194 protein-coding genes, 3 tRNA genes, 3 rRNA genes and 3 pseudogenes (3 of these 203 cut by a window edge) are annotated in these 230,686 nt (G+C 53.6%); 120 read left to right on the top strand and 83 right to left on the bottom strand.

What is annotated here, in order from left to right; all coding sequences use genetic code 11:
• Positions 1–11, bottom strand: the beginning of a protein-coding gene (gene gspE / locus QNH99_RS17950) for a type II secretion system protein GspE (protein ID WP_283349662.1). It extends 1,375 nt beyond the left edge of the window; only the first 11 of its 1,386 coding nucleotides appear in the window; its start codon is at positions 9–11; the stop codon falls past the left edge of the window.
• A protein-coding gene (gene ppdD / locus QNH99_RS17945) for a prepilin peptidase-dependent pilin (RefSeq protein ID WP_063878419.1) crosses the window boundary here: on the bottom strand, positions 1–453 show its 5' portion. 3 nt of this gene lie to the left of the window's left edge; the window shows 453 of its 456 coding nt (coding positions 1–453); the start codon lies at positions 451–453; its stop codon lies off the left edge, out of view. Before ppdD ends, gspE begins: the two co-directional genes overlap by 14 nt.
• Positions 454–629: 176 nt before the next feature.
• Positions 630–1,526 carry a carboxylating nicotinate-nucleotide diphosphorylase gene (gene nadC / locus QNH99_RS17940; protein ID WP_283349661.1) on the bottom strand — a complete coding sequence of 299 codons (897 nt, stop codon included), beginning with the start codon at positions 1,524–1,526 and terminating at the stop codon, positions 630–632.
• 197 nt (positions 1,527–1,723) lie between these two features.
• Between nadC and ampD the strand changes: the two genes are divergently transcribed.
• Together ampD and ampE are read left to right on the top strand one after the other, a co-directional pair.
• Complete coding sequence (ampD, locus tag QNH99_RS17935; protein WP_096012070.1) at positions 1,724–2,275, top strand: 1,6-anhydro-N-acetylmuramyl-L-alanine amidase AmpD; 552 nt, start codon at positions 1,724–1,726, stop codon at positions 2,273–2,275.
• 16 nt (positions 2,276–2,291) lie between these two features.
• Positions 2,292–3,146: a beta-lactamase regulator AmpE gene (ampE, locus tag QNH99_RS17930; RefSeq protein ID WP_063878422.1), complete on the top strand. Its 855-nt coding sequence runs from the start codon at positions 2,292–2,294 to the stop codon at positions 3,144–3,146.
• On the opposite strand, the gene QNH99_RS17925 is transcribed toward ampE, so the two are convergent.
• From QNH99_RS17925 to aroP, 3 genes are all read right to left on the bottom strand, one after another.
• Positions 3,128–4,087: a family 43 glycosylhydrolase gene (locus QNH99_RS17925; RefSeq protein WP_096012072.1), complete on the bottom strand. Its 960-nt coding sequence runs from the start codon at positions 4,085–4,087 to the stop codon at positions 3,128–3,130. The two genes, ampE and QNH99_RS17925, sit on opposite strands and share 19 nt — an antisense overlap.
• The gene (locus tag QNH99_RS17920) at positions 4,084–5,487 is read right to left on the bottom strand and encodes a glycoside-pentoside-hexuronide (GPH):cation symporter (protein ID WP_256853374.1); all 1,404 of its coding nucleotides are present in this window, start codon (positions 5,485–5,487) and stop codon (positions 4,084–4,086) included. The genes QNH99_RS17925 and QNH99_RS17920 overlap by 4 nt, the downstream gene beginning before the upstream one ends.
• A gap of 176 nt (positions 5,488–5,663) precedes the next feature.
• A complete protein-coding gene (gene aroP, locus QNH99_RS17915; RefSeq protein ID WP_096012074.1) occupies positions 5,664–7,019 on the bottom strand; it encodes an aromatic amino acid transporter AroP in 1,356 nt (451 codons plus the stop codon).
• Between the two features lie 511 nt (positions 7,020–7,530).
• On the opposite strand from aroP, the gene pdhR reads away from it, so the two are divergent.
• From pdhR to lpdA, 4 genes are all read left to right on the top strand, one after another.
• Positions 7,531–8,295, top strand: coding sequence for a pyruvate dehydrogenase complex transcriptional repressor PdhR (pdhR, locus tag QNH99_RS17910; protein WP_063878426.1), 765 nt, complete (start codon positions 7,531–7,533; stop codon positions 8,293–8,295).
• 103 nt (positions 8,296–8,398) lie between these two features.
• Positions 8,399–11,065: a pyruvate dehydrogenase (acetyl-transferring), homodimeric type gene (gene aceE, locus QNH99_RS17905; protein WP_145393626.1), complete on the top strand. Its 2,667-nt coding sequence runs from the start codon at positions 8,399–8,401 to the stop codon at positions 11,063–11,065.
• Between the two features lie 14 nt (positions 11,066–11,079).
• Positions 11,080–12,975, top strand: coding sequence for a pyruvate dehydrogenase complex dihydrolipoyllysine-residue acetyltransferase (aceF, locus tag QNH99_RS17900; RefSeq protein ID WP_109718232.1), 1,896 nt, complete (start codon positions 11,080–11,082; stop codon positions 12,973–12,975).
• A 283-nt stretch (positions 12,976–13,258) separates the two neighbouring features.
• Positions 13,259–14,683, top strand: coding sequence for a dihydrolipoyl dehydrogenase (gene lpdA / locus QNH99_RS17895; RefSeq protein WP_410517684.1), 1,425 nt, complete (start codon positions 13,259–13,261; stop codon positions 14,681–14,683).
• Positions 14,684–15,335: 652 nt separating this feature from the next.
• Here lpdA and QNH99_RS17890 read toward each other — a convergent pair.
• A complete protein-coding gene (locus QNH99_RS17890) occupies positions 15,336–16,247 on the bottom strand; it encodes a LysR family transcriptional regulator (protein WP_410515682.1) in 912 nt (303 codons plus the stop codon).
• Between the two features lie 100 nt (positions 16,248–16,347).
• On the opposite strand from QNH99_RS17890, the gene QNH99_RS17885 reads away from it, so the two are divergent.
• The 6 genes from QNH99_RS17885 to QNH99_RS17860 all read left to right on the top strand — a co-directional run bounded on the left by QNH99_RS17885 (position 16,348) and on the right by QNH99_RS17860 (position 25,245).
• Entirely contained in the window at positions 16,348–17,346 is a 999-nt protein-coding gene (locus tag QNH99_RS17885; protein ID WP_410517000.1) for an aldo/keto reductase, read from the top strand.
• Between the two features lie 244 nt (positions 17,347–17,590).
• Positions 17,591–20,188 carry a bifunctional aconitate hydratase 2/2-methylisocitrate dehydratase gene (gene acnB / locus QNH99_RS17880; RefSeq protein ID WP_096012079.1) on the top strand — a complete coding sequence of 866 codons (2,598 nt, stop codon included), beginning with the start codon at positions 17,591–17,593 and terminating at the stop codon, positions 20,186–20,188.
• A gap of 162 nt (positions 20,189–20,350) precedes the next feature.
• Complete coding sequence (yacL, locus tag QNH99_RS17875; protein ID WP_063878433.1) at positions 20,351–20,713, top strand: protein YacL; 363 nt, start codon at positions 20,351–20,353, stop codon at positions 20,711–20,713.
• 152 nt (positions 20,714–20,865) lie between these two features.
• A complete protein-coding gene (locus QNH99_RS17870) occupies positions 20,866–21,825 on the top strand; it encodes a 2-keto-3-deoxygluconate permease (RefSeq protein WP_410516999.1) in 960 nt (319 codons plus the stop codon).
• Complete coding sequence (gene dtnK / locus QNH99_RS17865; protein WP_410516998.1) at positions 21,822–23,090, top strand: D-threonate kinase; 1,269 nt, start codon at positions 21,822–21,824, stop codon at positions 23,088–23,090. The genes QNH99_RS17870 and dtnK overlap by 4 nt, the downstream gene beginning before the upstream one ends.
• 607 nt (positions 23,091–23,697) lie before the next feature.
• Positions 23,698–25,245 (top strand): methyl-accepting chemotaxis protein, encoded by a 1,548-nt coding sequence (locus tag QNH99_RS17860; protein ID WP_063878436.1) that lies wholly within the window; start codon positions 23,698–23,700, stop codon positions 25,243–25,245.
• A 60-nt stretch (positions 25,246–25,305) separates the two neighbouring features.
• Here QNH99_RS17860 and QNH99_RS17855 read toward each other — a convergent pair whose 3' ends face one another.
• The 5 genes from QNH99_RS17855 to QNH99_RS17835 all read right to left on the bottom strand — a co-directional run bounded on the left by QNH99_RS17855 (position 25,306) and on the right by QNH99_RS17835 (position 30,140).
• Complete coding sequence (locus tag QNH99_RS17855) at positions 25,306–26,478, bottom strand: nucleotide disphospho-sugar-binding domain-containing protein (protein WP_410516997.1); 1,173 nt, start codon at positions 26,476–26,478, stop codon at positions 25,306–25,308.
• A 1-nt stretch (position 26,479) separates the two neighbouring features.
• Complete coding sequence (locus tag QNH99_RS17850) at positions 26,480–27,316, bottom strand: alpha/beta fold hydrolase (protein ID WP_063878438.1); 837 nt, start codon at positions 27,314–27,316, stop codon at positions 26,480–26,482.
• A 666-nt stretch (positions 27,317–27,982) separates the two neighbouring features.
• A complete protein-coding gene (gene speD, locus QNH99_RS17845; protein ID WP_013024649.1) occupies positions 27,983–28,792 on the bottom strand; it encodes an adenosylmethionine decarboxylase in 810 nt (269 codons plus the stop codon).
• 28 nt (positions 28,793–28,820) lie between these two features.
• A complete protein-coding gene (speE, locus tag QNH99_RS17840) occupies positions 28,821–29,684 on the bottom strand; it encodes a polyamine aminopropyltransferase (protein ID WP_410516996.1) in 864 nt (287 codons plus the stop codon).
• A 108-nt stretch (positions 29,685–29,792) separates the two neighbouring features.
• A complete protein-coding gene (locus QNH99_RS17835) occupies positions 29,793–30,140 on the bottom strand; it encodes a YacC family pilotin-like protein (protein WP_063878440.1) in 348 nt (115 codons plus the stop codon).
• Between the two features lie 159 nt (positions 30,141–30,299).
• On the opposite strand from QNH99_RS17835, the pseudogene cueO reads away from it, so the two are divergent.
• Positions 30,300–31,900 (top strand): annotated as a pseudogene (gene cueO / locus QNH99_RS17830) (multicopper oxidase CueO).
• Positions 31,901–31,902: 2 nt separating this feature from the next.
• Here the strand turns inward: cueO and QNH99_RS17825 are convergent.
• The gene (locus QNH99_RS17825; RefSeq protein ID WP_410516995.1) at positions 31,903–33,186 is read right to left on the bottom strand and encodes a cystathionine gamma-synthase family protein; all 1,284 of its coding nucleotides are present in this window, start codon (positions 33,184–33,186) and stop codon (positions 31,903–31,905) included.
• Positions 33,187–33,420: 234 nt separating this feature from the next.
• Between QNH99_RS17825 and hpt the strand changes: the two genes are divergently transcribed.
• Positions 33,421–33,957 (top strand): hypoxanthine phosphoribosyltransferase, encoded by a 537-nt coding sequence (gene hpt, locus QNH99_RS17820; protein ID WP_063878442.1) that lies wholly within the window; start codon positions 33,421–33,423, stop codon positions 33,955–33,957.
• Positions 33,958–34,035: 78 nt separating this feature from the next.
• Here the strand turns inward: hpt and can are convergent, their stop codons facing one another.
• The gene (gene can / locus QNH99_RS17815) at positions 34,036–34,692 is read right to left on the bottom strand and encodes a carbonate dehydratase (RefSeq protein WP_172823888.1); all 657 of its coding nucleotides are present in this window, start codon (positions 34,690–34,692) and stop codon (positions 34,036–34,038) included.
• A gap of 106 nt (positions 34,693–34,798) precedes the next feature.
• On the opposite strand from can, the gene QNH99_RS17810 reads away from it, so the two are divergent.
• From QNH99_RS17810 to QNH99_RS17800, 3 genes and pseudogenes are all read left to right on the top strand, one after another.
• Positions 34,799–35,725, top strand: a complete 927-nt coding sequence (locus QNH99_RS17810) for an ABC transporter ATP-binding protein (protein WP_063878444.1) — start codon at positions 34,799–34,801, stop codon at positions 35,723–35,725.
• Positions 35,722–36,492 (top strand): ABC transporter permease, encoded by a 771-nt coding sequence (locus tag QNH99_RS17805; RefSeq protein ID WP_063878445.1) that lies wholly within the window; start codon positions 35,722–35,724, stop codon positions 36,490–36,492. Before QNH99_RS17810 ends, QNH99_RS17805 begins: the two co-directional genes overlap by 4 nt.
• 105 nt (positions 36,493–36,597) lie before the next feature.
• A pseudogene (locus QNH99_RS17800) lies at positions 36,598–37,820 on the top strand (IS3 family transposase).
• 45 nt (positions 37,821–37,865) lie between these two features.
• Here the strand turns inward: QNH99_RS17800 and panD are convergent.
• The 9 genes from panD to thpR form a co-directional block, all read right to left on the bottom strand.
• Positions 37,866–38,246, bottom strand: a complete 381-nt coding sequence (gene panD, locus QNH99_RS17795; RefSeq protein ID WP_063878446.1) for an aspartate 1-decarboxylase — start codon at positions 38,244–38,246, stop codon at positions 37,866–37,868.
• 51 nt (positions 38,247–38,297) lie between these two features.
• Complete coding sequence (gene panC, locus QNH99_RS17790; protein ID WP_096012088.1) at positions 38,298–39,152, bottom strand: pantoate--beta-alanine ligase; 855 nt, start codon at positions 39,150–39,152, stop codon at positions 38,298–38,300.
• 15 nt (positions 39,153–39,167) lie between these two features.
• A complete protein-coding gene (gene panB, locus QNH99_RS17785; protein ID WP_109718240.1) occupies positions 39,168–39,962 on the bottom strand; it encodes a 3-methyl-2-oxobutanoate hydroxymethyltransferase in 795 nt (264 codons plus the stop codon).
• A gap of 83 nt (positions 39,963–40,045) precedes the next feature.
• Positions 40,046–40,531 (bottom strand): 2-amino-4-hydroxy-6-hydroxymethyldihydropteridine diphosphokinase, encoded by a 486-nt coding sequence (folK, locus tag QNH99_RS17780; protein WP_096012090.1) that lies wholly within the window; start codon positions 40,529–40,531, stop codon positions 40,046–40,048.
• Positions 40,528–41,946: a polynucleotide adenylyltransferase PcnB gene (pcnB, locus tag QNH99_RS17775; RefSeq protein ID WP_208625032.1), complete on the bottom strand. Its 1,419-nt coding sequence runs from the start codon at positions 41,944–41,946 to the stop codon at positions 40,528–40,530. The genes folK and pcnB overlap by 4 nt, the downstream gene beginning before the upstream one ends.
• An 86-nt stretch (positions 41,947–42,032) precedes the next feature.
• Positions 42,033–42,914, bottom strand: coding sequence for a tRNA glutamyl-Q(34) synthetase GluQRS (gluQRS, locus tag QNH99_RS17770; RefSeq protein WP_063878451.1), 882 nt, complete (start codon positions 42,912–42,914; stop codon positions 42,033–42,035).
• 70 nt (positions 42,915–42,984) lie between these two features.
• Complete coding sequence (dksA, locus tag QNH99_RS17765; RefSeq protein ID WP_006117731.1) at positions 42,985–43,440, bottom strand: RNA polymerase-binding protein DksA; 456 nt, start codon at positions 43,438–43,440, stop codon at positions 42,985–42,987.
• A gap of 249 nt (positions 43,441–43,689) precedes the next feature.
• Complete coding sequence (gene sfsA / locus QNH99_RS17760) at positions 43,690–44,394, bottom strand: DNA/RNA nuclease SfsA (protein ID WP_063878452.1); 705 nt, start codon at positions 44,392–44,394, stop codon at positions 43,690–43,692.
• Positions 44,395–44,405: 11 nt separating this feature from the next.
• Positions 44,406–44,933, bottom strand: a complete 528-nt coding sequence (gene thpR / locus QNH99_RS17755) for an RNA 2',3'-cyclic phosphodiesterase (RefSeq protein WP_410516994.1) — start codon at positions 44,931–44,933, stop codon at positions 44,406–44,408.
• Between the two features lie 75 nt (positions 44,934–45,008).
• Here thpR and hrpB point away from each other — a divergent pair, with 75 nt between their 5' ends.
• From hrpB to fhuB, 6 genes are all read left to right on the top strand, one after another.
• A complete protein-coding gene (gene hrpB, locus QNH99_RS17750; protein ID WP_410516993.1) occupies positions 45,009–47,465 on the top strand; it encodes an ATP-dependent helicase HrpB in 2,457 nt (818 codons plus the stop codon).
• An 83-nt stretch (positions 47,466–47,548) separates the two neighbouring features.
• The gene (gene mrcB / locus QNH99_RS17745; RefSeq protein ID WP_410516992.1) at positions 47,549–50,068 is read left to right on the top strand and encodes a bifunctional glycosyl transferase/transpeptidase; all 2,520 of its coding nucleotides are present in this window, start codon (positions 47,549–47,551) and stop codon (positions 50,066–50,068) included.
• 197 nt (positions 50,069–50,265) lie between these two features.
• Positions 50,266–52,467 carry a ferrichrome porin FhuA gene (fhuA, locus tag QNH99_RS17740; protein ID WP_410516991.1) on the top strand — a complete coding sequence of 734 codons (2,202 nt, stop codon included), beginning with the start codon at positions 50,266–50,268 and terminating at the stop codon, positions 52,465–52,467.
• A gap of 39 nt (positions 52,468–52,506) precedes the next feature.
• On the top strand, positions 52,507–53,301 hold the full coding sequence (gene fhuC, locus QNH99_RS17735) for a Fe3+-hydroxamate ABC transporter ATP-binding protein FhuC (RefSeq protein ID WP_256853387.1): 795 nt from the start codon (positions 52,507–52,509) through the stop codon (positions 53,299–53,301).
• 10 nt (positions 53,302–53,311) lie between these two features.
• Complete coding sequence (gene fhuD / locus QNH99_RS17730) at positions 53,312–54,196, top strand: Fe(3+)-hydroxamate ABC transporter substrate-binding protein FhuD (protein ID WP_256853388.1); 885 nt, start codon at positions 53,312–53,314, stop codon at positions 54,194–54,196.
• Positions 54,196–56,175 carry a Fe(3+)-hydroxamate ABC transporter permease FhuB gene (gene fhuB / locus QNH99_RS17725; protein ID WP_256853389.1) on the top strand — a complete coding sequence of 660 codons (1,980 nt, stop codon included), beginning with the start codon at positions 54,196–54,198 and terminating at the stop codon, positions 56,173–56,175. The genes fhuD and fhuB overlap by 1 nt, the downstream gene beginning before the upstream one ends.
• A 31-nt stretch (positions 56,176–56,206) precedes the next feature.
• Here the strand turns inward: fhuB and hemL are convergent, their stop codons facing one another.
• A complete protein-coding gene (gene hemL / locus QNH99_RS17720; protein WP_063878460.1) occupies positions 56,207–57,487 on the bottom strand; it encodes a glutamate-1-semialdehyde 2,1-aminomutase in 1,281 nt (426 codons plus the stop codon).
• 189 nt (positions 57,488–57,676) lie between these two features.
• Between hemL and erpA the strand changes: the two genes are divergently transcribed.
• The gene (gene erpA, locus QNH99_RS17715) at positions 57,677–58,024 is read left to right on the top strand and encodes an iron-sulfur cluster insertion protein ErpA (RefSeq protein WP_006117744.1); all 348 of its coding nucleotides are present in this window, start codon (positions 57,677–57,679) and stop codon (positions 58,022–58,024) included.
• 41 nt (positions 58,025–58,065) lie between these two features.
• On the opposite strand, the gene QNH99_RS17710 is transcribed toward erpA, so the two are convergent.
• From QNH99_RS17710 to mtnN, 3 genes are all read right to left on the bottom strand, one after another.
• Entirely contained in the window at positions 58,066–58,317 is a 252-nt protein-coding gene (locus QNH99_RS17710) for a hypothetical protein (protein ID WP_109718245.1), read from the bottom strand.
• A gap of 138 nt (positions 58,318–58,455) precedes the next feature.
• On the bottom strand, positions 58,456–59,250 hold the full coding sequence (btuF, locus tag QNH99_RS17705; RefSeq protein WP_410516990.1) for a vitamin B12 ABC transporter substrate-binding protein BtuF: 795 nt from the start codon (positions 59,248–59,250) through the stop codon (positions 58,456–58,458).
• Complete coding sequence (mtnN, locus tag QNH99_RS17700) at positions 59,243–59,941, bottom strand: 5'-methylthioadenosine/S-adenosylhomocysteine nucleosidase (RefSeq protein WP_063878463.1); 699 nt, start codon at positions 59,939–59,941, stop codon at positions 59,243–59,245. The genes btuF and mtnN overlap by 8 nt, the downstream gene beginning before the upstream one ends.
• A gap of 92 nt (positions 59,942–60,033) precedes the next feature.
• Here mtnN and dgt point away from each other — a divergent pair, with 92 nt between their 5' ends.
• The 4 genes from dgt (at position 60,034) to QNH99_RS17680 (ending at position 65,689) form a co-directional block, all read left to right on the top strand.
• Positions 60,034–61,524, top strand: a complete 1,491-nt coding sequence (dgt, locus tag QNH99_RS17695; RefSeq protein WP_109718247.1) for a dGTPase — start codon at positions 60,034–60,036, stop codon at positions 61,522–61,524.
• 133 nt (positions 61,525–61,657) lie between these two features.
• A complete protein-coding gene (degP, locus tag QNH99_RS17690; RefSeq protein ID WP_410516989.1) occupies positions 61,658–63,112 on the top strand; it encodes a serine endoprotease DegP in 1,455 nt (484 codons plus the stop codon).
• A 176-nt stretch (positions 63,113–63,288) separates the two neighbouring features.
• Positions 63,289–64,446 (top strand): CdaR family transcriptional regulator, encoded by a 1,158-nt coding sequence (locus QNH99_RS17685; RefSeq protein WP_063878466.1) that lies wholly within the window; start codon positions 63,289–63,291, stop codon positions 64,444–64,446.
• A 31-nt stretch (positions 64,447–64,477) separates the two neighbouring features.
• Positions 64,478–65,689, top strand: a complete 1,212-nt coding sequence (locus tag QNH99_RS17680; RefSeq protein ID WP_410516988.1) for an alginate lyase family protein — start codon at positions 64,478–64,480, stop codon at positions 65,687–65,689.
• 83 nt (positions 65,690–65,772) lie between these two features.
• Here QNH99_RS17680 and QNH99_RS17675 read toward each other — a convergent pair whose 3' ends face one another.
• From QNH99_RS17675 to map, 4 genes are all read right to left on the bottom strand, one after another.
• On the bottom strand, positions 65,773–66,165 hold the full coding sequence (locus QNH99_RS17675) for a DUF3461 family protein (protein ID WP_063878468.1): 393 nt from the start codon (positions 66,163–66,165) through the stop codon (positions 65,773–65,775).
• A 228-nt stretch (positions 66,166–66,393) separates the two neighbouring features.
• The gene (dapD, locus tag QNH99_RS17670; protein ID WP_172898053.1) at positions 66,394–67,218 is read right to left on the bottom strand and encodes a 2,3,4,5-tetrahydropyridine-2,6-dicarboxylate N-succinyltransferase; all 825 of its coding nucleotides are present in this window, start codon (positions 67,216–67,218) and stop codon (positions 66,394–66,396) included.
• A gap of 80 nt (positions 67,219–67,298) precedes the next feature.
• A complete protein-coding gene (glnD, locus tag QNH99_RS17665; RefSeq protein WP_145393647.1) occupies positions 67,299–69,947 on the bottom strand; it encodes a bifunctional uridylyltransferase/uridylyl-removing protein GlnD in 2,649 nt (882 codons plus the stop codon).
• Between the two features lie 65 nt (positions 69,948–70,012).
• A complete protein-coding gene (gene map / locus QNH99_RS17660) occupies positions 70,013–70,807 on the bottom strand; it encodes a type I methionyl aminopeptidase (RefSeq protein ID WP_063878471.1) in 795 nt (264 codons plus the stop codon).
• A gap of 319 nt (positions 70,808–71,126) precedes the next feature.
• On the opposite strand from map, the gene rpsB reads away from it, so the two are divergent.
• The 21 genes from rpsB (at position 71,127) to QNH99_RS17555 (ending at position 95,035) form a co-directional block, all read left to right on the top strand.
• On the top strand, positions 71,127–71,852 hold the full coding sequence (gene rpsB / locus QNH99_RS17655; protein WP_014592960.1) for a 30S ribosomal protein S2: 726 nt from the start codon (positions 71,127–71,129) through the stop codon (positions 71,850–71,852).
• Between the two features lie 183 nt (positions 71,853–72,035).
• Complete coding sequence (gene tsf / locus QNH99_RS17650; protein ID WP_063878472.1) at positions 72,036–72,887, top strand: translation elongation factor Ts; 852 nt, start codon at positions 72,036–72,038, stop codon at positions 72,885–72,887.
• A gap of 154 nt (positions 72,888–73,041) precedes the next feature.
• Entirely contained in the window at positions 73,042–73,767 is a 726-nt protein-coding gene (pyrH, locus tag QNH99_RS17645) for a UMP kinase (RefSeq protein ID WP_063878473.1), read from the top strand.
• Positions 73,768–73,910: 143 nt separating this feature from the next.
• Positions 73,911–74,468: a ribosome recycling factor gene (frr, locus tag QNH99_RS17640; RefSeq protein ID WP_063878474.1), complete on the top strand. Its 558-nt coding sequence runs from the start codon at positions 73,911–73,913 to the stop codon at positions 74,466–74,468.
• A 109-nt stretch (positions 74,469–74,577) separates the two neighbouring features.
• Positions 74,578–75,774: a 1-deoxy-D-xylulose-5-phosphate reductoisomerase gene (ispC, locus tag QNH99_RS17635; RefSeq protein WP_109718262.1), complete on the top strand. Its 1,197-nt coding sequence runs from the start codon at positions 74,578–74,580 to the stop codon at positions 75,772–75,774.
• 177 nt (positions 75,775–75,951) lie between these two features.
• Positions 75,952–76,704 (top strand): (2E,6E)-farnesyl-diphosphate-specific ditrans,polycis-undecaprenyl-diphosphate synthase, encoded by a 753-nt coding sequence (gene ispU / locus QNH99_RS17630; RefSeq protein ID WP_013024690.1) that lies wholly within the window; start codon positions 75,952–75,954, stop codon positions 76,702–76,704.
• Positions 76,705–76,722: 18 nt separating this feature from the next.
• Complete coding sequence (cdsA, locus tag QNH99_RS17625; RefSeq protein ID WP_096012104.1) at positions 76,723–77,580, top strand: phosphatidate cytidylyltransferase; 858 nt, start codon at positions 76,723–76,725, stop codon at positions 77,578–77,580.
• Positions 77,581–77,592: 12 nt separating this feature from the next.
• The gene (gene rseP, locus QNH99_RS17620) at positions 77,593–78,942 is read left to right on the top strand and encodes a sigma E protease regulator RseP (RefSeq protein WP_096012105.1); all 1,350 of its coding nucleotides are present in this window, start codon (positions 77,593–77,595) and stop codon (positions 78,940–78,942) included.
• Positions 78,943–78,993: 51 nt separating this feature from the next.
• Positions 78,994–81,405 (top strand): outer membrane protein assembly factor BamA, encoded by a 2,412-nt coding sequence (gene bamA / locus QNH99_RS17615; RefSeq protein WP_109718251.1) that lies wholly within the window; start codon positions 78,994–78,996, stop codon positions 81,403–81,405.
• Positions 81,406–81,501: 96 nt separating this feature from the next.
• A complete protein-coding gene (locus QNH99_RS17610; RefSeq protein ID WP_063878479.1) occupies positions 81,502–82,002 on the top strand; it encodes an OmpH family outer membrane protein in 501 nt (166 codons plus the stop codon).
• A gap of 3 nt (positions 82,003–82,005) precedes the next feature.
• Entirely contained in the window at positions 82,006–83,031 is a 1,026-nt protein-coding gene (lpxD, locus tag QNH99_RS17605; protein ID WP_063878480.1) for a UDP-3-O-(3-hydroxymyristoyl)glucosamine N-acyltransferase, read from the top strand.
• Positions 83,032–83,184: 153 nt separating this feature from the next.
• Positions 83,185–83,640, top strand: a complete 456-nt coding sequence (fabZ, locus tag QNH99_RS17600) for a 3-hydroxyacyl-ACP dehydratase FabZ (RefSeq protein ID WP_063878481.1) — start codon at positions 83,185–83,187, stop codon at positions 83,638–83,640.
• A gap of 3 nt (positions 83,641–83,643) precedes the next feature.
• Positions 83,644–84,432: an acyl-ACP--UDP-N-acetylglucosamine O-acyltransferase gene (lpxA, locus tag QNH99_RS17595; RefSeq protein ID WP_063878482.1), complete on the top strand. Its 789-nt coding sequence runs from the start codon at positions 83,644–83,646 to the stop codon at positions 84,430–84,432.
• Between the two features lie 3 nt (positions 84,433–84,435).
• Complete coding sequence (gene lpxB / locus QNH99_RS17590) at positions 84,436–85,584, top strand: lipid-A-disaccharide synthase (protein ID WP_145393649.1); 1,149 nt, start codon at positions 84,436–84,438, stop codon at positions 85,582–85,584.
• Positions 85,577–86,203: a ribonuclease HII gene (gene rnhB, locus QNH99_RS17585; RefSeq protein ID WP_096012109.1), complete on the top strand. Its 627-nt coding sequence runs from the start codon at positions 85,577–85,579 to the stop codon at positions 86,201–86,203. The genes lpxB and rnhB overlap by 8 nt, the downstream gene beginning before the upstream one ends.
• Before the next feature lie 28 nt (positions 86,204–86,231).
• On the top strand, positions 86,232–89,714 hold the full coding sequence (gene dnaE / locus QNH99_RS17580) for a DNA polymerase III subunit alpha (protein WP_241568486.1): 3,483 nt from the start codon (positions 86,232–86,234) through the stop codon (positions 89,712–89,714).
• A 12-nt stretch (positions 89,715–89,726) separates the two neighbouring features.
• The gene (gene accA, locus QNH99_RS17575) at positions 89,727–90,683 is read left to right on the top strand and encodes an acetyl-CoA carboxylase carboxyl transferase subunit alpha (protein ID WP_063878486.1); all 957 of its coding nucleotides are present in this window, start codon (positions 89,727–89,729) and stop codon (positions 90,681–90,683) included.
• Positions 90,684–90,806: 123 nt separating this feature from the next.
• Positions 90,807–92,972, top strand: a complete 2,166-nt coding sequence (locus QNH99_RS17570) for a lysine decarboxylase LdcC (protein ID WP_063878487.1) — start codon at positions 90,807–90,809, stop codon at positions 92,970–92,972.
• Positions 92,973–92,984: 12 nt separating this feature from the next.
• A complete protein-coding gene (locus QNH99_RS17565; RefSeq protein ID WP_410516987.1) occupies positions 92,985–93,374 on the top strand; it encodes a VOC family protein in 390 nt (129 codons plus the stop codon).
• 48 nt (positions 93,375–93,422) lie between these two features.
• Entirely contained in the window at positions 93,423–94,727 is a 1,305-nt protein-coding gene (tilS, locus tag QNH99_RS17560; protein WP_096012111.1) for a tRNA lysidine(34) synthetase TilS, read from the top strand.
• Positions 94,727–95,035, top strand: coding sequence for a c-type cytochrome (locus tag QNH99_RS17555; protein ID WP_181377171.1), 309 nt, complete (start codon positions 94,727–94,729; stop codon positions 95,033–95,035). The genes tilS and QNH99_RS17555 overlap by 1 nt, the downstream gene beginning before the upstream one ends.
• 40 nt (positions 95,036–95,075) lie before the next feature.
• Here QNH99_RS17555 and rof read toward each other — a convergent pair whose 3' ends face one another.
• Together rof and QNH99_RS17545 are read right to left on the bottom strand one after the other, a co-directional pair.
• Positions 95,076–95,336 (bottom strand): Rho-binding antiterminator, encoded by a 261-nt coding sequence (rof, locus tag QNH99_RS17550; RefSeq protein WP_063878490.1) that lies wholly within the window; start codon positions 95,334–95,336, stop codon positions 95,076–95,078.
• Positions 95,323–95,523, bottom strand: a complete 201-nt coding sequence (locus QNH99_RS17545; protein ID WP_063878491.1) for a YaeP family protein — start codon at positions 95,521–95,523, stop codon at positions 95,323–95,325. The genes rof and QNH99_RS17545 overlap by 14 nt, the downstream gene beginning before the upstream one ends.
• Before the next feature lie 217 nt (positions 95,524–95,740).
• Here QNH99_RS17545 and arfB point away from each other — a divergent pair, with 217 nt between their 5' ends.
• Complete coding sequence (gene arfB / locus QNH99_RS17540) at positions 95,741–96,151, top strand: alternative ribosome rescue aminoacyl-tRNA hydrolase ArfB (RefSeq protein ID WP_063878492.1); 411 nt, start codon at positions 95,741–95,743, stop codon at positions 96,149–96,151.
• A 136-nt stretch (positions 96,152–96,287) separates the two neighbouring features.
• Here arfB and proS read toward each other — a convergent pair whose 3' ends face one another.
• The 6 genes from proS to metN form a co-directional block, all read right to left on the bottom strand.
• Positions 96,288–98,006: a proline--tRNA ligase gene (gene proS, locus QNH99_RS17535; protein WP_063878493.1), complete on the bottom strand. Its 1,719-nt coding sequence runs from the start codon at positions 98,004–98,006 to the stop codon at positions 96,288–96,290.
• Positions 98,007–98,095: 89 nt separating this feature from the next.
• On the bottom strand, positions 98,096–98,800 hold the full coding sequence (gene tsaA / locus QNH99_RS17530; RefSeq protein WP_145393652.1) for a tRNA (N6-threonylcarbamoyladenosine(37)-N6)-methyltransferase TrmO: 705 nt from the start codon (positions 98,798–98,800) through the stop codon (positions 98,096–98,098).
• A complete protein-coding gene (rcsF, locus tag QNH99_RS17525) occupies positions 98,797–99,195 on the bottom strand; it encodes an Rcs stress response system protein RcsF (protein WP_063878495.1) in 399 nt (132 codons plus the stop codon). The genes tsaA and rcsF overlap by 4 nt, the downstream gene beginning before the upstream one ends.
• Before the next feature lie 126 nt (positions 99,196–99,321).
• Positions 99,322–100,137 carry a MetQ/NlpA family lipoprotein gene (locus tag QNH99_RS17520; protein ID WP_410516986.1) on the bottom strand — a complete coding sequence of 272 codons (816 nt, stop codon included), beginning with the start codon at positions 100,135–100,137 and terminating at the stop codon, positions 99,322–99,324.
• A gap of 29 nt (positions 100,138–100,166) precedes the next feature.
• Complete coding sequence (locus QNH99_RS17515; protein WP_013024713.1) at positions 100,167–100,820, bottom strand: methionine ABC transporter permease MetI; 654 nt, start codon at positions 100,818–100,820, stop codon at positions 100,167–100,169.
• Positions 100,813–101,844, bottom strand: coding sequence for a methionine ABC transporter ATP-binding protein MetN (metN, locus tag QNH99_RS17510; RefSeq protein ID WP_063878496.1), 1,032 nt, complete (start codon positions 101,842–101,844; stop codon positions 100,813–100,815). The genes QNH99_RS17515 and metN overlap by 8 nt, the downstream gene beginning before the upstream one ends.
• Before the next feature lie 188 nt (positions 101,845–102,032).
• On the opposite strand from metN, the gene gmhB reads away from it, so the two are divergent.
• From gmhB to QNH99_RS17480, 6 genes are all read left to right on the top strand, one after another.
• On the top strand, positions 102,033–102,593 hold the full coding sequence (gene gmhB, locus QNH99_RS17505) for a D-glycero-beta-D-manno-heptose 1,7-bisphosphate 7-phosphatase (protein WP_063878497.1): 561 nt from the start codon (positions 102,033–102,035) through the stop codon (positions 102,591–102,593).
• Between the two features lie 406 nt (positions 102,594–102,999).
• A 16S ribosomal RNA gene (locus tag QNH99_RS17500) occupies positions 103,000–104,541 on the top strand.
• An 89-nt stretch (positions 104,542–104,630) separates the two neighbouring features.
• Positions 104,631–104,705: transfer RNA gene (locus tag QNH99_RS17495), tRNA-Glu, on the top strand.
• A 210-nt stretch (positions 104,706–104,915) separates the two neighbouring features.
• Positions 104,916–107,821 (top strand): 23S ribosomal RNA (locus QNH99_RS17490).
• A 208-nt stretch (positions 107,822–108,029) separates the two neighbouring features.
• Positions 108,030–108,145, top strand: a 5S ribosomal RNA gene (rrf, locus tag QNH99_RS17485).
• The 16S, 23S and 5S rRNA genes sit together here with 2 tRNA genes alongside, the layout of an rRNA operon.
• A gap of 235 nt (positions 108,146–108,380) precedes the next feature.
• Positions 108,381–108,457, top strand: a tRNA-Asp gene (locus QNH99_RS17480).
• Positions 108,458–108,588: 131 nt separating this feature from the next.
• Here the strand turns inward: QNH99_RS17480 and yafC are convergent.
• Positions 108,589–109,527, bottom strand: a complete 939-nt coding sequence (gene yafC / locus QNH99_RS17475) for a DNA-binding transcriptional regulator YafC (RefSeq protein WP_410516985.1) — start codon at positions 109,525–109,527, stop codon at positions 108,589–108,591.
• Between the two features lie 295 nt (positions 109,528–109,822).
• Between yafC and QNH99_RS17470 the strand changes: the two genes are divergently transcribed.
• Positions 109,823–110,614, top strand: coding sequence for an endonuclease/exonuclease/phosphatase family protein (locus QNH99_RS17470; protein WP_063878499.1), 792 nt, complete (start codon positions 109,823–109,825; stop codon positions 110,612–110,614).
• A 114-nt stretch (positions 110,615–110,728) separates the two neighbouring features.
• Here QNH99_RS17470 and mltD read toward each other — a convergent pair whose 3' ends face one another.
• Both mltD and gloB read right to left on the bottom strand, forming a co-directional pair.
• Positions 110,729–112,105 (bottom strand): murein transglycosylase D, encoded by a 1,377-nt coding sequence (mltD, locus tag QNH99_RS17465; protein WP_063878500.1) that lies wholly within the window; start codon positions 112,103–112,105, stop codon positions 110,729–110,731.
• A gap of 75 nt (positions 112,106–112,180) precedes the next feature.
• A complete protein-coding gene (gene gloB / locus QNH99_RS17460; protein WP_283350309.1) occupies positions 112,181–112,936 on the bottom strand; it encodes a hydroxyacylglutathione hydrolase in 756 nt (251 codons plus the stop codon).
• 41 nt (positions 112,937–112,977) lie between these two features.
• Between gloB and QNH99_RS17455 the strand changes: the two genes are divergently transcribed.
• Complete coding sequence (locus QNH99_RS17455) at positions 112,978–113,712, top strand: class I SAM-dependent methyltransferase (protein WP_410516984.1); 735 nt, start codon at positions 112,978–112,980, stop codon at positions 113,710–113,712.
• Here QNH99_RS17455 and rnhA read toward each other — a convergent pair.
• Complete coding sequence (gene rnhA, locus QNH99_RS17450) at positions 113,697–114,164, bottom strand: ribonuclease HI (RefSeq protein WP_096011046.1); 468 nt, start codon at positions 114,162–114,164, stop codon at positions 113,697–113,699. The two genes, QNH99_RS17455 and rnhA, sit on opposite strands and share 16 nt — an antisense overlap.
• Positions 114,165–114,217: 53 nt before the next feature.
• Here rnhA and dnaQ point away from each other — a divergent pair, with 53 nt between their 5' ends.
• Positions 114,218–114,949: a DNA polymerase III subunit epsilon gene (gene dnaQ, locus QNH99_RS17445; RefSeq protein ID WP_096011045.1), complete on the top strand. Its 732-nt coding sequence runs from the start codon at positions 114,218–114,220 to the stop codon at positions 114,947–114,949.
• A gap of 134 nt (positions 114,950–115,083) precedes the next feature.
• Positions 115,084–115,160, top strand: a tRNA-Asp gene (locus tag QNH99_RS17440).
• Positions 115,161–115,334: 174 nt separating this feature from the next.
• Here the strand turns inward: QNH99_RS17440 and QNH99_RS17435 are convergent.
• From QNH99_RS17435 to QNH99_RS17395, 9 genes are all read right to left on the bottom strand, one after another.
• Positions 115,335–116,003, bottom strand: coding sequence for a transaldolase family protein (locus tag QNH99_RS17435; protein ID WP_410516983.1), 669 nt, complete (start codon positions 116,001–116,003; stop codon positions 115,335–115,337).
• A 46-nt stretch (positions 116,004–116,049) separates the two neighbouring features.
• Positions 116,050–117,009 (bottom strand): KpsF/GutQ family sugar-phosphate isomerase, encoded by a 960-nt coding sequence (locus tag QNH99_RS17430; RefSeq protein ID WP_283356270.1) that lies wholly within the window; start codon positions 117,007–117,009, stop codon positions 116,050–116,052.
• Positions 117,002–117,775: a glucitol operon DNA-binding transcriptional repressor SrlR gene (locus QNH99_RS17425; RefSeq protein ID WP_063878507.1), complete on the bottom strand. Its 774-nt coding sequence runs from the start codon at positions 117,773–117,775 to the stop codon at positions 117,002–117,004. The genes QNH99_RS17430 and QNH99_RS17425 overlap by 8 nt, the downstream gene beginning before the upstream one ends.
• A gap of 82 nt (positions 117,776–117,857) precedes the next feature.
• Positions 117,858–118,223 (bottom strand): transcriptional regulator GutM, encoded by a 366-nt coding sequence (locus tag QNH99_RS17420; RefSeq protein ID WP_410516982.1) that lies wholly within the window; start codon positions 118,221–118,223, stop codon positions 117,858–117,860.
• A 42-nt stretch (positions 118,224–118,265) separates the two neighbouring features.
• Complete coding sequence (srlD, locus tag QNH99_RS17415; RefSeq protein WP_096011042.1) at positions 118,266–119,045, bottom strand: sorbitol-6-phosphate dehydrogenase; 780 nt, start codon at positions 119,043–119,045, stop codon at positions 118,266–118,268.
• A gap of 9 nt (positions 119,046–119,054) precedes the next feature.
• Positions 119,055–119,414, bottom strand: a complete 360-nt coding sequence (locus QNH99_RS17410; RefSeq protein WP_063878510.1) for a PTS glucitol/sorbitol transporter subunit IIA — start codon at positions 119,412–119,414, stop codon at positions 119,055–119,057.
• 24 nt (positions 119,415–119,438) lie between these two features.
• On the bottom strand, positions 119,439–120,455 hold the full coding sequence (locus tag QNH99_RS17405) for a PTS glucitol/sorbitol transporter subunit IIB (protein ID WP_145393672.1): 1,017 nt from the start codon (positions 120,453–120,455) through the stop codon (positions 119,439–119,441).
• Positions 120,456–120,472: 17 nt separating this feature from the next.
• Entirely contained in the window at positions 120,473–121,021 is a 549-nt protein-coding gene (locus QNH99_RS17400; RefSeq protein ID WP_013024730.1) for a PTS glucitol/sorbitol transporter subunit IIC, read from the bottom strand.
• 503 nt (positions 121,022–121,524) lie between these two features.
• Positions 121,525–123,024, bottom strand: coding sequence for an NCS1 family nucleobase:cation symporter-1 (locus QNH99_RS17395; RefSeq protein WP_410516981.1), 1,500 nt, complete (start codon positions 123,022–123,024; stop codon positions 121,525–121,527).
• A gap of 141 nt (positions 123,025–123,165) precedes the next feature.
• Between QNH99_RS17395 and QNH99_RS17390 the strand changes: the two genes are divergently transcribed.
• The 3 genes from QNH99_RS17390 to puuE are packed head-to-tail and all read left to right on the top strand — an operon-like array spanning position 123,166 to position 125,610.
• Positions 123,166–123,888, top strand: coding sequence for a GntR family transcriptional regulator (locus QNH99_RS17390; protein ID WP_096011041.1), 723 nt, complete (start codon positions 123,166–123,168; stop codon positions 123,886–123,888).
• Complete coding sequence (hpxA, locus tag QNH99_RS17385; protein WP_410516980.1) at positions 123,885–124,616, top strand: allantoin racemase; 732 nt, start codon at positions 123,885–123,887, stop codon at positions 124,614–124,616. The genes QNH99_RS17390 and hpxA overlap by 4 nt, the downstream gene beginning before the upstream one ends.
• A 34-nt stretch (positions 124,617–124,650) precedes the next feature.
• A complete protein-coding gene (gene puuE / locus QNH99_RS17380; protein WP_063878515.1) occupies positions 124,651–125,610 on the top strand; it encodes an allantoinase PuuE in 960 nt (319 codons plus the stop codon).
• Positions 125,611–125,710: 100 nt separating this feature from the next.
• On the opposite strand, the gene QNH99_RS17375 is transcribed toward puuE, so the two are convergent.
• The 4 genes from QNH99_RS17375 to QNH99_RS17360 are packed head-to-tail and all read right to left on the bottom strand — an operon-like array spanning position 125,711 to position 129,750.
• Entirely contained in the window at positions 125,711–126,442 is a 732-nt protein-coding gene (locus tag QNH99_RS17375; RefSeq protein WP_172897232.1) for a class II aldolase and adducin N-terminal domain-containing protein, read from the bottom strand.
• 43 nt (positions 126,443–126,485) lie between these two features.
• The gene (locus tag QNH99_RS17370; RefSeq protein ID WP_063878517.1) at positions 126,486–127,298 is read right to left on the bottom strand and encodes an ABC transporter substrate-binding protein; all 813 of its coding nucleotides are present in this window, start codon (positions 127,296–127,298) and stop codon (positions 126,486–126,488) included.
• Between the two features lie 28 nt (positions 127,299–127,326).
• The gene (locus QNH99_RS17365) at positions 127,327–128,199 is read right to left on the bottom strand and encodes a phytanoyl-CoA dioxygenase family protein (protein ID WP_096011038.1); all 873 of its coding nucleotides are present in this window, start codon (positions 128,197–128,199) and stop codon (positions 127,327–127,329) included.
• Positions 128,200–128,226: 27 nt separating this feature from the next.
• Positions 128,227–129,750: an amino acid ABC transporter permease/ATP-binding protein gene (locus QNH99_RS17360; RefSeq protein ID WP_410517683.1), complete on the bottom strand. Its 1,524-nt coding sequence runs from the start codon at positions 129,748–129,750 to the stop codon at positions 128,227–128,229.
• 423 nt (positions 129,751–130,173) lie between these two features.
• Here QNH99_RS17360 and QNH99_RS17355 point away from each other — a divergent pair, with 423 nt between their 5' ends.
• The 5 genes and pseudogenes from QNH99_RS17355 to QNH99_RS17335 all read left to right on the top strand — a co-directional run.
• Positions 130,174–131,085: a LysR substrate-binding domain-containing protein gene (locus QNH99_RS17355; RefSeq protein WP_063878519.1), complete on the top strand. Its 912-nt coding sequence runs from the start codon at positions 130,174–130,176 to the stop codon at positions 131,083–131,085.
• A gap of 246 nt (positions 131,086–131,331) precedes the next feature.
• Positions 131,332–132,597 carry a flavin-containing monooxygenase gene (locus QNH99_RS17350; RefSeq protein ID WP_096011035.1) on the top strand — a complete coding sequence of 422 codons (1,266 nt, stop codon included), beginning with the start codon at positions 131,332–131,334 and terminating at the stop codon, positions 132,595–132,597.
• 17 nt (positions 132,598–132,614) lie between these two features.
• Positions 132,615–133,049: a RidA family protein gene (locus QNH99_RS17345; RefSeq protein WP_063878521.1), complete on the top strand. Its 435-nt coding sequence runs from the start codon at positions 132,615–132,617 to the stop codon at positions 133,047–133,049.
• A complete protein-coding gene (locus QNH99_RS17340; protein ID WP_063878522.1) occupies positions 133,046–133,720 on the top strand; it encodes a DUF1028 domain-containing protein in 675 nt (224 codons plus the stop codon). Before QNH99_RS17345 ends, QNH99_RS17340 begins: the two co-directional genes overlap by 4 nt.
• A gap of 153 nt (positions 133,721–133,873) precedes the next feature.
• Positions 133,874–134,038: pseudogene (locus QNH99_RS17335) on the top strand (acetylornithine deacetylase); the annotation flags it as partial.
• A gap of 52 nt (positions 134,039–134,090) precedes the next feature.
• On the opposite strand, the gene QNH99_RS17330 reads toward QNH99_RS17335, so the two are convergent.
• Positions 134,091–134,864 carry a 2OG-Fe(II) oxygenase family protein gene (locus QNH99_RS17330; RefSeq protein WP_063878524.1) on the bottom strand — a complete coding sequence of 258 codons (774 nt, stop codon included), beginning with the start codon at positions 134,862–134,864 and terminating at the stop codon, positions 134,091–134,093.
• 98 nt (positions 134,865–134,962) lie between these two features.
• Between QNH99_RS17330 and QNH99_RS17325 the strand changes: the two genes are divergently transcribed.
• Positions 134,963–135,868 carry a LysR substrate-binding domain-containing protein gene (locus QNH99_RS17325; RefSeq protein ID WP_410516979.1) on the top strand — a complete coding sequence of 302 codons (906 nt, stop codon included), beginning with the start codon at positions 134,963–134,965 and terminating at the stop codon, positions 135,866–135,868.
• Positions 135,869–135,992: 124 nt separating this feature from the next.
• Here QNH99_RS17325 and hpxZ read toward each other — a convergent pair whose 3' ends face one another.
• The 4 genes from hpxZ to QNH99_RS17305 are packed head-to-tail and all read right to left on the bottom strand — an operon-like array spanning position 135,993 to position 139,551.
• Positions 135,993–136,376: an oxalurate catabolism protein HpxZ gene (gene hpxZ, locus QNH99_RS17320; RefSeq protein WP_145393678.1), complete on the bottom strand. Its 384-nt coding sequence runs from the start codon at positions 136,374–136,376 to the stop codon at positions 135,993–135,995.
• Positions 136,373–137,773 (bottom strand): AtzE family amidohydrolase, encoded by a 1,401-nt coding sequence (locus QNH99_RS17315; protein ID WP_410516978.1) that lies wholly within the window; start codon positions 137,771–137,773, stop codon positions 136,373–136,375. Before QNH99_RS17315 ends, hpxZ begins: the two co-directional genes overlap by 4 nt.
• Complete coding sequence (gene hpxX / locus QNH99_RS17310) at positions 137,770–137,952, bottom strand: oxalurate catabolism protein HpxX (protein ID WP_063878528.1); 183 nt, start codon at positions 137,950–137,952, stop codon at positions 137,770–137,772. The genes QNH99_RS17315 and hpxX overlap by 4 nt, the downstream gene beginning before the upstream one ends.
• Before the next feature lie 12 nt (positions 137,953–137,964).
• Complete coding sequence (locus QNH99_RS17305; protein ID WP_410516977.1) at positions 137,965–139,551, bottom strand: gamma-glutamyltransferase family protein; 1,587 nt, start codon at positions 139,549–139,551, stop codon at positions 137,965–137,967.
• A 156-nt stretch (positions 139,552–139,707) separates the two neighbouring features.
• On the opposite strand from QNH99_RS17305, the gene hpxU reads away from it, so the two are divergent.
• The 10 genes from hpxU to katG all read left to right on the top strand — a co-directional run bounded on the left by hpxU (position 139,708) and on the right by katG (position 149,234).
• On the top strand, positions 139,708–140,547 hold the full coding sequence (gene hpxU / locus QNH99_RS17300; RefSeq protein WP_063878530.1) for a MurR/RpiR family transcriptional regulator HpxU: 840 nt from the start codon (positions 139,708–139,710) through the stop codon (positions 140,545–140,547).
• 191 nt (positions 140,548–140,738) lie between these two features.
• Positions 140,739–141,524 carry a transporter substrate-binding domain-containing protein gene (locus tag QNH99_RS17295; RefSeq protein WP_063878531.1) on the top strand — a complete coding sequence of 262 codons (786 nt, stop codon included), beginning with the start codon at positions 140,739–140,741 and terminating at the stop codon, positions 141,522–141,524.
• 10 nt (positions 141,525–141,534) lie between these two features.
• Positions 141,535–142,200 carry an amino acid ABC transporter permease gene (locus QNH99_RS17290; RefSeq protein WP_063878532.1) on the top strand — a complete coding sequence of 222 codons (666 nt, stop codon included), beginning with the start codon at positions 141,535–141,537 and terminating at the stop codon, positions 142,198–142,200.
• Positions 142,200–142,856 carry an amino acid ABC transporter permease gene (locus QNH99_RS17285; protein WP_063881111.1) on the top strand — a complete coding sequence of 219 codons (657 nt, stop codon included), beginning with the start codon at positions 142,200–142,202 and terminating at the stop codon, positions 142,854–142,856. Before QNH99_RS17290 ends, QNH99_RS17285 begins: the two co-directional genes overlap by 1 nt.
• Positions 142,837–143,568: an amino acid ABC transporter ATP-binding protein gene (locus QNH99_RS17280; RefSeq protein WP_014592994.1), complete on the top strand. Its 732-nt coding sequence runs from the start codon at positions 142,837–142,839 to the stop codon at positions 143,566–143,568. Before QNH99_RS17285 ends, QNH99_RS17280 begins: the two co-directional genes overlap by 20 nt.
• 21 nt (positions 143,569–143,589) lie before the next feature.
• Positions 143,590–144,825, top strand: coding sequence for a pyridoxal-phosphate-dependent aminotransferase family protein (locus tag QNH99_RS17275; RefSeq protein WP_109718278.1), 1,236 nt, complete (start codon positions 143,590–143,592; stop codon positions 144,823–144,825).
• On the top strand, positions 144,822–146,075 hold the full coding sequence (gene hpxK, locus QNH99_RS17270; protein WP_410516976.1) for an allantoate amidohydrolase: 1,254 nt from the start codon (positions 144,822–144,824) through the stop codon (positions 146,073–146,075). Before QNH99_RS17275 ends, hpxK begins: the two co-directional genes overlap by 4 nt.
• Positions 146,076–146,570 (top strand): 2-oxo-4-hydroxy-4-carboxy-5-ureidoimidazoline decarboxylase, encoded by a 495-nt coding sequence (gene uraD, locus QNH99_RS17265; protein ID WP_063878535.1) that lies wholly within the window; start codon positions 146,076–146,078, stop codon positions 146,568–146,570.
• Positions 146,567–146,902: a hydroxyisourate hydrolase gene (gene uraH / locus QNH99_RS17260; protein ID WP_410516975.1), complete on the top strand. Its 336-nt coding sequence runs from the start codon at positions 146,567–146,569 to the stop codon at positions 146,900–146,902. The genes uraD and uraH overlap by 4 nt, the downstream gene beginning before the upstream one ends.
• 136 nt (positions 146,903–147,038) lie before the next feature.
• On the top strand, positions 147,039–149,234 hold the full coding sequence (gene katG, locus QNH99_RS17255) for a catalase/peroxidase HPI (protein ID WP_241567289.1): 2,196 nt from the start codon (positions 147,039–147,041) through the stop codon (positions 149,232–149,234).
• 37 nt (positions 149,235–149,271) lie between these two features.
• On the opposite strand, the gene QNH99_RS17250 is transcribed toward katG, so the two are convergent.
• Positions 149,272–150,045 (bottom strand): amidohydrolase, encoded by a 774-nt coding sequence (locus QNH99_RS17250; protein ID WP_410516974.1) that lies wholly within the window; start codon positions 150,043–150,045, stop codon positions 149,272–149,274.
• Complete coding sequence (locus QNH99_RS17245; RefSeq protein ID WP_410516973.1) at positions 150,033–151,193, bottom strand: pyridoxal phosphate-dependent aminotransferase; 1,161 nt, start codon at positions 151,191–151,193, stop codon at positions 150,033–150,035. The genes QNH99_RS17250 and QNH99_RS17245 overlap by 13 nt, the downstream gene beginning before the upstream one ends.
• A gap of 115 nt (positions 151,194–151,308) precedes the next feature.
• On the opposite strand from QNH99_RS17245, the gene QNH99_RS17240 reads away from it, so the two are divergent.
• Genes QNH99_RS17240 through QNH99_RS17230 form a run of 3 tightly spaced genes read left to right on the top strand, consistent with a single transcriptional unit; the run spans position 151,309 to position 153,147 of the window.
• Positions 151,309–151,923: a methylthioribulose 1-phosphate dehydratase gene (locus QNH99_RS17240; RefSeq protein WP_063878540.1), complete on the top strand. Its 615-nt coding sequence runs from the start codon at positions 151,309–151,311 to the stop codon at positions 151,921–151,923.
• Positions 151,920–152,603, top strand: coding sequence for an acireductone synthase (mtnC, locus tag QNH99_RS17235; RefSeq protein WP_410516972.1), 684 nt, complete (start codon positions 151,920–151,922; stop codon positions 152,601–152,603). Before QNH99_RS17240 ends, mtnC begins: the two co-directional genes overlap by 4 nt.
• A gap of 1 nt (position 152,604) precedes the next feature.
• Entirely contained in the window at positions 152,605–153,147 is a 543-nt protein-coding gene (locus QNH99_RS17230; protein ID WP_014606507.1) for a 1,2-dihydroxy-3-keto-5-methylthiopentene dioxygenase, read from the top strand.
• A gap of 53 nt (positions 153,148–153,200) precedes the next feature.
• Here the strand turns inward: QNH99_RS17230 and mtnA are convergent, their stop codons facing one another.
• Positions 153,201–154,223: an S-methyl-5-thioribose-1-phosphate isomerase gene (gene mtnA / locus QNH99_RS17225; RefSeq protein ID WP_109718283.1), complete on the bottom strand. Its 1,023-nt coding sequence runs from the start codon at positions 154,221–154,223 to the stop codon at positions 153,201–153,203.
• Between the two features lie 137 nt (positions 154,224–154,360).
• Between mtnA and mtnK the strand changes: the two genes are divergently transcribed.
• Positions 154,361–155,560 carry an S-methyl-5-thioribose kinase gene (gene mtnK, locus QNH99_RS17220; protein ID WP_063878543.1) on the top strand — a complete coding sequence of 400 codons (1,200 nt, stop codon included), beginning with the start codon at positions 154,361–154,363 and terminating at the stop codon, positions 155,558–155,560.
• 32 nt (positions 155,561–155,592) lie between these two features.
• On the opposite strand, the gene fadE is transcribed toward mtnK, so the two are convergent.
• Positions 155,593–158,040 carry an acyl-CoA dehydrogenase FadE gene (gene fadE, locus QNH99_RS17215; RefSeq protein ID WP_241567282.1) on the bottom strand — a complete coding sequence of 816 codons (2,448 nt, stop codon included), beginning with the start codon at positions 158,038–158,040 and terminating at the stop codon, positions 155,593–155,595.
• 254 nt (positions 158,041–158,294) lie between these two features.
• On the opposite strand from fadE, the gene lpcA reads away from it, so the two are divergent.
• Positions 158,295–158,873: a D-sedoheptulose 7-phosphate isomerase gene (lpcA, locus tag QNH99_RS17210; protein ID WP_063878545.1), complete on the top strand. Its 579-nt coding sequence runs from the start codon at positions 158,295–158,297 to the stop codon at positions 158,871–158,873.
• 54 nt (positions 158,874–158,927) lie between these two features.
• Entirely contained in the window at positions 158,928–159,695 is a 768-nt protein-coding gene (locus tag QNH99_RS17205; RefSeq protein ID WP_063878546.1) for a class II glutamine amidotransferase, read from the top strand.
• Here QNH99_RS17205 and dpaA read toward each other — a convergent pair.
• A complete protein-coding gene (gene dpaA / locus QNH99_RS17200) occupies positions 159,666–160,406 on the bottom strand; it encodes a peptidoglycan meso-diaminopimelic acid protein amidase (protein WP_063878547.1) in 741 nt (246 codons plus the stop codon). The two genes, QNH99_RS17205 and dpaA, sit on opposite strands and share 30 nt — an antisense overlap.
• A gap of 246 nt (positions 160,407–160,652) precedes the next feature.
• Here dpaA and dinB point away from each other — a divergent pair, with 246 nt between their 5' ends.
• Positions 160,653–161,708 carry a DNA polymerase IV gene (gene dinB / locus QNH99_RS17195; protein ID WP_063878548.1) on the top strand — a complete coding sequence of 352 codons (1,056 nt, stop codon included), beginning with the start codon at positions 160,653–160,655 and terminating at the stop codon, positions 161,706–161,708.
• Between the two features lie 1,526 nt (positions 161,709–163,234).
• Here dinB and QNH99_RS17190 read toward each other — a convergent pair.
• The 6 genes from QNH99_RS17190 to pepD form a co-directional block, all read right to left on the bottom strand.
• Positions 163,235–164,302, bottom strand: coding sequence for a sugar ABC transporter substrate-binding protein (locus tag QNH99_RS17190; RefSeq protein ID WP_145393692.1), 1,068 nt, complete (start codon positions 164,300–164,302; stop codon positions 163,235–163,237).
• 28 nt (positions 164,303–164,330) lie between these two features.
• Complete coding sequence (locus QNH99_RS17185; RefSeq protein ID WP_410516971.1) at positions 164,331–165,443, bottom strand: ABC transporter permease; 1,113 nt, start codon at positions 165,441–165,443, stop codon at positions 164,331–164,333.
• A complete protein-coding gene (locus QNH99_RS17180; RefSeq protein WP_283355363.1) occupies positions 165,332–166,837 on the bottom strand; it encodes a sugar ABC transporter ATP-binding protein in 1,506 nt (501 codons plus the stop codon). The genes QNH99_RS17185 and QNH99_RS17180 overlap by 112 nt, the downstream gene beginning before the upstream one ends.
• A 327-nt stretch (positions 166,838–167,164) precedes the next feature.
• A complete protein-coding gene (locus QNH99_RS17175; protein WP_410516970.1) occupies positions 167,165–168,136 on the bottom strand; it encodes a threonine ammonia-lyase in 972 nt (323 codons plus the stop codon).
• Between the two features lie 29 nt (positions 168,137–168,165).
• Positions 168,166–169,158 (bottom strand): ornithine cyclodeaminase family protein, encoded by a 993-nt coding sequence (locus tag QNH99_RS17170; protein WP_096012054.1) that lies wholly within the window; start codon positions 169,156–169,158, stop codon positions 168,166–168,168.
• A 273-nt stretch (positions 169,159–169,431) separates the two neighbouring features.
• Positions 169,432–170,889, bottom strand: a complete 1,458-nt coding sequence (gene pepD / locus QNH99_RS17165) for a beta-Ala-His dipeptidase (RefSeq protein ID WP_096012053.1) — start codon at positions 170,887–170,889, stop codon at positions 169,432–169,434.
• A gap of 252 nt (positions 170,890–171,141) precedes the next feature.
• On the opposite strand from pepD, the gene gpt reads away from it, so the two are divergent.
• From gpt to crl, 3 genes are all read left to right on the top strand, one after another.
• Positions 171,142–171,600, top strand: a complete 459-nt coding sequence (gpt, locus tag QNH99_RS17160; protein ID WP_063878556.1) for a xanthine phosphoribosyltransferase — start codon at positions 171,142–171,144, stop codon at positions 171,598–171,600.
• Between the two features lie 115 nt (positions 171,601–171,715).
• Positions 171,716–172,969, top strand: a complete 1,254-nt coding sequence (gene frsA, locus QNH99_RS17155; RefSeq protein WP_063878557.1) for an esterase FrsA — start codon at positions 171,716–171,718, stop codon at positions 172,967–172,969.
• Between the two features lie 119 nt (positions 172,970–173,088).
• On the top strand, positions 173,089–173,490 hold the full coding sequence (gene crl / locus QNH99_RS17150; protein WP_063878558.1) for a sigma factor-binding protein Crl: 402 nt from the start codon (positions 173,089–173,091) through the stop codon (positions 173,488–173,490).
• Between the two features lie 240 nt (positions 173,491–173,730).
• Here the strand turns inward: crl and ompC are convergent, their stop codons facing one another.
• A complete protein-coding gene (gene ompC, locus QNH99_RS17145) occupies positions 173,731–174,849 on the bottom strand; it encodes a porin OmpC (protein WP_172896777.1) in 1,119 nt (372 codons plus the stop codon).
• 351 nt (positions 174,850–175,200) lie between these two features.
• Here ompC and proB point away from each other — a divergent pair, with 351 nt between their 5' ends.
• From proB to fdnI, 11 genes are all read left to right on the top strand, one after another.
• The gene (gene proB, locus QNH99_RS17140; protein WP_063878560.1) at positions 175,201–176,304 is read left to right on the top strand and encodes a glutamate 5-kinase; all 1,104 of its coding nucleotides are present in this window, start codon (positions 175,201–175,203) and stop codon (positions 176,302–176,304) included.
• 9 nt (positions 176,305–176,313) lie between these two features.
• A complete protein-coding gene (proA, locus tag QNH99_RS17135) occupies positions 176,314–177,567 on the top strand; it encodes a glutamate-5-semialdehyde dehydrogenase (protein ID WP_063878561.1) in 1,254 nt (417 codons plus the stop codon).
• 359 nt (positions 177,568–177,926) lie between these two features.
• Complete coding sequence (locus QNH99_RS17130) at positions 177,927–178,658, top strand: S24 family peptidase (RefSeq protein ID WP_410516969.1); 732 nt, start codon at positions 177,927–177,929, stop codon at positions 178,656–178,658.
• Positions 178,659–179,080: 422 nt separating this feature from the next.
• On the top strand, positions 179,081–179,365 hold the full coding sequence (locus tag QNH99_RS17125) for a hypothetical protein (protein ID WP_410517682.1): 285 nt from the start codon (positions 179,081–179,083) through the stop codon (positions 179,363–179,365).
• Between the two features lie 198 nt (positions 179,366–179,563).
• A complete protein-coding gene (locus QNH99_RS17120; protein WP_063878564.1) occupies positions 179,564–180,031 on the top strand; it encodes a hypothetical protein in 468 nt (155 codons plus the stop codon).
• Positions 180,028–180,375, top strand: coding sequence for a hypothetical protein (locus tag QNH99_RS17115; protein ID WP_063878565.1), 348 nt, complete (start codon positions 180,028–180,030; stop codon positions 180,373–180,375). Before QNH99_RS17120 ends, QNH99_RS17115 begins: the two co-directional genes overlap by 4 nt.
• Positions 180,372–180,662 (top strand): hypothetical protein, encoded by a 291-nt coding sequence (locus QNH99_RS17110; protein WP_109718296.1) that lies wholly within the window; start codon positions 180,372–180,374, stop codon positions 180,660–180,662. The genes QNH99_RS17115 and QNH99_RS17110 overlap by 4 nt, the downstream gene beginning before the upstream one ends.
• A 199-nt stretch (positions 180,663–180,861) precedes the next feature.
• Positions 180,862–182,610, top strand: coding sequence for a glycosyl hydrolase family 28-related protein (locus QNH99_RS17105; RefSeq protein WP_063878566.1), 1,749 nt, complete (start codon positions 180,862–180,864; stop codon positions 182,608–182,610).
• Positions 182,611–182,889: 279 nt separating this feature from the next.
• Complete coding sequence (gene fdnG / locus QNH99_RS17100) at positions 182,890–185,940, top strand: formate dehydrogenase-N subunit alpha (protein ID WP_410516968.1); 3,051 nt, start codon at positions 182,890–182,892, stop codon at positions 185,938–185,940.
• A gap of 11 nt (positions 185,941–185,951) precedes the next feature.
• Positions 185,952–186,836: a formate dehydrogenase subunit beta gene (gene fdxH / locus QNH99_RS17095; protein ID WP_410516967.1), complete on the top strand. Its 885-nt coding sequence runs from the start codon at positions 185,952–185,954 to the stop codon at positions 186,834–186,836.
• The gene (fdnI, locus tag QNH99_RS17090) at positions 186,829–187,488 is read left to right on the top strand and encodes a formate dehydrogenase-N subunit gamma (RefSeq protein ID WP_145393699.1); all 660 of its coding nucleotides are present in this window, start codon (positions 186,829–186,831) and stop codon (positions 187,486–187,488) included. Before fdxH ends, fdnI begins: the two co-directional genes overlap by 8 nt.
• 1,494 nt (positions 187,489–188,982) lie before the next feature.
• Here fdnI and dhaR read toward each other — a convergent pair.
• Both dhaR and QNH99_RS17080 read right to left on the bottom strand, forming a co-directional pair.
• Positions 188,983–190,899, bottom strand: a complete 1,917-nt coding sequence (gene dhaR / locus QNH99_RS17085) for a dihydroxyacetone kinase operon transcriptional regulator DhaR (protein ID WP_283354892.1) — start codon at positions 190,897–190,899, stop codon at positions 188,983–188,985.
• Positions 190,900–191,000: 101 nt separating this feature from the next.
• A complete protein-coding gene (locus tag QNH99_RS17080) occupies positions 191,001–192,098 on the bottom strand; it encodes a glycerol dehydrogenase (RefSeq protein WP_096012044.1) in 1,098 nt (365 codons plus the stop codon).
• Between the two features lie 589 nt (positions 192,099–192,687).
• On the opposite strand from QNH99_RS17080, the gene dhaK reads away from it, so the two are divergent.
• From dhaK to QNH99_RS17050, 6 genes are all read left to right on the top strand, one after another.
• The gene (dhaK, locus tag QNH99_RS17075; RefSeq protein WP_410516966.1) at positions 192,688–193,758 is read left to right on the top strand and encodes a dihydroxyacetone kinase subunit DhaK; all 1,071 of its coding nucleotides are present in this window, start codon (positions 192,688–192,690) and stop codon (positions 193,756–193,758) included.
• A 10-nt stretch (positions 193,759–193,768) separates the two neighbouring features.
• Complete coding sequence (dhaL, locus tag QNH99_RS17070; RefSeq protein ID WP_063878571.1) at positions 193,769–194,401, top strand: dihydroxyacetone kinase subunit DhaL; 633 nt, start codon at positions 193,769–193,771, stop codon at positions 194,399–194,401.
• A gap of 10 nt (positions 194,402–194,411) precedes the next feature.
• Positions 194,412–195,836, top strand: a complete 1,425-nt coding sequence (gene dhaM / locus QNH99_RS17065; RefSeq protein ID WP_410516965.1) for a dihydroxyacetone kinase phosphoryl donor subunit DhaM — start codon at positions 194,412–194,414, stop codon at positions 195,834–195,836.
• A 443-nt stretch (positions 195,837–196,279) separates the two neighbouring features.
• Positions 196,280–197,944, top strand: a complete 1,665-nt coding sequence (locus QNH99_RS17060) for a ShlB/FhaC/HecB family hemolysin secretion/activation protein (protein ID WP_410516964.1) — start codon at positions 196,280–196,282, stop codon at positions 197,942–197,944.
• Between the two features lie 15 nt (positions 197,945–197,959).
• The gene (locus tag QNH99_RS17055) at positions 197,960–209,794 is read left to right on the top strand and encodes a hemagglutinin repeat-containing protein (protein WP_410516963.1); all 11,835 of its coding nucleotides are present in this window, start codon (positions 197,960–197,962) and stop codon (positions 209,792–209,794) included.
• Positions 209,795–209,796: 2 nt separating this feature from the next.
• Positions 209,797–210,129 carry a DUF6572 domain-containing protein gene (locus QNH99_RS17050; RefSeq protein ID WP_096012040.1) on the top strand — a complete coding sequence of 111 codons (333 nt, stop codon included), beginning with the start codon at positions 209,797–209,799 and terminating at the stop codon, positions 210,127–210,129.
• Between the two features lie 659 nt (positions 210,130–210,788).
• On the opposite strand, the gene QNH99_RS17045 is transcribed toward QNH99_RS17050, so the two are convergent.
• The gene (locus tag QNH99_RS17045; protein WP_410516962.1) at positions 210,789–211,670 is read right to left on the bottom strand and encodes a LysR family transcriptional regulator; all 882 of its coding nucleotides are present in this window, start codon (positions 211,668–211,670) and stop codon (positions 210,789–210,791) included.
• Between the two features lie 102 nt (positions 211,671–211,772).
• On the opposite strand from QNH99_RS17045, the gene QNH99_RS17040 reads away from it, so the two are divergent.
• The 3 genes from QNH99_RS17040 (at position 211,773) to QNH99_RS17030 (ending at position 213,222) form a co-directional block, all read left to right on the top strand.
• On the top strand, positions 211,773–212,555 hold the full coding sequence (locus tag QNH99_RS17040; RefSeq protein ID WP_410516961.1) for an NAD(P)H-dependent oxidoreductase: 783 nt from the start codon (positions 211,773–211,775) through the stop codon (positions 212,553–212,555).
• 277 nt (positions 212,556–212,832) lie between these two features.
• Complete coding sequence (gene cspA / locus QNH99_RS17035) at positions 212,833–213,045, top strand: transcription antiterminator/RNA stability regulator CspE (RefSeq protein WP_009091867.1); 213 nt, start codon at positions 212,833–212,835, stop codon at positions 213,043–213,045.
• Positions 213,046–213,048: 3 nt separating this feature from the next.
• The gene (locus tag QNH99_RS17030; RefSeq protein WP_096012037.1) at positions 213,049–213,222 is read left to right on the top strand and encodes a cold-shock protein; all 174 of its coding nucleotides are present in this window, start codon (positions 213,049–213,051) and stop codon (positions 213,220–213,222) included.
• Between the two features lie 295 nt (positions 213,223–213,517).
• Here QNH99_RS17030 and QNH99_RS17025 read toward each other — a convergent pair whose 3' ends face one another.
• Entirely contained in the window at positions 213,518–214,480 is a 963-nt protein-coding gene (locus tag QNH99_RS17025) for a chemotaxis protein (RefSeq protein ID WP_410516960.1), read from the bottom strand.
• A gap of 165 nt (positions 214,481–214,645) precedes the next feature.
• Here QNH99_RS17025 and QNH99_RS17020 point away from each other — a divergent pair, with 165 nt between their 5' ends.
• Positions 214,646–215,038, top strand: coding sequence for a YgiW/YdeI family stress tolerance OB fold protein (locus tag QNH99_RS17020; RefSeq protein WP_063878577.1), 393 nt, complete (start codon positions 214,646–214,648; stop codon positions 215,036–215,038).
• A gap of 37 nt (positions 215,039–215,075) precedes the next feature.
• Here QNH99_RS17020 and dbpA read toward each other — a convergent pair whose 3' ends face one another.
• Positions 215,076–216,455, bottom strand: coding sequence for an ATP-dependent RNA helicase DbpA (dbpA, locus tag QNH99_RS17015; RefSeq protein WP_410517681.1), 1,380 nt, complete (start codon positions 216,453–216,455; stop codon positions 215,076–215,078).
• Between the two features lie 407 nt (positions 216,456–216,862).
• On the opposite strand from dbpA, the gene QNH99_RS17010 reads away from it, so the two are divergent.
• Entirely contained in the window at positions 216,863–217,081 is a 219-nt protein-coding gene (locus tag QNH99_RS17010; protein WP_063878579.1) for a hypothetical protein, read from the top strand.
• A gap of 66 nt (positions 217,082–217,147) precedes the next feature.
• On the opposite strand, the gene QNH99_RS17005 is transcribed toward QNH99_RS17010, so the two are convergent.
• Positions 217,148–218,536: an amidohydrolase gene (locus QNH99_RS17005; RefSeq protein ID WP_109717070.1), complete on the bottom strand. Its 1,389-nt coding sequence runs from the start codon at positions 218,534–218,536 to the stop codon at positions 217,148–217,150.
• 91 nt (positions 218,537–218,627) lie between these two features.
• The gene (locus tag QNH99_RS17000; protein ID WP_063878581.1) at positions 218,628–219,488 is read right to left on the bottom strand and encodes a LysR family transcriptional regulator; all 861 of its coding nucleotides are present in this window, start codon (positions 219,486–219,488) and stop codon (positions 218,628–218,630) included.
• 86 nt (positions 219,489–219,574) lie between these two features.
• Here QNH99_RS17000 and QNH99_RS16995 point away from each other — a divergent pair, with 86 nt between their 5' ends.
• From QNH99_RS16995 to QNH99_RS16975, 5 genes are all read left to right on the top strand, one after another.
• Positions 219,575–220,738, top strand: a complete 1,164-nt coding sequence (locus tag QNH99_RS16995) for a cyanate transporter (RefSeq protein ID WP_410516959.1) — start codon at positions 219,575–219,577, stop codon at positions 220,736–220,738.
• A 217-nt stretch (positions 220,739–220,955) separates the two neighbouring features.
• Positions 220,956–222,611: an L-lactate permease gene (gene lldP / locus QNH99_RS16990; RefSeq protein ID WP_410516958.1), complete on the top strand. Its 1,656-nt coding sequence runs from the start codon at positions 220,956–220,958 to the stop codon at positions 222,609–222,611.
• Positions 222,608–223,393, top strand: a complete 786-nt coding sequence (gene lldR / locus QNH99_RS16985) for a transcriptional regulator LldR (protein ID WP_096012031.1) — start codon at positions 222,608–222,610, stop codon at positions 223,391–223,393. The genes lldP and lldR overlap by 4 nt, the downstream gene beginning before the upstream one ends.
• Entirely contained in the window at positions 223,393–224,565 is a 1,173-nt protein-coding gene (gene lldD, locus QNH99_RS16980) for an FMN-dependent L-lactate dehydrogenase LldD (protein ID WP_410516957.1), read from the top strand. Before lldR ends, lldD begins: the two co-directional genes overlap by 1 nt.
• Positions 224,566–224,628: 63 nt before the next feature.
• On the top strand, positions 224,629–225,057 hold the full coding sequence (locus tag QNH99_RS16975) for an OsmC family protein (RefSeq protein WP_063878586.1): 429 nt from the start codon (positions 224,629–224,631) through the stop codon (positions 225,055–225,057).
• Positions 225,058–225,375: 318 nt separating this feature from the next.
• On the opposite strand, the gene QNH99_RS16970 is transcribed toward QNH99_RS16975, so the two are convergent.
• Both QNH99_RS16970 and QNH99_RS16965 read right to left on the bottom strand, forming a co-directional pair.
• Positions 225,376–225,606 carry a hypothetical protein gene (locus QNH99_RS16970; RefSeq protein ID WP_145393715.1) on the bottom strand — a complete coding sequence of 77 codons (231 nt, stop codon included), beginning with the start codon at positions 225,604–225,606 and terminating at the stop codon, positions 225,376–225,378.
• Positions 225,607–225,703: 97 nt separating this feature from the next.
• Entirely contained in the window at positions 225,704–225,883 is a 180-nt protein-coding gene (locus QNH99_RS16965) for a hypothetical protein (RefSeq protein ID WP_063878589.1), read from the bottom strand.
• Positions 225,884–226,296: 413 nt separating this feature from the next.
• Between QNH99_RS16965 and QNH99_RS16960 the strand changes: the two genes are divergently transcribed.
• From QNH99_RS16960 to QNH99_RS16945, 4 genes are all read left to right on the top strand, one after another.
• The gene (locus QNH99_RS16960; protein WP_063878590.1) at positions 226,297–226,605 is read left to right on the top strand and encodes a PTS sugar transporter subunit IIB; all 309 of its coding nucleotides are present in this window, start codon (positions 226,297–226,299) and stop codon (positions 226,603–226,605) included.
• A gap of 85 nt (positions 226,606–226,690) precedes the next feature.
• On the top strand, positions 226,691–227,995 hold the full coding sequence (locus QNH99_RS16955) for a PTS sugar transporter subunit IIC (RefSeq protein ID WP_283350277.1): 1,305 nt from the start codon (positions 226,691–226,693) through the stop codon (positions 227,993–227,995).
• 3 nt (positions 227,996–227,998) lie between these two features.
• The gene (locus QNH99_RS16950) at positions 227,999–228,313 is read left to right on the top strand and encodes a PTS lactose/cellobiose transporter subunit IIA (RefSeq protein ID WP_063878592.1); all 315 of its coding nucleotides are present in this window, start codon (positions 227,999–228,001) and stop codon (positions 228,311–228,313) included.
• 12 nt (positions 228,314–228,325) lie between these two features.
• Positions 228,326–229,756 (top strand): glycoside hydrolase family 1 protein, encoded by a 1,431-nt coding sequence (locus QNH99_RS16945; protein WP_410516956.1) that lies wholly within the window; start codon positions 228,326–228,328, stop codon positions 229,754–229,756.
• Positions 229,757–229,781: 25 nt separating this feature from the next.
• Here QNH99_RS16945 and QNH99_RS16940 read toward each other — a convergent pair whose 3' ends face one another.
• Positions 229,782–230,686, bottom strand: partial view of a LacI family DNA-binding transcriptional regulator gene (locus QNH99_RS16940; RefSeq protein ID WP_410517680.1) — the 3' portion only. The gene runs 109 nt beyond the window's last position; only the last 905 of its 1,014 coding nucleotides appear in the window; its start codon lies beyond the right edge, outside the window; it ends in the stop codon at positions 229,782–229,784.

Genomic DNA, 230,686 nt, shown 5'->3' with positions numbered 1-230,686 from the left:
GGTTTTTGCATATGCGCCTCCCCGATCGGCAAAGCGGAATTGTTCCTGACAGTTATCACGCAGAGTCGTGTTATTGCTGGTACAGGTGCGCTGCCACACGATGGTGCCTTGGGTGCTGTCCCATACGGGGAGCATCTCAACGCTTAATCCGTTAAGGCTTTCCTGCCCGGTCAGGGTAATCATGCCGTTGACCACGGTGATGGCCGACACATAACGCGATGTGGTTCCCTGCGGAATACCGCGTTGCCCGGCCTGGCACTGATCAGGACCGCCGCGCTCAATGGCACACAGTTCAACGGCTGTCTTAAAGGGCACCATCGTTTGCAACATGTCGGTTAGCGCGGCGCGCTGCAGATAGTTTTGATAAGCAGGCAGCCCAATAGCGCTGAGAATTGCCACGATGCCAACCACAATCATTAATTCAACCAGCGTGAAACCACGTTGATAGATCATTCCATTGCCTCCTGTGTAAGAAGGCCGCAGTGTAAAAAGCCTGTGGCGGCGATAACAGCAGCAGATCAGGAGAGTGGAAAAGCGCAGGCAGGAAAGAAAGCGGATTACAGCAATACAGCTTAAACAGTGGAAGAAACTGCACAAAACAGGCCGTGCCAGTGGCACGGCGAAAACGATTAGCTCGCTTGAAAGCGCATGGAAAGATCGAGGGCACGCACATGTTTAGTCAGTGCACCGACGGAAATATAGTCCACACCGGTCTGGGCGATTTGGCGGAGTGTCGTATCAGTGACATTGCCGGAGACCTCCAGCAGCGCGCGACCTGCCGTTACCGTCACCGCTTCGCGCATCTCATCCAGCGTAAAGTTGTCCAGCATGATGATATCGGCTGCCGCCTCAAGGGCTTCCTGTAGCTCCTTTAACGACTCGACTTCCACTTCCACCGGGACATCCGGATAGAGCCAAAAGGCTTTTTCCACCGCCTGGCGAATCGATCCACTGGCAATAATATGGTTCTCTTTAATTAAAAAAGCATCAGACAGCCCAAGGCGGTGATTGCTGCCCCCGCCGCACAGTACGGCATACTTTAAGGCCGTACGCAGCCCCGGTACGGTTTTACGCGTATCCAGAAGCTGTGTCTGTGTGCCTTCCAGCAGCGCGACATAGCGGCTGACTTCAGTGGCCACGCCCGACAGCGTTTGCACAAAGTTTAGGGCAGTACGCTCGGCAGTGAGCAGCAGGCGAGCGGGGCCCTCAATGTCAAACAACCGCTGATCCGCGATAAGGGGTTGTCCATCTTCAACATGCCAGGTCAGTGCGTCATAGGTACCCAACTGGTTAAAGACCTCTTCCACCCAGCGTTTACCACAAAAAACACCGGCTTCGCGGGTAATGACCTGGGCATGGGCCCGGCTTTCGGCAGGCAACAGCTGCGCGGTAATATCCCGATCGCTGTCTATCTCACCGCCAAGATCTTCCTGTAATGCGCGTGCAACCGTTTCAGGAATATCATTTTCAATACGTTCAAGCAGCGCCTTGTGGCGACTGTCAGGATCATAGCGACGCACAGACATAGCGTTCAGCTCCAGCAAAAGTCAGATAACAGTGTGATTACCATATCCTGAATAATACAGCGGTGCCAGTCCTGGACGGTGTTTTGTTTAGTATACTTAACAAAACAGTGTCGGCGCCTGGGTCGCGGCGCATTTTGGCGCAATAATTCCTTAGAATTCATGTTATTCTCAAACCGATTCCGCGATGAGAAACCAGTATGAAATTAGAAAAAGGATGGCTGACCGGTGTGCGACAGGTGCCGTCACCGCACTATAATGCGCGGCCGCATAACGAAGCACCTTCTCTTCTGGTTATTCATAATATTAGCCTGCCGCCGGGTGAATATGGCGGCCCGTGGATTGATAAACTGTTCACGGGCACACTGCCTTCAGACGCCCATCCTTACTTTGCTGATATCGCCCATTTACGCGTCGCAGCACACTGCTTAATTCGGCGTGATGGCGAGATTGTGCAGTATGTGCCCTTTGACCAGCGCGCCTGGCACGCGGGGATATCGCAGTTTGAAGGACGGGAAAACTGCAACGATTTTTCCATTGGCATTGAGCTGGAAGGAACGGATGTTGAGCCCTATACCGAAGCGCAATACCAGGCTCTGCATCAGATCACGCAAATCTTGATGCAGCACTATCCGATAACGCCTGCCCGCATTACCGGACACAGTGATATCGCACCGGAGCGTAAAACCGATCCCGGCCCGGCGTTTGACTGGACCTATTATCAGCAGCGGTTACAGCAACGAAAATCATGATTTATCTGGAGTAACTATGACGTTATTTACCTTGTTACTGGTTTTAGGTTGGGAGCGGCTGTTTAAGCTGGGGGAGCACTGGCAACTGGATCATCGACTTGAGCCCTTTTTCCGTGGTCGTCGGCACTTTTCTGTTATGCGCACCCTGTTGATGCTGTTTGTGGTGATGGTGCTGACCGCGCTGGTGGTATGGAGCCTGAAAGGCATTCTGTTTGGTATCCCTCAACTCGTGTTCTGGATTGTCGTGGGATTATTGTGCATCGGTGCCGGTGTGGTGCGTCAGCATTATCATGCCTATCTGCAGGCCGCGAGCCGTGATGAAGCCGCAGCGCATCAGGCAATGGCAGCAGAATTAACCCTGATCCACGGCGTGCCAGTTGAATGCAGTGAACGCGAATTTTTACGTGAGTTACAAAACGCCCTCATCTGGATTAACTTCCGTTTTTATCTGGCACCGATGTTCTGGTTTGTGGTGGGAGGCGCGTGGGGCCCGGTTTTGCTGGTGGGTTACGCTTTTTTACGGGCCTGGCAAAGCTGGCTGGCAAAACACTGTACGCCGATGGCGCGTGCGCAATCCGGCGTGGACAGCATTTTGCATCTGGTTGACTGGATTCCGGTGCGGCTGGCGGGCGTAGCCTATGCGCTGCTCGGCCACGGAGAGAAAGCATTACCTGCCTGGTTTGCATCATTAACCGACAGGCACCGCTCTCAGTACCATGTGCTAACCACGCTGGCGCAGTTTTCCCTGGCCCGCGATCCACACAGCGATAAGGTCGCTACGCCACGTGTTGCGGTGGCGCTGGCGAAGCGTATTTCGCTGGTGTTAGTCGTGGTGGTTGCGCTCCTGACCATCTACGGCACGCTGGTGTGATCGGCAGGTGGCACGCCAAAATCCGGTGTGCCATCTTCTCGCCAGTGTATATATTTCAGGCGCGTGTGACGATTACCATCCCACAGAGGGTCCCCTTCAATTTCCGTATAGTTGCGCGCATGGTAGACCAGCAGATCGCGTCCGCTTTCATCCTGTGTAAAGCAACTGTGCCCTGGCCCGTACTGGCGATTTTCCCAACTGGTCGAGAATACCGGCCGCGCTGACTTTTGCCAGGCTAGCGCGTTCAACGGATCGGCGTCACGCTGAATAGACAGCAGGCCCATACAGTAATTTTCATCCGTTGCGCTGGCCGAATACGTAATGAAAAGCCGATCGCCATGCACAATCGCTGCCGCCCCTTCATTAACACTAAAGCCCGCGCACTCCCATTCGTATTCCGGGCGGCTCAGCATCACCGGTTTACCTTTTAGCGTCCACGGATTGCGCAACTCCGCAAGGTAGAGGTTGGAATTACCCGGAATGCTGGGATCTTTCTGCGCCCATAAATACCAGTTTTTGCCCTGATGAACGAAGTGAGTGGCGTCCAGCGAGAAACTGTCGATGTGGCTTAAGACCTGGCGTGCAGGCTGCCAGCTGCCGCTGAGCGGATCCGCATCGTCGCAGACCAGTGCGTACATGCGGTGCTGAAACAGCCCGTCTTTGATGTCGCGTGAAGGGGCTGCGGCAAAATAGATGACCCACTGACCGTCAATATGGTGCAGCTCCGGTGCCCAAATCAACTCGCTAAAGGGGCCGATATCAGGCTTTTGCCATACCACAACCGGCTCTGCGTTGCGTAAGCCCATCAACGTGCTGGCACGACGGATTTCCAGACGATCGTATTCCGGTACGGAAGCAATGAAGTAATAGTGCTCTCCATGGCGCAGGATAAAAGGATCGGCACGTCGTTCGATAAAAGGGTTAGGCCAGTTCTCGCTCATTTCACTGCTCCCGTCTGGATCTCGCTGGTGTGTTGATCGTGTCCCGTCTGTACCGCTGTACGGCGCAGGGCAAGATCGCGTTGGATGGTTTGCATTAAGCTGCGATCCACTTTCATCAGCCGCACTACGCCGGCGGTAATCAAATAACCGATGCCCGGAATAACGGTAAACAGCAGCACGATCCCACTGATGGCATGCGCGGATTGCTGTTTCGCTCCGGCATCGTAGCCGTAAGCCGAGAGCAGAAAACCAACCATTGCACCTGCGACCGCCAGGCCCACCTTGAGGAAGAACAGGTTGCCGGAAAAGCTGATGCCGGTAATGCGCTTGCCGGTTTTCCACTCACCGTAGTCATCCACATCGGCCATAAGGGACCAATGCAAAGGCGAAGGAATCTGATGGAGGATATTCAGCAGGAAGTAGGCGATGACCACCGTGACGGTGGCGTGCGGATCGAGCCAGTAAAAACCACTGGAGAATAACGCGAGGGCAATATTGGTCCAGAAAAAGACTTTCAGCTTACACCAACGATCGGTCAGCACTTTTGCCAGCGTACTGCCCAGCATCATGCCCACCACACCAAGGCTGATAAACAGCGTAGCAAAGTGAGGGGTTTGGCCCATCACCCATGTGACGTAGTACATGGTTGCCGCCATACGAATAAACCCAGGGCAGACGTTGCAGAACGTCAGCAGCAGGATGCGCACCCACTGATCATTCTTCCACACGTCACGCAAATCGTGTTTCAGGTCATCATTTGTCGGCACGGCAGGGTGAATACGTTCACGGACGTTGGCGAAACAGAACAGGAACATCGCTAATCCCACCAGCGCCAGTACGCCCATCGCCATTTGGTAGCCGCGCGCTTTATTCTCGCCACCAAACCACTCAGCCATGGGCAGCAGCGACAGCGAGAGGATCAACGTGGCAATGCCCACCATCACAAAGCGATAGGACTGACAGGACACGCGCTCACCGGGATCGTTGGTAATCACGCCGCCCAGCGAGCAATAGGGGATATTAATCGCAGTGTAGGTCAGGGACATGAAAAAATAGGTGACAAACGCCCAAATAACCTTGCTGTGGTAGCTCCAGTCAGGTGTGGTAAACATCAGCACACTGAATATGACATAGGGCACCGATACCCAGAGCAGCCAGGGGCGAAAGCGTCCCCAGCGACTTTTGGTGCGGTCGGCAATAGCGCCCATTATCGGATCGGTGATGGCATCAAGAATCCGGACAGAGAGTAACAGTACACCGACCAATGCCGGGGCTAAGCCAAACACATCAGTATAGAAATAGCTGAGAAACAACATGACGGCACCGCCAATCATATTGCATCCGGCATCACCCATGCCGTAGCCCAGCTTTTCTCTGAACGAGAGCGTTTTACCTGTCATTATTGTTTCCTGCAGAAGGATTAAACAGAAAAGGATTATTAATGTTTAATCAGCAGGATGAGTGGCAATAAATCGTTGCGATGATGGACAAAACAGCCATGGAGAGAGAAGTGTGAACAGCGTCGGGTTTAACGACTGCCCACCCGCTTAAACATGCGCGCGGGTGGGCAGCGCTATCAGGCTTTTTGCGTTTTATTTTTAACTACATAACCAACAGCAAGGATGACCAGCCAGACAGGGATTAACCATACGGAAATGGCCATGCCGGGTGTCATCGCCATCAGGACCAGAATTCCGCCCAGGAAAACCAGGCAAATCCAGTTACCCAGTGGATACAGAACGGCCTTAAAGCGGGTCGTCACGCCCTGCTGATTTTTCTTTTTACGGAATTTCAGGTGCGCCAGGCTAATCATCGCCCAGTTGATAACCAGCGCAGAAACGACCAGCGACATCAACAGACCAAACGCTTCACCCGGCATCAGGAAGTTGAGCAGCACACACAGGGCAGTCGCAACGGCTGACACCAGAATACTCATCACCGGTACGCCGCGACGGTCAACGTTCAGCAGTGCTTTAGGCGCATTTCCCTGCTGTGCCAGACCAAACAGCATACGACTGTTACAGTAAACGCAGCTGTTATAGACCGACAGGGCGGCCGTCAGGATGACCACGTTCAGGGCATTCGCAACCATCGCATCGCCCAGTTCATGGAAAATAAACACGAAAGGGCTGGTGTCTTCGGTTACGCGCGTCCACGGCATCAAAGAAAGCAGTACCGCCAGCGAGCCGATATAGAAAATCAGGATACGCCACAGCACCTGATTGGTCGCCTTAGGGATCGTGGTTTCCGGGTTATCCGCTTCCGCCGCCGTAATTCCCACCAGTTCCAGCCCACCAAACGAAAACATGATAATCGCCATGACCATCACCAGTCCGCCCAGGCCATTAGGCAGAAAGCCGCCGTGCTCCCACAGGTTGCGCACGGTTGCCTGTGGACCGCCCGTACCGCTAAACAGCAGCCAGCCGCCGAACAGGATCATCGCAATAACCGCAATCACCTTGATAATGGCGAACCAAAATTCCATCTCACCAAACACTTTTACGTTGGTCAGGTTAACGGCATTGATCAGCACAAAGAAGATCGCGGCTGAGGCCCAGGTAGGAAAATCAGGCCACCAGAACTGAATATATTTACCGACGGCACTCAACTCGGCCATCGCCACCAGCACATACAGAACCCAGTAGTTCCAGCCCGATGCAAAACCAGCAAAGTTACCCCAGTATTTATAGGCGAAATGACTGAAGCTACCGGCTACCGGCTCTTCAACCACCATTTCACCAAGTTGGCGCATAATTAAAAAAGCGATAAATCCGGCAATGGCATAGCCTAAAATAACGGCTGGCCCTGCCGATTTGATGACCGACGCGCTGCCCAGAAACAGGCCGGTTCCCACTGCACCACCCAGGGCAATCAACTGAATATGGCGGTTTTTTAAACCGCGCTTCAGCGATTCGCCGTGCTGTTGTTCCATACACACCTCGTGATGTTGTTATTCTTCGCTGCAGTGCAAGCTGACTGTAAAGAATTGATTACATTAACGACTGATATTTTTAGGGTATCTGACTTGCGTAATGAAGCCAGTTGTAACCTGGGGACCAGAATAGTGATAAGCGCAGGGCTTTGCACCTGCTTTCGCTTTAGCGGTCACGAGTTGCCTGAAAAAGAAGCAACCGGGTGGAATCCATAGCGATTGGCGATAAAGAAAAAGGCTCCGGCGCGGTCAAAAACCGCACAGCCAGCTAAATCGGTTTAACTGCCGACGTTATGTAATTTTTAGTAAAAGTTAAAAAAATTAACATTCCGCTAACGCCCGGCTTTCCACTTTTTAACTCTACAGTTATGGCAGCCACGCCGCATTCCTTCACTTTAATGTCACAGATGCCGTATAGACACAAGGTGAATACTTTGTTACTTTACGGGCACCTTTTTTGAATTGGTATTACCAATTTACTTTGTCAGACAGGCACATTTAAGAAGGGAAGATGGCTTACAGTAAGATTCGTCAACCCAAACTCTGCGATGCAATTGAGCAGCAACTTGAATCCCTGATCATGGAAGGGACGCTTCAGCCGGGAGAGAAGTTGCTTCCCGAGCGCGAACTCGCCAAACAATTCGATGTTTCACGTCCGTCTCTCCGCGAGGCAATCCAGCGTTTAGAAGCGAAAGGATTGTTACTTCGCCGTCAGGGCGGCGGAACATTCGTACAGAAGCATCTCTGGCAGAGCATGAGCGATCCTCTCGTTGAGCTTCTCGCAGAACATCCGGAATCTCAGTTTGACCTGTTGGAAACGCGCCATGCTTTAGAAGGTATCGCGGCTTACTATGCCGCACTGCGTGGCACAGAAGAAGATTTACAGCGTATTCGCGACTGTCATCTTCATATACAGCAGGCGCAGGACAGCGGCGATCTCGACGCTGAAGCAGACGCAGTGATGAAGTATCAGATCGCTGTCACAGAAGCCGCCCATAATGTCGTGCTTTTGCATTTGCTACGATCAATGGGCCCTATGCTGGAACAGAACGTTCGACAGAATTTTGAATTGCTCTACTCGCGCCGGGAAATGCTGGCGAAAGTGAGCGGTCACCGCGCCAGAATTTTTGAGGCGATTGTGGCTCGTGAGCCAGAACAAGCACGCGAGGCTTCACACCGTCACCTGGCGTTCATTGAGGAAATCTTGCTGGACAGAAGTCGGGAGCAGAGCCGTCGAGAACGCTCCCTGCGTCGTTTACAGCAACGTAAGGAATAACGTGCGGCAAAGATCGTGCGGACATGTGCGACGAGCCTGTCTCCCTGACGTTAACAGGCTCCCGATTTTTCAACGTATTAGACACAGATAAGGAATACCCCCCATGTCAGAACGTTTACACAATGACGTGGATCCGATTGAAACTCGTGACTGGCTACAGGCGATCGAATCGGTCATCCGTGAAGAAGGTGTTGAACGTGCACAGTATCTGATTGATCAGGTACTGAGTGCAGCCCGCAAAGGCGGTGTGAAAGTTGCTGGCGGTGCTGCCGCAATCAGTAACTACATCAACTCTATTGCCGTTGAAGATGAACCGGACTATCCGGGCAACACCTCACTTGAACGTCGTATCCGTTCCGCCATCCGCTGGAACGCCATCGTGTCAGTGCTGCGTGCATCGAAAAAAGATTTGGAACTGGGTGGTCACCTCTCCTCCTTCCAGTCTTCCGCCACCATTTATGAAGTGTGCTTTAACCACTTCTTCCGGGCGCGCAGCGAAAAAGATGGCGGTGATCTGGTTTACTTCCAGGGCCACATTTCGCCAGGCATTTACTCACGTGCCTTCCTTGAAGGTCGTCTGACTGAAGAGCAGATGGATAACTTCCGTCAGGAAGTTGACGGTAAAGGTCTGTCTTCTTATCCGCATCCAAAACTGATGCCGGAATTCTGGCAGTTCCCGACCGTCTCAATGGGCCTGGGTCCACTGAATGCAATTTATCAGGCTAAATTCCTGAAATATCTGGAACACCGTGGCCTGAAAGAGACGTCGGGCCAGACCGTTTATGCCTTCCTGGGCGACGGCGAGATGGATGAGCCAGAATCGAAAGGTGCGATTACCATCGCCACCCGTGAAAAACTGGATAACCTGGTCTTCATCATCAACTGTAACCTGCAGCGCCTGGATGGACCGGTAACCGGTAACGGTAAGATCATCAATGAGCTGGAAGGCATTTTTGCCGGTGCTGGCTGGGAAGTGATCAAGGTTATCTGGGGCGGTCGTTGGGATGAACTGCTGCGCAATGACACCAGCGGTAAGCTGATCCAGCTGATGAACGAAACCGTTGATGGCGACTACCAGACCTTTAAATCCCGCGACGGCGCTTATGTGCGTGAGCACTTCTTCGGCAAATATCCGGAAACCGCAGCCCTGGTGAAAGACTGGTCAGACGATGAAATCTGGTCACTGAACCGCGGCGGTCACGATCCGAAGAAAATCTATGCGGCCCTGAAAAAAGCGCAAGACACCAAGGGCAAGCCGGTGCTGATTCTGGCACATACCATTAAAGGTTATGGTATGGGCGACACGGCCGAAGGTAAAAACATCGCGCATCAGGTGAAGAAGATGAACATGGATGGCGTTCGCTACATCCGCGATCGCTTCAACGTGCCGGTAGAAGACGACAAGATCGAATCTCTGCCTTACATCACCTTCGATAAAGGCTCTGAAGAGTACAACTACCTGCACGGCCAGCGTGAGAAGTTAGGCGGTTACCTGCCATCACGCCAGCCGAAGTTCACTGAAAAGCTGGAAATGCCAGCGCTGGAAGAGTTCGGTGCGCTGCTTGAAGAGCAGAACAAAGAGATCTCGACCACTATCGCATTTGTGCGTGCCCTGAATGTGATGCTGAAGAACAAGTCGATCAAAGATCGCCTGGTACCGATTCTTGCTGATGAAGCACGGACTTTCGGTATGGAAGGTCTGTTCCGTCAGATTGGTATCTACAGCCCGAACGGTCAGCAGTACACGCCGCAGGACCGCGAGCAGGTGGCTTACTATAAAGAAGACGAGAAAGGTCAGATTTTGCAGGAAGGGATCAACGAGCTGGGCGCAGGTTCATCCTGGCTGGCGGCGGCGACCTCTTACAGCACCAACAACCTGCCGATGATTCCGTTCTACATCTATTATTCGATGTTCGGCTTCCAGCGTATTGGCGATCTGATGTGGCTGGCGGGCGACCAACAGGCACGTGGCTTCCTGGTCGGCGGTACATCAGGCCGTACCACATTGAACGGTGAAGGTTTGCAGCATGAAGATGGTCACAGCCATATTCAGTCTCTGACGATTCCAAACTGTATCTCCTACGATCCGTCATATGCCTACGAAGTAGCCGTCATCATGCATGATGGCCTGGTCCGTATGTACGGCGAAGCGCAGGAAAATATCTATTACTACATCACCACGCTGAACGAAAACTACCACATGCCAGCGATGCCGAAAGGTGCCGAGGAAGGTATCCGTAAAGGTATCTATAAGCTGGAAACCGTGGACGGTAGCAAAGGTAAAGTTCAGCTGTTGGGCTCAGGCTCTATTCTGCGCCATGTACGTGAAGCCGCCCAGATCCTGGCGACCGATTACGGCATCGGTTCAGACGTTTACAGCGTTACCTCGTTCACCGAACTGGCCCGCGATGGTCAGGATTGTGAGCGCTGGAACATGCTGCATCCAACGGAAGCACCTCGCGTGCCTTACATCGCTCAGGTGATGAACGAAGCACCTGCCGTGGCGTCAACCGACTACATGAAGCTGTTTGCTGAGCAGGTTCGCAGCTATGTGCCGTCAAGCGATTACCGCGTGCTGGGTACGGATGGTTTTGGCCGCTCTGACAGCCGTGAAAATCTGCGTCACCACTTTGAAGTGGATGCATCTTACGTTGTGGTTGCCGCGCTGGGTGAACTGGCTAAACGTGGCGAAATCGATAAGAAAGTCGTGGCGGATGCGATCGTGAAGTTCAAGATCGATGCCGATAAAGTTAACCCGCGTCTGGCTTAAGAGGTAACAGAGTAATGGCTATTGAAATCAAGGTACCAGATATCGGGTCAGACGAAGTTGAAGTCACCGAAATTCTGGTCAAGGTTGGCGACAAGGTGGAAGCCGAGCAGTCGCTGATCACCGTGGAAGGCGATAAAGCCTCGATGGAAGTTCCCTCGCCGCAGGCCGGTGTGGTGAAAGAGATCAAAATCGCGACCGGCGACAAAGTAGAAACCGGCTCGCTGATCATGATGTTTGACGCAGACGATGCTGCAGAAGCCGCACCCGCGCCAGCGCAGGAGAAAAAAGCAGACGCAGCGCCAGCCGCTGCACCTGCCAGCGCCAGCAAAGACGTTAACGTACCGGATATCGGCGGCGACGAAGTTGAAGTCACCGAGATCCTGGTAAAAGTGGGCGACAAGGTAGAAGCTGAGCAATCGCTGATTGTGGTTGAAGGCGACAAAGCATCGATGGAAGTTCCGGCGCCGTTCGCGGGCGTGGTGAAAGAGATCATTATTACCACCGGCGATAAAGTGAATACCGGTTCTCACATCATGGTATTTGAAGCAGAAGGCGCTGCGCCTGCTGCTGATGCTAAGCCAGAAGTAAAAGAAGACGCGGCGGCTGCGCCAGCGTCAGCGGCTGGCGCAAAAGACGTCAATGTACCGGATATCGGTGGCGATGAAGTCGAAGTCACTGAAGTGCTGGTGAAGGTGGGCGATAAAGTCGAGGCTGAGCAGTCACTGATTGTGGTGGAAGGCGATAAAGCATCGATGGAAGTTCCTGCACCTTTCGCCGGTACGGTCAAAGCGCTGAAAGTCGCTACTGGCGATAAAGTCAGCACCGGTTCGCTGATTATGGTGTTTGAAGTGGAAGGCGCAGCGCCAGCCGCTGCACCTGCTGCCAAAAAAGAGGCCGCACCTGCGCCAGCGGCGGCGGCGGAATCTAAGCCTGCGGCTCCTGCTGCTGCGAAAGCAGACAGCAAAGGTGAGTTTGCCGAGAACGATGCCTATGTACATGCCACGCCGGTCATTCGTCGTCTGGCACGTGAATTTGGCGTGAATCTGGCGAAAGTGAAAGGCACGGGCCGTAAGGGCCGTATCCTGAAAGAAGACGTTCAGGCTTACGTGAAAGATGCGGTGAAACGTGCAGAAGCCGCGCCAGCCGCTGCCAGCGGTGGTGGCCTGCCCGGCATGCTGCCATGGCCGAAGGTTGACTTCAGCAAGTTTGGTGAAATCGAAGAAGTGGAACTGGGCCGTATCCAGAAAATCTCGGGTGCGAACCTGAGCCGTAACTGGGTGATGATCCCGCACGTTACGCACTTCGATAAAACCGATATCACCGAGCTGGAAGCCTTCCGTAAACAACAGAACGCCGAAGCTGAGAAGCGTAAACTGGATGTGAAATACACACCTGTTGTCTTCATCATGAAAGCGGTCGCTGCGGCGCTTGAGCAGATGCCACGCTTCAACAGTTCACTGTCTGAAGATGCGCAGAAGCTGACGTTGAAAAAGTACATCAACATCGGTGTGGCAGTTGATACGCCAAATGGCCTGGTTGTTCCGGTGTTTAAAGACGTGAACAAAAAGGGCATCACCGAGCTGTCTCGTGAGCTGATGGCGATCTCTAAAAAGGCGCGCGATGGCAAACTGACCGCTGGCGATATGCAGGGCGGCTGTTTCACCATCTCCAGCCTTGGCGGCCTGGGAACCACCCACTTTGCGCCGATCGTTAACGCGCCAGAAGTGGCCATCCTTGGCGTGTCGAAGTCAGCGATGGAGCCAGTATGGAACGGTAAAGAGTTTGCACCGCGTCTGATGATGCCAATCTCTCTGTCCTTCGATCACCGGGTTATTGACGGTGCAGATGGGGCACGTTTCATTACCATTGTTGGCAATATGCTGTCAGATATTCGTCGTCTGGTTATGTAAAACGCGCAAAAGGCCGGCAAATGCCGGCCTTTTTGTAACATTCAGGGCACCGCGGTTGGCAGTTTATTAACAATTCTGTAAACTCTTGCGGTGAACATGTCCCGGTGGAATAAGGACATTATGAGCCTATTCCATTAGGCATAATTGGCGTAGTCAGATTGAGTCACTGCCGCGCAAACCCGATAGCCGTGGGTTTGCAGCAGCATACACAATATGGCCAGTTAACTAGCCTAATGGGATAGGCTCAGCGTCTGACCCGCCGGAAATCCAATAAGAGGTCATGATGAGTACAGAGATTAAAACTCAGGTCGTGGTACTTGGGGCAGGTCCTGCAGGTTACTCTGCAGCCTTTCGTTGCGCTGACTTAGGTCTGGAAACCGTACTGGTTGAGCGCTACAGCACCCTCGGCGGTGTCTGTCTGAACGTAGGCTGTATCCCGTCTAAAGCGCTGCTGCACGTTGCTAAAGTGATTGAAGAAGCGAAAGCGCTGGAAGAACACGGCATTGTGTTTGGTCAGCCGCAAACGGATATCAACAAAATCCGCAGCTGGAAAGAGAAAGTCATTAACCAGCTGACTGGCGGCCTGTCAGGCATGGCCAAAGGTCGTAAAGTTACTGTGGTTAACGGCCTGGGTAAATTTACCGGTGCGAATACGCTGGTCGTCGAAGGTGACGGTGGGGCAACCACGATTAACTTCGATAACGCCATCATCGCTGCAGGTTCACGTCCAATCGAACTGCCATTCATTCCTCATGAAGATCCACGCGTGTGGGATTCTACCGATGCGCTGGAACTGAAAGAAGTGCCTAAGCGTCTTCTGGTCATGGGCGGCGGCATTATCGGTCTGGAAATGGCCACCGTTTACCATGCGCTGGGTTCAGAGATCGACGTGGTTGAAATGTTTGACCAGGTTATCCCGGCTGCGGATAAAGACGTGGTTAAAGTCTTTACCAAGCGTATCAGCAAGAAATTCAACCTGATGCTGGAAACCAAGGTCACCGCCGTTGAAGCTAAAGACGACGGAATCTACGTTTCAATGGAAGGCAAAAAAGCGCCAGGCGAAGCCCAGCGTTATGATGCCGTTCTGGTGGCAATTGGTCGTGTGCCAAACGGTAAAGGCATGGACGCTGACAAAGCCGGCGTTGAAGTCGACGACCGTGGCTTTATCCGCGTTGACAAGCAAATGCGTACCAACGTGCCGCACATCTACGCGATCGGCGATATCGTCGGTCAGCCGATGCTGGCGCACAAAGGCGTGCATGAAGGCCACGTGGCTGCAGAAGTCATTTCAGGTCTGAAGCACTACTTCGATCCGAAAGTGATTCCATCCATTGCCTATACTGAGCCAGAAGTTGCCTGGGTCGGTCTGACCGAGAAAGAAGCGAAAGAGAAAGGCATCAGCTATGAAACCGCCACGTTCCAGTGGGCGGCATCAGGCCGTGCGATTGCTTCTGACTGCGCAGACGGCATCACCAAACTGATTTTCGACAAAGAAACCCACCGCGTTATCGGTGGTGCCATTGTCGGCACCAACGGCGGTGAGCTGCTGGGTGAAATTGGTCTGGCTATTGAAATGGGCTGTGATGCAGAAGACATCGCACTGACCATTCATGCCCACCCAACCCTGCATGAGTCAGTAGGACTGGCGGCTGAGATCTTTGAAGGCAGCATCACTGATTTGCCTAACGCGAAAGCGAAAAAGAAATAAGTCTCAGGACAGAAATAGCGGCCCCTTATGGGGCCGTTTTTTTATGGTTTCTTTTAATTCGGATAAGTAAACGAATAAAGGAAAGGGCGCCTGCGCTAACACATTCACACTGGCAAAAATGGCGGAGCTACCCCCGCCATTAACGAAGTTTTTACTGCCTGGTTTCGTAATTCAAGACAGCCGAAAGTTCAGCGCTCATTATTCTGAGGCGAAGTTCACATAATGAACTTCGGTTCGATAAGCTCAAACCTAAAAGAATTAACCCGCTAATAACAAGTAAACCGTATTTCGACTTCATGGTGGCACCTCTCTTGATTTTTATCGAGTGAGGGACTACCCTGACAGTGTTCAGGTGTTAGGGTGGTTCCCCCGCTCGCATTCGTTGAATAGTGAATGTGAGCGGTTCCTTCCTCTTTCCACCTCAGGTTCTCACCCAAAGCAAAAAGCCTCAGGCGCCCAACCGCAGTCTACGCATTGATTATTTTATTGTCTCTGGGCTTTTAACTAATTTATGGTTCTTATTTTCTACTTTAATGATTAATGAAAGTCTCTACGTTTAATTGATTATGCCTGATGTGATTCTTAACATTAATTTCCTGGTGAGTGGTTTAAAATAATCTCGTCACTGTTATCACCTTGTCATGAAATTGGGTTAATTACTCACTTCATTATTATTAAAACGTAGCCAGTCAATAAAATGACGTAAAGGTGCTGAGACATAGCGCCTGCCGGGATAGTAAAGCCAGAATCCTTCCGCATTGCCTGTAAAGTCACTTAATAGCTCAACGAGTTCGCCACGTTGCAGGCTGGGATTCACGGCTGCCTGTTGCAGAAATGCGATGCCTGCACCCGCGACAGTGGCCTGCAAAATCCGCGCGTTGTTGTCCAGTACCAATGGGCCACGCACGGCGATCTCCTGTTTTTTTCCTGCGTTCCAGAATTCCCAGCGATAGCGTCGGCCACTGGGAAAACGCCGTTCGATACAGGGAAACTGAAGCAGTTCATCCGGTGTTTGCGGTGTACCATGACGTTCGATAAACGCCGGGCTTGCGACCACCAGGGTGCGCATTGCCGGACCAAAGGGCAGGGCGATCATGTCCTGTGCCAGCACATCGCCGTAGCGAATACCTGCATCAAAACCCGCTTCCAGGATATCGACCAGCGCATCGTTACTGTCAATTTCCAGCGTGATGTCCGGGTACTGCTGGATAAACGGCAGAATCAAGCTATCAAAAAACAGCGCTTCTGCAGAACGCGGCATATTGAGCTTTAGCGTGCCGTGCGGACGGGCACGCCAGTCATTAAGCTCATCTACCGCCTGCGACAGATCGACCAGCGCGGGTTGAATACGCTGCAGAAAATATTCGCCCGCTTCGGTCAGTGAGACACTGCGTGTGGTGCGGTTAAGCAGCCTTACGCCGAGCCGTTGCTCAAAATGGCGCATGGCGTGGCTCAGCGCCGACGGCGTAACGTTACGCGCCTGTGCAGCCTTACGAAAGCTACGGTGGTGCGCGATGGCGCTGAACATTTCCAGTTCCTGCAGGGTTGCCCGCGAGAATGTCATTGATGAGTTTTCCTCACTGAATCGGCAAAAATAGCGCAATTGTTGTTGTGATTGTTGAGGATTATAACAATAACACCGCAACAATAATGAGGAAGATGTCATGCAACAACGTCAATTAGGCAATCAGGGTTTACGGGTATCGGCGCTCGGACTGGGCTGTATGGGAATGACCTTTGCCTACGGCAACACCGATGAGCAGCAGGCATTGAATACGTTGTCCCGCGCGTTTGAACTGGGCGTCAACTTTCTGGATACCGCCGAGATCTATGGTCCCTTTACCAACGAAGCGCTGATTGCCAAAGCCATTAAAGGCCGCCGTGATAACGTGACGATTGCGACGAAATTTGGTTTCAATATTACCGGTGCAGGTCAGGGCTGGGAGAACATGACCGGCGTGAACAGCCAGCCGCAGCATATTCGCGAAGCCGTCGAGGGATCGTTAACGCGTCTGGGCACCGATCATATTGATCTGCTTTATCAACATCGTTTTGATCCTGCCGTGCCGATTGAGGATGTTGTGGGCACCATGGCGGAGTTGATTCAAGAAGGTAAAGTGCGTTACCTCGGACTGTCAGAGGTGTCCGCAGCAACGCTTCGCCGTGCCTGTGCGGTACATCCCATATCGGCTTTACAAAGCGAGTACTCACTTTGGACTCGCGATCCCGAGCAGGGCATTCTTGCCACCTGTCGCGAACTGAATGTGGGTTTTGTACCTTACAGTCCACTAGGGCGGGGTTTCCTGACCGGCAAGCTGGCATCCGTGGCGGATCTTGACCAAAGTGATTTCCGCCGCAGTTTGCCGCGCTTTCAACAGCAGGCACAGGAACATAACCAAAAGTTAGTTGATCAATTGACAGAGGTCGCACGGGGTTATGGTATTTCTGCGGCGCAGCTGGCGCTGGCGTGGGTTTTAGGCAAGGGCGAGGATATCGTGCCGATTCCGGGAGCGAGTAAGGTCCACCATCTTGAAGAAAACTGCGCGGCTGCGGCAGTCGTCGTGAAAGACACCGATAGTGATTATCTGGATCAGTTGTTTGCGCCGGAAAACGTTAGCGGTGCGCGCTATGCCAGCGCTGAATTTGGCATGATCGATCGCTAATCCGGGCGCGGCATTCCATTGTTAACAGGCAGGGCTTTACGCCCTGCTTTTTTTCGTTTACACCGCATTAGGCAGCTCATTCTGCTGAAGAAAACACTAATGTTGCTTTTTTGTAAACAGATTAACAAGGCGGCTAAATCCTGCTATGCTGCCCCACGCGGAACCGGGCACCTTACCCTACTCATGGAATGCGTTGTCATCAGGGTGCACCGGAAACCCATACAATGAGAGCGAGGAGAACGTCGTGCTAGAAGAATACCGTAAGCACGTTGCCGAGCGTGCTGCCCTGGGGATTGTACCTAAGCCATTAGATGCTTCCCAGATGGCCGCGCTGGTTGAACTGCTAAAAAATCCACCTGCGGGTGAAGAAGAATTTTTGACCGATTTGTTGGTCAACCGCGTACCACCCGGCGTCGATGAAGCGGCGTATGTTAAAGCAGGTTTCCTGGCTGCTGTCGCCAAAGGCGAAACAACCTCTCCTCTGGTATCTCCTGAAAAAGCCATCGAACTGCTCGGTACCATGCAGGGCGGCTATAACATCCATCCTCTGATTGAAGCACTGGATGATGCCAGACTGGCACCGATCGCAGCAAAAGCGCTTTCTCATACGTTACTGATGTTTGACAGCTTTTACGACGTTGAAGAAAAAGCGAAAGCGGGCAATGCCCATGCGAAGCAGGTGATGCAGTCCTGGGCTAATGCCGAATGGTATCTGTCACGTCCTGAGTTGGCTGAAAAAATCACCGTTACGGTTTTCAAAGTCACTGGCGAAACCAATACCGACGACCTGTCTCCGGCACCTGATGCCTGGTCACGTCCGGATATCCCTCTTCATGCCCTGGCGATGCTAAAAAATGCCCGTGAAGGTATTGAGCCGGATGAAGCGGGTAATATCGGACCGATTAAACAGATCGAAGCGCTGCAGGCCAAAGGTTTTCCTCTGGCTTATGTAGGTGACGTTGTGGGTACGGGTTCATCACGTAAATCTGCCACCAACTCGGTGCTGTGGTTTATGGGTGATGACATCCCTAACGTGCCTAACAAAAAAGGCGGTGGTGTTGTCTTAGGCGGCAAAATTGCCCCTATCTTCTTCAACACGATGGAAGACGCCGGCGCGCTGCCAATTGAAGTGGACGTTAACGACCTGAATATGGGTGATGTCATTGATATCTATCCGTTTAAAGGCGAAGTCCGTCATCATGAAACCGGCGATCTGCTGGCAAGCTTTGAACTGAAAACAGATGTTCTGATTGATGAAGTGCGTGCCGGCGGCCGTATTCCACTGATCATCGGTCGTGGCCTGACCAGCAAAGCGCGTGAATCGCTTGGCCTGCCTGTCAGCGATGTGTTCCGCGTAGCGAAAGACGTCGCGGAAAGCTCACGTGGCTACTCACTTGCACAGAAAATGGTTGGCCGTGCTTGTGGCGTGGATGGCGTGCGTCCGGGTGCCTATTGCGAACCGAAAATGACGTCGGTGGGTTCTCAGGATACCACCGGTCCAATGACGCGCGATGAGCTCAAAGACCTGGCGTGCCTGGGCTTCTCTGCTGACCTGGTGATGCAGTCCTTCTGTCACACAGCGGCTTATCCTAAGCCTGTGGATGTAAGCACTCACCATACGCTGCCAGACTTCATCATGAACCGTGGTGGTGTTTCACTGCGTCCGGGTGATGGCGTTATTCACTCCTGGTTAAACCGCATGCTGCTGCCAGATACCGTGGGCACCGGTGGGGATTCCCACACGCGCTTCCCTATCGGTATTTCGTTCCCGGCAGGTTCTGGCCTGGTTGCCTTCGCGGCGGCTACCGGCGTTATGCCACTGGATATGCCTGAATCTGTGCTGGTCCGCTTCAAAGGTAAAATGGAGCCAGGCATTACGCTGCGCGATTTGGTTCACGCCATTCCGCTGTATGCCATCAAGCAGGGCCTGTTGACCGTTGAGAAGAAAGGTAAGAAAAACATCTTCTCCGGCCGCATCCTTGAAATCGAAGGTCTGCCGGATCTCAAAGTCGAGCAGGCATTTGAACTGACGGATGCCTCTGCTGAGCGCTCCGCTGCAGGCTGTACTATCAAGCTGGATCAGGCGCCGATCAAAGAGTATCTGACGTCCAACATTGTTCTGCTGAAATGGATGATCTCAGAAGGCTACGGCGATCGTCGTACGCTTGAGCGTCGTATTGATGGCATGGAAAAATGGCTGGCCGATCCACAGTTGCTCGAAGCCGACGCCGATGCAGAATATGCTGCGGTGATTGACATCGATCTGGCTGAGATCAAAGAGCCGATTCTGTGTGCGCCAAACGATCCTGATGACGCGCGTCTGCTGTCTGAAGTTCAGGGCGAAAAGATTGATGAAGTCTTTATCGGTTCGTGCATGACCAACATTGGTCACTTCCGTGCGGCAGGTAAGTTGCTGGACAGCCATAAAGGCCAGCTGCCAACCCGTCTGTGGGTCGCTCCACCGACCAAAATGGATGCGGCACAGCTGACGGAAGAAGGCTACTACAGCGTATTCGGTAAGAGTGGCGCGCGTATCGAGATCCCCGGCTGTTCACTGTGCATGGGTAACCAGGCACGCGTCGCCGATGGCGCAACGGTGGTATCGACCTCAACCCGTAACTTCCCGAACCGTCTGGGAACAGGAGCAAACGTCTACCTGGCGTCTGCCGAGCTGGCTGCGGTCTCATCGCTGTTAGGTAAGCTACCCACGCCGGACGAGTATCAGCAGTTTATGGCGCAGGTGGATAAAACAGCCAGTGATACCTATCGCTATCTCAACTTTGACCAGTTGAGCCAGTACACTGACAAAGCAGATGGCGTGATTTTCCAGACTGCCGTCTGATAGCTGACATTTATTGATCCATCGAAGAGGGACGCCCTGGCGTTCCTCTTTTTTTATGTTTCAAAAGACGATTATCAGGAATCAGGATGTGTGCGCTAAGCAGGTGCACAGCAATCAAAATAGCGGTATAACAGCGCGAGTTACTGACAAAGAGATAAGATCATGGAGTATGAATTTCTACGGGACGTTACGGGTAAGGTAAAAGTCCGGATGTCGATGGGGCATGAAGCACTGGGCCACTGGTTCAATGAAGAAGTTGAGCATGACGCCAGCGTGCTTGATGAGGTGGAAGCAGAAGCCCTGAAGCTTAAAGGCAGCCAGCGCCAGTGGCAGCGTACCGGGCGTGAATATACGCTCTGGATGGACGACGAAGAGGTCATCGTCCGTGCGAATACGTTGAATTTTGAAGGTGATGAAATGGAAGAGGGCATGAATTACTACGACGAGGAAAGCCTGTGCTTCTGCGGTATGGAAGATTTCCTGGCGGTCATTGCCGCCTGGCGACGGTTTATGCAAAACACATGATCGCTGAGTCCATCTTATTACCCGCACTCCTCCTGCTATATTGATTGATTATGCTCAAATAACTGCATTTTATTCTGCGACTCACGCCACATCTTTTCATTAAATGATTTAATATCATCATCGTGATTATAATTAATCAGCCTGGTGATGATATGGATATTAAAGCAACCATTGAAAAAATCCCCGGCGGTATGATGGTTGTGCCCCTGGTCCTGGGGGCGGTGGTTAACACGCTGGCCCCAGAAGCCTTACAGGTGGGGGGGGTTACCAGTGCCCTTTTTAAAGACGGTGCGCCCGCCCTGATTGGCGCATTTTTGTTTTGCATGGGCGCAGGAATCTCTCTCAACGCTGCGCCAAAAGCCCTGCTGACAGGTGTCGGTGTCACGGCAAGTAAGTTTCTTGTCGCTGTGGCGATGGGCTTTGCTGTCGATAAGTGTTTTGGTGCTGATGGGTTGTGGGGACTGACCTCGGTCGCTGTTATTGCGGCGATGAGCAACAGCAATGGCGGCCTTTATGCCGCGCTGGCGGGTGAGTTTGGTCGCGACAATGAAGTCGGGGCGACGCCCGTGATCGCCCTTAATGACGGTCCGATATTAACCATGATTGCCCTGGGCGCGGCAGGCATGGCAAACATACCGGTGATGTCGGTGGTGGTGGTGATCATCCCTATGCTGCTGGGCATGTTGCTCGGTAATCTCGACCCGCAAATGCGTGATTTCCTGTCTAAGGGCGGCCCGCTGTTAATTCCTTTCTTTGCCTTTGCTTTAGGTGCCAGTATTGATTTTGCCATGTTGCTCAAAGGTGGCCTGGCAGGCATTTTACTGGGTGGGTTAACCACGCTCGTCGGCGGTTTCTTTAATATTAAGATTGATCGTTTGTTAGGTGGCAGCGGCATTGCCGGCGCAGCGGCGTCGAGCACGGCTGGCAATGCTGTTGCCACGCCCATCGCCATCGCCCAGGCCGATCCCGCTTTGGCACATGTGGTCGCCACAGCGACGCCGCTGGTCGCCACCTCTGTCATTGTTACCGCAATTTTAACGCCCATGCTGACCTCATGGGTGGCCAAGGGCAATCAGCAACGATCACTGTCTTCCACGGAGAAACCATTATGAAAATGATCGTCATCGCCGACGATTTTACTGGCGCAAACGACACGGGCGTCCAACTGGCAAAAAAAGGGGCGCGCACGGAAGTGATGCTGACGCCACAACAGAAACCGTCGCGCCGGACTGACGTACTCGTCATCAATACAGATAGTCGGGCGCTCAGCGCTGAGCAGGCGACGATGGCCGTTACCCAGGCGCTTTCTGCCAGGCAGGACCAGACGCAAAATGACGTGCTGATCTATAAAAAAATCGACTCAACCTTTCGGGGGAATCCGGGGGCAGAGATTGCAGCGGTCATGGCGGCAAGTGGTGCTACGCTGGCGATAGTTGCCGCTGCGATACCTTCGGCAGGCCGGACAACGCGCAATGGCGAATGTCTGGTGCACCAGCGTCCGTTACTGGAGACGGAGTTTGCCAGCGATCCGCGCACGCCGATTATCTCATCGCGCATTCGTACGCTTATCAGCTTACAGACCTGCCTGCCGGTGAATGAAATATCGCTGGATGAGGTACGAAGCGGCAACCTGAACGTTCTGCTTGAACGTGTGGCCCGGCAGGAATACAGCATAGTGGTCATGGATGCCGAAAGTGATAACGATCTGAATCTGATTGCCCAGGCGGCCTTAGCGCTGAAAAAACGTCCCCTGTTAGTGGGGGCGGCGGGACTGGCAAATGCGCTTCCGGCGGAAAGTTACATGAATATGCATCAAAGCTTGCCGGTGCTGGTGGTGGCGGGGTCGATGAGTGAAATGACCCGACGTCAGGTGGAGCAGGCACAGCGTCAGGGACGTGTTGAGGTTGTCAGGATTGATGTAAAAACGCTTCTGGCACCTGAAGACGAGAGTCATGACATTGTGACGCAGGCCTGCCAGATACTGATGCAGAACAGGCATTGTGTTTTGCAGACCAGCAGTAACGTTGACGATCGCAACCAGATAGACGCGCTGACCGCGCAATACGATATGAGCCGGGAAGTGTTAGGTGAAACGCTGAGCCGACGTATCGGCGAAATCACCTTAGCTATCCTTGACCGTGCCCGCACAGGCGGCCTTTTCCTCACCGGCGGCGATATCGCTATTGCCGTGGCTAACGCCCTGGGTGCAGAAGGTTATCGTATTCAGAGCGAGGTTGCCCCCTGTATTCCTTGCGGCACCTTTGTTAACAGTGACATTGATGATTTGCCGGTCATTACCAAGGCGGGCGGATTTGGCACCGACAACACCCTTTGCGAAGCACTCCACTATATTGAGGAGTTGTATCGCAGACAGTGAGTATCAACCTGCACCTCGGCGACTTTACAGTCGATGTGCAGGCTAAAATCGGTTTTAGAGAGCAGAAGGTAGGGCTTATTTGTATTAACGTCAGGGTGACAGACAATATTAAATGCCTTCCACAATGCTGTGTTTTATTAAAAATAACGGTTTATAAAAATATGTCTGGTGTGCTGATGCGCCACTGTCAGGTTGTAACAAAAAATTGATTAATAATGCGCCTCCTTTAAGCCAAATTAAATTCGACGATTCCCGGCAAGACCTGATCCGAAAAGATTTTCATTATCGTTTCGATTTTATCTTTTTGATTGTATGGTTTTTTTATTTTGTTTGCCTGCTTATTTATTTACTGCCCTACAGCCCGGATAGATAAGTTTTCTTGTGATTTTTACTGTTGTTGAAAATTAAATTTGTAACGCAGTGGCAATTTCCGAAACAGCGTTAATAATCAACTGAACATTAATGCGCGTCTGTTAGCGTCACTCTGCCTCCGGTTGAGTGGGCAGGCTTTTCATTAAATTTATACGTCTGCTTTATTAATGTGTTTTGCCATTAGTCTCAGTTAATTAATGGAATTTAATTGTTTTTTTCCACTCGCGGAGAAATTATGCTCAGCAATACATCTATCAGAACACGACTCTATATTGCGTTTGGCACCATTACGCTCGTCATGATTGTTGTTTGCAGCCTGTTTTATGCCGGTTTTGGTCGGGTGACGCAGGCCAGTCAGCTCAATATTCATACTTATCAAGTCGTTGAGGGATTGAGCAAAACGACCGAAAATCTGCTTAATATGGAAACCGGTGTGCGCGGATTTTCGCTCAGTGGGAAAACACCGATGCTGGCACCGTTTAATGAAGGGAAACAGGCCTTCAGACAATATATCGAGAGTATTCATCAACTGGTTCAGGATAATCCTGAACAGCAGAAGCGCTTAGCGGATTTGGAAAGCAGACAACGAAACTGGCTGGAGACGTATGCGCAAAAGGTGATTGATGCGCGTGAACGCCTTAACCAGGGCAGCATGAGTCAGCAGAGCTTTTTCGACATCTTTGCCAGCGGTGAAGGAAAAATCCAAATGGATGCGATGCGCGCGGTGATTGCGTCAATGATTGTCACCGAAAAATCCCTACTGCAATCACGTGAAGATGAATTGATGAATGAGCGCACAAAGACAAGAATGACCTTGATTGGCGGGTTAATTCTTTCGGCGGGCATTTCATTGATTCTGGGCTTGCTTATTTCACGCAGCATTTCCCGCCCTCTGACGCTGGCGGTGAATACAGCCGATACGATTGCCCGAGGTGACCTGACCTCCGTTATCACCGTTGATCGCAACGATGAAACCGGCAAGCTGCTGGCGGCGTTGGCAAATATGCAAAATCATCTGCGTACGCTGGTTTCCCAGATCAAGGACTCCGCCGCGTCGGTTGAGCTTGCGGCCAGCGAAATCGCCCAGGGAAATACCGAGCTGTCTTCCCGCACCGAAGAGCAGGCGGCGGCATTACAACAGACGGCAGCAAGTATGGAGCAAATCACCGCCACCGTTCGTAATAACACCTCTGTGGCTGAATCCACGGCCTCTTCGGCTCGTGAGACAGAATCGCTGACCCGCGCCAGTGAGAAAGCGGTCAATGAAATGAGTCAGACAATGCACAGCATTTCGGTCAGCGCCGCGAAAGTCAAAGAGATTACCGCGGTGATTCAGAGCATTGCGTTTCAGACCAATATTCTGGCGCTGAATGCGGCCGTTGAAGCAGCAAGGGCAGGCGAGCATGGTCGCGGTTTTGCCGTCGTGGCTACCGAAGTGCGCACGCTGGCACAACGCAGTGCGTCATCCTCACGTGAAATCGGTAACCTGATTGAAGAAGCGGTCAATGGTGTAGAGAAAGGCGTTAAGGCTGCGGATAATACCGCACACAGTATTCTGAAAGCTGCAAGTGAGGTCGCGTCGCTGGCCCAATATATGGATGGCCTGGCGCTGGCATCGGTAGAGCAGATGCAAGGCGTTTCCCAGGTCAGCGTAGCGGTCACCCAGATGGACAGCGTCACGCAAAGTAACGCTGCGTTGGTCGAGCAGTCGGCTTCTGCCTCACAGTCTTTAACAGAACAGGCCAGAAGCCTGCGGGTGTTAACGGCGGCTTTTCAGGTCTGATTCCCGCTTGCCAGACATCGAAGCGGATGTCTGGCAAGTTGGCGGCAATGGCCAGATAGCTTAACGGGTCAGAAAGCGTTCCAGTTCCTGGCCTTTATTGTTTTGTTGAACAAGTTGCGCGGCATAAAAGTCGCAGTTGTGTTTCTTTTGACGTGAAAGCGCCGCCATTTTTCTGATTTCCCCGATCCCTTTTCCTTTCAGTCCACAGGCCAACCGCTCCAGGGCACGGGCGTTTTCAAACTGATCGAACGCGCGGGGATAGATGAGTTGGGGCACGCCATTTTTGAGTAACTGCGCGGTCGTACCAATACCGCCATGATGAATGGCAAATAAGCACGTTTCTGCCAGCGCAATATTCAACTGAGGCACGGTCATAACGTCATCTTTTACCGATAAAGATTTTGCCGTTGGCGTAACAAGAACGCACTTCAGTCCCTCATCCTTTAAATCCTGCAATATCGGGGCAACCGATTTTTTCTCCGCCAGCGCCCAACTGGTAAAAAAGACCACCGTGCGCGAGTCGATAAAAGCAGTAATGCGATCGTCATCCGAGGATGCGCGACTTTTGTTAAGCAGAAAGCCCGCATAAAATCCGTCGCGCGCCTTTTTTTGATAGAACCAGGATTCATATAACACGATTGTATGCTGTTCGCTGCTTACCCAATCGGCATAAATATTACGACAAGCGGGCAGGTTATTGTCGCGGCGTAATTTGTCTATCGTGTCCTGAAGCGTGGGTGAAACCAGCGCTCGTTGAAATAAGGCCAGCTTCCAGTTCAAATTTACCTTAAAGCTTTTTTCCAGCGAGTTGATGAGTCGTCCGGGCTGCAATTTTAAATTTGAATTGGTCAGGCTGATTGCGTATTTCTTTATCTGATATTTATCGCTTACGGCTTTCGCCGCAAAGCACCATAAAGAATGAATGATGATGCAGCCATCGTCGGCAAGGGCGCTCATGGCATCGAACATGGCTTCCTGCTGTTCCGCCATATAGTACGAAATCCGTTTTAGAGAATGCTTCTTTTCCCATAAGGATCGATCCTGTACTGCGTTCACGTAGGTTTCTTTATCGCCGACGGCAACAAAGGAAAGTCCGCGAGACACCGCTTCTGACCTGAAATAGTCGTTAGCGAGCAGGTAAACATCGTGATGTTTCTCTTTCAGGAGCGAACCCACTTCAATACAGGGAAAAACATCACCTGCCGAGCCCAGAGCGCCAATAATCACTTTCATTTCAGACACCAATTTGACTAAAAATGGTATTAAAGGCGGCGGCGGTTCGCTCCCGGCTGACCTTTCCTTCCAGGTCTAAAAAGTGTCCCGCATCTCTGATTTGATAAAAGCGTGTTTTATCTGATTCCCCGCATATCTCTTCAATGTTTTTCTGTGGAGTATGAATATCCAGATCGCCATTGATGAAGTGAAACTGACATGCCGAATTATCGATAATGCGCTTGTAGTCATGATTGCGAATGTTAGAGATTTGCTCCAGGTGGAAACGCCCCTGCCGGTACTCAATCTCATCCAGCGTGGTCAGGTGCCTGAAGTTGCAGAATTTCATTTTATTCGGCAAATACGCACCCACTTCCTCATTCATCAAATGGGCAAGATCGACAAACTTTTTCTCTTTCGAGTACAGGTTTGCCTGCTTAACGTAGGTGCGCATACGATCGTTAAATTCGAAAGAGTAAGACGCAATAATGGCGTGTTCCAGGCCCTCTTCGCCGTTATGTAACAGCTTCAGCGTGGATGCGCCGCCCCATGAGGCGGAAGCGATAATGTTCGGCTTATAGATTGAAATAATTTCCCGGATGATGGCCACTTCATCATCCAGCGTGACGATATTACAGTCCTGCTCGTTGAAAGGCTTCGATTTGCCGGAAAACGGTAAATCGAAGGTAATCACATCGGATTTGTCTGCCAGGAACCGTTTCCAGTTGCGAAATGAAGAAGACGTTGCCAGCGCACCATTGATCAGGATGGTCCTGTTACGCGTAGGAACGCTGCATTTTGTTAACTCCACATAAACGTTAAGTTCATTTATGTTTAGGACGGAACATTCGTGACTCATATCACTCTCCTCACCAACAAGTACCTGCAAATCGTAAAATTTTCTAATGTATAGCACAGGGTGTTGTGATCATTAAGTGATTTTTATGTTTTATTTGAGTTTTTAAAAGGCTATTTTTTATATTGATGATAATTAAGGTTTTTTATCATAATTTTTGTAATCCTACTGATGTTGCTTAGTTTTAATGACAAATTAAGCTTATGTTTTACGCGTCCTTACTGTGACGAAGTTCAAGGAATTTCAGGCGGGACTGGGATCGAAGCACATGCGTAAGGCTTCAGTTTAACGATTGGCATGATAGTTTTTAAGGTTAAATAAATTAATGTTTCCTGGCGGAGATAACGATGAGATTTGGTGTTTAGTCCTGTCTGTTTGTATTAATTCATTCGTTATCGCTGGAAAAGGTAAGCGATGCCGGAGAGTGGCAGGGTTCACCGCGATAAAACAGAGGAAAAGATAAGACAGGTTCTGCGACAGGAAGCGGTACACACCGCAGCAGATAGCCCGATGAAAGCAGTGAAATGACGAAAAATCCGTCACAACAGCGCTATCCTGGTTTTCGGCGAGAAATAAGTCGTGTTTGAGTCGAATGGCAGGAGGCATTACGGTCAGGCAAGAGGGGAGAAAATGGCCCCCAATCACGGGGGCGTTGCAGCGGTATGTTGATTAGTACGTTTTTAATCCCACTGACGGAATATTTCTGCCGTAATAAATCTCGCGCATTTCTTTCCACAGCAGGTCGGTAATACGCTTGTGTTCCTGAGGCGTAAGATCTTCAGGACGGGTATTGAAAAGATAGTGTTTTAAATCGAACTCTTTTAATAACATCTTGGTGTGAAAGATATTTTCCTGGTAAACGTTAACATCAACCATGTCGTACATGCCCTTCATGTCCTCAGACATAAAGTTCTGGATAGAATTAATCTCATGGTCGATAAAATGTTTCACGCCGTTCACGTCACGTGTAAAACCCCGTACGCGATAATCCACAGTGACGATATCTGACTCCAACTGGTGAATCAGATAATTGAGTGCCTTAAGGGGGGAAATCACGCCGCAGGTCGACACTTCAATGTCAGCACGGAAGGTGCAAAGGCCGCCTTCAGGGTGGCTCTCTGGGTAGGTATGGACACAAATATGGCTTTTATCCAGATGCGCGACCACAGAATTTGGCAGCGGCCCCGGATGCTCAGAGGTATCAATATCTTTGGGATCGATGGGCTCTTCACTCACCAGAATGGTTACGCTGGCACCCTGTGGCTCATAATCCTGACGCGCGATATTGAGAACATTCGCGCCAATGATCGAACAGGTTTCGGTCAGAATTTCTGTCAGGCGATTGGCATTGTATTGCTCGTCAATGTAAGCAATATAACCATCACGTTCAGCTTCAGTATTTGCATAGCAAATATCGTAGATACAAAAACTCAGGCTTTTGGTCAGGTTATTGAAGCCATGTAGTTTTAGCTTTTGCAATTTTACTCACCCCCTTATAAATGCCCAGTCAGCGCGGGTCTTCCAGTGCATTCAACAGATATTGTGGCAGGGCAAAGCTGCCAGTGTGGATTGCCGGTGTATAGTAACGGCAGTTCAGGCCAGAGGCCTCAAAACGCGCTTGCAGTATGGCAGGATCGGGCTGGCGTAACGCCGGATTGTCGCTTGCCCAGGCAAAGGTCATGATGCCGCCGTAGTAAGTCGGGATAGCGGCCTGATAAAAGCTGACGTCCTGAAAATAGTGACTGAGTTTGCGATGGCTGTTAACCGCCTCATCCTGCTGCAGGAAGCACACGCCGTTTTGGGCAACGAAAATACCGTTTTCATTCAGGGCGTTTTTACAGCCCGCATAAAATTCAGAGGTAAACAGACTTTCGCCAGGACCAATAGGATCGGTGCAGTCAGAGATAATAACGTCGAACTTTTCAGTCGTGTGATTAACGAAATTAACACCGTCATCAATCACCAGATTCAGCCGCGGGTCGTCATAAGCCCCGGCACTGTGGTTGGGCAAATACTGGCGGCAAAAGGTGACCACGCCAGCATCAATCTCGACCATGGTGATTTTTTTGATAGCAGAGTGTCGGGACACTTCGCGCAACATGGCACCGTCGCCGCCGCCAATGATCAGCACGCTTTTTGCCGAACCGTGAGCCAGCAACGGCACGTGCGTCATCATTTCGTGATAGATAAACTCATCACGTTCAGTGGTTTGCACCACGCCATCCAGCGCCATGACGCGACCCATTGCCGCGTTTTCAAAGATGATTAAATCCTGGTGGGCCGTTTTATCACGATAAAGCTGCTTATCGACGGTAAAATACTGGCCAAAGCCGGTATGAAGTGTTTCATACCACATCTCATTTTGGGCCATGATGGGGCTCTCCTTTCGTGACATCACCCTGAAAATCGGCGGGACATCATAGCTAACTATGATAGTCGTTGCACGGGCAAATGTCTGGCGGGAGAGCGGGCTGGCGCGCTACTTTACATAGGCAAGCAGGCTGAGAGAGTCTCGGGCCAACGACTTACATTTTTTGTCGTTAGCAATAGCGATACCGCTTAAATCACGATAGCTGGCTTCGCCGAGTGCCTTCATGTTGTAGTTGTTGTAATTGCTTAAATCCCAGCGGTTCTGCTGGGCAAAAAACACCAACGCCTTACGAATCTGCGCATCGGGCAAATCCTGGTAGCCACAATCATTTTTTAAATAAACGAATACGGCAGTGAGATCGGCAAGATCTTCTGCTTCGGATTCGCTCAGGGCAAAGCTGGTGGAGGAGAAGCCGAAGAGTCCCGCCAGCAGCAGGATCTTGATGCTTTTCTTCATAGTTATTCTCATCTGATAGGAGTCTTAGAGACGTTAGCACAGTTATGTAAAGATTTTCGATCAATTTACGTTTTTCGGGGCATTCTGTGTGGCAGGGCTTGACCTTGCCATAAGTGCAGGGTTTAGGCTTGAGGTCATTTCGTTACAAGGATGCTGATTATGCAACGTCGCCACTTTTTGAAACTCAGCGCGGCACTGGGCGCTGCGGGTGCGCTACCGCTCTGGAGCCGCTCGCTCATGGCAGCCAGCCGACCGCCGCTTCCCATCCCCGCGTTGCTGGAGGCGGATGCCAAAGGCCAGTACAGCCTGACGGCGATGGAGGGCACCACGCAATGGCAGGGTAAAGCGGTGCCCACCTGGGGCTACAACGGCAGCCTGCTGGGGCCGGCTATTCGCCTGAAAAGGGGACGACGGCCACCATTAACATCCATAACCGGCTCAGGGAGGCGACGACGCTGCACTGGCACGGCCTGGAAATCCCCGGCGAGGTCGACGGCGGCCCACAGGGCATTATTGCGCCGGGCGCGATGCGTCAGGTTACGTTCACCCCGGATCAGCCAGCGGCAACCTGCTGGTATCATCCCCATCTGCATGGCAAAACCGGTCATCAGGTCGCACAAGGGCTGGCGGGGTTAATCGTGCTGGACGATCAGGCGTCAGGCACGCTCCGTCTGCCCAGCCAGTGGGGCACGGACGATGTGCCGCTTATTTTTCAGGACAAGCAACTGACGCCGTCGGGCGAGCGTATCGATTACCAACTGGATGTCATGCGCGCGGCGGTAGGCTGGTTTGGCGACATGATGCTCACCAATGGCGTGCAGTATCCCCAGCATGCCGTCCCGCGTGGCTGGCTCCGTCTGAGGCTGCTTAACGGCTGTAATGCCCGTTCTCTGCATATTGCTGCCAGCGACAAGCGCCCTTTGTATGTTATCGCCAGCGACGGCGGACTGCTGTCTGAGCCGGTCAAACTAGACTCGCTCCCGCTGCTGCCGGGTGAACGCTTTGAGATCATGATCGATACCTCAGACGGCAACGCCTTTGATATCGTTACGCTGCCCGTCACGCAAATGGGCATGACGCTGGCACCTTTCGATCACCCCTTACCATTGGTGAATATCTTGCCGCTGCGGATCATGGCCAGCGCAACCTTACCTGACCAGTTAGCGACGCTGCCGGCCGTGCCGAAAACAGAAAACCTGACAACGCGCTGGCTGCAGCTCAGTATGGATCCGCAGTTGGATCAACAGGGGATGCAGGCGCTGATGGCGCGCTATGGTGAGAAAGCCATGGGGAAAGGGGCGGACCATGATATGGCGATGGGCAACGATGCGAGTGGGATGAAACATGATGGCGATGCGCAGACGATGGATCACCAGAATATGGACCAGGGTGAGAAGGCTGCGGCGACCTATGATTTTCACAACGGAAATAAAATCAACGGCCTGCCGTTTGATATGACCCGGCCAGCCTTTGACGTGAAGCAGGGCACCCTCGAAAAATGGACCATTTCCGGCGAAGGCGACAGCATGCTGCATCCTTTCCATATTCACGGTACACAGTTCCGCATTCTTTCAGAAAACGGTAAACCGCCCGCCGCTCATCGTCAGGGTTGGAAAGACATGGTGAATGTCGACGGCTGGCGCAGCGAAGTGCTGGTCCGTTTCAACCACCTTGCCGCCGCCGATCATGCGTATATGGCCCATTGTCATTTGCTGGAGCATGAAGATACCGGAATGATGCTGGGTTTTACCGTGACCTGACCTCAGGCACGGTCAAGGGCCAGCCGGATATCCTCTACCAGGTCGCCGGCGTTTTCGATGCCGATAGATAATCGTATCGTCGCGTCGGTGATGCCAATCCGCTGACGCACTGCATCAGGCACGCCAGAATGGGTGGTGGTGCCGGGATGGCTGGCAAGCGATTCGGTGCCGCCCAGGCTGACGGCCTGTTTAAACAGTGAAAGCGCATTGAGAAAGCGAAACGCCGCGGGCTGTCCGCCAACAATGTCAAAAGAGAACGTTGATCCGGCGCCGCTGCACTGTTCACGATACGTTCTGCCTGCAGGGCTTTCTGCATCCAGGTAGGGTAACCAGTGCAGCGCTGCGACTTTGGGATGAGGGCGCAAAAAGGCGGCGACGGCTTCGGCATTGTGAAACGCTTTCTCCATGCGCAACGACAGCGTTTCCAGCGAACGGCCAATCATCCAGCTTGAGTGCGGGTCCAACTGTGTGCCAATCGCGCTACGCAGGGCACGAATTTGCGTCATCAGTGTTTTGTTACCCATCACCGCGCCAGCGATGAGATCGGAGTGCCCGCCCACGTATTTGGTCAGAGAATAAAGCGAGAGGTCTGCACCCAGCGTCAAAGGCTGCTGAAAAATCGGGCCCAGCAGCGTGTTATCACAGGCGACCACCGGACGTGAACCCTGTTGCCGCGCAATGTCGTCGGCGATGCGTGCCATCAGGGCAATATTGACCAGGCTGTTAGTCGGGTTAGCCGGTGTTTCCACCAGAATCAGCGCAACACGTCCCAGCGCCATCGCGCTATGTGCCGCATCGCGCACTTTGGCCTCATCGTGCCCGTCACTAAAGCCAACCGCGTTGATGTTCAGATTTTGCAGTGTCTTACTCAGCAGCGTTTCCGTACCACCATACAGCGGCTGAGAATGCAAAATGACGTCACCGGGCCTTGCAAAGGTTAACAGCGTTGTCGAAATGGCTGCCATACCGGAGGCGAACAAGGCACAGCTTTCTGCCTGTTCATAGATTGCCAGCCTGTCTTCAACGATCTCACTGTTAGGATGATTAAAGCGGGAATAGACCAGTCCGCCGCTTTTGCCTTCTGGCGGCTGACGGCGGCCTGAAACGTAATCGAAAAAGTCGCGGCCTTCTTCTGCGCTGTCAAAAACAAAGGTTGAGGTAAGAAACACCGGCGGCTTAACCGCCCCCTCAGACAGGCGAGGATCGTAGCCATAATTCAGCATCTGCGTTTCAGGATGCAGTTGACGATCGCCAACGTGCGTTTTCTTACTTGAGGGTAAGGCCATGGAGATCTCCCAATAAGGTCGCTAACCGCATAACGATATGTTGTTAAAATCGTATCATGCAGTAATTAATGCTGCTAAATGCCGTATTGTTCTAAGGTAATGCTGATGATGCAACAGCCTGAACGCAGGTGAAGAATTTTACCGCACGTAAACGTTTGCTATTTCCGTGCGGCGTCAGTACTCAGTTCTACTATGATAAACTGCGTGGCTTTGTGAGCTACCAGGCAGAAGGCAATGAAACATACTGTTGACGTAATGATCCCTGAAGAGGCAATCGCCGCGCGCATTGCTGAACTGGGCAAAGAGATTACCGCCCATTACCGCGACAGCGGCAGTGATATGGTGCTGGTGGGGCTACTTCGTGGCTCGTTCATGTTTATGGCTGATTTATGCCGCGTCATTGACGTGCCACACGAAGTGGATTTTATGACCGCATCCAGTTACGGCAGCGGTATGTCCACGACCCGGGATGTTAAAATCCTCAAAGATCTGGATGAAGATATTCGGGGTAAAGACGTATTAATCGTCGAAGACATCATCGACTCCGGTAACACGCTTTCCAAAGTGCGCGAGATCCTGCGCCTGCGTGAGCCAAAATCACTGGCGATTTGTACCCTGCTGGACAAGCCTGAACGCCGTGAAGTCGACGTCAAGGTTGAATACGTGGGCTTTTCCATTCCTGACGAGTTTGTCGTGGGCTTTGGCATTGACTATGCGCAGCATTATCGCCATCTGCCTTACATTGGCAAAGTGGTGCCGCTCGAAGACTGAATGCCGTTTACCGCACATTCTTCCAAGGCCCGCGCCCTTCATTTCGTGTAGGCTTGTCGCGCACAGCGGTTACTGGCGCTAAAAATCGCCCTTAACCAACAGATTGGCCATGCCGTGACGATAGCGTTGCTCAAGGTTTTCCCGGCTGCTTGCCGTAACATCAAGGTTACGCAGGCAGCCATCCTGGATACCGTAAACCCAGCCATGCAGCGAAACTTTGCGTCCGCGCTTCCAGGCGGATTGCAGAATAGTGGAATGCCCCAGATTATAAACCTGCTCAACGACGTTGATTTCGCAGAGTTTATCCAGGCGTTTATCCGGCGGGAGTTCTCCCAGCAACACGCTATGCTTGTACCAGAGATCGCGAATGTGCAGCAGCCAGTTATCAATAAGACCGAGCTCTGGATTATCCATTGCGGCCTGCACACCGCCGCAACCATAGTGGCCGCACACGATGATGTGTTCAACTTCCAGCACTTCAACGGCGTATTGCACGACAGAAAGGCAGTTAAGGTCGGTATGAACCACCAGGTTGGCAACGTTGCGATGAACAAACAGTTCGCCGGGTTCAAGGCCGGTGAGACGTTCGGCGGGTACGCGGCTGTCTGAACAGCCAATCCAAAGGAAACGCGGTTTTTGCGCCTGAGCCAGTCGCTCAAAAAAGCCGGGATCTTCTTTGACCAGTAATGTGGACCATTCGCGGTTATTACTGATCAGGGTATCAATATCTGTCATGGCGTTAAGCAACCTGTTACTGCGCATTTGCGTGCGCGTACTATAGGCGAAGGCTTCCTAAATTCAAACGGCATTACAATGCCACAAAACAGGGTATGTATTCAGAATGACCTATGCACTGGAACTTTCCCGGCTGACCAAGACCTATCCCGGCGGCGTACAGGCGCTCAAGGGCATCGATCTCAACGTCGAAGCCGGTGATTTTTATGCACTACTGGGACCTAACGGCGCGGGTAAATCAACCACTATCGGCATTATCAGTTCGCTGGTGAATAAGTCTGAGGGAAGCGTACGCGTCTTCGGCTACGATCTGGAAAAAGACGTGGTCAATGCCAAACGCCAGTTGGGCCTTGTCCCACAGGAGTTTAACTTCAACCCGTTTGAGACGGTCATGCAGATCGTGGTGAATCAGGCCGGTTACTATGGCGTTGAGCGCCGTGAAGCGCTTCAGCGTGCGGAAAAGCATCTGAAACAGCTCGACCTGTGGGAAAAACGCAATGAGCGGGCGCGGATGCTGTCCGGCGGGATGAAACGTCGCCTGATGATCGCCCGTGCCCTGATGCATTCGCCTAAATTGCTGATTCTGGATGAACCCACTGCCGGGGTTGATATTGAACTGCGCCGCTCAATGTGGGTGTTTCTGAAAGATCTCAATGCCCAGGGCACCACCATTATCCTGACCACTCACTATCTTGAAGAGGCCGAAATGCTGTGCCGCAACATCGGCATTATTCAAAATGGTGAGCTGGTGGAAAACACCTCAATGAAATCTCTGCTTTCAAAGCTGAAATCAGAAACGTTCATCCTGGATCTGGCCCCGCGCAGTCCGTTGCCGTCGCTGGAAGGTTTCCAGTACCGGCTGGTTGATACCTCGACGCTGGAAGTGGAAGTGCTACGCGAACAGGGGCTGAACAGTGTATTTAGCCAGCTCAGCGCCCAGGGCGTACAGGTACTGAGTATGCGCAACAAAGCGAATCGTCTGGAAGAGCTGTTCGTCGGCCTGACGCAAGGAAAAACAGGAGCTAAAGCATGACACATTTGTACTGGGTGGCGTTAAAGAGCATCTGGGCCAGGGAGGTGAACCGTTTCGCCCGTATCTGGATTCAGACGTTGGTGCCGCCCGTCATCACCATGACGCTTTATTTTATTATCTTCGGTAACCTTATCGGTGCGCGCATCGGCGATATGAATGGGTTCAGCTACATGCAGTTTATTGTGCCTGGATTGATCATGATGTCGGTGATCACCAACGCCTATGCCAACGTGGCTTCCTCGTTCTTTAGCGCCAAATTTCAGCGCAATATCGAAGAGCTGCTGGTGGCACCGGTGCCGACGCACATCATTATTGCGGGCTACGTCGGTGGCGGTGTGGCACGCGGGGTTTGTGTTGGTGTGCTGGTCACGGCCGTCTCGCTGTTTTTCGTGCCGTTCCATGTGCACTCCTGGATGATGGTTGCCATCACGCTGCTGCTCACTGCCGTGCTGTTTTCGCTGGCGGGCCTGATCAATGCGGTGTTTGCCCGCACCTTTGACGATATCAGCCTGATTCCCACCTTTGTGCTGACACCATTAACCTACCTGGGCGGCGTATTCTATTCGCTGACGTTGTTACCGCCAGTGTGGCAGGCGATTTCAAAGCTGAACCCGGTGGTGTACATGATAAGCGGCTTCCGCTTTGGCTTTCTCGGTATCCACGACGTGCCACTGGCCCTGACCTTATCGGTTCTGATTGCCTTTATCGTGGTGTTCTATATCGCGGTGTACTTCCTGATCCAGCGCGGGCGTGGATTGCGCACCTGATGCAGTAACGGGCAAAAAAAAGCAGCGATATCGCTGCTTTTTTTATGCCAATGTCCCGTCCTGAATAGCGTTGACACATTTTCCACTGGTTTTGAGGAGAATGTGATGAAACAGTATGTTAAACGCACTCAGCGGGATTACTCTCTGTCCTTTAAGCTGGCAGTCGTGGAGCAGGTTGAAAAAGGCGAGATGACTTACCGCCAGGCTCAGGAACGCTACGGCATCCAGGGATGTTCCACCGTGCTCATGTGGTTACGTAAATACGGTCATCTGGACTGGCAGTCATCCCGGCAGCGCACCACCCGTGGAGGAAACATGACAAAATCTCTTCCCCTCACACCTGAACAGCGAATCAAAGAGCTTGAGCAGCAACTGGCTGAATCCGAAGTTAAAGCGCAGTTTTTTGAAGCTGTCGTGAAGGTGATGAACACCGAATTCGGTGCCACACTCACAAAGAAGCAGTTAGCGTCCTTATCGCGAAAGCACAGACACAATCCCTGAAACTGACTGTCGTCAGGGTCTGCCGGTATTTAAAGATAAGCCGTCAGGCCTGGTATCAGGGATGCCGGCGTGAAATGCTCAGGTCTGAAAAGGCACACCGCATTACTGAGGAAGTCAGACTTATCAGGTTACAGCAGCCCCGCCTGGGTACCCGGAAACTGCAGCATATTCTTAACGAGCGGGAAGATGCCGCATTGCATATCGGGCGGGACAGTCTGTTCGCTGTGCTGCGGGAAGCCCGGTTACTGGTTCATCCGGCAAGGGCTTATCATAAAACAACGAACAGCCGTCATCATTTTTACAGGCATCCGAATCTGCTGAAAGCGGGGCCGGAGCAGACGGTAATCTCCGGTCCGGAGCAGGTATGGGTTGCCGACATCACCTGGCTTCCGGTAAGGACAGGTATGGCCTACATCAGTCTGGTAACGGACGCTTTCTCACGAAAAATCGTGGGGTATCATGTTCATGAAAGTCTGCATACGGAACACGTTATTAAGGCGCTGCAAATGGCACTGAGGGAGCGGCAGGGAAAGGGCCGCCTGATCCACCACTCAGATCGCGGACTTCAGTACTGTTCGGCAATGTATCAGTCAGTGCATAAAAAACACGGTCTTGTCTGTTCAATGACGGACGGCTACGACTGCTATCAGAATGCGCTGGCAGAAAGGGTTAACGGCATACTGAAAAATGAATTACTGATTACGCGTCCGGCAGACGTGGTGCAGGCAGGCAGGATGGTCAGTGAGTCAGTCAGGATCTATAACAGCCAGCGTCCTCATCTGTCATTAAAATATAAAACGCCTGATGAGGTACATCAGGCGTTTTAAAAGATAAAAAAGTGTCAACCTATGCCAGGACTAGTCACAACTGACCTATGCCAGCTGTACCGGCAGCGCTTTTGCGAGGCGCTTCATCTGATTATCCCCTTCAAAGTAGGCCACGTTGGGCTGCCACTGGCGGGCTTGTGCATCATCGACCTGCACATAGGAGCAAATAATCAGGATATCGCCTTCGCAGGCACAGCGAGCCGCTGCACCGTTTACCGAAATGATTTTCGAGCCACGTTCGGCCGCGATGGCATAGGTGGAGAAACGCTGACCGTTGGTAACATTATAAATATCAATGGCTTCATATTGCAGGATGCCAGAAGCATCAAGGAAATCCTGATCGATGGCGCAGGAGCCTTCATAGTTCAGGTCCGCCTGCGTCACTTTCACGCGATGCAATTTGCCTTGTAAAACCGTGCGAATCATAGTCAGAAACCTTGTTAAACAGCCAAAAATACGACCTGCAACCCGCAGCCTTTACTGCGTGAGGTCGACCTGTTGATTATCGATCAGCCGTGCGTTCCCCAGCCAGGCCGCCATTAAAACCACGGCACGCTGACTGTCCACCGTCAGAGGCTGTAGCGTTTCTGCATCACAGATTGCCAGACCGTCCGGGCGAAAGCCTTTTTCCTGCAGCGACAGATTCGCGGCATCAATAATATCGTCAATCTGCCGCTCGCCATTAGCCAGTCGGGCTGCCATCTCATTCATCACCTGGCTCAGCGCGGGGGCCAACTTGCGTTCATCGTCAGTGAGATAACCATTGCGTGAACTGAGTGCCAGACCGTCTTTGGCGCGCACCGTGGGCACACCAATAATCTCAATGTCGAAACCCATATCCGCCACCATTTTACGAATGATGGCTAACTGCTGAAAATCTTTCTCACCGAAGCAGGCAATATCGGGCTGAACCAGATTGAATAATTTACTGACGATGGTCGCGACGCCGCGAAAATGGCCGGGACGACTCGCGCCTTCCAGCAGCGATGACAACACCGGGACGTCCACAAACGTCTGATTGGCCAATCCCTGAGGATAAACCTCTGCAGGTGAGGGGGCAAACACCACATCGACCGCATGGCGGTTCAGCTTTTCGCAATCCTCCTGAAGCGTGCGCGGATAGCGGGCCAAATCGTCAGGACGATCAAACTGCATGGGGTTAACGAATATGGACACGATCACGATATCACCCCGTTCACGTGCCTCGTCGACCAGCGTCAAATGTCCTTCGTGCAGATTGCCCATAGTCGGCACCAACGCGATGCGTTTACCTTGCTCGCGCCAGCGACGAACGTCGCGGCGTAACATGGGCAGAGTTTCGATGATCAGCACGGCAATTCTCCTGAATTACTGGAAACTGTGTTCCACGGCGGGGTAGCGTCCTGCTTCAACTTCGGCAATATATTGGCGAATGGCCGCCCGAATATCGCCCGTCTCCGCCAGGAAATTTTTAGCAAATTTGGGAACATGTCCGCCAGTGATGCCCAGGGCGTCATGCATGACCAGTATCTGACCGTCAGTGACATTTCCTGCGCCGATACCAATAACCGGAATCGCCAGTGCCTGGGTCACGCGCTGTGCCAGCGCAACAGGGACGCACTCCAGCACAAGCAGCTGTGCACCCGCCGCCTCCAGGGCCAGGGCATCAGCCAGAAGCTGCTCTGCGCCCGCTTCATCGCGGCCCTGCACTTTATAGCCACCAAAAATATTCACGGACTGCGGCGTTAATCCCAGATGCCCGCAAACCGGAACGGCGCGCTCCGTCAGCATTCGTACGCTCTCCGCCAGCCATGCGCCGCCTTCCAGTTTCACCATATTGGCACCGGCGCGCATCAACTGCGCCGCGTTATCAAAGGTTTGCTGAGGCGTGGCATAACTCATAAAGGGCAGGTCAGCCAGCAAAAGCGACTGAGGCGCGCCACGGCGCACTGCAGCGGTATGGTAGGCAATGTCATTTACCGTAACGGGCAACGTTGAGTCATGGCCTTGCACGGTCATTCCAAGTGAATCGCCCACCAGCAGGACCTGAATGCCTTCATCGGCAAACAGTCGGGCAAAACTAAACTCGTAGGCGGTCAGGGTGGCGAATTTTTTGCCGCTTTCTTTCCACTGACGCAGGTGAGAAATGGTGGTGGGTTTCATGGTGCTCTCAACTCAGAAATTCAGATTGGCGCATTTTACTGGATAGTGTTGCAGAGCGGAATCCATGAAGTGTGATTAGGTGCTTAGCTGTGCCATGGTCGGATGCTGGAACGGTCCAACTGGGCCAGGATTGGTTTGAGCGACCGACCGTCTGGCAGGCTCAGATCGGGGGCAATCTCCAGCAACGGAACCAGCATAAATGCGCGATTAAGCAAATCATAATGCGGCACGGTGAGACGGTCGCTGTTGAGGCTGGCTGTACCAAACAACATGATATCAATATCCAGCGTGCGTGGTCCCCAGCGCTCGGCCTTGCGAACGCGACCGTGTTCCTGCTCAATGCGCTGCGTCTGGTCCAGCAGCGCCTCGGCAGACAACGCGGTATCGAGAGCGACGGCCGCATTGAGATAATCGGGCTGGTCCGGTGGGCCATAGGGCGGCGTCCGGTAAAAAGCGGAGGTCGCCACGCGCTGTGTATCAGGGAGTGCATCCAGCGCTGACAGCGCTGCATCAATCTGATGCAGCGGATCGGCAAGGTTACTGCCTAGTGCCAGATACACACGTGTCATGACGCGCTATTGTTATCACGACGCGGAGCCGTTGAACGGCGACGTGGGCGGCGCGTGCGGCTGCGTGGTGCCGGATCGTCTCCCAGCGTATTCAGCATGGTCTTCTGCTGTGGCGGCGCGGCCACCTGGAACTCGCCCCACCACTTACTCAGACGCAGCAGTTCCGGGTTATTTTCTACCTCAGCCCGCAAAGAAAGCAGGTCGTAAGCGGCGCGGAACTTCGGATGCTCCATCAGCTTCCAGGCTCGCTTACCATGGCGACGAGACATGCGTAACTGCAACTGCCAGATATCACGAATTAACGATGTGATGCGTTTAGGGATCGCCAGCGCACGGCAGGCTTCATCCAGCGTATCGTTCATTGCCAGGGCAAAGGCATCGTAATAGGTCAGGCCACTTTCCTGCGCAATGCGTTCCGCGGCTTCAAGCTGGGGATACCAGAACATCGCGGCAAACAGAAACGCCGGATTAACCCGCATATCATTCTGAATCCGGTTATCGGTGTTCTTCAGCACCTGCGCCAGCATGCGTTCCATGTGGCTGTCGCCGTTCTCGGTAAAGTTACGCGCCAGCGTCGGGAACAGCGGCTGAAATAACTGGTATTCACACAGTTTAAGCCAGGTACTGTAGCCATAGCCGGCCTGCAGCAGCTTTAGCGACTCTTCAAACAGGCGCGCGGCGGGCACGTCACGTAGCAACGACGCCAGGCGTGGAATCGGCTCGGCCGTTTCAGGCGCAATGCGCATATTCAGTTTGGCAGCGAAACGCGCGACACGCAGCATCCGCACCGGATCTTCGCGATAACGGGTTTCCGGGTCGCCAATCAGGCGAATGATGCCTTGTTGCAGATCGTTCAGCCCACCAACATAGTCGCGCACCGAAAAATCGGCCACGCTGTAATAGAGGCTGTTGATGGTCAGATCGCGACGCTGGGCATCATCTTCGATGTTGCCAAAAATGTTGTCGCGCAGCAGCATACCGCTCTGGGCACGCTGAGAGTTGTTCTGATCGTCGGTGGTCTCTTCAATCTGATGATGACCGCGGAACGTTGCCACTTCGATCACTTCCGGGCCAAACATCACGTGCGCCAGACGGAAACGACGACCAACCAGACGGCAGTTGCGGAACAGTTTACGCATCTGCTCCGGCGTGGCGTTTGTGGTCACGTCGAAGTCTTTCGGCTTCTGCCCCAGCAGCAAATCGCGTACGCCACCGCCAACAAGATAGGCTTCATAACCGGCTTTATTCAGGCGATATAGCACCTTGAGGGCATTTTCGCTGATGTCTTTACGTGAGATGGTGTGGCTTTCACGAGGAATGATGGTCATATGACTCTCAGGTTCAACCTCTGCTGGTGCTTCCTCGTCATCACGCTTCAGGACTTTCCGGCAAAAATTAGCTACTCGGGTAAAAATGGGACACCTCGACAGTGACAATTAGGGTGTAGGTAAAATCAGCGGCTAATCATAGCCTGTTGTGAATCATTTGAGAATGCTGTTGTCTATGCATCCGTTATCAGGGCGTTATCATGAGGTATCAAAGCGATATTCCACTGCTTCACAGCCTCAGACAGCAGTTTCTCCTGCGTTTTGTCCTTCCAACCTTCGCCAACCGGCTGCCCCAGAAAGCGTAAAGCCTGTACCAGGCAGGGACGTGTATCCCCATCAGGCAGCGCGGGCGCATGATTTTGTTTAGAAAGTTTGTGACCATCAGCGGTGATCGCCAGGGGCAAATGCAGATAGTCCGGCGGCATCCAGCCGAATTGCTGATAAAGCGCAATCTGCCGTACCGTTGGCTCAATTAAATCAGCCCCACGCACAATTTCTGTGATGCCCTGATGATGATCGTCCACGACCACCGCCAGATTGTAAGCAAACAGCCCATCACGACGATGAATAATAAAATCTTCTTCAGCCAGTCGCCTGTCGGCGACGACCTCGCCCCTGAGCCGATCCTGAAAACGATAGACAGGTGCATGCTGGCGCAGGCGCAGGGCTGCCTTATCGGGGCCATGTTGCCGGTCCCGACAGTGACCATCGTAAAAGCCGCCAGTTTGCTGAATGCGGCTTCGCGAACAGGTGCAGAAATAACTTTGACGCTGCGTTCTCAACCACTGTAGTGCGTCACGATAGGCGTCATGCCGCTGCGACTGCCACATCACCTCACCATCCCAGTTCAGGCCGTAATGCTCGAGCTGTTGCAGAATCCGCGTGGCGGCACCCGCGACTTCACGAGGCGGATCGATATCTTCAATACGCACCAGCCAGCGACCATGCTGTGCGCGAGCGCTGAGGTAACTGCCTAACGCAGCAATCAGGGAGCCGAAATGGAGTTCACCGGAAGGGGATGGCGCAAAGCGCCCAACGCAGGATGAGAATGACATAGGGATTATGAACCAGACGGCGGAAAAAGATGGCCTTTTCCCGCCGTGTGGCTGCAGTCAGACGGCAACATTAGCCCGCCATTTGCTTCTCACGAATTTCTGCCAGTGTCTTACAGTCGATGCACAGATCGGCAGTAGGACGCGCTTCAAGACGGCGGATACCGATCTCGACGCCACAGGAATCGCAATAGCCGAAGTCGTCGTCTTCGACTTTCTTCAGCGTTTTTTCGATCTTCTTAATTAACTTACGCTCGCGGTCGCGGTTACGCAGTTCCAGGCTGAACTCTTCTTCCTGAGCGGCACGGTCAACCGGGTCCGGGAAGTTTGCAGCTTCATCCTGCATGTGTGTAACGGTGCGATCGACTTCGTCCCGCAATTGATTGCGCCAGGCTTCCAGAATCTTGCGAAAATGGTCCAGTTGCGCGTCATTCATATACTCTTCGCCTGGCTTCTCCTGATAAGGCTCCACCCCAGCGATGGCGAGAATACTCAGGGACGATGTTTTACGGTTTTGCCCTTCTTGCATGTTGTTTCTCTCCTGGATAACACGCACTATACCCTTTGATTGCCATCGGTAAGCGCATACACGCTAACCTTAATGATGACCCTCTCTTGGGTACATCGATCCCCCAACGGGGAAAAAACAGGCCGCTATAAATAACAGAAGCAGTCAAGGTTGGCAATTATTCCTGATCGCATCTTGACAAGCCTGTGAGGAACAGCGTAGTTAGCCCCTGACAGAAGATAGTCATATCACAGAACGATGCCAATGATATTACAATGTTACGTCAATGGCGGTCGTCAGAAACATTCCTGCTGATGACAGTTCTGCCCGGTAAGCCAAAATCTCCACGCCACTCAGCTGCGCCTGTACCAGTTGTTCTGCGTAAGCAGCATCAATGTGACGCGCCGGGGAAACGTCCTCAATCCCCGAGTGCAGAACGGCAAACAACAAAACGGCCCGATGACCTTCTGCGGCAGCCTTACTCAGCTCACGCAGGTGTTTCTGCCCTCGAATCGTCACCGCATCCGGAAAATAGCCTTTACCTTCCTGTAAAAGCGTTACGGATTTCACCTCAATATAGCACTCAGGTCGCTCCTCTGCTTTGAGCAGGAAATCAATTCGGCTTTTTTCACTGCCGTATTTAACTTCCGCCTGACATTTCGCGTAGCCGGTCAGCGGTAAAAGTCGGTTTTCGTCCAGCGCTTCACGCACCAGTTGATTGGCGCGCAGCGTATTGACACAGATCCAGTGGCCTTGCTGCGTCTCGGTCATTTCCCAACTGTGCGGGTATTTGCGCGTCAGGCTGTCTGACGTGGAGTACCACACGGTATCGCCCGGCGTGGCACAGCCGGTCATTGCGCCGGTATTCGCGCAATGTATCGTCAGCGTTTCGCCTTCGGGCGTCACAACATCGGCCAGAAAACGCTTATAGCGAGTAATAAGACGCGCGGGTTTAAGAGCGGGAGAAAAAAGCATAAGGCTCCTGATTAAGAGAGTAACGGCCAACTGGCCAGCGTGCGGTAGCGTGTCCGGCCTTGCGCGTACTCTGAGGCAAAAAGGGAAAACTGACTGACCGTAAATTGCCAGTGAAAGCCACGTGGCGGCAGGGCGACAGGCTGGGTCGCCGCACGCAACAGGCTGACGTGGGGATGAAAGGGCTGAGCCGGTTGTTCGCAGCCATGTCGCGCGGCCTGAGCGCGCAGCAGGCTTGCCAGCTGTAACAAGCCGCGCGGGGGGCGCTGGCAACCCAGCCACACGACGCCGGGGCGCGGCCAGTGACCTGCATCGTCTAACGCAACGTCAAATGCTGGCTGGTTTATACGTGACGCCAGGGCCTGCAACTGTTGTGACGTTCCAGCCGACACATCGCCCAGAAAAGCCAGCGTCAGGTGAAGGTTCGCCGCCGCAATGGGGCGGCCCGCCTCCGCATGAAAGGTTTGTGCCCGCCAGTTCACCAGTTGCTGCTGCAGCGTGTCAGGCGGGGTAATAGCAAAAAATAAGCGTTGTAACGCCATGGCGGTCTCCGGCAATCCTCACGGATGAGTGCTACAATGCGCGCCATCTTAACATAGCCATTCGCGGAGTTTGCGGTGAGTGATTTACCCGTCAGCGCGGTGTTGCCTGACCTTCTGAGTGCGCTTAATGATGCCTCAAACATCCTGCTGGCCGCGCCCACGGGCGCAGGTAAATCCACCTGGCTGCCACTTCAGCTTTTACAGCACAAGGCCTTGCCGGGACGCATTATTATGCTGGAGCCGCGCCGTTTAGCCGCGCGCAACGTGGCGCAACGCCTGGCCGAGCAGTTGGGTGAACAACCGGGCGTGACGGTGGGCTACCGTATGCGCGGCGAAAACTGCACAGGGCCAATGACCCGGCTTGAAGTGGTGACCGAAGGCATTCTGACCCGAATGCTGCAACAGGATGCGATGCTGGAGGGCGTGTCGCTGGTTATCCTGGATGAATTTCATGAGCGGAGCCTGCAGGCCGATCTGGCGCTGGCGCTGCTACTGGATGTGCAACAGGGGTTACGTGAAGATCTAAAAATCCTGCTGATGTCGGCGACGCTTGATAATGCGCGGCTGGCGGCACTGTTGCCGGACGCTCCTTTGATTACCTCTGAAGGGCGCAGCTATCCGGTTGAACGGCGCTATACGGCGCTGAGCCAGACCTCGCGTTTTGACGATGCGGTCGCGCGTGAAGTCGCACAGTTACTGCGCGACGAAACGGGCTCGCTGCTCCTGTTCCTGCCCGGCATCGCCGAAATTGAGCGGGTAAAACGGGAACTGGAGACGCGTGTTGACGATGACGTGGATTTAACGCCGCTGTATGGTGCACTTCCTCTTGCGGCCCAGCAACGGGCCATCCTGCCTGCCGCCAGCGGACGCCGCAAAGTGGTGCTGGCGACCAACATTGCCGAAACCAGCTTAACCATTGAAGGCATTCGGCTGGTCGTGGACAGCGCCCTGGAGCGAAAAGCCCAGTTTGACGCTCGCAGCGGCGTTACGCGCTTGCAGACTCAGCGCATCAGTCAGGCGTCCATGACCCAGCGAGCCGGACGAGCCGGACGTGTCATGCCCGGTATTTGTCTGCATCTGACACCACAGGAACAGGCCTCACGCGCGCCCGCGCAAAGCGAAGCAGAAATTTTGCACAGCGATCTCGCGTCGTTGTGGCTGGAGTTGCTGCAGTGGGGCTGTACCCGTATCGAACAATTGCAGTGGATAGATTTGCCCCCAGAAAAGCACCTGCGTGCGGCGCAGCAGCAGCTGTTGCGGCTTGGGGCTCTGGACGAGCAGGGCCACCTCAATGCCCAGGGACGACGCATGGCGCAGCTGGGCAGCGACGCCCGGCTCAGCGCTATTTTATGTGCAGCAGGCAGTGACCCTGACGCCGTTGCCAGCGCGGCCTTGCTGGTGGCGGTTCTGGAAGATCCGCCTCGCAGTGCCGGAGCCGATCTGCGTGATGCGCTTTATCGTCCATTGCCACAATGGCAGCGCCGCGCACAGCACTGGCAAAAACGCATCGGCGTAAAGGGCGGTCGGGTAGACGAAGACCATTTTGCCGCCCTGCTGACCGCCGGCTTCAGCGACCGTCTGGCACGTCGCCGTGATAACAGCGGCCGCTATCAGTTAGCTAACGGCCTGGGTGCGATGCTGGACGAACAGCAGGCGCTGACGCGTTATGAATGGTTAATTGCCCCCACCTTGTTACAGGGCAGCAGCGCGCCCGACGCGCGTATCCTGATGGCGATTCCCGTTGATATCGAGGCACTGACGCAGCGCTGTCCGCAGCTGATTGAACAGCGCACCGAGGTGGAATGGGATGAGGAGAAGGGCACGTTACGCACGTTGCGCCGCGAGCAGATTGGCGAACTGATACTGAAAACCCAGCCGCTAGCCCGTCCCGACGCAAAAGTCTTGCAGGCGGCAATGCTACGCTGGATTGGCAAAAAAGGGCTATCGGTGTTGGGCTGGACGCCGGAGGCAGAACAGTTGCGTCTGCGCATCCAGTGTGCGGCACAGTGGTTGCCAGAGGAACACTGGCCTGAGGTTGACGACGCCAGCCTGATCGAGACGCTTGAACACTGGCTTCTGCCCCAGATGACCACGGTGCGTGATCTGAAAAGTTTACAGGCGGTGAATCTGGTCAGCGCGCTCTTACATTTGCTCACATGGTCACAACGTCAGCGGCTGGATACTGTGCTGCCAACTCATTACACTGTGCCCACCGGAAGTCGGCTGCCTGTTCGCTATGATGCAGATAAACCGCCTGCATTGGCGGTGCGCATCCAGGAAATGTTCGGCGAAGCCAGCAACCCAAGCGTGGCAGAAGGGCGCATTCCACTGGTACTGGAGCTGTTATCGCCCGCCCAGCGGCCCTTGCAGATTACCCGTGACCTCGCCGCTTTCTGGCGTGGTGCCTATAAGGACGTGCAAAAAGAGATGAAAGGGCGTTATCCCAAACATCCCTGGCCTGACGATCCGGCTTCCGCCTTGCCGACAAGACGGACAAAAAAGAAGACGTCACAGGGTGGAACCTCTGATTAATTCAGAGGGTTCTGCCATGCGACAGTGAAGAAAGCAGTTAGAGTAGCGGCGCAGCCGTAAGCTATGCCTGGAGAATAAAACGAATGTCTGGGAACGATCGCGAACCTATTGGGCGCAAAGGAAAAGCGCTGCCTCCGCGCAGCAGCGCCCGCCGTGGGCGGCGCAGAGACATCGATGACGATGTTGCTCAGGACGATTTTGATGATGACTACGAGGAGGAAGCGCCGGTGCCACGTAAAGGTAAAGGTGGAAAACCGCCGCGCGGCAAACGCCGTTGGCTGGGATGGTTAATTAAGCTGTTCCTGGTATTTGTGGTGGTAATGGCCGCGTGGGGCGTATACCTCGACTCGGAAATTCGCAGCCGCATTGACGGTAAAGTGTGGCAACTGCCCGCAACCGTATATGGTCGTATGGTCAGCCTTGAACCCGGCATGGCCTACAACAAAAGCGAAATGGTCGCCCTGCTTGAAGGCACGCAATACCGTGAAGTTTCACGTATTACGCGCCCGGGTGAGTTCTCGGTTAAGGGCAACACTATCGAACTGTTGCGCCGTCCATTTGATTTCCCGGACAGCAAAGAGGGGCAGATTCATGCCCGTATGACCTTTAGCAAAGATGAACTCAGCGAGATTAAAAACGTTGAAACCGGGCGCGATTTTGGTTTCTTCCGTCTTGATCCGCGTCTGATCACCATGCTGCAGTCGCCTAATGGTGAACAGCGCCTGTTCGTGCCCCGTGCGGGCTTCCCGGATCTGCTGGTCGATACGTTAATCGCCACCGAGGATCGCCATTTTTACGAGCATGATGGTATCAGCCCGTACTCCATTGGCCGTGCCTTTGTCGCGAATATCACGGCAGGTAAGGCGGTTCAGGGTGGCAGTACGCTGACTCAGCAGCTGGTAAAAAACCTGTTCCTGACCAACGAGCGTTCGCTGTGGCGTAAAGCGCGTGAAGCCTATATGGCCGTGATCATGGACGCGCGTTACAGCAAAGATCGCATTCTGGAGCTTTACCTTAACGAAGTGTATCTCGGTCAGGCAGGTAACGATCAGATTCGTGGTTTCCCTTTGGCCAGCCTTTACTACTTTGGCCGTCCGGTGGATGAGCTGAGTCTGGATCAGCAGGCAATGCTGGTCGGCATGGTAAAAGGCGCTTCGCTCTATAACCCATGGCGTAACCCGAAACTGGCACTGGAAAGACGCAATCTTGTGCTGCGCTTGTTGCAGCAGCAGAAAGTCATCGACCAGGAACTGTATGACATGCTGTCGGCGCGTCCGTTAGGTGTGCAGCCGAAAGGCGGTGTGATTACGCCACAGCCTGCGTTTATGCAGATGGTGCGTAATGAACTTCAGGCAAAACTGGGTGACAAGGTTAAAGATCTGTCGGGGGTGAAAATTTTCACCACCTTAGATCCGGTCTCGCAGGATGCCGCTGAAAAAGCGGTAGTGGACGGTATTCCCACCCTGAAAAAACAGCGCGGTCTGAAAGACCTGGAAACCGCGATGGTGGTCGTTGACCGCTTCACGGGGGAAGTCCGCGCGATGGTCGGCGGGGCCGATCCGCAGTTCGCCGGGTATAACCGTGCATTACAGGCCCGCCGTTCTATTGGTTCACTGGCAAAACCGGCCACCTATCTCACCGCACTGAGCCAGCCAAATACATATCGACTCAATAGCTGGATTGCCGATGAGCCTATTGCGCTGAAACAGCCCAATGGCAGCATCTGGAAACCCATGAATGACGACCGCCGCTTCAGTGGCAAAGTCATGCTGGTGGATGCGTTGACCAACTCCATGAACGTGCCAACGGTGAATCTTGGCATGACGCTGGGGCTGAATGCGGTGGTGGATACCTGGACCAAACTGGGTGTACCTAAAGATCAGCTCAACCCGGTGCCGGCAATGTTGCTGGGCGCACTCAACCTGACGCCGATTGAAGTGGCCCAGGCGTTTCAGTCGATTGCCAGCGGAGGGAATCGTGCGGACCTGTCAGCGGTGCGTTCCGTGATTGCCGAAGACGGAACGGTGCTGTACCAGAGCTTCCCGCAGGCGCAACGGGTAGAGCCTGCGCAGGCTGCCTATTTAACGTTGTACACGATGCAGCAGGTTGCCGATCACGGTACGGCACGCGCCCTGGGCGCTCGCTTCCCTAATGCGCATCTGGCGGGCAAAACAGGGACCACTAACGACCTGATAGACAGCTGGTTCGCCGGTGTCGATGGTAAAGAAGTGGCGATCACCTGGGTTGGGCGTGATAACAACCAGCCGACCAAGCTGTACGGTGCCAGCGGTGCGATGCAGATCTACCGTCGCTATCTTGATAACCAGGCACCGATGCCGTTGCAACTGACGCCGCCGGAAGACGTGACGATGATGAATATCGACTCAGCGGGCAACTTTGTTTGTGGTTCAGGCAGCAGTACCTGGCGCTCATTGCCGGTTTGGGCACTGGACCCGAATGCACTGTGTCAGCAACAGCAGCAACAGGTTCAGCAAATGCAGCAGCAACAACAGCAACAACAGCAATTGCAACAGCAGCAACAGCAGGAGCAAAAAGACAGCGATGGCGTTGCAGGTTGGATAAAAGACATGTTCGGCAAGTAACGGGTCAAAAGCAGTGAAAAGAAGGCACTTCGGTGCCTTTTTTTATGCCTGATAAATACGCTGTAAACAGGCTACAAACAGCGCCACAGTAGGGAATTCTGCTTGCAGAGATTGTTGCACTTCGCATATTATCGAACCGTTATAATAATCATTATCGTTTCGATTCGCTTAATCATCCCCATTTGAGAGACACCTTCATGACTGCGCGCACCACCACTTTTGGTTTCACACCAGGGTCGTTTACTCCTCGTCCTTTGGCACTGATGATTGCGCTGATATCCAGTGGCGCAACTCCCCTGGCCTTCGCCGAACAAACGGTGGTGGTTTCAGCAAACGGCGGTGCCGCTGTTGCGCAGGAAAGTCCGTGGGGCCCGGCACCGACCGTCGCCGCGAAACGCAGCGCCACCGGCACCAAAACGGATACGCCGATTGAAAAGAACCCGCAGTCGGTTTCCGTGGTCACGCGTGAAGAAATGGACATGCGCAGCGTCAGCAGCGTCAAGCAGGCATTTAACTATACGCCTGGCGTACTGACCGGCAACCGCGGCAGTTCCGCGGTCATTGACGCGCTGTCGATTCGCGGTTTTAGCGAAACCAACACCAATCAGTATCTCGATGGGTTGAAGCTGCAGGGTGACAACTACTCTGAATTCGCTATCGATCCCTATTTTCTGGAGCGGGCTGAACTGCTGCGCGGTCCGGTTTCCGTGCTGTACGGTAAAAGCAATCCCGGCGGTGTCGTCGCTTTAGTCAGCAAGCGTCCCACTCAGGAAACGCTGCGCGAAGTCCAGTTCCAGATGGGCAACCATAACCTTTACTCCACCGGTTTCGACTTTGGCGGCGCAATAGACGACGCAGGCGTGTACAGCTACCGTCTGACAGGCCTGGCCAGTAGCCAGGATGCCCAGCAGGCGAATAACAAGCAGAAGCGTTATACCATCGCGCCTTCATTCAGCTGGCGACCAGATGAAAACACCCGTCTTGATCTGCTGACCTATTTCCAGAACGAGCCGGATACCGGCTACTACGGCTGGCTCCCGCGTGAAGGGACCGTGGTGCCGATCACCCGGCCTGATGGCAGCCAGTACAAACTGCCGACCAACTTTGATGAGGGCGAGAAGAGCAACCGCATCTCACGCAATACCAAAATGCTGGGCTACAGCTTTGAGCATCGTTTTGATGAAACCTGGACGGTACGGCAGAACCTGCGTTATGCCGAATTAACCACGGATTACCGCAGTATTTATGGTAACGGCTTTGATGCAGCCACTCAGCAAATCACCCGCGGGTCTGCGGCTTCAGACGAGAAACTGAATCAGTTTGCGGTAGATAATCAGGCTCAGGCTAAATTTGCCACCGGCCAGCTTGATCATACGTTACTGCTTGGCGTTGATTATCAGCGCATGCGAAATGATATTAATGCGGCTTTTGGCTCAGCATTCCCGTTGAATGCGGTTAATCCGCAATACGGCAATGACGCGCTAAACGGCACACCTTTCCCGTATCGCTATCTCAACAAACAGGAGCAAACCGGCCTGTATGCACAAGACCAGATGGAATGGGATCGTTGGGTACTGACATTGGGCAGTCGCTATGATTACGCAATGACTTCTGCTTTTAATCGGAGTAGCAGTTCCGAAGTTAAAAGTCATGACCAGGCGTTTACCTGGCGTGGCGGCTTAAACTATGTGTTCGATAATGGTATCGCGCCTTATTTCAGTTATAGCGAATCCTTCATTCCGACATCCGGAACGACTCAAAGTGGTCAACCTTTCGACCCTTCGCGCGCTAAGCAGTATGAAACGGGCGTAAAGTTTGTGCCAAAAGATCGCCCTGTCGTTGTCACGGCCGCGATTTATGAGCTGACAAAGACCAAAAACTTAACGGCTGATCCTAACAGTCCTAATTTCAGCATCCAGAGCGGCGAAATCCGTTCCCGCGGTGTTGAACTCGAAGCGAAAGCGGCGCTGAACGCCAACGTTAACCTGACGGCCTCTTATACCTATACCGATGCCGAATATACGAAAGATACTCAGCTTCAGGGCAAAACCCCGGTTGAGGTGCCCAAACATATGGCGTCACTGTGGAGCGACTATACCTTCCACGAAACCGCGCTGTCAGGCGTCACGGTCGGCGCGGGCGTCCGTTACGTGGGCGAAAGTCAGGGGCTGTATAGCACCGGTCCTGATGCCAACCAGAACTTTAGCGTAGCGGGTTACACCACCGTCGATGCTGCACTGAAATATGATTTAGGACGTTTTGGTTTGCCTGGATCAACGGTAGGCGTTAACGTTAATAACCTGTTTAACCGCGACTACGTTGCCAGTTGTTACCGTGAATATGCGTGCTACTGGGGCGCAGAACGGCAGATTGTAGGCACCGCCACGTTCCGGTTCTGATCGATGAGGGCGCTTCGGCGCCCGTTTACAGGGATTACCATGCAGCTTCCGCAGCACCAACAGACGACCTTCAAACTGGATAATGCCAGCTTTCGTGTACCCGGTCGCACGCTTCTCCAGCCGCTGTCTCTCTCTTTTACACCAGGCAAAGTAACCGCGCTGATTGGTCACAATGGTTCGGGAAAATCCACGCTGTTAAAAATGCTGGGGCGGCATCACGCGGCCAGCGAAGGCCGGGTGCTCCTGAATGAGCGGCCCGTGGAGAGCCTGAACAGCAAAGTATTTGCCCGTGAGGTCGCCTATTTACCTCAGCAACTGCCGGCTGCAGAAGGTATGACGGTGCGCGAGCTGGTGGCCATTGGGCGCTATCCCTGGCATGGGGCGCTGGGGCGTTTCACTCAGGAGGACCGCGACCGCGTTGAGCAGGCGATTTCGCGCGTAGGGTTAACGCCTTTTGCCTCACGGCTGGTAGACAGCTTATCGGGCGGCGAACGGCAACGCGCCTGGCTGGCGATGATGGTGGCGCAAAACAGCCGCTGTCTGCTGCTGGATGAACCCACTTCCGCACTGGATATCGCCCATCAGGTTGATGTGCTGGCCCTGATTCAGACACTGAGTCGGGAGCATGGCTTAACCGTTATTACGGTATTACACGATATCAATATGGCTGCCCGTTACTGTGACCATCTGGTGGCATTACGCGGTGGCGCGCTTATCGCTGAAGGCGGGCCGGACCACATTATGCAGGCGGACGTTTTGCAGGCGATTTACGGTATTCCAATGGGGATCTTCCCCCATCCCGGCGGCGGTGCGCCGGTGAGTTTTGTGTGTTAAGGACCCGATAATGCCCGATTTGTTCCGCCGTCGCCTGATGATGGCGATGGCGTTATCGCCACTGATGAGCCCCTTTTCACTCCAGGCGGCGCAGCCCGATCCCGATCCCGATCGCATCATCGCGCTTGAGTGGTTACCCACCGAGCTGCTGCTGGCGTTAGGCGTTAAGCCCTTTGGGGTCGCCGATGTGCATAATTATAATATCTGGGTTGGGCAGCCAGCCTTGCCTGCCGGCGTGGTGGATGTTGGGCTGCGTACCGAGCCTAACCTTGAACTGATGACCCAGATGCATCCCTCACTGATTCTCTGTTCAAACGGCTATGGACCGCCTAAAGAAAAACTCCAGCGTATTGCGCCGATTATGGGGTTTGACCTGCACGGCGGCGACGGTAAACCGCTCTCCCGGGCGCGTGTCTCTCTGCAGGCCCTCGGCGCCAGGCTGGGGCGGGAAGCCCAGGCAGCCGCGCACCTGCAACGCATGGACGAGGAAATCGCCGCGGCGCGCCAGCGTCTGGCACCGCATGCCGGACGTGCCATCCTGCTGATGTCACTGCTTGACAGTCGCCATGCCATCACCTTCGGTAAAAACAGCTTATTCCTTGAGGTCATGGCGTTGCTTGGTCTGCAGAACGCCTGGCAGGGCGAAACCAATTTCTGGGGAAGTTCAGTGATTGGCCTGGAGCGGCTGGCGGCGTTTCACGACGTGGAAACCATCTGCTTCGATCATGACAATGCGGCCGTTATGCAGCAGCTGTCACGCAGCCCGCTGTGGCAGGCAATGCCTTTTGTCCACAGCGGCCATTTTCAACGCGTACCGGCGGTCTGGTATTACGGGGCAACACTCTCTGCCTTGCACTTTATACGCGTGCTGGAACATGCGCTGGAGAAAGTCTGATGCGCTATCGTTTTTTCTCAGTCACCGTGCTGGGCGTACTGTTTTTACTGGCGCTGGCGCTCACCGCAATAAACTTTCAGCAGGCGTTGCCCCTGGGGCAATGGACACAGGCCCTGTGGACACCTGATACCACGAATGTGCAACAGATGGTGTTTCACTACAGTTTGCTGCCGCGCTGGGCGCTGGCGCTGTTGGTGGGGGCCGGTCTGGGATTAGCGGGACTGCTGTTTCAGCAGGTTCTGCGTAACCCTCTGGCGGAACCGGGAACATTAGGCGTTTCATCCGGCGCACAACTGGGAATTACCGTCGCCACGTTGTGGCACCTGCCGGGCGGAGTCGTTACCCAGCAGCTTGCCGCCTCGGGTGGTGCGTTGTTGGTGGGGGCGCTGGTATTTAGCGTGGCCTGGAGCAAACGCCTGTCACCCGTAACCTTGATCCTGGCCGGGCTGGTCCTCAGTCTTTACAGCGGTGCTGTTAACCAGATCTTCGCCATCTTCAATCACGACCAACTGCAAAATATGTTTCTGTGGAGCACAGGCGCATTGAACCAGATGAGCTGGGACAGTGTTACCCAGCTCTGGCCGCGACTGATGCTGGCGCTGTTACTGTCTCTGGCGCTGCTGAGGCCGCTGACGCTCATGGGGCTGGACGATGGCGTGGCAAAAAACCTCGGGCTGGCCCTGTCCGCTACCCGGTTAGCGATTCTGGTGCTGGCGATATTGCTTAGCGCACAGTTGGTGAGCGTCGCCGGTATCATTGGTTTTATCGGCTTGTTCGCGCCGCTGCTGGCAAGGCTGCTCGGTGGACGCCGCTTGCTGAGCCGCATGCTGCTGGCCCCGCTGATTGGCGCATTGCTGCTGTGGCTGGCTGATGCCTGCGTCCTGTGGCTTACGACGCACTGGCGCGAGGTTTCTACCGGCACGGTGACGGCGCTACTGGGCGTGCCGATTCTGCTGTGGCTGTTGCCGCGTCTGCGAACCGGTTCCGTTCCACCCGCACTGGATCAGGGCGACAAGGTTCCGGTCGAACGCCATCACGTTCTGCGCTGGAGCCTGATCGGCTTAGCGCTGTTAGGCATGCTGGCATGGCTGTGTCTGGCGTTTGGACGGGATGCGCAAGGCTGGATCTGGACCAGCGGTGACCTGCTACAGCAGCTGCTACCCTGGCGCGCACCGCGTGTGCTGGCGGCCCTGGAGGTAGGCTTAATGCTTGGCGTTGCCGGCAGCCTGATCCAGCGACTCACGGGGAACCCGATGGCCAGCCCTGAAGTCTTGGGCATCAGTTCCGGCGCGGCCTGCGGCGCAGTCGTGATGTTGTTCTTCGTGCCCGGCAATGCGCTGGCATTCCTGTTACCCGCCGGTGCGCTGGGCGCGGCGGTGACGCTGGCGATCATTATGTTGGTGGCCAGTCGCGGCGGTTTTTCCCCTGAACGCATGCTGCTGGCCGGGATGGCGTTAAACAGTGCCTTTGTCACCATTCTGATGCTGTTGATGGCCAATGGCGATCCCCGGATGTCGGGGTTACTGACCTGGATCTCCGGCTCCACTTATAACGTCAGTGCCACCCAGGCGCTGCAAAGTGCTGTCTGTGCGGTGGTGCTGGTGTCATTAGCGCCGCTGGCCAGCCGTTGGCTCACGCTGTTGCCGCTTGGCAGCGCGACGGCGCGCTCGGCCGGAATGGCGCTCACCGCCTCGCGTCTGGCACTGCTGCTGCTGGCTGCGGCCTTAACAGCCTGCGCCACGCTGACGATTGGGCCTCTGAGCTTTGTGGGACTGATGGCACCGCACATGGCGCGCATGCTGGGCTTCCGGCGGGCGCTACCGCAGCTGTTACTGTCTGGGTTGCTCGGGGCAGGTTTAATGGTGGTTGCTGACTGGTGCGGGCGAATGGTGGCTTTTCCAAACCAGATTCCGGCAGGATTGATGGCAACCTTTTTAGGCGCGCCCTATTTTATCTGGTTGTTGCGGCGTTCACGTTGAAAAAAAGACCGGCGTTTGCCGGTCTGTCACCTTACAGCTTAGCGAAGCAGCGACGCGCGGCATCGATGGTGTGCTGAATATCCTCTGCACTGTGCGCCAGCGACATAAAGCCGGCCTCAAAGGCGGAGGGCGCAAAGTAAACGCCTTCTTCGAGCATCAAATGGAAGAAGCGCTTAAAGCGTTCAACATCGCACTGCGTCACGTCTTTATAGCAGGTGACGCTCGCGGCATCGGTGAAGAACAGGCCAAACATGCCGCCAACCTGATTCACGACGACAGGAATATTTTCCTGTTTTGCCGCCTCAACCAGTCCCTGTGCTAACTGTGACGTCAGGCTGTTCAGCTTGTCATGCATGCCCGGCTGGGCAATCTGGGTTAAGCAGGCATAACCGGCAGCCATGGCGACAGGGTTACCGGACAGCGTCCCTGCCTGATAAACCGGGCCGGTCGGTGCCAGTGCATTCATCACCTCCCGACGGCCACCAAAGGCACCGACAGGCATGCCACCACCGATGATTTTGCCGAGGCAGGTGAGATCCGGTTTCACGTTGTAATGTGCCTGCGCGCCACCCAGCGCAACGCGGAAACCTGTCATTACTTCATCGATAATCAGCAGCGCGCCAAACTCATCACAGAGCGCGCGCAGGCCCGGTAAAAACGTGGGTTGGGGCGGAATACAGTTCATATTCCCGGCAACGGGTTCAACGATAATGGCAGCGATAGCCTGCGGATACTGTTCAAACGCCGCGCGAACCGAATCGAGATCGTTATATGTGCAGGTCAGCGTATGCTTTGCAAAATCGGCAGGCACGCCAGGGGAATTAGGTTGCCCCAGCGTCAAGGCACCGGAACCGGCTTTCACCAGCAGGTGATCGGCATGACCGTGGTAGCAACCTTCAAATTTAATGATTTTGTCGCGCCCGGTAAAACCCCGCGCCAGACGAATCGCGCTCATGGTGGCTTCGGTACCGGAGTTCACCATCCGCACCATTTCCATGCTGGGAACCAGCTTACACACCAGCTGCGCCATGGTGACTTCCATCTCAGTTGGCGCACCAAAGCTCAGGCCGCGCTGGGCTGCCTCAATCACGGCATTACGGATGCCATCGTTATTATGTCCCAGCACCATGGGGCCCCATGAACCGACATAATCGATGTATTTTTTACCATCGGCGTCATAAAGATATGCACCGTCAGCATGTTCAATGAACAGCGGAACGCCGCCCACACCGGTAAACGCACGTACCGGCGAGTTCACACCGCCGGGAATCAGGCGTTGTGCTTCAGCGAACAGTTCTTCAGACTTACTCATTTTCGGCTCCAGCAGTTCATAAAATATCGGGCTATTCTACGGAAGAGGGGCGGCAGACGAAAGGGCGCTATAATTAACCAGGTGAATCCGGCACAGAGTGCGAAGCTGAGAGCTTGATTGCGTCGGGTCGCTGGCAGATAATAGCAACATTGAGGTCGTTTTCTGACCCGGGCGTTTACGGAGTAACACATGAGTGATGAAGTAGTAGCACTGCCGTTGCAGTTTACCGACGCAGCAGCCAACAAAGTTAAGAATCTGATTGCTGACGAAGATAACCCGGCGCTGAAGCTGCGTGTGTATATCACTGGTGGTGGTTGCAGCGGCTTTCAGTATGGTTTTACCTTCGACGATCAAATGAATGACGGCGATATGACCATTGAGAAGCAGGGCGTTTCGCTGGTGGTTGATCCCATGAGCCTGCAATATCTGGTGGGCGGTTCTGTGGATTACACTGAAGGGCTGGAAGGATCGCGCTTTATCGTGACCAACCCCAATGCCAAAACCACCTGCGGCTGCGGGTCGTCATTTAGCATCTGATAGCATCTGATTAGCGAGCCGCCATCACCCGGCGGCCTCGTTTACCATTCAATGGTCACCAGCCGATCGCTGGTTCCCCTACTCCCCTGGCGTTTTAGCACCGTTTGCGTCACGCGCGGCTGTGCGCTGAGTTGACGACCACACTCAACCTGCGGCACAGATTGACCCACTGAAGTGTTAACTTCACAACGTGAATAGATGACGAGTCTGACGTTAATAGAGCCGGTCGTCGATCCCGCGAATGCCTGTTGCGCGATCACAAGCCCTATGGCCAGAAGCAGGGCTTTGGTCATATTAAATACCTGGTGTAGTAAAAAGCGCTGAGCGCTAAAAAGGACATCGGGCTTACGTGGCACGTGTCTCATATCTAAAATTAACGGCAGTAAGGGTGATTTCTTTAATTTATAGCGTACGCACGCCAGTCTGCAGCATTATTTAACTGGATGCAGGGCTTTACAAAGCTGATCTGCGGCTAACAGGATGCGCGGCCCCGGGCGGCTGATCCAGTCGTCGTTAAGGGCAATGACTCTGACGCTAAGTTGTGGCAGCAAGAATTGCGCAGTCTGACTCGCCTGTTGGGCATCGCCGGTGGTAATGATGACCTGAGGATGGCGCATCAGCACCTGTTCACGACTCACCTGAGGCCAACTGACTGCACTGTCAGCAAAGATATTCTGCCCACCGCACAGCCTGATGACGTCATTCTGCAGCGTCGCCTTAGCCGCGGTAAACATGGGTGAAAAGCCAAACTGCAGAAAGACCGGGACAGGGCGCTGTTGGCTATAGCGCTGTCGCAGTGCGGCTTCCTGCTTTCGCAGTTGCCCGGCGGCTTGCGCGGCGCGTTGCGGGTCCGGACTCCACGTTGCTAATCCCGCCAGCGCATCAATCATGTCATCCAGCGTTGCGGCATCGACCCATTCCACGTTAATACCGAACTGCCGCAGCTGATCCACCTGACGCTGCGGGTTACCGCCACGCCACGCGAGTACCACATCGGGTTTAAGCTGCAAAATACGTTCGAGATTAATGCCCTGCCAGTTAGCAACCTGTTCAATTTTGTTTGCCTCAGGGGGATAACTGGACCATGCGCTGACCGCAATCGGGGTAATCCCGGCGGCAAAGGCCAGTTCAGTCAGGTGCGGGGCAAGGGTGATGACGCGGGACGGGGCAGCAAACAGGCTGCTGCTCAACAGCAGCAGCCAGCAAAACAGCAGGTGTTTAGCCACGAGCCAGACGGGCCAGCAAATTTTCAACCATCAATGATGACTGTCTGGCGGCGACGCTTAGAAACTCGTCAAAGCTCAGGTGGGATTCCTGATCGGCAACGTCGGAAATCGCCCTGACGACCACAAAAGGCACCTGGAACTGATGGCAGACGTGGCCGATGGCGGTCGCTTCCATTTCAACCGCAATGGCCTGCGGGAAGGTCGCACGGATGCGTGCCAGGGGTTCTGAACCATTGATAAAGGCATCGCCGCTGACCACCAGACCGCGTACGGCGTTCAGGTTTAGCTGCTTTATGCAGGCTTCCGCCTCGGCAATCAGGTTACTATCAGCCGTAAAGGCGGCAGGACAACCTGCCATCTGGCCTGGTTCATAGCCAAACGCCGTGACGTCAGCATCGTGATAGCGCACTTCTTCAGACACCACGATGTCGCCCACGGTTAACGTAGGGGCTAAACCGCCCGCGGAGCCGGTGTTAATAACCAGATCGGGTTTACATAATTGCAGCAGCAGCGTTGTGCCGAGAGCGGCTGAGGTTTTACCGATGCCTGATTTCAGCAACGCAACCTCGACACCATTGAGTGTGCCTGTGTAAATTTCACAACCCGCCAGAGACAGGGTCTGGCGATTTTCAATTTTGTCACGCAGCAGGGTAACTTCCTGCTCCATTGCGCCAATGATGCCTGCTTTCATTTTGCGTCTCGCTAATGTAATGAATGTAAAAATCGGGCATAGTCTATCATGGCAATGACGGGATTATTTCACGAAAAAATACGGGGACATGTATGGCAGCGATCAATTTCAGGACGAAGATCAGCTTCACTCGCCCTTATAGCAACCGTAAAGATCCGCAAGGCGAATATTTTATTACCCGCCATTTTGAAAGCGATCGCGGACGCATCATTAATTCGGCGGCTATTCGCCGACTGCAACAAAAAACGCAGGTATTCCCGTTGGAGCGTAACGCCGCAGTACGTTCCCGCCTGACGCATTCGCTTGAAGTGCAGCAAACCGGTCGATATATCAGTAAAGAGATTCTGCAAACGCTAAAAACGCAGGGTGGACTGGCAAAATATGGACTGGAAGACATGGAAGGAGCATTTGAAAGCCTGGTCGAAATGGCGTGCCTGCTACATGATGTGGGTAATCCACCGTTTGGCCATTTCGGCGAAGCCGCCATTAACGACTGGTTTGAAGATAATCTGGCTGCCGAGCTGGTCGATCCGCTGGTAGCTGGGGTAGAAACTGATGAGCAGCGCCATGCGTTTGACCAAATGAACGCTATGATTCGTCAGGATTTATGCCATTTTGAAGGCAATGCTCAGGCCATTCGCATGGTGCACACGCTGCTGGAGCTTAACCTGAGCTATTCCCAGGTTGCCTGTATTCTAAAATATACCGCGCCGGCATGGTGGCAGGGCGAGAAACCGGCTGAATTTAGCGTCTTAATGAAAAAACCGGGTTTCTATCTCTCTGAACGGGAATATATCCGCGACCTCCGTGCGGCCACCAATTTGACGGAGCATCATCGTTTCCCCCTGACCTATATCATGGAAGCGGCTGATGACATTTCATATTGTATTGCCGATTTGGATGATGCCGTCGAAAAAGCCATTTTCAATGTAGACAGTTTGTATGAATATCTCAGCAAAGCCTGGGGGCCGATAAATAATAATGATGCGTTCAGCCGCACCGTAGGCGAAGCCTGGCGCGAGGCGGGAAGTAAAAAACGCCGCAGCCGTAGCGATCAATTCTTCATGTCACTCCGGGTTAATGTTCAGAATGTTCTGGTCACCTATGCCGTTAAGCGTTTTATTGATAACCTGCCCGCCATTTTTGATGGAAAATTCAACCATGCGTTATTAGAAGATGAGGGTGAAGAGGGCCGTTTACTACAAATATTTAAAACCGTTGCGCGTCAGCAGGTGTTTAATCACTCTGAGGTTGAACAGTTGGAACTCCAGGGTTACCGGGTTATTAAAGGTTTGCTGGAAATATATCAGCCGCTGATGATGTTAAATTATGAAGCTTTCACCACGCTGATAAACGAAGACTTTTTACGCAACCACCCGATTGAAACGCGCCTGTTTCATAAGCTTTCTGGAAAACACAGGAAAGCCTATTTGCATAAAATGCGCACGCTGGTTGTTGAACATAAATATGAGCGTTTATTATGGGAGCGGTATTATCGGTTTCGCTTAATTCAGGACTACATTAGTGGCATGACCGATCTCTATGCCTGGGATGAGTACCGTCGTTTGATGGCGGTGGAATAAGCCGAGAATTGTAAAGAGCGCGAATAAATTTTTACCTTTGCCTAAAACTTTTAGAGGAACTTCGCGCTAAAACATTTATCTCAACATTCGACCACAGCAATGGTCAGTATATCCATCATTGTGAGATACCAAAATGAAAAAAACCTCGTTAATGTTAAGCGCACTGGCGCTTAGTCTTGGCATGGCACTGACCCCTGTGAGTGCTTTCGCTGCAGAAACGTCATCTTCCGTTTCATCCTCCACGACCCAGCCGTTGCCAAGCCTTGCCCCGATGCTGGAGAAGGTGATGCCTTCGGTTGTAAGCATCAGCGTTGAGGGAAGCACCACGGTCAAAACGCCGCGGATGCCACAGCAGTTCCAGCAATTTTTTGGCGATAATTCGCCTTTCTGCCAGGACGGTTCGCCGTTCATGGGCTCGCCCCTGTGTCAGGGCGCGGGTGGCAGCGGCGGCGGTGCGTCTGCCGGTCCTGATACGCAGCAGCAAAAATTTAAAGCGTTGGGTTCAGGCGTCATCATTAACGCAGAAAAAGGCTATGTGGTGACCAATAACCATGTGGTCAATGATGCGACGAAAATCCAGGTCAAACTGAGCGACGGCCGAAGCTACGATGCTAAGGTGATCGGCAAGGACCCCAGCTCTGATATCGCACTGATTCAACTGGAAGGCGCGAAGAATCTGACCGCGATCAAAATGGCTGACTCCGACAATTTACGCGTTGGCGATTATACCGTGGCGATCGGTAACCCCTATGGCCTGGGCGAAACCGTGACATCGGGCATTGTCTCGGCGTTAGGACGTAGTGGTCTGAACGTTGAGAACTATGAAAACTTTATTCAGACCGATGCCGCGATTAACCGCGGTAACTCGGGTGGTGCCCTGGTCAATCTCAACGGAGAGCTGATCGGTATTAATACCGCTATTCTGGCTCCGGACGGGGGCAACATTGGTATCGGTTTTGCCATCCCAAGCAACATGGTGAAAAATCTGACCGCCCAGATGGTGGAATATGGTCAGGTGAAACGCGGCGAGCTGGGTATCATGGGGACCGAGCTTAATTCTGAACTGGCTAAAGCGATGAAAGTCGATGCGCAACGCGGCGCGTTCGTCAGCCAGGTGGTGCCAAATTCAGCCGCAGCAAAAGGCGGCATTAAAGCCGGAGACGTGATCGTTTCCATGAACGGCAAGCCATTGACCAGCTTTGCCTCACTGCGTGCTGAAGTGGGATCGTTACCGGTGGGCACTACGCTGAAGCTGGGCCTGCTGCGTGACGGTAAACCACTGGATGTCTCTGTGCAGTTGCAGCAAAGCACACAGGACAAAGTGCAGTCCGCGACGATTTACACGGGCATTGAAGGTGCGGATCTGAGCAACAACGCAGGCAAAGAGAAAGGGGTTCGGGTCGATAGCGTAAAAGCAGGCAGTGCTGCGGCACGAGTAGGCCTTAAAAAAGGCGACCTGATTCTTGGCGTCAACCAGCAGCCGGTAACCAACTTAGGGGAACTGCGTAAGATTCTGGATACCAAACCACCGGTACTGGCGCTGAACGTGCAACGCGGCGATACCTCGCTTTATCTGCTGATGCAGTAATCACAGTCTTGTGTTGAGCAGGCGGACTTCGGTCCGCCTTTTTTATGCCAAAAATCACAAATGTGATGCCTGCCGCATTTCTGTTAACGCCGCCGCGGCTATGGGCGAATGCATAATGTTCTGCGCGTGACGCACCGCTATCCTGTTCTCCCTCTTATATGACTCAGGAGTAAAGGATGGCTACCTGTCATCTCGACGCACGGCTGGCGCAGGAAATTGTCGCGCGCACCATGAAAATCATTGATGGTAATGTCAACGTCATGGACGCACGTGGACGAATCATTGGCAGCGGCGACAGGGAGCGCATTGGCGAGTTGCATGAGGGCGCGCTGTTGGTGTTGTCTCAGGGACGCATTGTGGATATTGATGATGCCGTGGCAAGGCATCTGCATGGCGTGCGGCCGGGCATTAATCTTCCGCTGCGCATTGACGGGGCGATCGTTGGCGTAATTGGTCTGACAGGCGAGCCGGGTGCACTCCGTCACTATGGTGAGCTGGTCTGTATGGCGGCAGAGATGATGCTGGAGCAGGCACGGCTGTTACATATGCTGGCTCAGGACAGCCGCCTGCGTGAAGAGCTGGTGCTTAACCTGATTCGCAGTGATGAGCTGACGCCGCAACTGACGGAATGGGCTCAGCGCCTGGGGATCGATCTTAATCAGCCCCGCGTTGTGGCGGTTATCGAAGTCGACAGCGGGCAGTTAGGCGTGGACAGCGCCATGTCTGAGTTACAACAGCTGCAAACGTTACTGACAACGCCTGTCAGGGATAACCTGATAGCCATTGTGTCGTTGACCGAAATGGTGGTACTGAAGCCCGCCTTAAACGCACACGGACGTTACGACCAGTACGATCACCGGCGGCGGGTTGAACAGCTCATGCAGCGTATGAACGAAAGCGGTCATCTGCGAATGCGTATTGCACTGGGCAACTTCTTCACCGGCCCGGGCAGCATTGCCCGTTCTTATCGCACCGCGCACACGACCATGGTGGTGGGAAAGCAGCGTATGCCAGACGTACGCAGCTACTTTTATCAGGACCTGATGCTCCCGGTCTTGCTGGACAGTTTGCGCGGTGGCTGGCAGGCAAACGAACTGGCGCGTCCGCTGGAAAAACTGAAAAGTATGGACAGCAACGGCTTACTGCGACGCACTTTGAGCGCCTGGTTCAGCAATAACGTGCAGCCCGGAGCCACGTCGCGGGCGCTGTTTATCCACCGTAATACTCTGGAGTACCGCCTCAATCGCATTGCTGAATTGACGGGACTGAACATTGGCCATTTTGACGACCGGTTACTGCTGTATATTGCATTACAGTTGGATGAGCAGGGCTGAGGCTGTTCACCGTAACCGGGAGGAACCCCAGATGCGTACACTGTTTTTAACACTTTGCCTGCTGATATTCACGTTCACCTGTCAGGCACGGCCTGACAACCTGGTTTTTCTGTCTGCTGACGCGTTAGTGAAAACCCGACAGGCACTCCAGAAGCATCAGGCAGATGCACTGACCGAACAGGCCTGGCGTCAGTTGCAACATCAGGCGGATAAGGCGCTCAGTCAGCCTGACCCCAGCGTCATGGACAAAGGCCTGATACCACCCAGCGGCTCGCGGCATGACTATCTCAGCCTGAGCGCCTACTGGTGGCCGGACGCCCGGCAGAAAACGGGTTTACCCTGGATACGTCGGGATGGTGAGGTGAATCCTGATACCAAAAACGACCAAACCGACGGCGTCCGCCTGGCGCGATTTAGCGCAGACGTGCAGGCACTGGCGTTGGCATGGTTCTTTTCAGGGGATATGCGCTACGCCAGCAAGGCACAATCCATGATCCGCCACTGGTTTATCGATCCTGCCCGTCGTATGAACCCAAACCTGAGCTACGCGCAGGGCATTCCGGGGCGAACCGCGGGTCGTCATGATGGCGTTCTGGACGGGCGCTATTTTGCAACCCGCATGGTTGATGCGCTGATATTGCTGCGTCAGTCGCCCGGTTGGCGGGGGAGCGACGAGGCGGCGTTGCATCGCTGGTTCAGCGACTATCTCAGCTGGTTGCAGACCAGCAAGCTGGCGCAACAGGAGCGGAATGCGCCCAATAACCACGGTAGTTGGTACAGTGTTCAGGTTGCCGGCATTGCCGCTTATCTGGACAACAGTGCGGTGATTGCAGACATGACTGCCCTGGCCAAAAGCAAGATTGACGGGCAAATAGAGCGTGAGGGAACTCAACCGCTTGAACTGGCCCGAACCCGTTCTTTTCATTACAGCTTCTTTAATTTACAGGCGCTAACCGCAATGGCGGCGTTGGCTTCCCAGCGGGGAGAGGGCGATCTCTGGCATTATAAAAATAAACAGGGCGGCTCACTGCTGACCGCGCTGGATTATATGGCGCCTTTCAGCGATCCGGCACGTCACTGGCCGTGGAAAACGCGCGAACGTAACAGCGAACGGTTAATTCCCTTGCTGCTGTTGGCGGATACCACGCTCAAGTCAGAACGTTACCAATCCTGGATCAATCACGTGGTATGGCGTGATGCGCCTGCCGAGGTGGTGCGCGACGTGTGGTTGCTCAGGCACTAACCGGGCAGGGTGACAATAAAAAAGGCCAGCCGCGTGAGGTGAATTCCACCGCATACGGCTGGCCTTATCGTTGTCTGAAATAATTAACGACCGTTGCGGGTCAGTTTTTCCAGATCGGATTCAATTTCCGCGATCTTATGAGAAACCACACCTTCAAGATGACGCAGGTCATCGAGGATTTTACGTTTCAGATCGACTTCAACCTGGTCGCGCTGACAGATTTGATCCAGTTCATCAATAACATAACGCAGGTTCGGGCTGATTTCCTGCACTTCACGATAGCCCTGAGAGGCGTTATCGGCAACGACGGTTTTACGCTGACGAGGATATTTAAATTTCACACTTTTGGCGAAGAATTCACCTTTATCTTTGCGGAAATAAATTTTCAAAATATCGTTATTCGCTTCCTGACGCAGGCTATAGCGATCGATATCCTCAGGGTTACTAATGCCTAAGCTCTTAATATTGTCATACATAACGTTTTTTCCACCAAATGAATAAGCGCGCAGAAGTGTTCATGACTTAATGACTATAGACATAAATAACATGAATCAGTGCGCAACAGGATTTAACTGGCGCGAATTATGACCTGGATGAAAAGTAAACGCACCTGTTGGTTCGCGTAGAAAAACAACATTACCCGTAACAGCTGTAAACAAAAGATGACGGGCTGTCTGGTGCAGCCCGTCCGACAGTCCGACAAATTAGTCGATAGTGCGCAGCAGTTCGTTGATACCGGTTTTCGCCAGGGTTTTCGCATCGACCTTTTTCACGATCACTGCACAGTAGAGGCTGTAGCTACCATCTTTAGACGGCAGATTACCCGAGACGACGACAGAACCGGCAGGTACGCGACCATAGTGGATCTCTCCGGTTTCGCGGTCGTAAATCTTGGTACTCTGACCGATGTAAACGCCCATTGAAATGACGGAGCCTTCTTCAACGATGACGCCTTCAACAATTTCAGAACGTGCACCAATAAAGCAGTTATCTTCGATAATGGTTGGGTTGGCCTGCAGCGGCTCAAGGACACCACCGATTCCTACACCACCGGATAAATGCACGTTTTTACCAATCTGCGCACAGGAGCCAACGGTCGCCCAGGTATCCACCATGGTGCCTTCGTCAACATAGGCACCGATATTTACATAGGAAGGCATTAACACCGTGTTACGCGCAATACAGGCACCTTTGCGTACCGCAGCAGGCGGTACAACGCGGAAGCCCGCTGCTTTAAAGCGCGCGTCATCCCAGTCGGCAAACTTCATCGGTACTTTGTCATAAAAACGGGTTTCAGCCCCTTCCATCACCTGATTGTCATTGATGCGGAAAGAGAGCAGAACGGCCTTTTTCAGCCACTGATGCGTTACCCATTCACCCTCGATTTTTTCAGAAACGCGTAGCTCACCGCTGTCCAGTTTAGCGATAACCTGATTAATCGCTTCGCGAGTTTCCGTATCGACACTGGTCGGGGTGATATCAGCGCGACGTTCGAAGGCAGATTCAATAACACTCTGTAACTGTTGCATATTTTTTCCTGATCTGTCATTTGTGGTGCCAGCCAGTGACCGGCACGGGTAAAAAGTTGATGTTCACAAATTGAAGCGGGTCACACTTTATCGTTTGGATTAAGGGCCTCTGTCAACCGTTGTTGCAACGTGTGACGCATTTCCTCGTCCAGTGCCTTGCGTTCGCTATTCGCTAAAATGAACAAATCCTCGACTCGCTCCCCGATGGTGCTGATACGTGCGCCATGCAGAGAGACGCCAAGATCGGCAAACACTTCGCCCACGCGTGCCAGTAACCCCGGCTGATCCAGGGCCACCAGCTCCAGATAACTGCGGCGATCGGTGTGCGTTGGCAGGAAATTCACCTCGGTATCCACGTTAAAGTGTTTCAGCCTGGCGGCCTGGCGACGGGTCCGCGGTGGCACCCATTCTGACTGGGTAATCGCCTGTTCCAGCGCCTGAATGATCAGCGCATGACGATCGGGCGACAGCGGGCTGCCATCCGGCTCCAGCACGATGAACGTGTCCATCGCCATGCCATCGCGGCTGGTAAAAATTTGCGCATCATGCACGCTGAGATTGCGACGATCCAGTTCGCCTGCCACGGCGGCAAACAGGTGTGGACGATCCGGACTCCAGATAAAAATTTCGGTGCCGCCGCGCGTCGCCTGCGGGCTGACCAGCACCAGCGGGTGATTAAGATCGTGCACCAGTAAATGACGGGCATGCCAGGCGATCTGATTGGGCGTATGGCGCAGGAAGTAGTCGGCGCGACAACGGTTCCAGATATGGTGTAAGCGCTCTTCATCAATGTTGTCCATGCGCAGCAGTGCCAGTGCCTGCAGACGGTGATGGCGCACGCGCTCGCGCAGATCCGGGCTGTTCTCCATACCGCGGCGTAGCTGTTTTTCAGTAGCAAAGAACAGTTCACGCAGCAGACTTTGTTTCCAGCTGTTCCATAAGCTCTCATTGGTGGCGCAGATGTCAGCGACCGTCAGGCACACCAGATAACGCAGTCGGTTTTCGTTCTGCATGACCTCGGCGAACTGCTGAATCACCGTGGGGTCCTGAATGTCGCGGCGCTGCGCCGTCACGGACATTAACAGATGATGGCGCACCAGCCAGGCGACAAGTTGCGTTTCACGCGAGTTAAGGCCGTGCATCTCGGCGAACGCCAGCGCGTCCTCGGCACCAAGAACAGAGTGATCGCCGTTACGTCCTTTCGCGATGTCGTGCAGCAGCGCCGCCATGAGCAGTAATTCCTGCTGGGGCAGGCGCGGCCACAGCTCAACGCATAAAGGATGCTGTGGACGCGTCGCTTCGTTGGCAAAACTCTCCAGCTTCTGTAACACCCGGATAGTGTGCTCATCGACGGTGTAAGCGTGGAACAGGTCAAATTGCATCTGTCCGACGATCTGGCCCCAGAGCGGCGTATAAGCCCAGAGCACACTGTGGCGATGCATGGGCACCAGGGCGCGACTGACCGCACCGGGATGACGCAGGATCGACATAAATAAGCGCCGTGCTTCGGGCAACTGGCACAGCGGCTGCTTGAGGTGACGGCGAGTATGACGCAGGCGGCGCAGCGTGGTGGAGTAGATGCCTTTGATATTTTGATTGCGCACCATGACGTAGAACATGCGCATAATCGCCTGGGGCTCGCGGTCAAACAGGGTTTCATCACGCAGATCGATCAGGTTGCCCCGAAGCTGAAAATCATCATCAATGGCACAGGGTTTTTCGTTAGTGGAGAGCGCCAGAATGGCTTCATCGAACAACTGCAACAGCATCTGGTTCAGTTCGCTGATACGACGCGTGACGCGATAAAAATCCTTCATCATGCGCTCGACCGGTTCGTTGCCTTCGCCTTGATAATTAAGGCGCTGAGCAACGCTCAGTTGGCGATCAAACAGCAGGCGGTTATCGTAACGCGGCAGAGACAAATGCAACGCGAAACGAATCCGCCAAAGAAACGACTGGCACTCGTTCAGTTCGCTGCGTTCGGCTTCGGTCAGAAAGCCAAATCCCACCATTTCGTCAAGTGTTGTGGCACCAAAGTGACGCCGTGCAACCCACTGCAACGTATGAATATCGCGTAATCCGCCGGGACTGCTTTTAATATCCGGTTCCAGGTTGTAGCTGGTGCCGTGATAGCGCTTATGGCGTTCTTGCTGTTCGTCTATTTTGGCGGCGAAAAAGCGAGATGATGGCCAGAAGCCATCGCTGAAGACATTTTTTTGCAGTTCAAGAAACAGGGCGACATCGCCGGTCAGCATCCGCGCTTCAATCAAATTGGTTGCCACCGTCAGGTCGGATAAACCTTCCAGCAGGCACTCTTCCAGGCTGCGTACGCTGTGGCCCACTTCCAGCTTGAGATCCCACATCAGCGTCAGCAGTGCGCTGGCACTCTGGGCGGCCGCTTCATTCAGCGGCTGACGACTGAGAATTAAGACGTCAATGTCGGAGAGCGGATGAAGCTCACCCCGGCCATAGCCTCCTACGGCGACAAGGGCGATGGATTTCATACTGTCGAAGCCAAAAAAACGCCATAAACGACGTAAGAGGCGATCGATATACAGGGTTCGGGCATAAACCAGACTTTCGACAGCCTCACCACTGTCAAAGGCCGCCGCCAGGTGCTGCTGGAAGCCCTCAAGGCGCTGCTTGATTATTTCACGTGTTAGCTGATCGTCCTGCCACTCGCCAGGCGAATCTTTCAGGCCGTTTTTTACTTCTTGCGACAGGCTCATGCAACGCTCTCATCGTTAACCATAAAAAAACCGGCATAGCGCCGGCTTTTTCATCAGTGGTGGAATTAATCCTGGTTAACTAACACCGCGGGAAGGGTGTCGTCTTTGCGCAGGGTTAAAATCTCACAGCCGTTATCCGTCACCACAATAGTATGCTCATACTGCGCCGACAAGCTGCGATCTTTGGTTTTCACCGTCCAGCCATCTTTCATAGTACGAATGCGATAGTCACCGGCATTCACCATCGGCTCTACGGTAAAGGTCATGCCCGCCTGCAGGATAACCCCGCTGTCATCGGCATCGTAGTGCAGCACCTGTGGCTCTTCATGGAAACCTTTGCCAATGCCGTGACCGCAATATTCACGCACCACCGAGAAGTCATTCGCTTCGACATATTTTTGGATAGCGCGGCCTAACTCACGCAGGCGAATACCCGGTTTTACCAGGCGTAAGGACAAATAAAGGCTTTCCTGCGTCACACGACACAGGCGCTCACCCTGGATAGTGGGTTTGCCGACAATAAACATTTTCGACGTATCGCCGTGGTACTCGTCTTTAATGACGGTCACGTCGATATTCACGATGTCGCCATCTTTTAACGGGCGATCGTCACTGGGAATACCGTGACAAACCACTTCATTCACAGAGATACAGACGGATTTGGGAAAACCGTGGTAACCCAGGCAAGCGGATATGGCCTGTTGCTGCTGCGTAATGTGTTCATGGCAGAGCCGGTCCAGTTCACCGGTGGTCACGCCGGGCTGCACATGCGGTTCGATCATTTCAAGCACTTCGGCGGCCAGGCGGCCTGCGACGCGCATTTTTTCGATTTCTTCGGGGGTTTTAATTGTGATTGCCATTAAATTATTCCGCTGCTGCTGAAATTTTCAGCAATAATGAAAGCTGTGCTCTCATGTTAACAGCAAGCCAAAAGGGCTGCCAAACAGAGAACGCTTCGCGGCCAGTTAGCGAACATTTATTGGCGTCCAAAGCGTGATTATGGTATAAAGCGCGCCGACGATTCTCTGTATGGCCGTTAAGGTCAGCGGGAAACGCAACAATCTCACTATGTGTAAATAAAACACACATGTATCGACACATACGCCGGGGTGCCTTGAAAGAGGTCGGTTGTATGGGATACATGGAGGCCCAACCCCAATTAAACTAGAGGTAGTAATCATGGCAACTGTTTCCATGCGCGATATGCTCAAGGCTGGTGTTCACTTCGGTCACCAGACCCGTTACTGGTGTCCAAAAATGAAGCCATTCATTTTTGGTGCGCGTAACAAAGTTCACATCATCAACCTTGAAAAAACGGTACCAATGTTCAACGACGCTCTGGCTGAGTTGACCAAAATCTCTTCCCGTAAAGGTAAGATTCTGTTCGTTGGTACTAAGCGCGCTGCTGCCGAAGCGATCAAAGAGTCTGCACTGAGCTGCGACCAGTTCTTCGTAAACCACCGCTGGTTGGGTGGCATGCTGACCAACTGGAAAACCGTTCGTCAGTCTATCAAACGTCTGAAAGAGCTTGAGACTCAGTCTCAGGACGGCACTTTCGACAAACTGACCAAGAAAGAAGCGCTGATGCGCGCTCGTGAGCTGGCCAAGCTGGAAAACAGCCTGGGCGGTATCAAAGACATGGGCGGTTTGCCGGATGCACTGTTTGTTGTCGATGCTGACCACGAACACATCGCAATCAAAGAAGCAAACAACCTGGGTATCCCAGTATTTGCTATCGTTGATACTAACTCCGATCCAGATGGCGTTGATTACGTTATCCCAGGTAACGACGATGCGATCCGTGCTATCAACCTGTACCTGACTGCCGTTGCGACCACCGTTCGCGAAGGCCGCTCTCAGGATCTGGCTGAGCAGGCTGAAGAAGCGTCTTTAGAAAACGCTTAATTAAGGTTTGCTCTGCATAAGAGCCCTTAGCATTCAGATGTGATCTGTAAGGGGCCAAACTTGGCCCCTTTATTTTATCCAAGTCTGTTACGCCCCTGTTCAGGTCGGCGGGACAGAGTAAATTTTCCGCAAATAAGTACCTTCTGACGCACTTGTGCTCAGGTACGAACCGAGGATTCTGGAATGGCTGAAATTACCGCTGCATTGGTAAAAGAACTGCGTGAGCGTACTGGCGCAGGCATGATGGACTGCAAAAAAGCGCTGACTGAAGCGAGCGGCGACATCGAGCTGGCGATTGAAAACATGCGTAAGTCTGGCGCAATTAAAGCAGCGAAAAAAGCGGGTAACGTTGCTGCTGATGGCGTAATCAAAACCAAAATCGTTGGTAACTACGGTGTGATTCTGGAAGTTAACTGCCAGACTGACTTCGTTGCAAAAGACGGCGGTTTCCAGGCGTTTGCTGACAAAGTTCTTGACGCTGCTGCGGCTGACCGCATCACCGACGTTGACGTTCTGAAAGCACAGTTCGAAGAAGAGCGTGTTGCCCTGGTAGCTAAAATCGGCGAGAACATCAACATTCGTCGCGTTGCACTGCTGGAAGGCGAAGAACTGGGCAGCTACCTGCACGGCGCACGTATCGGCGTTCTGGTTTCTGCCAAAGGCGCTAACGACGATCTGATCAAACAGATCGCCATGCACGTTGCGGCAAGCAAACCTGAGTTTGTTAAGCCAGAAGACGTTTCTGCAGACGTCGTTGATAAAGAATACCAGGTTCAGCTGGACATCGCGATGCAGTCTGGCAAGCCAAAAGAGATCGCTGAGAAGATGGTTGAAGGCCGTATGAAGAAATTCACCGGCGAAGTCTCTCTGACAGGTCAGGCATTCGTTATCGACCCAAGCAAAACCGTTGGCCAGGCGCTGAAAGAGCAGGGCGCTGACGTGATTAACTTCATCCGCTTTGAAGTGGGCGAAGGCATCGAAAAAGTTGAGACTGATTTTGCTGCTGAAGTTGCAGCAATGTCCAAACAGTCTTAATGATCTGAAAGAACCGCCAGATGGCGGTTCTTTTTTGTCTGCCTCAGGCAAAAGATACGTTTTCAGTTTCATCCCAATAGCAATTCTTTTGCTCTAAGCGGATGATTGATCGGAATTACTTCTCATTCATCATATCTTCCAGGAAGAATTGACCATGGCGACCAACGCAAAACCTGTTTATCAACGTATCCTGCTCAAACTCAGCGGCGAAGCACTCCAGGGTGCAGAGGGTTTTGGTATCGACGCGAGCGTGCTTGACCGCATGGCTCAGGAAGTCAAAGAGCTGGTCGAGCTGGGTATCCAGGTGGGCGTTGTGATTGGCGGCGGTAACCTGTTCCGTGGCGCCGGTCTGGCACAGGCAGGCATGAACCGTGTTGTGGGCGACCATATGGGGATGCTTGCGACGGTAATGAACGGCCTGGCGATGCGTGATGCACTGCACCGCGCGTACGTGAACGCCCGTCTGATGTCCGCCATTCCCCTGAATGGCGTTTGTGACAACTACAGTTGGGCAGAAGCCATCAGCCTGTTACGTAACAACCGCGTTGTCATCTTTTCTGCGGGTACCGGCAACCCGTTCTTTACGACGGATTCCGCTGCCTGTTTGCGTGGCATTGAAATCGAAGCGGATGTGGTGCTGAAAGCCACCAAAGTTGACGGTGTTTACTCGGCCGACCCCGTGAAGCAGCCCGATGCAACCCTGTACGAAAAACTGACTTATGCGGAAGTGCTGGATCAAGAGCTTAAAGTGATGGATCTCGCCGCGTTTACGCTGGCGCGCGATCACAAACTGCCAATCCGCGTTTTCAACATGAACAAGCCTGGCGCATTGCGTCGCGTAGTGATGGGTGAAAAAGAAGGTACCCTGATTACGCATTAATACCCGAGGCGAGATAAAATAAGGTATATTCTGTCAGTGCGGTATTGTTTAACCGTGCACCAGTCAGGATTATCGATGATTATCGATCCCGCTTCCGGTGATGCCGGAACTGGCCAGGTCAAACCGAATCCAAGGGTTTTAACGTGATTAACGACATTAAAAAAGATGCTGACACGCGCATGGACAAATGCGTCGAAGCATTCAAAACCACTATCAGCAAGGTACGCACAGGTCGTGCTTCACCTTCACTGCTCGACGGCATTATCGTTGAATATTACGGCACGCCGACGCCACTGCGTCAGCTGGCTTCCGTCACCGTTGAAGACTCCCGTACGCTGAAAATCAACGTGTTTGATCGCTCTCTCGGCCCGGCCGTAGAAAAAGCGATTATGGCATCCGATCTTGGACTTAACCCGAACTCAGCGGGTGCGGACATTCGTGTTCCACTGCCTGCGCTGACGGAAGAGCGTCGTAAAGATCTGATTAAAATCGTACGCGGTGAAGCGGAGCAGGGACGTGTATCCGTACGTAACGTCCGTCGCGACGCCAACGATAAAATCAAAGCGTTGCTGAAAGATAAAGAAATCAGCGAAGACGACGAACGTCGTGCGCAGGACGAAATCCAGAAAATGACCGATGTGCACATCAAGAAAGTTGATGCGGCATTGGCCGAAAAAGAAACGGAGTTGATGGACTTCTGATTCCATCATCACCGATTAAAACGCCGTACAGAGAGGCCTTCTGACAGAAGGCCACCTCTGGCGGCGTTTTACATTGTGCCCCACGTTTTACCTTTACATGGACAGCATTATGAAGCGATTAACTCTGCTCGGTTCTACCGGTTCGGTAGGCACCAGTACGCTGGCAGTGGTCAGTGCCAATCCCACGCTTTACCAGGTCACGGCGCTGGTGGCGGGTAAAAATGTGGCTCTAATGGCGGAGCAGTGCGTGCAGTTCCAACCGCGCTATGCGGCAATGGCAGATGAAGAGTCCGCCGCCGCGCTACGTGAGCGACTGAGAGCATTAAAGATCAACACTGAAGTGCTCTCCGGCGTTCAGGCAGCCTGTGAACTGGCAGCATTAGATGACGTTGACCAGGTGATGGCGGCGATTGTGGGTGCCTCAGGGTTATTACCGACATTGGCAGCGATTCGCGCGGGTAAAACCGTCTTGCTGGCTAACAAAGAATCACTGGTGACCTGCGGCCGTTTATTTATGGAGGCGGTGCGCCAGCACAATGCCCAGCTGTTGCCGGTAGACAGCGAGCACAATGCGATTTTTCAGAGTTTGCCCGCTACCATCCAGCATCAGTTAGGTTACGCTGACCTGCAGAATAACGGCATTGAGTCGATTATTCTTACGGGATCGGGTGGCCCTTTTCGTGACACAAATTTAGCGGATCTGAGCAGCATGTCGCCAGATCAGGCCTGTGCACATCCGAACTGGTCAATGGGGCGTAAAATCTCTGTTGATTCGGCCACCATGATGAATAAAGGTCTTGAATACATTGAAGCTCGTTGGCTGTTTAATGCCAGCGCAGCGCAGATGGAAGTGATTTTGCACCCACAATCGGTGATCCACTCCATGGTGCGTTACTGCGATGGCAGCGTGCTGGCACAGTTAGGTTCGCCTGACATGCGAACACCTATCGCCCACAGTATGGCCTGGCCAGCGCGAATTCACGCTGGGGTCACACCGCTGGACTTTACCCGCATGTCGGCACTGACGTTCTCAGAACCTGATTTTGGCCGTTATCCCTGTCTGAAACTGGCGATTGATGCCTGCGAAGCCGGACAGGCGGCGACCACCACGCTCAATGCGGCCAATGAGATAGCCGTGGCGGCTTTCCTGAATCAGCGAATTCGCTTTACGGATATTGCGGCGTTAAACAGTGCGGTGCTGTCAGCCCAGCAGTGTCAGGAACCGGACTCTGTAGACGCTGTCATCGAAATTGATCGTATCGCGCGGGCGGCGGCGACAGAAATGTTGCCACGTTACACGGTATAACAACGATTGCGTTGAGGCTATTTGTTCGCTTCAGGTGAAAATGTTATAGTCGCTGGCTCGCGTTTAACGGTCTGTCACCAAATTCGGTGTGGCCTGGCAGACAATGTCGGGATTTGTACCGGGCGCAATGTATTCAGAAACCACAGCATTTCTGATGAAAGGAATTGATTACGCGTTATGTCGTCTGAAAATCACAACAACACCGATGACCAACAGGGAACCGGTCCACGCCACGTCGCTATCATCATGGATGGCAACGGCCGCTGGGCTAAGAACCAGGGAAAACTGCGTATCTCCGGTCACAAAGCTGGCGTGAAATCAGTGCGCCGCGCCGTAAGCTTTGCCGTCAGCAATAATCTGGAAGCGTTAACGCTTTACGCCTTTAGTAGCGAAAACTGGAGCCGTCCAGCGCAGGAAGTGACTGCCTTGATGGAACTGTTTGTCTGGGCGCTGGATAGCGAAGTGAAAAGCCTGCACAAGCACAATGTCCGCTTACGCATCATTGGTGATATCAGCCGTTTCAGCCCGCGTATTCAGGAACGTGTCCGTCGTGCAGAAGCACTGACGGAGAATAACGATCGGCTGACGCTGAACATTGCTGCTAACTATGGCGGGCGTTGGGATATTATCGAAGGCGTTAAAAAGTTGGCTGAGCAGGTTCAGGAAGGCTTGTTACGCCCTGACCAGATAACCGAAGAGAGTCTGACGTCTCAACTGTGTATGAACCAGTTAGCGCCAGTGGATTTAGTGATAAGGACCGGGGGAGAGCATCGGATTAGCAACTTCCTGTTGTGGCAAATTGCCTATGCGGAATTCTATTTTACTGATGTGCTTTGGCCGGATTTTGATGAACACGTTTTTGAAGGTGCACTGAATGCATTCTCTCTGCGGGAGCGACGCTTTGGCGGCGCTGCACCAGGCGGCGCCTGAGCAATCTGGGGGTAACCTTTGCTGAAGTCTCGTCTGATCACCGCGCTGATTCTTATCCCGCTGGTGATCGCTGCATTGTTCTGGTTACCGCCTGTTGGCTTTGCAATTATTACGATCATTATCTGCATGCTTGCCGCCTGGGAATGGGGGCAGCTGTCTGGTATGGCATCTCGTCAGCAACGTGTCTGGCTGGCACTGATATGCGGTCTGGTACTGACGCTGATGCTGTTGACCCTTCCTCCTTACGAACATAATGCGCATCTGCCGCAGGTGGCTGTCTGGCTGTGGGCCTCGCTGGCCTGGTGGATCGGTGCGTTACTACTGGTTCTGTTTTATCCTGCCTCTGCCGCAATATGGCGTCGCTCCCGGCCATTGCGCCTGTTGTTTGGCGCGCTAACGGTTATCCCTTTCTTCTGGGGCATGATGGCGCTCCGTCAATATCATTACGAAGCCGATCACTTTGCCGGTGCATGGTGGCTGCTGTTTGTCATGTTTCTGGTATGGGGCGCCGATTCGGGTGCCTATATGTTTGGCAAACTGTTTGGCAAACACAAACTGGCGCCAAAAGTCTCCCCGGGCAAAACATGGGAAGGCTTTCTGGGTGGACTGGTTTCTTCCGCGTTGATTGCGGTGCTGTTTGCCAGTTTTGCGCCGCTTTCCGTTCCTACCGGCACACTGGTGATATGTGCTGTGATATCGACCCTTGCATCGGTACTGGGCGATCTCACTGAAAGCATGTTTAAACGCGAGGCCGGCATCAAAGACAGCGGCAACCTGATTCCGGGACATGGCGGTATTCTTGACCGCATCGACAGCCTGACAGCAGCAGTGCCGGTATTTGCCTGTTTATTGCTGTTGGTGTTTCAGACACTCTAAGGGCAAACAACGATGTTAAGCGTAATCTGGAGTTTTGCCGCATTTATCGTTGCACTGGGCGTACTCATCACCGTGCATGAATTTGGTCACTTTTGGGTGGCGCGGCGTTGCGGTGTGAAAGTAGAGCGCTTTTCGATCGGGTTTGGCAAAGCGTTATGGCAACGACGCGACCGTCACGGTACCGAATTTGTCATCGCCCTTATTCCTCTTGGCGGTTACGTCAAAATGCTGGATGAGCGGGTTGAAAGCGTGCCCGCTGAGCTTCGGCATCAGGCATTTAACAATAAAGCCATCTGGCAGCGCGCTTCGATTATTGCTGCGGGCCCGATTGCCAACTTCCTGTTCGCTATCTTTGCCTATTGGGTTGTGTTTATCCATGGCGTGCCCGGTATAAAACCGGTTGTTGGTGAAATTCTGAACGGTTCGGTGGCGGCAGAAGCGCAAATTACACCCGGTACGGAACTTAAGGCCGTTGACGGTATCGAAACGCCTGATTGGGAAGCTGTCCGCATGGCGCTCATCGGTAAAATCGGTGATGCCAGCACCACGCTAACGGTGAGCCAGTTTGGCGAGCAGGGGACGCAGCAGAAGCAGGTCGATTTGCGCAACTGGCAGTTCGAGCCTGATAAGCAGGACCCGGTCGTGGCGCTGGGGATTCGTCCTCGTGGGCCGCAGATTGAAACGACCCTGGCTGAAGTGCAAAAGAATTCGCCAGCCAGTGAAGCCGGTTTGCAAGCTGGCGACAGGATCGTTAAAGTCGATGGTCAGTTATTAACGCAATGGCAGCTTTTTGCCACTCAGGTTCGGGATAACCCTGGAAAAAGCATCGCTCTTGAGGTCGATCGTAACGGTGAAGCGGTGCAGTTAACCCTGACGCCGGAAGCGAAGCCTGGGAATACAGCGCAAGGATTCGCAGGGGTGATCCCCCGCGTTGTGCCATTGCCAGACGAGTACAAAACGGTAAGACAATATGGTGCGTTTTCAGCCATTGGTGAAGCCAGTGTAAAAACCTGGCAATTAATGAAGCTGACCGTTTCCATGTTGGGCAAGTTAATAACCGGTGATGTGAAGTTGAACAACCTGAGCGGCCCGATTTCGATTGCGCAAGGTGCAGGTTTGTCAGCTGAGTACGGAATGATTTACTACCTGATGTTCCTGGCGTTGATTAGCGTCAACTTAGGAATTATCAACCTGTTCCCGCTACCGGTTTTAGATGGTGGGCACTTGCTCTTCCTTGCGATCGAAAAGATTAAAGGTGGACCGGTGTCCGAGCGAGTTCAAGACTTTAGTTACCGCATCGGTTCAATACTGCTGGTGATGTTAATGGGGCTTGCACTTTTCAATGATTTCTCACGTTTGTAACCGCTGGAACGCGAGCTTGCGTGGGATGTGTTAGGAAAACGCATAATAACGATGGCGATGAAAAAGTTGCTCATAGCGTCGCTGCTGTTTAGCAGCGCCACCGTTTACGGTGCAGACGATTTCGTGGTGAAGGACATTCATTTCGAAGGGCTGCAGCGAGTCGCCGTTGGCGCGGCTCTGCTGAGCATGCCAGTTCGGGTTGGCGATACGGTGAATGACGATGACGTCAGAAATACCATTCGCTCCCTGTTCGCAACTGGCAACTTTGAGGATGTTCAGGTCCTGCGAGATGGTAATACGCTGATTGTTCAGGTCAAAGAACGTCCCACCATCGCCAGCATTACCTTTAGCGGTAACAAAGCGGTTAAAGACGATCAGCTCAAACAAAACCTTGAAGCCTCAGGCGTGCGTGTCGGCGAAGCGCTGGACCGCACCACCATCTCTTCTATCGAGAAGGGACTGGAGGACTTCTACTACAGCGTGGGCAAATATACCGCCAGCGTTAAAGCCGTGGTCACGCCGCTGCCGCGTAACCGCGTCGATTTGAAACTGGTGTTTACCGAAGGTGTTTCTGCAAAGATTCAGCAGATCAACATTGTAGGTAACAAAGCGTTTAGCTCAGATGAGTTGATTTCTCGCTTCCAGTTGCGCGACGAAGTGCCGTGGTGGAACGTCGTGGGTGACCGTAAATACCAGAAGCAGAAACTGGCGGGTGACCTTGAAACCCTGCGCAGCTTCTATCTGGATCGCGGTTATGCCCGTTTCAACATCGATTCGACGCAGGTCAGCCTGACGCCGGACAAGAAAGGCATCTACATCACCGTTAACATTAACGAAGGCGATCAGTACAAGATTGCTGGCGTTATCGTCAACGGCAGCATGGCGGGCCATTCGGCTGAAATCGAACATCTGACAAAAATACCGGCGGGCGAGCTGTATAACGGCACGAAAGTCACGTCGATGGAAGATGATATCAAGAAGCTGCTGGGCCGCTATGGCTACGCTTATCCCCGCGTTGTGACGCAGCCTGAAATCAACGATGCCGATAAAACCGTTAAGCTGCATATCAACGTCGATGCGGGCAACCGTTACTACGTGCGTAAAGTGCGCTTCGAAGGTAATGACACATCGAAAGATGCCGTCTTACGTCGTGAAATGCGCCAGATGGAAGGTGCCTGGCTGGGCAGCGACCTGGTCGATCAGGGCAAAGAGCGTCTGAACCGTACGGGTTATTTCGAAACCGTTGATGTCGATACGCAGCGTGTACCAGGTTCACCTGACCAGGTTGACGTGGTGTATAAAGTCAAAGAGCGTAACACCGGTACCTTTAACTTTGGTGTGGGCTACGGTACGGAAAGTGGCGTCAGCTTCCAGGTCGGCGTAACTCAGGATAACTGGCTCGGTACCGGTAATACGGTAGGTATCAGCGGGACCAAAAACGATTATCAGACCTATGCAGAATTCTCTCTGACCGATCCTTACTTCACCGTTGACGGTGTGAGTCTGGGCGGCCGGGTGTTCTACAACAACTTTAAAGCCAGTAACGCGGATCTCTCCGGCTATACCAACAGAAGTTATGGTACAGACGGGACATTGGGCTTCCCAATCAATGAGAACAACTCGCTGCGCGTCGGTCTGGGCTATGTCCATAACGACCTGTCAGACATGCGTCCGCAGGTTGCGATGTGGCGCTATCTCGACTCGGTTGGTAAGCCACAGCAGTTGAACAGCAATGGTGACTTCTCGGCTGATGACTTCACCTTTAACTATGGCTGGACATACAACACGCTGGACCGTGGTTTCTTTGCCACCTCAGGTAACCGTACTAACCTGAACGGCAAGGTCACGATTCCGGGTTCTGACAACCAGTTCTACAAAATGACCTTAGACAGTCAGCAGTATGTTCCCATCAATAAAGATCATACCTGGGTTGTCTTAGGCCGTGGTCGTGTTGGTTATGGCGATGGACTCAGCGGTAAAGAGATGCCGTTCTATGAGAACTTCTATGCCGGTGGCTCCAGTACCGTGCGTGGCTTCCAGTCCAACACCATTGGTCCTAAAGCGGCTTACCTGAACGATGGCTCTTCATTCTGTAACCTGAGCGATCCGAACGGTATTTGTAAGTCGAGTGATGCCATCGGTGGTAACGCCATGGCGATTGCCAGCCTCGAGCTGATCACGCCGACCCCGTTCCTGAGTGAGAAATATGCTAACTCAGTTCGTACCTCGCTGTTTGTCGATGCAGGTACGGTCTGGGATACCAAATGGCAGAACACGGCGGAAACGCGTGCTGCTGGCATTCCTGACTACAGCGATCCGAACAATATTCGCGTTTCGACCGGTGTATCTTTACAGTGGATGTCGCCGCTGGGGCCGTTGGTATTCTCTTACGCCCAGCCGATCAAGAAAGTTGATGGAGATAAGTCAGAGCAGTTCCAGTTTAACATTGGTAAAACCTGGTAATGCTCTACACAGGGATGTGAAAAAATTAGCTTGCAGGCGTGGCGCATTGCTATGCTCCACGCTGCAAACATACATGTTGAGGGTAAGGAGTTTATAGTGAAAAAGTTGTTATGTGCAGTTACTCTGGGTGTTGCATTGGCTGCTTCTGCTGGCGCACAGGCGGCGGACAAAGTCGCAACTGTTGATCTGAGCCAGGTTTTCCAGAAATCACCTCAGCGCGCGACCATCACCAAACAGCTCGAGAGTGAGTTCCAGGGCCGCGCGGCAGAACTCCGTTCTCAGCACGATAAAATCCAGCAGGAAATGCAGGATCTGCAGCGTAATGCGCCAACCATGAAAGCCAGCGAGCGCAGCAAGAAAGAGAAGCAGATCACCGCTGAGCGTGATGCATTCCAGGTGAAAGCGGATGCGTTCGAAAAAGACAACCAGACGCGTCAGGTTCAGGAACGTAACAAGTTACTGGAAAAAATCCAGACCGCTGTTCAGTCTGTTGCCAAAAGCGGCGGTTATGACCTGGTGCTGAATTCTCAGGCTGTCCTGTATTCGGGTTCCGATGTTAAAGACATCACCGATGATGTTGTAAAGCAGGTTAAATAATCGATGTCATCAATTCGACTGGCTGATTTAGCCCAGCAGTTGGATGCAGAATTGCACGGAGATGGCGATATCGTCATCTCCGGCATTGCTTCTATGCAATCCGCCACCTCTGGTCAAATCACATTTCTTGCCAACAGCCGTTACCGCGAGCAGCTCGCCCTGATTCAGGCATCAGCCGTGGTGCTGACGGAAGCGGATCTGGAGTGGTGTAAAACCGCTGCGCTGGTGGTCAAAGACCCTTATCTCACCTATGCGCGCATGGCGCAGTTGCTGGATACGACGCCGCAGCCGGCGCAGAATATTGCACCCAGCGCCGTAATCGATTCCAGCGCCAGACTCGGTGAAAATGTCTCTGTCGGTGCGAATGCCGTTATTGAGTCCGATGTTGAGCTCGGTGATAACGTTGTCATCGGCGCAGGCTGCTTCGTCGGCAAAAAAACCCGTATCGGCAAGGGCTCGCGTTTATGGGCTAACGTCTCGGTTTACCATGAGGTGCAGATTGGTCAGGATTGTCTGATTCAGTCCGGTACCGTCATTGGTTCGGATGGGTTTGGTTATGCTAACGATCGCGGCAACTGGGTGAAAATACCGCAGTTGGGCTCCGTGGTGATTGGCGATCGGGTAGAAATTGGTGCCTGTACCACCATCGATCGTGGCGCTCTGGATAACACTCTGATCGGCAATGGTGTTATCATAGACAACCAGTGTCAGATTGCTCACAACGTGGTTATTGGCGACAATACTGCGGTTGCTGGCGGTGTGATCATGGCGGGTAGTTTGAAAATTGGTCGTTATTGTATGATTGGCGGTGCCAGCGTCATCAATGGCCATATGGAAATCTGTGACAAAGTGACCGTAACCGGCATGGGCATGGTTATGCGTCCGATAACAGAACCTGGTGTATACTCCTCAGGGATTCCATTACAGCCCAACAAAACCTGGCGCAAAACTGCAGCGTTGGTGATGAATATCGATGAAATAAGCAAACGCTTAAAAGCAATCGAGCGGAAAGTCGGTAAAGACGACTAAACGCCATCCCATGACTGACCGGCTTTCATAATAACAGTGTTAAGCAGGGAAGCCAGGCGCCACGGAACCTATTTGCGGCCTGCCAACGATCATGATGATCGGTGCAGGCCGTGTTATTGATGTCATCAGATTTTTTAGGACAGGAAGAGTATTTTGACTACTGAAACTCATACTCTGCAAATTGAAGAGATTTTAGAGCTGCTGCCGCATCGTTATCCGTTTCTGCTGGTAGACCGCGTGCTGGATTTTGAAGCAAACAAATATCTGCGCGCCGTGAAGAACGTCTCCTTTAACGAACCGTTTTTCCAGGGACATTTCCCTGGTAAACCGATTTTTCCCGGCGTGCTGATTCTGGAAGCGATGGCTCAGGCCACCGGCATTCTGGCATTCAAAAGCGTAGGTAAACTGGAGCCAGGCGAGCTTTATTATTTTGCTGGCATTGATAATGCCCGTTTCAAGCGTCCGGTTGTACCGGGCGATCAAATGATCATGGAAGTGACCTTCGAGAAAACCCGTCGCGGTCTGACTCGCTTTACTGGCGTAGCGACTGTCGATGGTAAAATCGTCTGTGAAGCGACCATGATGTGTGCCCGTAGCCGGGAGGCATAATTCGTGATTGATCCAACCGCCAACATCCATCCCAGTTCAGTGATCGAAGATGGGGCAATTATTGGCCCCGGCGTGCATATTGGCCCTTTCTGTTTTATTGGGGCAAATGTCGAGATTGGTGAGGGAACCGTACTCAAGTCACACGTGGTCGTGAATGGCCATACGCGTATCGGCAAAGACAATCAGATCTATCAGTTCGCATCGATTGGCGAAGTGAATCAGGATTTGAAATACGCGGGTGAACCTACCCGGGTTGATATTGGCGACCGTAATCGCATCCGTGAAAGCGTGACGATTCATCGCGGTACGGCGCAGGGTATTAACACTACGACCATTGGTAGCGATAACCTGTTTATGGTGAATGCCCATATCGCCCATGACTGCGTGGTGGGTAACCGCTGTATTTTTGCCAATAACGCGACCCTGGGTGGGCATGTCACTGTGGATGATTTTGCTATCATTGGCGGCATGACGGCGGTGCATCAGTGGTGCACTATTGGTTCACATGTCATGATCGGCGGTTGTTCAGGCGTTGTTCAGGATGTCCCTCCGTATGTGATTGCGCAAGGCAACCATGCCACGCCATTCGGTATCAACATTGAAGGCCTGAAGCGCCGTGGCTTCAGCAAAGAAGCACTGCACGCTATCCGCAACGCCTACAAGTTACTTTATCGCAGCGGCAGAACGCTGGATGAAGTCAAACCGGAAATCGAGGCGATTGCTCAGCAGCACAGCGAAGTGCAGCCTTTCTTTGATTTCTTTGCCCGCTCAACACGTGGATTAATTCGCTAATTCATGTCAGCGCGTCCCCTTACGATAGCCCTGGTCGCCGGAGAAACCTCTGGCGACATTCTTGGCGCAGGCCTGATTCGGGCTTTAAAAGCCCGTCATCCTGATGCCCGCTTTGTCGGTGTCGCTGGCCCGTTGATGCAGGCCGAAGGCTGTGAAGCCTGGTACGAGATGGAAGAACTGGCGGTAATGGGCATTGTTGAGGTGCTGGGGCGGTTACGGCGTTTATTGACGATTCGCCGCGATTTGACCCAGCGCTTTATCTCGCTCAAACCTGACGTATTTGTTGGGATAGATGCGCCGGATTTTAACATCACGCTGGAAGGCAACCTCAAACGCGCAGGTATTCGCACCATTCATTACGTCAGTCCCTCTGTCTGGGCCTGGCGGCAAAAACGTGTGTTTAAAATTGGTCGCAACACCGATCTGGTGCTGGCGTTTCTGCCTTTTGAAAAAGCGTTTTACGACCGTTTTGACGTCCCCTGTCGCTTTATTGGACACACGATGGCCGATGCCATGCCGCTACAGCCCGATAAATCAGCGGCGCGCCGTCATCTGGGCATAGATGAGGATGCGCTCTGCCTTGCGTTGCTGCCGGGCAGTCGCGGTGCCGAAGTCGAAATGCTCAGTGCAGACTTCCTCAAAACGGCGCAACGACTGCGCCAACATTATCCGTCGCTGGAAATTGTTGTGCCCCTGGTTAACGCTAAGCGCCGCGAGCAGTTTGAAAAAATCAAAGCGGAGGTTGCGCCTGAGCTGCCAATGCATCTGCTGGATGGACAGGGACGGGAAGCGATGGTGGCCAGTGATGCTGCACTGCTGGCGTCTGGCACGGCCGCGCTTGAGTGCATGCTGGCAAAATGTCCGATGGTTGTCGGCTACCGCATGAAGCCGTTCACCTTCTGGCTGGCTAAGCGACTGGTCAAGACTGACTACGTTTCGTTGCCAAACCTGTTGGCCGGGCGTGAGTTGGTCAAAGAGCTGTTGCAGGATGAATGTCAGCCTGAAGCGCTGTCAGCCGCGCTGGACCCGTTGCTGCACGCCAGTAGCGAACGTGAAACGCTGCTGCATACTTTTTACGAACTGCATCAGCAGATTCGCTGGAACGCCGATGAACAAGCCGCAGATGCGGTGCTGGAGCTCGCCAATGGCTGATTTTATCTATCCTGCTGCCCGGTGCATTGCCGGTGTGGATGAAGTGGGCCGCGGGCCATTAGTGGGCGCGGTGGTGACCGCCGCCGTGATCCTCGATCCCGCCAACCCGATCCCCGGTCTGGCGGACTCCAAAAAACTGTCCGAAAAACGCCGCCTGGCGCTGTTTGATCAGATCAAAGAGAAAGCGCTCGCCTGGAGCCTGGGGCGCGCAGAGCCGGAAGAGATCGACCGTCTTAATATCCTGCATGCCACCATGCTGGCAATGCAGCGCGCGGTGGCTGGCTTGCCGCTCACGCCAGACTTTGTGCTGATTGATGGCAATCGCTGCCCGGCGTTACCGATGCCTTCTCTGGCCGTGGTAAAAGGGGATAGCCTGGTCGCCGAAATCAGTGCCGCGTCCATCATTGCCAAAGTCACGCGCGATCGCGAAATGGCAGAACTGGATTTGTTGTTTCCCCAGTATGGTTTCGCGCAACATAAAGGTTATCCTACGGCGTTACATAGGGAAAAGTTAACGCAGTACGGTGCGACACCTCATCATCGGCGCAGCTTTGCGCCTGTGCGCAATGCGCTGATTGATGCCGACGTGCTGGCGAGCAGCCTGACCACGCTGCGCTAATCCGACCTTGTTTTAACCGGAAACTGATATGGCCGAACCTCGTTTTATACATCTGCGCGTTCACAGCGACTATTCAATGGTCGACGGTCTGGCGAAAACCGGGCCGCTGGTTAAGAAAGCGGCTGCGCTGGGTATGCCAGCCATTGCGATTACCGACTTCACCAACCTTTGCGGTCTGGTGAAATTTTACGGTGGTGCGCATAGCGCAGGGGTTAAACCAATTATCGGGGCAGATTTTAACGTTGCCAGCGAGTTAATGGGCGATGAACTGACCCAGATTACCGTGCTGGCGACCAATAACACCGGCTATCAAAATCTGACGCTGCTGATCTCTCGTGCTTACCAACGGGGATACGGTATTGCCGGCCCCATTATCGATCGCGACTGGCTGGCTGAACTGCAGGAAGGACTGATTCTGCTGTCAGGCGGGCGACGCGGGGATGTGGGCCGTAGCCTGCTGCGCGGTAACAGTACCCTGGTTGCGGACTGCCTGGCTTTCTACCAGCAACACTTTGCCGATCGCTACTTCCTGGAGTTGATCCGTACCGGTCGTCCTGACGAAGAGAGCTACCTGCATGCGGCGGTTGAGCTGGCGATTGCAGAAGGAATCCCGGTTGTTGCCACTAACGAAGTCTGCTTCATCAATGAAGAAGATTTCGATGCCCATGAGATCCGGGTTGCCATTCATGATGGTTACACGCTCGACGATCCTAAGCGTCCGCGCAACTACAGCCCTCAGCAATATATGCGCAGTGAAGAAGAGATGTGTGAGTTGTTCGCAGACATCCCGGAAGCGCTGGAAAACAGCGTAGAGATTGCTAAGCGTTGTAATGTGACGGTACGACTGGGTGAGTACTTCCTGCCTCAGTTCCCTACCGGCGATATGACCACCGAAGACTTTCTGGTGGTGAAATCACGGGAAGGGCTGGAAGAGCGTCTGGCGATGCTGTTCCCTGACGAAGCCGAGCGCGCAGAGAAGCGTCCAGAATACGACGAGCGTCTTGACGTCGAGCTTAACGTCATCAACCAGATGGGTTTTCCGGGCTACTTCCTGATCGTGATGGAATTTATCCAGTGGTCCAAAGACAATGGCGTGCCGGTCGGTCCGGGACGGGGTTCAGGTGCGGGATCGTTGGTGGCCTATGCACTCAAGATCACCGATCTTGATCCGCTGGAGTTTGACCTGCTGTTCGAACGCTTCCTGAACCCGGAACGTGTCTCCATGCCCGACTTCGACGTCGATTTCTGCATGGAAAAACGCGACCAGGTAATTGAACACGTTGCCGACATGTACGGCCGCGAAGCCGTGTCCCAGATCATCACCTTCGGAACGATGGCGGCGAAAGCGGTGATTCGGGATGTCGGTCGCGTACTGGGCCATCCTTATGGTTTCGTCGATCGTATTTCAAAACTGGTGCCGCCCGATCCCGGCATGACGCTGGAAAAAGCCTTTGCTGCGGAACCGCAACTGCCGGAAATCTATGAGGCAGATGAAGAGGTCAAAGCGCTGATCGATATGGCGCGCAAGCTGGAAGGGGTAACGCGCAACGCCGGTAAACATGCGGGCGGTGTGGTTATCGCGCCAACGAAAATCACCGATTTTGCGCCGCTTTATTGTGATGAAAACGGACAGTATCCGGTTACGCAGTTCGATAAAAATGATGTGGAATATGCCGGTCTGGTGAAGTTCGACTTCCTGGGACTACGCACGCTCACCATTATTGACTGGGCGCTGAAGATGATTAACCCGCGCCGTGAAAAGCAGGGTCTGCCGCCGATTGATATCGCCACCATCCCGCTGGAAGACAAAAAGAGCTTTGATATGCTGCAGCGCGCGGAGACCACGGCGGTCTTCCAGCTTGAATCGCGCGGCATGAAAGATCTGATTAAGCGCCTGAAACCTGACTGCTTCGAAGATATGATCGCCCTGGTGGCGCTGTTCCGCCCTGGCCCGTTGCAGTCGGGCATGGTGGATAACTTTATCGACCGTAAGCATGGTCGTGAAGCCATCTCCTATCCAGATATCCAGTGGCAGCATGAAAGCCTGAAGCCGGTGCTTGAGCCAACCTATGGCATCATCCTTTACCAGGAACAGGTCATGCAGATCGCCCAGGTCCTGTCAGGCTATACGCTTGGCGGGGCGGATATGCTGCGACGCGCCATGGGTAAAAAGAAACCCGAAGAGATGGCTGAGCAGCGCTCAATATTTAAAGACGGCGCGGAAACGATGGGCATCGACGGTGAACTGTCGATGAAAATCTTCGATCTGGTAGAGAAATTTGCTGGATACGGTTTTAACAAATCGCACTCGGCTGCTTATGCGCTGGTGTCCTACCAAACGCTGTGGCTGAAAGCGCATTACCCGGCTGAGTTTATGGCGGCGGTAATGACGGCCGATATGGACAACACCGAAAAAGTGGTTGGCCTGGTGGACGAATGCTGGCGCATGGGGCTGAAGGTCTTGCCGCCGGATATCAACTCAGGGCTGTATCAGTTCCACGTGAACGATGAAGGCGAGATCGTTTACGGCATTGGCGCGATTAAAGGCGTGGGTGAAGGCCCGATCGAAGCGATCATTGATGCGCGTAATGAGGGTGGTTACTTCCGTGAACTGTTCGATCTGTGCGCGCGCACCGACACCAAAAAGATCAACCGTCGGGTTATGGAAAAGCTGATCATGTCCGGTGCCTTTGATCGTCTGGGTCCGCATCGTGCTGCCTTGATGAGTGCGCTGAACGATGCGCTGAAAGCGGCGGATCAACATGCGAAAGCCGAAGCCATCGGCCAGGCGGATATGTTTGGCGTGCTGGCCGACGAGCCTGAACAGGTCGAACAGTCTTATGCCAGCGTTACGCCCTGGCCAGAACAGGTGCAGTTGGATGGTGAGCGAGAAACCCTTGGGTTGTATCTTACCGGCCATCCCATTAACCAGTATTTAAAAGAAATTGAGCGTTACGTTGGCGGGATGCGTTTGAAAGATATGCATCCTACCGATCGTGGTAAGATTACCGTCGCGGCAGGTCTGGTGATTGCGGCGCGTGTAATGGTGACCAAACGCGGCAACCGAATTGGTATTTGTACACTTGACGATCGCTCTGGTCGTCTCGAAGTCATGTTATTTACCGATGCGTTAGATAAATACCAGCAACTGCTGGAGAAAGACCGTATCCTGATCGTTAGCGGACAGGTCAGCTTTGATGACTTCAGCGGTGGGCTTAAAATGACCGCCCGGGAAGTCATGGACATCGACGAAGCGCGCGAAAAATACGCGCGCGGACTTGCTATCTCGCTGACGGACAGGCAAATTGATGACCAGCTATTAAACCGACTCCGTCAGTCCCTGGAACCTCATCGTTCAGGGACAATTCCGGTGCATCTCTACTATCAGAGAGCCGACGCGCGAGCGAAGCTACGCTTTGGTGCAGCGTGGCGAATTTCGCCCAGCGATCGTTTACTCAACGATTTGCGGTCGTTAATTGGGTCGGAGCAGGTGGAACTGGAGTTTGACTAAAACAGGAACATTATGAGTCTTAATTACCTGGATTTTGAACAGCCAATTGCAGAACTGGAAGCGAAAATTGATTCGCTTACCTCGATTGGTCGTCAGGACGATAAACACGTCAATCTCGACGAAGAAGTGAAGCGACTGCGCGAGAAAAGCGTTGAGCTGACCCGTAAAATCTTCGCCGATTTGGGCGCATGGCAGATTGCGCAACTGGCACGTCATCCATTACGTCCTTATACCTTTGATTACGTGCGCAATGCCTTTGACGATTTCGATGAGCTGGCGGGTGACCGTGCTTATGCGGATGACAAAGCCATTGTGGGCGGGATTGCGCGACTCGATGGTCGCCCGGTCATGATCATTGGTCACCAGAAAGGACGTGAAACCAAAGAGAAGATTCGCCGTAATTTTGGTATGCCAGCACCAGAAGGCTATCGCAAAGCGCTGCGCCTGATGGAAATGGCTGAACGCTTTAAGATGCCTATCCTCACCTTTATCGATACGCCGGGTGCTTATCCCGGTGTCGGCGCGGAAGAGCGCGGTCAGTCTGAAGCGATTGCCCGTAATCTGCGGGAAATGTCAGGTCTGAAAGTGCCGGTGATTTGTACGGTCATCGGTGAAGGCGGTTCAGGTGGCGCGCTGGCGATTGGTGTTGGTGACAAAGTTAACATGCTCCAGTACAGCACGTATTCTGTCATCTCTCCGGAAGGCTGTGCCTCAATTCTGTGGAAAAGCGCCGATAAAGCGCCACTGGCTGCAGAAGCAATGGGCATTACCGCTCCGCGTCTGAAAGAGCTGAAGCTGATTGATTCGGTTATCCCTGAGCCACTGGGCGGTGCACATCGTCACCCGGTTGAAATGGCACAGTCGCTGAAAAAGCAACTGTTGGCCGATCTGGCCGATCTGGAAGGACTCAGCACCGAAGAACTGTTAGATCGCCGTTATCAACGGCTGATGAGCTACGGTTACGCCTGATTCAGCCTCATCAAGCGCTAAAGCGGACTTCGGTCCGCTTTTTTTATGCCACTAATCTGACTGCAGTATAGCGGTATGATTCGCTATGCTTACTCAATGCCTCAACAATCAGGGAGATGTGCATTGAATATTCTGGCGATCATGGGCGCGCACGGCGTGTTTTTCAAAGATGAACCCTTACGCGAGCTGGAAGTCGCACTGAGTCAGCAAGGTTTTCAACTTATCCATCCCAAAAATCATGACGATTTGCTCAAGCTCATTGAGCATAATCCCCGAATCAGCGGTGTCATTTTTGACTGGGATGAGCACAACAGTCCGGAGCTGTGCGGCGAAATTAATCAGCTCAATGAACATCTGCCGCTGTATGCCTTTATCAATACCCATTCTCAGATGGATATCAGCATCAACGAAATGCGTTTGCCCCTGCATTTCTTTGAGTACGCGCTGAATGCCGCCGAGGATATCGCCTTACATATTCGCCAGTACACGGATGACTACCTCGACAACATCACACCGCCGTTAACCAAAGCGTTGTTTACCTATGTGAAAGAGGGGAAGTACACCTTCTGTACGCCAGGCCATATGGCCGGCACCGCCTTCCAGAAAAGCCCGGTCGGCTGTTTGTTCTATGACTTTTTTGGCGCTAATACGCTGAAGTCCGATATCTCCATTTCGGTAACGGAACTGGGCTCGCTACTTGATCATACCGGGCCGCATCTCGACGCTGAGGAGTACATCGCCAGAACCTTTGGTGCAGAACAAAGTTATATGGTGACTAACGGTACCTCGACCTCGAATAAGATCGTGGGGATGTATGCGGCACCGGCAGGCAGCACCATACTGGTGGATCGCAACTGCCATAAATCGCTCACCCACCTGTTGATGATGAGCGATTTGATCCCTGTCTGGCTGAAACCGACACGTAACGCATTAGGCATTCTGGGCGGGATTCCGCAAAAAGAATTCACCCGTGCCAGCATCGAGCAGAAGGTCGCCGCCACGCCGCGCGCAAGCTGGCCGGTCCATGCGGTGATCACCAACTCGACCTATGATGGTTTGCTCTACAACACGCAATACATCAAACAAACGCTGGACGTGCCATCGATCCACTTTGATTCTGCCTGGGTTCCTTATACTAATTTCCATCCTATCTATGAGGGAAAAAGCGGCATGAGTGGCGAGCGGGTGCCGGGTAAAGTCTTTTATGAAACCCAGTCCACGCATAAACTGCTGGCAGCGTTTTCTCAGGCGTCGCTGATTCATATTAAAGGCGAGTATGACGAGCAGACGTTTAATGAAGCCTACATGATGCACACCACCACCTCACCCAACTACGCCATCGTTTCATCCATTGAGACGGCGGCGGCGATGCTGCGGGGGAATCCGGGTAAAAGGCTTATCAATCGCTCAGTGGAACGCGCACTGCACTTTCGTCGCGAGATACAGCGGTTGCGAGAGGAGTGCGACAGCTGGTTTTTTGATATCTGGCAGCCTGAACACGTCGATGAAGCCCAGTGCTGGCCGATCCAGCCGGGGGAAGAAGACTGGCATGGATTTACCCAGGCCGATCGCGATCATATGTACCTTGATCCGATCAAAGTGACCATTCTGACACCGGGCATGAGCGAGCTGGGCGAGATGGCAGAAGAGGGGATTCCGGCCGCGCTGGTGGCAAAATTTTTGGATGAGCGCGGGATTGTGGTTGAAAAAACCGGCCCTTACAATTTGCTGTTCCTCTTCAGCATCGGCATCGATAAAACCAAAGCGATGAGCGTGCTGCGGGGATTAACGGAATTTAAGCGCGCCTACGATCTCAATCTTCGGGTCAAAAATATGTTGCCGGATCTCTATGCGGAAGATCCTGATTTTTACCGTAACATGCGTATTCAGACGCTGGCGCAGGGGATTCATCGTCTCATCCAGCAACATGATCTACCCAGGCTCATGTTGAAAGCGTTTGATGTCTTACCCGAAATGAAAATGACGCCGCATCAGGCTTTTCAGCAGCAGGTCAAAGGCAATATTGAAACGGTGAGCATCAATGCGCTGGTGGGCCGTATCTCCGCCAACATGATCCTGCCTTATCCTCCCGGCGTTCCGCTGGTAATGCCCGGTGAAATGATTACAGAACAAAGCCGCGCCGTACTCGACTTCCTGTTAATGCTGTGTAGCATTGGACGCCATTATCCCGGCTTTGAGACAGATATTCACGGCGCGACCTTAACCGAAGAGGGTGAGTATCGGGTTCGTGTGCTGAAACAGGCTGAATACCAGGATATCAATGTTTAACAGGGAGCAAACATGCTGCAGCTAACGCACATCCATCACATCGCCATCATTGCGTCTGACTACCCGCGCAGTAAAGCTTTTTACTGCGACATTCTGGGCTTTGAATTGCAAAGCGAGGACTACCGTGAAGCGCGTGATTCCTGGAAAGGGGATCTGGCATTGAACGGACAGTATACGATTGAGCTGTTTTCTTTTCCGGCGCCGCCTGCCCGCGTTAGTCAACCGGAAGCCTGTGGCTTACGTCATCTGGCCTTCAGCGTACCGGATGTCGAGGCCGCGGCAGATTATCTGGCGAGCCAGGGCGTAACATGTGAACCGATTCGCATCGATGCGCTGACCGGTAAACCCTGTACGTTCTTTGCCGATCCGGATGGTTTGCCGCTGGAACTCTACCAAGCGTAAAATAGCGACTTTATGGCTACACCGCTAGCCGTCTCATGGATTGACATCATGTCTGATTTCGACGCACTGCTGAATGAGCGTGACGCGCTGGTCGTGGCCTTTAGCGGTGGCCTGGATTCGACCGTCCTGCTGCATCAGCTTCGGGCCTGGCAGCAACGTCATCCGTTATCCCGGCTACGTGCGCTGCATGTGCACCATGGCCTCAGCCGGAATGCCGATGACTGGGCGGCGCACTGCCTGAATGTGTGCGAACAGTGGCAGATCCCCTGTGACGTTCTGCGTGTGCAGATCGCGGAGAAGGGACAGGGCATCGAAGCGGCGGCGCGTCAGGCGCGTTATCAGGCACTGAGCCAGGCACTCCACGAGGATGAAAAGCTGCTGACTGCGCAGCATCTGGACGATCAGTGTGAAACGCTGCTCCTGGCGCTGAAGCGCGGCAGCGGCCCGGCGGGCCTGGCGGCCATGCCGATGCTGACCACGCTTGCCGGACATCCCTTATTAAGACCACTGCTACACCATTCCCGCCTGAGCCTGGAGCAGTATGCCGACGCGCACCAACTGACCTGGGTCGAGGATGAAAGTAATCAGGATCTGCGTTATGACCGCAACTTTTTACGTCAGCAGCTATTACCTGCGGTACTGAGCCGCTGGCCGCATTTTGCCGAGGCGACGGCACGCAGTGCCGCCTTGTGTGGTGAGCAGGAGCAACTCCTGGATGAATTGCTGGCCGGGCAACTCAGCGAGCTAATACAACCCGACGGTAGCCTGTGCTTTACGCCGTTACTGACCATGAGTGAGGCGAAAGGGAATGCCCTGTTGCGTCGCTGGCTGGCCAGACAGGGTGAGAAGATGCCCTCGCGGGAAGCATTACGCCGTATTCGTCAGGACGTCATGCTCTGCCGGGAGGACGCCCAGCCGCGGTTAACGTTAGGGAACCACGAGATCCGTCGCTACCGCCAGCAGCTTTACCGCTTGCCTCTCAGCGCGTCCTTAACCGACTGTGAAATGGCATGGCCTGACCTCAATCAGCCCCTGGTTTTACCGCAGAACCTGGGCGTACTCACGTCCGAAAAAAACGTGAGTACGCTTCGCTGTCCACAGCCGGAGGAGCAGGTATTCGTGCGGTTTTACGCAACAGGCTATGTTCATATTGTGAATCGCACAGGGGGACGTGACATAAAGAAAATCTGGCAGATGCTGAATATTCCCCCCTGGCAGCGTACGCGCATTCCATTAATTTATTTTAATCAGACACTGATTAGCGCGCCCGGGCTGTTTGTCACCCGTGAGGGTGCAAGTCAGGATGCCCATGGCTGGCAAGTCAACTGGCAGAAAACGACGGGAGCGCCGTGATGATACAACGACTAGCAGCCTTGCTGCTGCTAACCGTCTTACCGGCCCACGCCGCAGGCGATGTGAAAGCGGGCGAACAACGTTCGGCCGCCTGCATGGCCTGCCACGGGGCACAGGGGAAAGCGACCGCGCCCCTTTATCCTAATCTGGCCGGGCAAAATGCCGCTTATCTTAATCATGCGCTACAGGCTTATAAAAAAGGGGAACGAAGCGGCGGTCAGGCTGAAGTGATGAAGGCGTTTGTCGCAGGCTTAAGTGATGACGATATGGCAAACTTAGCCGCGTACTACAGTGCGTTAAAACCTTGATGAGATGGGCGGGAGTGCATCCCGCCCGACGGGAAGTGAATTACTCTTCGCTGACAACAACGGTGCCAAGTTCAGGATGGCTAAAGCTGGCAATGTGGTCGAGACGTAGCTCGCGTGTTTCACCGGAAAGATCAATCGCCAGGTACTCAACGTTTTTACGTGAAAGAATATCCCTGGCCTTGGCCTTGAGCTGTTCGCCATCTTTCAACTCCAGCGTCAGCATCCAGTTTTTTTGGCAGGCGAGTTCCAGATTATCGTAGTCATCGCAATTGATGGGTTTATAAGCTTCATTCATCAACATAGTCGCTCACCAATAAGTTTGCGGCGGCATAGGCCGCCTGTTCCCTGAGAGAAGCATTTAGCGCAGCATTCGCGGCAATATCATCAAGCGCTTTTAAGGCGCAGCCTATGGCATCGGGTACATATCCCAGATCCCCGCTGCCGATTTCGGCATATTTTTGGCGAACTAACTCACAATATTTTTGCACAGGCACCTCCTCAGCAGAGCATAAATACCCTGGTTGATTAGCGACTATATCACAGGCATTTCCAGAAAATCAGCCAGGCAAAAGCAGGAACAACGCGCAAATCACTGCTAAAGTAGCTGGCTATGCAGTATCAGACGACTCAGGATAAAGCACGAAAGGTTAAGTTGATGAACAGCCCAGGACAAAAACACACGAATTGGACGCAGGCAGGTGGCAGATGATTATGCTGTCACGTAACGTGGAGCTGCCGGACAGTGAAATTGAGCTGACGGCCATTCGGGCGCAGGGTTCCGGCGGTCAGCATGTGAATAAAACCAGCACCGCCATTCATCTGCGTTTTGACATTGCCGCCTCGTCCTTGCCACCGTTCTATAAAGAGCGGCTGTTAAATGCCAGCCATCATTTAATTACGGGTGAGGGAACCGTCATCATTAAGGCGCAGGAATACCGTAGTCAGGAGATGAACCGGGAAGCGGCACTGCAGCGGCTGATCAACCTGATTCGTGAGCTTACCACGGTAGAGAAAGTCCGGCGGTCAACGCGGCCTACGCGCGCTTCGAAAGAGCGCAGGCTGGAAGGCAAGTCGCGTCGCAGTAGTACCAAAGCGCTGCGCGGCAAGGTGCAATAACGCTTAGATGCTCGTGCGCGCGGGACTTAATAACCGCAATACGTGTCTGTGGGTTCTGAAAGCGTAAATAAGCGACAGAGCAGGGCGTTATTCAGCGGGGAATAAAAACGCCCCATGAAGGGGCGTTTTGAGGGCGTTACTTATTCAGTGCGTTAAGCAGGAACCCGACAATCTCATCCTGCTTGATCATCTGTTTCTCACCGGCACGACGGGCTTTATACTCAATCTCGTGATTATCAAGATTGCGGTCGCCAATCACGATGGTGTGCGGTACGCCAATCAGTTCCATATCGGCAAACATCACACCCGGGCGCTCTTTACGATCGTCCAGAATCACTTCAACGCCTTTGGCGCGCAGCGTGTTGTACAGCTCTTCTGCTAACTCTTTCACGCGGAACGATTTCTGCATGTTCATGGGCAGAATCGCCACCTCAAAAGGTGCCAGTGCTGCAGGCCAGATGATGCCCCGATCGTCATGATTTTGCTCGATGGCCGCCGCAACGACACGGGTAATACCGATACCGTAACAGCCCATGGTCATGACCTGGTTACGACCATCTTCACCCTGTACAGAGGCTTTCATCGCTTCGGAGTACTTGGTGCCCAGCTGGAAAATATGGCCGACTTCGATACCGCGTTTAATCTGCAATGTGCCTTTGCCGTCCGGACTAAGGTCGCCTTCCACAACGTTGCGGATATCGGCCACCTGCGCCATAGGAAGATCGCGTTCCCAGTTGATGCCGAAATAATGTTTACCATCAATGTTGGCACCGGCGCTGAAATCGCTCATCTTCGCCACCGTACGGTCGGCAATAACCGGCATATTCAGCCCGACCGGGCCGAGCGAGCCTGGACCGGCACCGACCGCTGCGCGGATCTCGTCTTCTGTCGCGAACGTCAGGGGAGAAGCGACAAGCGGTGATTTTTCTGCCTTGATTTCATTCAGCTCGTGATCGCCGCGAACCAGTAACGCAACCAATGCGTGACCGCTTTCTTCTGCGCCCTTAACCATCAGGGTTTTCACGGTTTTCTCAATCGGCAGCTGGAACTGACTCACCAGTTCTGCGATGGTTTTGGCATTCGGCGTATCGATCTGGCGCATCTCTTCTGCAGGCGCAGGACGATCACCAGCTGGCGCGACGGCTTCAGCCAGTTCAATGTTGGCAGCGAAGTCAGACTCCGTGGAGAAAATCACATCATCTTCACCACTTTGTGCCAGTACCTGGAATTCGTGAGACGCGCTTCCACCAATCGAACCGGTATCAGCCTGCACCGCGCGGAAATCCAGGCCCATACGGCTGAAAATCTGGCTGTAGGCGCGGTACATCGCGTCATAGGTTTCCTGCAGCGATTCCTGGGTCGTATGGAAAGAGTAAGCATCTTTCATGATGAATTCACGCGAGCGCATCACGCCAAAGCGCGGGCGCACTTCATCACGGAATTTGGTCTGGATTTGATACAGATTCAGCGGCAGCTGCTTATATGAGCTCAGCTCATTGCGAATCAGATCGGTAATCACTTCTTCATGCGTCGGGCCGAGCACAAACGGACGCTCGTGGCGATCCGCAACACGCAGTAATTCTGGGCCGTACTGCTCCCAGCGCCCGCTCTCTTGCCACAGGTCTGCGGGTTGGACCACAGGCATTGAAATCTCAATGGCACCGGCGTTGTTCATTTCTTCACGAACGATGTTTTCGACTTTTTTTAATACGCGCAGACCGGTTGGCAGCCAGGTATATAAACCCGAAGCCAGTTTACGGATCATTCCGGCACGCAGCATCAGCTGATGGCTGATCACTTCCGCGTCAGAAGGTGTCTCTTTCTGAGTAGAGAGCAGATATTGAGTAGTACGCATTGATTACGATTCCAGTTGATCGGAAATTCACAGACAAAAATTTGCTGGCGGCTAGTGTACCAGTGAGATCACTGGCTAAAAAGCGGGTTTTAACGCGGATCGATAGCCACGACTTCTGTCCCTGCCTCATCAATGCGCCAGCGCACATTAAACTCCAGTAGCCAGGCGGCATATTCCCTGTCCTGGGTTTCACCTTTACGGTAAGCGGGCCGCGGATCCTGAGCGAGTACTTCGCTGATAAATCTCGCCAGATGGGGATAGCGGCCGTGTTGTTGCAGTTGCTGCTGGGCGTGCGGTGAAAACCGGACCGGCATGGTGCTTTCCGGCGCGGACTGGGCAAAACCTGCACGTGCCTGGGGCAGGGCTTCGGCAAAAGGCAGGTAGGGTTTGATATCGACAACCGGTGTACCGTCTACCAAATCCAGACTGCCCAACTGCAGAATGACCTGTTGCTTCTCGCAGCGAATGCCTTTGAGCTCAACCAGCGACATGCCAACAGGGTTGGGGCGAAAGGTGGATCGTGTGGCAAAAACGCCCATGCGGGCGTTACCGCCCAGGCGCGGCGGTCGCACAGTAGGACGCCAGCCACCGTCCATAGTCTGATGAAAAACGAACAGTATCCAGAGATGGCTGAAGTCTTCCAGGCCGCGCACCGCATCCGCCTGATTGTAAGGCGGCAAAAGATGCAGTTCGCCGCCGCCATCCTGAACCAGCCCCGGCTGGCGCGGCACGGCGAACTTCTCTTTCCATGGTGAACGGATCACGCCGATTTGCGCAAAGGCGAATTCACTCATTGACTGGTGACTTTCAGCGCCGATCCCTGACAAACAGCCTGACGGTAGCAGCCTGGCGTGCTGCTGACGATTTCACATTTATGCAGCAGCACAGCATTGGCTTTCATCTGTGACGCTTTGATTTGCATACGTTTACGTGCGGTAGCGATATTGGGGGGCGAACTCTGGTTGCTTACCTGGCAATCTTCAGCGGACACTTCGCCCAGATCGCGGAAGGGTTTGCTCACCAGATCGGCAGCGTCGGTATAAACCTTAACAGGCGCGGGTCGATACGTTGGCTTACGTGTCGGTTCGCTGGGTTGCTGCGGCTGAGAAGGTGCGCTGCTTATTGGGTGGTACTCTCGAACACACCCTGTCAGCATCAATGCTAACAAGCAGAGCGGTAAAAAACGCATGGCAACATCCTCAAGTTTCAAAAAGTGGCGTTATTGAAACAAGGACACGGATAAATAACAAGTCAGCAAAGCGCAATAACAGAAAGGGCGGCTAAAAGCCGCCCTGAGGGAAGATGTCAGACGGGATTACCAGCCTTTAACCGCGCCGCCGTTAAAGACTTTATTCGCGGCGTCCGCGACTTCGTCAGACTGATAAGCCTGAACGAATTTCTTCACGTTTTCCGCGTCTTTGTTGTCTTCACGTGCCACAATCAGGTTGACGTAAGGTGAGTCTTTGTCTTCAACAAAGATGCCATCTTTCGCCGGCGTCAGGCCAATCTGGCTGGCGTAAGTGGTATTGATCACCGCCAGCGCAATTTGCTGATCGTCCAGTGAACGTGGCAGCTGCGGTGCTTCCAGCTCAACAATTTTCAGGTGTTTTGGATTCTCAACGATATCCAGTGAGGTTGGCAGCAGGCCCACACCGTCTTTCAGCTTAATCAGGCCAACTTTCTGCAGCAGAAGCAGCGAGCGACCCAGGTTGGTTGGGTCATTAGGAATCGCCACCTGTGCGCCATCCTGCAGTTGATCAAGTGATTTGATTTTTTTCGAGTAGCCAGCAATCGGATAAACAAAAGAATTACCAACGGATACCAGCTTGTAACCGCGATCTTTGATTTGTTGATCCAGATACGGTTTGTGCTGGAAGGCGTTCACATCAATATCGCCTTTACTCAACGCTTCGTTAGGCAGCACGTAGTCGTTAAACGTGACCAGCTCAACATCCATGCCATACTTGTCTTTAGCAACCTTGGCCGCAGCTTCTGCAACCTGCTGCTCTGCGCCTACGATCACACCCACTTTAATGTGGTTTGGATCTTTAGCTTTTTGATCGCATCCTGCCAGCGCAATCGCGCCAATTAATGCACCCACAGCGGCAATTTTTTTAAATTTGAAAGACATATCCTTTCCTTAAGAGTGATATTGCTTGCTTATTTATGGGACACAGCACGCACGATGCGGTCACCACAGAATTGTATGAGATACACCAAAACGACTAATAACACTAATACCGTATTCATCACCGTCGCGTTATATCCGATATAACCATATTGGTAGCCAATCTGTCCCAGGCCGCCCGCGCCTACTGCGCCGCCCATTGCAGAGTAGCCAACCAGCGTAATCAGCGTGATGGTGGCAGCATTGACCAGGCCAGGCAGCGCTTCAGGCAGCAGGACTTTACGGACGATTTGCATCGGCGTTGCGCCCATTGCGCGCGAGGCTTCAATCAATCCGGTCGGAAGTTCCAACAGCGCGTTTTCAACCATACGGGCAATAAACGGGGCTGCGCCCACAGTCAGCGGCACGATGGCGGCCTGCAGACCGATTGAGGTGCCGACAATAATGCGGGTAAACGGAATCATCCATACCAGCAGGATAATAAAAGGAATAGAGCGGAAGATGTTGACCAGCGCCGACAGCACCCGGTACAGGCCTTTGTTTTCAAGGATCTGCCCCGGACGGGTAACGTATAACAGTACGCCCACCGGTAAACCCAGCACGAAACCGAAAAAGCCAGAGACAAAGGTCATCATCAACGTTTCCCACACGCCGCGCCCCAGCAACGCAATCATCGCTTCAGACATAACCTAATACCTCTACTTTTACATGATGTTCTTGCAGCCACTGAATAGCGGCTTGTGTATCGCTTTCACTGCCGTGAATTTCCGCCAGCATGATGCCGAACTTCACACCGCCAGCGTAATCCATCTGCGCACTGATAATATTGTTATTGATATTAAAACGACGTGCGGCTTCAGACAGTAAAGGTGCATCAACGGACTGCCCGGTGAATTCCATACGCAGCAACGGCATGCTGTCAGGACCGGCTTCAGGCGACAGGCGCTGTTGATAATCGTCTGGAATATCCAGATGCAGTGTTGACTGGATGAACTGCTGTGCCAGCGGCGTTTTAGGATGCGAGAAGACTTCGCTCACGCTGTCCTTTTCGATTAGCTCACCTTGACTGATCACCGCGACCTGATCGCAGATGCGCTTTACGACATCCATCTCATGCGTAATCAACAGAATGGTCAGGCCGAGACGACGGTTAATATCTTTGAGCAATTCAAGAATCGAACGCGTGGTGGCTGGATCGAGCGCGCTGGTGGCTTCATCGCACAGCAGAACCTTGGGATTGCTCGCCAGCGCACGGGCAATGGCAACACGCTGTTTCTGACCACCGGAAAGATTGGCCGGCCAGGCATCGTGCTTATCAGCCAGACCGACCAGGTCCAGCAGTTCAGCCACACGCTTTTTAATCTCGTCACGGGTGAGGTTGCCCAGCTCTAACGGCAGCGCAACGTTGCCAGATACTGTGCGGGAGTTCATCAGGTTAAAATGCTGAAAAATCATGCCAATCTGGCGACGCGCCTGAGTCAACTGCCGTTCACTCAGCGCCGTTAAATCCGCACCGTCAACCAGCACGCGGCCTGAAGTCGGGCGTTCAAGCAGATTCACGCAACGAATGAGCGTACTTTTACCGGCACCGGATGCGCCGATGACGCCATAGATTTGTCCGGCAGGCACATGCAGGCTGACATTGGATAAAGCCTGTATTGAACGCGAACCTTGCTGGAACACTTTGGTGATATTTTCTAATTTAATCATTACGTTATTTATTATCGTCTTGCATTGTCCGTGGTCTGGTGTGCTTTCATAGATGAAAGCATGCATAAGCTGGATGGATGGTAAGGCATCCAGACGTCTAAATCAATGGAAGTGATTCAATCTGACATTCTCCCTTTTATGGCAATCGTGCGATACTAAGCGGCAATTTTTATAGCAGGAGTTTTTACGTGACGAATCAAGTCCCGGCCATTTTTCTCGATCGCGATGGCACCCTCAATGTTGATCACGGCTATGTCCATGAAATCGATAATTTCCAGTTTATCGATGGCGTCATTGAAGCATTACAGCAGTTAAAGAAGATGGGCTTTGCGCTGGTGGTCGTAACAAACCAGTCCGGCATTGCACGCGGTATGTTTAGCGAAGATCAGTTTATGCGGCTCACCGAGTGGATGGACTGGTCTTTGGCCGATCGGGATATCGATCTTGATGGTATCTATTTCTGTCCGCATCTCCCCGATGCGACGATTGAAGAATTTCGCCAGCAGTGTGACTGCCGTAAACCTCAGCCAGGGATGTTGCTGTCAGCACAAAAGGAGCTGCACATCGATATGGCTGCTTCTTATATGGTAGGTGACAAACTGGAAGATATGCAGGCCGCTCAGGCCGCTGGCGTAGGTAAAAAAGTATTAGTGCGCAGCGGTAAGCCGGTTACGGCTGAAGGTGAGGCCCTGGCTGACTGGGTCATCGCGAGTCTTGCCGAGCTGCCTTCGCGCATTAAAAACGCGTAAAACAGCGCTTTTGTGCAAATTTCAGACGAACAGCAAAAAAGTTTAAATTTGCACTTGCGCTCTGTGAAAGCTTCCCTATAATGCGCCTCCACTGACACGGCACAACGGCTTACGGAATGCGGTGTCGGGAGGTTCAGGAAACTGAACCGCCGGAGAAAAACTTCTGAAAAAGAGGTTGACTCTGAAGGAGGGAAGCGTAATATACGCCACCTCGCGACAGACGGTTAACCCGCTGTTCGCACTGCTCTTTAACAATTTATCAGACAATCTGTGTGGGCACTCGCAGGATTGATATCAGCGTCTCCGGACGTAAAAAATATCAAGTCTCACGAGTGAACACATAATGAAATTCATTATGACGTTTTACAGATGAGCACCGCTGAACTGGTTTCAGCAAATCAAACTTAAATTGAAGAGTTTGATCATGGCTCAGATTGAACGCTGGCGGCAGGCCTAACACATGCAAGTCGGACGGTAGCACAGAGGAGCTTGCTCCTCGGGTGACGAGTGGCGGACGGGTGAGTAATGTCTGGGGATCTGCCCGATAGAGGGGGATAACCACTGGAAACGGTGGCTAATACCGCATAACGTCGCAAGACCAAAGAGGGGGACCTTCGGGCCTCTCACTATCGGATGAACCCAGATGGGATTAGCTAGTAGGCGGGGTAACGGCCCACCTAGGCGACGATCCCTAGCTGGTCTGAGAGGATGACCAGCCACACTGGAACTGAGACACGGTCCAGACTCCTACGGGAGGCAGCAGTGGGGAATATTGCACAATGGGCGCAAGCCTGATGCAGCCATGCCGCGTGTATGAAGAAGGCCTTCGGGTTGTAAAGTACTTTCAGCGGGGAGGAAGGCATTGTGGTTAATAACCGCAGTGATTGACGTTACCCGCAGAAGAAGCACCGGCTAACTCCGTGCCAGCAGCCGCGGTAATACGGAGGGTGCAAGCGTTAATCGGAATTACTGGGCGTAAAGCGCACGCAGGCGGTCTGTTAAGTCAGATGTGAAATCCCCGGGCTTAACCTGGGAACTGCATTTGAAACTGGCAGGCTTGAGTCTCGTAGAGGGGGGTAGAATTCCAGGTGTAGCGGTGAAATGCGTAGAGATCTGGAGGAATACCGGTGGCGAAGGCGGCCCCCTGGACGAAGACTGACGCTCAGGTGCGAAAGCGTGGGGAGCAAACAGGATTAGATACCCTGGTAGTCCACGCCGTAAACGATGTCGACTTGGAGGTTGTTCCCTTGAGGAGTGGCTTCCGGAGCTAACGCGTTAAGTCGACCGCCTGGGGAGTACGGCCGCAAGGTTAAAACTCAAATGAATTGACGGGGGCCCGCACAAGCGGTGGAGCATGTGGTTTAATTCGATGCAACGCGAAGAACCTTACCTACTCTTGACATCCACGGAATTCGGCAGAGATGCCTTAGTGCCTTCGGGAACCGTGAGACAGGTGCTGCATGGCTGTCGTCAGCTCGTGTTGTGAAATGTTGGGTTAAGTCCCGCAACGAGCGCAACCCTTATCCTTTGTTGCCAGCGATTCGGTCGGGAACTCAAAGGAGACTGCCGGTGATAAACCGGAGGAAGGTGGGGATGACGTCAAGTCATCATGGCCCTTACGAGTAGGGCTACACACGTGCTACAATGGCGCATACAAAGAGAAGCGACCTCGCGAGAGCAAGCGGACCTCATAAAGTGCGTCGTAGTCCGGATCGGAGTCTGCAACTCGACTCCGTGAAGTCGGAATCGCTAGTAATCGTGGATCAGAATGCCACGGTGAATACGTTCCCGGGCCTTGTACACACCGCCCGTCACACCATGGGAGTGGGTTGCAAAAGAAGTAGGTAGCTTAACCTCCGGGAGGGCGCTTACCACTTTGTGATTCATGACTGGGGTGAAGTCGTAACAAGGTAACCGTAGGGGAACCTGCGGTTGGATCACCTCCTTACCTGAAGATACCTTCCCGCGAAGTGCTCACACAGATTGTCTGATAGAAAAGTAATGAGCAAGACGGCTGCGAAGTCGAGACACGTCCGTGTCCCCTTCGTCTAGCGGTTAGGACTCCGCCCTTTCACGGCGGCAACAGGGGTTCGAATCCCCTAGGGGACGCCACTTGCTTGGTGACAGGTGAAAGGTGTTGCCCACATATCTTAAAGATGACTTACGAGTCGTGTTTAAGATATTGCTCTTTAACAATCCGGAACAAGCTGAAAATTTGAAACGACGCATTGTCGTGTTCCTCCGTAATAAGGAACACAGGACAACGCGTTCGAGTCTCTCAAAAGCTCATGACACGCAGCGTAAAACGCCTGTGGGTTGTGAGGTTAAGCGACTAAGCGTACACGGTGGATGCCCTGGCAGTCAGAGGCGATGAAGGGCGTGCTAATCTGCGAAAAGCGCCGGTAAGGTGATATGAACCGCAACAACCGGCGATACCCGAATGGGGAAACCCAGTGTGATTCGTCACACTATCATGCAGTGAATACATAGCTGTATGAGGCGAACCGGGGGAACTGAAACATCTAAGTACCCCGAGGAAAAGAAATCAACCGAGATTCCCCCAGTAGCGGCGAGCGAACGGGGAGGAGCCCAGAACCATCATCAGCTTGTGCATCAGTGGAAGCGTCTGGAAAGTCGCAGGGTACAGGGTGATACTCCCGTACACAAAGGTGCACAGGTTGTGAGTTCGATGAGTAAGGCGGGACACGTGGTATCCTGTCTGAATATGGGGGGACCATCCTCCAAGGCTAAATACTCCTGACTGACCGATAGTGAACCAGTACCGTGAGGGAAAGGCGAAAAGAACCCCGGCGAGGGGAGTGAAACAGAACCTGAAACCGTGTACGTACAAGCAGTGGGAGCCTTCTTAACGGGGGTGACTGCGTACCTTTTGTATAATGGGTCAGCGACTTATATTCTGTAGCAAGGTTAACCGTATAGGGGAGCCGCAGGGAAACCGAGTCTTAACTGGGCGTTAAGTTGCAGGGTATAGACCCGAAACCCGGTGATCTAGCCATGGGCAGGTTGAAGGTTGGGTAACACTAACTGGAGGACCGAACCGACTAATGTTGAAAAATTAGCGGATGACCTGTGGCTGGGGGTGAAAGGCCAATCAAACCGGGAGATAGCTGGTTCTCCCCGAAAGCTATTTAGGTAGCGCCTCGTGAACTCATCTCCGGGGGTAGAGCACTGTTTCGGCTAGGGGGCCATCCCGGCTTACCAACCCGATGCAAACTGCGAATACCGGAGAATGTTATCACGGGAGACACACGGCGGGTGCTAACGTCCGTCGTGAAGAGGGAAACAACCCAGACCGCCAGCTAAGGTCCCAAAGTCATGGTTAAGTGGGAAACGATGTGGGAAGGCACAGACAGCCAGGATGTTGGCTTAGAAGCAGCCATCATTTAAAGAAAGCGTAATAGCTCACTGGTCGAGTCGGCCTGCGCGGAAGATGTAACGGGGCTAAACCATGCACCGAAGCTGCGGCAGCGACACTATGTGTTGTTGGGTAGGGGAGCGTTCTGTAAGCCGTTGAAGGTGTGCTGTGAGGCATGCTGGAGGTATCAGAAGTGCGAATGCTGACATAAGTAACGATAAACAAGGTGAAAAACCTTGTCGCCGGAAGACCAAGGGTTCCTGTTCAACGTTAATCGGAGCAGGGTGAGTCGACCCCTAAGGCGAGGCCGAAAGGCGTAGTCGATGGGAAACAGGTTAATATTCCTGTACTTGGTGTTACTGCGAAGGGGGGACGGAGAAGGCTATATCAGCCGGGCGACGGTTGTCCCGGTTTAAGCGTGTAGGTGTGTGTTCCAGGCAAATCCGGTTCACTTTACACTGAGGCGTGACGACGAGGCACTACGGTGCTGAAGTGATAAATGCCCTGCTTCCAGGAAAAGTCTCTAAGCATCAGGTAACACAAAATCGTACCCCAAACCGACACAGGTGGTCAGGTAGAGAATACCAAGGCGCTTGAGAGAACTCGGGTGAAGGAACTAGGCAAAATGGTGCCGTAACTTCGGGAGAAGGCACGCTGCCACCAGGTGAAGTCACTTGCTGACGGAGCCGAAGGCAGTCGAAGATACCAGCTGGCTGCAACTGTTTATTAAAAACACAGCACTGTGCAAACACGAAAGTGGACGTATACGGTGTGACGCCTGCCCGGTGCCGGAAGGTTAATTGATGGGGTTAAGCGCAAGCTGAAGCTCTTGATCGAAGCCCCGGTAAACGGCGGCCGTAACTATAACGGTCCTAAGGTAGCGAAATTCCTTGTCGGGTAAGTTCCGACCTGCACGAATGGCGTAATGATGGCCAGGCTGTCTCCACCCGAGACTCAGTGAAATTGAAATCGCTGTGAAGATGCAGTGTACCCGCGGCAAGACGGAAAGACCCCGTGAACCTTTACTACAGCTTGACACTGAACACTGAGCCTTGATGTGTAGGATAGGTGGGAGGCTTTGAAGCGTGGACGCCAGTCTGCGTGGAGCCATCCTTGAAATACCACCCTTTAATGTTTGGTGTTCTAACGTAGGCCCGTAATCCGGGCTGCGGACAGTGTCTGGTGGGTAGTTTGACTGGGGCGGTCTCCTCCTAAAGAGTAACGGAGGAGCACGAAGGTTGGCTAATCCTGGTCGGACATCAGGAGGTTAGTGCAATGGCATAAGCCAGCTTGACTGCGAGAGTGACGGCTCGAGCAGGTGCGAAAGCAGGTCATAGTGATCCGGTGGTTCTGAATGGAAGGGCCATCGCTCAACGGATAAAAGGTACTCCGGGGATAACAGGCTGATACCGCCCAAGAGTTCATATCGACGGCGGTGTTTGGCACCTCGATGTCGGCTCATCACATCCTGGGGCTGAAGTAGGTCCCAAGGGTACGGCTGTTCGCCGTTTAAAGTGGTACGCGAGCTGGGTTTAGAACGTCGTGAGACAGTTCGGTCCCTATCTGCCGTGGGCGCTGGAGAATTGAGGGGGGTTGCTCCTAGTACGAGAGGACCGGAGTGAACGCACCGCTGGTGTCCGGGTTGTCACGCCAGTGGCACTGCCCGGTAGCTAAGTGCGGAAAAGATAAGTGCTGAAAGCATCTAAGCACGAAACTTGCCCCGAGATGAGTTCTCCCTGACCCTTTAAGGGTCCTGAAGGGACGTTGAAGACGACGACGTTGATAGGCCGGGTGTGTAAGCGCAGCGATGCGTTGAGCTTACCGGTACTAATGACCCGTGAGGCTTAACCTTACAACGCCAGAGGCGTTTTGGTTGAGAGACGATTAAATTTTCAGCATTGTTTACCGGAAAAGAATTTGCGGAAACGACAGATTTTGCGGCATGAGAAGGCGCAGAGTGATGACGTCAGCGGGAGCATACTGAAGTATGTGACCGGTGCGGCAGAGCGAATGCAACGCGTTCATGGCGTAAAAGAGTCGTTTCGGGCACAAAGAATTTGCCTGGCGGCTTTAGCGCGGTGGTCCCACCTGACCCCATGCCGAACTCAGAAGTGAAACGCCGTAGCGCCGATGGTAGTGTGGGGTCTCCCCATGCGAGAGTAGGGAACTGCCAGGCATCAAATTGAAAACCTGCACGTTACTTCGGGCAGTTCTCTACTCGAAGAGAGTAGGACAAAAGCGAATGCTTTTGAACGCTGCAGAGCAGCGGCCCGAAGGGTGAATCACCGCGTGATTCATCAACTGCCAGGCATCAAATTAAGACCAGTACGCTGGTCGTGACCTTACCGGTGACGCGGAAGGGCGAAACACCTGATATCAGAACGTTTTTCTGACGTCAGTACAGAATCGGTGGAGCGGTAGTTCAGTTGGTTAGAATACCTGCCTGTCACGCAGGGGGTCGCGGGTTCGAGCCCCGTCCGTTCCGCCACTTAATTGGAAAGCCCTGACTTAACGGTCAGGGCTTTTTCCATTTCTGCGCGGAAATTTTCAGTAGTGTTCTCCGCAGTTGCAGGCTCTACGTCAGCAGGCACTTAAAACACTCAGGCCGACGTAGCTCTGTCAGGACTTTAAAGAGAGCTGATGCAGCAACTGTGTCTGCACATGCCAGGGCTGCTTCACCACCCACTCACTTAGAAAATCAATGAAAGCGCGAACACGCTGGGTGACGCCAAGATCGCTGTAATATACGGCGTTAAACGGCATCTCTACCGGTAGCCGCTGCTCGGACATGATTTCCACCAGACTTCCTTCTTCTATTTCTTTATGCACCATGTAATCAGAAAGACAGGCGATGCCATTGCCGTCAAGGCACAACTGCTTGATCGTTTCCCCGCTGTTAGAATCAAGCTCTGAACGAATGCCATAGAGCTCACCACCTTCACAGGCTATGGGCCAACGGTTAAGACGAGGCGCATCAATAAAACCAAGACACTGATGGTTATCCAGATCGGCCGCGCGTTGAGGGATGCCGTATTTTTCCAGATAGTCAGGTGACGCAATGAGACGGCGATAGCTGATAAAGAGCAACCGTGCTCTAAGGCCTGAATCCGTTAAGCTTCCTGCGCGGATCGCCACATCAACTTTACGCTCGATAAGGTTAATAAAGTTTTCAGAAGAAATAAGCGAAAGGTCTATTTCCGGATAGCGTTCCCGAAAGGACTTTATCATCGGCAGAAGCAGATGCAGTATGACCGGCGTTGCCGCATCTATACGCAATAACCCCTTCGGCATCTCACGGCTTTCTATTAACTCATTTTCCGCAGCGGTCATGACCTGAAGGAAATTTTGAACTTGATGAAAATAGCGTTCCCCTTCCTGAGTTAACGCCAGATTCCGGGTGGTACGTGTAAGCAAAGCCAGGCCTAATTTGTTTTCCAGCTTTTTTATCGTACGACTCACGGCTGAATTGGCCATCTGTAACGTCTCAGCGGCCCGACTAAAGCTTCCACTTTCAACGACGCTCACAAATACTTTCAGTTCTTCAGACGATGCCTTCATGGTTTCTCTTCACGTGAAATAGCCTGTAAGACCAACATGACTGTTATTAAAGCACAGCCTCTACCGGAGCCCTTGGCGTAGAAGGCTTTTTCATTATATCGAGGCATCACCAGTCTGCCATTTTACAGCGGATGAGAGAACTGAGAAGACCTTGACGCGGCCATCAGGTGCCGGTTATCACGGAAATAAAACGGGGTAGGGTGAGAACAATCGGCAGCATCCATTGAAACTGCGTACTAAAATCCCTATAACAGATAAGTCACACGAATTTTTGAACGATTAGCCAGGCGGGAAAGTGCGCAAAAAAACCTATGCGATGAGATATGTAGCCGGACAGCCAGCGGAAAGGATCTTTCCCCCGGGTGCAATGTTTCATCTCGGTCAGGCATTGCCTCCTGGCGCACCGCTCCCTGCCGATCCCAATCTTAAAGTGCTGGTATGGAATATCTTCAAACAGCAGCGTGCCGACTGGATGTCTGTACTGGAAGGATTCGGCAAAGATGCACATCTCGTTTTACTACAGGAAGCGCAGACGACGCCTGAGCTTATCCGCTTTGCCACCAGTAATTATCTGGCGGCCGATCAGGTCCCTGCTTTCGTGTTGCCTCAGCATCCCTCAGGCGTGATGACGCTGGCTTCCGCTCACCCAGTCTACTGTTGTCCTTTGCGCGAACGAGAGCCGCTGCTAAGGCTCTCTAAATCGGCACTTGTCACCGCCTATCCGTTACCTACCGGCGAAACGCTAATGGTAGTAAATATTCACGCCGTAAACTTTAGTCTGGGCGTGGACGTTTACAGCAAACAACTGGGCCCCATTGGGGAACAGATCATCCATCACCGTGGGCCGGTGATCATGGCCGGCGATTTCAACGCCTGGAGTCGCCAGCGAATCAATGCCCTTTACCGTTTTGCTCACCAGATGCAACTGGAAGAGGTGATGTTTACTGCCGATCACCGACGCAAAGCTTTTGGCCGACCGTTAGATTTCGTGTTCTATCGCGACATGCGCGTCAGCGAAGCCTCTGTGCTGGTCACGCGCGCATCCGATCATAATCCTTTACTGGTCGAGTTTAACGCCAAAAGGTAAGGATGATGGCGGGAGGCTTACTGTCAGAGGGAGGGCGGAAAAGCGCGAGGTCAGGCAGATTGCTGCAGAATCGAATAAGAAAAAAGGCTGACAAATGTCAGCCTTTTCAATGTATCAGGTATCTGGCGTTGCGTTATTCTTCACGAACAACGTTAACTCATCGCCAGGCTGAATATCTTTAGCGTTACTCACAACACTGTTCCAGCGCATCACGTCTTTAATGTTTACGCCGTGACGACGGGCGATACTGTCAAGAGAATCACCTTTACGAACGCGATAGGTGATGCTGTTGCCATTATCTGCCAGGCTGGTGCCATTCGATCCGACAGTCAGTACCTGACCTGGACGAATACTGGCACTGCGCAGATTGTTTTGCTGTTTCAGTGTTGCAACACTGACGCCTAACTTATTCGCAATTCCCGACAGGGTATCGCCATTTCGCACTTTGTAACCGCCATCGCCACTGGCTTTCGCCAGTTGGGTCGGCTGTACTGCGGAGATATCACCGGAAGCCAGTGAATCACGCAATTGTGCGACGTTAGACTTCGGCACCATAATGTAATGTGGCCCATTTGGTGCTGTTGCGCCGCCTTTGTATCCGGTATTAAAGCTCTTTAACTTATTGAGCGGCATACCAGCCATTTCTGCGGCCTGCGTCAGTTTAATCTGCTGGCCTACTTCAACACGTGCTAATGCGCGGTTTTCATTAGGCGTCGGCAGTTTAATTCCGTAACGCTTGTTGTTCTTGAGAAGTTCGCTCAAGGCCAACATTTTCGGGACATAAACCGTGGTTTCACGTGGAAGCGAAAGATGCCAGAAGTCGGTGGGTTTGCCGCGCGCCTTGTTCTGTTTAATCGCTTTTAGCACACGTCCTTCACCACTGTTATAAGCAGCAACTGTCAGAAGCCAGTCACCGCCGAACATGGTGTTGAGACGCTGCATCATATCCAGCGCAACCTTGGTTGAGGCGACAACGTCGCGACGACCATCGTAATAACGGTTCTGTTTTAAACCATAGTTTCGACCCGTACTTCCCACAATCTGCCAGATGCCAGCGGCATTTGCAGACGAGGTTGCATGAGGATCAAAAGCGCTCTCCACTATGGGTAGCAGTACCAGTTCCATCGGCATCTTACGTTTCTTAATCTGCTCGACTATCCAGTACATGTACGGCTCTGCCCGTAATGTTACATCGTGGAGATAGCTCTTATTTTTTAAAAATTTTAATTTTTGTTCGCGGATTCGCGGGTTTTCCGGAATCCCCATCTTCAACTCGTCACTAATGAAACTCCAGAGATCACTATCTTCTGCGAGGCCAGTTCCATCTTCCTGCCATCGCGGCGATAAAAGTCGATCACCGTATTTTCCATTTTCACTTTGACCAGCTGAAGACAGACTCTGTGCATGCTGTTCGGGGATATTGGCGTCATTCCGTGATGCCTGACATCCTACCAGCAAGACCGAGGCGAGTAATATCGCTTTAGCCTTCATATGTGTGTCAATAGTTCGTTCGCTTAAAAGACGAGCAACTATACGTGACGGTGCTTCACAACACAACCTGAAAAATCAAAAACGGTCTTTCTTCTCGCGTAGAACGGCAAATGTCTGCCATACCGGCCCAACCTCTGAATCAAGGTCTAAAGCACGTTGTAAATCAGGATCTTGCGTTCTGAGAAATAAATTTATTACGCGCTCGTGGGCCAGTTTTGTAGGTAAAGTAATACGGTTTTCGGCCCGTAAGTCCTTAATTTTGTGGTATTCAGCCGTTATTTGCGGGTCGTGGGGTAAAATTGCAGCAGCAAACTTCAGATTGGATAAAGTATACTCATGTGCGCAGCACACCAGAGTCTCTCCTGGAAGCTTATTAAGCTTTTGAAAAGATTCATACATTTGTTCTGGCGTACCTTCGAATAACCTTCCGCAGCCGCCTGAAAACATCGTGTCCCCACAAAAAAGATAAGGCGAACTGTAATATGAGATATGTCCTAAAGTGTGCCCCGGGGTAGCGATGACCTCGAATGACAGACCCAAAATGTCAAACTTATCCCCTTCACTAACAAGGTTTTTTGCGCCTTTGTCCGCCGTTTCCTGTGGACCGTAAACCACAATGTCGGGGAAGTGTTCACACAAGGTTTTAACGCCGCCGACGTGGTCATTATGGTGATGGGTTAACAGAATGGCTTCGGGCTGCCAGCCGTTCGCGTGAATCTTCTCCAGCACCGGCTGGGCTTCACCAGGATCAACAATCAGGCATTTTCCCTTGTCATCTGTTAACGTCCAGATGTAGTTATCTTGTAATGCAGGAATACTGGTAAGATTCATAAAACCCTCTCGCTGGCCGTAAAAAAGGAAAATGGTAAAGCATGAAGTCCGCTAAAACACGCCAAATCCTGAACGCGCCACTCTCATGGCGCGACATGCCATGGGGAGTCTACTTCCGCGATGCACTGACACAGCAACTTCAGCCTTACCTTGGAAAGCTGTACGGCTTTCATATGCTTAAGCTTGGCAACCTCAGCGCAGAAATCAACACGGAAAATTGCGCTATCTCACATCAGGTCAGTGTTGGCACTGAGGGAGAACAGTTACAGGTACTAGCCAATCCCGCACAACTGCCGTTTGAGTCAAAATCGGTTGATGCCTGCTTACTGGCACATACGTTGTCATGGAGTCAGGACCCCCATCGGATATTACGGGAAGTCGATCGTGTGCTAATCGATGATGGCTGGATGATCATCAGCGGCTTCAATCCGTTCAGTTTGCTGGGGATCAGTAAGATGGTGCCGGGCATTCATCGTAAAGCGCCCTGGAGCAGCCGCATGTTTAGTCAGATGCGTTTACTGGACTGGCTGGGCTTGCTGAATTACGAAGTGGTTTTCCGCACGCGTTTCCAGGTGTTACCCTGGCATCGGCAGGGGGGGAAAATGATCAGCGCTCATTTACCCGCGTTAGGCTGCCTGAACATTGTCGTGGCGCGTAAACGAAGTTTTCCGCTCACGCCCACGAAGACGCGGATGAGTCTGAGCAAAAGGCAATTACCCCAGACCGTCAATGCGACGCGCCAGTTTCGGCAGGCTAACGATCAGGATTCGGGCTGATAGCCAATATCATCAAAGGCCGGATTGTTAGCCGCACTGCGCGCCAGTTCATCACAGCGTTCATTTTCGGGATGGCCCGCATGGCCTTTAACCCATTCCCACTGAATCGTATGAGTGCTGAGCGCAGTATCAAGCCGTTGCCATAAATCGACGTTTTTAACGGGCTTCTTTTCGGCGGTTTTCCAGCCACGCTTCTTCCAGTTATGTATCCATTGCGTAATGCCCTGGCGCACATACTGACTGTCGGTACTCAACACCACATCACAGGGCTGTTTCAGGGCTTCCAGTGAAACAATGGCCGCCATCAACTCCATACGATTGTTGGTCGTCAGGCGATAACCCGCACTGAAGGTTTTTTCATGCTCTCCGTAACGCAAAATTGCGCCATAACCACCCGGACCTGGGTTGCCGAGACAAGATCCATCGGTGAAAATCTCTACCTGTTTACGCATCTCTGGTAGACTTCCTTCTGACAAAACGCCAAGTCTGACATAAAACGAGCCCTATGAGCACTGCAAATAACCGTCAAATTGTTCTCGATACTGAAACCACCGGTATGAATATGATCGGGGTGCATTATGAAGGTCACCGCATCATCGAGATTGGTGCTGTTGAAGTGGTTAACCGTCGTCTGACGGGGAACAACTTCCATATGTATCTGAAGCCTGACCGGCTGGTCGATCCTGAAGCGTTTGGCGTTCACGGTATCGCCGATGAATTCCTGCTGGATAAACCATCGTTCAGCGATATTGCCGATGAGTTTCTCGACTACATCCGCGGGGCGGAACTCGTTATTCATAACGCGTCGTTTGATATCGGCTTTATGGATTACGAGTTTGGCAAGCTTCAGCGCGGCATTGAAAAAACCGAAACCTTCTGCAAGATAACCGACAGCCTGGCGATGGCGCGCCGCATGTTTCCTGGCAAGCGTAACAGCCTTGATGCGCTGTGTTCGCGCTATGAAATAGATAACAGCAAGCGTACGCTGCACGGCGCACTGCTTGATGCCGAGATTCTGGCTGAAGTCTTCTTAACGATGACCGGTGGGCAGACGTCGTTGTCGTTCTCGTCGGAAGAGGAGCGAGCGCGCCAGCAGCAGAGCGAGGGCATTCAGCGTATCGTTCGTCCCAGTTCAGGCTTGCGTGTCGTCACCGCCAGCGCGGATGAAGTTAACGAACACGAGTCACGCTTAGATTTGATTATGAAGAAGGGCGGCAACTGCCTGTGGCGCGTCTGAAAGCCAACGTTTTGTGTGTAAAATCAACATTGGGGCGAAAATAGCAGCAAACGGAATGTTACGCGGGGAAAAGCGTTGACGCGTAAAGACGTTGTGATTAATATGCGCCTCGTTCCCGACGGGGAACAAAGCGCGGAGCGGTAGTTCAGTTGGTTAGAATACCTGCCTGTCACGCAGGGGGTCGCGGGTTCGAGCCCCGTCCGTTCCGCCAAATTTTGACGCCATGCTGGTTATCAGCATGGCGTTTTTGCTTTTTAGCGACTAAAAGCACGAAGCATTCCCCCCTTTACTCACTCGTCCAAAGCGTTAATGCTGCCAAACAGAAGATGCTGTGCCCGCAGCAAAACCTTGCTCTCGCTTATGCACTATTAACGCGTTCGCAGAACTAAATAATCAACTGCTGACGGTTAAATGCCTGATTCCAGTCATGGCTGAAATCATCAATGGCGTGCTTTGCCAGAGGTGAGTTAAACATTTCACACATAACATCGACAGGCAATGTGACAGCCGCCGCTCCCGCCAGCAGACAGTCTGCCACCTGAGTGGTGTTTTTAAAGCTGGCAGCGAGTATTTTGCAATCCATCTTGTGCAGTTGAATAAACCGCTGAATATCTGAAATGACCTGCTTTGCATTAATATTGTTATTTTCCATGCGATTAAAATAGGGCGCAATATAATCAGCGCCTGCGAAGGCCGCTAACATCGCCTGTGAGGTGGAATAAACCGCAGTACCTAACGTTGGAATGTTACGCTGTTTCAATTGAGTCATTGCGGCCAGCCCTGCACGATTGACGGGTATTTTTACGACCATATTGGCGCACATTTCATGCAGATACTGCGCTTCGCGAATAATATTTGGTGTATCGCTTGCTAAAACCTGAGCAAAGATAAGTTTCTCCTCACCCAAAATAGTCCGGATGTCACTGATTAAGTGCGTCAGTTCGACGCCAGATTTAGCAACCAGCGAAGGGTTGGTGGTAACGCCATTGACGGGTAAAATTTTTACCATCTCGCGAATAGCAAACGTATCTGCACTATCGATATATAATTCCATATTCCCTCTCAGGTATTCTGGTGTTTCAGTCACTCGCTAATGAATGTCATTTATGCAAATCATAGATATTGATGGCCCCGACTAACTTACCTTGTTGGTTGACCACCGGTGCCGCGCTAATGCGTCGGTCATATAATTTCTGCGTAGCCGCTGCAACGCTGAGGTGCTCGGCCAGTTTATAACCGGGACGTGTCAGGAGTGGCTCAAGTTGATCGTCCAGCTTTTTACCTGCCAATAAGGCACGACGCAGGTCGCCATCAGTAAAAATACCCTCAATATCATTGTTATCATCGCAGGCAATAACAATTCCCATACCGGTGCGGGTAAGTTCTTCCATCGCATCTAAAACGGAGGCGTTTTTATTGACGCGAGGAATGCGGCTACCTTTTCGCATGAGCTGCGTAACCGAATTAAGTAAGCCTGCACCTAAGCTGCCGCCGGGGTGGGAACGGGCAAATTGCTCTTCGTTGAAATCGCGTGAACGCATCAGTGCCATCGCCAGGGCATCGCCGATTAACAGGGTATTCACGGCGCTTGACGTGGGAGCAAGCCCCATCGGGCAGGCTTCACGATTGACAGCAAGGTGTAAAACGCAGTCGGCCTGTTGTGCCAGAAAGGAACTGGTAACGTTGGTTATCGCAATAATGGGTACCTGGAGTGCCCGCAGTGCAGGAATAATTATCTGCAGTTCAGCGGCCCTGCCCGAATTAGAGATAAAGATAAATACGTCATGAGACGTAATCATACCAAGATCGCCATGCAAGGCCTCGGCGGGATGCACAAAAAAAGCCGGTGTACCTGTGCTGGCCAGCGAGGCGGCTATTTTTTTACCAATATGACCTGATTTACCGATCCCAGAAACAATGGTTTTGCCCTTGCATTGAAGAATCAATTTACACGCCTTTATAAACTCACCATTTAAACTATTAAACAGATTCTGAGCTTCGGTAATTTCAAGCGAAAGCGCCTCTCTGGCATAGTCCAGCAGCACTTCTGGATTATTCATCATCACCTCCTGCGACAATGACGTTGATTTTTTTATCCGCTAATTGTTGAAGGTAATGAGCAGTAATACCGGCATCCGTGATAATGGTATCAACCTTATCCAGGCTGCAAACAACATTCGGACTTTTGCGACCAAACTTGGATGAGTCAGCTAACACAATAATCTTGTCAGCCGCCGCGCACATCGATGTGCTGACGGCATGAACTTCATTAAAGGTGGTGATCCCCATATCCAAATCAATGCCATCGGCGCCAATAAATAACTTATCAAAGTTAAAAGAGCGGAATGCTGACTCGGCAAGCCCTCCATGAAATGAAGCTGATTTTTTTCTTAACGTTCCGCCAGGCATTAAAATGGTCTGATCGCCGTCTAATTCCATCAGCGCATTCACAATGTGTAGGCTGTTTGTCATAACAGTAATGTTATTGAACGGCTTCAGATGCCTGACCATTTGGAGCACTGTGCTGCCGGTATCAAGGATCAGCGAATCACCATCGTTAACCAGTTGTACGGCCGATTCAGCAATGCGCCTTTTCCTGTCACTGTTAATATGTGTTTTATGGTCGATAGGTTGATCGCCTTCTTCATGGCTCAGAATGACGCCACCGTGAATACGAATAACCTCACTGCGCTTCTCCATCTCGGTCAAATCTTTACGAATAGTGGTGCCTGTTGCTTTAAAATGTTCGATCAGATCGCTAATTGTGGTTTTGCCATTTTTTTGTAGATAGGCAAGGATGGCTTCCTGTCTTTGTCGCGGTTTCATTGGTAAAGCCTTATCTGAAAGGTGTTTTTTTATCAAAATTAAAGCAGTGCTGTAATTTTCATCCTGCTTTCAATTTAACACATTACTCTTTCATTGATATGGCGGAAAGTAAGGCTTTTTGACACGTTTCACGCTCAGGAAAAATTTTTTTCGCATCTATATCATTAAGATAACAGCCATTTAACAAAGGTAGCGCGCGTGGACGGGCTAAAACGGTGAAACCTTTCATAATGACAGCCGATATGATTCGTCCTTTTGTATCTACAGCGAGTGCGATAATAACGCGTGGTTCAACATTGAAGCGGGTAGATGCTGAACGCCCAATTCCGACTCTGCCTTGCTGAAATAAGCCATCTAACATGCGGTTAAAGCTTCGTAGCTGATACCAGCCAAACAGCGTATGTGCCAGCCATGCTAAAAGTGCTACAGCAATTATCCCGCTACTCATCTTCTTCTCCTGAGCGATGCCAGCTAATCATGATCGGGTCGATCAGAACATCACCTGACCGCCCGTGATGTTGATAGACTGTCCAGTGCAATACGAGGATTTATCACTGGCATAAAACAACAAGACATTCAGGACATCCTGATACTCGCATCCGCGTTTGAGTGGCACTTTCGCAATATAACTGGCTTCAACTTCGTCGGGCGAGATGCCCAATTTTTTTGCATACTGGGGGAGCAGAGATTGAAACATCGGCGACTTGAGCAAATTACCCAGCATCAGTGAATGTACCGTGATGCCATAATCCGCTAAATCAAGTGCCAGGGACTGTGTTAATCCTACCCCGCCAAATTTAGCAGCACTATAGCCCGAATTATGTTTACTGCCTGTTTTACCCGACTTTGAATTAATCTGAATAATGCGGCCTGGAATATTATCGCGAATCATCAGCCTGGCAAATTCACGCGCGCAAAGAAAATAGCCTACGAGATTGACCTGCAAAGATACTTCAAAATCTTTTAATGCAAAATCAGTGACGAAGGAGGCTTTTGCCATGCCGGCACTATAAATCATCACATTGACCTGTTTAAAGATCGTATCGATATTGCCAGCAAGCTCAATAACACTTTTCTCATCTGTTGCATCAACCTCAAACCCCACGGCCAGATCAGCGCCATATTCGGCGTTAATTTCTGAGGCAACTTTTCTGGCGTTTTCACCCTTCAAATCTGCTACGGCAACGCGGTAGCCCGCTTCGGCCAATCCTTTCGCCAGAAACGCACCCAGCGTTTGCCCTCCACCGATTACAACAGCAACTTCAGACATAACAGGCTCCTAAGCAAAGAGTTTGACGGATGTTTCAGGGGTGATCCTTTCGGGCGCTTTTCCACTGACATGGATTGAGCCAGGTAATTGCGCTATTGACTGCCCATCGAAAACGACGGTGATATGTCCCAGCTCGCGTAGGTTCTCAATCGCGACCTCACCGATAGCGGTCACTGGATAACACCTTTCTCCCAGCTGTAGGGTTGAACCCGTTACAGGATGCCCCATCAGCATGCCATGCTGATGAATAAAGCAATAATCCTGAATATCGGCTGGTGCGCCTTCCCGAAATAAAATCATCATGTTTTCAAGCAGCGCATCGTGGGCATTTATTCCAACTTTGATTATTTCAGTTTCAAAGTGCGTCATGACTTTTCTCCAGAAGGTTAACGTTCAGTGATAAATAAAAGCAGAGACGGCCCAGGCAATCAGCACAGTCGGTGCACCGGTCAGAAAACGGCCTACCAGTACAGAAGGAACCCCCACGCGCACGGTGTCCTGTTTCGCCTCCGCCAGCGATAAACCGACAGGAATAAAATCCGCAGCAGCTTGTGCATTGATGGCAAACAGGGCAGGCAGGGCAAGATGGGGTGGAATATTACCCAGCCCGATCTGAACGCCAATAAGTACACCGATAACCTGGGCAATCACCGCCCCCGGTCCTAAGAACGGCGACAGTAGCGGGAACGAACAAATTAACGCCAACGTGATTAATCCAAGCGGATTGGTGGCTAGTGGGGTCAGCCCGTGGGCAATCATATCCCCCAAACCTGAGGCCATGATGATTCCAATGATGGCAGCAACGAATGCCATAAAAGGGAGAATAGTCTTGAGTACGGTATCGATTGTATCGCGGCCGGCCTGGAAAAATTCGGCAACGATGGTCCCCATTCCCGTGCCGATTTTTGCCAGTAAACCGTCGCTTTGCTCGGTGATTTTTTTACTCGGATCGTAATCTTTACCCGTAGTTGAATCACACGGTGCCAGGGCAGCAAACTTTGCGTCATGCTCGTTTACCTGCTCTTTACTGTCATGCTGCTCTTCATTGACGATGCTTATATTCTCAGGCTTAACGCCAGAGACATAAATGTTCTCCAGAATATATTGCGCCAGCGGTCCGGATTTCCCCGTGGCATGGATATTCACAGTGGGAATACCTCGTTTGGGATAAAGACCACAACGTAGCGTGCCACCACAATCGATGATTGCCAGGCCAATCTCATCAGCGGGTGGTTCACCTTGTTTAAAACCATCTACGGCTTCCCAACCGGTGATTTCGCTGAGCCTGTCCACAATTGACGGTCGGGTGCCTGCTGTGATGTAAACAATTTTTTTCCCAGGTGTTATATCAAGTTGTAAAGGGCCGCCCCAGCCACTGCTTCCTTTTTCGATACGGATTTGTGTCGTCATTTTATTTTCCGCCTTTATTAAAGCTGAACGTTTTTGTCGAGCTTAATGCCCATCTTTTTTTCAAACAGGCTGGTGGTGAGATCGGTAATCCAGCCCCGAAAAAAATTAGTAAAAAGTCCAACCAGAAAATAGCTAACAGCAAGGGGACCTAAGGGCAAACCTAAGGTTGTCAGGCCGCTGGCAACGCCTAAATAAACAAAAAGTTCGCCTGGATTAACATGAGGAAATAATCCATTCATGGAATGGCAACTGTACGAAGAGGCCGCGTAGTATCCTGGCTTGTATTTTTCGGGCATAAATCGCCCCAGGCTGAGTGTCATAGGGTTACAAAAAACGAAGGTGCCGATAAGCGGTAAAAGCAGATAGCGTGAAACAGGGTTGCCCGCACATTTTTGTGCCAGTCGCTCAATTCGATGCTGCCCTACGAATCTGATCAACGCGTTCATTACGACTAATAAACTAATTAACAAAGGTAAAATTCCTGTCACCATGCCGACAAAAACTTCACCTCCTTTCTGGAACAGTCCAATAAACCATTCCGCACCAAAGGTGATTGCATCAATCATGTTGCCACTCCTTTAAGGTTGCCTGGATTTTCGCGCTTGCTACGCCTTAACTCGAAAAAAATATAATCGTTTTGAAGGGGTAAATATTTTATATAGATCACAAATAAATTATTTAACTTTCAATTTGAACTATTTTTTGTTTTGAACTGAATCTTTTTTACTGGGGCATCGCATTCTTTATTTGCCGTTGCGACAGGGTTAGCTGACTCTGTAAAGGTTTATACTTATGATTTTTAAGTTTTTTATACCTACTGAGTTTCAGCTGGCAAAGACAGGATCAATGCGAACGCGGAGCGTTTCTACGAAAGAGGGAAGGCTGATATGCATCAAGATAGCGTGTTGATACGCGGATGCAGGATAGGGCACTCAATGCTGAATAGAAAAACCAGTCAAAATCATTCCTCATCAATGCAGTCCGGTGGTCTGCGGCCCAACGAAAAACGACTCTACGTAGAGTCGTTTTATGGGGTTACTGTACAGCCACAGGGCTTGTGGACAGGCCGCTATTCCTTCTGCATCACCGCCGCACCAGAAGCCATTGGGCGATCTTTCTCAACGGTCTGCTTTTCGCGTGCCACCATCCAGTAGCCACCGGCAGCCAGCGCCACACCGATAAACCAGCTAAAGTTGGCCACCTGATGCAGGGCAGGGATAAAACTGATCACCAGGCAGATTGCGACCGCAGGCAATAATGCACCAATGGCTTTTGGATTAAATCCACCGCGATACCAGTAGCGCCCTTTTGGCGTGTCATCGAACAGGTCATCAACATAAACGCGGCCGCCTTTAATCAGATAAAAATCCGCTAATAAAATGCCAAACAGTGGGCCGATAAAAGAGCCCAACACATCCAGCGTGTAGTGAATCAGTTCCGGCGACTGGAAAAGATTCCAGGGCGTTAACAGCACCGAACCTACTGCCGCAATCATTCCACCTGTACGGAAGCTAATTTTCTGCGGTGAGCAGTTTGAAAAATCGAAAGCGGGTGACACAAAGTTCGCAACAATGTTGATACCAATCGTGGCGGTAATCATCGTCAACAGGCCAATTGCCACGGCTAAATCACTCCCCACCATGCTGACGGTTTCGATTGGATCGGTGATCATTTTACCAAACAGCGACTGTGTGCCGGAGACAATCACCACGGTAACGATGGAGAACAGCAGAAAGTTGAACGGCAGCCCCCAGCGATTACCCCGACGAATGTCGCCCATGCTTTTGCTGTAACGCGAGAAATCGCCAAAATTCAGCAGCGGACCTGAGAAGTAAGAGACAACCAGCGCCGTGGCGGTAATCATTTGCCAGGTCTGTTCACCTGCCGTCAGTTGTTTGCTGGCAAGCGTAAACGAAATACCGTCGAAACCTGTTTTGTATACAATCCAGCCGGCCAATGCCAGCATCACCACGTAAACTGCAGGACCGGCAATATCAATAAAGCGTTTGATCGCGCTCATGCCGTGCCAGAACACCATGGCCTGGAGAATCCACATCACCCCAAAGCAGCACCATCCCAACTGAGACAGGCCAAGCCAGTGGCTGTGTGTCAGACTTTCGAGCGCAGGATAAAACTTTAACAGCACCAACATCAGCGCATTGGCCGCCAGCCAGGTCTGAATGCCGTACCAGGCGAAAGCAATCAATCCGCGAATCACCGCCGGAATATTGGCGCCAAAGACACCAAATGCCTGACGGCAAATAACCGCATAAGGCACGCCCGCCATTTGACTCGGCTTAGCCACCAGGTTGGCGCAAAGCTGCACGATACAGATCCCTGCCAGCAGACACAGCAGCACCTGCCAACTGGCCAGCCCGAGCGTAAAGAAGCTTGCCGCTACCACATATCCACCCATGCTGTGTACGTCCGACATCCAAAACGAAAAGATGTTGTACCACGACCAGTTTTGATTGCGGGTGGGCGCCAGGTCTGCATTACATAGCCTTGGACTGTACGCTGCTTCGGCTTCAGAGGCCGATGTGTTACCCACCGTTGAATGATTTGGCATGAAACCTGCTCCTCTCAAAGACATGAATAAATGACCCTATGTGTAAACGTTGCAGGATCCAGGCCAAATTTGATTTTTGTATACAATATTTATTTTTGACGTATACGATAAGTTACGCAAAGATGTTTACCGGAGCGGGTAATGAAGAGTGAAACAGGCCAGAGAACGGCGGCCGATCTGCATGATAAAGATGAGCCTATCTATCAGGCGTTGATGAACGCCATTGTCGAACATCAGTTGCCACCCGGAAGTAAATTACCGGAAGAGGCGCTTTCAGACGTATTCGGTGTCAGCCGCACAGGCATTCGGAAAGTGTTGCAGCGCCTTGCTGCGGTGCAAATGGTGACGCTTACGCCCAAACGTGGTGCACATGTCGCGACGCCCGGAGTGGAGGAAGCGCGTGACATTTTCCGAACCCGCAGTCTACTCGAATGCGCCAACCTTCCTGCCGTACTGGAACATATGCAGGCACCTCACCTTGCCGCGTTGGCTGCGCTGGTTGAGCAGGAAAAGGCGGCCATCGAACAGCATGATGGCCCTGCGGCAATTCGTCTGTCGGCGGCGTTTCATATCCAGCTGCAGGCTATTTCCGGCAATCAGGTGTTAACCGATCTCGTTACGCGACTGACCCAACGATCTTCCCTGGTCATTGCCGCCTGGGGCGCTCCCTGGCAGCGCGGTTGCCGCTGTGATGATCATGAGCAACTGTTAAAACGTTTACGAGATAAGGCGTTAGTACCGCTAACCACCTCGATGCAGCACCACTTTGAACATATTGTTTCCAGCCTGCACTTTGAACGCGGGGGCGAAACGTTGCCGGATTTCACCCGGTTATTTTCGGGTCATAAAGGAGCCTTATCATGAGCCTGATTCAGGTAATTAATCCCAATACCAGCCAGGCGATGACGGAAACCATCGGTCAGGCGGCGCGCGCGGTGGCAGCGCCCGGCACGGAAATTCTGGCCGTCTGTCCTACACAGGGCGTGCCTTCCATTGAAGGGCATTTCGACGAAGCGATCGCGGCGATTGGCGTGCTGGAACAGATTAAGCTCGGCAAAGCGCAGGGCGTAAGTGGCCACGTCATTGCCTGCTTCGGCGATCCGGGGTTGCTTGCGGCACGCGAACTGGCCAGCGGGCCGGTGATTGGTATTGCGGAAGCGGCCATGCACACCGCAACCTTACTGGCGACGCGCTTCTCCATTGTCACCACTTTGCCCCGAACGTTGGTGATCGCCCGTCATTTGCTCCAGCAGTATGGCTTTACTCATCATTGTGCAGGCTTACATGCCATCGATTTGCCGGTGCTGGCATTAGAAGATGGAAGCGGGCTGGCACAGGAGAAAGTGCGTCAGCGTTGCCTCAAGGCGAAGCAGGAAGACGGCAGTGGTGCGATTGTTTTAGGCTGCGGCGGTATGGCAACGCTGGCGGCGTCGCTCACCCAGGAGCTGGGGATGCCGGTGATCGATGGCGTGAGTGCAGCAGTAAAAATGGTGGAATCGCTGGTGGCGCTAGGGTTTGGCACCAGCAAACAGGGCGATTTGGCTTATCCTTTACATAAACCACTCTCTGGTGCCTTTCAGCACCTAAACTAAGCAGATGTTCCCGTTCACCGACAGGATGCACGTTATGACTGAAAGCCAGGATAAGAAAACCTACAGCTTCAATAAAAATTACCCGCGCGATTTGATCGGTTATGGCGCGAATCCTCCTCATGCGGCCTGGCCGAAGAAGGCCCGTGTCGCGGTGCAGTTTGTACTTAACTACGAGGAAGGGGCCGAGAACAGCGTATTACATGGCGACACAGGTTCAGAGCAGTTCCTGTCTGACATTATCGGTGCCGCCAGCTATCCCGATCGGCATATGTCGATGGAATCGCTGTACGAGTACGGTTCCCGTGCCGGTTTTTGGCGTATTCATAACGAATTTCAGAAACGGGGTTTGCCCCTCACCGTTTTTGGTGTGGCGATGGCGCTGGCGCGTCATCCGGAAATCGTTGACGCGATAAAACAGGCCAATTACGACGTGGTCAGTCATGGCTGGCGCTGGATTCATTACCAGGGCATGGATGCCAAAACCGAACGCCAGCATATGCAGCAGGCGGTAGATGTCTTGTCCGATCTGTTTGGCAAAGCACCGACGGGCTGGTACACCGGCCGTGACAGCCCCAATACGCGCCGTTTAGTGGTTGAGCAGGGTGGATTTAGCTACGACAGTGACTACTACGGTGACGATCTGCCGTTCTGGACCCAGGTGACCTGCCAGGACGGCACGGTGAAACCGCATCTGATCATTCCTTACACTCTGGAATGCAACGATATGCGATTTGCCTCGCCACAGGGATTCAACACCGCGGAGCAGTTCTTTACCTATTTGCGTGACACGTTTGACGTGCTGTATGAAGAGGGCGAAACCTCACCCAAAATGATGTCGGTTGGGATGCACTGTCGCCTGTTGGGCCGTCCGGGCAAATTTCGCGCGTTGCAAAATTTTCTTGATCATATCCAACAGCATAAAGAGGTGTGGATCTGTACCCGGCAGCAGATTGCCGATCACTGGAAGAAAACGCACCCCGCGCCAGAGGCGTAACCTCCTCCGGGCGGTAAGCGCGTGACGGCAAAAGAGCGCCGGCACGCGCTGCCGCTGTTTCTGGCATTGTTGCCCGCGAGACAACTGCGCACGCAACCACTCAGTCACACAGGGTGGGATCGGCCTCAATCATCAGTTGCTTCATCTCTTCGAAATGACGCAGAGAGAAGTCGGGAATGCTTTCCCAGTCGCGGGCGGTTTTTTCCGCGACTTCATCACTCAACACTTTTAAAGGTTGCCCGGTAGACCAGGCGGTGACCAAAATCTGGCAGGCGCGCTCCAGCGTCCAGATGTCATCAAAGGCCTCGCCAATCGTCTGGGCGGTCACCATGACACCGTGATTCCCCATTAACAGACGGCGTTTATCGGTCAACAGGCTGGCCAGTCGTGCGCCTTCCTCTTTGGTATCGGCCATGCCGCCGTATAACGTATCCACCGCGAGACGGTTAAAGTAGCGCGCACTGTTTTGATCAACCGGCGGAATGTGTGGCTGTGCCAGACAGGCGACGCTGGTGGTGTAAACCGGATGCAGATGCATCACGACGCGCGTTTCTGGCAGTCGCTGATGAATTTGCCCATGGATAGACCAGGCGGTGGCATCAACATCCTCCTGGTCTGCACAGGATGGGTCCTCTGCATTGAGCAGCAGCAGATCGCTGGCACGAAGGCGTGAAAAGTGTTTCCACTTTGGGTTCATCAGAAACTGCTTACCATCCGGCGAGACAGCGGCACTGAAATGATTCGCTACCGCCTCATGCATGCCGAGATGGGCAATAATGCGGAAGGCCGCAGCCAAATCGATACGCGTTTGTTCTTCGAAAGAAAGTGCCATATTACCTCCTGAAAATGAACGCGTGCCCGGCACGCGTTTGAGATTAAGGCTGTGGCATCAAGGTTTTGAGATCGTCTGCTGTCGGCGCTTCAAAATGGTATTTTTTCAGCAGCGCGGCATACTCTGGCGTTTTACGGTAGGTTTCCAGCGCGGCGACCAGGGCCTGTTTCACTTCTGTATTGTCCTTCTTCACGCCGAACCCGTTTAACACCGGGTAGATGAGCGTTGTGGAGGAAATCTGAATGCGGTTGCCCAGCTTTTGAACGACGCCACGCGCGACCGCGGCATCGGTGATCTGCGCTTCGACTGCATGGGAGAGCATCGCCTGCGTCGTCTGCGGATCGGTAGCATATTCGCTGATCGCGATAGGCGGCTTACCGTTTTTCACACAGTAATCGTCAGACAGTTTATGTAACTGCTGTAACCAGGAGGTGGCGCCCATCGAGCCAATTTTATGACCGCAGAATGCTTCGGGCGTTTTGGGCTGATAATCACTGCCCTTCAGCGACAGAATAGCTTCACCGCTCTTCAGATAGGGAATCATATCGATCACCTTCATGCGGTCGGCGGTGATATACATTGACGAGTTAGTGATATCGAACCGGTTACTCTGCAAGCCGGTAATCAGGTTAGGAAAGCGGGTATCAATATTCACGGCCTGACGGCCCATCACTTTTGCCAGGCCATCAAGAAACTCAATGTCGAAGCCGGCGGGCTTGTTATCCTTCATATATTCATATGGAAAGAAGGTCATATCCGATCCGGCGATGATTTTACCTGGTTGTAAAAAAGCTGAGGCGTTAAATGACGCCAGTACAGCGCCTGCAGCAAGCAGACTTAATACACATGTTTTCATCGTTATTATCTCTCTATGTTAGGCGCTATCAGACGTTGGCAAGATCTTGACCGGCCTGCTGAACAAAGAACGAGGCGCCACGCGGTTTCTGCGGCAGGCGAAGTTCATTTGCGGTGCTGCGGACCAGGCCGCTCTCGTGACCATAGACCAGCGTTCCGGCATCCGGACTGGGTAACGGGTTTTCACCGAATGGCAGCGCATCTTCCGCCGCGTACACGGCGATAAACAGTGTGCGCGGCCAGGCGGTTTCATTGGGGCTGGAGGCGTGCAGCAGCCGTGTATGCATAAAACACACGGAACCGGAAGGCCCAAAGCAGGCAGTAGGCTGCTGACATTCTTCTTTCACCACCGCAGAATCGACAGCACCGGTAAAGCGTCCGTCCTGCCAGTGTGAATAAAGTGGCCCCTGATGGCTGCCCGGCACCACGTTTAACGGGCCATTTTCCGGCGTGACCTCACTGACCATCAGCAGCGCGGTCACAATATCGTCGTTACTGTGCGGGGTGAACAGAAAATCCTGGTGCCACTCCACTTTGGTTGCGGTATGGGGCAGCTTCGAGTTGATCTTACTGTGATGATAGCGTGTGCCGCTGCCACCAATTAATTGCCCGGCAATATGCGCCATACGTGACTGCAGGGCCGCATGGCGGTAGGCGGCAGAGATGTCGTTCGGTGAGCTCACACGGCGTAATGAAGGGTGATCGGCACTGTGATCGCTCTCAATGTCGAAACGCGGACGGCCGTCCTGCGTATCGCCCCAGGGCGTACTCTGGCTGCGGCTTTCCTCAACCCACTGATCAAAATCGTGTTGCAGCGCTGCGATTTCATCGCTTGTCAGGACATGTTCAACTACCAGAAATCCTTGCTGGTGATACTGATCTATCTGCCATTGTTCAATCATGGTCGTGCCCTCGTGATTAATACATCGTTACGCCAGCGAGACATCCTTCAGAAAAGCTTCCACGCGCGGATGCTGGCCATCGCGTAGCGCTTGTGGCGCGTCGTCACACACGACGCGGCCTTTTTCCATAAAGACAATTCGATCAGAGACTTTGAAGGCGAAGTTCATCTCATGGGTCACGATCACCATGGTGATGCCTTCGCTTGCCAGGGCTTCAATGACCTGAAGCACTTCATTCACTTTTTCAGGGTCGAGCGCTGACGTCGGTTCGTCGAACAACATGATTTGGGGGCGCATCATCAAGGCGCGTGCAATAGCGACGCGTTGCTGCTGCCCCCCGGAGAGCTGATGAGGGTATTTCCACGCATGTTCGAGCATCCCGACCTTGAAAAGCAGTGCAGCCGCCTGCTGCTTTAAGGTCTGTGTGGGCGCAAGCTTGTGATAGCGTGGTGCCAGCAGCAGGTTATCCATGACGCTGAGGTGGCTGAACAAATTAAAGCTCTGAAAGACCATCCCAATATTGAGGCGGTGTTCCTTATGCTCAATGAAGCGTGGCTTTCGTTGTTCTCCCTGCTGACTGAGATGAATAAAGGGTTTTCCGTTAATACGGATTTCGCCGTTATCGATCTGCTCCAGACCATTAAGCAGGCGAATCAGCGTCGTTTTTCCTGAGCCTGAAGGCCCGATCACGGAAACCACCTCACCAGGATGAATCTGCAGGTTAACGGCACCCAGCACTTCAACATTGTTGTAAGCCTTATGAAGACGCATTGCCTGCAACGCTGGCCCGCCGGTGTGCAGCGCCTGGCGTACAGGATTCACCGCAGCGCATTGTGCAAGTTCAAACAGGTGCGCATCGGGTTTGCCGGACGGTTGACGCTGCGTCACGTCCAGATAGCGTTCCAGCTGTTTTAACAGGAAGTCAAAGACGGTCACGATCAGCACGTAATAGAAGGCCACGGCAGCCATGGTTTCCATGACCAGAAAGTTTTGCGAATAAAGCCGTTGGCCGACCATCAAAATTTCGGTGAGCGAGATAACAGAGACCAGCGACGTCAGCTTCACGATTGCGATGTATTCATTTGCCAGCGCCGGTAACGCCACACGCAAGGCCTGCGGGATAATAATGCGCCACTGAATACCGGCATAGCGCAATCCCAATGCCCGGGCGGCCTCGCTCTGGCCCTTAGGAATCGACAGCAGCCCACCACGGTGGATCTCCGCGATGTAGGCACTCTCACAAATGGTCAGCGCAATAAACCCGGCCCAGAAGGGATCGCTCAATACCGTCGACGTGGCGGGCAGTGCCTGAGGAAGGTTATAAACAAAGATCAGCAGCACCAGTAACGGCAGGCTGCGAAAGAGCCAGATATAAAAGCGGGCGGGTAGCGTCAATAAGGGATGACGCGACTGCTTGGCCAGCGCCAGGATAAATCCCGCGATAATGCTCATTCCCCAGGTCAGCAGGCTCAGTTTGATGACGGTCCATGTCGCCAGCCAGAAATTAGCGTCGCTAAACAGACTGAACATATAGTTCCAGTTAAATGTCATGGGCTTGCTCGCATTAAACAGAAAAGGGTTAATCATTTCATTCTGTAATTCACTATGGCGGCATGATGGGAACGATAGCAATTAGTAATTTCTTTGGTTCTGATTTTAAAAAAACTATCCAACTCTACTCTCACTTTTAAACGGCGTATTTTGAATGTCACAGGGTAATAATTAGCGTATTGCTTTCATTTTTGCGCTTATTTAGGGCAGCGCGCTGATCATTAGGACGCAACGTGAGAGTTATTGGTGCAATTTCTTTTTTTGACGTTCGCGATCTGTCGAAGATAAAAAAACAGGCTGGCGATATTTTTGAAAGAAAGGCGCTCAGGTCGACTGAGCATGTTGTGGCACAGCATTTGCACCAGTGCTTAGTCCAAAACGAAGCAGTGCTTCTCGCTGACCATAAAAAAAAGAGGTAACGCTATGAGTCGCTTTACACTTAAACAGCTCCGATATTTCGTCGCCGTGGTAGAGACGGAAAGCATTGCTGAAGCCTCGCGTCAGTTGCATATCGCCCAGCCCTCCATCTCTGTCTCGATTAAAAATCTGGAGGACGCCTTCGATCAGCAACTGTTGATTCGCCATCATGCCCAGGGGGTTTCCCTGACGCCCGGAGGCCGTCGTTTTTATGAAAAAGCCCAAGAACTGTTACGCCTGACACACGAGTTTGAGCAAAATTCACGGGCAGATAACACACTGATTTCGGGAACGATTACGGTGGGTTGCTTTGAATCTGCCGCGCCTCTGTACATGCCAAAACTGATTGCCGGATTTAAAAAACACTATCCGGATATCACCATTGAACTTTACGATGGCGAGCAGCATGAACTGATGCACGGACTCCATCGTGGACGTTTTGACCTGGCTTTTCTGTACGATCTTGAACTGGACAACACGATACAAAAAGCGGCGCTGAACGCCCCGCATAAACCCTATGCACTCTTACCGGTAAACCATCCGCTGGCACAACAATCCCTCGTCACGTTGCGTGAGCTGAGTCAGGAACCGATGATTTTGCTGGATGCTGTCCCCAGCAGGAATTACTTCATCAACATTTTCAAAAGCAAAGGTTATCATCCGCAGGTTGCCTACAGTTCGCCCTCAATTGAAATGGTGCGTTGCATGGTGGGGCAGGGGTTAGGCTTTTCAGTACTGGTCACCCGACCTTACACGGATATGACGTATGACGGTAAAAAACTTGCGCAGATTGATATTGAGGATGATATGGAAGCCTCTACGTTAATCATGGCCTGGTTAAGTCATAATGAACCCACGCGTCCGACAAAACTTTTTATGGACTATTGCCAGAATAGTGCCCTGGGACCAACGACCTGAAAAAGACCGCGCATATCGCCTGCTATTCGGTAAGAAAATGAAATGTATTTATGGCGGAAGTCATCGATAAATTTTACGGTTTATTCGTTGAGTGGCTTTAATAATCAGGTGTGCATCCTCTGCTTATTAATTTCTTATTCAGATATTAGCTTTATAATATTTTACCCATTCATCTGCCTCAAATAGTCTTGGCGCTAGCGCGTGTCAGGAACACGTCATTGAAACGGCGGGCTTGAGGATGATGGAATGACAATAACAGAGCAAGAAACAGACACCCTGGTGATTGGGGCAGGACAGGCTGGCATCGCCATGAGCGAGCACCTGGGGCGGCTCGGCATTCCGCATTGTGTCCTGGAAAAACATCGTATTGCTGAGGCGTGGCGGACGCGCCGCTGGGATTCTCTGGTCGCCAACGGTCCCGCCTGGCACGACCGGTTTCCCGGCATGACGTTTCCGGGCCAGAACCCGGACAGCTTTGTCTCTAAAGAACAGATTGCTGACTATTTTGACGCGTATGCACGGCACATTGACGCGCCTGTCAAAACGGGCGTCGAGGTCCTCAGCGTAGTGCCTCGTGTCGGGCGCAGCGGTTTCGACGTCTCTACCTCTGAAGGCCCGATTGTTGCACAGCGTGTGGTCGTTGCCACCGGTCCCTTCCAGAAGCCCATCATTCCCGCCATTGCGCCCACTGATGCGCGATTCACCCAGTTGCATTCAGCGGACTATCGTAATCCACAACAACTGCCTGAAGGCGGCGTGCTGGTTATCGGCGCGGGCTCATCAGGGGTGCAGATTGCCGATGAGCTTCAGCGTGCAGGAAAAGACGTCTGGCTCTCGGTTGGGCCGCACGATCGGCCACCTCGACGCTATCGCAACCGGGACTTTTGCTGGTGGTTAGGTGTGCTTGGTCTGTGGGATGCGGCAGCCGGTCAACCCGGTAAAGAACACGTCACCATTGCCGTCAGCGGTGCGCGCGGCGGTCATACAGTCGACTTTCGCAGGCTGGCGCAACAGGGCATCAACCTGGTCGGGTTGACGGAACGCTTTTCAGGCGATGAGGTGACTTTCAAGCCCGATCTGGCGCAAAACATTGCCTCAGGTGATGAAAACTATTTATCCCTGCTTGACGCGGCAGATGCCTGGGTTGAGCGCCATGGGCTGGATTTGCCCGAAGATCCTGGCGCGCGCGTGTTTCTGCCCGATCCGGAAAGTGTCTCGCACCCTGTGCAGTCACTCAATCTCGTCCGCGCAGGGATCACCACCCTCATCTGGGCGACGGGCTACGCCACCGACTACGCCTGGCTGAAGGTTAACGCCTTTGACGAGAAGAACAGACCGGTCCATCAACGCGGCGTCTCCACCGAGTCCGGGCTCTATTTTCTCGGGCTACCCTGGCAGTCACGCCGGGGCTCCTCGTTTATCTGGGGCGTGTGGCATGACGCAAAATATGTCGCCGACCACATCGCTATCCAACGTCAGTATCAGGATTACCGTGCCGCTTCAGAAAATTGAACCAGGAGATTGTCATTATGCCGACTCATACTCGTATTCGGATGTTTAACACCAAAGAAACCTATCCCAATCAAACGCTGGACAACGATCTCTGCCAGGCCGTACGTGCAGGTAACACGGTGTATCTGCGCGGTCAGGTTGGCACCGACTTCGACGGTAATCTGGTGGGCCTGGGCGATCCGGCTGCCCAGGCCGCGCAGGCGATGAAAAATGTGCAGCAACTGCTGGAAGAGGCAGGAAGCGATCTGTCGCATATCGTCAAAACCACCACCTATATTACCGATCCGCGTTATCGCGAGCCGGTTTACCGGGAAGTAGGAAAGTGGCTTAAAGGCGTCTTCCCTGTCTCTACGGGCCTGGTGATTTCGGCGCTCGCACAGCCGCAGTGGCTGATGGAAATTGATGTCATTGCGGTGATTCCGGATGACTGGAAACAGGGAGCGATGCAATGACCTTATCGGTAACGGCACGTTGTGAAGAAACCGGTCAACTCGGTATTGCCATCAGCTCATCCAGCATAGCCGTGGGGGCGCGCTGTCCCTGGCTGCAGGCGGGCGTGGGCGCGGTAGCGAGCCAGAACATTACGCTGCCTTCTCTGGGGCAGCAGATTCTGGTGCATCTGGATCAGGGCAGGGATCTGAACGTGGCGCTCAAGCTGGCGCTGGCTGACGACAGATTCAGTGATTACCGTCAGGTCGCCGCGATCGATATTCAGGGCAATACGGCGTTTTTCAGTGGCAGCAAGACGCTGGGCATCGGGAGCGTGACTGAAGGCAAAAACTGTATCGCCGCAGGCAATATGCTGGCGGATAAAGGCGTGACGGCAGCAATGTGTGCGGCTTATGACGCGGCCTCCGGTGAACTGGCCAGTCGGCTTCTTGCCGCCCTTCAGGCTGGCGTGGCGGCGGGCGGGGAGGCCGGGCCGTTACATTCTGCCGCGCTCAAACTGGTGGACGACTATACCTGGCCGCTGGTAGATCTGCGCATTGACTGGACTGAGCATGATCCTGTCGGGCAACTGACGCAACTGTGGCTTGCCTATGAACCGCAGATGGAAGCCTATGTCACGCGCGCACTGGACCCGCGTGAAGCGCCAGCCTATGGCGTTCCCGGCGATGAATGAGGGTTTGCGTGCGCTTCTGGCCTCACTGCTGGCTTTTGACATAACCAGCCGGGCGTCAAACCTGGCACTGATTCAGTTTATTGACGACTACCTGCCGGTCAGAGGCGTTAAGACGCAGTGGCTGCATGATGACAGCGGTAAAAAAGCCAATCATTTGACGACATTGGCGTGGCGACCCTGGTTTGTGGGCCGGGAAGCATGGCGCAGGGACATAAAGCGGATGAGTTTGTCAGTATCGAACGGCTGGAACGTTGTATGACGATGTTGAACAACCTGCGTCAGTGGATGGCGTTAACGCCCACGAACTCAACCGGGTAAGCCATGCGGGGCAGATCGCACCGCATAGCCAGATTATCGGCTCATCCCGTTTTTACAGCCGGCCATAAAAAGTCATGCGCGCGGTCTCTGATAACGCAATGCCTGGCGCGGTGTTATAGGCCAGCACCGCCAGCATACGTGTCACGTCGCCTTCGGTGGGCGTGACGCGATGCAGGGAATTACGCCCGCGAAACAGCACTAAATCCCCGGCTTCAATCGCCAGCTCATCGACCGGCTGCTGTTCATCCAGCACCGCGGCTACGCCCGCATAATTCATCTCGCCCGCATCGGCATTCCGCAGGTCTTTCACATACTGAAACCGTCCACCACCCACCGGTTTCTGCACCAGCAACGTGATGGCAAACGAAGAGTTATCAAAATGCCAACCCAGTTCTTTGCCGTGCGGCGCATAGTGAAGGTTAATGGAAGACAAGGGATCGGCGTACGGATACAACGCTTCTTCTTCAAGCACCTCACACAAAAAAGACTGAAAAAGTGCATCGTCGTAAAGCTGACGCAAAGGGGAATCCGGCGCAATCACATCGTCAGTGATGCACCCTTTGGTGCTACTGACTTCGCGGTTGCGGGGATGCGTATCGCTGAAGTCTGGGTCCGCTTTCATCAGATAGACGTTATGCTTACTTTGGGTATGGTAAGCACGATGGCGTTGCGCATCACCTTCTGCGACGATGGCTTGTAGGGCGGCGGGCTGCAAAAAATCAGGCAGCACCAGTGCACCTTGCTGGTTAAGTTGCGTCCGACAGTGTTGACGCCAGTCATGACTGGACAGAGGATGTAAGTCAGTACGTACCAGAGCTTCAGGCATCGTTTGCTTCCCGCGTTTCAAGAGTGAGATATCACTTTAACGGGGTCCGATCGTACTGAATACCAATAAATATTTAACACCCTGATAAGGAAGCCTTAATGCCCACGCCGTCGTCGCGCCTGCCTAAAATCAACGTTATTCAGTCATTTAAGGTGGCTGCGGAAACCGGCAGCCTGACGAAGGCGGCAGCGCAGTTGGCGTTAACGCCAGCCGCAGTCAGTCAGCAAATTCGTCAGCTTGAAGAGCATATTGGATGTGCGCTGTTTTTACGCACCCAGCACGGCGTGATGCTGACGGATATCGGCAAGCAATATCTTCGCTATGTGTCGGAGGCTTTCGATATTCTGCAACTGGGGCAACGAAACATCGGGCGCAAGGACACCGCCGCTCAGCTTACGCTGTATGCGCTTCCCGCGCTGGCGTCAAAATGGTTATTACCGCATCTTCACCACTGGCGCGAGCGCTGCCCACATGTTGGTCTCTCTCTACATGGCACGCACGCCGAAGTGGACTTCAGTAAAACCCCGGCGGATTTTGTCATCTGTTTTGGTGAAGACGCCTGTCCCAAGCTTAACAAACAGTATCTGTTTCACGATGAGGTATTCCCGGTCGCCAGCCCCGCGCTGGTCAACACGTTTTCTGCAGCACATATCCTCAATGAGGCGCCACTGATTCATCTCGACTGGGGAAAAGAAGGGCGTTTTCTGCCTGACTGGCCAGCCTGGTTTGAGGCAAAAGGCATGGCCGAACCCAATGCTCAGCCGGGTTTGACGTTTAACCTCACCTCACTGGCGATTGATGCGGCGGTCGCCGGGGCGGGGCTGCTGTTGGGACAACGCCAGATGATTGCCCAGGAACTGGCGCGGGGCGCGCTGGTGGCCATTGATGGGTTATGTTTACCGCTCAGTAAGCCCTATTACCTTGCCTGGCCTAATCGCACTGGCAACCAGGAAGGAAGCGAGGAGATGATCGCCTGGTTGCGCGAACGCGCTGCAGGGGAATAAAGCGCATTCGGCTGGCGGTGATCAGTCGTTGCAGCGTTGTGCGCGGGCAGTCACAGCCTGGGCGATCTTAGATAAAGCGAGGCGTCCTTGCCTCTGGCGCTACGGGGAGTTTAACGCGGCTTGGTTAACTCATCAGGCTGACCTGGGCCGCGACGATGCGCCAGCCTGCGGGGAATTTCACCCAGGTTTGTTGCTGACGACCAATTTTTTCAGTGCCTGCGCGGGTGAATTCGGTACTGCATACCGCAAAAGCATCGCCAAAGGTCGTGATCACGGTATTCTGCAATGTGCGATCCAGTCCCGCCGAAGGGCGGGCGGCGCGGAAAGCGCGAATCTCATCAATGCCGTATAAATTCTCTCCGGCACCCAGACGCACCGTCCGTGCATCGTGCCAGAACAGCTCATCCAGAACGGCAATATCGTTGCCTGTTAGCGCCTGTTCATAGCGGTAGAATGCGGCGGTTACGGCGTCCAGCACGTCAGTGCGATTAATCTCGTCGGTGTTCATGAGGCTCCAGCCACGTTGGTGGGAGAAAATGTCAGACCTTGCTGTTCAAGGGCAAAAGCCGCCCGCAATACCGCCTGTTCGTTAAACGGCGCGCCGATTAACTGTATGCCAATCGGCAAGCCGCTTGCCGTTGCCAGCGGAACAGTACAGACGGGCAGGCCGAGAAAAGAGATCGGCTGGGTTAACATGCCCATGCTGGCCTTGGTCGGCAAGTTTTGTCCGTTAATGGCAATCGTCTCCTGACCAATCAGCGGGGCACTGCAGGGTGTGGCAGGGGCAATCAGCACATCAAACCGATCAAACAACGGCAGTATTTGCTGTTGGAAATGACGGCGGAAGCGTTGTGCCTGCACATACCAGGCACCAGGCAGCATTGCGCCCGCCAGCAGGCGTTCACGGGAATGCGGTTCAAACTGTTCGGGGTGCTGACGTAGTGCGGGCAGATAGTGGTTGCCGCCTTCCGAAGCGGTCATGATAAAGGCGGCTGAGCGAGCCAGTTCCGCTTCCGCCATGATCACCTCTTCGTCAGCCTGTAACGCTTTGGCGGTCTGCATCTGGGCGGTGCGCGCATCATCATTACACCACGTTGAAAAGAAACCACCCAGCACGGCACAGCGTAAATCCTGCGCGCCCTGTTTCAGCAAAGGCAAGGATGCAGCCTGCGGCTGGTCTGCCTGGAAGGCATCCGCACTGTCCTTACCCTGCAACAGATCGTAGATCAGCGCCAGATCGTCCACCCGACGCGCAAAGGGGCCGATATGATCCAGACTGGCGACAAACGGATGGCTGCCGCTGCGGGACAGACGACCAAAGGTCGGCTTCAGCCCAACGATCCCGCACAGCGAAGCCGGCACGCGGATCGAGCCATTGGTATCCGTGCCCAGCGAAAAATGCACCAGCCCGGCCGCCACGGCTGCCGCCGAACCGCCGGATGAGCCACCGGCGATGCGCGCCAGATCGTGCGGATTGCGCGTCGCGCCATAGTGGCTGTTTTCTGTCGTAAAGCCGTAAGCATAGGCATCCATATTGACCATGCCGGAAAGCAGTGCGCCCCCCTGCTGAAGTCGCGTCACGGCAAAGGCATCCTGCTGCGCGGCGGGGCGCTGGCTGAATAATGCGGCCCCTGCCAGCGTCGAATAGCCCTGCACATCAAACAGATTTTTTACCGCATAGGGAATGCCCGCCAGTGGCGGTAAGGCCTCACCGCGCAGTCGCTGTTGGTCGACCGCGTCCGCTTCCTGCCTCATCCGCGTTGCAGTGATATCCGTCCAGGCATTAAGCTGCGGATTCTGTTTCTCTATTGCCGTCAGCGTCTGCTCTGCCACTTCACGGGCACTGATATCCCCGCGCTGAATCGCCTGTTGAAGTGCCTGAATGGAAACCTCGTCCAGTTTCATGCGTGGTACACTCCCGCCACTTCCAGCCGATCGTCCAGCGGATAAGCCATTAGCGGTGCCGCCATAGCGGCAATACGCGTCATCTGGATCAGCAGTGCTGCACGGCGTGCCTCATCCAGCTCCAGATTCAGGATCTGCTCCATCTGGGCGATATAAGCCGCCCACTCAATATCATTCATCATTTACTCCTGTCAGAAACCGGCGGCGCTGCCGTTGCTGCGTGGATCGCTTGCGCCTTCGAACATACCGTTGTTGTGACGAACAATGGCCCCCGCATGGCCGACGGCCTCACTGAATGCCGGAAGCGACTCCACCTCATGGCCTAGCTGGCGTAACTGCTCCAGCGTCTCAGGCGCAAAACGGCTCTCCAGCTTCAGGGAGTCAGAGGTCTGTCCCCACGTACGGCCCAACAGCCAACGGGGTGCACTCACTGCCTGCTGAAGCGGCATTCCCTGTATCACATGCCGGGTAAAAATCGCTGCCTGGGTTTGAGGCTGTCCGTCGCCGCCCATCGAGCCATAGACCATTGTGCGGCCGTCTTTCAGGCGCGCAGCGGCAGGATTGAGCGTGTGGAAAGGCTGTTTGCCGGGTGCCAGCGCCAGCAGATGATCGGGATCGAGGCTGAAAGCCGCCCCACGGTTTTGCCAGACGATCCCGGTGCCGGGCAGAACCACGCCACTGCCAAATTCATGATAAATACTTTGTATAAAGGAGACGGAAAGCCCGCTACTGTCCATCACGCCCATCCAGACGGTATCGCCAGGCCCACGACCGGTTCCCCACGGCGCAGCGCGGTGATCGTCAATCTGGCTGGCGATCGTGGCGAGCAGATCGCTGTCGAGCAGGGCCTGCAGATCTTCAACCACATGACGGGGATCGGTGATGTGCCGATCGCGCAGAGCAAAGGCTTTTTTTGTGGCTTCGACGATGCGATGAATGGTTTGCGCTTCATCGGCATTGGCCATATCCAGATGATCGGTAATGCCCAAAATCGCCAGAGAAACCAGCCCCTGTGTCGGCGGCGTGATATTCCAGATATCCCCTTCGCTATGGCTGACATGCAGCGGTGTGACCCGGCGGGCTCGTTGCTCCTGTAAATCGGCCAGGGTGACAGGAATGCCCAGGTTAACCATTTCGCCTGCCAGATGATGCGCCAGCGTGCCACGATAAAAGCTTTCCAGCCCTTCTTCGCTCAGCAGACTCAGCGTGCGGGCCAGATCGGGTTGGGTAAAACGACTGCCTTCCGCCGGGACATCGCCATCGGGCAAAAACAGGGCGGAAAAGCCGGGTTGATGCTGTAGCTCTTCACGCTTGCTGCGAGTCGCCGCCGCCTGTGAGGCCGTAACCGGAATGCCATCTGCCGCATAACGCACGGCGTCACGCAGTAATCGTGGCAGAGACAGGGATGTACCGCCGAGCTCGGCTGACAGCGTTAACGCCTCGTGCCAGCCGCTTACCGTGCCTGCCACGGTCAATGCCGCTTTGGGCCCGCGGTGTGGAATCTGTGTTTCACCCTGATAGAAGTCGATGGTTGCGAGAGAACCGGCTCTGCCGCTGGCGTCGATAGCGATCGGGTCGCCTTTGCCCGGCATAATCAGCCAGAAGCCATCGCCACCCAAGCCGTTCATATGCGGATACACGACAGTGATCGTGGCGGCGGCGGCGACCATTGCCTCAATCGCATTGCCGCCGTCGCGTAGCACTGCCAGCGCACTTTCACTGGCCAGATGATGAGGCGTTACCGCCATGCCCAGCGGGGCCATATTGCTCTGAATCATGCTCTTCTCATTGTGTTATTCAGGGTACAGAGCAAATAACTAAGCAAGAGCCGTTCCAGTTTTTATCACCGCAACGTCTCTGGACAGGTTTACCTGGCCCAAATTATGCTAGCTTCTGTCAAACCCCGCGGTTGAAACAAAAGTTACAGGACCTGAATGAAACAGCTTGATGAAAGGCTCAAAACGCATTATCCCCAGCTTTCGCCGCAAGAGCAGCGCATTGCCGATTTTATCTTTGACCATTTCGACGATCTGATTAGCTATAACAGTGCCGAGCTGGCGCGCCTGAGCGGCGTGTCAAAAGCCACGGTCAGTCGGCTGTTCAGGCGGCTTGGTTATGACAAATACAAAGATATGCGTGATGAGTTGCGCACCCTGCGCCAGAGCGGTATGCCGCTGACGGATAACCGGGATGCGGTGCAGGGCAATACCTTACTGTCGCGCCATTACAAGCAAGAGATGGCCAATCTTACACAGTGGGTGAACAGCATCGATGCCCAGCAGTTTACTGAAGTCATTGCCCAGCTGGCACAGGCTAAACGTATCTATATCGTTGGTATGCGTAACGCCTATCCGGTGGCGCTGCACCTGCGCCAGCAGCTGATACAGACGCGTTCGCAGGTGCATATTCTGCCCCAGCCCGGACAGACGCTGGCCGAAGATCTGGTGGATATTACGCCCGACGATATGGTGGTGGTCATCGCTTTTCGACGGCGCACCCGCATTATCCAACCGCTGATGCAGCAGCTGCAAAGCGCGGGAATCCCTGTACTGGCGCTGTGTGAGCCCCAGGCGCAGAGCGTGATTTCCCTGGCGCGCTGGCAGTTTTGCGCCCCGCTGGACAGCGTTTCAGCCTTTGACAGCTACGCATCGGCCATGAGCCTGGTGAACCTGCTTGCCAATGCCTTGCTGCATGAATTGCTGTCAGACGGACGCCAGCGCATCCATCATATCGCCGATCTTTATCACCAGCTTGACGAGCTGGAGCACCGTTAGCAGGCACCATTTTGGTGCTTTGCCCCTTTTTGGACCATCTCCCGAGGCCGCTCGGGATCTGCCTCATCACCACTAATGCCTTCTCTTCGCCCTTCATCCGCTTTTTTAATCGTGCAACCGCGTTGGCACATTAGTTGCAGAATGCCAGCTATAAGAATCTTTTGTTTCACATAATCTCACCGGGGTGCATAATGAAAAAAGTTTTGATGGCGGTCGCAGCAGCGGCAGTACTGATGGTGCAGGCGGGCAACGTGCTGGCCGATCAACTGCAGGATATCCAGAAACGCGGCGTACTGCGGGTGGCGATTCCCCAGGATTTTCCACCGTTTGGCTCAGTAGGGACCGATCTGCAACCTCAGGGCTATGACATCGACATGGCAAAGTATCTGGCCAAACAGATGAAACTTAAGTTGCAGCTGGTGCCGGTCAGCAGCGCGAACCGCGTACCTTACCTGCAAACAGATAAAGTCGATTTAGTCATCTCCAGCATGGGGAAAAATCCCGAACGCGAAAAGGTGATTGATTTTAGCCGGGCCTATGCGCCGTTCTTCCTGGGCGTTTTTGGTCCTAAAGGCGAACATCTGAAAGATGCAGCGGCGCTGAGCGGTAAATCTGTCGGCGTCACCCGTGGCGCAGTAGAAGATATGGTACTGAGCGAGGTGGCCCCTAAGGATGCGCAGGTGAAACGTTACGAAGATAACAACACCACCTTATCTGCCTATCTCTCTGGTCAGGTGCAGTACGTGGCAACGGGTAACCTGGTGGTCGCCGCCATTACGCGTCAGAACCCGGCTAAAGCCCCTGTTGCGCAGTTCATGCTGAAAGACTCACCGTGCTATATCGGGCTGAAGAAAGACGAACCCGCGCTGAAAGACAAAGTGAATACGCTGATTGACCAGGCGATCAAAGACGGCACGCTGAATAAATTATCCCAAGAGTGGCTGAAAGCGCCGCTGCCAGCCAACCTGGGCGCATAAGGACGGAGCAATGACCGGGCAACTTAATTTCCCTGCATTGTGGCCGTACTGGCCGGAGTTGCTCTCCGGCCTGTGGGTGACGATCCAGTTAACCGTGCTGGCCACGGTCGGCGGCGTCAGCATCGGTATCATCGGCGCGGCGCTTCGCAGTGGTAAACCCAGTTGGCCAAGTCGCCTGTGGGGCCTTTATGTTGAACTGATACGCAACACGCCGTTTGTGGTGCAGCTGTTTTTTATTGTGTTCGGCTTGCCCAATCTGGGGCTGAAGCTGACAGCCGGTGAAGCGGCCTTGCTTGCCATGTTGGTCAACCTTGGTGCCTACAGTACAGAAATCATCCGTGCCGGTATTCAGGTCACGCCAAAAGGGCAGTGGGAAGCCGGACGGGTGCTGGGCCTGACGCGCAGCCAGACGTTTCTGCGCGTGGTGTTGCCACCGTCGCTGCAGCGAATTTATCCGGCGCTGGTGAGTCAGTGCATCATTGTGATGCTGGGATCGTCGGTCGTCTCGCAGGTCTCTTACGAGGAGCTGACGTTCGCCGCCAACCTGATTCAGTCGCGCACCTTTTTGAGTTTTGAAGTCTATTCGGTGACCACGTTGATCTACCTGGCGTTGTCGATTGTGATGCGTCAGCTGTTGCTGGCGATTGGCCGCAAATGGCTGGGAGTGCAGGCATGATGACAACCTTTACTGACTGGGACATCCTGCGCAATCTGCTGCTGGCCGCACGCTGGACGATCGCCCTGTCGCTGGTGGCCTTTTTAGGCGGCACGCTCGTCACGTTACCTCTGCTGTTTTTACGCCTGTTAAAGCGTAAATGGCTGACGCGGGTGATTCGTGCCTATACCGAACTGTTTCAGGGCACGCCGCTGCTGATGCAGCTGTTTTTGGCTTTTTTTGGCGTAGGGCTGTTCGGTATTGACGTAGCACCCTGGACTGCTGCATCGCTGGCGCTGACCTTTTATACCAGCGCATTTCTGCTGGATATCTGGCACGGCAGTATTCAGGCCCTGCCCAAAGGACAGTGGGAAGCATCACGCTGCCTCGGGCTTGGTTTTGGCCAGACGCTGACGCGGGTGATCGCGCCGCAGGCGATTCGCATTGCTATCGCCCCGACGGTGGGATTTGCGGTGCAGGTGATTAAAGGCACGGCCCTGGCGTCGATCATCGGGTTTGTCGAGCTGACCAAGGCCGGCACCATTCTGAATAACGTGACCTATCAGCCTTTTAAAGTCTTTGGGCTGGTCGCACTGGGCTACTTCCTGCTGTGTTATCCGCTGTCGCGTTACAGCCAGTATCTGGAGAAAAAATTTAATGCCGCTCATCACCATTAATCAGGTCCAGAAGTATTACGGCACCAACCATGTTCTTAAAGGCGTGGATCTGGATATCGATATGGGAGAAGTGATCTCCATTATCGGCCGCAGCGGTTCAGGTAAAAGTACGTTGTTGCGCTGCATGAACGGGCTGGAAGGCTATCAGGATGGCAGCATTAAACTGGGCGGCATGACGATTACCGACCGTGATTCTCAGGCGCGGGAAATCAGCCGTTCAGTGGGCATGGTGTTTCAGAACTTCAACCTGTTCCCGCATATGACGGCGCTGGAAAACGTCATGCTGGCACCGCGTCGGGTACTGAAAAAAAGCCAGGCGGAGTGCCGGGAACTGGCGGCCCGTATGCTGGAAAAAGTGGGGCTGGGCGAGCGACTGGATTATTACCCTTCCAGTTTGTCTGGCGGTCAGCAGCAGCGCGTTGCCATTGCCCGGGCGCTGGCCATGGAACCCCGCGTATTACTGTGTGATGAGATTACTTCTGCGCTGGACCCTGAACTGGTCGGCGAAGTGCTGAAAGTGCTGGAGCAGCTTGCCGCAGAAGGCATGACCTTGATTCTCGTCACCCATGAAATGAACTTCGCCCGCGACGTGGGCGATCGTGTGGTCTTTATGCATCAGGGGCGCGTCTGGGAGCAGGGCGACAGTAAAACGTTGTTCGCCTCTCCGCAGACGGCGGAGCTAAAGCAGTTTATTTCCTCTGTGCGTCTTTGAGTGCTTAACAAGGAATTCACTATGGATATCTCTCAATTTCCACAAATTAATCCCCCTCAGCGTCTGTTAATGGGGCCTGGCCCCATCAATGCCGATCCGCGCGTGCTGCGTGCGATGTCGAGCCAACTGCTCGGACAGTACGATCCGGCGATGACGCACTATATGAATGAAGTGATGGCGCTGTATCGCGGCGTGTTTCGCACGGAAAACCGCTGGACGCTGCTGATCGACGGTACTTCCCGCGCCGGTATTGAGGCGATTCTGCTGTCGACAATTCGCCCTGGCGATAAAGTGCTGGTGCCGGTGTTTGGGCGTTTCGGCCATCTGCTGTGCGAAATTGCCCGCCGCTGCCGTGCCGAGGTGCACACGATTGACGTTCCATGGGGCGAGGTCTTCACGCCAGATCAGGTCGAAGACGCCATCAAAAAAGTCAAACCGCGCCTGTTGCTGACCGTGCAGGGCGACACCTCCACCACCATGCTGCAGCCGCTGGCTGAGCTGGGCGCAATCTGCAAAAAATATGGCGTGCTGTTTTACACCGATGCCACCGCGTCGCTGGCGGGAAATGCGCTGGAAACCGATGCATGGGGACTGGATGCCGTGTCCGCAGGTATGCAGAAGTGCCTGGGCGGTCCGTCGGGTACCTCGCCCGTCACCCTGAGCGATGAAATGGCGGCGGTGATCCGCAAGCGTAAATGCGTGGAGCAGGGGATTCGCACCGACGCGCATCAGGATGGCGACGACGAGATGATCTACTCCAACTATTTCGATCTCGGCATGATCATGGATTACTGGGGCCCGGAACGACTCAATCACCATACTGAAGCCACCAGCGCGCTGTTTGGCGCGCGCGAATGTGCGCGTCTGATCCTGCAGGAAGGCCTGGATAACGGTATTGCGCGCCACAAACTGCACGGCGAAGCCATGCTGAAAGGCATTCAGGGAATGGGACTGGAAACCTTTGGCGATCTCAGTAACAAGATGAGTAACGTTTTAGGCGTGGTGATTCCACAGGGCGTCAATGGCGATCAGGTCCGTAAACTGATGCTGGAGGATTTCGGCATTGAAATCGGTACCTCTTTTGGCCCGCTGCACGGCAAAGTCTGGCGCATTGGCACCATGGGTTACAACGCCCGTAAAGACTGCGTGATGCAAACCCTGGCGGCGCTGGAAATGGTGCTGGCGCACGTGGGCTACCGTGCGCCACAGGGTGCCGGTTCGCAGGCCGCCTGGGATCACTACGGGAGCCATGCATGATGATGAATGCCAGCGAGGCTCAGATTGCCGCCCGGCGTATCATGGCGCGCTGTGACGCGCTGGCTGAGATCAGCGAAAGCGATCAGGGGCTGACACGGGTTTACCTGTCACCAGAGCACCTGCGAGCCAATGCGCGCGTCGGCGAATGGATGCAGGCCGCCGGCATGACGGTCTGGCAGGATGCCGTCGGCAATATTTGCGGTCGTTATGAGGCCGCCCAGCCCGGTGCCCCGGCGCTGTTATTAGGTTCGCACCTGGACACGGTCCGCAATGCGGGCCGCTACGACGGGATGCTGGGCGTCCTGAGCGCCATCGAAACCGTGCAGTGGCTGAGCGATCATCAGCATCGCCTGCCGCTGGCGATTGAAGTCATCGGCTTCGGTGATGAAGAGGGCACGCGTTTTGGCATCACCTTACTCGGCAGTCGTGGTATCACCGGTACCTGGCCCGACAGCTGGCCAACGCATCCGGATGGCAACGGCATTACCGTTTCTCAGGCGATGCGCGATGTGGGACTGGATGCTACCCAGATCCCGCGTGCTGCGCGTGCCGTCAGCGATATCGTGGCCTATCTGGAGTTGCACATCGAGCAGGGACCTTGCCTGGAGCAGGACGATCTCGCGCTGGGCGTTGTCACAGCGATCAACGGTGCCCGCCGCCTGAACTGCAGCTTTACGGGCGAAGCCGGACATGCCGGTACGGTGCCGATGAACCACCGTAAAGATGCCCTGGCGGCGGCGGCAGAATGGATGGTATTTATTGAACACACGACGCGCGAACAACCGGGGCAGTTAGTGGCAACGGTAGGCACGCTTAGCTGTGCACCGGGCGCGGTCAACGTTATTCCGGGCGAGGTGAACCTGTCGCTCGATGTGCGTGGGCCGGAGGACGCGCCGCTTGAGTCGCTGCTGTCCACGTTACTGACCCAGGCGGAAGCCATTGCGCTGCGTCGGGGTTTGACCTTTACGTCTCATGAATATTACCGCATTGCGGCGACGGCCTGCGATGCGAGGTTACAGCAGGCGCTGAGCCACGCGATTGAAACCGTACAGGGGCGCAGTCTGGCACTGCCCAGCGGCGCAGGCCATGATGCTATCGCGATTGCGGAACGCTGGCCGGTAGGGATGCTGTTTGTGCGCAACCATCGCGGCATTAGCCATCATCCGGCGGAATCGGTTAAGGAAGCAGATGTCGGCCCAGCCGTTCAGGCTTATTTGCAGGCCGTTTGCCACCTTGCGGAGCAGCACTAAATGGATCTCGTCACCTTTAATCAGTTACCCGACGCCGCCGCTCAGCTTGCGCTGTCGCACTGCGTCGCGATTCCACGCTGGCAGCAGGCGATGGTGGCGGCGCGCCCCTTTCACAGCCTTGAGGCATTGATTGCCGAAGCACAACGGCTGACAGCTGACTGGCAGACAGAAGACCTCAATTTTGCCCTGTCGGCGCATCCGCGAATCGGTGACAAGGTGCAGGGCAACGGTATTGAAAAATGTTTATCGCGCAGTGAACAAGCCGCCATGCACCAGGCGGACGACGGGCTGCAGCAGGCAATGCTGCGGGGAAATCAGGCTTATGAGGCGCGTTTTAATCGGGTATTTCTGATCCGGGCAAAAGGGCGCAGCGCGCAAAACCTGCTGGACGAACTCACACGGCGGCTGGACAACGACCACGAAACCGAGCAGCAAGAAGCGCTGGAACAGCTGCGTGAGATCACCCTGCTACGGCTTAAGGAGAGTTTTTCATGAGCACAATCAGCACCCATATTCTGGATACCGCGCTGGGGAAACCCGCGGCTGACGTGGCAATCTTGCTGGAACAGAGCACGGCACAAGGCTGGTCAACTTATGCCCGCGGCGTCACCGACGGCGATGGTCGCCTCAAGGACTTGACGCCAGAGCCGATCGCGCCAGGCCATTACCGCCTGACGGCGGCGATTGGCGACTACTTTCGCGTGACCGGACGGGATGCGCTGTACGTCAGTGCGCAAATCGATTTCGTGATTGCTGCAAGCGGCAGCCATTACCATCTGCCATTTTTAATCTCGCCCTGGAGCTGGTCTACCTATCGCGGCAGCTGACGGGGTTATCAGGCGCGGCACTTTTCCGCTGCGCTTGAGAGCTACCGGCTATCAAAACCTTCGGCCCATCCGAATATATTCTTGCTAACACCAGGGTTATCTTAAGGATGACAATGTGAAGGCAACGGAGCCGATAATGAGCACGCCAAAAGATAATGATGTAGCCGCTTCAGGAAAATGTCCCTTTCATCACGGTAAATCGGAAGAAGAAAGCGTTCTGGCTCGCGGAGCCGGTAGTGGCACCAGCAATCGCGACTGGTGGCCAAATATGCTGCGCGTGGACCTGCTGAACCAGCATTCCAATCGTTCAAATCCCCTCGGCGAAGACTTTAACTATCGCGAAGAATTCAGCAAGCTGGACTATGCTGCGCTGAAAGCCGACATCCGGGCGTTGCTCACCGACTCCCAATCCTGGTGGCCTGCCGACTGGGGCACCTACATTGGCTTGTTTATCCGTATGGCCTGGCACAGTGCCGGTACTTACCGCACCATCGACGGCCGTGGGGGTTCAGGTCGTGGTCAACAGCGCTTTGCCCCGCTGAATTCCTGGCCAGATAACGTCAGCCTTGATAAAGCCCGTCGCCTGTTGTGGCCGGTGAAACAGAAATACGGCCAGAAAATCTCCTGGGCCGACCTCTATATCCTCGCCGGCAACGTCTCGCTGGAAAACTCAGGTTTCCGTACCTTCGGTTTTGGTGCCGGTCGTGAAGACGTCTGGGAACCGGATATGGACGTGGACTGGGGTCATGAAACCGAGTGGCTGGCACATCGCCATCCAGAAAGCCTGGCGAATGCGCCACTGGGCGCCACAGAAATGGGCCTGATTTATGTCAACCCGGAAGGCCCCAACGCCAGTGGCGATCCGGCCTCTGCCGCGCCTGCTATTCGCGCCACCTTCGGCAACATGGGCATGAACGATGAAGAGATCGTCGCGCTGATTGCGGGTGGTCACACCCTGGGTAAAACCCACGGTGCCGCCGCTGCGAGCCACGTGGGCGTCGATCCTGAAGCCTCACCTATCGAAGCGCAGGGCTTTGGCTGGAGCAATAACCATGGTAGCGGCGTGGGTGCAGATGCGATTACCTCGGGTCTTGAAGTGGTCTGGACGCAGACACCAACGCAGTGGAGCAACTACTTCTTCGAGAACCTGTTCAAATACGAATGGGTAAAAACGCACAGCCCGGCCGGTGCTATTCAGTATGAAGCAGTCAATGCCGACGACATTATTCCGGACCCGTTCGATCCGGCGAAAAAGCGCAAGCCGACCATGCTGGTGACGGATCTGACGTTACGTTTCGACCCAGAGTTCGAGAAGATTTCTCGCCGTTTCCTGAACGATCCGCAGTCCTTTAACGAAGCCTTTGCCCGCGCCTGGTTCAAATTGACCCACCGTGATATGGGGCCAAAAGCGCGCTACATCGGTCCTGAAGTGCCAAAGGAAGATTTACTGTGGCAGGACCCGTTACCGCAGCCTACGCATCAGCCGACGCCAGGCGATATTAGCGAACTGAAAGCGAAAATCGCTGCGTCGGGCCTGACGGTCAGCCAGCTGGTGTCTGTTGCCTGGGCGTCTGCATCGACCTTCCGTGGCGGTGACAAACGTGGTGGTGCTAACGGTGCCCGTCTGGCGCTGGCACCACAGAATAGCTGGGCGGTAAACGCCAGCGTGGTTAACGACGTATTACCTAAACTGCAGCAGATTCAGCAGGAATCCGGTAAGGCTTCGCTGGCTGATGTGATCGTACTGGCGGGCAGCGTCGGTATCGAAATGGCCGCAGCCGCAGCAGGCGTTGCCGCACAGGTGCCGTTTATCCCAGGCCGTGTGGATGCGCGTCAGGATCAAACCGATGTGGAATCCTTTAACGTGCTGCAACCGCTGGCCGATGGTTTCCGTAACTACCGTCGCGTACAGGGTGGTTCATCGACAGAAACCCTGTTGCTGGACAAAGCGCAGCAGCTGACGCTGAGTGCTCCAGAGCTGACCGCGCTGGTGGGTGGCTTACGTGTACTGGGCACCAACTTTGACGGCAGCCATCACGGCGTGTTTACCGACCGAGTGGGCGTCCTGAGTAACGATTTCTTTGTGAATTTGCTGGATATGCGCACCGCATGGCGTGCGACTGACGGCAGTGAAGAGATCTTCGAAGGCCGCGATCGTCAGAACGGAGCGGTGAAATTCAGCGCGACGCGTGCCGATCTGGTGTTCGGTTCCAACGCCATTCTGCGTGCTCTGGCAGAAGTTTATGCCAGCAGCGACGCAAAACAGAAGTTTGTTACTGACTTCGTGGCGGCCTGGACGAAAGTGATGAATCTGGATCGTTTCGACCTGTAGTAATCCTGAATCACCCCCGGCCTGTCCGGGGGTGACGTCATTCCGTTAGCGTAAAGCCATCAGCATCGCGCCAGGCCGGGAACCGTTCGCGGTATGCCCGCAGGTCTGACAGCGATAACGCGGCATCAACGCTGCCTGCTTTGCAGGATTCACCTGCCGCCAGAATCTCGCCCTGTGGCGAAATAATCCGACTGTCCCCACTGTACTCGTGCTGATTGCCATCGCTGCCCACGCGATTGCAGCCTGCAACAAATGCCTGATTCTCAATCGCCCGTGCCAGCAGTAACGCCTGCCAGTGAAGGGTGCGCGGTGCCGGCCAGTTAGCGACATACAGCGCCAGATCGTAATCATCCCGGTTACGCGAGAACACCGGAAAACGCAGGTCATAACAGATTTGCGGCAAAATACGCCAGCCTCGCCACTGAATCACCGTGCGTGCCTTACCGGCAATATAGTGATGCTGCTCGTCGGCCATGCGAAACAGGTGACGTTTATCATACTGATGTAACGTGCCATCCGGCTCAATCAGCAGAAAACGGTTTACGGCGCCCTCCGCAGTATGAATGGCGGCGCTGCCGCCCACCAGCGCATCACAGCGCCGCGCATGCTGTCCTAACCACTCGACCACCTGCGCCTGCGGTAGCGCCGACTGGGCGGCTTCCATCGCAAAGCCGGTGGTAAACATTTCCGGCAGAATAATCACATCCCGTTGCGTGAGGTTGGCTAAGATCCGATCGAAATGGCGCAGGTTGGCCTCGCCATCCATCCACGTCAGGGGCTCCTGTAGCAGCGTTATCGCTAAAGTCGACATAACCGCTCCGCTGCTGCATCGAGTGTGGCTTCCTGTTTCGCAAAGCACAACCGGATGAGTTTGTGGGGGAAAGGTCCGGCACAAAACACCGACAGGGGAATCGCCGCGACGCCCACTTCGCGCGTCAGCCACTGGCAAAACTCCACATCGTTCAGATCGGAAATCGCGCTGTAGTCCATCAGCAGAAAATAGGTGCCTTCGCACGGCAACAGGCGGAACCGACTGCTGCTCAGCGCCTGCATCAACCGATCACGGCGCGCGCGATAAAAATCGGGAAGTTCGCGGTAGTGCTCTGGATGCTGGCGCAGCATATCGGCAATCGCCAATTGAGCCGGCGTGTTCACGGAAAACGTCAGGTATTGATGGATCTTGCGGATCTCGGCGCTAATAGCGGCAGGCGCAACGCAATAGCCCACTTTCCAGCCGGTCATGTGAAAGGTTTTGCCAAAGGATGACACCGCAATTGCACGCTGGCGCAACGCGGGATGGGCCAGCACGCTGGCATGGCCTGCCTCGGCAAAGCAGATGTGCTCATAGACTTCATCGCTCAGCACATAGATTTCCCGGTCAGAGATCGCCTGCCACAACGCGGCATAGTCCGCCTGGTGCCAGACGCTGGCTGAAGGATTATGTGGCGTGTTTAAAATGACCAGGCGGGTTTTGTCACTTAACAGCGCGGAGAACGCCGACCAGTCCACCGCGAACAACGGCGGCTGCAACGTGATGCGTTTCAGAATACCGCCTGCCAGCTCCACCGCAGGCGCATAGCTGTCGTAACTGGGATCGAAACAGATCACTTCGTCACCGGGCCGCACCAGGGCGGTGATGGCGGCATAAAGCGCTTCTGTCGCGCCTGCCGTCACGGTGATGTCGTCGTTAACGCAGGGGCGATAGCCGTAGAGCGCGGCGGTTTTATCCGCAATAGCTTCGCGAAGCGGTTGTGCGCCGGTCATGGGCGCATACTGATTCGCGCCCTGGCTGACATGGTAAGCCAGCCTCTCCTGCAGGTAAGACGGACCGTCAAAATCCGGAAACCCCTGGGAAAGATTAATGGCATTATGCTGCTGTGCCAGCGCGCTCATTTGCGTGAATATCGTTGTGCCGAGTGCAGGCAGTTTGCTCTCGGGCGTCAGGTTGGACTGCGTCATGATTAGGTAGCCTTACGCGCAAAAACGGTAGCGGAGAAACCCTTAGTTGATGCCACTATAAACAGGATGCTAGTATTTGGCAATCAAGACGCTTAGACGGCTAAAAGGAACGGTGATGTCCGATTCATCTGCAGTAGAAAACCTGGTGGAAGCCTGTCACTGGATAGGCGCGAAGGGCTGGGCACCGGCCACCGGCGGCAATATGTCGGTGCGTCAGGATGCTCATTTTTGCCTGCTGAGTGAGTCGGGCAAAGATAAAGGCAGCCTGACGCGCGACGATTTTATCCAGGTCGAGATTGCCACCTGTCAGGCGCCTTCGGGGCGCAAACCTTCGGCGGAGACCGCGCTGCATACGCTGATTTACCGGTTGTTTCCGGAGGCGGGCGCGGTGTTGCACACGCACACGGTGAACGCCACGGTGTTGTCCCGGGTTGAGCAGGGCGCGGCCTTGTTGCTGTACGGTTATGAGATGCAAAAGTCGCTGAGCGGCCAGACGACGCATGACACTACCGTGGCGATTCCAGTATTCGACAACAGCCAGGATGTGGCGGCGCTGGCGTCAGAGATCGAGGATTATGCTGCCCGCTTTCCGTTGCGCTATGGCTTTCTGCTGCGTGGACACGGCCTGACCTGCTGGGGCAAAGACGTCGCTGAAGCCCGTCGCCATCTGGAAGGTCTGGAATTTTTATTTGAATGCGAGCGCCAACGTCGCCTGCTGGAGAAAGCATGATAAAGGCCATTGTTACCGATATTGAAGGCACCACCAGCGATATCCGCTTTGTACACAACGTTCTGTTTCCCTATGCCCGTGCGCATCTGGCGGACTATGTTCGCCAGCATCAGGCGCAGGCTGACGTGCAACAGGCGCTGAACGCGGTGCGTGCCGAAGCGGGGCAACCCGATGCCGATATAAACGGCGTCATTGATATTCTGTTTTCTTACATGGATGCGGATCGCAAATCGACCGGTTTAAAGGCGCTGCAGGGGATGATTTGGCGAGAAGGCTACCTGAACGGCAGTTTCACCGGACATCTTTATCCTGACGTGCTGCCTGCGCTCACGGCCTGGCACGCGCAAGGTATTAAATTATATATATATTCCTCTGGCTCGGTTGCCGCGCAGAAATTGTTATTTGGCTACAGCGATGAAGGTGATATTACTGGTTTGTTCAGCGGCTACTTTGATACTCACGTAGGTGCCAAGCGCGAGATGACGTCGTATCAGAACATCGCCGCGCAAACAGGCTTGCCGGCTGATCAACTGCTGTTTCTTTCTGATATTCATCAGGAGCTGGACGCAGCAGAGCAGGCCGGCTGGCACACGCTGCAGCTGATTCGTGACGCGGCAGATGATGACAGCCATCATCGTCAGGTCACTAATTTTTCCCAGATTAACCCGGAGTCGATTTGAGATGAGTGCACTGACCATTTTTAGCGATAGCGATCCCAGCCAGCCGATATGGCACAGCACCGATGCCGAAGCGATTCGCGCGCGGCTGAATGCCAAAGACGTCCGTTTTGAACGCTGGCAGGCCGACCGCGATCTGGGGGAAAACCCGGATGCGGAAACGGTTATCAATGCTTATCAACATGCCATTGATCGCCTGGTGGCCGAGAAAGGTTATCAGAGCTGGGACGTGATCAGCATGCGCGCCGATAACCCGCAGAAGGACGTTCTGCGCCAGAAATTCCTGTCGGAACACACGCACGGCGAAGATGAAGTTCGCTTCTTTGTCGAGGGCGCAGGGCTGTTCTGTCTGCACCTCGACGGTGAAATTTTGCAGATCCTGTGCGAAAAGAACGACCTGATCTCGGTGCCTGCTGGCACACCGCACTGGTTTGATATGGGATCGTCCCCGCATTTTACTGCGATCCGCATTTTTGATAACCAGGAAGGCTGGATTGCCAATTTCACCGGCGACAAGATTGCAGATGCCTATCCACGACTGGCGTAAGTAAGCCGGTATCGTTAAGCGCGCTGCTTCCTGTGGGGAAGCAGCATCGCTAATCACTGTGGCTGAAAGAGGCCGTCCTGAACCTGCTGTGGGGTGACCACGCCCGTATCCAGTACCCAACCGCTGATAAGCGCCGCTGGCGTGACGTCGAAGGCCGGATTGTATACCCGGGCATCGGCAGGTGCCCACTGCACGCTACCGAAGCTGCCAGCAACGCCGGTGACTTCGCTGGCGGCACGCTGTTCGATAGGAATGGCTGACCCCGTCGGACACAGGCGATCCAGCGTGGTATGCGGGGCGGCAACGTAAAAGGGAATACCGTGATAGTGCGCCAGCACCGCCAGGCTGTAGGTGCCAATCTTATTCGCAACGTCGCCATTGGCAGCAATGCGATCGGCACCGACCCAGATGGCATCGACGTTGCCCGCCGCCATCAGGCTGGCGGCCATCGCGTCGGTAATCAGATGATAGGGCACGCCGAGCTCGCCGAGTTCCCACGCCGTTAAGCGTCCGCCTTGCAACAAAGGGCGCGTTTCATCGACCCAAACGTTACGAACCTTGCCCTGCTGATGCGCGCGCGCGATAACGCCCAGTGCTGTGCCGACGCCCGCGGTAGCCAGGCCACCGGTATTGCAGTGGGTTAACAGCTGGCTTCCGGGTTTGACCAGCGCGCTTCCGGCTTCAGCGATGCGCTCACAGAGCTGTTTGTCTTCATTAACCAGACGCAGCGCTTCGTCCACCAGGCTCGTCACCCTTTCAGGTTTTTCCAGCGCCTGCTTCATCCTGTCCAGGTTATTCATCAGGTTGACCGCAGTCGGGCGGGCGGCGCGCAGGATCGCCAGTGACTGCGCCAGCTGCTCGCGCGTTTCACCTTGTTCCGCGAGTAGCGCCAGCAGCAGCGAGGCAGACAAGCCAATTAAGGGGGCGCCGCGTACCCGCAGCGCATGAATGTGTTCAACCAACTGCGCGACCGAATGGGCAGGCAGCCAGTTTTGTTGCTGTGGCAGGGCCTGCTGATCCAGTATCCAGAGCTGGTTGTTGCGAACCTGTAAGCTGGTGGTTTGGAATGTCTGCATTCTTGGTGAATTCCATGTTGCGTTAATGGCGGATATTGTGCCAACATGCTTAACGGATGTATAGACGTCTGAACGGCTTATTACGAAAGATTAATCAGGTCCGGCTTGCACCGGCGTTTGTTGATGAGGAAAGGTCAATGTCGCAATACCGTACATTCACTGCAGCTGACGCTGTGGAATATGCCAAAACGTTTGGCGGCATGGATGATCCTTCTGTTTTATGCAGCGCGGAAGAGATCGGCGATGGTAACCTGAATCTGGTCTTCAAGATTTACGACAATCAGGGAAAAAGCCGCGTCGTGGTCAAGCAGGCGCTACCCTACGTGCGTTGTGTCGGTGAGTCATGGCCGTTAACGCTCGATCGCGCCCGCATTGAGGCGCAAACCCTGGTTGAGCACTACAAATATTGCCCTCAGCACACGGTCAACGTGACGCATTACGATGCGGAACTGGCGGTGATGGTGATGGAAGATCTCTCCAGCCACCAAATCTGGCGCAGTGAGCTGGTCAAAGGCGCGTACTATCCTGAAGCACCTCGTCAGCTGGGTGAATACCTGGCCCAGACGCTGTTCCATACCTCGGACTTTATTCTGCACCCGCACCATAAAAAAGCCGAAGTGGCGCGCTTTATCAACCCGGAACTGTGCGAAATCACCGAGGACCTGTTCTTCAACGATCCCTACACTGACCATGAGCGCAACAGCTATCCTGAAGCGCTGGAGCCGCTGGTCGCCTCACTGCGCACCGACGACGCGTTGCGTATTGCCGTTGCCGGGCTTAAACACCGTTTCTTTAGCCATGCCGAAGCCTTGCTGCATGGGGATATCCACAGCGGCTCCATCTTTGTGGCTGACGGGAGCCTCAAAGCGATCGATGCTGAGTTTGGCTACTTTGGGCCGATTGGCTTCGATGTTGGCACCGCGCTGGGTAATCTGCTGATTAATTACTGCGGTTTGCCCGGCCTGCTGGCACCGCGCGAAGCCGTTGATGCTCGTGAGCAGCGCCTTAGCGATGTGCGTGATGTGTGGAATACGTTCGCAGCACGTTTCCTGGCGCTGGCAGAAAGCAAGACGCAGGATGTGGCCATGGCTTATCCGGGCTATGCCCAGGCGTTTCTGCGTAAAGTCTGGGCGGATACCATTGGTTACTGTGGCACTGAGTTGATCCGTCGGACGGTGGGCATGTCGCACGTGGCGGACATGAAGCTTATCCGGGATGATGAGATGCGCACCGATTGCATTCGTAATGCGATTACGTTGGGCCGCACGCTGATTCTGGCCGCCGGGCACGTTGAGGATGTCGAAGCATTGATTGCCCGCATTCGTCAGGCAGGGTAAAAAAAAGGCCGACATGATGTCGGCCTGATGGATTATGCCGCCTCGCTGGGGCGGGCGGGCTTAGAGACAGTCTGCTTTGCCGGAACGGCCAGCGCATCAGCCTCAAACTCATCCACGTTAATGGAACGCAGACGGCTCTGCTCGGCGCGTTTCAACACCTCTGCTTCTTTGTCGTCAATCCAGCCCTTCTCCAGCGCCTGTTTTGCCAGTGCATCAAGTCGGGTGAACGAGAAGTGTTTTTTATGCTGTTTGCACAGGCGGTCATGAATCACTTCTGCCGCCATCACATCCTGCAGTGCCTGCTCTAACTGACCTGCTGGGTTATGCTGGCTCGGCGCCAGATACTGACCGCGACCCAGGCGCGAGCGCGTTGCGGAAGGCACCTGCAGCATTTTTGCCAGTTTATGGTCCAGGCGATCGGATGGAGCAGGGCAGTGCTGACCACCGGCGAACACCACCAGTCGGATCACCCCAGCCACCAGACGATTCGGGAAGTTGCTCAGCAGATCGTCCATGGCTTTTTCTGCCTTATTCAGCGCATCCTGCACGCCCCACTGCACCAGCGGTAAATCCGCCTCGTGACGCCCTTCATCGTCATAACGTTTCAGGGTGGCAGACGCCAGATAGAGTTGGCTCAGCACATCCCCCAGACGGGCCGACATGCGTTCGCGACGCTTCAGACTGCCGCCTAACACCGCCATAGAGACATCTGACAGCAACGCCAGGTTGGCACTGATGCGGTTCATGTGCTGATAATAGCGACGCGTGGCATCGCGGGTAGGCGCAGCGCTGGTGCGTCCGCCAAGCAGGCCCAGCCACAGGCTGCGCATCGCATTGCTGCCTACGTGACCAATATGGCTGAACAGCGCTTTATCAAAGGCCGCAACATCGTTGCTGGCAGCGGCAGCCATTTCCTGCAGGACATAAGGATGGCAACGAATCGCGCCCTGACCAAAGATAATCATGCTGCGGGTCAGGATATTCGCGCCTTCCACCGTGATAGCGATAGGTGCGCCCTGATAGGCACGCGCCAGGAAGTTGCTGTCGCCCAGCATGATGCCTTTACCGCCCGCAATATCCATAGCATCGATGATCGACTGCTGGGCGCGGTGGGTACAGTGGTATTTCACAATGGCTGACAGCACGGCGGGTTTCTCACCCTGCATAATCCCGGTGGTAATCAGCGTTGCGGCTGCGTCCATCACATAGGCATTACCTGCGATTCGTGCCAGCGGCTCTTCGATGCCTTCCATTTTACCGATAGACAGCTTGAACTGACGACGGATGTGAGCATAAGCACCGGTTGCCAGCGCCACACTTTTCAGGCTGCCGGTTGAGTTTGACGGCAGCGTGATGCCACGACCGACCGACAGACATTCCACCAGCATCCGCCAACCCTGACCGGCCATTTCCGGGCCACCAATGATGAAATCGATAGGAACAAAAATGTCTTTGCCACGGGTTGGGCCATTCTGAAACGGCACGTTGAGGGGGAAGTGGCGATGACCGATTTCCACACCCGGCGTGCTGGTCGGGATCAGGGCACAGGTAATGCCCAGCTCCTCTTTCTCGCCCAGCAAATGCTCTGGATCGGAGAGTTTAAAAGCCAGACCCAGCACGGTAGCGATAGGGGCTAACGTGATATAGCGCTTGTTCCAGGTCAGGCGCATGCCCAGCACCTGCTGGCCCTGCCACTCGCCCATGCAGACCACACCCGTATCGGGAATCGCTCCGGCATCTGAACCGGCTTCCGGGCTGGTCAGCGCGAAACAGGGAATTTCATCTCCCCGGGCCAGACGCGGTAAATAGTGGTCTTTCTGTTTTTCCGTACCGTAATGTTGCAGCAGTTCGCCCGGGCCGAGTGAGTTAGGCACGCCTACGGTAATCGCCAGAATACCCGATACGCCCGACAGTTTTTGCAACACGCGCGCCTGTGCATAGGCAGAGAATTCCAGCCCGCCGTACTCTTTTTTGATGATCATGGCGAAGAAGCGGTGCTCTTTCAGATATGCCCACAGTTCCGGTGGCATATCAGCCAGCTCATGGGTGATCTGGAAATCATTTGCCATGCGGCAGGCTTCTTCCACTGGGCCATCGATAAAGGCCTGCTCTTCCGGTGTCAGGCGCGGTTGTGGATAGTTATGCAGTTTCTGCCAGTCGGGTTTGCCCTGGAACAGATCGCCTTCCCACCAGGTGGTGCCCGCGTCAATCGCCTCTTTCTCTGTGCGTGACATTGGCGGCATCACTTTCTGGAAGCGTTGCAGCATCGGTTGGGAAAACAGTTTGCGGCGCATACTGGTCAGGTTCAGCGGCAGCAGAATAATCGCCAGCGGTAACAGCAGCCAGGGCGTCCAAAGGTGGGCCGCCGCCATCGCTGCAGTCCACAGCAGGAGAATTGCGCTGCTGAGGGGCAGAGAGAGGCGGTGATAAAACAGCGCGCCAATTAGCACCACTGTCGCAAGAATCGAGACAACCATCATAATGAAGTGCTCCGTTAAGTAGTAAGAGGTCTGACCTGTTATGAGTAGAGGTGTAAATCAGATGCTGGCATTTATCAATTTTTTTACATCGCAATTACAACCTGACTCACAAAATCAGCCAAACAGCGCGTTGAATGAAAACAGCGGGCGCGAAAAAACGCTGGGCATGCGGTATCTGGCTGTGTGGTGCTTTGCGCGCGTCAGCCATTCCGTTAAACTTGCTGCGATTAACCTCCCCTACAAAGGACAAGTCTATGTATCAGGACATTATTCGTTCAGAGCTGAACGAAGCTGCAGAGACGTTGAATAACTTTTTGAGTGACGACGCGAACATTCACACCATCCAGCGGGCTGCGGTGATGTTGGCTGACAGCTTTAAAGCGGGCGGCAAAGTGCTTTCCTGCGGCAACGGTGGCTCTCACTGTGATGCGATGCATTTTGCGGAAGAACTCACCGGCCGCTACCGTGAAAATCGTCCTGGATACCCGGCTATTGCCATTTCAGACGTCAGCCATCTTTCCTGCGTGAGTAACGATTTTGGCTATGACCACGTTTTTTCCCGTTATGTTGAAGCGGTAGGGCGCGCAGGCGATGTGCTGCTGGGGATCTCTACCTCGGGTAACTCTGCCAATATCATCAAGGCTGTTGAAGCCGCGCGCGCGCAGGGCATGAAAGTGATCACCCTGACCGGCAAAGATGGCGGTAAGATGGCGGGCAGCGCGGACATTGAAATTCGTGTACCGCATTTTGGTTATGCTGATCGCATTCAGGAGATCCATATCAAAGTGATCCATATCCTGATGCTGCTGATTGAAAAAGAGATGGTCAGGTAACAGCACGACTGGCCTCCTGGTCGACAGGAGGCGTTTTGACATAAGGCGGTTGCTATGTGCGAATTGCTCGGGATGAGCGCCAATGTTCCCACCGATATTTGTTTCAGTTTTACCGGATTGGTGCAGCGTGGCGGCGGAACAGGGCCGCATAAAGACGGCTGGGGCATTACGTTTTATGAAGATAAAGGCTGCCGCACCTTTAAAGATCCCTTACCGAGTTTTAATTCCCCCATTGCGCGTCTGGTGCAGGAATATCCAATTAAATCTCATTCGGTCGTGGCACATATTCGCCAGGCGAATCGTGGACCGGTCTCCCTGGAGAATACGCATCCGTTTACCCGGGAATTATGGGGCCGTCACTGGACTTATGCACACAACGGGCAGCTTAAAGGCTACAGGCAACTGGAGACCGGGACGTTTCGTCCGGTAGGGGAAACCGACAGCGAGAAGGCATTTTGCTGGATTCTGCATAAGCTGGCCACGCGCTATCCGCGCACGCCGGGGAACTGGCCTGCAGTCTTTCGCTACATTGGGGAGCTGGCGGGTGAGCTACGGCAGAAAGGCGTATTTAATATGCTGCTGTCGGATGGTCGCTACTTAATGGCATTCTGCTCAACCAATCTGTTTTGGATTACCCGCCGTGCACCTTTTGGTCGGGCGCAGCTGCTTGATCAGGACGTGGAGATTGATTTCCAGAAACACACCAGCGCGAACGATATAGTGACCGTCATTGCCACACAACCGCTGACGGGAAATGAAACCTGGCACCGAATTGTGCCAGGCGAATGGGCATTATTTTACCTTGGAGAGCGCCAGGAATGACTGGGATGCCGCTTCAGGTTGGGTGATCACCGGGCTGCTGTTCATCACATATCTGCCGCTGGTCACATTCACGGTCGGCGGCTGATGATACTGCGCAAAGTAGGTGTAGCCGGGCTGAAGTTGCTTCCAGAAATCCGCATAGGTGGAATAGCGATGACGCTGCATATTGCTGTCGGTCATGCGAAACGGATAAATGGCAATATTCACTTCCTGCTGACCATTACGTAATGCTGCATTCACATAGGTGAAAATCTCATCCATATAGGCATTGGTCATGGCATAGCAGCCGATAGACTTACAGTCGCCATGAATCATTAAATAGTTACCGCTGTAGCCCTGGTCGCGATCGTATTGATTGGGGAAGCCAATATTAATCGCGCGATAGAAACGGCTGTCCGGCTTTAGCTGATTCATTTTTACGCTGTAAAAACCTTCCGGGCTTTTAAAATCGCCTTCACGACGTTTTGGCCCCAGGCCGCCAGAAAAGTTGCAGATGCGATAGGTATCCAGCAAGCGATATTCGTTGCCAATCTTGCCGTACAGCTCAAGGGTACGCTCTTCCTTGAAGATCTGAATATAAACCGGCGTACCGATTAACTGTTTCTTTAATTCTTTGCTCACCGGCGCCAGTGGCTGAACCGGCTCAGGAGTCATTGCCATGCTGAGGGCTGGCAGTAAAATCATCGCAAACAGAAGTGCGATTTTGCCCATGCTGTGTACACCTTGAAGTGAAGAAGAACAACGGCGCGATAAGTGCGCCTCTGTTTGCATTATCGGAACTTTCCGCTACCGCAGCGCAACATTAAACATTGTGTGTTTTTTTAGCAATACAGCGCAGAGCAAAATGTCCATTTCTTTGACGGAATAGCGCCGAAAATTTGTAAAGTTTGTTAGCAACTGCAAGAAATATTGCACAAGCCTCTTTGGACTGTATACTTATCCAGTGCTGGAGGGGCGATGCGTAAGATCATTCATGTCGATATGGACTGCTTTTTTGCCGCAGTGGAAATGCGTGATGACCCTTCATTGCGCGATATTCCCATGGCGATTGGCGGCAGCCGCGATCGGCGCGGGGTGATCAGTACCGCTAACTATCCGGCACGCAAATATGGCGTGCGCAGTGCGATGCCCACGGGCATGGCGCTGAAGCTATGTCCTCATCTGCGTTTATTACCCGGGCGCTACGAAGTTTACAAAGAGGCATCCAGCCAGATTCGCGCCATCTTTTCACGTTTTACCTCCCTCATCGAGCCACTGTCGCTGGATGAAGCCTATCTGGATGTCACCGACAGCACGCACTGTCAGGGATCAGCTACGCTGATCGCCCAGGAAATCCGCGCCACTATCTATCGGGAAACCCAACTCACGGCCTCTGCGGGCATCGCACCGATTAAATTTCTCGCCAAAATCGCTTCTGACTTAAACAAGCCTGATGGCCAGTTTGTCATTACCCCTGCACAGATGTCTGATTTTTTACTGGCGTTGCCGTTGGCGAAAATTCCCGGTGTGGGAAAAGTGTCGGCAAAAAAGCTGGAAGAGCTGGGATTACATACCTGCGGCGATGTGCAAAAAGCCGATTTGGCGTTACTGCTTAAGCGCTTCGGTAAATTTGGTCGGATCTTATGGGAGCGCAGCCACGGTATTGATGAACGCGGTGTGGTGGTTGAACGCGAACGTAAATCGCTGGGCGTTGAGCGCACGCTGGCTGACGATATCGACAGTTGGGAACGCTGCCTGGAGATTATTGATTACCTCTATGCCGAGCTTGATCGGCGCTTAACTCAGATACGGCCCGATAAGCATATTGCGCGTCAGGGCGTGAAACTGAAGTTCAGTGATTTTCAGCAGACGACCCAGGAGCATGTCTGGCCGGTGCTGAATAAAGACGACATGATTGCCGTGGCGCGTAAAACCTGGGATGAGCGCCGGGCTGGACGCGGCGTGCGGCTGGTGGGATTGCATGTGACGCTGGTGGACCCGCAACTGGAGCGGCAACTGCTGCTGGGATTATAAGGGGGGGGCCGCCGTTGGCGGGGATGGGGTTTGCTTTGGTTCTGCCCGGTTGGGCTGGGCGCTGCGGTTTTGCATTGAGCATATTCTGCCCGGCTGGGCGTTACGGTTTTGTTCTGAGCATGTTCCGCCCGCCAGGCGGCAGGGAGTTTCAGCCTGCCCGAGCAGGCGGTCGGGTTAAGGGGCTTGCGCCAGCCCCTTAACAATCCCGGCGTCCGGCAGCCGTCGCTGTCCCTTCGTCACTCACTGCGGCCTGACGGACCGTCCGGATGCGCCCTCCGTGGCGCAGCCGTCCTCGTCGCGGCATCCCTGCCGCGCCGTCCTGGCCTCCGTTCTTTCCTCAGCGCGCCGGATGCCTCCAGCAAATCCTCGCCTGTGAGGGCTTATTCTTTAGTTGATGTGGGGTTGCCTGTTGGCGTGGGCGATGCCGTTTTACTTCCGGTGTGTTCCGGCCATCGGGCAGGGGAGCTACATTTTTGCTTCAGGTGTGTTGTGCCTGCAAGGTAGTGGGGATGCGGTTTTGCTCTGAGCATATTCTGCCCGGCTGGGCGTTACGGTTTTGTTCTGAGTATGTTCCGCCCGGCTGGGCGCTACGGTTTTGCACTGAGTATGTTCCGCCCGCCAGGCGTCGGGGAGTTTCAGCCTGTCCGAGCAGGCGGTCGGGTTAAGGGGCTTGCGCCAGCCCCTTAACAATCCCGGCGTCCGGCAGCCGTCGCTGTCCCTTCGTCACTCACTGCGGCCTGACGGACCGTCCGGATGCGCCCTCCGTGGCGCAGCCGTCCTCGTCGCGGCGTCCCTGCCGCGCCGTCCTGGCCTCCGTTCTTTCCTCAGCGCGCCGGATGCCTCCGGAACCCCCCCGCCTGTGAGGGCGTATATTTTTCCGAAATACTGCTTCGCCTGTTATTAACATGCGTAATCAGAACTGAAGACAGGGAAGCCTGACGAAAATGAAAAAATGAACAGCAATAAGCTGTGATGCTTTTCTGGCATCTGAAGCGATGTTTTCTGACATCTGAAGCGACGCGGAAAGTAGTTTTGGCACAGGTATCAAAGCGGGGGAGTTGGGCCGGCCTTCCCGTCCCGCTGAGCGGATGCAGGATTTCCGGATGAGCCGACAGGACGTCGGCGAAAGTCAGGCCGCGCCAGGGACGGCGCGTCCTGGCGGTCCGGGAGAAATCCTGAAGGAGCGAAGGGACCGCGCAGCGGCGGGTGGGCAGGACGGGAGCCCGGGGTCAAGGGGCCGCGGCGACTGGCGGCCCCTTGTCGGTCGCCCGCACGGGGCGGACTGAAACTGCCCGCCGCCTGGCGAGCGAAACCTTCTCGGAGCTTTATGACTGAACGCCGCTCAGGCTGGCAACCCGGGCTCCCGCATGAGGCTGGCTGAAGCTCTCTGCCGCCTGGCGAGCGAAAACTTCTCGGAGTTTTATGACTGGACGCTGCCGCCCAGGCAGCAACCAAAGCCACGCTCATGCAATGAACATCACCGCTCAGGTGACACGCCTTAACCGTCCCTGTTCGGCGACGAACGCTTACTTCTTATATTTTGCTTCCAGCGTCGCAAACCATGGCTGGACGAAATCCTCATTACTGCCCCAGCCTGGAATGATTTTGTTCAACGACGCCACGTTCACCGCACCAGGATGGCTGTTAAGCGCCTGCTGAGAAATCGAAGCGGCTTTAAATTCATAGGTAGCTGGTGTGGTTTCACCGGCAATCTTGTTTGCCACCAGGCGCATATTGACGGCCCCGATGGTTTTAGGATCGACCGCGACAGTCTGTACCCACGGGCTGCCTTTCTGACGCATCAACTGCAAGTCCTGATTCGAGACATCGATGCTGTACAGTTTGATCTCTGTACGGCCATTTTCCTGCAGCGCTTTGTAAGCGCCCTGGCTGAACGCGTCCCATGCACCCCAGATGGCGTCAATCTTGCCTTTAGGGTATTTCGCCAGGATAGCGCCAACTTTATTGGCGGTGTCGCCCTGGACATCCGTTGATACCGCGCCAATCGACTCAAGTTGATGAATGCCAGGGTTCTCTTTCAGCAATTTCTCATAAACAACCTGACGACGTTCCATCGGCGGGAAACCGGCAACCCATAATTTAACAATGTTGGCTTTGCCGTTGAAATCCTTGATTAACTGTCCCAGCGACAACTGGGCCAGAGATGCATCATCCTGCGCGGTGACCGTGACACCCGGAATCGGGTTGTCCACGGGCGTATCAAATACCGATACCTTAATGCCGGCGTCCGCAATGCGTTTTACCAGCGCACTGGCGTACGGCGCTTTGCCGTGGGACAGCACAATACCGTCGTATTTCTGGCTGATCGCCTGATTCACGAAATCCTGAAAGCGCGCATCGTCGCCGTTGCTGAGAAACGTACTGACTTTAAAGCCTAACTGGCGGCCTTGCTGAATGGCTCCCGCAACAAACTGTGTGGTGTTGTCGTCTGAGCCAAGGTTACGGATGACGGCAATGCGTATCGGGCCTTCATGGTTAGCGATAGCGGCAGGAACTGGCGTGACGGTGTCGGCAAACGCTGTACTGGCGTTTAACAGGCTGAATGCCAGCAGCGAGAGTGTTATCTTTTTCATTATTCTTAACTCCAGTTGGGGATGCGCCTTAGCGGCGCTGTACGTAAGTGATAGCCAGTGCTAATGCCAGCACCAGCCCTTTGATAATGTCCATGGCGTAATAGGGAACCGACAGCATCACCAGACCGTTTTGCAGCACGCCAAGAATGACGGCACCCACCAACGTACCCAGCGCATTCGGCTTACCGGAACCGGCCAGAGAAAAGCCAATCCAGGCCGCAGCCACCGCATCCATCAGATAACCGCCACCCGCGTTAACCTGTGACGATCCGATGCGTGATGCCAGCAGAATACCGCCCAGCCCGGCTAACAATGACGCGATGACGTAGGCCAGCACGCGATAACGTGTTGTGCGAATACCGGAAAGCCTGGCGGCCTCGGGATTACCGCCCAGCGCGTACATGCGGCGACCGTGCTTTGTTAGGGATAATGCGAGCTGTGCCACGACGGTGACAACCAGCATGATAATAACGATTGTCGGCACCTGACCCAGCAGGTTAAACGTTGCCGGAATTGTGCCTTCAGCCATATCACCGCTTGGCAGCACCATATTTTCCGTAATGGAGCCACCAAAACTGTAGGTCATTGCCACGCCCTGAATCACAAACAGGGTGGCCAGTGTCGCCAGCATGTCGGGAATCCGCAGCACCACGATCAGAAATGCATTGAACAGCCCGACCAATGTACAAAGCACCAGCGTGATGGCAATGGCCGCCGTGGTATCAAAGCCATACCAGACGAATAGCGAAATCACCAGGGCGTTGGCCAGCGAGGCGGTAGAACCAACGGACAGATCGAAGCCGCCGACGGTCAGCGAAACGGATACGCCCACCGCAATGACGGTTACGATGGCGATGGAGCGTAAAATATTGATGATGTTGTTCGGCTCCAGAAAACTGTCGGAAGCCAAACCAAAAGCGGCGATCAATATCACCACCGTTAGCAGCATGCCCCACTTATACAGGAAATCGAACAGCTGATGGCGCAGCGAGGAAGACGCTGGCTTCAGGGATAAGTCTTTACTACTGCTCACGCAGGGGTTCCTCCGGTGGAATAGAGCAAAAGTGTCTCTTCTGTGGCTTGCCGTCCCTCTAACTCCGCCACAATGCGTCCATCCCAGAGCACACAAATACGGTCGCATAAGCCGACCAGTTCAGAAAATTCGCCAGAGGCGTAAATAATGCCTTTGCCTTCATGGGCAAGGTTGCTGATCAGCGTGAACAGCTCTGTTTTCGCTTTTACGTCCACGCCCTTGGTCGGTTCATCAAAAATCAGTACATCGGCGTTATTGCGCAACCATTTGCCAATCGCCACTTTCTGCTGATTGCCACCAGAGAGCCGACGCAGTTGCTGCGCCGGGCCCGTGGTACGCACGCTGAGGCGGCGAATCACCGCTTCTGCCCAGCGCCAGGCCTGACGATGGCCAAACAGGCTCCAGCGGGAAAAGCTGTCGTCTGCGCTGATGCTGAGGTTCATCGCCACTGACTCATCAATAAAAATGCCTTCTTTACGGCGTTCTTCAGGCACCAGCGCCATGCGCTGTTGCACCGAGTCGTGTGGCGATCGCGGCTTCCAGCGTTTACCGTGCAGCTCACCGCGTGAAACGCGGCTCTTACTGGCACCAAACAGCGCCTTGCACAGTTCGGTTTTCCCCGCGCCCGCCAGACCGGCAATGCCCAGAATCTCGCCTTTATGCAAACGCAGTGAAATATCCTGCAGCAGGTGTTCATCATGCAAACCATCCACCGCCATGATCACGGGCTGCGGCTGAGGTGGACGCCGCGGTGGATAGATATCGGTTAACGGATGCCCCAGCATTTTTTCAACAATCTGCTCACCGCTCAGCGCCGCCATCGGGCCGCTTTCAATCAGTCGTCCATCGCGCAGCACCGTCAGGCGGTCGCAAATGGCCTTCAGCTCGTGGATACGGTGAGAAATAAACACGACACCTATGCCGCTGGTTTGCAGACGACGGACGACAGCGAACAGGCGTTCGCTCTCGTGCTGGTCGAGCGGCGCAGTGGGTTCGTCAAGAATCAGAAAGCGGCAGTGATGGGAGAGGGCTCTGGCCAGCAGAATTTGCTGCTTTTCCGCCAGCGAGCAGCGCTCTACCGGGCGTTTAACATCTATCGATGCATCCAGCTGGGCCAGCAGTTGACGAGCCCGGCGGCGAATATCGCTCCAGCGGAAACCATGACCTGGCTCTGCTAACTGATCCAACAGAATGTTTTCCGCTACGCTGAGCTGTGGCACTAATGCCACATCCACCTCCTGCTGAACAAGGTGAATACCCAACTGTTTGGCATCCCGCGGGCTGCGAATCGAAACCGGTTTACCGTCCAGCAGAATCTCACCGCTGTAGTGACTATGGGCACCTGACAGCACTGCCATCAGCGTGGATTTACCGGCCCCATTGGCCCCGGTCAGCGCATGAATCGAGTGACCTTCACTCAGAAAATCCACCGACGTTAACGCGGCAAATCCGCCAAAATCGATGGAGATGTTACGCATCTCAAGGCGATTTAAAGCATGCATTGCAGGGATCTCCATTAAAGTCACTGACCACATTTTTTCCTGAAGCATCAGGCACGGCAACAGCCGAAAGCGCATAAGTTAGCACAGAAACTTATTAGCCATCCAGACATCTGGACGTAATGGCGGCTAAAGCTGGTTAAGCGCAGTAAGTTGGTGATTTAGCGGTAGGAAGCGGCATTCCCCCAGCGGATTATGCTGCGAATGACTAACCGAAAATTGTAAAGTCAGTCATGCGCTTTCACGATTCAAGGGAGATTGATTGAATGTGGCAGGCAGGGTAAGGCTTCAGATAAGGTCTTAACCTGCAGAACAGGGTGACAGAACCGGTTATTTCAGTGCGTAGACCTCGGCTAAGTCGGCCAGATCCCAGTTTCCGCCCGTCAGCAAGACGCAGACTTTCTCGTCGGGTTTCAGACTCACCGAACCCGCCAGTAGCGCACCGAGACCAATTGAGGCTGCCGGTTCCGCAATTAATTTTGCATCCCTGGCAAGAACGCGCATGCCCTGAATAATGTGTTCTTCATCCACCAGCATAATCTCGTCTACATACTTCTCAATAATCGGGTAGGGATTGCGTCCCGGTACGCTAATTCTTAAGCCGTCAGCGATGGTGTTTTGCAGCGGCAGGGAAGTAGGCTGTTTATTGATCCGGCTTTGATAATATTTAGGCGTCAGGGCAGGCTCAGCGCCAATGACTCTGACCGCCGGACGGGTTTCTTTCAGCGCCGTGGCGACACCAGAAAGCAGACCGCCGCCGCCCAGCGGCACAATGACAGTATCCACATCCGGTAAATCATCTAATATTTCGCAACCGATCGTGCCCTGTCCGGCCATGACCATCGGATCTTCAAAGCCATGCACCACCGCATAGTTATTGGCTTCGGCAATTTCATACACTTCTTTCCAGCGCGAGGCGTTGTCACCATCAAACAAAATAATCTCTGCTCCCAGCGCGCGGGTATTCTCGATTTTGATTTTTGGCGTGGTGACCGGCAAGACCAGGACAACTTTTACACCCAGCATTCTGGCTGCGTACGACAGCCCCTGAGCATGATTGCCTGACGAACTGGAAATAATACCGTTGGCAAAAGCCTCAACGGGCAGAGAGAGCACTTTATTTAGCGCACCGCGAATTTTAAACGCACCGGTAATTTGCAGCGTCTCCGGCTTGAGATAAAGCTGACAGCCCACCTGCTTTTCGATTTTATCGGCGCGCAACAACGGTGTGTGACGAATATGCGCAGCGATACGCTGTTGCGCTTCATGAATATCTTGCAGGGTCGGATACTGACGCGTCATCACGGTTACCTTTATCTGAAGGAAAAACGTTATTCAAAAAATGCAAAATACGTACCGACACCTTTTTCGAGGGCATTGCGGTAAATTCTGCCGGCGGTCGTGTTGTCCTGAATGGAAAGGCCGGTGGAGTCAAAAAAGGTAATTTCTTCCTCGCTTTCTCTGCCCGGCTTCTTCCCCAGTAATATCTCACCGATTTCAGCATGAATGTCGTTTTCACGGATGATATTTCTGTTCAGCCCGTGCCAGGTTTCACCCTTTTGCGTGCACTGAGACAGGGAGTCCACGACCACTTTTACCCGGCTGAAAATGTGAGGATCAAATTCCTGTTTACCCTGCTGGTCGGTGCCAATGGCGATGATATGTGTACCAGGCTTAATCCAGCTGGCTTCGATCAGCGGCCCTTTGCCCCGGGTCGTTGTAATCAAAATATCGGCTTGCGCTACCGCCGCCTGGCAGGAATCCGCCACAGTGACCGGGATACCAAACTCGCTTTCAATATCATTTTTAAAGGCCAGCCGGGATGCTGGCGTGCGGCTCCAGGCATGGATCTCTTCAATTTGCATAACCCTGGCGATGGCTCTTACCTGCATCCTGGCCTGATTACCTGTGCCAATCATCGTCAATTTTTTGGCGCTTGTGCGTGCCAGTGCCTTCACGGAAACGGCACCCGATGCGCCGGTGCGCAGACCGGTAATCAGGCTACCATCCATCACGCAGCACAGCGCACAGGTCCGGGCATCAAACAATATTACCGTTCCCATGCCGCTCGGCAGGCCATATTCCACAGGGTTCTGTGGAAAGGGGCCAGAGGAGGCTTTCATCGAAATCAGTTCGTTGCTTTTGTAATAACTGGTTTTAAAGTCTATTTCCCCACGCGGCGCGGGAAGGTGCAAACCGATATAGGCCGGCTGTTCCACCAGATTGCTGTTGAAGGCTTTATAGGCTTCTTCCACCGCATCAATCACGTCGTCGGTGCTGATGAGCTGACTGACTTCCTGTTTGGTGAGCAATAACGTCTTCATGCACCCTCTAATCACGTTGTGAAGAACGGCTCTCCGGTACACAGATGACCTGATGCCGTTGTCAGAGAAAGGTTGGCTTTGGGACATTATTGCACCGGCTGCACGACAGAAAATGTCAATCTGCGGGTCGGATAAACGCTTTTTACTGTTTTAGCGGGCGGTGGCGAAAGCTAATGCTTAGTGGCTGGCGATGAAAGGACGTCAGGCCGAAATAGCCGATAAAAAAAGGGTTTATGTTGAACATAAACCCTCAGAGAGATTAACGCGCCTGAATTACTTTTCAGGTATCACGTTCAGCAGCGTTGTCAGCAGTTTCCAGTAAAGCCCCACGCTCTCGATATGCACCTGCTCATCAGGTGAGTGAGGGCCGGTAATCGTTGGTCCAATCGAAACCATATCCATGTCAGGATAAGGCTTTTTGAACAGGCCGCATTCCAGACCTGCGTGAATCACCTGGATGTTAGGCGTCTTATTAAACAGCGCGACATAGGTTTCACGGGTCAGCGCCATAATCGGCGAGTCCGCGTCTGGCTGCCAGCCGGGATAGCCACCTTTTGGCTTCGTTTGTGCGCCTGCCAACTGACCGAGTGAGGTCAGCATCTGCACGACGTAATCACGCCCAGTATCGATCAGTGAGCGAATCAGGCAGTTAATTTCTGCTTTATCTGCCTGCATCGTGACCACACCCACATTCAGCGAGGTTTCGACCACGCCTTTGGCGACGTCTGAGTTACGGATAACACCGTTTGGCGTGCTGTTCAGCAGATTCAGGAAGCGGTCACGGCTCTCTGTGGTTAGCGCGTCACCCTGATGGGCAACCGGCTCGCTGACAAAGGCAATGTTCTTCTCTTTTACGCCGTGTTCATTTTGCAACGCAGCCAGGAAGCCGGCGGCGGCCGATTTCAGGCTGTCTACTTTGCTGCTGTCGACAGACACGGTGGCAAAGGCTTCACGTGGGATTGCATTACGCAACGTACCACCGGTGAATTCAACCAGACGGAGATCCAGCTCTGCCGCATGGGCCGCCAGGAAACGCGCCAGCAATTTGTTCGCATTGCCCAGGCCCATGTGGATATCCGCGCCGGAGTGACCGCCACGCAGGCCTTTCAGGGTCAGCTTCAGGCTTTCGTGGGAAGCCGGCACCGCCTCACGCGTCAGCGGAAGCGTGGTGACGAAGTCGATACCACCTGCGCAACCCATGTAGATCTCACCTTCTTCTTCCGAATCGGTGTTGATCAAAATGTCCGCCTGCAGCCAGCCTGGCTGTAAGCCAAACGCGCCATCCATGCCGGTTTCTTCGGTCATGGTTAACAACACTTCCAGCGGACCGTGGGTCAGGCTGCTGTCCGCCAGAACGGCCAGCGCAGATGCCATACCAATACCGTTGTCGGCACCCAGCGTCGTACCGCGCGCTTTGACCCACTCGCCATCAACATAAGGCTGAATAGGATCTTTGGTGAAGTCGTGTACGGTGTCGTTGTTTTTCTGCGGCACCATATCAAGGTGGGCCTGCAGCACAACCGGCGTGCGTTTTTCCATGCCTGGCGTGGCCGGTTTACGGATCAGAATATTGCCTACCTGATCGCGCTCACACCAGAAACCTTGTTCTTTGGCCCAGCCAACGATATAGCTTGCCAGCGCTTCTTCATGGAAAGAGGGATGCGGAATAGAGCAAATCTTAGCGAAAATATCCCACAGTGGCTGTGGAGAGAGTTGGGACAATTCAGACACGACAAGTCTCCTGTGTCAGTGCGCCGGCCGGGCCGGACATTGCGAAGTTCCAGTAAAAGATCGCCGTCAGAGAACTGACGAGATAGGGCGAGAATATCACTGTTTCTGACTCGGTGTGTTATTCAACGCGCTAAAAAACCGCAACCAGAAGCCAGGTGCTGGTTTTTAGCGCGTCATGTCCTTATAATCTCGCGCAACCTTTTCCCCGTTGCACATTTTTTAAGCCACACTGACTGGCTGGGATACCTATTTATGAGCGAAAAATACGTTGTTACCTGGGACATGCTGCAGATTCATGCCCGCAAACTGGCTCAACGCCTGCTTCCTGTTGAACAGTGGAAAGGCATTATTGCAGTCAGCCGCGGCGGTCTGGTACCGGCTTCGCTGCTGGCACGTGAACTGGGTATTCGCTATGTCGATACCGTGTGTATTTCCAGCTATGACCACGATCACCAGCGTGAAATGAAAGTCCTGAAACGCGCTGAAGGCGACGGTGAAGGCTTTATCGTTATTGACGACCTGGTTGATACTGGCGGCACCGCACAAGCCATCCGCGAAATGTACCCAAAAGCCCGTTTCTGCACCATCTTTGCTAAGCCTGCTGGCCGCGAGCTGGTGGACGATTATGTTGTTGATATTCCGCAGAACACCTGGATTGAGCAGCCGTGGGACATGGGCGTGGTTTACATTCCACCGATTGTGAAAAGCTGATTGATGTAACACAAACAACGCCCGGTTTTCCGGGCGTTGTGCTTTCTACGCCTCGCGACTTGTTTTGCGGTACAGTACACTTACTTACCGCTGTTAATGCTGTCAGAGAGGTAACATGCCTGGCAAAAACCTGAGCGTTGAGCTGTTCAAGCCTCGTTTTAAACACCCCGAAACCTCATCTCTGGTACGACTGCGTCGTCACGCCACGCATGAGGTGCACTCCGCCCTGGATGGCGATAGCCAGCGTGGCTGGTATCGCATGCTTAACAAGTTGATGTGGGCCTGGCGTGGTTTGCCATCGCAGGAGGTCAGCGAGGTGCTGGCGCGTATCGCAATCAGCGACGCTGAGCACACCCATCCGGCGCTGCTGGATACGGTCATTGGTTACCGTAATGGCAACTGGAACTTCGAGTGGAGCAGGCAGGCGGGCTTCTGGCAGCAGCGGGCGCTTGAGGCGAACGAAAGTGAACACGATCGGGCCGGTCATGACTGGCTTCATGCGTCGCACCTCTATAGCGTGGCGGCGTATCCTTATATCAAAGGCGATGAACTGGCTGATCAGGCACAAACGCTCGCCAGCCGCGCTTATGACGAGGCAACCCGCCGGCTACCCGGAGAACTCAAAACGCTGACCTTCCCCATTGAAGGCGGTAGCCCGGTCAGTGGTTTTCTGCACATGCCGCCTGCTGTGGAGGCACCTTATCCCACGGTGATGTTTTGTGGTGCGCTGGATTCGCTGCAAACCGATCATTATCGTCTGTTCCATGACTATCTGGCACCGCGCGGTATCGCCATGTTGACGCTTGATATGCCTTCCGTCGGGAATTCAATGAAGTGGAAGCTCAGCCAGGACACCAGCTTTCTGCATCAGCAGGTACTGCGCGATCTGGCGTCCGTGCCGTGGATCGATCATACGCGCGTTGCCGCGCTGGGCTTCCGCTTTGGCGCGAATGTCGCGGTGCGTCTGGCCTATCTGGAAGCACCGCGGCTGCGGGCGGTGGCCTGTCTGGGGCCGATTGTGCACAGTTTGCTGACGCAGGCCACGCTGCAGAACAAGGTGCCGGATATGTACATGGACATGCTTGCGAGCCGACTTGGCATGACTGGCACAACGGACAGCGCATTACGGGCTGAGTTGCTCAGCTACTCGCTGAAAAATCAGGGGCTTCTGGGACGAAGAACGTCAACGCCGATGCTGTCTGCACACTGGCCGAACGATCTCTTCAGCCCCGAGGAAGAGAGCAAATTAATCGCTAACTCCTCGTCGCAAGGTAAGGCCTTGTTAATTCCCGTAAAACCGGTCATCGCCAGTTTTGATAAAGGGCTTAATGAAATCTGCGATTGGCTGGCCCAGCGTTTGAAAAGATAGCTGGCAAAATTTACAGTGTTTGCTACAACTACTAGCTGGAATCATTCGGATCGTCAAAAGAGAGTGCAGCACGGCTGCTACGGTTCGGAATATCAAGCCTGTCCTTATGGAGAATTAGCATGACGTTACCGAGTGGTCATCCCCGCAGTCGCCTGCTTAAACGCTTCACGGAACTGGGACCTTACATACGCGATGGAAAGTGTAGTGAAACCCGTTTTTTCTTCGACTGCCTGGCTGCCTGCGTGAATGTAAAGCCTGCGCCCGAGTTGCGTGAATTTTGGGGCTGGTGGATGGAGTTGGAAGCGCAAGCCGATCACTTTACCTACGTTTATCACATCGGCCTGTTTGATAAAGAAGGCGACTGGTCAGTTGCCACGATCAAAGGCAAAGATAACAATGCCCGCGTGGAAGAAACCTTACGTAATTTCCACGGCCGTTTAAAAACGATGCTGAAAGAGTTTGAACTGGATCTGGTGCCAGCCAGTGACTTTGATGAAAAACCGATAAAACTCAGCGCCTGACATCAGGCCCCTGCGGGGGCCTTTTTTTATGGGCCAGGCGGGAAAATTTGCCTACGCATCAACGTACCGGAAAGCGGACAGAGCGGTGGGCCGGAACACAAAACACAAAAGGAAAGGGCGAGTTTTGCAACTCGCCCTTTTAACAGACACATTCACATTGAGGGTAAAGCACTAAGTCTGTCCATCACGCGGGCCGTCATTCCCTCGACCGTCACTCTCGTCAGGCAAGACTCAGATTCATCAGAACTGGTAAGTCAGGCCGACTGCAACGATGTCATCGTTGTTAAGTGCCAGCTTGTTGTCCTTATCCAGTTGGTTAATTTTGTAATCAACAAACGTCGACATGTTTTTGTTGAAGTAGTAGGTCGCGCCCACGTCGATGTATTTAACCAGGTCTTCGTTGCCAATACCGTTTTCGATATCTTTGCCCTTGGTCTGAACGTAACCAATGGATGGACGCAGACCGAAGTCAAACTGGTACTGAGCAACCAGTTCCAGGTTTTCTGCTTTGTTGGCGAAGCCGCTTACAGAGCTTGTAGAATTGCTGAAACTGCCTGGAACAGAAATTGGCGTCATGTTGCGGGTTTCTGTATAGATTGCCGCCAGATAAATGCTGTTGGCGTCATATTTCAGGCCTGTGCCCCATGACGTGGCTTTATCACCGCGGCCATAGATTCCTGCTGCTTGGGAGTTGGTGCGGTCAGAAGAGGTGATGGCACCTAATACGCTTACACCCGTGTCAGCAATGGCATAACCCAGTGATGCACCGTAGCCATCACCATTCTGACGTAATACGTCGGTACGGCTGTTAGCAGAAGTAGAATCATTTTTGCCCTGATACTGAAGAGCAAACTTCAGACCGTCTACCAGACCAAAGAAGTTGTTGTTACGGTAGGTTGCTACGCCAGAGGCGCGCTGTGTCATAAAGTTGTCGGTACGTGCTGTGCCATCACCGCCAAATTCCGGGAAGACGTCAGTCAGTGACTCAACGTCATACAGCACGCCGTAGTTACGGCCGTAGTCGAATGAACCGTACTGAGAGAACTTCAGACCGGCAAAGCCCAGGCGAGTTTTGTTGTTCTGGTTAGCATCACTGCCTTCAGAGTTATTTGCCTTGTACTCATATTCCCACTGGCCGTAACCGGTCATCATATCGTTAATCTGCGTCTGGCCTTTAAAGCCAATACGCACATAGGATTTGTCGCCGTTTTGACTGGCGAAATCGCTGAAGTAATGCTCAGCTTTAACCTTGCCGTAGAAATCCAGCTTGTTACCGTCTTTGTTATAAACTTCAGCGGCCTGAGCAGCAGAGGTCAGGGCCAGAGCAGATACCACGATTGCCAGTGTACTTTTCTTCATTTGCTATCAATCCCAATGAGTAAAATTTTTTTGTCCTCAACGTCTTCTTGTTACAGGCATGGCTGCCTTTATTCTCCGGATGCTCAGTCAACAGGCCGGGGGGCATTCAGTTGCCGCCTTGTTACAACAAGAAAACTTTTGAGGCATTAATGAAAAAGTTTGTAAAACACGGACTTTTTACCGATCAATGATGAACTTTTTATGACAATTTTGATGTTTTGTTGTTAATGGGGAACTTTTGGTCTAATTGACGCTCTGCGAAATTTGCAGTTTTTCCCTTACAGGCTGTTGGCTTCCCTCACTGCACCTGTTAAAAAGTCCGTTCACAGAAATTTTTTACGGCAGGACAACATGAGTGGCAGTCAGACCCTTGTGGTCAAATTGGGTACCAGCGTTCTTACCGGCGGTTCACGTCGGTTAAACAGAGCGCACATGGTGGAATTAGTGCGTCAGTGCGCGCAACAGCACGCCGCCGGCCATCGTATTGTGATTGTCACCTCTGGCGCGATGGCAGCCGGTCGTGAACATCTGGGTTACCCCGAACTGCCGCCGACCATCGCCTCAAAGCAGCTGTTAGCTGCGGTGGGGCAAAGTCGTCTTATCCAGCTGTGGGAACAGCTGTTTTCCATCTACGGCATTCATATCGGTCAGATGTTACTGACCCGCGCCGATATGGAAGATCGCGAACGCTTCCTGAACGCGCGTGATACCTTGCGTGCCTTGCTGGACAACCACATCGTGCCCGTCATTAACGAAAATGACGCCGTTGCCACCGCTGAAATCAAAGTGGGTGACAATGACAACCTCTCTGCGCTGGCAGCAATGTTGGGCGGCGCGGACAAACTGCTTTTGCTGACCGACCAGCTGGGACTCTTTACCGCCGATCCACGCAATAATCCGGATGCTGAATTAATCAGCGATGTCCATATCATCGATGACGCGTTGCGTGCCCTGGCGGGCGACAGCGTATCAGGATTAGGTACGGGCGGGATGTCGACTAAACTCCAGGCTGCAGATGTGGCCTGCCGGGCTGGTATTGACGTGATTATTGCTGCGGGCAGCCGAAGCGACGTCATTAGTGACGTAATTGCGGGCAAGCCGGTGGGCACCCTGTTTCATGCTCAGCAAACGCCGCTTGAAAACCGTAAGCGCTGGATTTTTGGTGCGCCGCCGGCCGGTGAGATCACCGTGGATGACGGCGCGCTTGCCGCGATTATTGAGCGCGGCAGCTCACTGCTGCCTAAAGGTATCCGCGACATTCAGGGCAATTTCTCTCGCGGAGAAGTGATCCGTATTCGCAGCCTGCAGGGGCGCGATATCGCCCACGGCGTCTCGCGCTACAACAGCGACGCGATGCGCATGATCGCAGGCCACCACAGTCAACAGATCAGCGACATTCTGGGCTATGAGTACGGGCCGGTTGCGGTACATCGTGACGACATGATCGTCAGCTAAGGAACGAATATGCTTGAAGAAATGGGAAAGGCGGCGCGTGCCGCGGCCTGGGCAATGGCGGATCTGTCTGCAGCCGAAAAAAATCAGGTTTTACTGACGATTGCTGACCGACTTGAAGCGGAAAGCAGCGTTATTTTGACCGCAAATGAGCAGGATCTGGCTGAGGCACGGCAGAACAAGATGAGCGAGGCATTGCTCGATCGTCTGACCTTAACGCCTGCACGCCTTAGCGCGATTGCCAGCGATGTTCGCCAGGTCTGCCAGTTAGCCGATCCGGTCGGGCAGGTGATGGATGGCGGTCAGTTGGACAGCGGGCTACGGATTGAGCGCCGCCGGGTGCCGCTGGGCGTGATTGGCGTGATTTATGAAGCGCGTCCAAACGTCACCGTGGATGTCGCCAGTCTGTGCTTAAAAACCGGTAACGCAGCCATTCTGCGCGGTGGGAAAGAGACGTGGCGCACCAATGCGGCTACGGTGCGGGTGATTCAGAACGCACTCCAGCAGCACGGTTTACCGGCGGCAGCGATTCAGGCTATCGAAAATCCGGATCGCGAGCTGGTGAATCAGCTACTTAAACTGGATCGTTACGTGGATATGCTGATTCCGCGCGGCGGGGCGGGTCTGCATAAGCTCTGCCGCGAGAACGCGACTATCCCGGTCATTACCGGTGGGATTGGGGTTTGTCATATTTATATCGATGAGACGATGGAAATCGCACCGGCGCTGGACATCATCGTCAATGCGAAAAAGCAGCGCCCCAGTGCCTGCAACTCTCTGGAAACGTTGTTGATTGACACCGCTATTGCTGACCGTTTCCTGCCCGCTTTTACTGCCCGCATGGCTGAAGAGAATATCCCTCTGCATGCCGATGCCAATATTCTGGCGCAGCTGCAGCAGGGGCCGGCCAGCGTTACTGCCGTGCAACAGGGCGACTATGACGATGAGTGGTTGTCGCTTGATCTTAACGTCAAGCGGGTCGCAGATATGGATGAGGCGATTGCGCATATTCGTATGCACGGCACGCAGCATTCAGACGCTATCCTGACCCGCAGCACGCAAAACGCGGCGCGTTTCGTTAAGCAGGTCGACTCTTCGGCCGTGTACGTAAACGCCAGTACCCGTTTTACCGACGGTGCGCAGTTTGGTCTGGGCGCAGAAGTGGCGGTCAGTACGCAAAAACTGCATGCCCGTGGTCCTATGGGGCTGGAGGCGCTGACCACCTACAAATGGATTGCCTGGGGTGATGATACCCTGCGTGCATAACGGTATTTTTTAAACAAACGGGGGCCCATTCAGGCCCCCGTTTTTTTTCATGCTGCTTTTTTCCGCACCACTCAATGGTAGAGTTTTCCCGCCTTTGATGGCTTTTTAAGCGGTGGGGATTATTTTTTACTGCAGGGATGAGTCGGGCGCGGTGCAATTTTTTACAAAAGATTGCTGAAAGGTGAGACGGTACGCGGCTTTGCGCCCTGTTTTATGGTTCGCTGTGCGATAAAACTGTAAATAATAATCAGAAATGCTTAGTAATGCGGTTAGGTAGTAAACTGGCGGTAATATAAAATGAACTGGTAGCAATAATGAAAATAACATTCAGCTCCTCTTCAATGGTCGATTATTAACTGATGGTTAAAAAAGAGAGTACCCGACAAGCTTTCACCGCCAGGCTGATAGCCGCTTGTGAAAGTGCGGGCATTACAGGACACGGACGCAACAAACAGGTCGCCTGCGCGTTACAACGCCAGGGTTGTAAGATTTCAGCGCCGGGCGTGTGGAAATGGTTTAACGCTCAGTCTGTGCCTGATAATGGCAATTTACTGGCGCTCAGCCAGCTGCTTGGCGTGCGGGTAGAGTGGTTGCAATATGGTATGGATCAGCATCCAGAACCTTACCCGCTTCACGACGTCCCCTGCCAAAAAAACACCTTCCGCGTGAACAGTTTTGATTTAGGGCAGAAGTCAGGCGCAGGTCTGCCTGTGGGGGATGATTTTGTCGAAACCATTCAGGCCATCGAATACGGTGAGGATGAAGCCCGCGTGTTGTTCAGTGGCCGTCCGGCAGATCATATTCGATTAATTGCGATCAACAGCGATGCCATGTCCGACACTTTTGCACCACGCGATCAGCTGTTTGTGGACATAAGCGTCCAACAGTTTGACGGCGACGGTATCTATATTTTCACCCTGGATGAACAGCTGTATCTCAAGCGGCTGCAACTGCAACACAAAAGAATTGCCGTCATATCAGATAATAAGCGTTATGAAACCTGGTATCTGGACCGGAATGAGGCGGGTAATTTAAACGTGCTGGCAAAAGTCATTATGAGTCAGGCCGGGCAGTATCACATTCTGGGATAGACAATTCAGCAGGCTGGGCCACCTGTAAGGCAAAAAAATAATCGGTCTAAATTCAAAAAGTTAACTTATGGTAAAAAATAAATTAACCAGTGGTGTTTGATAAAGCATAAGAACCTGTTAATAATTTGAGCATGGATGAAAGAACGTGTTACCACATGGATGAAACGCTCTTAAACAATTGAGGCGCTGCACAAGCGCGAATCAAACCCCCCAAAAGCCAATGAGCTTTGGGATGGGGTGGATGCGCATAATGCAGCGTCGTCAGATGCCGCCTGTACCCTTTTGCTGACCCTTCCACCTGACTGATTATTCAGCCGGGAGGAGAGCCTGTGAACACCATTCAGCGACATTCGAGCTTGTTCTTCAAACCCAAAACGCTCGCCTGCCACCCTATCGCCAAAGACTCATTCACAGGAGGAGTTATGGCGATAATTCATTATGGCAAAAGCGTTTTTATGGGCAATGCACGTACCCGCCGTCATCAGCGGCGTCAACCTCTCAACCGTCTTAAACAAAGCCAAAGCATTGACGAAGCACTTAACTACCCACCCGAAACGCGTCCTTTGCGGCGTGCTGAACAAATTTGTCAGCGGCAGGTTACCCCAGCGGTCGATCGTGCTGTAACCGCGCCGCGCCTGAGAAATCAAGACGTCTCCGGTTTTGATAACTGTTGTCTGCCCCATGTTCATCTTTACGCGGTTCGCTGAATCGTGTGACCGCTGTTGATTCACTGCCTGTCGCAGGTAACGCCATCCTTCCTTCCTGAGCCTGACCTTTGCGCAAATGCTTTAGTGCTGCTGCACCTTTAATCGCAATTCCCACTGCGTTTATCTCTGGCACTAATCAGTTTGTTTTATGTTTTCCCGCACGGGATGGGTTGCCTGCACCCTTACTAAGGAGTTTTTATGAGCCAGATTATTGCAATTCTGAATTTTGAAGAAGGTTACGCTGAAATGCCTTATCTCGACACCCTGGGGTTCCCCACAGTCGCTGCCGGCATCCGGATTGGCCCTAAAGGCGCATCGTTAAGCAATTATGTCCTGCGGGTGCCGCGCCGCGTAGGCGATGTCTGGAAGCAATGCATTCTGGAAAACAAGATGACAGATATGCAGAGTCGCGCTCCCCTGAAACAGGTGCTGGCAAAGTGCAATGATGCGCGTACCGACGTGCTGTTGAGCATGGCGTACCAGTTGGGCGTTGATGGGGTTTTACAGTTTAAAAATATGCTCAGCGCAATCGCTCGTGAACACTTTACGGAGGCGGGCGATGCCATGCTTAACAGCCTGTGGGCACGGCAAACGCCCGGTCGAGTGAGACGTCATGCTGACGTTATGCGCAGCGGTAACTACGACGTTTATCGGGGGCTGTTATGAGATGGCTGTTTTTTATCATCGCGGTATTAGTTGTCGTGATTATTCTGCTGTTAATGCAGCGCTTCACCACGCTGCAGTTTGTTTCTCACGCCAAATTGTTATTTAAAACCTGGTCTGTATGGCTGGCTTCGCTGGGGTCAATGCTAAGCGCCTGGGTTCAGTCATTTCCCTCTTCTGCGCTGAATGCCTGGCAAACGCTGCCTGACGATGTGAAGAGCATCCTTCCCCACAATTACCTTGGTCTCATCGGCGCCTTTATGGTGGCGATGGGCGTCATCGCGCAATTTGTTCGCCAGAAAAACCTGCTGAATGAAAAGCGCCCCAGCAATAAGGAGACATCATGACGTTTATTTCTCTGTTTACCAGCGGCTGGCACGGACTGGCGACGATGGGTGCACTGATCATCGCCGTCGTTGCCAGCTACGTGGGAGGTAAGAAGATCGGCAAGGTGCAACAGCAAGCCCGGTCGGAAGCCGACAGCGCCAGGCAAGAGGCAAATCGCATGGCGAATGTTACTCATCAACAGCAACGCAATAGTGAGGAGGCGAAGCGTGTGGCGACTGATAACCTTAATCTTGATGACGCTGCTGCTCGCGACAAGCTGCAGCAGTCCAAATACCACCAACCTTAAACCTGCCACCTACAGCGATTCAGCCTGCATTCTCTTTTCCCCCATCTACACCCATGGCGATGACGCTCACAAAGCAGATATTCGCACCGTGCGCGCCATTAACAGCCACAACGATTTATGGGATGTCCTGTGTGGTCATTCCGCTGCCGAAGATTCTTTAACTTTCTGATTTACAGCCTATTATCCTGAGGAGGATATCATGATTGAAGTTAACTCATTTGCTGAGCTTCGTACGACCATGCCGTCAAAACCAGGTGAAATTGCCGTACTGAAACGCTACTACGATAAAGATTCCAGCTTTCGTGGCGGCGGCGATTTTGTGGGGTTTACCGGCACCACAATTTTAAAAGATGATGGCGGTACGGTAGCCATAGGAAACGGCTTCTACTGGAAGCGTTCAATCAACGATCCGCGAGAAGTGAACATCCTGCATTTTGGTGCAAAGGGCGATGGCGTCACGGATGACACCGATGCGTTTAAACGTATTCTCGGTTGGTCACAAACTTACAGCCAGAATATGAAGGGATTGCCGGTACGTTTCCCTGGCGGGCGCTTCCTGATTATGCCCATGGACTTGAGTGAGACGGAAATCCCCTTCTTTGGTCTGGCCGGGGACGATCTGGCGCTGGGTTCTCTGCCCGGCACCACCATCGTGTCAGATAAAAGTGCCAATACCCTGTTCAAAGTTCAGGCTCGGCGTACCACCATTCGCGGGATTACCTGGGACGGACAGGCCAGTGCCGATACTGTCACCAACACGGCAACCATTACCCCTGAAATGTGCAGCAATGTTCAGGCGTTTTTTGAAAACAGTTGTATGGCAGGGCAAATCGTTAATATCAGCTGCTTTCGGGGGCAGCGCAGCGGCGGAACCATCTTTAAGCTGCAGGACACGCTCGACAGTAAGTTTGAGCAAATCTATACCAATACCACCTACTCGCGCGTTTTCGATATCGGCTGGTCAGGTTCACCCAAAGGCGTCTGGGATCACTCCACAGCCATTGAGTTATGTAATGCCAATTTCCAGACGGGCTATGGCGATGCCACGCTGTATATGCCGCGCATGACGCAGGCGATCATGCGCAACGTATGGATCGAACATACGCGCAATCCCGGCGATCTGTCCGATGGCGGCTGGACCATTGATACGCTCAATGTCGAGAACTGTAGTGCGCCATTGATACTGAATAATGCACGCGTGGTAATGCGTCATATTAACCTGCAGTCAGGCTCCAAACTCAGTCAGGATCTGGTCGGGGGGAAATGGCTTTCCACCTTTGAGTATGGTTACCGCCGTGACGAGAACTACGGCACCTTTATGAGTGGTTCGCTGCGGGCAGGGTATTTTAGCGGCTACAAGGTGGTGAATAACACCGAGACGGATAACTGGTACCGTTTAGGTCAGGTGTTTTTCCCGTCACCCAATCAGCAATGGGTCATTGAGTTGATCGGTAAAGCGGATAACACCACGCCTTCGGGGACAGCAGGATCGCCCATCAACATGCCCGGCACCGGGAAGACCTGGATCAACCTGCAACGACTGGATACGGTCTGGGCTGATGCCTGTCATATGGGGCAGCCAGCGGTTATTGATATCCGTTACAACCGGGTGGGCACCACCTATGCTGGCGTGTGGGTTAAGCTAAGAGCCAACAGCGGCGAAACCATGTTTAACCTGAAAACCACCGGACCAACGCGCTTTGATACGGGTTCCTGTTCCCTGTTTCAAAGTGATATGTCGCTGGTTGATGACGTATCGAAGGTGGGAACGCTCAAGCCAGCGGCACGCTTTGGGTTGCACAATGGCGTGGCAGGGCTGGGAGCCAATGAAAAAGGCGTGGTGACTCTCGCTACGGCGGTGGGCACACCGACCAACAAAACGACGCCGACGGGTTTTGTGCTCATCAATATTAACGGTACCGATCGTAAGGTGCCTTATTACGATTAACGTCGGCAACCCTACGCGAGGCTTCGGCCTCGCTTTTTTTTGCGTTGTGCCCAGCATTGTGCGGCTCTCAGGCTTCTCGTCACTGTGAGCACTATCTGAGAGCGTGCCGCAGATAGCGCAAAACAGCTTCTGCACCCGTTTTAATCAACACTGCGATCGGGCTTAACAAATAGAATATTGCGCTGCATCAATAACCATACAGAGTCAATGGTTTTAGGGGCTAAATAACCTTATAGTCTGTGCAACTTTTCGTTGTTGTTCTTTTACTCTGGAGGCTACATGGAACTCAGCCGAAGAAAATTCTTCCGCATCTGCGCAGGTGGCCTGGCCGGAACCACTGTTGCATCTCTCGGATTTTTATCCTCTTTCTCTTTGCAGGCAGCAACCCGTCAATACAAACTGATAAAAGCGAAAGAGACACGCAATAACTGTACCTACTGCTCTGTCGGCTGCGGCATGTTGATTTACAGCCTGGGCGACACCGCTAAAAACGTGAGAGAACGTATCTACCACGTAGAGGGCGATCCGGACCATCCGGTCAGTCGTGGCTCGCTCTGCCCGAAAGGAGCCGGTGTACTGGATTATATTCACAGTGAAACCCGTTTGCAGTACCCCGAGTATCGTGCGCCGGGATCAAACACCTGGCAGCGCATCAGTTGGGATGAGGCCATCAACCGCATTGCCCGTCTGATGAAAGACGATCGCGATGCGAATTTTATCGAGAAAAATGCCCAAGGCGTCACGGTTAACCGCTGGACCACTACGGGCATGTTGTGCTCCTCGGCGGCCAGTAACGAGACGGGCATGCTCGATGGTAAGTTTGCCCGCAGTTTAGGCATGACCGCGATAGACTGCCAGGCACGTTTGTGTCATGGGCCCACGGTGTCTGCGCTGTCTCCAACGTTCGGCCGCGGCGCCATGACCAATAACTGGGTCGATATCAAAAATGCCAACGTTGTGCTGGTTATGGGGGGCAATGCGGCTGAAGCGCATCCGGTAGGGTTTAAATGGGTTATTGAGGCGCAGACTAAAAATGACGCCACGGTGATTGTGGTGGACCCGCGTTTTAACCGAACCGCCGCCGTTGCCGATGTCTATGCGCCGATTCGCGCCGGTTCGGACAACGTGTTCCTGCTTGGCGTCATCCGCTACCTGATTGAACATGACCGTATTCAGCATGAATATGTCCGGCATTACACCAATGCCAGCCTGCTGATTCGCGATGATTACGCCTTTGATAACGGCTTGTTCAGCGGTTTTGACGCGGATAAGAAGCAGTATGATAAATCCAGCTGGTTCTATCAGCTCGATGAACAGGGAAATGCGCGAAGGGATACCACACTGCGTCATCCGCGCTGTGTGTGGAATCTGCTTAAAAAGCACGTCGAACGCTATACGCCAGAGATGGTGAATCGATTATGTGGGACCTCTGTCGCTGACTTCACCCGTATCTGTGAAATGCTGGCCAGCACCAGCGTGCCGAATCGCACAGCAACGATATTGTATGCGCTGGGATGGACTCATCACTCTTCCGGTGCGCAAATTATCCGGGCGGCGGCCATGTTGCAGCTGCTGCTCGGCAATATCGGTATGGCGGGCGGCGGCATTAATGCGCTGCGCGGTCACTCGAATATTCAGGGCTATACCGATCTGGGATTGCTGTCGACCAATCTGCCGGGCTACATGCCTCTGCCTTCAGAGCATCAGCCAGATTATCAGACCTATATTTCACAGATTACACCGCCTGCACTGGGGGTTAATGAGGTGAACTACTGGCAGAACACGCCGACGTTTTTCGTCAGCATGATGAAAAGCTTTTGGGGAGAACATGCCACTGCGGAAAATAACTGGGGCTATGACTGGTTGCCGAAATGGGATCGTCTTTATGATGTGATGACGCAGGCCGAATTGATGCTGGAGGGCAAAATCAACGGCTATATTGTTCAGGGTTTCAATCCGCTTGCTGCCTTCCCCGATAAAAACAAATCGTCTCGCGCGCTTTCAAAGCTCAAATACATGGTGGTCATTGATCCGCTGGTAACAGAGTCCTCCAACTTCTGGCAAAACCACGGCGAAATGAATGATGTTAAGCCAGAGACGATCCAGACCGAAGTCTTCCGTTTGCCGTCATCCTGCTTTGCCGAAGAGAACGGATCGATTGTGAATTCCGGCCGGTGGCTACAGTGGCACTGGGCGGCGGCAGAGCCACCGGGCGAGGCATTACATGATGGTAAAATTCTGGGACGGCTCTTTATGCGATTGCGAGAGCTTTACCAGCAAGAGGGCGGGGCTAATCCGCAGCCTTTACTCAATCTCAACTGGAATTATAACGATCCCTACGATCCGCATCCCGAGGAGCTTGCCCGTGAGGCAAATGGTATGGCGCTTCAGGATCTGTATGACGCAGAAGGTCGGTTAATCGCGAAAAAAGGGGAGCAGCTCAGCAGCTTTGCCCAGCTTCGTGATGATGGATCTACCAGCAGTTACTGCTGGATCTACTGCGGCAGCTGGACGGAGCAGGGTAACCAGATGGCGAATCGCGATAACAGCGATCCTTATGGGCTGGGCTGTACGCCAGGATGGGCATGGTCGTGGCCAGCCAACCGTCGGATTCTGTATAACCGGGCCTCTGCCGATCCGTCCGGTAAGCCCTGGGATGCAAAACGCGCACTGCTGCACTGGGATGGTCAAAAATGGGCAGGGATGGATGTTGCGGATTATAACGCGTCTGCGCCAGACAGACATGTCGGGCCATTTATCATGAACCCGGAGGGCGTTGCACGCCTGTTCTCGATCGACAAAATGAATGATGGCCCTTTTCCGGAACATTATGAGCCGGTTGAATCACCCATTGGAACGAACCCACTGCATCCAGCGGTCATCTCCAGCCCGGTAGCGCGTATTTTCAGTGACGATATCGCCAATATGGGCAAAGCCGATGCGTTTCCCTATGTCGCCACCACCTATTCCATTACCGAGCTGTTCCGCCACTGGACAAAGCACGCCCGGCTTAACGGCATCGTGCAGCCTGAGCAGTTTATTGAGATTGGCGAATCGCTGGCCAATGAGAAAGGTATTGCCGCAGGGGACATGGTTAAGGTGATGTCTAAACGCGGCTATATCAAGGCGAAAGCCGTGGTGACAAAGCGTTTGCAGACGTTAACGATCGACGGAAAACGTGTAGATACCATCGGGATTCCCTGCCACTGGGGATTTGAAGGTGCAACGCGCAAAGGCTTTCTGTCCAATACGTTGACGCCATCGGTGGGTGATGCCAACTCACATACGCCAGAATACAAAGCGTTTCTGGTCAACATTGAGCGGGCGTAAGGAGGGAACCCATGTCTATGCAATCTCAGGATATTATTCAACGCTCAGCGACCAACAGCTTAACGCCGCCCCCGCAGGCGCGGGACTTTCATGCGGAAGTGGCAAAACTTATCGACGTCTCCACCTGCATTGGCTGCAAAGGCTGTCAGGTGGCTTGCTCAGAATGGAATGATATCCGTGATGAAGTCGGTCACTGCACGGGTGTCTACGATAATCCGATGGATTTAAGTGCAAAATCCTGGACGGTAATGCGCTTCAGCGAAACTGTGCAGGAGGGCAAACTGGCGTGGTTAATTCGCAAAGATGGCTGTATGCATTGCGCGGAACCGGGCTGTCTCAAAGCCTGCCCTTCTGCTGGCGCGATTATTCAGTACGCTAACGGCATCGTGGATTTTCAGTCTGAGCATTGTATCGGTTGCGGTTACTGCATTGCCGGTTGCCCGTTCAATGTGCCACGGCTGAATCCCGATGATAATCGCGTTTATAAGTGCACGCTCTGTGTGGACAGGGTGAGTGTGGGTCAGGAACCGGCTTGTGTAAAAACCTGCCCGACAGGTGCCATTCAGTTTGGCAGCAAAAAAGAGATGTTGAGCGTGGCAGACGCGCGCGTGGCACAGCTTAAAAAACGTGGCTATGCCCATGCGGGTATCTATAACCCACCAGGCGTCGGGGGGACGCACGTGATGTATGTTCTGCACCATGCGGACAAGCCAGAGCTTTACCACCATCTTCCCGCCGATCCAAAAATCGCTACGCCAGTTAATGTATGGAAGGGCGTGCTCAAACCGCTTTCCGCTGCGGGATTTATTGCGACCTTAGCCGTGCTTATTTATCACTATGTGGGCATAGGGCCGAATAACGAGACGGATAATGAAGAGGAGAACGATCATGAGTAAGCGCAACATGATCCTGCGTACCCGATTTATCGACCGCGCCTGCCACTGGACCGTGGTGATCAGCTTTTTTCTGGTCGCGCTTTCCGGCCTTGGGCTGTTTTTTCCAACACTACAGTGGCTCACTGCAACCTTCGGTACACCGCAGATGGGACGGATTTTACATCCGTTTTTTGGCGTACTGATCTTTGTGTTGTTGATGGTGATGTTTGTGCGCTTTGTTCGTCACAACATCCCTGACAGGCAGGATGTGCCGTGGATAAAAGGCATTGTCGAAGTGCTCAAGGGCAATGAGCACAAAGTGGCCGATGTAGGTAAATATAATGCAGGCCAGAAAATGATGTTCTGGGCCATTATGTCTTTGATCGTGGTGCTGGTGGTGACGGGCATTATTATCTGGCGACCTTACTTTGCGGCGTATTTCCCCATCACGGTTATCCGCTGGAGCCTGCTGATCCATGCCGCAGCCGCGATCGTGCTGATCCATGCCATTTTGATTCATATCTATATGGCGTTTTGGGTTAAAGGCTCAATTACCGGGATGATTGAGGGTAAGGTCAGTCGTCGCTGGGCGCGGAAGCACCATCCGCGTTGGTATCGTGAGGTGGAGGCGACGGAGAAGGAGGCGGTGGAGACCGCCAGGCGGTGTCGATAGCGGTTTTGCAATGGTTTTGCCCGGCCGGGCCGGGTGTTATGGTTCTGCACTGAGTATGTTCCGCCTGCGAGGCGGTTGGGATAGGGTTTTGCTCCGAGCATATTCCGCACGGGCCGAGCGCTACGGTTTTGCACTGAGTATGTTCCGCCCGCCAGGCAGCAGGGAGTTTCAGCCTGTCCGTGCAGGCGGTCGGGTTAAGGGGCTCGCGCCAGCCCCTTAACAATCCCGGCGTCCGGCAGCCGTCGCTGTCCCTTCGTCACTCACTGCGGCCTGACGGACCGTCCGGATGCGCCCTCCGTGGCGCAGCCGTCCTCGTCGCGGCGTCCCTGCCGCGCCGTCCTGGCCTCCGTTCTTTCCTCAGCGCGCCGGATGCCTCCGGAACCCCCTGCCTGTGAGGACTTATTCCTCATTTGGTTTGGCTCTGCCTGTGGGCAGGTGAATATTGTTTTGTATCGGACGTGTTCCGGCTGACATGCGGGAGGTGCTGTGATCCTGCTTCAGGGATGTTCTGCCTGTGAGGCGGTGAGCATACCGTTATGCTCTGAGCATGTTCCGCCCGCCAGGCGGCAGGGAGTTTCAGCCTGTCCGTGCAGGCGGTCGGGTTAAGGGGCTCGCGCCAGCCCCTTAACAATCCCGGCGTCCGGCAGCCGTCGCTGTCCCTTCGTCACTCACTGCGGCCTGACGGACCGTCCGGATGCGCCCTCCGTGGCGCAGCCGTCCTCGTTGCGGCGTCCCTGCCGCGCCGTCCTGGCCTCCGTTCTTTCCTCAGCGCGCCGGATGCCTCCGGAAACCCCCCGCCTGTGAGGGCGTATATTTTTCCGAAATACTGCTTCGCCTGTTATTAACGTGCGGAATCAGAACTGAAGACAGGGAAGCCTGACGAAAATGAAAAAATGAACAGCAATAAGCTGTGATGCTTTTCTGGCATCTGAAGCGATATTTTCTGGCATCTGAAGCGATATTTTCTGGCATCTGAAGCGATACAAGAGTTGGTTTTAACACAGTTATCAAAGCGGGGGAGTTGGGCCGGCCTTCCCGTCCCGCTGAGCGGATGCAGGATTTCCGGATGAGCCGACAGGACGTCGGCGAAAGTCAGGCCGCGCCAGGGACGGCGCGTCCTGGCGGTCCGGGAGAAATCCTGAAGCCGCGAAGGGACCGCGCAGCGGCGGGTGGGCAGGACGGGAGCCCGGGGTCAAGGGGCCGCGGCGACTGGCGGCCCCTTGTCGGTCGCCCGCACGGGGCGGACTGAAACTGCCCGCCGCCCGGCGAGCGAAACCTTCTCGGAGCTTTATGACTGAACGCCGCTCAGGCTGGCAACCCGGGAGCCCGGGGTCAAGGGGCCGCGGCGACTGGCGGCCCCTTGTCGGTCGCCCGCACGGGGCGGGCTGAAACTGCCCGCCGCCTGGCGAGCGAAACCTTCTCAGAGTTACATGACTGGATGCCGCCCAGGCAGGCAAAGCCATGAACAGCCCCCCACTCAGGCTAATTCCCCCACTATTTCTGCCTGAACTGGCTCGCATCAATGGCATAGCGTTTCATCTTTCGCCACAGGGTCGTGCGTCCAATATTCAACAGATTCGACATCTCCTGCACCCGACCGTGGGTAACGCGGGCGGCATGAATAATGGCTTCTTTTTCAATCGCGCTAAACGATAAATTATCCGGTAATAACGAAGAGGACGTCTCGCTATAAGGCTGTTCAGCGAATAAAGACTCCGGCAGGTTACTCAACCGAATGTGACCGTGCTCGCTACTGATAGCGATATTCTCAATGACGCTGTTTAATTCAAAATCATTACCCGGCCAGCCATAATTGACTAACCTTGCCATTGCGTCGTTATCAAGTTTAAACCGGGATGAAAACTGTTTTTCCAGTCGGCGCAGGCGGTGAGTGACTAACGTGGGAATGCTGTTACGCCGCGCCCGTAAAGGAGGTATAACGATTTCAAATGAATGCAGAGCGTAATAGAGCTGGCGGCTAAAACGATTTTGTTCCACCCGTTGTGCTAAATCGACCGACGTGGTGGCAATGATCTTCACATCAACGGGGATTAACCGCTGTGCCTCAAGACGCGTCAAAACCCCTTGCTTGATCACCTGTAAAAGAATCGATTGCAAGGCAGGAGCCAGATACTCAATTTTATCCAGAAACAACGTACCGCCGTGTGCCAGCTCAAGACGACTCAGCCGACCATTTTCCTCCTCGCTGGGCGCATTACCGATAAAATCCTTCCCCAACGTGCTGTCGGCATATAACTGACAGTTAACGGCAATATAGGGCCCGCTCGCCCGGTCACTTTCATTATGAATAGCCTGACTCAGCAGCTCTTTGCCCACGCCTTCTTCCCCACTCAGCAGTACGGGAAAGCTGCCTTTGGCGGCCTGACGACCAAAATGTATTAAACGCCGCGTGTCCGCATCCTCTTCTGGCATCTGTTCAAAGGTGTGGCTGACCTTTCCCAGTTGCCGGGTCATGAGTTGACGAACCTGCTCAACAGGGTGGAGCAGTAAAATAAAGCTGTTGCCCTGAACTTCAACAATAGGCTTCAGAGTAATCACCGCATCAACAAACTGATGCTGGCTCTCAAAGGTGACTTCCACATGCTTTAATCCCTGCGCCTGCTTAATTGCCCGGCGCAACAGGGCGGGCAGGGTAATAAGGTCAGCAATGTTCCTCCCCTGACTGCTTAAGGCATCCAGATGCAGCAGCCGGGCTGCCTGTGCATTCAGAAATTGCAGAACGCCTTGCTCATTCCATGCCATAACACCATCATCCATGCTCTCCAGCAGGCCATAAAGCTGGTTCAGATGGCGGTTGGATTCGGCTAATAAATTGTCCGTTAATAGCGAATTACCCACTTCCCGGGCGATAGACAGCGTGAGGGAAAGATCAGAGGACGCCTGATCCTGACGCAGACAGGCCAGCGCGATAGAGCCAAATAAACGGCCATGATTATCAAATATCGGGGTTGAGCAGAAAGACCAGGCATGGAGCGCCCGTTTAAAGTGATGTTCGCCGTGGGTTTTTACTGGCTGGCCTTCTAAAGCCGCCAGCGACAGGGCGCAGGTACCAATGATGCTTTCAGCACAGTAGCTGCCGTCGTGCAGACCTAATGCCTCAAGCTGCATCAGCGTCTGTGCATCACCACAGCGGTTCAAAATACAGGCGGATTCATCCAGGATAAACAGGGCACAAGGCCGATTCTCCATATACTCCCACGCATCCTCAAGAGTTGCCTGACCAAGGGTGAGTAAGGCAGTTTTGCGCCGACAAATTGATTCGTAGGTTAATCCCTGCGCCTGATGTGGCGTTTGCCAGTTATCCCGCTGCATATATTTACTGCAACGCTGCCATGACTGAGTGATCACCGCAGAAACGTCCTTATCGCTATCGGGAATTAACGCTGTCATATCCATTTCCGCTAAAAGACCATAGAAAATCCCCTTAGCAGACGCGGCCAAGGGGAAGTTGGTGCCCTTACTGATTGGGCCAGCGGTTTACCGGTGACAGATTAACGCGACAGCCACTGCTGTCCCAGCAGGTCGGCAGTGATAATCGCCGCATAAACGCTGTCTGGTGTAACCGGGAACGGCATGTTGTGGATGGTTTCCCCTTCCACACAGGCCGCGTCGGCAACCGCCCGAATTTTTTTCTCGATATCCTGTTTCACGCCCATCTGCCCCAGGGTAACAGGCAGTCCTACTTTCTGGCAGAAGGCCAGCACGGTTTCGATCTCTTCTGTCGGGCTGTTCTGCAAAATTAACTGTGACAGCGTACCGAAAGCGACCTTTTCACCGTGGTAAAGATGATGGCACTCCTCCAGCACGGTAAACGCATTGTGGATGGCATGCGCAGCGGCAAGGCCACTGCTTTCAAAGCCAATACCGCTGAGATAAGTATTGGCTTCAACAATACGTTCCAGTGCCTCTGTCACCACACCGGCCTGGGCCGCAAAGCGTGCCTTTTCGCCCTCGGCCAGTAGCGTGTCATAGCACAGTCGCGCCAAGCTTAACGCGGCGGCGGTGGATTTGCCGCCTGCCATGCTGGTTGCGCCAGAGTCATAACACGCTTTTGCTTCAAACCAGGTCGACAGGGCATCGCCCATTCCGGCCACCAGTAAGCGTACCGGTGCTTTAGCAATGATCGTAGTATCCATCACCACCATATCGGGATTTTTGGGGTAGATCAGATACTCTGCAAACTCACCGGTTTCGGTATAAATCACAGACAGTGCGCTGGTAGGCGCATCGGTTGACGCGATAGTGGGAATCACCACCACAGGCAGTTTGAGATACCAGGCAATCGCCTTGGCAGTATCCAGCGTTTTACCACCGCCTAAGCCGATCACGCCACGACAGCCGTTCTGTTCTGCTAACGCCATCAGGCGGTCGATTTCAGTTCGGCAACATTCCCCGCCGAAGCGCTCTGCATGGCAACTGACGTCATGGTCGGCAAGGCCGCTCAAGACCTTATCGCCCGCCAGTTTCATTACAAAATCATCTGCAATCACAAAAAAACGATCGGCCAGATCCTTTGCATACTGACCAAAGGACAGGGCGGCATTGGGCCCCTGAATATATTTGGCTGGAGACTGGATAATTTTTGGCATTCCTTTCACCCTCAAGTAAGAACATGTTCGCATGGTGTACGCTGGCGTCTCTCTCTGGCTTAACTGAACATGAAAGCCGGATGATAGCCGACGTCGCTACTCACTTTACGATCGACGGTGGGGTGAAAAAGTTTTGCGGGCAACGTTCTTATATGGAACACCTTGCCGCCCTGCATGTTTCATACTGGAACAATAAACCACGGTAAAAAGTGATGTTGCGATCGGGATCGTCCCCGGCAATGTTAAAATGGCAAAACGATACCGCGATAAGTGCGGTTAAAACGCCAATGTCATAGCCAGCCCAAAAAATCGTGCTTAGTCAGTAGGATTTGCCTGTCACCACGGGAATCATTACCTGCTTTGCCTCTCATTTTTATCCGATAGCCGCGCATGATGTTTCATTATGGAACATAAAAATCATCATATCGTTCCGTTATGAAACCCTTCTCGCTGACATTTTTTTTATCCTGAACTCCCTGAGAATCAGTGCATCGACGAGCGGCCTACCGCCGTCAGGATTTCCCAACAATCGGGTTGTCTTTGCCTCAGGCACAGACGACAGCACACCGCCTCCGACGGAGCATGAATAATGAAAAAGCTGATTAACCGAGTGGAAGATGTATTGAGTGAACAACTTGCAGGATTGGCGCTGGCCCATCCTGAACTGACGCTTCATCAGGACCCGGTATGTATGACGCGAGCCGATGCGCCTGTGGCAGGCAAGGTTGCGCTGCTTTCCGGCGGCGGCAGCGGTCATGAACCAATGCACTGTGGTTTTATTGGCCATGGCATGCTGTCCGGTGCCTGTCCCGGCGAAATCTTTACCTCGCCCACGCCAGACAAAATGTTTGAGTGCGCCATGAAGATTGACGGCGGTGAAGGCGTGCTGATGATTATCAAAAATTACACTGGCGACATCCTCAACTTTGAAACGGCAACCGAGTTACTGCATGAAAGTGGCGTAAAAGTGACGACGATCGTTGTGGATGATGACGTTGCCGTCAAAGACAGCCTGTATACGGCGGGACGGCGTGGCGTAGCGAACACCGTGCTGATTGAAAAACTGGTGGGGGCCGCCGCAGAGCGAGGCGATTCACTTGAGGCCTGCGCTGCGCTGGGGAGAAAACTCAACAATTGTGGTCATTCCATTGGCATCGCACTGGGTGCCTGCACCGTGCCTGCCGCAGGAAAACGCTCGTTTGAACTCCAGGATAATGAAATGGAGTTTGGTGTGGGGATTCATGGTGAACCCGGTATCGATCGCCGCACCTTTACTTCGCTGGATAACACCGTCGATGAGATGTTCGAAACTTTGCTGGAGAATGGCACCTACAGCCGCACATTGCGTCACTGGGATTTAAACGCCGGCTCCTGGCAAGAGGTGCAGCAAAGTAAGCAGGCCTTGACGCGCGGCGACAACGTCATTGCGCTGGTCAATAACCTGGGCGCGACGCCGCTGTCAGAACTATATGGTGTTTATAACCGCCTGGCGCAACGCTGTGAAGAACATGGCATCACTCTCGCACGGAGCCTGGTGGGCAGTTACTGCACGTCACTGGATATGGTGGGCTTTTCCATCACGCTGCTGAGTGTGGATGATGATTCTCTGGCGCTGTGGGATGCGCCGGTTCATACACCTGCCCTGAACTGGGGCCATTAAGGAGTTCGACATGTCACTTACCCGCTCCCAAATTGTGCGTTGGCTTTACCGTTGTGGCGAGGTTTTTACCCGCGAAAGTGATTTTCTTACCGGCCTGGATCGCGAAATCGGCGATGCCGATCACGGCTTAAATATGCATCGTGGCTTCAGCAAGGTTGTTGAGAAACTGCCTTCTATTGAAGATAAAGACATCGGTTTTATTCTCAAAAATACCGGTATGACGCTGCTCTCAAACGTAGGAGGAGCCAGCGGGCCGCTGTTTGGTACGTTCTTTATTCGTGCGGCTCAGGTTACCCAGGCGCATCAGAGCCTGACGCTGGAAGAACTGTATCAGATGATACGTGAGGGCGCAGAAGGGGTGATCAACCGCGGCAAAGCTGAGCCGGGTGATAAAACCATGTGTGACGTCTGGCTCGCCGTGGTGGAGTCACTGCGTCAGTCCAGTGAGCAGAATGTGTCGCTGAGTGCAGCACTGGATGCCGCCTGCGAACAGGCAGAGTCAGCCGCCCAGTCCACCATTACGATGCAGGCCCGTAAAGGGCGCGCCAGTTATCTGGGCGAGCGCAGTATTGGTCATCAGGACCCTGGGGCAACCTCGGTCATGTTCATGGTGCAAATGCTGGCCGCCGCCGCCCGGGAGTAAGGAGAAGCGAATGGTAAACCTGGTGATCGTGTCCCACAGTGCGATGTTGGGGGAAGGCGTAGAAATGCTGGCCCGGCAAATGTTAACCGGCGATAAGTGCAAGCTGGCCGTCGCCGCCGGCATTGACGATCCTGATCATCCCATCGGCACGGATCCGCTGAAAGTCATGGCGGCCATTGAGTCTGTGGCGGCGGATACCGATCATGTTCTGGTGATGATGGATATGGGAAGTGCTCTGTTAAGTGCTGAAACGGCACTTGATCTGCTCGATCCTGCCATCGCTGCCAAAGTGCGCCTGTGTGCGGCACCGCTGGTGGAGGGCACACTGGCCGCGACCGTCAGTGCTGCCGCAGGTGCCGACATCGACAAGGTTATTGAGGTTGCCATGCATGCGCTGGAGGCTAAGCAGGCCCAGTTGGGCATAATCCCTGCCGTGCACACCACCACACTGACCACAACGGATCGCGATCCGGATGCCCGTTCGGTAACGGTCATCATCAAGAATCATCATGGCCTGCACGTTCGTCCTGCCTCACGGCTGGTTGCTGCCCTGGCAGGACTCAACGCGGAACTTGTATTAGAGAAGCAGGGCCAGTGCGTTAAACCAGACAGTATCAATCAAATCGCCTTGCTGCAGGTGCGCTGTAATGATGCCGTCACCTTGTCGGCGAGTGGGCCCGATGCCGAACGCGCCCTGGCGGCGTTTGCATCCCTTGCGGCGGAAAACTTTGGCGAGCATCCCGAGTCGATGTTACTAAAAACATCGGCCTCCGCCATCGAAAAGGTCGAGGGTAAGGCGGTGTTTTATCCCTTGCCGCTGGCGCAGCCTGCCAGGTATCACTGCAGCGATGTCGGGGATGAGCATCGGCGGCTGCAACAGGCAATCGCGGTTACGCTCAGCGACCTGAATGCGCTGGCTACACTGGCAGAGAAAAAATATGGTTCTTCGGTGGCCGCTGTTTTCTCAGGCCACCATACGTTGCTGGACGATGACGACCTGTTTGACGCTGCCTGTGAGGTCATTCGCAACGACCAGTGCTGCGCGGAATCTGCGTGGTATCAGGTGCTTATGGAACTGAGCGAGCAATACCAGCAACTGGACGATGCCTACCTGCAAGCGCGTTTTATTGATATCGAAGACATCCTGTATCGTAGCCTTTGCCATCTGAAAGGCAGTGATATCAGGCTGCCGACCCCGGATATCCCGGCGATTATTGTTGCCGACAACATCTTTCCTTCTGCGGTCGTCAGTCTGGATGCGCGACAGGTAAAAGGCATTTGTTTGCGGGAGGGCAGTGCGCTTTCTCATGCTGCGATTATTGCTCAGCAGGCCGGGATCGCTTTTATCTGCCAGCAGGGCGCAGTACTGGATATTATTCAGCCGGGGGACAGGCTAATGATTGATGACGATGGACCGCGCGTGAGCAGCTTATAGCTCGGTTTTTATTTGCCTCTGATGCGTGCCTCAGGGGCTTTATTTTATTTGGCTGTCACTCAAATTTTTAGTCAGATTTCTTTTTTCCATCCTTTTAAATTCAACGCATCCCTTTACGTTCTGACGCATTTTTAGCCAGTAATCACTCGATATTTCAAGCAGAAAACATAAATAAATGTATTTGCATCAATGCATCTCAGGCAGCGGTTGCCTGTAAATTTCATGTTTATTTTTATTGGGGAATACCAGGGAGGGCGGCATTTTAGTTAAGGGAATATTTTTCTGAGGGTATTTGTCTTAAGGTAAATATGATTCGTCCTTTAAATTAAATATTTAAAAACCTGTCGTCTTTTCAGTTTATCCGGAATTTTCTAATAGTTTAGGTGATATTATGCTTTCACTGCTTTACAAAAAACTTACATTTCTTTTCATTGGGCGTACCTATGAGAATAAAAACAGGGAAGTGGCTGGCGTTGAGCGCGGTGCTCATCACGGCAGGTGCACTGGCTGCGCCACTGACGCCGGGCGATCGCGATTTTATTCAGACTCAGCAGCAGCAACGCCTGCAACAGGATCAGCAGCAGCGCGATGCACTCTGGCAGGCGATGTCGCCTCATATTGCACCGGCACCCCATTCTGATGCGGCAGGCCGCTGCTTTACCGTTCACCAGATCGTCATTCGCAACGCCACGCTCCTTTCCGCCAGCCAGCAACAGTCGCTGACGTCTGCTTACGTCAATCGTTGCCTGAATTTAACGCAAATTAATAACCTGGTACATGCCATATCCGACTGGTATATGCAAAGAGGCTATATTACCAGCCGCGCCTTTTTAACAGAACAGGACCTGACTTCCGGCCAGCTTATTATTCCCGTGCTGGAAGGCAAACTGGAAACCATCATTCTGGACGGTAAACATCCACGCCTGTTGCGCATGGTCTTTCCGGGGCTGGAAGGCAAAATCCTTAACCTGCGCGATATTGAGCAGGGCATGGAGCAGATTAACCGCGTACGAACGGTGCCCGTGCAGATTGAAATTCAGCCATCACCTAAACCGGGTTATTCCATCGTTAATCTCACAGCAAAACCTGAATTTCCCCTCAGCGCAACATTGGGTTTCGATAACAGTGGGCAGCGCAGCACCGGCGTGGGCCAGCTTAACGCGTCACTGACCGGCAATAACCTGCTGGGGCTGGCGGACCGCTGGTTTGTCAGCGGCGGACGCAGCAGCGCGTTCAGCCACTGGCGCGATGCGCAAAACCTGCAGGCCGGCGTCAGCGTGCCTTATGGCTATGGCCTGCTGGATTACAGCTACAGCTGGAGCAACTACCACAGCCATTTTATCAATAACGATTTCACATGGTTCAGCAACGGCGACAACATTGCGCATCGCCTCAACGGCTCATGGGTACTGTTCCGCAATGGCGATATCAAAACCGGCGTGCAGATTGGGCTGAATCACTATTCCAGCCACAACTACCTTAATGATGCGCCGTTAGTGAGCAGCAGCCGCAAATTATCCAGCCTGCAGTTTGGCCTGAACCATACCCAGAAAATTGCTGGTGGCGTTGCCACGCTTAACCCGTCGTTTAGCCGCGGCATGCCGTGGTTTGATGCCGAAAGCGATGAAGGCAAAAACGGTAACCTGCCGAAAGCAGAGTTTCGTAAGTGGAGCATCAGCGCCAGCTATCAAAAACCCCTGACCAACAAACTGTGGTGGCTAAGCAGCCTGTACGGACAGTGGTCGCCCGACACGCTCTACGGCAGTGAACGACTCACGCTGGGCGGTGACAGTTCAGTGCGCGGTTTTAAAGAGCAATACCTGTCGGGCGATGTCGGCGGCTATTTACGTAATGAGCTGGATTACAGCCTGTTCACCTTGCCGGGGCTGGGTGACGTCACGGCACTGGCTGCGGTGGACGGCGGCTGGCTGAGAAGCGATCCGCAAAACCAACAGTTTACCGGCACGCTCTGGGGCGGTGCCGTGGGACTTGGCACCCGCAATCAACATTTTTACACCCAGTATACCGTCGGCATTCCGCTCAGCTATCCCGGTTATTTACAGCCGGATCACGTCAGCATCTACGCCCGCGTCGGGCTGGTTTTCTAAAAAGAGGAACTGATTATGGACGATCGTCAGCCTGTTTCCCTTGCCCGTCGCGCGCTCAGCTATCTCATCTGCTATCTGGTGGCGGTGCAACCGATGCTGCCAGTAATGGCCGCAGAAATCACACCGGTCACGCCGGGGACAAAGATGGACACTGCAGGCAATGGCGTGCCTGTGGTCAATATTGCGACGCCGAATCAGGCGGGCATTTCTCATAACCAGTACGATCAATATAACGTCGGGCAACAGGGGCTTATCCTCAATAACGCCACGGGCCAGCTCACGCAGACTCAGCTCGGCGGCCTGATCCAGAATAACCCCAACCTCAAAGCCGGTCAGGAAGCGCACGCCATTATCAACGAAGTGGTGGGCGCTAATCGTTCACAGCTGCAGGGCTATACCGAAGTGGCCGGTAAAGCTGCCAATGTCATGGTGGCTAACCCCTACGGCATTACCTGTAACGGCTGTGGCTTTATCAATACGCCGAACGTGACGCTGACCACCGGTAAACCGCAGTTTGATGCCAACGGCAACCTGGCCGCGCTGGAGGTCAGTAAAGGCACCATTACCATTGAGGGCCAGGGACTGGACGGCAGTAAAGCCGATGCCGTGTCGATTGTGGCGCGCGCAACGGAAATTAATGCCGGTATCCACGCCAAAGATCTCACCGTGACGCTGGGAGCAAACCGCGTCGGACAGGATGGATCGGTAACGCCCATTAGCGGAGAAGGCCCTGCACCCGGCGTGGCGGTTGATACCAGTGCGCTGGGCGGCATGTACGCCAACCGCATTCATCTGGTGTCGAGCGAAAAAGGCGTTGGCGTCAATCTGGGTAACTTACTCGCCAGACAGGGCGATATCACTCTGGACGCGAACGGGAAACTGGCGGTGCATAACAGCCTCAGCAGCGGGGCGTTAACCGCCAGTGCGCAAAGCGTTGAGCTGAGCGGCGAACACAAAGCGTCTGGCCCGGCGACGATAACCGCACAAAACGGTATCAGTCTGAATAACGGGAGCCTGGGAAGCGATGGTGCTGTTTCATTGCAGGGCGGCAATCGCCTGCAAATCAGCGGCGGCAAGATAATGGCTGGTGACAGCATCAACCTTGCCGCGACCAGCCTGTCGCTGGACAGCGGCAGTGCGCTCAATGCCACAAATAACATCTCGTTCAACGCGCAGCCAGACTTCACCGGCGGCTTAAGCCTGGACCCGGCCGGTCAGTTTGATAATGCCGGACAGTTAACAGCGGGAAATAGCCTTTCTCTGAATGCCTATAGTGTCAGTAACACCGGCGGGCTGTTAGCTAAGGGGCAGTTCACTGCGGTCGGCAACCAGTTCGCAAACCAGGGCATTCTGCAGGGCAATGACGTCAGGATTAAAAGTCAGAGCCTGAACAACGGCGGGACTTTGCAGAGTGGTGATGCTATTACGCTGGATGGCTTCACGCTGGAAAACAGCGGGACGCTCATTGCTAAAGGACAGTTGAATGCTGTCAGCAACAGTTTTGACAACAGGGGCACATTGCAGGGAAGCGGTGTTGACATAAAAAGTGGTGCCTTACGTAACAGCGGGACTTTTCAGAGCGCTGGTTTACTGACCCTGAACGGCAATTCGCTGGATCAACTGGGTACGCTTGGGGCAACGGGCGACGGCGTTTTAACTTTTCGCGATCGCATAAGCAATGGGCAGGGCGCCAGTTTGTTGAGTGATGCTGCGTTAACCCTGTCAACGGGCGATCTGTTTCAGGATGGTAGCCTGTCCGGGCGCTCGGGCCTGGCAATCCGCAGCAACAATCTGAGCAGCGCAGCCGGTGCTTCAACTGCCAGTCAGGGTGATATTGCGCTTCAGGTAAATAAGCAGGTTGATATCAACGGTGACGTCAACGCCGACGGCGCGCTGACATCAACAAGCAGCAGTTTACATACCGGAACGACGGCGCATTTACAGGGGCAAAACATTGACCTGCGGGCAGGACAGATCGCGCTGGAGGGAGCGCAGGCGGCAAGGCAACAACTGCAAATTGCGGGAACGGACCTGACGCACGCAGGGAAAAGCAGCGGCGATAGCATTGTACTCAACGCGTCAGGCGCGCTGAATAACCAGGGTTCTCTGGTGGCAAACGGTGAGTTACAGGCCACCGCCGCAAACCTGAGTAATACAGGAACGGGCAGCGGTAAGGATATTAACCTCACTGCCGCCGGTACGCTGATAAACACCGGTGCCCTGGTGGCAAAAAAACAGTTGCAGGCGGGAGCCGCATCAGTAAACAACAGCGGTTCGCTGACGGCACCACAGTTGGTCCTCAACAGCGACGCTATCACCAACAGCGGTCTGTTGCAGGGTACGCAGAATCTGACGTTATTAAGCCAGCATCTGACTAACTTAAAAAAGGGCAGTATTGCGACGGCCGGGGATTTGGTACTCAACCTGCCTGACTTCAGCAACAGCGGGCTGCTGAGCACGGAGGGTGCACTGCACCTGAGCGGCAACAGTCTTGTCAACGATGGCGAAATCAACGCCAGCACGCTTCATTCTGACAACGGTCAACTGACCAACCTCACAGATGGCAAACTGCTGGCGACAGGCTCACTGCAACTGACAAACGACCAGCTTACTAACGGTGGGCAGATTGCCGCGAATCAGTCTGAGCTCACGGCCGCTACGTTAAATAACGCAGGCAGAATTCAGGGCGCCAGCAGCCTGAACCTGAATGCGGACACGATGAATAACCGCCAGGGCGGCGAGCTTCTGACCTCAGGGCAGCTGACGCTTAACGGCAACAACCTGAATAACGCGGGATTAATTCAGGCAGATAAACTGGCTCTGACGGCGGGCAACTGGCAAAACAGCGGTAATGCGCTTAGCGCAGGCGATGCCTCGCTGAAGGCGAAAACCCTTACCAACAGCGGAAAGATACTGGGTCAGCAAAGCGTCACGCTGCAGGGTGACACAACCGATAACAGCGGCTGGCTGGTGGCAAAAGTGCTGGCCTTCCAGGGGGATTTGATCAACAGCGGCCTGATTCAGGGCGACACGGCGCTGACGCTGAAGGGCAGCAGCCTGAGCAATCAGACCGCAGGGCAGTTGCAGACGGCGGGTAATGCTGACATTACGGCATCCTCTCTGGATAACCAGGGACAGCTGCAGGGCGATAATCTTGCTGTCACTGCCCAACGCTGGCAAAACAGCGGTAGTGCGCAGGCCACAAAAAATATCACCGCCTCTGTGGCCGGGGAGCTTAACAACGGTGGCACCCTGACGGCCCAGCAGGCAATGAACCTGCAGGCTGGCAAAGTAACCAATGCGGGCACGCTTGCTGCCGATCAGTTAACGGTTCAGGCACCGCTGCTCAGTAATGCTGGTCTGCTACAGGGCAACAGTGCTCTGGCTATCACCAGTGATCAGATGGCTAACCTGGCGAACGGTCGGCTTGTCAGCGGCAGCGGACTGAGCCTGGCACCTGTCCAGTTGGTGAATGATGGGTTGTTACAGGTGGCTGGCACCTTCAGCATCAACGGCAGTGATTTTACGAACAACGGCCAGGTGAATGCGGACGCGTTGAATACCGCGCTGACCGGCACGCTGAATAATGGCGTAAACGGCAAGCTGCTGGCGCGTCAGCTGGCGCAGGTACAGGCGCAGTCACTGACTAATGCCGGTATCGTTGCAGGGCAGCAATTACAGATAACGGGCGATACATTACAAAACCAGGGGCTGTTACAGGGCGATAATGCGCTGACGGCAGGGTTCCGTCAGCTGGATAACCTTGCGAGCGGCCAACTGATTACCGGTGGCGCGCTGACGTTACAGGGTACGGACGCCCGCAACGCAGGAACCTGGCAGGGCAGCCAGCTCAGTTACCGCTTCGGTACCTTAAAAAACACTGGCACCGTTAACGGCACCGGCACACTGGAAGGGCAAACTACCGGGCTGCTGGATAACAGCGGCAACCTGATTACGGGCGGTAACGCCAGCCTGAATGCCGGCAGCCTGCTTAACAGCGGCAAAATCATGGCAAGCGGCCTGACGCTGCGTGCCGGGTCGCTCAGCAACAGCGGCCTGTGGCAGGGCACCACCTCCCTGGATGCGCTCAGCACCGGCGATCTCACCCAGTCTTCAACAGGCAGAGCGTTAAGTGGCGGCGATCTGCTGCTGGGCGCGGCAACATTAAGCACGGCCGGCACCCTGCAGGGTGGTAATGCCCAGATCACTGCCGGCAGCTGGCAAAACCAGGGATCGCTGCTGAGCACCGGCGATCTCACCGCCACAATTGATAACGATCTTAATAACGGGGGATCACTTCTCAGTCAGGGCAGTGCGCAACTCAGTGCGCAACATCTGGTGAATACCGGCTCTGTCCTCGCCGAAAAAGCCATGACGCTTAGCGGCGGTTCGCTGAACAACAGTGGCGCCATTCAGGGCGATACGCTGTCGGTTACCCCAGCCAGCGTGACCAACCAGGGCAACCTTATTGGTCTGAAATCCCTGACGCTTGGACCGGCCCCCCAGCGTTTCAGAATGCTGCTGGCGCAGAGCGCGCCGACGCGTGAACTTGTGAATAACGCGGGAGGACAGCTTCTCACGCAGGGCGCGTTAACGATTACGGCCGATAACGTCACCAACAACGGATCGTGGCAGGGGCAACAGATCCTGCTGAATGCGGCAAAACTGGCCAACGGTGGAGCGATTCAAAGTGCCGATGGCCTGCAACTTACCCTGAGCGACAGGCTGGATGCCGCCGCAGGCAGCAAGATCTCTGCCAACGGCACAGCTGCCTTACAGGCGCTGACGCTGGCGAATCAGGGTCAATGGGTGGCTAAAAACCTCACCCTGAAAGGCGACACGCTAAATAATAACGGGGAAATTACCGGCGCGGACAGCCTTAGCGTGCAGCTCAACGGCGCGCTGACACAGCAGCAGGATAAGAACCTGCTTAGTGCCGGAAAAATCAGCCTGCAGTCGGCATCGCTGAATAATCTGGGCCGTATTCAGGGGAGCGATCTTCAGATTAACACCGGTGCGTTAGATAACGCGGGCCGCCTGCAGGGTGACAATAACCTGCTGCTCAGCGCCGCCGGGCATCTCACCAATGCCGCAAATGGCACCCTTGTTTCTCAGAACGCGCTGACGCTGACCACGCCGGATCTCTATAACTATGGTCTCATTCAGGGGGCCAGCGGCACCGTAAATGCCACCAACTCTGCGACCAACAATGGCAGATTACTGGCTGGCGGCGCGTTGACCTTTACCACACCGCAACTGGTGAATAATGGCTGGCTGCAGGCCGGACAGCTCACGCTGAACGCGTCCGGCTTGACCAATAACGGTACGCTACTTGCCGATCAACAGGGTACCCTGAACGGCACTTATTTCCAGAACCAGGGCATGGCGCAGGGCGGCAACCTGGCCGTTAACTATCAGAACCTCAGTAACAGCGGCACCGTACTTGGCACCGGACAACTGAACGTAAATGCGGCGCAGGTTAACCTGGCCGGTTCGGGACGGCTGTTCAGCGGCGGTGGTTTGACGCTGTTGAGTAACGGTTTTGATCAGTTCGGTCAGGTTGTGGCGCTGGGCGATGCGGTGCTGAATCTGGCGAACAGCTTCGTCAGTCATAACACGCTGGCGGCAGGCAACCGGCTGACGCTTAACAGCAACGGCTCGCTGGAAAACCAGAGTACAATGCAGGGCCAGGGCGTGACGCTCAATGCGGGCGGCGACCTCAACAACAACGGTCAGATCACCACCGGCGGCGCTGACAGCAGCCTGACAGGCAACCGTATTGCCATGAACGGTGCTGGCACGCTGCAGGGCGGCGGCAACGTCACCCTGAACAGCCGCAGCGATGTTACCCTGGACGGTTTTACCGGCACGCTCGGCAACCTGACCATCAGCACGCCGGGCAGCCTGGTCAACACGGCTCTACTCTACGCCGGGCAGAATCTCTATTTATTTGCCAACAGCATCCGTAACCAGCGCGGCGATATCCTGGCGGGCAACAGCCTGTGGATGCAGCGCGATGGCGCGGGCAATGCCAACGGGGAAGTGATCAACACCTCTGGGACGATTGAGACGCAGGGTGGGGATATTACAATCCGAACGGGTAACCTTCTTAACCAACGTGATGGCTTAAGAGTTGATCAAAGTACACAAAAAACATCAGGATTACCCAAGGAAGTTGGACAAGCATCTTTTTCTTATTACCTCGGACAGCTCCCAACTGACGAAATTGGTTATTACACTAAGACAATACGTCATGGTGGAAGCGAAGGTAAAGGTAATGGTTCTGAAACCACATATATCTATTCCGCACCTAATCTTAAGGGGGCAGTGAAACGATTTCTAACTGAAACTACTACTTTAACAGCTAATGCAGACGGTGGTATTGCAAGAATTTCCTCGGGCAATAATTTGGATGTTTTTGCTGGTCAGGCTAATAACTTAGCAAGCTTCATTCTGGCTAATGGCGCTATTACACTGAGTGGAAATACATTAAATAATCAATCGTGGTTTAATGGAGTACAAAAAACATATCTCACTTATAAATATAATGGTCCTATTGGCTCTGAGGCGCTTCCCAAATATTCTTCATATTGTGGGTGTATGAGTGGATCCGAAATCAGTAAAGTTGTTTATAATCTTTCTTCAGCACCTGAACAAGAAACTACCTTGAGCGGTGAGGCTTTACGTTCAGTTATTCAGGCTGGAGGTAATATATCCGCAAATTTTAGCGGTAATATTAGTAATACAGCCTTAACACCAAACGCAGGCAGAACTGGCAACACATTATCGGCACCTCATCTGCAAGGTTTGTCTGCATTAAGCGGGGTCGGCACGCAACAGCGTCAGCAGATCGGTGGAACCGATAAGGTCGCGGTAAATTCGCCGCAGTGGCGCGATCAGCTTCAGGGCGCCTTGCAGCAGGTCAATGGTAATAGTTCACTGGATAGCAGCGCACCTGATAAGGCCTCACTTGTTACTCATGCATCGGATAGCTTTGGTCGTGCCGATTTAAGTCAGTCAGGTAGACTGATTTCCGATCCTTCAGTCAGCACAGCAAATCTGCGCAGTTATAAGCCAGCCAGTGTGGACACCAGCGCTTATCCGATTCCGTCTGGCGATAATGGCTATTTTGTTTTTGGTAACAGTAAAAGTCCCTATTTAATCACTCTCAATCCGAAACTTAACGGTCTGGGACAACTGGATAACAGCCTGTTTGGCGATCTTAACGCGCTGCTTGGCAGACAACCGGGACAGGCACCGCAGGAAAGCCGTCAGCTTTATACCGATAAAACCACATTCCTGGGGTCGTCTTATCTGCTTGATCGGCTGAGCCTCAAGCCAAACTATGATTACCGTTTCCTTGGTGATGCGGCCTTTGATACGCGCTATGTCAGTAATGTGGTGTTAAACCAGACCGGCAGTCGTTATCTGAATGGTATTGGTTCTGAACTGGATCAGATGCGCTATTTAATGGATAACGCAGCATCTGCACAGCGTGCGCTGGGATTACAGTTTGGTGTGTCATTGTCTGCGCAGCAGGTAGCCTCGCTTGATAAAAGTATGGTCTGGTGGGAAGCCACGACGATAAATGGCGAGACGGTAATGGTGCCGAAAGTCTATTTATCATCCAAAGATGTGGAAATGCATGACGGCAGCGTGATTGCAGGTAACAATGTGGCGCTTTCCGGCGGTGATATTACTAATAGTGGCAGCACTATCACTGCTAAAAATAATCTGAGTGTTAACAGCCAGAATAGTATAAATAATCTCAATGCCGGCATGCTTTATGCTGGTGAAAACTTACAACTAACAGCGATAAATAATATTAACAACGTCAGTTCGAATATCAGTGGAAAAAAGGTCTCACTTGAGAGTATAAATGGCGATATCAATAACACGACGTCGACAACGTTATGGCAATCCAATATTCCTGGCGATAAGAAAAATATCACTTCAGCAAGCCAGACTTTCATTGGTCCTTCCGCAACTATCGCATCGCTGGATAGCCTTAGTCTTAAATCTGGTCACGATATTAATATTATAGGTGCCAATCTCAACGCTGGTGGTGATCTGCTAGTCAATGCCTGGCACGATATTGCCATTAAAGGGGAGCAAGTTACATCAGCCTTTGACTACCAGAATAGTGGTAATCAAAACGTTACCAACACGGCCAGCCAGATTTCAGCGGGTCATAATCTGGCAATTCAGTCAGGCCATGATTTGAATGTGACGGCCAGTAATCTTAATGTTGCAAATGACGCTCTGCTGGCAGCAGGCAACGATCTCAATCTTAATAGTGCTGTTAATAGCCAGAGCAATAGGCGCGGTAACCAAGAATCCCATTCCACCAGTCTGGATCGCACCTCTGTCAGCAGCGGCGGTAATCTCAGCCTGGCTGCGGGTCAGGATATCAACAGTCAGGCCGCCGCCATCGCCGCTACCGGCAACGCCGCGCTGAAAGCGGGCCGTGATATCAACCTGAATGCCGAAGCCACCGGTTCCGGTTACAGCGAGAGAAGCGACAAGAAAACTGTTATCAGTGAAACCGTGCGTCAGCAGGGCACCGAGATCGCCAGCGGCGGCAGTACCTCTCTGGCAGCCGGTCGCGATATCAATACCGAAGCAACCGATGTGACGGCAAAGCAGGATATCGCCCTCCAGGCCGGGCGCGACGTTAACCTGAATACCGCGACCGAAAGCGATTATTACTACAAAGAAGAAACCAAAACTAAAAAAGGCTTCCTGAGTAAAAAGACCACGCACACCATTCAGGAAGACAGTGCGACGAATGAAAAAGGCACCTTGCTGAGCGGCAACAATGTCTCCGTTAAAGCAGGTAATGACCTGCTGGTAAAAGGTTCTCAGGTCGTTGGTGATGCCAATGTGGTACTGGATGCCGGTAACAATGTCGATATTGCTGCCGCAACTAATACCGATTCCACCTGGCGTTTTTCGGAAACGAAAAAGAGCGGCCTGATGGGAACGGGCGGCATTGGTATCAGCATCGGTAGCAGTAAATCACTGCAGGAGATGCGCGATAAAGGGACAACGCAAAGCCAGAGCATCAGTACCGTCGGCAGCACTAAAGGGAATGTTTCAATTACCGCTGGCAAGCAGTTGCAGGTTAACGGTGCCGATTTGGTGGCGGGCGGTAATATGGCGCTCCAGGGTGATAGCGTTACTGTTACACCAGGACACGATCTGCGTACTCACGATGAAAGAACAGAGCAACGTACCAGTGGTTTAACGCTGGCGCTGTCTGGTGCGGTAGCGGAAGCCGTGAACAGTGCAGTCGCTGCGGCGCAGTCAGCCAAACAGCAGAGCGATGGTCGTTTGGCCGCGCTTCAGGCAACCAAGGCGGTCTTGTCTGGCGTGCAGGCGAATCAGGCCAGTCAGCTTGCTCAGGTACAGGGTGATCCTAATAACGGCATCGGCATCAGTATTTCACTTTCTACCCAGCAGTCGAAATCGGAGCAGCATCAGCAGTCAGACACGGTTAACGGCTCAACGATCAATGCAGGCCGTAATCTGAGTATCAATGCCACGGGCAAAGGCCAGGGGCCAGATAGCGGCAATCTGGTGATTTCTGGTAGTCAGCTGAAAGCAGGCGGCGATACGACGTTACAGGCGGCAAACGACATCACCCTAACCGGTGCGGCAAACACCCAGCAAACCACAGGTAAAAACAGCAGCAGCGGGGGCGGCATTGGTGTCAGCTTCGGCGTTGGGGCAGGCAGTGCGGGATTAAGCGTTTTTGCCAGCGTCAATGGTGCTAAGGGCAATGAGAAAGGCAACGGCACGGTCTGGAGCGAAACGACCCTGGACAGCGGCGGCAAGGTTGCCATCAGCAGCGGTCGCGATACCACATTGAGTGGCGCTCAGGTCAATGGCAACAGCGTGAAGGCGGATGTGGGCCGCGATCTGACCATTACCAGCCTGCAGGATAGCGACAAATACGACTCGAAGCAGTCCAGTTTTGGTGCAGGCGGCAGCTTTACCTTTGGCTCCATGACCGGGTCCGGGTATATCAACGCCAGCCAGGACAAGATGCACAGCAATTTCGACAGCGTGAAGGAGCAAAGCGGTCTTTATGCTGGCAATGGCGGCTTTGATGTCACGGTGGGCAACCATACACAGCTTAACGGTGCGGTCATCGCCAGTCAGGCCGATGCGGATAAAAACCGTCTGGATACCGGTACACTGGGCTTTACCGATCTGCGTAACGAGGCCGACTACAAAACCGAGCACCAGGGTATAGGCATGAGTTCAGGTGCCAGCTTGGGCGGTCAGTTTGCCGGTAATATGGCAAACACCATGCTGGCAGGTGCAGGCGATAAAGGCCATGCTGAAGGGACTACCCAGTCAGCTGTGGCTAACGGTACGATAGTGGTGCGCGATCAGGCTAACCAGAAGCAGGATACCGCCACGCTGAGTCGTGACACGGCACATGCCAACGACAGCATCAGCCCGATCTTTAACAAAGAGAAAGAACAGCAGCGACTGCAAACCGCGCAGATGATTGGCGAGATTGGCAGCCAGGTGGCGGATATTGCTCGTACACAGGGCGAGATTGGTGCGCTGAAGGAAGCCCAGAAGGTAAAAGGCCCCGCACCTGAAGGCGCGTCTGAAAAAGTACGTAATGCCTATATTGAGAGCCTTAAAGCGACACCTAAGTACAAAAAAGCAATCGCTGACTCAGGTACCGGAAGTTCATTACAGCAGGGGATTCAGGCGGCCACCGCAGCAGTGCAGGGACTGGCTGGCGGAGATTTTAAAGCGGCACTGGCTGGCGCATCCGCCCCTTACCTCGCCGAACTGATCCACAAAAATACCACCACAACAGGCCCTGACGGCAAGGAAGTGGTGAATACCGCAGCAAATCTGATGGCGCATGCGGTTGTGGGCGCCGTCATTGCACAGGCTCAAGGCAATAGCGCGCTGTCCGGTGCCAGTGGGGCAGCGCTGGGCGAATTTATAGCTCAGGAGATGTATCCGGGTATCGCGCGGAAAGATTTGAGTGAAGAGCAGAAGCAAACTATCAGCGCACTCGGAACGCTGGCCGCGGGGCTTGCTGGCGGTCTGGCAAACGGCAGTGCATCAGGAGCAATAGCGGGCGCTCAGGCGGGGAAAAATGCGGCTGAGAATAACGCTCTTGGATCAATTGATAGCTATTTATTCGGGGATAAGAATGAAGAACATGAAAAAGAAATGGGTGATAGGCCAATTCATGTTTTCACTCTTACCCCGGGGCTTGAGCCTAAACGAGACGAGCAGGGACATCCTCTTACTTATGCTTTTGGAGTAGCAGTTCCCATAAAAACCGATAGTTTGCCTGCAGGCTACAGTCCTACTTCGTCTGGTCAAATTGTCGGACCGAAAGGCGGAGTTTACACAAGTACTGGTAAGTCAGATTCAAATGGGAATACTATTTATAGCAATAGTGGTGGGTATTATGTCTTTGACGGAAAGACGAAAGCATCAGTTGAATCACCCAACGCATCTAATCAAATACGTAATAATTATGAGCAGGGCAAATCATTCGAAGATGAAATGTATAATAAATACTCAAAGGGACAACCAGAATCGGCACGTGAGATTACAATCAAAACAGGCAGTGGCACAAACGTCAGGGTTGATATTATGACGAGGGATGGGAATGGTGGGCTTTCTTGCATCGAATGTAAATCTTCATCAACTGCACCATTAACACAGAATCAAAAGATCGGTTATCCTGACCTAGAGAAAAATGGTGGCATTATAGTGGGGGCAGGCAAACCCGGCTTTGAGGGAGGCACTAAAATCCCTCCAACTCAGGTGATAATTATTAGGCCAGAAAGTAAACGGGAGTAGCTATGTCAATTGAAGAAATAAATAAGATCGACTTTATCAACACATCGAATGAAGATGATGAGCTTGTACTTTTGGGTATTACAGATCATTTATCATGGGGGGATGATGTTAATGAGCATTTACTTTTGCTTCAAGATAAAGTAAATGCTTATTTAAACTTCATTCTTAGTGGGCAAATGATAGAGTTATTCCCCGCTGCATGTGGGAAAAGTAAATTCTGTATTCAGGTTTTTTTTAAGTTTTTACCACCGAAAGAAGTTGATGATTTTTTATCTAAATTTCAGGCAGCATTAAAAGAGTACAATGTTGATCTGATCACTCACCATGTTGGTTGATTTTTTCATTAGTGGGTTTTATTAATATGGGTGCTGTCGATTTTTATTGAATGGATGAGGCCTTAAGCCATCTTATGATTTTTTTCTGAAGCTTAGGCTACGGGTTTCTTGATGAAGGTGACTAAATACTTAATGAATACTGCTTACGCTCTAGAGTGCTTAACAACTTGGTGAGTTGAGGTTGGCTTTTGTAGGAATATCATCAAATAAGGAGTTAAGTGGTTATAATTTAAGGGTTTTTATTTAGAAGGCATGAGTAATGAATAAAGTAATTCAAGGCATAATATTACGGTGGATGGGGGCTTCCACGCGAGGAATATCAACTCACTCAGCATTATATCGGACGCGCTAATCAATCATTTTGCCTCTATGCTTTACGGGGAAATGGACTAGCTTTAGTCTTTTAAAAAAATCGAGTTTGTATGCTCCTGCAAAAATTGTAAAAAGGAAAGTGTAAAAAGAGTAGACTTGCATTAACACAAATTGGCTAAATACAAGGGAAATTATTGTCTCAACCACCCGAATCGAGCGATCTGTGATATTTTTAATGTACTCTTTCACGGAATGCGGAATAATGCCAAAGCGGAATCGTTGTTAAAAGTTCAACATTACGTAGATTCAGCACTAACTCAGAAACTCCTCATTATACAGACATGCTTTTAAAACCTCCCCACCACCCGCTCCCTCAGCCACCTATGCCCCAAATCCCGGTGCGATCGCTCATGCCACAGCATCACCAGCTCAAAGCCCGGAATCGCCATCGGCGGTAGCACGATCATCAATCCCGGCATCATCGCCGCCACTCTCTCTGGCATCAACGCCACCAAATCGCTGGTGCTTAGCACGCTGCCCATCAACAGAAAGTGGGGCACAGAGAGCACCACTTTTCGGCTCAACCCTCTGGCTTCCAGCACGCTATCCGTCACCCCGCGAAAGCCGCCGCCGTCGGGCGATACCACTACATGCTCCAACGCGCAGAGCGCTTCGGCGGTGATATCAGGATGCAGGGCGGGATGACCCTGACGTCCTGCTACAACATAGCGCTCCTGAAACAGCGGGCGGATATGCAGCCCGTCTGGCACGCCGTCACGCAAATGGAGCACCAGATCGACCGTGCCTTTTTCCAACTGCTGCGCGATCAACGCGGGTTTCATATCCAGAATGGCAAGCCGGGTACCGGGTGCGTCCTGACGTAATGCAGCCATCAGGGGAACCAGTGCCGTCTGGGCACCGTAATCGGTGGCCGCTACGCGCCACTCCTGAACGGCGTCGGCAGGGATAAACGGGCCTGGCGCAGCAACCACCTCATCGATCATGCCGCTCAGTTGCGCCAGCGAAAGGCGTAACGCCTCGGCGCGCGCGGTGGGGCGCATGCCGTGAGATACCGGAATCAGCAAGGGATCGTTAAACCACTCACGCAGGCGCTCAAGCCGGGCACTGACAGAAGGCTGAGAAAGATTAAGCCGCTGCGCGGTCCGGCTCACGCTGTTTTCCTGTAACAGCACATTCAGGGTCATTAACAGGTTGAGATCGGGTTTCATGGTATCAGTCTTGCCTATAGTGAATATCCATACATTTACTTTTACTGATAGCACATTCGGATGCAGGCTACATCTCAGATTCCCATCAAAGCAGGTGATTTTATGAATGTGTTAATCGTTGTTGCCCATCCCGAACCCAATTCCCTTAACGGCGCGCTGGCGCGTTTCTCCGTCAGCCACCTGGAGCAGTTGGGCCATCAGGTGCGCGTTTCCGATCTCTATGCCATGAACTGGGAGGCGCGCGTATCGCCCGCTGATACGCAGCATCGCCAGAATGCCGAACGGTTTGATCCCTCTTTTGAATCCACCCAGGCTTTTGAAGGCGGCTTCCAGAGTGAAGATATTGTGCAGGAACAGGAAAAACTGTTGTGGGCCGATGCGGTAATTTTACAGTTTCCGCTCTGGTGGTTTTCCATGCCGGCAATCATGAAAGGCTGGATTGATCGTGTTTACGCCTGCGGCTTTGCCTATGGCGTGGGGGAGCACTCAGATACGCACTGGGGCGACCGCTATGGCGAAGGTACGCTGGCAGGGAAGCGTGCGATGCTGGTTGTCACGATGGGCGGATGGGAGTCCCACTACAGCCCACGCGGCATCAACGGCCATATTGATGACATCCTGTTCCCTATTCAGCACGGCATCTTGTTTTATCCCGGTTTTGACGTCCTGCCGCCTTTCACGCTTTATCGCACCGGCCGCACCGACAGCGCGCGCTTTGCAGCAGTGTGTGCAGAACTTGGCGAGCGGCTGGATAATCTGTTTGTGACCGAACCTGTTGCCTATTATCGGCAAAACGACGGCGATTACACGATACCGTCTCTGACTTTGCGTGACGATCTCGCCGCCGGTGAACAGGGGCACCAGGTTCATCTCCGCAAACAGTAACAGCAGACAGTAACAGACGATTGGGTCAGATTCCCGCACGCGGGGCTCGTCTGGCCCGCCTTCATTTTTTTAAAATAAGCCTTGCATGCATCAGCAGGATATGACCTAATGAATCGTCGGTTTGATTAACAGACACTATCAAAGTAAGTAACCAAAGCAGTTCTCATCTCTAAGCCTGTCGCGAGACATTCCTTCTTTTTGAGTCTTCTCTTACGTTCTGATTAAAATCTGTTCTCAGGCCATTACGCCGGAAGGCTCTATTATTAAGGAATTAAACATGTCTAACAAAATCCGCGGTACCGTTAAATGGTTCAACGCAGAGAAAGGCTTCGGTTTCATCTCTCCTCAGGACGGCAGCAAAGATGTATTCGTACATTTCTCTGCAATCCAGGGCACAGATTTCCGTTCATTAGATGAAGGTCAACAAGTTGAGTTTACAGTAGAAAATGGTGCCAAAGGCCCAGCTGCTGCGAACGTTGTTGGTCTCTAAGGACTGAAAATTACGAGTTTTAAATGTCCTCACTGTAGTGGCTCGCAGTACAGAAAATCACATTTCGATGTGACAAGAGCCAACCCGCATGGAGCGAAATGCATTTTTTGCAAAACGATCGTTGTTCAAATCAACACGACCAGGATTGCAGCTCAGAGTCAGCCACAGGCACTCTGAAAAGGCTAAAGAGCTCTATAGCGTTGTTGCATTTACCGTAATAAGAGGCTGCCATTGGCAGCCTTTTTTATTTCCCTTCTGACCCCTTTCCCGCTGCTATTTACTAAACCATCAGGGCAAGAACGCCGCCCCAAAACAGCAGACAAAAAACAACAGCCGCAATCCAACTCAACTGACGTGCACGCCCGCGAAACAAGGGCTTACGAGCAACGGGTAGCGCTTCACTATGCATATTTATATTCTCAAGTGGTGGATATCAAGCCTCACTGGGCAGGGGTAAGCTGCCCGTTACGTCTTAGCTCGCGGCTTCCATTGCTTTAAAAATCACGTCAGACAGCTCATTCAGTTCAAACTTAGCGACATAACCATCGGCACCCACTTTGCGCACGTGATCTTCGTTCGCGCTGCCAGAAAGTGATGAGTGGATCACCACCGGAATATGGCGCAGTGTCGTATCGCGCTTGATGTTACGTGTCAGCGTAAAGCCGTCCATCTCCGGCATTTCCAGATCGGTTAACACCAACGCAATCTTGTCATGGATGGATTCGCCCTGCGCCTGAGCCTGCTGGTGCATCTCTTTAATTTTTTCCCATGCTTCAAGGCCGGTATTACACATGATGGCAGGAATGCCCATGCTCTTCAGGCCCTGCTCCAGCAACTGACGGGCAACTTTAGAATCTTCTGCCACAATCGCCACCGAACCCGGCTTCATTTTGAACTGACGCTCTTTAGGCGCTTCAGGCTCAACGCCGCGCACCGAGGGGATGATGTCATACAGAATTTGCTCAACATCCAGCACCATAGCCAGATTGCTTTTTTGTTCATCGTCATCAAGGCAGGCGATACTGGTGATATTGCGACCACCGATCCCGGCTTCCGCGGTATGCACCTGGCTCCAGTTAAGGCGCACGATGTTTTCCACTGACTCAACGGCAAACGCCTGGGTGTTACGCGCGTACTCGGTCACCAGCAGCAGATTCAGTCCCGTTTCTGGAATACAACCTGCTACGGCAGGTAAATCAATCACCGGAATAAACTGCCCACGAATGCTGGCCATGCCGAGCAACGGTGAACGCATGCCTGCTGCTTTGGTAATCGGCGGCATCGGTACAATTTCACGCAATTTAAATACGTTGATACCAAACAGCTCTGATTTACCTTTTAACTGGTCAGAGCCCAGGCGAAACAGCAGCAGCTCAAATTTGTTCGATAGCGCGAGATTCGCTCTTTCGTCGATCTCTTTCTGAAAATTATCCATTGTTGCCTCAGCATCAGCGCAGCAGGTGAAAAGGGGTGTGATGAAGTTATCGGCAGCAAGTGAAAAAAGGTGAGAGGGGAAAATCCAACTGCAGCATATTATTCTTGTGCCAGGCTTAACAGTGATAACTAAACATGGACACCTTTCCCTTTAAAGGAGTACGAGATGAAGAAAGTGTTACTGGCAACGCTGTTGGTGATGGCCACTTCCGGCGCATATGCAGAACAAGGTGGCTTCAAAGCAGGCGATACGCCGCCGCCACAGAACAAGCAGGATGCGGGTTATAAAGGTTCGGAAGATACAGGGCAAACCCACATCGATCAGATCCGTGACTTCCGTCAGGGCGGTTATGTGACGCTGGAAGGCTATATCGTTAAAAAATTAAAGGGCGATAATTATCAGTTTCGTGACGAAACCGGCCATTTGACCATCATTGCGCCGAAGAAAACGTTCGATGGCAAAACCTATACCGCTGATGACAAGGTTCGGGTAAGCGGCAAGGTTCATGGGAAAGGCGATAAAACGACGCTGCACGTAACGCGGATTGATGAGCCATAAGTCAGAGTAAGGGCGAGAGTGACTCTCGCCCGTTTTTTTAGTCTTTTAACAGCACAGCCCGACAGGTTTTACCTTTAATTTTACCCTGCTTAAGCTTCACCAGCGCGTTTTTAGCCTGAGCCGCTTCTATCGCGACGTAAGCGTGGGTAGGCGTGAGATCGATTTTACCGATTTGATCGGCACGATAACCGGCTTCCCCCGTCAGCGCGCCGAGAATATCGCCGGGACGAATTTTCGCTTTACGCCCACCATCAATGCACAACGTCATCATGGCGGCGGGTAATGGCTGACTGCTTTTCTTCAGCGAACTGGCGGCAATCCAGGGCAGTTTCTGTTGCAGGAAGTCTTCAAGTGCGTGCGCGCGCGCCATTTCATCTGCGGCAACAAAACTCACGGCAGCGCCTTTTTCGCCAGCGCGTGCGGTGCGGCCGATACGATGCAAGTGCACTTCCGGGTCCCATGCCAGTTGATAGTTTACCACCAGCGACAGTGACTTAATGTCCAGCCCACGGGCTGCAACATCGGTGGCCACCAGTACGCGACCACTACCGTTGGCAAAACGAATCAGCACCCGTTCGCGATCGCGTTGCTCCAGATCGCCATGCAGGGGCAGGGCGCTGATATCGCGCGCATTCAGCGCAGCGGCAATATAGTCGCATTCACGTTTTGTGTTGCAGAACACGACGCAGGAAGAGGGCTGGCGTTCGCTCAGCAGACTGATCAGCAGCGAGAGTTTTTCACCGTGGCTGGCCTCAATAAACTGCTGTTCGATAGCCGGGAGTTCACTCACTTCTTCTGTGACCACGCTCAGCGCTTCACGCTGAAAGCGCTGGCTCAGGGCGGCAATCCCTTCCGGCCAGGTTGCCGAGAACAGCAGCGTCTGACGCGAAGCGGGCGTGGCAGCGATGATGGTTTCCATATCGTCGCGGAAGCCCATTTCCAGCATACGATCGGCTTCGTCCAGTACAAGCGTACGCAGGCTGTTCAGCTTCAGCGTCTCACGCTTAATGTGGTCCAGAATACGGCCTGGCGTTCCGACGACGATATGAGGCGCATGCACCAGCGAATCGCGCTGGGCGCTCATTGGCTGGCCGCCACATAAGGTTAAAATTTTAATGTTGCGTGTAAAGCGGGCTAACTGCCGCAGGACGTTACTAACCTGATCGGCCAGCTCCCGGGTGGGGCACAAAATTAACGCCTGCGTCTGAAAAAGAGCGCTGTCGATATGTTGCAGCAAGCCAATGCCAAAGGCGGCCGTTTTACCGCTGCCGGTTTTTGCCTGAGCGCGCACGTCGCGTCCGGCTAAAATAGCGGGCAGCGTTTCGGCCTGAACCGGTGTCATGCTGGTATAGCCCATCTCGCGCAGGTTATCGAGCTGGCTATCGGGAAGAGAATTAAGCGAGGAAAAAGCGGTCACGGGTGCGGCCTCTGCGGCTAAAAGTGGGGGCATCATTGCGTGCGCAAGTCTGTCAGAAAGCGAGCACAACGGCAACGTTAACCGCCTGAATAAATAATATCCATTTCACCCAGGTTTTTTTTAGGAATAAACTGAAGATTACGTGCGTTAGGTGGATTATTTTAATGAATGGCTGCGGAAAAAAAAGCCAAAAGGGAAGCCTGATAAACGTCTGAGAACGTTAATAAATTCATAATCTTTTGTTTATAAGAGCGAATATTGAGGTTATCGGAGAAGCCCGTTTTTTTCGCATTGAAAATAGCATTAATAATGTAACAGTATGGGCTTAAACCCCTGTAAAAATCATTCATTAACTCCTTTATATTGAGCAACATAGATCGATATAACCACTGGCAGAGGGTTTTTCATTGAATAATATCCCGAAGATATTGCATGAAGACATACTTAAAATCGTTGGTCGTGCTGTCCTGACATTGCATCTTTATGGCGAAAGCTTATCGGCTGATAAGGTTGCCTCCATGATCGAATGTTATGCCGAAGACGATCCCGTTGCCCCTGACGGCGCGCATCTGTATGCGCTGGCCATGGAGTTGATGTCAAAGAAAAGTGAGGCAAGCCGGGTTTAACATCGCTGTGCCTCAGATGTCTGCGCCTCACTTTAGGCAATAGCGTTAAAGTGAGGCGCATCTGCTTTACACCTGCTGTCGCACAAACAGGGGTTTTCCCCGCGAAAACGTCGCCGTAACGGGCGAAATCCGCGCTACCGCCTCCGCTGAACAACTGGCCTGAACCAGCATCATATCGGCACTGTCTCCGATGCGGGGCCATTGACGTTCGCCACTGGCAGAAAGAGGAAGCACGTCATTGGTGGCAATCGCCAGGGCGCGACTCAATGAGAACTCATCAGAACCGCCGTACAACTGGGCATAGAGATTGGCCTTTTCCAGCATGCTGCCTGTGCCAAACGGCGACCAGTGATCGATCACGCTGTCGGTGCCGGTCATGACTTTTATCCCTGCCGCCTGTAACTGCGGCACCGGCATGGTCAGCTTGCCGATGGGCAGCGTGGAGGCAATGCTGAACTGCTGCTCCGCCAGGTCGGCAATCAGGTTATCCCGTTCAGCGCCCTGTAAGGTTGCCAGTGCAAAACCATGACTGAGAGTGACTTTACCGCGTAAGGCGGGATTCTCCCGCACGGTTTTAATCATGTAACGGATAGCCTGAACGCCAGCGGCAGAGGTTTCATGCAGGTGGATATCGACGCCACGCTGGTAGTCGAGCGCAATCTGGAACAGGGCATCCAGGGATTTCTCCATCGCACCATCCACATTCGTGGGATCAAGACCGCCGACATAGTGCACGCCACGTTGCATGGCTTCACGCATCAGCCCGTCGACCTGAGAATGCAGCAGTCCATGCTGGGGGAAGGCGACAATCTCACAGGGGAAATCGGGATGCTTTGCCAGGGCAGCCTGTAAATGTTCCAGGCTCTTGAGACCACTGACCGGGTCGATATTACAGTGGCTGCGCGCCCGGGTGGTGCCCCTGGAGTTCAGCAGGGCAATAAGCCCTTCGGCCCGCGCCTGAGAAGTGGGCAGCAACTGTGGAATCAGCACCTGCTCACGGGCAATCATGTCCATAATCGTTTTGCCTTTACGCGGGCGAGGTGCCTGCCAGGGGCCCCCATAAAAGGTTTTGTCGAGATGGATGTGCATATCCTGCGTGGACGGCAGCAGCAGGGCACCCTGCGCATCCCAGAACGGCAGTGAAGGCGCACCTTGCCCGGCCGGGCTGAACTGGTGAAAGTGGCCATCGCGAAGGGTGATGTCGTAGCGCGCTGTTTTCGTTGCAACAATCTCGCTACCTTCGCGTGCGAAGCCCTCTTCGAGTAATACATTGCCTAAAACATAGTGGTTGCTCTGGGGCAGCGCGCCAGGTGAGAGGACGGGCGTTGCGTTAGCGTTGGCGGCAACACCGGAAGCCGCGATCCCGGCGATGATCATACTCATACTGCTGGCGGCGGTCAGGCGAACCCCCTGACGGAGAAAGCGGCGGCGGCTGGTGGAAGAGGCGGTCTGCATCAGCGATTCCTGCGAAAGTAAGTGAATGCTTAATCTGACAAACCGCAGCTTTCTCTGCTGAGGAGTTTTTCACTGCCTGCTATTTAAAAACTCACTGCCAGCTCAGGCCGGCGAAATCGGCCAGCGCGTTGGCCAGCTGGCGCTGAAGGCCATCTTCTGGCTGACGGCAAAACAGCGCCAGCTCAAAGGTATCGATTACCGGCAAGCCCTGTTGGCTGCCGAGCACCCGATGCGAAGGTAAGCGGCAACTGGCCGGTAACAGGGTTATCCCTAAGCCCTGCGCGCTGGCGGCTGACAGCGCCACCAGGCTGGCGCTGCTGTAACCAATTCGCCAACTGCGGCCCAGTAAATCCAGTGTCTGGCAGATTTCCTCTCGATACAGCCCCAGTTGCGGAAACAGCACTAAGGGAATGGGGGACTGTTCGAAGCAGGGATGGGCAGCGCTGTCCAGCCACAGTAACGGCTCCGGTCGGGAAGCCAGCGGGCGTTCCCCGTAGGGCTGTTTGATCAGCATGATATCCAGCTCTTCCCGTTGCCAGGCACGACGAAGTTCTACCTGCATCCCGCTCATCACATCCAGCCGCAGGTGGGGATGCTCGCGACTGAACAACGCCAGTAGCCCGGCGGTGGGTGCAGCGAAATCCTCCGGTACGCCCAGCCGCAGGACGCCATCGCGCCACTTATCGCTCAGCACATCGTGGGCTTCACCGTTCAGGGCAATAATCCGGCGAGCATAACCCAGCAATTTTTCCCCTTCTTCAGTGATCTGCACCTGATGGGACGAGCGGGCCAGCAAAGGCTTGCCGACCATCTCTTCCAGCCGCCGTACCTGTTGGCTCACGGTCGACTGTGACAGGTGAACCCGTTCAGCGGCGCGCGTAAAGCTGGCGGTTTCGCATACGGCGACAAAGCTCAGCAATTGCTGAGGCGTAAACATGGGCTGGCGATTCATTTTTCCACTGCCTGTCATCCTGATATTTCATTTCCAAATAGTAATGGCTGCTGTCAGGCTGACAATGTTTAATTCCAGGATTGCCCATGAAAAAAGATCGCTTATTACTTATTGCCGCCCTGATACTGGCGGGACTGAACATGCGTCCTCTGATGACCTCCATCAGTCCGCTATTGGATCAGCTGCGTGCAAACATTGGATTATCATCGCTCGCTGCCTCACTCCTGCCAGCTATTCCGATGATGATGATGGGCGCCATCGCGTTAGTGAGCGCGCCGCTTCTGCAACGTATCCGACTGCGTGGGCTGCTCTGTGGCGGGCTGGCGTTGCTGGTGCTGGCGCTGGCCAGCCGGTTTTTTATCTCGCAGGGCCAGTGGCTGGTATGGAGCACGGTCCCCGGCGGTATCGGCATCGGCATTGTACAAATGGCCATGCCGGGTTTGATTCGCCAGCGCTTTGCGCAGCGCAGTGCCATGATCACCGGGCTATGGGCGGCGGCATTAATGGGTGGCGGCGGACTGGGCGCTGCGCTGACGCCATGGATCAGCCTGCATCTGGGCTGGCACGGCGCGCTCAGCAGCTGGTCTGCGCCTGCGCTGCTGGCCGTTATGCTCTGGTGGTGGATTCCGGCGGCGTCTCCGCCACCGCAGACATCGACAGCCATGCCATCAGTCTGGCGCAATACGCGCGCATGGATGCTGGCGCTGAGTTTTGGTTTAGTAAACGGCGGTTATGCTATTTGTGTCGCCTGGTTGCCCGATTTTTATCATCAACTGGGCTGGAGCGCCCAGGCGGGCGGCAGCCTGCTGGGCGTGATGATTGCCTGTCAGGTTGCTGGTGCCCTGGTATTTCCCATGCTGGTAAAGGGAGCGGATCGGCGACCGCTGCTCGTGCTGACGCTGGTATTACAGCTTGGCGGTATGCTCGGTCTGCTGGTGGCACCGCTCTACCATCCCTGGCTGTGGGCAGGGATAGCGGGCATTGGCCTGGGTGGCGCATTCCCTCTGTCCCTGGTGCTGGCGCTGGATCACCTGGCGCATCCGCAGGCCGGTGCGCGTCTGGTGGCATTTATGCAGGGTGCGGGGTTTATCATCGCGGGCAGTATGCCTTTTCTTGCCGGACAACTGCATAACCTGACAGGCCACTTTTCCAGCATCTGGCTGCTACAGGGCAGCGTAACGGTGATCCTGATTGGCCTGAATCTGCGTTTTCACCCCCGAAGCTACCAACAAGCCTTTCCGCAGCACTAATTGGTCCTACCAACCCGGCAAAACGTTTTCAGCGGCTCACATAACGTTAAAAATAGTGCCGCAACTGTTGCCTAGAGTTAACAGCGGGTTAAGTATCTGTAACGAGCAAGCCCTGATCGCCTGATTGGTAGGACCAATTGGTGCATCAGAGGTGACAGATGCGCCACCCGCCTTTGCCGATCGCGCATCGCTTTCATCATCCCATGGAGATAATGGCATGCAGGTCTGGCAACAACATTACGATCCGCTCAACAACATCTGGCTCTCCAGCCTGATTGCATTGCTTCCTGTTTTGTTTTTCTTCTTTGCGTTAATCAAGCTAAAGATGAAAGGCTATCAGGCCGCGACCATCACGGTCATCCTTGCGCTGCTTGTGGCGCTGTTGCTGTATAAAATGCCGCTACAGCAAGCGTTGGCATCAGCGGTTTACGGCTTTATGTACGGCCTGTGGCCCATCGCCTGGATCATCGTAGCGGCGGTTTTTGTCTACAGGATCTCGGTTAAGACCGGTCAGTTCGACATTATCCGCGCCTCAATTTTATCGATCACGCCCGATCAACGCTTACAGATGCTGATTGTAGGCTTCTCCTTTGGCGCCTTTTTAGAAGGTGCGGCAGGGTTTGGCGCGCCGGTGGCGATCACGGCCGCGCTACTGGTGGGGCTGGGTTTTAATCCGCTCTATGCCGCGGGCTTGTGTCTGATCGTGAATACCGCGCCAGTGGCGTTTGGCGCGATGGGCATCCCGATTATTGTGGCCGGGCAGGTGACCGGGCTGGACAGCTTCGCTATTGGTCAGATGGCAGGTCGACAGCTTCCGTTTCTGACAATCATCGTGCTGTTCTGGATCATGGCGATTATGGATGGCTGGCGCGGCGTGAAAGAGACCTGGCCCGCCGTGATGGTGGCGGGGGGATCGTTCGCGATTGCCCAGTTCCTCAGTTCGAATTTTCTTGGCCCAGAGCTGCCCGATATCATCTCCTCGCTGGTCTCTTTAATGTCGCTGACGCTGTTTTTGCGCGTCTGGCAGCCGGTCCGCATCTTTCGCTTCTGCGAAGCAGAAAGCCAGCAGGACAATCCGCCGCTGACCCGACAAAAATACACTACCGGGCAGGTGGTGCGTGCCTGGATGCCGTTCCTCTTTTTGACCGCGACCGTCACGTTATGGAGCATTCCACCCTTTAAAGCGCTGTTTGCAAAAGGCGGTGCCTTCGCAAACTGGGTTTTCAGCCTCTCCGTGCCGGGGCTGGACGGAGGGATAACACGGATGCCGCCGGTGGTCGCGCAACCCAGCAACTGGCCAGCGATTTTCAAACTCGACCTGCTGTCGGCAACCGGCACGGCAATCCTGGTCGCCGCCATCGTCTCCATCGTTTTTCTGAAGATGAAACCTAAGGCTGCGGCAGTGACCTTTGCAGAAACCCTGAAAGAACTTATGCTTCCCATCTACTCGATCGGGATGGTGCTGGCGTTTGCCTTTATCTCTAACTACTCCGGCCTGTCTGCCACCCTGGCGCTGGCATTGGCGCATACCGGTCATGCTTTTACCTTTTTCTCGCCTTTCCTTGGATGGCTTGGCGTGTTTCTGACTGGCTCGGATACGTCATCCAATGCGCTGTTTGCCGCCTTACAGGCCACGACCGCGCAGCAGATTGGCGTTTCCGATATTCTGCTGGTGGCGGCAAATACCACCGGTGGCGTGACCGGCAAGATGATCTCGCCGCAGTCGATAGCCATTGCCTGTGCCGCTGTTGGTCTGGTGGGCAAAGAGTCCGATCTGTTCCGCTTTACCGTCAAGCACAGCCTGATATTTACCTGCCTGGTGGGCATCATTACCACGCTTCAGGCTTACGTTTTCCCCTGGATGATCCCATGAAAACCAGTTTATCGCCGCACGCCGATCCGCTGCGGGTTCGGCTCGAACAGTATATTCGCGAGCATCAGATTGAACCCGGCACGCGTTTGCCTGCCGAGCGCCAGCTCGCCGCCGCGCTTGGCGTCTCCCGTTCATCACTGCGCGAAGCCATTCAGCAGCTTATCAGTAGCGGGATATTGACGAGCCGACGCGGCGACGGCACCTGGCTGCGTCAACCTCAGGAACCCTGGTCTGAACAGCGCATTGTGGAACCGATTCGTCAGCTGCTGGCCAACGATCCGGATTACCGCTACGACATTCTGGAAGCGCGTTACGCCATTGAAGCCAGCACCGCATGGCATGCGGCACTGCGGGCGACAGAGTCCGATAAAGAACGCTTACGGTACGCGTTTGACGCCACGCTGGCGTTAAAAGAGAGCGACGATCCCCATCTGGCCGGTCAGGCCGACCTGCGGTTTCACCTCGCTATCGCGGAAGCCTCACATAATGTGGTGCTGTTACAAACCATGCGCGGTTTTTTTGATTTGCTCCAGTCGTCGATGCTGCACAGCCGCAGGCTGATGTACACCAGCCCGATCATTTTTGACCAGCTGACAGATCAACACCGTGCCATGCTTGACGCCATTTTACTCGGCGATGCCGAGGCCGCGCGCTTAGCTGCGATGGATCATCTTGGTTTTGTGCACACCACGATGAAAACGCGAGATGAAGACGAAGCCAGACAGGCACGTATTACACGTTTACCTGGCCATGACCTGCACAATCACAAGGAGACACGCTGATGATTATTTCTGCTGCCAGTGACTACCGCGCCGCCGCGCAACGCATTTTGCCGCCTTTCCTGTTTCACTATCTGGATGGCGGGGCTTATGCGGAGCACACGCTACGCCGCAACGTGACCGATCTCTCGGACGTGGCGCTACGCCAGCGCATCTTACGTAATATGTCTGAACTCAGCCTGGAAACCACCCTGTTTAATGAAACGCTGTCGATGCCAGTGGCGCTGGCACCGGTAGGGCTGTGTGGCATGTATGCACGACGAGGCGAAGTGCAGGCCGCCCGCGCGGCGGCAGGTAAAGGCATTCCCTTTACGCTGTCCACCGTCTCCGTGTGCCCCATTGAGGAAGTTGCGCCGCAGATCAACCGCCCCATGTGGTTCCAGCTCTATGTTCTGCGCGATCGTGGCTTTATGCGTAATGCGCTGGAGCGCGCCAAAGCGGCGGGCTGCTCTACGCTGGTGTTTACTGTGGATATGCCTACGCCGGGCGCGCGTTATCGCGATGCGCATTCAGGCATGAGCGGGGAAAATGCGGCGCTGCGGCGCTACTGGCAGGCCATCACGCATCCCAGGTGGGCGCTGGATGTGGGGTTACAGGGAAGGCCGCACGATCTGGGGAATATCTCAACCTATCTCGGCAAGCCTACCGGGCTGGAAGACTATATCGGCTGGCTGGCCAATAATTTTGATCCTTCCATTTCCTGGAAGGATCTGGAGTGGATTCGCGATTTCTGGGATGGCCCGATGGTGATCAAAGGCATTCTGGACCCTGAGGATGCCCGTGACGCGGTGCGCTTTGGTGCTGACGGTATCGTGGTTTCTAACCATGGCGGTCGCCAGCTGGACGGCGTCCTGTCCTCGGCCCGTGCCTTACCTGCGATAGCGGATGCGGTCAAAGGCGATATCACGATCCTTGCTGATAGCGGCATTCGTAACGGACTGGATGTGGTGCGTATGATTGCGCTGGGCGCAGACAGCGTCCTGCTGGGGCGCGCCTTTATCTATGCGCTGGCAACACATGGACAGCGCGGCGTTGAGCATTTACTGACGTTGATTGAAAAAGAGATGAAAGTCGCGATGACCTTAACCGGCGCGAAGCGCATTGCCGATATCACACAGCATTCGCTGGTGCAGGCAAATGCCCTCTTGCAGGAAGCAAACCTGCGCCCGGCATAGTTGCCTGCGGCGAAATCAGAGGTGTTGTCTATACTTACCTTCTTTACCAACAGGAGGAATGACATGACCATTCATAAGAAAGGTTCGGCGCATTGGGAAGGCGACATCAAAGGCAAAGGCACAGTCAGCACCGAAAGTGGTGTACTGAACCAGCAGCCCTACGGCTTTAATACCCGTTTTGAAGGGCAAAAAGGCACTAACCCGGAAGAGCTGATTGGTGCGGCACATGCGGCCTGTTTCTCTATGGCACTGTCGCTAATGTTGGGCAATGCCGGTCATAAAGCGGAAAGCATTGATACCAGCGCAGATGTGTCGCTGGATAAAAAAGGTGAAGGCTTTGCGATCACCAAAATCGCCTTAACCAGCACCGTTTCTCTGCCAGGCATTGATAACGATACCTTTGATGAGATTATCAACAAAGCCAAAGCGGGCTGCCCGGTTTCTCAGGTGTTGAATGCTGAAATTACGCTGGATTACACCCTGAACAACTGATTGCGGACCGGCATCACTTTTACGTGATGCTGACGCGAATCTTGCCGTACCCAGATGCGCCTTCGGGCGCATCTTTGCGTTGTGCAGAAGGACGCGGAGATGACAAACGCGTTTCGGCAAACACACACGGAAAATGCGGCTGGTCTTGCTGGAAATCTGTGGCGCACGCGTGCTAATCCGTCAGGCGGCGATGATATGAGCATGAGGTCGTAGCTTTTTCGCCATAAGCCTGGCGTACTGCTGATGGTGGTGTTACTGCGGGCGTTACTCTGTTTGCTGGTTACCGCTTCCTGGTTACCCTGGAACGCGTCTTAAACGTCAGGCGTAAATCTCTTCTGCGCGCTTAGCCCGCACGTCGCTGCGTGCAATCCGATAAGCCTTACCGGGATCGCCCGCCAGAAATTCAAAGGTAGGTGAATAGTAGAACGGGAGCCAGCCGCCATAAGCGCCTTCCCATTCCCAGCGTACCGGGCAGGGCCAGATAATGCCTTCATACAAAATGTAATAAACCCAACGCCCAGTTGGACGGCGGGGACGAGTAGTTTTCATGGGATTCACAACTATGTTGGTGTAAAACAGCTTATATTTTGAACGCTAACCTGCAACCTTGCAATGTTGTATGTGCATTTTTGTGTCCTTGACCTGTTCAGTTATCTGAACGATGCACTTCACCACACATCAGTACCACGTTAGGACGGACCTTGTGGATGCGGTTTGCCATCACTTCGCAGGCGGTTTTCGTTGGGTAAATGCGCTCTGATACCGGCAACGCTTCACAGGCATCATGTCCACAGGCGCTTACCAACAATACAAAACCAATTAACATAACCGACTCCTTCTCCCGTCGCGCACGTCACGAGAGGGGTGAATGTTCCTTTTTATAAAACCAGTATAGCTAATTGCCGGAAGGGACAATCATCACGCTGGGCGGTATCGGATTGCTCTGAGCGATTATACGCCTTCCGGACGCGTACAGCAGTGAAATCTTACCCATCGCTGCAATGGGCAACGCATCGTTCGCGCTGCATTTCTGACCAGCTACAAGGGCGACTTTCCATTCCTGCCATAACGAATTTTAAAATCGGTAAATTTTCATACATGTTGACTATTTTGGCGGTAATCCTTTAAAGCAACGCGTTTTGATATTTCTCACACTTCTGACATGCAAATCTGAAACCGGTTGCAGAAAATCTTTCCCCTGTGTATTCGTTAATTATTCATCACACGGAGGAATGAACCATGCCCAAAATTTTACTGTGCTGTGCCGCCGGAATGTCCACCAGTATGGTGGTGCAAAAAATGGAAAAAGCTGCGAAAGAGCAGGGAATGGATGTAGAGATAAAAGCAGTAGGAATTGAAGAGTTTAGCGAGGCAATTGCCGACTATGACTGCTGCCTGTTGGGGCCGCAAATTAAATACAAGCTGGCCGATTTCGAGCCGATTGCTCAGCAGTACAGTAAATCCGTCGCGGTGATTAACAGCATGGATTACGGAATGATGAATGGCGAAAAGATATTAAGTGCCGCGCTCAAGCTTATTCCTGGCTGATCGCTAAAGAACTGAAAAATATAGCGCAAACCTGCATTCACTTTATGCAGGGTTATTCTCTTTTGCCTGAGCAAGGAGTGACGGGATGAGTCGCTTGAGCGAATCTTTATTCGGTGTCATCGAAAATCGTATTAGTCCGCTGGCTGGCCGCCTCTCCAGCCAGCGCCACGTCATCGCCATCCGTGATGGTTTTATTGCCTCAATGCCGTTCCTGATTGTCGGTTCATTTATGCTGCTGTTTGCCCATCCGCCTTTTTCGGCAGACAGTAGCTGGGTGTTCGCACAGTGGTGGCTCGGCATGGTGAAGGCGCATGAAGAACAAATCATGATGCCTTACAACATGACGATGGGCATTATGGCGCTCTATATTGCCAGTGCTATCGCCTACAACCTGGCGAACAGCTACAAAATGAACGGCTTTATGGCCGCCAGCCTGTCGCTGATGGCGTTTCTGGTCGTGGCTGCGCCGCAAACGGGCAAAACGCTGCCGGTAGGTTCGCTGGGCGGTGAGGGGATTTTTACCGCCATCCTGGTGGCGTTATTTGCTACGGAGCTAATGCATTTTCTGCAGAAACACAATATCGGCTTCAAATTACCCGAACAGGTACCGCCGAAAATCCGTCAGTCGTTTGATCTGCTGATCCCGATTATCACCATTTTTATTACCCTGTTTCCGCTCAGCCTGTGGGTACAGGCACAGTTTGGTATGCTGCTGCCGCAGGCCATTATGGCGATCTTTTCCCCGATTATTTCTGCCTCAGATTCTCTGCCCGCCGTATTGATCGCGGTGTTGCTGTGTCATCTGCTGTGGTTCGCCGGTATTCACGGCGCCGTGATTGTCGGTGGCATTTTACAGGCATTCTGGTTGACCAACCTTGGGTTGAATCAGCAGGCGCTGAACGCAGGCGAGCCTGTCAGCCATGTGTTTATCGAACCCTTTTGGCAATTTTTTATCGTGATTGGTGGCTCCGGTTCCACGATGGGGCTGGTGCTGCTCTATTTGCGGAGTCAGTCTGCCCATCTGCGCTCAATTGGTAAGCTCAGCATCGTGCCCAGCATGTTCAACATCAACGAACCGGTTATTTTTGGCTCGCCCGTGGTGATGAACCCCATTCTGTTTATTCCCTTCGTTCTTGCCCCGCTAGTCAATGCCGTCATTGCCTGGACCGCCACGAAAACCAATCTGATCAATCATGTGATCTCGCTGGCACCCTGGACGACGCCAGCACCGATTGGGGCAGCCTGGTCAACCGGCTGGGACTGGCGCGTCATCGTGTTGATTGCCCTGCTGGTGACGATTGCCACATTGATTTACTACCCGTTTTTCAAAATGTACGAGCGTCAATTGCTGCAGCAGGAACTGGCCGCAGCGCAACCGGTAAAGGAGTAATGCATGGAAATTGATGAAAGCACGGTCATCGAACTGATTATCCAGGCGGGCGAAGCGCGATCCTGCTCAATGGAAGCCTTGCGCGCGGCCCGCCTGCAAAACTGGGAGCAGGCAGACAGCCTGCTCAGCGCCGCGACTGCGGCGGCAAAGGCGGCGCACCAGACGCAGACGCAGCTTATCGGTGCCGATGAGGGCAGCGGAAAGATCCCGGTCAACCTGATTATGGTACATGCCCAGGATCATCTGATGAACGCGATGCTCTGCCGCGAGCTGGCGGAAGAAATTATTCAACTGCGCCGGGAGTTAGCCGCACGCTAAAAAGGAGGTGTTATGCAACATTCGACAGTGACCGCGTTTCCAGAAGGCTTTCTCTGGGGCGCGTCGACCTCGGCTTATCAGGTTGAGGGCGGATGGAATAGCGATGGCAAAGGGCCATCTGTTATCGACAAAGCAACGTTCCATCAGGACATCACGGATTTTACCGTTTGCAGCGACCACTATCACCGCTTCAAAGAAGACATCGCCTTGCTGGCGGAGATGGGCCTGAAAACTTACCGCTTTTCCATCGCCTGGAGCCGCCTTTATCCCGACGGCGATGGCCCGGTAAATGAGGCGGGCGTGGCCTTTTATCAGCAGTTGATTGATGCGATCTGCCGACAGGGCATCACGCCACTGGTGACGCTTTATCACTTCGATCTGCCCTGGGCGCTGCAGCAGGCCGGTGGCTGGTCTTCTCGCCGTACGGTGGCGGCTTTTGAGCGTTTTGCCATCACCTGTTTTGAGCGCTATGGCAGCCAGGTCAACTACTGGCTGACCATCAATGAACAGAACATGATGATCCTGAAAGGGGACGTGATTGGCACCTTGCCGCCGGGTACCGCCGATCCGCAGAAAACCCTGTACCAGCAAAACCATCACATGATGCTGGCGCAGGCCAAGGCGATGATTGCCTGTCATGAACGGCTGCCGGAGGCGAAAATTGGCCCGGCACCCAATATCTCTTGCGTATATGCCGCGAGTTCCCGGCCAGAGGATGTGCTGGCGGCTGATAATTTCTCGGCAATCCGTAACTGGCTCTACCTCGATTTGGCCGTTCACGGGCGTTACAACCACGTGGTATGGGCTTTTCTGAAGCAGCGAGGTTGGCTACCCACCATCGAGGCGGAGGATATGGCCATCATCGCCGCCGGTAAGCCTGATTTTATCGCTTTTAACTATTATGCTTCCGCCACGGTAGGCGCTGAAGGAGAGCATAATACGCCCGACAGCAGGCCACATGCCGATCAACAAATGGCCGGAATTGACCGGTCTGTGTATGTCGGTTGCGATAATCCGCATCTGAAACAAAACCAGTTTGGCTGGTATATCGATCCTGTCGGCTTCCGCATTACCGCACGACAGATTTATGCGCGTTATGCCTTACCGCTCATCGTGACCGAAAATGGTTTAGGGGCTTTTGACAGCCTGGATGCAGAGAATAAAGTGCATGATGATTACCGTATCGACTATTTGCGCGAGCATATCGCTCAGTTGCAGCTGGCGATTGCCGATGGCGTTGAGCTGTTCGGTTATTGCCCGTGGTCGGCAATTGATCTGGTGAGTACCCATCAGGGCATCAGCAAGCGTTACGGTTTTATTTATGTGAACCGCGATGAGAAAGATCTCAAGGATCTGGCGCGCTACCGCAAAAAAAGCTTCTTCTGGTACCAAAAGCTGATTCGCAGTAACGGAGCCACGCTGAACGCGTCAGTGGACTACTGAGGTCGCGCGGCAGGGAGGCCGCGTCTTACTGCTTATAAGGGCCGTCCGTCACCGATGCGCGCGCGATCAGGTGACCGCTAAATGGCGGCAGGGCCGTGACCGCTTCACCTTCCAGCATGGCAACCAGCTGCGCCAACGTGTGCTGAATCATCTCCGCGACCGGCACATGCACTGTGGTGAGCGGCGGCAGGAAAAATTCAGCCATGCGAATATCATCAAAGCCCAGCAGTGAGACATCTTCTGGCAGCCGTTTTCCCGCCGCATTGAGAGCCAGCGCGGCACCAATCGCCATATCATCGTTACTGGCCATCAGCGCGCTAAAGGTCACTCCCGAATCCAGCAGCTGTTTTGCCGCCGCCATCCCACTGGCTGGCGTCCAGGCGCCCTGCACGATGCGTGCTTTATCCGCGATGCCATGCTCGGCCAGCGCCTGCTGATAGCCCGCCAGACGCGCGTCAGCGGTCGGCGAACCGGCCAGGCCACGAATAAAGGCAATCTCGCAGTGGCCGCGCTCAATCAGATAACGCGTGGCGTCAAACGTATTCTGCTGATGCGTGGCCCAAACGCAGTGGGCAGGATGGCGCTTAAGCTGGCGGTTCACCACCATGATGGGAATATCATGCTGTTCAATAATGGCGTCCAGCGCCTCGGTATCCAGAAAGCGGGGATAGATGATGATGGCGTCACAGCGCAGGTCGAGCAAAAACTCAATCGCGGCCCGCTCATCATCAGCGCAGGTTTTGCCATCAGCCAGAATTAACTGCCGACCATAGTTATTGGTCAGCGTGGCCGCCTGAAACAGCAGTTCGCTGAAGTAGGGGCCATTAAAGAGTGAATGGGTAACAATGAGGCCAATATTTTGGGATTTTTGGGTCGCCAGGCTTCGCGCCAGCAGATTTGGGCGATAACCGGTTTCGGCGATGGCCTGAA

Source organism: Pantoea allii (genome assembly GCF_046529425.1).
In the GTDB taxonomy this organism is placed as follows: Bacteria; Pseudomonadota; Gammaproteobacteria; order Enterobacterales; family Enterobacteriaceae; genus Pantoea; species Pantoea allii.
Note: the sequence above shows the minus strand (reverse complement) of the source record. Positions and strands in the feature narration are given on the sequence as shown.

Bases quoted from the DNA above. Each gene is read 5' to 3' on its own strand.
- QNH99_RS17370 (WP_063878517.1), bottom strand. From the start codon at position 127,298: ATGAAAACATGTGTATTAAGTCTGCTTGCTGCAGGCGCTGTACTGGCG.
- cspA (WP_009091867.1), top strand. From the start codon at position 212,833: ATGTCTAACAAAATCCGCGGTACCGTTAAATGGTTCAACGCAGAGAAA.
- QNH99_RS16955 (WP_283350277.1), top strand. From the start codon at position 226,691: ATGAGTCGCTTGAGCGAATCTTTATTCGGTGTCATCGAAAATCGTATT.
- QNH99_RS17430 (WP_283356270.1), bottom strand. From the start codon at position 117,009: ATGAATAATCCAGAAGTGCTGCTGGACTATGCCAGAGAGGCGCTTTCG.
- QNH99_RS17425 (WP_063878507.1), bottom strand. From the start codon at position 117,775: ATGAAACCGCGACAAAGACAGGAAGCCATCCTTGCCTATCTACAAAAA.
- lpxD (WP_063878480.1), top strand. From the start codon at position 82,006: ATGTCATCAATTCGACTGGCTGATTTAGCCCAGCAGTTGGATGCAGAA.
- hpxX (WP_063878528.1), bottom strand. From the start codon at position 137,952: ATGAATGATATTGAGTGGGCGGCTTATATCGCCCAGATGGAGCAGATC.
- QNH99_RS17710 (WP_109718245.1), bottom strand. From the start codon at position 58,317: ATGACCAAAGCCCTGCTTCTGGCCATAGGGCTTGTGATCGCGCAACAG.
- QNH99_RS17420 (WP_410516982.1), bottom strand. From the start codon at position 118,223: ATGAGTAGCGGGATAATTGCTGTAGCACTTTTAGCATGGCTGGCACAT.
- tsaA (WP_145393652.1), bottom strand. From the start codon at position 98,800: ATGAGTGAATTCGCCTTTGCGCAAATCGGCGTGATCCGTTCACCATGG.
- proA (WP_063878561.1), top strand. From the start codon at position 176,314: ATGCTTGAAGAAATGGGAAAGGCGGCGCGTGCCGCGGCCTGGGCAATG.
- hpxA (WP_410516980.1), top strand. From the start codon at position 123,885: ATGAGCCTGATTCAGGTAATTAATCCCAATACCAGCCAGGCGATGACG.
- rpsB (WP_014592960.1), top strand. From the start codon at position 71,127: ATGGCAACTGTTTCCATGCGCGATATGCTCAAGGCTGGTGTTCACTTC.
- QNH99_RS17345 (WP_063878521.1), top strand. From the start codon at position 132,615: ATGCCGACTCATACTCGTATTCGGATGTTTAACACCAAAGAAACCTAT.
- srlD (WP_096011042.1), bottom strand. From the start codon at position 119,045: ATGTCTGAAGTTGCTGTTGTAATCGGTGGAGGGCAAACGCTGGGTGCG.
- panB (WP_109718240.1), bottom strand. From the start codon at position 39,962: ATGAAACCCACCACCATTTCTCACCTGCGTCAGTGGAAAGAAAGCGGC.
- mtnA (WP_109718283.1), bottom strand. From the start codon at position 154,223: ATGCAGACATTCCAAACCACCAGCTTACAGGTTCGCAACAACCAGCTC.
- aceF (WP_109718232.1), top strand. From the start codon at position 11,080: ATGGCTATTGAAATCAAGGTACCAGATATCGGGTCAGACGAAGTTGAA.
- QNH99_RS16995 (WP_410516959.1), top strand. From the start codon at position 219,575: ATGAAAAAAGATCGCTTATTACTTATTGCCGCCCTGATACTGGCGGGA.
- can (WP_172823888.1), bottom strand. From the start codon at position 34,692: ATGACAGATATTGATACCCTGATCAGTAATAACCGCGAATGGTCCACA.
- thpR (WP_410516994.1), bottom strand. From the start codon at position 44,933: ATGGCGTTACAACGCTTATTTTTTGCTATTACCCCGCCTGACACGCTG.
- rcsF (WP_063878495.1), bottom strand. From the start codon at position 99,195: ATGCGTTTTTTACCGCTCTGCTTGTTAGCATTGATGCTGACAGGGTGT.
- lpxB (WP_145393649.1), top strand. From the start codon at position 84,436: ATGTCAGCGCGTCCCCTTACGATAGCCCTGGTCGCCGGAGAAACCTCT.
- QNH99_RS17170 (WP_096012054.1), bottom strand. From the start codon at position 169,158: ATGAAGACGTTATTGCTCACCAAACAGGAAGTCAGTCAGCTCATCAGC.
- fdxH (WP_410516967.1), top strand. From the start codon at position 185,952: ATGTCTATGCAATCTCAGGATATTATTCAACGCTCAGCGACCAACAGC.
- QNH99_RS17925 (WP_096012072.1), bottom strand. From the start codon at position 4,087: ATGAGCGAGAACTGGCCTAACCCTTTTATCGAACGACGTGCCGATCCT.
- QNH99_RS17205 (WP_063878546.1), top strand. From the start codon at position 158,928: ATGTGCGAATTGCTCGGGATGAGCGCCAATGTTCCCACCGATATTTGT.
- QNH99_RS17180 (WP_283355363.1), bottom strand. From the start codon at position 166,837: ATGCATGCTTTAAATCGCCTTGAGATGCGTAACATCTCCATCGATTTT.
- dhaK (WP_410516966.1), top strand. From the start codon at position 192,688: ATGAAAAAGCTGATTAACCGAGTGGAAGATGTATTGAGTGAACAACTT.
- QNH99_RS17005 (WP_109717070.1), bottom strand. From the start codon at position 218,536: ATGCAGACCGCCTCTTCCACCAGCCGCCGCCGCTTTCTCCGTCAGGGG.
- ispU (WP_013024690.1), top strand. From the start codon at position 75,952: ATGTCGTCTGAAAATCACAACAACACCGATGACCAACAGGGAACCGGT.
- QNH99_RS17375 (WP_172897232.1), bottom strand. From the start codon at position 126,442: ATGGCACTTTCTTTCGAAGAACAAACGCGTATCGATTTGGCTGCGGCC.
- dtnK (WP_410516998.1), top strand. From the start codon at position 21,822: ATGAAAATGATCGTCATCGCCGACGATTTTACTGGCGCAAACGACACG.
- lldD (WP_410516957.1), top strand. From the start codon at position 223,393: ATGATTATTTCTGCTGCCAGTGACTACCGCGCCGCCGCGCAACGCATT.
- QNH99_RS17805 (WP_063878445.1), top strand. From the start codon at position 35,722: ATGACACATTTGTACTGGGTGGCGTTAAAGAGCATCTGGGCCAGGGAG.
- QNH99_RS17355 (WP_063878519.1), top strand. From the start codon at position 130,174: ATGAGTCGCTTTACACTTAAACAGCTCCGATATTTCGTCGCCGTGGTA.
- hpxU (WP_063878530.1), top strand. From the start codon at position 139,708: ATGAAACAGCTTGATGAAAGGCTCAAAACGCATTATCCCCAGCTTTCG.
- lpcA (WP_063878545.1), top strand. From the start codon at position 158,295: ATGTATCAGGACATTATTCGTTCAGAGCTGAACGAAGCTGCAGAGACG.
- QNH99_RS17080 (WP_096012044.1), bottom strand. From the start codon at position 192,098: ATGCCAAAAATTATCCAGTCTCCAGCCAAATATATTCAGGGGCCCAAT.
- QNH99_RS17675 (WP_063878468.1), bottom strand. From the start codon at position 66,165: ATGTATGACAATATTAAGAGCTTAGGCATTAGTAACCCTGAGGATATC.
- mtnC (WP_410516972.1), top strand. From the start codon at position 151,920: ATGATAAAGGCCATTGTTACCGATATTGAAGGCACCACCAGCGATATC.
- rnhB (WP_096012109.1), top strand. From the start codon at position 85,577: ATGGCTGATTTTATCTATCCTGCTGCCCGGTGCATTGCCGGTGTGGAT.
- QNH99_RS17515 (WP_013024713.1), bottom strand. From the start codon at position 100,820: ATGTCTGAAGCGATGATTGCGTTGCTGGGGCGCGGCGTGTGGGAAACG.
- QNH99_RS17825 (WP_410516995.1), bottom strand. From the start codon at position 33,186: ATGGCCTTACCCTCAAGTAAGAAAACGCACGTTGGCGATCGTCAACTG.
- QNH99_RS17835 (WP_063878440.1), bottom strand. From the start codon at position 30,140: ATGAAGAAAAGCATCAAGATCCTGCTGCTGGCGGGACTCTTCGGCTTC.
- ispC (WP_109718262.1), top strand. From the start codon at position 74,578: ATGAAGCGATTAACTCTGCTCGGTTCTACCGGTTCGGTAGGCACCAGT.
- QNH99_RS17060 (WP_410516964.1), top strand. From the start codon at position 196,280: ATGAGAATAAAAACAGGGAAGTGGCTGGCGTTGAGCGCGGTGCTCATC.
- gpt (WP_063878556.1), top strand. From the start codon at position 171,142: ATGAGCGAAAAATACGTTGTTACCTGGGACATGCTGCAGATTCATGCC.
- crl (WP_063878558.1), top strand. From the start codon at position 173,089: ATGACGTTACCGAGTGGTCATCCCCGCAGTCGCCTGCTTAAACGCTTC.
- rnhA (WP_096011046.1), bottom strand. From the start codon at position 114,164: ATGCGTAAACAGGTAGAGATTTTCACCGATGGATCTTGTCTCGGCAAC.
- fadE (WP_241567282.1), bottom strand. From the start codon at position 158,040: ATGATGGTTGTCTCGATTCTTGCGACAGTGGTGCTAATTGGCGCGCTG.
- pyrH (WP_063878473.1), top strand. From the start codon at position 73,042: ATGGCGACCAACGCAAAACCTGTTTATCAACGTATCCTGCTCAAACTC.
- QNH99_RS17810 (WP_063878444.1), top strand. From the start codon at position 34,799: ATGACCTATGCACTGGAACTTTCCCGGCTGACCAAGACCTATCCCGGC.
- QNH99_RS17280 (WP_014592994.1), top strand. From the start codon at position 142,837: ATGCCGCTCATCACCATTAATCAGGTCCAGAAGTATTACGGCACCAAC.
- pdhR (WP_063878426.1), top strand. From the start codon at position 7,531: ATGGCTTACAGTAAGATTCGTCAACCCAAACTCTGCGATGCAATTGAG.
- QNH99_RS17245 (WP_410516973.1), bottom strand. From the start codon at position 151,193: ATGACGCAGTCCAACCTGACGCCCGAGAGCAAACTGCCTGCACTCGGC.
- QNH99_RS17305 (WP_410516977.1), bottom strand. From the start codon at position 139,551: ATGATTCAGAGCAATATGGCCCCGCTGGGCATGGCGGTAACGCCTCAT.
- QNH99_RS16950 (WP_063878592.1), top strand. From the start codon at position 227,999: ATGGAAATTGATGAAAGCACGGTCATCGAACTGATTATCCAGGCGGGC.
- map (WP_063878471.1), bottom strand. From the start codon at position 70,807: ATGGCAATCACAATTAAAACCCCCGAAGAAATCGAAAAAATGCGCGTC.
- sfsA (WP_063878452.1), bottom strand. From the start codon at position 44,394: ATGCTTTTTTCTCCCGCTCTTAAACCCGCGCGTCTTATTACTCGCTAT.
- QNH99_RS16960 (WP_063878590.1), top strand. From the start codon at position 226,297: ATGCCCAAAATTTTACTGTGCTGTGCCGCCGGAATGTCCACCAGTATG.
- fhuD (WP_256853388.1), top strand. From the start codon at position 53,312: ATGCCCGATTTGTTCCGCCGTCGCCTGATGATGGCGATGGCGTTATCG.
- QNH99_RS17455 (WP_410516984.1), top strand. From the start codon at position 112,978: ATGAAGTCCGCTAAAACACGCCAAATCCTGAACGCGCCACTCTCATGG.
- QNH99_RS17285 (WP_063881111.1), top strand. From the start codon at position 142,200: ATGACAACCTTTACTGACTGGGACATCCTGCGCAATCTGCTGCTGGCC.
- QNH99_RS16965 (WP_063878589.1), bottom strand. From the start codon at position 225,883: ATGTTAATTGGTTTTGTATTGTTGGTAAGCGCCTGTGGACATGATGCC.
- arfB (WP_063878492.1), top strand. From the start codon at position 95,741: ATGATTATGCTGTCACGTAACGTGGAGCTGCCGGACAGTGAAATTGAG.
- proS (WP_063878493.1), bottom strand. From the start codon at position 98,006: ATGCGTACTACTCAATATCTGCTCTCTACTCAGAAAGAGACACCTTCT.
- QNH99_RS17565 (WP_410516987.1), top strand. From the start codon at position 92,985: ATGCTGCAGCTAACGCACATCCATCACATCGCCATCATTGCGTCTGAC.
- QNH99_RS17295 (WP_063878531.1), top strand. From the start codon at position 140,739: ATGAAAAAAGTTTTGATGGCGGTCGCAGCAGCGGCAGTACTGATGGTG.
- ampD (WP_096012070.1), top strand. From the start codon at position 1,724: ATGAAATTAGAAAAAGGATGGCTGACCGGTGTGCGACAGGTGCCGTCA.
- dksA (WP_006117731.1), bottom strand. From the start codon at position 43,440: ATGCAAGAAGGGCAAAACCGTAAAACATCGTCCCTGAGTATTCTCGCC.
- QNH99_RS17240 (WP_063878540.1), top strand. From the start codon at position 151,309: ATGTCCGATTCATCTGCAGTAGAAAACCTGGTGGAAGCCTGTCACTGG.
- glnD (WP_145393647.1), bottom strand. From the start codon at position 69,947: ATGAGCCTGTCGCAAGAAGTAAAAAACGGCCTGAAAGATTCGCCTGGC.
- QNH99_RS17025 (WP_410516960.1), bottom strand. From the start codon at position 214,480: ATGGATAATTTTCAGAAAGAGATCGACGAAAGAGCGAATCTCGCGCTA.
- QNH99_RS17890 (WP_410515682.1), bottom strand. From the start codon at position 16,247: ATGACATTCTCGCGGGCAACCCTGCAGGAACTGGAAATGTTCAGCGCC.
- QNH99_RS17405 (WP_145393672.1), bottom strand. From the start codon at position 120,455: ATGACGACACAAATCCGTATCGAAAAAGGAAGCAGTGGCTGGGGCGGC.
- hpt (WP_063878442.1), top strand. From the start codon at position 33,421: ATGAAACATACTGTTGACGTAATGATCCCTGAAGAGGCAATCGCCGCG.
- uraH (WP_410516975.1), top strand. From the start codon at position 146,567: ATGAGCACAATCAGCACCCATATTCTGGATACCGCGCTGGGGAAACCC.
- QNH99_RS17855 (WP_410516997.1), bottom strand. From the start codon at position 26,478: ATGAAAGTGATTATTGGCGCTCTGGGCTCGGCAGGTGATGTTTTTCCC.
- QNH99_RS17020 (WP_063878577.1), top strand. From the start codon at position 214,646: ATGAAGAAAGTGTTACTGGCAACGCTGTTGGTGATGGCCACTTCCGGC.
- rseP (WP_096012105.1), top strand. From the start codon at position 77,593: ATGTTAAGCGTAATCTGGAGTTTTGCCGCATTTATCGTTGCACTGGGC.
- metN (WP_063878496.1), bottom strand. From the start codon at position 101,844: ATGATTAAATTAGAAAATATCACCAAAGTGTTCCAGCAAGGTTCGCGT.
- bamA (WP_109718251.1), top strand. From the start codon at position 78,994: ATGGCGATGAAAAAGTTGCTCATAGCGTCGCTGCTGTTTAGCAGCGCC.
- rof (WP_063878490.1), bottom strand. From the start codon at position 95,336: ATGTTGATGAATGAAGCTTATAAACCCATCAATTGCGATGACTACGAT.
- QNH99_RS17050 (WP_096012040.1), top strand. From the start codon at position 209,797: ATGTCAATTGAAGAAATAAATAAGATCGACTTTATCAACACATCGAAT.
- aceE (WP_145393626.1), top strand. From the start codon at position 8,399: ATGTCAGAACGTTTACACAATGACGTGGATCCGATTGAAACTCGTGAC.
- QNH99_RS16970 (WP_145393715.1), bottom strand. From the start codon at position 225,606: ATGAAAACTACTCGTCCCCGCCGTCCAACTGGGCGTTGGGTTTATTAC.
- QNH99_RS16945 (WP_410516956.1), top strand. From the start codon at position 228,326: ATGCAACATTCGACAGTGACCGCGTTTCCAGAAGGCTTTCTCTGGGGC.
- dinB (WP_063878548.1), top strand. From the start codon at position 160,653: ATGCGTAAGATCATTCATGTCGATATGGACTGCTTTTTTGCCGCAGTG.
- katG (WP_241567289.1), top strand. From the start codon at position 147,039: ATGAGCACGCCAAAAGATAATGATGTAGCCGCTTCAGGAAAATGTCCC.
- fhuA (WP_410516991.1), top strand. From the start codon at position 50,266: ATGACTGCGCGCACCACCACTTTTGGTTTCACACCAGGGTCGTTTACT.
- frsA (WP_063878557.1), top strand. From the start codon at position 171,716: ATGCCTGGCAAAAACCTGAGCGTTGAGCTGTTCAAGCCTCGTTTTAAA.
- QNH99_RS17110 (WP_109718296.1), top strand. From the start codon at position 180,372: ATGACGTTTATTTCTCTGTTTACCAGCGGCTGGCACGGACTGGCGACG.
- QNH99_RS17290 (WP_063878532.1), top strand. From the start codon at position 141,535: ATGACCGGGCAACTTAATTTCCCTGCATTGTGGCCGTACTGGCCGGAG.
- QNH99_RS17190 (WP_145393692.1), bottom strand. From the start codon at position 164,302: ATGAAAAAGATAACACTCTCGCTGCTGGCATTCAGCCTGTTAAACGCC.
- tsf (WP_063878472.1), top strand. From the start codon at position 72,036: ATGGCTGAAATTACCGCTGCATTGGTAAAAGAACTGCGTGAGCGTACT.
- accA (WP_063878486.1), top strand. From the start codon at position 89,727: ATGAGTCTTAATTACCTGGATTTTGAACAGCCAATTGCAGAACTGGAA.
- QNH99_RS17410 (WP_063878510.1), bottom strand. From the start codon at position 119,414: ATGACGCACTTTGAAACTGAAATAATCAAAGTTGGAATAAATGCCCAC.
- QNH99_RS17870 (WP_410516999.1), top strand. From the start codon at position 20,866: ATGGATATTAAAGCAACCATTGAAAAAATCCCCGGCGGTATGATGGTT.
- QNH99_RS17115 (WP_063878565.1), top strand. From the start codon at position 180,028: ATGAGATGGCTGTTTTTTATCATCGCGGTATTAGTTGTCGTGATTATT.
- hpxK (WP_410516976.1), top strand. From the start codon at position 144,822: ATGATGATGAATGCCAGCGAGGCTCAGATTGCCGCCCGGCGTATCATG.
- speE (WP_410516996.1), bottom strand. From the start codon at position 29,684: ATGGCCCAAAATGAGATGTGGTATGAAACACTTCATACCGGCTTTGGC.
- degP (WP_410516989.1), top strand. From the start codon at position 61,658: ATGAAAAAAACCTCGTTAATGTTAAGCGCACTGGCGCTTAGTCTTGGC.
- QNH99_RS17125 (WP_410517682.1), top strand. From the start codon at position 179,081: ATGGCGATAATTCATTATGGCAAAAGCGTTTTTATGGGCAATGCACGT.
- QNH99_RS17685 (WP_063878466.1), top strand. From the start codon at position 63,289: ATGGCTACCTGTCATCTCGACGCACGGCTGGCGCAGGAAATTGTCGCG.
- QNH99_RS17390 (WP_096011041.1), top strand. From the start codon at position 123,166: ATGAAGAGTGAAACAGGCCAGAGAACGGCGGCCGATCTGCATGATAAA.
- QNH99_RS17175 (WP_410516970.1), bottom strand. From the start codon at position 168,136: ATGACGCGTCAGTATCCGACCCTGCAAGATATTCATGAAGCGCAACAG.
- QNH99_RS17325 (WP_410516979.1), top strand. From the start codon at position 134,963: ATGCCCACGCCGTCGTCGCGCCTGCCTAAAATCAACGTTATTCAGTCA.
- QNH99_RS17045 (WP_410516962.1), bottom strand. From the start codon at position 211,670: ATGAAACCCGATCTCAACCTGTTAATGACCCTGAATGTGCTGTTACAG.
- ompC (WP_172896777.1), bottom strand. From the start codon at position 174,849: ATGAAGAAAAGTACACTGGCAATCGTGGTATCTGCTCTGGCCCTGACC.
- QNH99_RS17435 (WP_410516983.1), bottom strand. From the start codon at position 116,003: ATGGAATTATATATCGATAGTGCAGATACGTTTGCTATTCGCGAGATG.
- lldR (WP_096012031.1), top strand. From the start codon at position 222,608: ATGAAAACCAGTTTATCGCCGCACGCCGATCCGCTGCGGGTTCGGCTC.
- fhuB (WP_256853389.1), top strand. From the start codon at position 54,196: ATGCGCTATCGTTTTTTCTCAGTCACCGTGCTGGGCGTACTGTTTTTA.
- mtnN (WP_063878463.1), bottom strand. From the start codon at position 59,941: ATGAAAGCAGGCATCATTGGCGCAATGGAGCAGGAAGTTACCCTGCTG.
- lldP (WP_410516958.1), top strand. From the start codon at position 220,956: ATGCAGGTCTGGCAACAACATTACGATCCGCTCAACAACATCTGGCTC.
- puuE (WP_063878515.1), top strand. From the start codon at position 124,651: ATGACTGAAAGCCAGGATAAGAAAACCTACAGCTTCAATAAAAATTAC.
- gluQRS (WP_063878451.1), bottom strand. From the start codon at position 42,914: ATGTCATTCTCATCCTGCGTTGGGCGCTTTGCGCCATCCCCTTCCGGT.
- dnaE (WP_241568486.1), top strand. From the start codon at position 86,232: ATGGCCGAACCTCGTTTTATACATCTGCGCGTTCACAGCGACTATTCA.
- QNH99_RS17105 (WP_063878566.1), top strand. From the start codon at position 180,862: ATGATTGAAGTTAACTCATTTGCTGAGCTTCGTACGACCATGCCGTCA.
- QNH99_RS17130 (WP_410516969.1), top strand. From the start codon at position 177,927: ATGGTTAAAAAAGAGAGTACCCGACAAGCTTTCACCGCCAGGCTGATA.
- QNH99_RS17275 (WP_109718278.1), top strand. From the start codon at position 143,590: ATGGATATCTCTCAATTTCCACAAATTAATCCCCCTCAGCGTCTGTTA.
- QNH99_RS17330 (WP_063878524.1), bottom strand. From the start codon at position 134,864: ATGCCTGAAGCTCTGGTACGTACTGACTTACATCCTCTGTCCAGTCAT.
- dhaM (WP_410516965.1), top strand. From the start codon at position 194,412: ATGGTAAACCTGGTGATCGTGTCCCACAGTGCGATGTTGGGGGAAGGC.
- QNH99_RS17055 (WP_410516963.1), top strand. From the start codon at position 197,960: ATGGACGATCGTCAGCCTGTTTCCCTTGCCCGTCGCGCGCTCAGCTAT.
- QNH99_RS17120 (WP_063878564.1), top strand. From the start codon at position 179,564: ATGAGCCAGATTATTGCAATTCTGAATTTTGAAGAAGGTTACGCTGAA.
- hemL (WP_063878460.1), bottom strand. From the start codon at position 57,487: ATGAGTAAGTCTGAAGAACTGTTCGCTGAAGCACAACGCCTGATTCCC.
- QNH99_RS17315 (WP_410516978.1), bottom strand. From the start codon at position 137,773: ATGAAACTGGACGAGGTTTCCATTCAGGCACTTCAACAGGCGATTCAG.
- mltD (WP_063878500.1), bottom strand. From the start codon at position 112,105: ATGAAGGCTAAAGCGATATTACTCGCCTCGGTCTTGCTGGTAGGATGT.
- QNH99_RS17520 (WP_410516986.1), bottom strand. From the start codon at position 100,137: ATGTCTTTCAAATTTAAAAAAATTGCCGCTGTGGGTGCATTAATTGGC.
- QNH99_RS17185 (WP_410516971.1), bottom strand. From the start codon at position 165,443: ATGCGACCGTATTTGTGTGCTCTGGGATGGACGCATTGTGGCGGAGTT.
- QNH99_RS17860 (WP_063878436.1), top strand. From the start codon at position 23,698: ATGCTCAGCAATACATCTATCAGAACACGACTCTATATTGCGTTTGGC.
- fhuC (WP_256853387.1), top strand. From the start codon at position 52,507: ATGCAGCTTCCGCAGCACCAACAGACGACCTTCAAACTGGATAATGCC.
- QNH99_RS17340 (WP_063878522.1), top strand. From the start codon at position 133,046: ATGACCTTATCGGTAACGGCACGTTGTGAAGAAACCGGTCAACTCGGT.
- yafC (WP_410516985.1), bottom strand. From the start codon at position 109,527: ATGAAGGCATCGTCTGAAGAACTGAAAGTATTTGTGAGCGTCGTTGAA.
- dapD (WP_172898053.1), bottom strand. From the start codon at position 67,218: ATGCAACAGTTACAGAGTGTTATTGAATCTGCCTTCGAACGTCGCGCT.
- dhaL (WP_063878571.1), top strand. From the start codon at position 193,769: ATGTCACTTACCCGCTCCCAAATTGTGCGTTGGCTTTACCGTTGTGGC.
- panD (WP_063878446.1), bottom strand. From the start codon at position 38,246: ATGATTCGCACGGTTTTACAAGGCAAATTGCATCGCGTGAAAGTGACG.
- QNH99_RS17250 (WP_410516974.1), bottom strand. From the start codon at position 150,045: ATGTCGACTTTAGCGATAACGCTGCTACAGGAGCCCCTGACGTGGATG.
- hpxZ (WP_145393678.1), bottom strand. From the start codon at position 136,376: ATGAACACCGACGAGATTAATCGCACTGACGTGCTGGACGCCGTAACC.
- fdnG (WP_410516968.1), top strand. From the start codon at position 182,890: ATGGAACTCAGCCGAAGAAAATTCTTCCGCATCTGCGCAGGTGGCCTG.
- mrcB (WP_410516992.1), top strand. From the start codon at position 47,549: ATGTCTGGGAACGATCGCGAACCTATTGGGCGCAAAGGAAAAGCGCTG.
- QNH99_RS17360 (WP_410517683.1), bottom strand. From the start codon at position 129,750: ATGACATTTAACTGGAACTATATGTTCAGTCTGTTTAGCGACGCTAAT.
- QNH99_RS16975 (WP_063878586.1), top strand. From the start codon at position 224,629: ATGACCATTCATAAGAAAGGTTCGGCGCATTGGGAAGGCGACATCAAA.
- dpaA (WP_063878547.1), bottom strand. From the start codon at position 160,406: ATGGGCAAAATCGCACTTCTGTTTGCGATGATTTTACTGCCAGCCCTC.
- ampE (WP_063878422.1), top strand. From the start codon at position 2,292: ATGACGTTATTTACCTTGTTACTGGTTTTAGGTTGGGAGCGGCTGTTT.
- QNH99_RS17365 (WP_096011038.1), bottom strand. From the start codon at position 128,199: ATGATTGAACAATGGCAGATAGATCAGTATCACCAGCAAGGATTTCTG.
- dnaQ (WP_096011045.1), top strand. From the start codon at position 114,218: ATGAGCACTGCAAATAACCGTCAAATTGTTCTCGATACTGAAACCACC.
- QNH99_RS17000 (WP_063878581.1), bottom strand. From the start codon at position 219,488: ATGAATCGCCAGCCCATGTTTACGCCTCAGCAATTGCTGAGCTTTGTC.
- QNH99_RS17400 (WP_013024730.1), bottom strand. From the start codon at position 121,021: ATGATTGATGCAATCACCTTTGGTGCGGAATGGTTTATTGGACTGTTC.
- folK (WP_096012090.1), bottom strand. From the start codon at position 40,531: ATGACACGTGTGTATCTGGCACTAGGCAGTAACCTTGCCGATCCGCTG.
- QNH99_RS17350 (WP_096011035.1), top strand. From the start codon at position 131,332: ATGACAATAACAGAGCAAGAAACAGACACCCTGGTGATTGGGGCAGGA.
- QNH99_RS17040 (WP_410516961.1), top strand. From the start codon at position 211,773: ATGAATGTGTTAATCGTTGTTGCCCATCCCGAACCCAATTCCCTTAAC.
- dgt (WP_109718247.1), top strand. From the start codon at position 60,034: ATGGCAGCGATCAATTTCAGGACGAAGATCAGCTTCACTCGCCCTTAT.
- QNH99_RS17680 (WP_410516988.1), top strand. From the start codon at position 64,478: ATGCGTACACTGTTTTTAACACTTTGCCTGCTGATATTCACGTTCACC.
- gloB (WP_283350309.1), bottom strand. From the start codon at position 112,936: ATGAATCTTACCAGTATTCCTGCATTACAAGATAACTACATCTGGACG.
- QNH99_RS17885 (WP_410517000.1), top strand. From the start codon at position 16,348: ATGCAACAACGTCAATTAGGCAATCAGGGTTTACGGGTATCGGCGCTC.
- QNH99_RS17230 (WP_014606507.1), top strand. From the start codon at position 152,605: ATGAGTGCACTGACCATTTTTAGCGATAGCGATCCCAGCCAGCCGATA.
- nadC (WP_283349661.1), bottom strand. From the start codon at position 1,526: ATGTCTGTGCGTCGCTATGATCCTGACAGTCGCCACAAGGCGCTGCTT.
- dhaR (WP_283354892.1), bottom strand. From the start codon at position 190,899: ATGACAGCGTTAATTCCCGATAGCGATAAGGACGTTTCTGCGGTGATC.
- QNH99_RS17395 (WP_410516981.1), bottom strand. From the start codon at position 123,024: ATGCCAAATCATTCAACGGTGGGTAACACATCGGCCTCTGAAGCCGAA.
- erpA (WP_006117744.1), top strand. From the start codon at position 57,677: ATGAGTGATGAAGTAGTAGCACTGCCGTTGCAGTTTACCGACGCAGCA.
- uraD (WP_063878535.1), top strand. From the start codon at position 146,076: ATGGATCTCGTCACCTTTAATCAGTTACCCGACGCCGCCGCTCAGCTT.
- proB (WP_063878560.1), top strand. From the start codon at position 175,201: ATGAGTGGCAGTCAGACCCTTGTGGTCAAATTGGGTACCAGCGTTCTT.
- lpdA (WP_410517684.1), top strand. From the start codon at position 13,259: ATGAGTACAGAGATTAAAACTCAGGTCGTGGTACTTGGGGCAGGTCCT.
- QNH99_RS17555 (WP_181377171.1), top strand. From the start codon at position 94,727: ATGATACAACGACTAGCAGCCTTGCTGCTGCTAACCGTCTTACCGGCC.
- fdnI (WP_145393699.1), top strand. From the start codon at position 186,829: ATGAGTAAGCGCAACATGATCCTGCGTACCCGATTTATCGACCGCGCC.
- mtnK (WP_063878543.1), top strand. From the start codon at position 154,361: ATGTCGCAATACCGTACATTCACTGCAGCTGACGCTGTGGAATATGCC.
- yacL (WP_063878433.1), top strand. From the start codon at position 20,351: ATGGAGTATGAATTTCTACGGGACGTTACGGGTAAGGTAAAAGTCCGG.
- QNH99_RS17850 (WP_063878438.1), bottom strand. From the start codon at position 27,316: ATGAGTCACGAATGTTCCGTCCTAAACATAAATGAACTTAACGTTTAT.
- tilS (WP_096012111.1), top strand. From the start codon at position 93,423: ATGTCTGATTTCGACGCACTGCTGAATGAGCGTGACGCGCTGGTCGTG.
- QNH99_RS17920 (WP_256853374.1), bottom strand. From the start codon at position 5,487: ATGACAGGTAAAACGCTCTCGTTCAGAGAAAAGCTGGGCTACGGCATG.
- aroP (WP_096012074.1), bottom strand. From the start codon at position 7,019: ATGGAACAACAGCACGGCGAATCGCTGAAGCGCGGTTTAAAAAACCGC.